Origin of the sequence: Litoribacter ruber, from assembly GCF_018449405.1 — a bacterium.
GTDB classification, from domain to species: domain Bacteria; phylum Bacteroidota; class Bacteroidia; order Cytophagales; family Cyclobacteriaceae; genus Litoribacter; species Litoribacter ruber.
In genome coordinates, this window is record NZ_JAHCMY010000001.1 from 57,672 (window position 1) to 288,357 (window position 230,686).

205 protein-coding genes, 6 tRNA genes and 1 pseudogene (2 of these 212 only partly in view) are annotated in these 230,686 nt (G+C 44.4%); 119 read left to right on the forward strand and 93 right to left on the reverse strand.

From position 1 onward, the window contains the following. On the reverse strand, positions 1 to 1,517 hold the 5' portion of the coding sequence (locus tag KI659_RS00265; RefSeq protein WP_213943341.1) for a glycoside hydrolase family 3 N-terminal domain-containing protein. It extends 1,480 nt beyond the left edge of the window; the window shows 1,517 of its 2,997 coding nt (coding positions 1-1,517); its start codon is at positions 1,515 to 1,517; the stop codon falls past the left edge of the window. Positions 1,518 to 1,687: 170 nt separating this feature from the next. Here KI659_RS00265 and KI659_RS00270 point away from each other — a divergent pair, with 170 nt between their 5' ends. Genes KI659_RS00270 through KI659_RS00285 form a run of 4 tightly spaced genes read left to right on the forward strand, consistent with a single transcriptional unit; the run spans position 1,688 to position 5,683 of the window. Then, the gene (locus tag KI659_RS00270) at positions 1,688 to 2,098 is read left to right on the forward strand and encodes a hypothetical protein (RefSeq protein WP_213943342.1); all 411 of its coding nucleotides are present in this window, start codon (positions 1,688 to 1,690) and stop codon (positions 2,096 to 2,098) included. Further along, entirely contained in the window at positions 2,091 to 3,971 is a 1,881-nt protein-coding gene (gene mutL, locus KI659_RS00275; protein ID WP_213943343.1) for a DNA mismatch repair endonuclease MutL, read from the forward strand. Before KI659_RS00270 ends, mutL begins: the two co-directional genes overlap by 8 nt. 3 nt (positions 3,972 to 3,974) lie before the next feature. Beyond that, entirely contained in the window at positions 3,975 to 4,766 is a 792-nt protein-coding gene (locus KI659_RS00280) for a rhomboid family intramembrane serine protease (RefSeq protein ID WP_213943344.1), read from the forward strand. Between the two features lie 5 nt (positions 4,767 to 4,771). Further along, complete coding sequence (locus KI659_RS00285) at positions 4,772 to 5,683, forward strand: rhomboid family intramembrane serine protease (protein ID WP_213943345.1); 912 nt, start codon at positions 4,772 to 4,774, stop codon at positions 5,681 to 5,683. 209 nt (positions 5,684 to 5,892) lie between these two features. Here the strand turns inward: KI659_RS00285 and KI659_RS00290 are convergent, their stop codons facing one another. Together KI659_RS00290 and rlmN are read right to left on the reverse strand one after the other, a co-directional pair. Further along, positions 5,893 to 6,363, reverse strand: coding sequence for a hypothetical protein (locus KI659_RS00290; RefSeq protein WP_213943346.1), 471 nt, complete (start codon positions 6,361 to 6,363; stop codon positions 5,893 to 5,895). A gap of 47 nt (positions 6,364 to 6,410) precedes the next feature. Next, positions 6,411 to 7,478, reverse strand: coding sequence for a 23S rRNA (adenine(2503)-C(2))-methyltransferase RlmN (gene rlmN / locus KI659_RS00295; protein WP_213943347.1), 1,068 nt, complete (start codon positions 7,476 to 7,478; stop codon positions 6,411 to 6,413). 113 nt (positions 7,479 to 7,591) lie between these two features. On the opposite strand from rlmN, the gene KI659_RS00300 reads away from it, so the two are divergent. From KI659_RS00300 to clpB, 3 genes are all read left to right on the forward strand, one after another. Beyond that, positions 7,592 to 8,707: an App1 family protein gene (locus KI659_RS00300; protein WP_213943348.1), complete on the forward strand. Its 1,116-nt coding sequence runs from the start codon at positions 7,592 to 7,594 to the stop codon at positions 8,705 to 8,707. A gap of 57 nt (positions 8,708 to 8,764) precedes the next feature. Further along, positions 8,765 to 9,391, forward strand: coding sequence for a hypothetical protein (locus KI659_RS00305; RefSeq protein WP_213943349.1), 627 nt, complete (start codon positions 8,765 to 8,767; stop codon positions 9,389 to 9,391). Between the two features lie 149 nt (positions 9,392 to 9,540). Further along, the gene (gene clpB, locus KI659_RS00310) at positions 9,541 to 12,156 is read left to right on the forward strand and encodes an ATP-dependent chaperone ClpB (protein WP_213943350.1); all 2,616 of its coding nucleotides are present in this window, start codon (positions 9,541 to 9,543) and stop codon (positions 12,154 to 12,156) included. Positions 12,157 to 12,235: 79 nt separating this feature from the next. Here the strand turns inward: clpB and KI659_RS00315 are convergent, their stop codons facing one another. The 8 genes from KI659_RS00315 to KI659_RS00350 form a co-directional block, all read right to left on the reverse strand. Continuing rightward, the gene (locus tag KI659_RS00315) at positions 12,236 to 12,739 is read right to left on the reverse strand and encodes a RidA family protein (RefSeq protein ID WP_213943351.1); all 504 of its coding nucleotides are present in this window, start codon (positions 12,737 to 12,739) and stop codon (positions 12,236 to 12,238) included. Between the two features lie 133 nt (positions 12,740 to 12,872). After that, a complete protein-coding gene (locus KI659_RS00320) occupies positions 12,873 to 14,249 on the reverse strand; it encodes a RagB/SusD family nutrient uptake outer membrane protein (protein ID WP_213943352.1) in 1,377 nt (458 codons plus the stop codon). Between the two features lie 18 nt (positions 14,250 to 14,267). Then, the gene (locus KI659_RS00325; RefSeq protein ID WP_213943353.1) at positions 14,268 to 17,234 is read right to left on the reverse strand and encodes a SusC/RagA family TonB-linked outer membrane protein; all 2,967 of its coding nucleotides are present in this window, start codon (positions 17,232 to 17,234) and stop codon (positions 14,268 to 14,270) included. A gap of 259 nt (positions 17,235 to 17,493) precedes the next feature. Further along, positions 17,494 to 18,699: a glycoside hydrolase family 57 protein gene (locus KI659_RS00330; RefSeq protein ID WP_213943354.1), complete on the reverse strand. Its 1,206-nt coding sequence runs from the start codon at positions 18,697 to 18,699 to the stop codon at positions 17,494 to 17,496. Between the two features lie 3 nt (positions 18,700 to 18,702). Then, entirely contained in the window at positions 18,703 to 19,983 is a 1,281-nt protein-coding gene (locus tag KI659_RS00335) for a glycosyltransferase family 4 protein (RefSeq protein WP_213943355.1), read from the reverse strand. Between the two features lie 59 nt (positions 19,984 to 20,042). After that, positions 20,043 to 21,959, reverse strand: coding sequence for an amylo-alpha-1,6-glucosidase (locus tag KI659_RS00340; protein ID WP_213943356.1), 1,917 nt, complete (start codon positions 21,957 to 21,959; stop codon positions 20,043 to 20,045). A 354-nt stretch (positions 21,960 to 22,313) separates the two neighbouring features. Then, positions 22,314 to 22,389: transfer RNA gene (locus KI659_RS00345), tRNA-His, on the reverse strand. Positions 22,390 to 22,471: 82 nt separating this feature from the next. Beyond that, positions 22,472 to 23,812 carry a dihydroorotase gene (locus KI659_RS00350; RefSeq protein ID WP_213943357.1) on the reverse strand — a complete coding sequence of 447 codons (1,341 nt, stop codon included), beginning with the start codon at positions 23,810 to 23,812 and terminating at the stop codon, positions 22,472 to 22,474. Positions 23,813 to 23,882: 70 nt separating this feature from the next. Here KI659_RS00350 and KI659_RS00355 point away from each other — a divergent pair, with 70 nt between their 5' ends. The 4 genes from KI659_RS00355 (at position 23,883) to KI659_RS00370 (ending at position 28,385) form a co-directional block, all read left to right on the forward strand. Further along, a complete protein-coding gene (locus KI659_RS00355; RefSeq protein WP_213943358.1) occupies positions 23,883 to 25,250 on the forward strand; it encodes a DEAD/DEAH box helicase in 1,368 nt (455 codons plus the stop codon). Between the two features lie 110 nt (positions 25,251 to 25,360). Then, the gene (locus KI659_RS00360) at positions 25,361 to 26,449 is read left to right on the forward strand and encodes an efflux RND transporter periplasmic adaptor subunit (protein ID WP_213943359.1); all 1,089 of its coding nucleotides are present in this window, start codon (positions 25,361 to 25,363) and stop codon (positions 26,447 to 26,449) included. Beyond that, positions 26,446 to 27,699 carry an ABC transporter permease gene (locus KI659_RS00365; protein ID WP_213943360.1) on the forward strand — a complete coding sequence of 418 codons (1,254 nt, stop codon included), beginning with the start codon at positions 26,446 to 26,448 and terminating at the stop codon, positions 27,697 to 27,699. The genes KI659_RS00360 and KI659_RS00365 overlap by 4 nt, the downstream gene beginning before the upstream one ends. Before the next feature lie 8 nt (positions 27,700 to 27,707). Beyond that, positions 27,708 to 28,385 (forward strand): ABC transporter ATP-binding protein, encoded by a 678-nt coding sequence (locus KI659_RS00370; protein WP_213943361.1) that lies wholly within the window; start codon positions 27,708 to 27,710, stop codon positions 28,383 to 28,385. Between the two features lie 79 nt (positions 28,386 to 28,464). Here the strand turns inward: KI659_RS00370 and KI659_RS00375 are convergent, their stop codons facing one another. After that, positions 28,465 to 29,961: a M28 family peptidase gene (locus KI659_RS00375; protein WP_213943362.1), complete on the reverse strand. Its 1,497-nt coding sequence runs from the start codon at positions 29,959 to 29,961 to the stop codon at positions 28,465 to 28,467. Positions 29,962 to 30,162: 201 nt separating this feature from the next. Between KI659_RS00375 and gcvP the strand changes: the two genes are divergently transcribed. Beyond that, complete coding sequence (gcvP, locus tag KI659_RS00380) at positions 30,163 to 33,063, forward strand: aminomethyl-transferring glycine dehydrogenase (protein WP_213943363.1); 2,901 nt, start codon at positions 30,163 to 30,165, stop codon at positions 33,061 to 33,063. 226 nt (positions 33,064 to 33,289) lie between these two features. Here the strand turns inward: gcvP and lipA are convergent, their stop codons facing one another. Continuing rightward, entirely contained in the window at positions 33,290 to 34,168 is an 879-nt protein-coding gene (lipA, locus tag KI659_RS00385; protein WP_213943364.1) for a lipoyl synthase, read from the reverse strand. A gap of 61 nt (positions 34,169 to 34,229) precedes the next feature. After that, positions 34,230 to 34,961: a hypothetical protein gene (locus KI659_RS00390; protein ID WP_213943365.1), complete on the reverse strand. Its 732-nt coding sequence runs from the start codon at positions 34,959 to 34,961 to the stop codon at positions 34,230 to 34,232. 69 nt (positions 34,962 to 35,030) lie between these two features. Here KI659_RS00390 and KI659_RS00395 point away from each other — a divergent pair, with 69 nt between their 5' ends. The 5 genes from KI659_RS00395 (at position 35,031) to sdaAA (ending at position 39,582) form a co-directional block, all read left to right on the forward strand. Next, positions 35,031 to 35,435: an OsmC family protein gene (locus KI659_RS00395; protein WP_213943366.1), complete on the forward strand. Its 405-nt coding sequence runs from the start codon at positions 35,031 to 35,033 to the stop codon at positions 35,433 to 35,435. A gap of 106 nt (positions 35,436 to 35,541) precedes the next feature. Beyond that, positions 35,542 to 36,090, forward strand: coding sequence for an RNA polymerase sigma factor (locus tag KI659_RS00400; RefSeq protein WP_213943367.1), 549 nt, complete (start codon positions 35,542 to 35,544; stop codon positions 36,088 to 36,090). Next, positions 36,071 to 37,501 (forward strand): outer membrane beta-barrel protein, encoded by a 1,431-nt coding sequence (locus tag KI659_RS00405; RefSeq protein WP_213943368.1) that lies wholly within the window; start codon positions 36,071 to 36,073, stop codon positions 37,499 to 37,501. The genes KI659_RS00400 and KI659_RS00405 overlap by 20 nt, the downstream gene beginning before the upstream one ends. A gap of 16 nt (positions 37,502 to 37,517) precedes the next feature. Next, positions 37,518 to 38,483 carry an FKBP-type peptidyl-prolyl cis-trans isomerase gene (locus tag KI659_RS00410; RefSeq protein ID WP_213943369.1) on the forward strand — a complete coding sequence of 322 codons (966 nt, stop codon included), beginning with the start codon at positions 37,518 to 37,520 and terminating at the stop codon, positions 38,481 to 38,483. 190 nt (positions 38,484 to 38,673) lie between these two features. Continuing rightward, a complete protein-coding gene (sdaAA, locus tag KI659_RS00415; RefSeq protein WP_213943370.1) occupies positions 38,674 to 39,582 on the forward strand; it encodes an L-serine ammonia-lyase, iron-sulfur-dependent, subunit alpha in 909 nt (302 codons plus the stop codon). Here sdaAA and KI659_RS00420 read toward each other — a convergent pair. The 4 genes from KI659_RS00420 to KI659_RS00435 form a co-directional block, all read right to left on the reverse strand. After that, complete coding sequence (locus tag KI659_RS00420) at positions 39,506 to 40,033, reverse strand: hypothetical protein (protein ID WP_246535237.1); 528 nt, start codon at positions 40,031 to 40,033, stop codon at positions 39,506 to 39,508. The two genes, sdaAA and KI659_RS00420, sit on opposite strands and share 77 nt — an antisense overlap. Next, the gene (locus KI659_RS00425; protein WP_213943371.1) at positions 40,030 to 40,959 is read right to left on the reverse strand and encodes a calcium/sodium antiporter; all 930 of its coding nucleotides are present in this window, start codon (positions 40,957 to 40,959) and stop codon (positions 40,030 to 40,032) included. The genes KI659_RS00420 and KI659_RS00425 overlap by 4 nt, the downstream gene beginning before the upstream one ends. 2 nt (positions 40,960 to 40,961) lie before the next feature. Then, the gene (gene upp / locus KI659_RS00430; RefSeq protein ID WP_213943372.1) at positions 40,962 to 41,606 is read right to left on the reverse strand and encodes a uracil phosphoribosyltransferase; all 645 of its coding nucleotides are present in this window, start codon (positions 41,604 to 41,606) and stop codon (positions 40,962 to 40,964) included. Positions 41,607 to 41,677: 71 nt separating this feature from the next. Next, complete coding sequence (locus tag KI659_RS00435) at positions 41,678 to 42,961, reverse strand: OmpA family protein (RefSeq protein ID WP_213943373.1); 1,284 nt, start codon at positions 42,959 to 42,961, stop codon at positions 41,678 to 41,680. Positions 42,962 to 43,137: 176 nt separating this feature from the next. Here KI659_RS00435 and KI659_RS00440 point away from each other — a divergent pair, with 176 nt between their 5' ends. From KI659_RS00440 to KI659_RS00480, 9 genes are all read left to right on the forward strand, one after another. Next, the gene (locus tag KI659_RS00440) at positions 43,138 to 44,046 is read left to right on the forward strand and encodes a M20/M25/M40 family metallo-hydrolase (protein ID WP_213943374.1); all 909 of its coding nucleotides are present in this window, start codon (positions 43,138 to 43,140) and stop codon (positions 44,044 to 44,046) included. Positions 44,047 to 44,137: 91 nt separating this feature from the next. Further along, complete coding sequence (gene hpt, locus KI659_RS00445) at positions 44,138 to 44,668, forward strand: hypoxanthine phosphoribosyltransferase (RefSeq protein ID WP_213943375.1); 531 nt, start codon at positions 44,138 to 44,140, stop codon at positions 44,666 to 44,668. 41 nt (positions 44,669 to 44,709) lie between these two features. After that, on the forward strand, positions 44,710 to 45,282 hold the full coding sequence (locus tag KI659_RS00450) for an adenylate kinase (RefSeq protein WP_213943376.1): 573 nt from the start codon (positions 44,710 to 44,712) through the stop codon (positions 45,280 to 45,282). 84 nt (positions 45,283 to 45,366) lie between these two features. Then, positions 45,367 to 46,359, forward strand: a complete 993-nt coding sequence (gene obgE, locus KI659_RS00455) for a GTPase ObgE (protein WP_213943377.1) — start codon at positions 45,367 to 45,369, stop codon at positions 46,357 to 46,359. Positions 46,360 to 46,434: 75 nt separating this feature from the next. Beyond that, entirely contained in the window at positions 46,435 to 47,022 is a 588-nt protein-coding gene (locus KI659_RS00460) for a nucleotide exchange factor GrpE (protein WP_213944163.1), read from the forward strand. Between the two features lie 4 nt (positions 47,023 to 47,026). After that, on the forward strand, positions 47,027 to 48,139 hold the full coding sequence (gene dnaJ / locus KI659_RS00465) for a molecular chaperone DnaJ (RefSeq protein WP_213943378.1): 1,113 nt from the start codon (positions 47,027 to 47,029) through the stop codon (positions 48,137 to 48,139). An 80-nt stretch (positions 48,140 to 48,219) separates the two neighbouring features. After that, positions 48,220 to 49,107 carry a DUF4097 family beta strand repeat-containing protein gene (locus tag KI659_RS00470; RefSeq protein WP_213943379.1) on the forward strand — a complete coding sequence of 296 codons (888 nt, stop codon included), beginning with the start codon at positions 48,220 to 48,222 and terminating at the stop codon, positions 49,105 to 49,107. Positions 49,108 to 49,215: 108 nt separating this feature from the next. Further along, a complete protein-coding gene (locus KI659_RS00475; protein WP_213943380.1) occupies positions 49,216 to 50,121 on the forward strand; it encodes an ABC transporter ATP-binding protein in 906 nt (301 codons plus the stop codon). Next, complete coding sequence (locus KI659_RS00480) at positions 50,114 to 51,424, forward strand: ABC transporter permease (protein ID WP_213943381.1); 1,311 nt, start codon at positions 50,114 to 50,116, stop codon at positions 51,422 to 51,424. The genes KI659_RS00475 and KI659_RS00480 overlap by 8 nt, the downstream gene beginning before the upstream one ends. Positions 51,425 to 51,462: 38 nt before the next feature. On the opposite strand, the gene KI659_RS00485 is transcribed toward KI659_RS00480, so the two are convergent. After that, a complete protein-coding gene (locus KI659_RS00485; RefSeq protein ID WP_213943382.1) occupies positions 51,463 to 51,933 on the reverse strand; it encodes a Dps family protein in 471 nt (156 codons plus the stop codon). A 152-nt stretch (positions 51,934 to 52,085) separates the two neighbouring features. Here KI659_RS00485 and KI659_RS00490 point away from each other — a divergent pair, with 152 nt between their 5' ends. Then, a complete protein-coding gene (locus tag KI659_RS00490; RefSeq protein ID WP_213943383.1) occupies positions 52,086 to 53,291 on the forward strand; it encodes a sensor histidine kinase in 1,206 nt (401 codons plus the stop codon). Positions 53,292 to 53,356: 65 nt separating this feature from the next. Next, positions 53,357 to 54,937, forward strand: coding sequence for a peptide chain release factor 3 (locus tag KI659_RS00495; RefSeq protein ID WP_213943384.1), 1,581 nt, complete (start codon positions 53,357 to 53,359; stop codon positions 54,935 to 54,937). 25 nt (positions 54,938 to 54,962) lie between these two features. On the opposite strand, the gene KI659_RS00500 is transcribed toward KI659_RS00495, so the two are convergent. Continuing rightward, positions 54,963 to 55,904: a YihY/virulence factor BrkB family protein gene (locus KI659_RS00500; RefSeq protein WP_213943385.1), complete on the reverse strand. Its 942-nt coding sequence runs from the start codon at positions 55,902 to 55,904 to the stop codon at positions 54,963 to 54,965. 186 nt (positions 55,905 to 56,090) lie between these two features. On the opposite strand from KI659_RS00500, the gene KI659_RS00505 reads away from it, so the two are divergent. From KI659_RS00505 to KI659_RS00530, 6 genes are all read left to right on the forward strand, one after another. Then, on the forward strand, positions 56,091 to 56,825 hold the full coding sequence (locus tag KI659_RS00505; protein WP_213943386.1) for an RluA family pseudouridine synthase: 735 nt from the start codon (positions 56,091 to 56,093) through the stop codon (positions 56,823 to 56,825). A 26-nt stretch (positions 56,826 to 56,851) separates the two neighbouring features. Further along, positions 56,852 to 57,706 carry a TraB/GumN family protein gene (locus tag KI659_RS00510; protein WP_213943387.1) on the forward strand — a complete coding sequence of 285 codons (855 nt, stop codon included), beginning with the start codon at positions 56,852 to 56,854 and terminating at the stop codon, positions 57,704 to 57,706. Then, positions 57,706 to 58,224 carry a SixA phosphatase family protein gene (locus KI659_RS00515; protein WP_213943388.1) on the forward strand — a complete coding sequence of 173 codons (519 nt, stop codon included), beginning with the start codon at positions 57,706 to 57,708 and terminating at the stop codon, positions 58,222 to 58,224. Before KI659_RS00510 ends, KI659_RS00515 begins: the two co-directional genes overlap by 1 nt. Positions 58,225 to 58,343: 119 nt before the next feature. Further along, on the forward strand, positions 58,344 to 59,897 hold the full coding sequence (locus KI659_RS00520; protein WP_213943389.1) for a glycerol-3-phosphate dehydrogenase/oxidase: 1,554 nt from the start codon (positions 58,344 to 58,346) through the stop codon (positions 59,895 to 59,897). Between the two features lie 5 nt (positions 59,898 to 59,902). Further along, a complete protein-coding gene (glpK, locus tag KI659_RS00525) occupies positions 59,903 to 61,405 on the forward strand; it encodes a glycerol kinase GlpK (RefSeq protein WP_213943390.1) in 1,503 nt (500 codons plus the stop codon). Between the two features lie 2 nt (positions 61,406 to 61,407). Continuing rightward, positions 61,408 to 62,151, forward strand: coding sequence for an MIP/aquaporin family protein (locus KI659_RS00530; protein WP_213943391.1), 744 nt, complete (start codon positions 61,408 to 61,410; stop codon positions 62,149 to 62,151). Between the two features lie 184 nt (positions 62,152 to 62,335). Here KI659_RS00530 and atpC read toward each other — a convergent pair whose 3' ends face one another. The 3 genes from atpC to KI659_RS00545 form a co-directional block, all read right to left on the reverse strand. Beyond that, positions 62,336 to 62,581 carry an ATP synthase F1 subunit epsilon gene (gene atpC, locus KI659_RS00535; protein ID WP_213943392.1) on the reverse strand — a complete coding sequence of 82 codons (246 nt, stop codon included), beginning with the start codon at positions 62,579 to 62,581 and terminating at the stop codon, positions 62,336 to 62,338. A gap of 45 nt (positions 62,582 to 62,626) precedes the next feature. Beyond that, complete coding sequence (gene atpD, locus KI659_RS00540; RefSeq protein ID WP_213943393.1) at positions 62,627 to 64,132, reverse strand: F0F1 ATP synthase subunit beta; 1,506 nt, start codon at positions 64,130 to 64,132, stop codon at positions 62,627 to 62,629. A gap of 178 nt (positions 64,133 to 64,310) precedes the next feature. Then, on the reverse strand, positions 64,311 to 64,796 hold the full coding sequence (locus tag KI659_RS00545; RefSeq protein ID WP_213943394.1) for a C40 family peptidase: 486 nt from the start codon (positions 64,794 to 64,796) through the stop codon (positions 64,311 to 64,313). 182 nt (positions 64,797 to 64,978) lie between these two features. Here KI659_RS00545 and KI659_RS00550 point away from each other — a divergent pair, with 182 nt between their 5' ends. Beyond that, positions 64,979 to 65,938: a tetratricopeptide repeat protein gene (locus tag KI659_RS00550; protein ID WP_213943395.1), complete on the forward strand. Its 960-nt coding sequence runs from the start codon at positions 64,979 to 64,981 to the stop codon at positions 65,936 to 65,938. Then, on the forward strand, positions 65,931 to 66,176 hold the full coding sequence (locus tag KI659_RS00555) for a hypothetical protein (protein ID WP_213943396.1): 246 nt from the start codon (positions 65,931 to 65,933) through the stop codon (positions 66,174 to 66,176). Before KI659_RS00550 ends, KI659_RS00555 begins: the two co-directional genes overlap by 8 nt. On the opposite strand, the gene coaE is transcribed toward KI659_RS00555, so the two are convergent. From coaE to KI659_RS00590, 7 genes are all read right to left on the reverse strand, one after another. Further along, entirely contained in the window at positions 66,173 to 66,769 is a 597-nt protein-coding gene (gene coaE / locus KI659_RS00560) for a dephospho-CoA kinase (protein WP_213943397.1), read from the reverse strand. The genes KI659_RS00555 and coaE overlap by 4 nt on opposite strands. After that, the gene (locus KI659_RS00565) at positions 66,756 to 67,619 is read right to left on the reverse strand and encodes a YbbR-like domain-containing protein (RefSeq protein WP_246535239.1); all 864 of its coding nucleotides are present in this window, start codon (positions 67,617 to 67,619) and stop codon (positions 66,756 to 66,758) included. Before KI659_RS00565 ends, coaE begins: the two co-directional genes overlap by 14 nt. 113 nt (positions 67,620 to 67,732) lie before the next feature. Then, complete coding sequence (yajC, locus tag KI659_RS00570) at positions 67,733 to 68,047, reverse strand: preprotein translocase subunit YajC (protein WP_213943399.1); 315 nt, start codon at positions 68,045 to 68,047, stop codon at positions 67,733 to 67,735. Between the two features lie 2 nt (positions 68,048 to 68,049). Next, on the reverse strand, positions 68,050 to 68,592 hold the full coding sequence (locus tag KI659_RS00575) for a DUF1573 domain-containing protein (protein ID WP_213943400.1): 543 nt from the start codon (positions 68,590 to 68,592) through the stop codon (positions 68,050 to 68,052). A 14-nt stretch (positions 68,593 to 68,606) separates the two neighbouring features. Further along, positions 68,607 to 68,909 (reverse strand): YtxH domain-containing protein, encoded by a 303-nt coding sequence (locus KI659_RS00580; protein WP_213943401.1) that lies wholly within the window; start codon positions 68,907 to 68,909, stop codon positions 68,607 to 68,609. 10 nt (positions 68,910 to 68,919) lie between these two features. After that, a complete protein-coding gene (nusB, locus tag KI659_RS00585) occupies positions 68,920 to 70,104 on the reverse strand; it encodes a transcription antitermination factor NusB (protein ID WP_213943402.1) in 1,185 nt (394 codons plus the stop codon). Positions 70,105 to 70,234: 130 nt separating this feature from the next. Beyond that, positions 70,235 to 71,335 (reverse strand): Glu/Leu/Phe/Val family dehydrogenase, encoded by a 1,101-nt coding sequence (locus KI659_RS00590; RefSeq protein ID WP_213943403.1) that lies wholly within the window; start codon positions 71,333 to 71,335, stop codon positions 70,235 to 70,237. Positions 71,336 to 71,478: 143 nt separating this feature from the next. Between KI659_RS00590 and KI659_RS00595 the strand changes: the two genes are divergently transcribed. Continuing rightward, positions 71,479 to 73,269: an ABC transporter ATP-binding protein gene (locus tag KI659_RS00595; protein WP_213943404.1), complete on the forward strand. Its 1,791-nt coding sequence runs from the start codon at positions 71,479 to 71,481 to the stop codon at positions 73,267 to 73,269. Here KI659_RS00595 and KI659_RS00600 read toward each other — a convergent pair whose 3' ends face one another. From KI659_RS00600 to KI659_RS00615, 4 genes are all read right to left on the reverse strand, one after another. After that, positions 73,270 to 73,719: a DUF1569 domain-containing protein gene (locus KI659_RS00600; RefSeq protein ID WP_213943405.1), complete on the reverse strand. Its 450-nt coding sequence runs from the start codon at positions 73,717 to 73,719 to the stop codon at positions 73,270 to 73,272. A gap of 5 nt (positions 73,720 to 73,724) precedes the next feature. After that, positions 73,725 to 74,309: an outer membrane beta-barrel protein gene (locus KI659_RS00605; protein ID WP_213943406.1), complete on the reverse strand. Its 585-nt coding sequence runs from the start codon at positions 74,307 to 74,309 to the stop codon at positions 73,725 to 73,727. 145 nt (positions 74,310 to 74,454) lie between these two features. Next, positions 74,455 to 76,845 (reverse strand): ribonucleoside-diphosphate reductase subunit alpha, encoded by a 2,391-nt coding sequence (locus KI659_RS00610; protein WP_213943407.1) that lies wholly within the window; start codon positions 76,843 to 76,845, stop codon positions 74,455 to 74,457. A gap of 37 nt (positions 76,846 to 76,882) precedes the next feature. After that, positions 76,883 to 77,869 (reverse strand): ribonucleotide-diphosphate reductase subunit beta, encoded by a 987-nt coding sequence (locus tag KI659_RS00615; protein ID WP_213943408.1) that lies wholly within the window; start codon positions 77,867 to 77,869, stop codon positions 76,883 to 76,885. A gap of 706 nt (positions 77,870 to 78,575) precedes the next feature. On the opposite strand from KI659_RS00615, the gene rplU reads away from it, so the two are divergent. The 3 genes from rplU (at position 78,576) to KI659_RS00630 (ending at position 82,099) form a co-directional block, all read left to right on the forward strand. Further along, positions 78,576 to 78,887, forward strand: a complete 312-nt coding sequence (gene rplU / locus KI659_RS00620; protein ID WP_143962382.1) for a 50S ribosomal protein L21 — start codon at positions 78,576 to 78,578, stop codon at positions 78,885 to 78,887. A 37-nt stretch (positions 78,888 to 78,924) separates the two neighbouring features. After that, entirely contained in the window at positions 78,925 to 79,185 is a 261-nt protein-coding gene (rpmA, locus tag KI659_RS00625) for a 50S ribosomal protein L27 (protein ID WP_143962381.1), read from the forward strand. Positions 79,186 to 79,381: 196 nt separating this feature from the next. Beyond that, positions 79,382 to 82,099, forward strand: a complete 2,718-nt coding sequence (locus KI659_RS00630; RefSeq protein WP_213943409.1) for a S9 family peptidase — start codon at positions 79,382 to 79,384, stop codon at positions 82,097 to 82,099. Between the two features lie 38 nt (positions 82,100 to 82,137). Here KI659_RS00630 and KI659_RS00635 read toward each other — a convergent pair whose 3' ends face one another. Then, positions 82,138 to 83,112: a c-type cytochrome gene (locus tag KI659_RS00635; RefSeq protein WP_213943410.1), complete on the reverse strand. Its 975-nt coding sequence runs from the start codon at positions 83,110 to 83,112 to the stop codon at positions 82,138 to 82,140. Positions 83,113 to 83,239: 127 nt separating this feature from the next. Beyond that, positions 83,240 to 84,418, reverse strand: a complete 1,179-nt coding sequence (locus KI659_RS00640; RefSeq protein WP_213943411.1) for a baeRF7 domain-containing protein — start codon at positions 84,416 to 84,418, stop codon at positions 83,240 to 83,242. Between the two features lie 133 nt (positions 84,419 to 84,551). Here KI659_RS00640 and hpf point away from each other — a divergent pair, with 133 nt between their 5' ends. Beyond that, positions 84,552 to 84,857, forward strand: coding sequence for a ribosome hibernation-promoting factor, HPF/YfiA family (gene hpf, locus KI659_RS00645; RefSeq protein WP_213943412.1), 306 nt, complete (start codon positions 84,552 to 84,554; stop codon positions 84,855 to 84,857). Positions 84,858 to 85,011: 154 nt separating this feature from the next. Then, positions 85,012 to 87,594: a zinc-dependent metalloprotease gene (locus KI659_RS00650; RefSeq protein ID WP_213943413.1), complete on the forward strand. Its 2,583-nt coding sequence runs from the start codon at positions 85,012 to 85,014 to the stop codon at positions 87,592 to 87,594. 36 nt (positions 87,595 to 87,630) lie between these two features. On the opposite strand, the gene KI659_RS00655 is transcribed toward KI659_RS00650, so the two are convergent. Genes KI659_RS00655 through lipB form a run of 6 tightly spaced genes read right to left on the reverse strand, consistent with a single transcriptional unit; the run spans position 87,631 to position 93,362 of the window. Then, positions 87,631 to 88,260, reverse strand: coding sequence for a rhomboid family intramembrane serine protease (locus KI659_RS00655; RefSeq protein WP_213943414.1), 630 nt, complete (start codon positions 88,258 to 88,260; stop codon positions 87,631 to 87,633). Next, positions 88,261 to 89,256, reverse strand: coding sequence for a polyprenyl synthetase family protein (locus tag KI659_RS00660; protein WP_213943415.1), 996 nt, complete (start codon positions 89,254 to 89,256; stop codon positions 88,261 to 88,263). Further along, positions 89,249 to 91,411, reverse strand: coding sequence for a ribonuclease R (rnr, locus tag KI659_RS00665; RefSeq protein ID WP_213943416.1), 2,163 nt, complete (start codon positions 91,409 to 91,411; stop codon positions 89,249 to 89,251). The genes KI659_RS00660 and rnr overlap by 8 nt, the downstream gene beginning before the upstream one ends. Positions 91,412 to 91,455: 44 nt before the next feature. After that, entirely contained in the window at positions 91,456 to 92,193 is a 738-nt protein-coding gene (locus tag KI659_RS00670; protein WP_213943417.1) for a 3'-5' exonuclease, read from the reverse strand. Between the two features lie 9 nt (positions 92,194 to 92,202). Next, the gene (locus KI659_RS00675) at positions 92,203 to 92,604 is read right to left on the reverse strand and encodes a hypothetical protein (protein ID WP_213943418.1); all 402 of its coding nucleotides are present in this window, start codon (positions 92,602 to 92,604) and stop codon (positions 92,203 to 92,205) included. Between the two features lie 8 nt (positions 92,605 to 92,612). Continuing rightward, on the reverse strand, positions 92,613 to 93,362 hold the full coding sequence (lipB, locus tag KI659_RS00680) for a lipoyl(octanoyl) transferase LipB (RefSeq protein WP_213943419.1): 750 nt from the start codon (positions 93,360 to 93,362) through the stop codon (positions 92,613 to 92,615). 70 nt (positions 93,363 to 93,432) lie between these two features. Between lipB and KI659_RS00685 the strand changes: the two genes are divergently transcribed. Next, entirely contained in the window at positions 93,433 to 93,789 is a 357-nt protein-coding gene (locus KI659_RS00685) for a YraN family protein (protein ID WP_213943420.1), read from the forward strand. Here KI659_RS00685 and wecB read toward each other — a convergent pair whose 3' ends face one another. Both wecB and KI659_RS18705 read right to left on the reverse strand, forming a co-directional pair. After that, positions 93,790 to 94,878 carry a non-hydrolyzing UDP-N-acetylglucosamine 2-epimerase gene (gene wecB, locus KI659_RS00690; RefSeq protein ID WP_213943421.1) on the reverse strand — a complete coding sequence of 363 codons (1,089 nt, stop codon included), beginning with the start codon at positions 94,876 to 94,878 and terminating at the stop codon, positions 93,790 to 93,792. A 21-nt stretch (positions 94,879 to 94,899) separates the two neighbouring features. Then, a complete protein-coding gene (locus KI659_RS18705) occupies positions 94,900 to 96,792 on the reverse strand; it encodes a polysaccharide biosynthesis protein (RefSeq protein WP_213943422.1) in 1,893 nt (630 codons plus the stop codon). Between the two features lie 530 nt (positions 96,793 to 97,322). On the opposite strand from KI659_RS18705, the gene KI659_RS00700 reads away from it, so the two are divergent. Continuing rightward, positions 97,323 to 98,195 (forward strand): hypothetical protein, encoded by an 873-nt coding sequence (locus tag KI659_RS00700; protein ID WP_213943423.1) that lies wholly within the window; start codon positions 97,323 to 97,325, stop codon positions 98,193 to 98,195. Between the two features lie 3 nt (positions 98,196 to 98,198). On the opposite strand, the gene KI659_RS00705 is transcribed toward KI659_RS00700, so the two are convergent. Next, positions 98,199 to 99,014: a toxin-antitoxin system YwqK family antitoxin gene (locus KI659_RS00705; protein ID WP_246535240.1), complete on the reverse strand. Its 816-nt coding sequence runs from the start codon at positions 99,012 to 99,014 to the stop codon at positions 98,199 to 98,201. A gap of 149 nt (positions 99,015 to 99,163) precedes the next feature. Here KI659_RS00705 and KI659_RS00710 point away from each other — a divergent pair, with 149 nt between their 5' ends. The 6 genes from KI659_RS00710 (at position 99,164) to KI659_RS00735 (ending at position 104,696) form a co-directional block, all read left to right on the forward strand. Continuing rightward, complete coding sequence (locus KI659_RS00710) at positions 99,164 to 100,366, forward strand: pyridoxal phosphate-dependent aminotransferase (RefSeq protein ID WP_213943425.1); 1,203 nt, start codon at positions 99,164 to 99,166, stop codon at positions 100,364 to 100,366. A 13-nt stretch (positions 100,367 to 100,379) separates the two neighbouring features. After that, positions 100,380 to 101,090 carry a glycosyltransferase gene (locus KI659_RS00715; protein ID WP_213943426.1) on the forward strand — a complete coding sequence of 237 codons (711 nt, stop codon included), beginning with the start codon at positions 100,380 to 100,382 and terminating at the stop codon, positions 101,088 to 101,090. 22 nt (positions 101,091 to 101,112) lie between these two features. Beyond that, positions 101,113 to 101,928, forward strand: coding sequence for a DUF4422 domain-containing protein (locus KI659_RS00720; RefSeq protein ID WP_213943427.1), 816 nt, complete (start codon positions 101,113 to 101,115; stop codon positions 101,926 to 101,928). A gap of 967 nt (positions 101,929 to 102,895) precedes the next feature. After that, positions 102,896 to 103,885 carry a DUF4421 domain-containing protein gene (locus KI659_RS00725; protein ID WP_246535241.1) on the forward strand — a complete coding sequence of 330 codons (990 nt, stop codon included), beginning with the start codon at positions 102,896 to 102,898 and terminating at the stop codon, positions 103,883 to 103,885. Positions 103,886 to 104,035: 150 nt separating this feature from the next. Continuing rightward, positions 104,036 to 104,109: transfer RNA gene (locus tag KI659_RS00730), tRNA-Asn, on the forward strand. Between the two features lie 392 nt (positions 104,110 to 104,501). Beyond that, on the forward strand, positions 104,502 to 104,696 hold the full coding sequence (locus KI659_RS00735) for a hypothetical protein (RefSeq protein ID WP_213943429.1): 195 nt from the start codon (positions 104,502 to 104,504) through the stop codon (positions 104,694 to 104,696). A gap of 1 nt (position 104,697) precedes the next feature. On the opposite strand, the gene KI659_RS00740 is transcribed toward KI659_RS00735, so the two are convergent. Together KI659_RS00740 and KI659_RS00745 are read right to left on the reverse strand one after the other, a co-directional pair. Further along, positions 104,698 to 105,363 (reverse strand): metallophosphoesterase family protein, encoded by a 666-nt coding sequence (locus KI659_RS00740; protein WP_213943430.1) that lies wholly within the window; start codon positions 105,361 to 105,363, stop codon positions 104,698 to 104,700. Next, positions 105,356 to 107,821, reverse strand: a complete 2,466-nt coding sequence (locus KI659_RS00745; protein ID WP_213943431.1) for a mechanosensitive ion channel domain-containing protein — start codon at positions 107,819 to 107,821, stop codon at positions 105,356 to 105,358. Before KI659_RS00745 ends, KI659_RS00740 begins: the two co-directional genes overlap by 8 nt. 256 nt (positions 107,822 to 108,077) lie before the next feature. On the opposite strand from KI659_RS00745, the gene KI659_RS00750 reads away from it, so the two are divergent. From KI659_RS00750 to KI659_RS00790, 9 genes are all read left to right on the forward strand, one after another. Beyond that, on the forward strand, positions 108,078 to 108,497 hold the full coding sequence (locus KI659_RS00750) for an Hsp20/alpha crystallin family protein (protein ID WP_246535242.1): 420 nt from the start codon (positions 108,078 to 108,080) through the stop codon (positions 108,495 to 108,497). A 174-nt stretch (positions 108,498 to 108,671) separates the two neighbouring features. Continuing rightward, positions 108,672 to 110,162 (forward strand): Do family serine endopeptidase, encoded by a 1,491-nt coding sequence (locus tag KI659_RS00755; RefSeq protein ID WP_213943433.1) that lies wholly within the window; start codon positions 108,672 to 108,674, stop codon positions 110,160 to 110,162. Between the two features lie 198 nt (positions 110,163 to 110,360). After that, positions 110,361 to 111,905, forward strand: a complete 1,545-nt coding sequence (amaB, locus tag KI659_RS00760; protein WP_213943434.1) for an L-piperidine-6-carboxylate dehydrogenase — start codon at positions 110,361 to 110,363, stop codon at positions 111,903 to 111,905. A 120-nt stretch (positions 111,906 to 112,025) separates the two neighbouring features. Then, positions 112,026 to 112,493: a GNAT family N-acetyltransferase gene (locus KI659_RS00765; protein ID WP_213943435.1), complete on the forward strand. Its 468-nt coding sequence runs from the start codon at positions 112,026 to 112,028 to the stop codon at positions 112,491 to 112,493. An 84-nt stretch (positions 112,494 to 112,577) separates the two neighbouring features. Beyond that, entirely contained in the window at positions 112,578 to 113,399 is an 822-nt protein-coding gene (locus KI659_RS00770; protein WP_213943436.1) for a hypothetical protein, read from the forward strand. A gap of 142 nt (positions 113,400 to 113,541) precedes the next feature. Then, positions 113,542 to 113,619: transfer RNA gene (locus tag KI659_RS00775), tRNA-Val, on the forward strand. A 157-nt stretch (positions 113,620 to 113,776) separates the two neighbouring features. After that, positions 113,777 to 113,851 (forward strand) — tRNA-Val (locus KI659_RS00780). Positions 113,852 to 113,898: 47 nt separating this feature from the next. Continuing rightward, entirely contained in the window at positions 113,899 to 114,153 is a 255-nt protein-coding gene (locus KI659_RS00785; protein ID WP_213943437.1) for a GIY-YIG nuclease family protein, read from the forward strand. A 206-nt stretch (positions 114,154 to 114,359) separates the two neighbouring features. Then, positions 114,360 to 114,986, forward strand: coding sequence for a hypothetical protein (locus tag KI659_RS00790; RefSeq protein ID WP_213943438.1), 627 nt, complete (start codon positions 114,360 to 114,362; stop codon positions 114,984 to 114,986). A 36-nt stretch (positions 114,987 to 115,022) separates the two neighbouring features. On the opposite strand, the gene KI659_RS00795 is transcribed toward KI659_RS00790, so the two are convergent. Beyond that, complete coding sequence (locus tag KI659_RS00795) at positions 115,023 to 116,870, reverse strand: TonB-dependent receptor plug domain-containing protein (RefSeq protein WP_213943439.1); 1,848 nt, start codon at positions 116,868 to 116,870, stop codon at positions 115,023 to 115,025. Positions 116,871 to 117,027: 157 nt separating this feature from the next. On the opposite strand from KI659_RS00795, the gene KI659_RS00800 reads away from it, so the two are divergent. Further along, positions 117,028 to 118,992 (forward strand): M1 family metallopeptidase, encoded by a 1,965-nt coding sequence (locus KI659_RS00800; RefSeq protein ID WP_213943440.1) that lies wholly within the window; start codon positions 117,028 to 117,030, stop codon positions 118,990 to 118,992. A gap of 368 nt (positions 118,993 to 119,360) precedes the next feature. On the opposite strand, the gene KI659_RS00805 is transcribed toward KI659_RS00800, so the two are convergent. The 3 genes from KI659_RS00805 to KI659_RS00815 all read right to left on the reverse strand — a co-directional run bounded on the left by KI659_RS00805 (position 119,361) and on the right by KI659_RS00815 (position 121,908). Continuing rightward, positions 119,361 to 119,594, reverse strand: a complete 234-nt coding sequence (locus KI659_RS00805) for a hypothetical protein (protein ID WP_213943441.1) — start codon at positions 119,592 to 119,594, stop codon at positions 119,361 to 119,363. Positions 119,595 to 119,746: 152 nt separating this feature from the next. Then, on the reverse strand, positions 119,747 to 120,202 hold the full coding sequence (locus KI659_RS00810) for a VOC family protein (RefSeq protein ID WP_246535243.1): 456 nt from the start codon (positions 120,200 to 120,202) through the stop codon (positions 119,747 to 119,749). A gap of 74 nt (positions 120,203 to 120,276) precedes the next feature. After that, on the reverse strand, positions 120,277 to 121,908 hold the full coding sequence (locus KI659_RS00815; RefSeq protein WP_213943442.1) for a S41 family peptidase: 1,632 nt from the start codon (positions 121,906 to 121,908) through the stop codon (positions 120,277 to 120,279). A 200-nt stretch (positions 121,909 to 122,108) separates the two neighbouring features. Between KI659_RS00815 and KI659_RS00820 the strand changes: the two genes are divergently transcribed. The 4 genes from KI659_RS00820 to KI659_RS00835 all read left to right on the forward strand — a co-directional run bounded on the left by KI659_RS00820 (position 122,109) and on the right by KI659_RS00835 (position 124,722). Further along, entirely contained in the window at positions 122,109 to 122,867 is a 759-nt protein-coding gene (locus tag KI659_RS00820) for a hemerythrin HHE cation-binding protein (RefSeq protein ID WP_213943443.1), read from the forward strand. After that, positions 122,867 to 123,280, forward strand: a complete 414-nt coding sequence (gene ruvX, locus KI659_RS00825) for a Holliday junction resolvase RuvX (protein ID WP_213943444.1) — start codon at positions 122,867 to 122,869, stop codon at positions 123,278 to 123,280. The genes KI659_RS00820 and ruvX overlap by 1 nt, the downstream gene beginning before the upstream one ends. Next, on the forward strand, positions 123,277 to 123,831 hold the full coding sequence (def, locus tag KI659_RS00830; protein WP_213943445.1) for a peptide deformylase: 555 nt from the start codon (positions 123,277 to 123,279) through the stop codon (positions 123,829 to 123,831). The genes ruvX and def overlap by 4 nt, the downstream gene beginning before the upstream one ends. A 96-nt stretch (positions 123,832 to 123,927) precedes the next feature. Beyond that, positions 123,928 to 124,722 carry an amidohydrolase gene (locus tag KI659_RS00835; protein WP_213943446.1) on the forward strand — a complete coding sequence of 265 codons (795 nt, stop codon included), beginning with the start codon at positions 123,928 to 123,930 and terminating at the stop codon, positions 124,720 to 124,722. On the opposite strand, the gene KI659_RS00840 is transcribed toward KI659_RS00835, so the two are convergent. After that, positions 124,712 to 126,802, reverse strand: coding sequence for a T9SS type A sorting domain-containing protein (locus KI659_RS00840; protein ID WP_213943447.1), 2,091 nt, complete (start codon positions 126,800 to 126,802; stop codon positions 124,712 to 124,714). The two genes, KI659_RS00835 and KI659_RS00840, sit on opposite strands and share 11 nt — an antisense overlap. Positions 126,803 to 126,910: 108 nt before the next feature. On the opposite strand from KI659_RS00840, the gene KI659_RS00845 reads away from it, so the two are divergent. Continuing rightward, a complete protein-coding gene (locus tag KI659_RS00845) occupies positions 126,911 to 128,206 on the forward strand; it encodes a UDP-N-acetylmuramoyl-tripeptide--D-alanyl-D-alanine ligase (RefSeq protein WP_213943448.1) in 1,296 nt (431 codons plus the stop codon). A gap of 2 nt (positions 128,207 to 128,208) precedes the next feature. After that, the gene (locus KI659_RS00850; protein ID WP_213943449.1) at positions 128,209 to 128,892 is read left to right on the forward strand and encodes a DUF2461 domain-containing protein; all 684 of its coding nucleotides are present in this window, start codon (positions 128,209 to 128,211) and stop codon (positions 128,890 to 128,892) included. On the opposite strand, the gene KI659_RS00855 is transcribed toward KI659_RS00850, so the two are convergent. From KI659_RS00855 to KI659_RS00870, 4 genes are all read right to left on the reverse strand, one after another. Continuing rightward, positions 128,889 to 129,710, reverse strand: coding sequence for a Cof-type HAD-IIB family hydrolase (locus KI659_RS00855; RefSeq protein ID WP_213943450.1), 822 nt, complete (start codon positions 129,708 to 129,710; stop codon positions 128,889 to 128,891). The two genes, KI659_RS00850 and KI659_RS00855, sit on opposite strands and share 4 nt — an antisense overlap. 168 nt (positions 129,711 to 129,878) lie before the next feature. After that, a tRNA-Ala gene (locus tag KI659_RS00860) sits at positions 129,879 to 129,952 on the reverse strand. A gap of 68 nt (positions 129,953 to 130,020) precedes the next feature. Further along, complete coding sequence (gene recR, locus KI659_RS00865; RefSeq protein WP_213943451.1) at positions 130,021 to 130,641, reverse strand: recombination mediator RecR; 621 nt, start codon at positions 130,639 to 130,641, stop codon at positions 130,021 to 130,023. Positions 130,642 to 130,651: 10 nt separating this feature from the next. After that, a complete protein-coding gene (locus KI659_RS00870; protein WP_213943452.1) occupies positions 130,652 to 130,939 on the reverse strand; it encodes an ATP-dependent Clp protease adaptor ClpS in 288 nt (95 codons plus the stop codon). 174 nt (positions 130,940 to 131,113) lie between these two features. Here KI659_RS00870 and KI659_RS00875 point away from each other — a divergent pair, with 174 nt between their 5' ends. Then, a complete protein-coding gene (locus tag KI659_RS00875; RefSeq protein WP_213943453.1) occupies positions 131,114 to 132,574 on the forward strand; it encodes a sodium:solute symporter in 1,461 nt (486 codons plus the stop codon). Here KI659_RS00875 and KI659_RS00880 read toward each other — a convergent pair. The 3 genes from KI659_RS00880 to KI659_RS00890 form a co-directional block, all read right to left on the reverse strand. After that, entirely contained in the window at positions 132,571 to 132,936 is a 366-nt protein-coding gene (locus KI659_RS00880) for a helix-turn-helix domain-containing protein (protein ID WP_213943454.1), read from the reverse strand. The genes KI659_RS00875 and KI659_RS00880 overlap by 4 nt on opposite strands. 170 nt (positions 132,937 to 133,106) lie before the next feature. Beyond that, on the reverse strand, positions 133,107 to 133,445 hold the full coding sequence (locus KI659_RS00885) for an MGMT family protein (protein WP_213943455.1): 339 nt from the start codon (positions 133,443 to 133,445) through the stop codon (positions 133,107 to 133,109). Next, positions 133,432 to 134,322, reverse strand: a complete 891-nt coding sequence (locus KI659_RS00890; RefSeq protein ID WP_213943456.1) for a mechanosensitive ion channel family protein — start codon at positions 134,320 to 134,322, stop codon at positions 133,432 to 133,434. Before KI659_RS00890 ends, KI659_RS00885 begins: the two co-directional genes overlap by 14 nt. 170 nt (positions 134,323 to 134,492) lie before the next feature. Between KI659_RS00890 and KI659_RS00895 the strand changes: the two genes are divergently transcribed. From KI659_RS00895 to KI659_RS00905, 3 genes are read left to right on the forward strand one after another with little or no spacing between them, the layout of a single operon-like run. Next, positions 134,493 to 135,173, forward strand: coding sequence for an SDR family NAD(P)-dependent oxidoreductase (locus tag KI659_RS00895; protein ID WP_213943457.1), 681 nt, complete (start codon positions 134,493 to 134,495; stop codon positions 135,171 to 135,173). A 16-nt stretch (positions 135,174 to 135,189) separates the two neighbouring features. Further along, the gene (locus KI659_RS00900) at positions 135,190 to 135,876 is read left to right on the forward strand and encodes a head GIN domain-containing protein (RefSeq protein ID WP_213943458.1); all 687 of its coding nucleotides are present in this window, start codon (positions 135,190 to 135,192) and stop codon (positions 135,874 to 135,876) included. Further along, positions 135,873 to 136,328 carry a nuclear transport factor 2 family protein gene (locus tag KI659_RS00905; protein WP_246535244.1) on the forward strand — a complete coding sequence of 152 codons (456 nt, stop codon included), beginning with the start codon at positions 135,873 to 135,875 and terminating at the stop codon, positions 136,326 to 136,328. The genes KI659_RS00900 and KI659_RS00905 overlap by 4 nt, the downstream gene beginning before the upstream one ends. Here KI659_RS00905 and KI659_RS00910 read toward each other — a convergent pair whose 3' ends face one another. Then, entirely contained in the window at positions 136,329 to 136,490 is a 162-nt protein-coding gene (locus tag KI659_RS00910) for a hypothetical protein (RefSeq protein ID WP_213943459.1), read from the reverse strand. Between the two features lie 190 nt (positions 136,491 to 136,680). Between KI659_RS00910 and KI659_RS00915 the strand changes: the two genes are divergently transcribed. Further along, the gene (locus tag KI659_RS00915) at positions 136,681 to 137,133 is read left to right on the forward strand and encodes a GreA/GreB family elongation factor (protein ID WP_213943460.1); all 453 of its coding nucleotides are present in this window, start codon (positions 136,681 to 136,683) and stop codon (positions 137,131 to 137,133) included. Here the strand turns inward: KI659_RS00915 and KI659_RS00920 are convergent. Then, complete coding sequence (locus tag KI659_RS00920; protein ID WP_213943461.1) at positions 137,117 to 138,799, reverse strand: M56 family metallopeptidase; 1,683 nt, start codon at positions 138,797 to 138,799, stop codon at positions 137,117 to 137,119. The genes KI659_RS00915 and KI659_RS00920 overlap by 17 nt on opposite strands. Then, the gene (locus tag KI659_RS00925) at positions 138,799 to 139,173 is read right to left on the reverse strand and encodes a BlaI/MecI/CopY family transcriptional regulator (protein WP_213943462.1); all 375 of its coding nucleotides are present in this window, start codon (positions 139,171 to 139,173) and stop codon (positions 138,799 to 138,801) included. The genes KI659_RS00920 and KI659_RS00925 overlap by 1 nt, the downstream gene beginning before the upstream one ends. Positions 139,174 to 139,408: 235 nt before the next feature. Here KI659_RS00925 and KI659_RS00930 point away from each other — a divergent pair, with 235 nt between their 5' ends. From KI659_RS00930 to KI659_RS00940, 3 genes are all read left to right on the forward strand, one after another. Then, positions 139,409 to 140,167, forward strand: a complete 759-nt coding sequence (locus tag KI659_RS00930) for an NRDE family protein (RefSeq protein ID WP_213943463.1) — start codon at positions 139,409 to 139,411, stop codon at positions 140,165 to 140,167. A 70-nt stretch (positions 140,168 to 140,237) separates the two neighbouring features. After that, positions 140,238 to 141,218, forward strand: a complete 981-nt coding sequence (locus KI659_RS00935) for a YpdA family putative bacillithiol disulfide reductase (protein ID WP_213943464.1) — start codon at positions 140,238 to 140,240, stop codon at positions 141,216 to 141,218. Between the two features lie 126 nt (positions 141,219 to 141,344). Beyond that, a complete protein-coding gene (locus KI659_RS00940) occupies positions 141,345 to 141,956 on the forward strand; it encodes a 3-keto-disaccharide hydrolase (protein WP_213943465.1) in 612 nt (203 codons plus the stop codon). A gap of 43 nt (positions 141,957 to 141,999) precedes the next feature. Here KI659_RS00940 and ade read toward each other — a convergent pair whose 3' ends face one another. Continuing rightward, positions 142,000 to 143,628, reverse strand: coding sequence for an adenine deaminase (ade, locus tag KI659_RS00945; RefSeq protein ID WP_213943466.1), 1,629 nt, complete (start codon positions 143,626 to 143,628; stop codon positions 142,000 to 142,002). A 224-nt stretch (positions 143,629 to 143,852) separates the two neighbouring features. Between ade and cmk the strand changes: the two genes are divergently transcribed. The 8 genes from cmk to KI659_RS00985 all read left to right on the forward strand — a co-directional run bounded on the left by cmk (position 143,853) and on the right by KI659_RS00985 (position 151,215). Next, complete coding sequence (gene cmk, locus KI659_RS00950; RefSeq protein ID WP_213943467.1) at positions 143,853 to 144,533, forward strand: (d)CMP kinase; 681 nt, start codon at positions 143,853 to 143,855, stop codon at positions 144,531 to 144,533. A gap of 11 nt (positions 144,534 to 144,544) precedes the next feature. Next, the gene (locus KI659_RS00955; RefSeq protein ID WP_213943468.1) at positions 144,545 to 145,444 is read left to right on the forward strand and encodes a 4-hydroxy-3-methylbut-2-enyl diphosphate reductase; all 900 of its coding nucleotides are present in this window, start codon (positions 144,545 to 144,547) and stop codon (positions 145,442 to 145,444) included. Positions 145,445 to 145,582: 138 nt separating this feature from the next. Then, positions 145,583 to 146,947 (forward strand): Na(+)-translocating NADH-quinone reductase subunit A, encoded by a 1,365-nt coding sequence (locus KI659_RS00960; RefSeq protein WP_213943469.1) that lies wholly within the window; start codon positions 145,583 to 145,585, stop codon positions 146,945 to 146,947. A gap of 5 nt (positions 146,948 to 146,952) precedes the next feature. After that, positions 146,953 to 148,155 carry an NADH:ubiquinone reductase (Na(+)-transporting) subunit B gene (locus tag KI659_RS00965; protein ID WP_213943470.1) on the forward strand — a complete coding sequence of 401 codons (1,203 nt, stop codon included), beginning with the start codon at positions 146,953 to 146,955 and terminating at the stop codon, positions 148,153 to 148,155. Next, positions 148,142 to 148,912, forward strand: coding sequence for an NADH:ubiquinone reductase (Na(+)-transporting) subunit C (nqrC, locus tag KI659_RS00970; RefSeq protein ID WP_213943471.1), 771 nt, complete (start codon positions 148,142 to 148,144; stop codon positions 148,910 to 148,912). The genes KI659_RS00965 and nqrC overlap by 14 nt, the downstream gene beginning before the upstream one ends. Positions 148,913 to 148,937: 25 nt before the next feature. Continuing rightward, positions 148,938 to 149,612 carry an NADH:ubiquinone reductase (Na(+)-transporting) subunit D gene (locus KI659_RS00975; protein ID WP_213943472.1) on the forward strand — a complete coding sequence of 225 codons (675 nt, stop codon included), beginning with the start codon at positions 148,938 to 148,940 and terminating at the stop codon, positions 149,610 to 149,612. A 15-nt stretch (positions 149,613 to 149,627) separates the two neighbouring features. Beyond that, entirely contained in the window at positions 149,628 to 150,239 is a 612-nt protein-coding gene (gene nqrE, locus KI659_RS00980) for an NADH:ubiquinone reductase (Na(+)-transporting) subunit E (RefSeq protein ID WP_143962316.1), read from the forward strand. 382 nt (positions 150,240 to 150,621) lie between these two features. Then, a complete protein-coding gene (locus tag KI659_RS00985; protein ID WP_213943473.1) occupies positions 150,622 to 151,215 on the forward strand; it encodes a DUF502 domain-containing protein in 594 nt (197 codons plus the stop codon). A gap of 198 nt (positions 151,216 to 151,413) precedes the next feature. Here the strand turns inward: KI659_RS00985 and trxA are convergent, their stop codons facing one another. Both trxA and dnaE read right to left on the reverse strand, forming a co-directional pair. Continuing rightward, entirely contained in the window at positions 151,414 to 151,770 is a 357-nt protein-coding gene (gene trxA, locus KI659_RS00990) for a thioredoxin (protein WP_262897961.1), read from the reverse strand. A gap of 97 nt (positions 151,771 to 151,867) precedes the next feature. Then, positions 151,868 to 156,166, reverse strand: coding sequence for a DNA polymerase III subunit alpha (dnaE, locus tag KI659_RS00995; protein WP_213943475.1), 4,299 nt, complete (start codon positions 156,164 to 156,166; stop codon positions 151,868 to 151,870). Positions 156,167 to 156,361: 195 nt separating this feature from the next. Between dnaE and KI659_RS01000 the strand changes: the two are divergent. The 3 genes and pseudogenes from KI659_RS01000 to KI659_RS01010 all read left to right on the forward strand — a co-directional run bounded on the left by KI659_RS01000 (position 156,362) and on the right by KI659_RS01010 (position 158,209). Further along, positions 156,362 to 156,970: pseudogene (locus tag KI659_RS01000) on the forward strand (Uma2 family endonuclease). Positions 156,971 to 156,980: 10 nt separating this feature from the next. Further along, positions 156,981 to 157,586: a Uma2 family endonuclease gene (locus tag KI659_RS01005; RefSeq protein WP_213943476.1), complete on the forward strand. Its 606-nt coding sequence runs from the start codon at positions 156,981 to 156,983 to the stop codon at positions 157,584 to 157,586. Between the two features lie 23 nt (positions 157,587 to 157,609). Beyond that, the gene (locus tag KI659_RS01010; RefSeq protein ID WP_213943477.1) at positions 157,610 to 158,209 is read left to right on the forward strand and encodes a Uma2 family endonuclease; all 600 of its coding nucleotides are present in this window, start codon (positions 157,610 to 157,612) and stop codon (positions 158,207 to 158,209) included. Between the two features lie 207 nt (positions 158,210 to 158,416). Here the strand turns inward: KI659_RS01010 and KI659_RS01015 are convergent, their stop codons facing one another. From KI659_RS01015 to KI659_RS01045, 7 genes are all read right to left on the reverse strand, one after another. Beyond that, positions 158,417 to 158,977, reverse strand: coding sequence for a DUF1697 domain-containing protein (locus KI659_RS01015; protein ID WP_213943478.1), 561 nt, complete (start codon positions 158,975 to 158,977; stop codon positions 158,417 to 158,419). A 48-nt stretch (positions 158,978 to 159,025) separates the two neighbouring features. Beyond that, positions 159,026 to 160,345, reverse strand: a complete 1,320-nt coding sequence (locus KI659_RS01020) for a serine hydrolase domain-containing protein (RefSeq protein ID WP_213943479.1) — start codon at positions 160,343 to 160,345, stop codon at positions 159,026 to 159,028. Between the two features lie 115 nt (positions 160,346 to 160,460). Further along, the gene (locus KI659_RS01025; RefSeq protein ID WP_213943480.1) at positions 160,461 to 161,657 is read right to left on the reverse strand and encodes an ATP-binding protein; all 1,197 of its coding nucleotides are present in this window, start codon (positions 161,655 to 161,657) and stop codon (positions 160,461 to 160,463) included. Positions 161,658 to 161,711: 54 nt separating this feature from the next. Next, positions 161,712 to 162,542 carry an alpha/beta fold hydrolase gene (locus tag KI659_RS01030; protein ID WP_213943481.1) on the reverse strand — a complete coding sequence of 277 codons (831 nt, stop codon included), beginning with the start codon at positions 162,540 to 162,542 and terminating at the stop codon, positions 161,712 to 161,714. Between the two features lie 203 nt (positions 162,543 to 162,745). Then, on the reverse strand, positions 162,746 to 163,390 hold the full coding sequence (rsmG, locus tag KI659_RS01035; protein WP_213943482.1) for a 16S rRNA (guanine(527)-N(7))-methyltransferase RsmG: 645 nt from the start codon (positions 163,388 to 163,390) through the stop codon (positions 162,746 to 162,748). A gap of 166 nt (positions 163,391 to 163,556) precedes the next feature. Then, the gene (locus KI659_RS01040; protein ID WP_213943483.1) at positions 163,557 to 164,168 is read right to left on the reverse strand and encodes an RNA polymerase sigma factor; all 612 of its coding nucleotides are present in this window, start codon (positions 164,166 to 164,168) and stop codon (positions 163,557 to 163,559) included. Then, the gene (locus tag KI659_RS01045; protein WP_213943484.1) at positions 164,159 to 165,289 is read right to left on the reverse strand and encodes a glycosyltransferase; all 1,131 of its coding nucleotides are present in this window, start codon (positions 165,287 to 165,289) and stop codon (positions 164,159 to 164,161) included. The genes KI659_RS01040 and KI659_RS01045 overlap by 10 nt, the downstream gene beginning before the upstream one ends. A gap of 161 nt (positions 165,290 to 165,450) precedes the next feature. On the opposite strand from KI659_RS01045, the gene tgt reads away from it, so the two are divergent. Further along, a complete protein-coding gene (gene tgt, locus KI659_RS01050) occupies positions 165,451 to 166,581 on the forward strand; it encodes a tRNA guanosine(34) transglycosylase Tgt (RefSeq protein WP_213943485.1) in 1,131 nt (376 codons plus the stop codon). 76 nt (positions 166,582 to 166,657) lie between these two features. Here the strand turns inward: tgt and KI659_RS01055 are convergent, their stop codons facing one another. Both KI659_RS01055 and KI659_RS01060 read right to left on the reverse strand, forming a co-directional pair. Then, entirely contained in the window at positions 166,658 to 166,894 is a 237-nt protein-coding gene (locus tag KI659_RS01055; RefSeq protein WP_246535245.1) for a type II toxin-antitoxin system HicA family toxin, read from the reverse strand. A 13-nt stretch (positions 166,895 to 166,907) separates the two neighbouring features. Continuing rightward, the gene (locus KI659_RS01060) at positions 166,908 to 167,297 is read right to left on the reverse strand and encodes a hypothetical protein (protein WP_213943486.1); all 390 of its coding nucleotides are present in this window, start codon (positions 167,295 to 167,297) and stop codon (positions 166,908 to 166,910) included. A 261-nt stretch (positions 167,298 to 167,558) separates the two neighbouring features. Between KI659_RS01060 and KI659_RS01065 the strand changes: the two genes are divergently transcribed. Together KI659_RS01065 and KI659_RS01070 are read left to right on the forward strand one after the other, a co-directional pair. Continuing rightward, entirely contained in the window at positions 167,559 to 168,632 is a 1,074-nt protein-coding gene (locus KI659_RS01065; protein WP_213943487.1) for an LptF/LptG family permease, read from the forward strand. Beyond that, positions 168,633 to 169,547: a DMT family transporter gene (locus KI659_RS01070; RefSeq protein ID WP_213943488.1), complete on the forward strand. Its 915-nt coding sequence runs from the start codon at positions 168,633 to 168,635 to the stop codon at positions 169,545 to 169,547. Here KI659_RS01070 and ispE read toward each other — a convergent pair whose 3' ends face one another. Then, positions 169,548 to 170,354 carry a 4-(cytidine 5'-diphospho)-2-C-methyl-D-erythritol kinase gene (gene ispE, locus KI659_RS01075; protein WP_213943489.1) on the reverse strand — a complete coding sequence of 269 codons (807 nt, stop codon included), beginning with the start codon at positions 170,352 to 170,354 and terminating at the stop codon, positions 169,548 to 169,550. It lies immediately after the preceding gene. A gap of 609 nt (positions 170,355 to 170,963) precedes the next feature. Here ispE and ilvD point away from each other — a divergent pair. The 9 genes from ilvD to leuB all read left to right on the forward strand — a co-directional run bounded on the left by ilvD (position 170,964) and on the right by leuB (position 182,224). Continuing rightward, on the forward strand, positions 170,964 to 172,643 hold the full coding sequence (gene ilvD, locus KI659_RS01080; RefSeq protein ID WP_213943490.1) for a dihydroxy-acid dehydratase: 1,680 nt from the start codon (positions 170,964 to 170,966) through the stop codon (positions 172,641 to 172,643). Between the two features lie 25 nt (positions 172,644 to 172,668). After that, complete coding sequence (ilvB, locus tag KI659_RS01085) at positions 172,669 to 174,363, forward strand: biosynthetic-type acetolactate synthase large subunit (RefSeq protein ID WP_213943491.1); 1,695 nt, start codon at positions 172,669 to 172,671, stop codon at positions 174,361 to 174,363. 4 nt (positions 174,364 to 174,367) lie between these two features. Next, complete coding sequence (gene ilvN / locus KI659_RS01090; RefSeq protein ID WP_213943492.1) at positions 174,368 to 174,868, forward strand: acetolactate synthase small subunit; 501 nt, start codon at positions 174,368 to 174,370, stop codon at positions 174,866 to 174,868. Positions 174,869 to 174,884: 16 nt separating this feature from the next. Then, complete coding sequence (gene ilvC / locus KI659_RS01095; protein WP_213943493.1) at positions 174,885 to 175,928, forward strand: ketol-acid reductoisomerase; 1,044 nt, start codon at positions 174,885 to 174,887, stop codon at positions 175,926 to 175,928. Between the two features lie 4 nt (positions 175,929 to 175,932). Then, on the forward strand, positions 175,933 to 177,438 hold the full coding sequence (locus KI659_RS01100) for a 2-isopropylmalate synthase (protein WP_213943494.1): 1,506 nt from the start codon (positions 175,933 to 175,935) through the stop codon (positions 177,436 to 177,438). Between the two features lie 4 nt (positions 177,439 to 177,442). Then, positions 177,443 to 178,864, forward strand: a complete 1,422-nt coding sequence (gene leuC, locus KI659_RS01105; RefSeq protein WP_213943495.1) for a 3-isopropylmalate dehydratase large subunit — start codon at positions 177,443 to 177,445, stop codon at positions 178,862 to 178,864. Between the two features lie 26 nt (positions 178,865 to 178,890). Then, on the forward strand, positions 178,891 to 179,481 hold the full coding sequence (gene leuD, locus KI659_RS01110; RefSeq protein WP_213943496.1) for a 3-isopropylmalate dehydratase small subunit: 591 nt from the start codon (positions 178,891 to 178,893) through the stop codon (positions 179,479 to 179,481). A gap of 111 nt (positions 179,482 to 179,592) precedes the next feature. Beyond that, positions 179,593 to 181,176 carry an alpha-isopropylmalate synthase regulatory domain-containing protein gene (locus KI659_RS01115; RefSeq protein WP_213943497.1) on the forward strand — a complete coding sequence of 528 codons (1,584 nt, stop codon included), beginning with the start codon at positions 179,593 to 179,595 and terminating at the stop codon, positions 181,174 to 181,176. Further along, on the forward strand, positions 181,145 to 182,224 hold the full coding sequence (gene leuB, locus KI659_RS01120) for a 3-isopropylmalate dehydrogenase (protein WP_213943498.1): 1,080 nt from the start codon (positions 181,145 to 181,147) through the stop codon (positions 182,222 to 182,224). The genes KI659_RS01115 and leuB overlap by 32 nt, the downstream gene beginning before the upstream one ends. A 50-nt stretch (positions 182,225 to 182,274) precedes the next feature. On the opposite strand, the gene KI659_RS01125 is transcribed toward leuB, so the two are convergent. Then, positions 182,275 to 183,222 carry a hypothetical protein gene (locus tag KI659_RS01125; RefSeq protein ID WP_213943499.1) on the reverse strand — a complete coding sequence of 316 codons (948 nt, stop codon included), beginning with the start codon at positions 183,220 to 183,222 and terminating at the stop codon, positions 182,275 to 182,277. Positions 183,223 to 183,568: 346 nt separating this feature from the next. On the opposite strand from KI659_RS01125, the gene truA reads away from it, so the two are divergent. Beyond that, the gene (truA, locus tag KI659_RS01130; protein WP_213943500.1) at positions 183,569 to 184,345 is read left to right on the forward strand and encodes a tRNA pseudouridine(38-40) synthase TruA; all 777 of its coding nucleotides are present in this window, start codon (positions 183,569 to 183,571) and stop codon (positions 184,343 to 184,345) included. A gap of 310 nt (positions 184,346 to 184,655) precedes the next feature. Here truA and KI659_RS01135 read toward each other — a convergent pair whose 3' ends face one another. The 8 genes from KI659_RS01135 to KI659_RS01170 form a co-directional block, all read right to left on the reverse strand. Beyond that, positions 184,656 to 185,474 (reverse strand): enoyl-ACP reductase FabI, encoded by an 819-nt coding sequence (locus KI659_RS01135; protein ID WP_213943501.1) that lies wholly within the window; start codon positions 185,472 to 185,474, stop codon positions 184,656 to 184,658. A 148-nt stretch (positions 185,475 to 185,622) separates the two neighbouring features. Then, complete coding sequence (gene recN / locus KI659_RS01140; protein ID WP_213943502.1) at positions 185,623 to 187,275, reverse strand: DNA repair protein RecN; 1,653 nt, start codon at positions 187,273 to 187,275, stop codon at positions 185,623 to 185,625. A 7-nt stretch (positions 187,276 to 187,282) separates the two neighbouring features. Further along, the gene (gene porD / locus KI659_RS01145) at positions 187,283 to 188,185 is read right to left on the reverse strand and encodes a type IX secretion system protein PorD (RefSeq protein WP_213943503.1); all 903 of its coding nucleotides are present in this window, start codon (positions 188,183 to 188,185) and stop codon (positions 187,283 to 187,285) included. A gap of 65 nt (positions 188,186 to 188,250) precedes the next feature. Beyond that, positions 188,251 to 189,459, reverse strand: coding sequence for a bifunctional phosphopantothenoylcysteine decarboxylase/phosphopantothenate--cysteine ligase CoaBC (gene coaBC / locus KI659_RS01150; protein WP_213943504.1), 1,209 nt, complete (start codon positions 189,457 to 189,459; stop codon positions 188,251 to 188,253). Positions 189,460 to 189,461: 2 nt separating this feature from the next. Next, the gene (locus KI659_RS01155; protein ID WP_213943505.1) at positions 189,462 to 189,773 is read right to left on the reverse strand and encodes a DNA-directed RNA polymerase subunit omega; all 312 of its coding nucleotides are present in this window, start codon (positions 189,771 to 189,773) and stop codon (positions 189,462 to 189,464) included. A 13-nt stretch (positions 189,774 to 189,786) separates the two neighbouring features. Next, positions 189,787 to 190,722, reverse strand: a complete 936-nt coding sequence (locus KI659_RS01160) for an outer membrane protein assembly factor BamD (RefSeq protein ID WP_213944167.1) — start codon at positions 190,720 to 190,722, stop codon at positions 189,787 to 189,789. A gap of 70 nt (positions 190,723 to 190,792) precedes the next feature. Then, complete coding sequence (locus KI659_RS01165; RefSeq protein WP_213943506.1) at positions 190,793 to 191,506, reverse strand: T9SS type A sorting domain-containing protein; 714 nt, start codon at positions 191,504 to 191,506, stop codon at positions 190,793 to 190,795. 157 nt (positions 191,507 to 191,663) lie between these two features. Continuing rightward, positions 191,664 to 193,307, reverse strand: a complete 1,644-nt coding sequence (locus KI659_RS01170; protein ID WP_213943507.1) for an OstA-like protein — start codon at positions 193,305 to 193,307, stop codon at positions 191,664 to 191,666. A gap of 48 nt (positions 193,308 to 193,355) precedes the next feature. Here KI659_RS01170 and tilS point away from each other — a divergent pair, with 48 nt between their 5' ends. The 5 genes from tilS to KI659_RS01195 all read left to right on the forward strand — a co-directional run bounded on the left by tilS (position 193,356) and on the right by KI659_RS01195 (position 200,825). After that, positions 193,356 to 194,684 (forward strand): tRNA lysidine(34) synthetase TilS, encoded by a 1,329-nt coding sequence (tilS, locus tag KI659_RS01175; protein ID WP_213943508.1) that lies wholly within the window; start codon positions 193,356 to 193,358, stop codon positions 194,682 to 194,684. A gap of 2 nt (positions 194,685 to 194,686) precedes the next feature. Continuing rightward, positions 194,687 to 195,202 (forward strand): Crp/Fnr family transcriptional regulator, encoded by a 516-nt coding sequence (locus KI659_RS01180; protein ID WP_213943509.1) that lies wholly within the window; start codon positions 194,687 to 194,689, stop codon positions 195,200 to 195,202. A gap of 151 nt (positions 195,203 to 195,353) precedes the next feature. Then, positions 195,354 to 196,292, forward strand: a complete 939-nt coding sequence (mdh, locus tag KI659_RS01185) for a malate dehydrogenase (RefSeq protein WP_213943510.1) — start codon at positions 195,354 to 195,356, stop codon at positions 196,290 to 196,292. Between the two features lie 128 nt (positions 196,293 to 196,420). Further along, positions 196,421 to 199,135, forward strand: coding sequence for a hypothetical protein (locus KI659_RS01190; RefSeq protein WP_213943511.1), 2,715 nt, complete (start codon positions 196,421 to 196,423; stop codon positions 199,133 to 199,135). A gap of 25 nt (positions 199,136 to 199,160) precedes the next feature. Further along, positions 199,161 to 200,825, forward strand: a complete 1,665-nt coding sequence (locus tag KI659_RS01195) for a mechanosensitive ion channel family protein (RefSeq protein ID WP_213943512.1) — start codon at positions 199,161 to 199,163, stop codon at positions 200,823 to 200,825. 46 nt (positions 200,826 to 200,871) lie between these two features. On the opposite strand, the gene KI659_RS01200 is transcribed toward KI659_RS01195, so the two are convergent. Next, the gene (locus tag KI659_RS01200; RefSeq protein WP_246535247.1) at positions 200,872 to 201,588 is read right to left on the reverse strand and encodes a TVP38/TMEM64 family protein; all 717 of its coding nucleotides are present in this window, start codon (positions 201,586 to 201,588) and stop codon (positions 200,872 to 200,874) included. 67 nt (positions 201,589 to 201,655) lie between these two features. On the opposite strand from KI659_RS01200, the gene KI659_RS01205 reads away from it, so the two are divergent. After that, the gene (locus KI659_RS01205) at positions 201,656 to 202,801 is read left to right on the forward strand and encodes a cystathionine gamma-synthase (protein ID WP_213943513.1); all 1,146 of its coding nucleotides are present in this window, start codon (positions 201,656 to 201,658) and stop codon (positions 202,799 to 202,801) included. On the opposite strand, the gene KI659_RS01210 is transcribed toward KI659_RS01205, so the two are convergent. The 5 genes from KI659_RS01210 to KI659_RS01230 form a co-directional block, all read right to left on the reverse strand. Then, entirely contained in the window at positions 202,798 to 203,628 is an 831-nt protein-coding gene (locus KI659_RS01210) for a hypothetical protein (RefSeq protein WP_213943514.1), read from the reverse strand. The genes KI659_RS01205 and KI659_RS01210 overlap by 4 nt on opposite strands. A 3-nt stretch (positions 203,629 to 203,631) precedes the next feature. After that, positions 203,632 to 204,582 carry a Smr/MutS family protein gene (locus tag KI659_RS01215; protein ID WP_213943515.1) on the reverse strand — a complete coding sequence of 317 codons (951 nt, stop codon included), beginning with the start codon at positions 204,580 to 204,582 and terminating at the stop codon, positions 203,632 to 203,634. Next, entirely contained in the window at positions 204,582 to 205,877 is a 1,296-nt protein-coding gene (locus KI659_RS01220) for a cryptochrome/photolyase family protein (RefSeq protein WP_213943516.1), read from the reverse strand. The genes KI659_RS01215 and KI659_RS01220 overlap by 1 nt, the downstream gene beginning before the upstream one ends. A 69-nt stretch (positions 205,878 to 205,946) precedes the next feature. After that, positions 205,947 to 206,570, reverse strand: a complete 624-nt coding sequence (locus tag KI659_RS01225; protein WP_213943517.1) for a CatA-like O-acetyltransferase — start codon at positions 206,568 to 206,570, stop codon at positions 205,947 to 205,949. Then, positions 206,554 to 211,155 (reverse strand): translocation/assembly module TamB domain-containing protein, encoded by a 4,602-nt coding sequence (locus KI659_RS01230; protein WP_213943518.1) that lies wholly within the window; start codon positions 211,153 to 211,155, stop codon positions 206,554 to 206,556. The genes KI659_RS01225 and KI659_RS01230 overlap by 17 nt, the downstream gene beginning before the upstream one ends. A gap of 53 nt (positions 211,156 to 211,208) precedes the next feature. Between KI659_RS01230 and tsaD the strand changes: the two genes are divergently transcribed. From tsaD to KI659_RS01255, 5 genes are all read left to right on the forward strand, one after another. After that, the gene (gene tsaD, locus KI659_RS01235) at positions 211,209 to 212,219 is read left to right on the forward strand and encodes a tRNA (adenosine(37)-N6)-threonylcarbamoyltransferase complex transferase subunit TsaD (protein WP_213943519.1); all 1,011 of its coding nucleotides are present in this window, start codon (positions 211,209 to 211,211) and stop codon (positions 212,217 to 212,219) included. A gap of 3 nt (positions 212,220 to 212,222) precedes the next feature. Next, complete coding sequence (gene smpB / locus KI659_RS01240) at positions 212,223 to 212,687, forward strand: SsrA-binding protein SmpB (RefSeq protein ID WP_213943520.1); 465 nt, start codon at positions 212,223 to 212,225, stop codon at positions 212,685 to 212,687. Next, complete coding sequence (locus KI659_RS01245) at positions 212,653 to 213,462, forward strand: C40 family peptidase (RefSeq protein ID WP_213943521.1); 810 nt, start codon at positions 212,653 to 212,655, stop codon at positions 213,460 to 213,462. Before smpB ends, KI659_RS01245 begins: the two co-directional genes overlap by 35 nt. A 6-nt stretch (positions 213,463 to 213,468) precedes the next feature. Beyond that, positions 213,469 to 213,978: an HNH endonuclease gene (locus KI659_RS01250; RefSeq protein ID WP_213943522.1), complete on the forward strand. Its 510-nt coding sequence runs from the start codon at positions 213,469 to 213,471 to the stop codon at positions 213,976 to 213,978. Between the two features lie 80 nt (positions 213,979 to 214,058). Beyond that, on the forward strand, positions 214,059 to 214,973 hold the full coding sequence (locus tag KI659_RS01255; protein WP_213943523.1) for an SMP-30/gluconolactonase/LRE family protein: 915 nt from the start codon (positions 214,059 to 214,061) through the stop codon (positions 214,971 to 214,973). 90 nt (positions 214,974 to 215,063) lie between these two features. Here KI659_RS01255 and KI659_RS01260 read toward each other — a convergent pair whose 3' ends face one another. After that, on the reverse strand, positions 215,064 to 215,510 hold the full coding sequence (locus tag KI659_RS01260; protein WP_213943524.1) for a PH domain-containing protein: 447 nt from the start codon (positions 215,508 to 215,510) through the stop codon (positions 215,064 to 215,066). 326 nt (positions 215,511 to 215,836) lie between these two features. On the opposite strand from KI659_RS01260, the gene rpsA reads away from it, so the two are divergent. Continuing rightward, positions 215,837 to 217,606, forward strand: coding sequence for a 30S ribosomal protein S1 (gene rpsA, locus KI659_RS01265; RefSeq protein ID WP_213943525.1), 1,770 nt, complete (start codon positions 215,837 to 215,839; stop codon positions 217,604 to 217,606). Between the two features lie 141 nt (positions 217,607 to 217,747). Here the strand turns inward: rpsA and KI659_RS01270 are convergent, their stop codons facing one another. Both KI659_RS01270 and KI659_RS01275 read right to left on the reverse strand, forming a co-directional pair. Next, complete coding sequence (locus KI659_RS01270; protein WP_213943526.1) at positions 217,748 to 218,503, reverse strand: DUF2490 domain-containing protein; 756 nt, start codon at positions 218,501 to 218,503, stop codon at positions 217,748 to 217,750. 97 nt (positions 218,504 to 218,600) lie between these two features. Further along, positions 218,601 to 218,674, reverse strand: a tRNA-Cys gene (locus tag KI659_RS01275). Between the two features lie 373 nt (positions 218,675 to 219,047). Here KI659_RS01275 and KI659_RS01280 point away from each other — a divergent pair. The 9 genes from KI659_RS01280 to KI659_RS01320 form a co-directional block, all read left to right on the forward strand. Next, the gene (locus KI659_RS01280) at positions 219,048 to 220,304 is read left to right on the forward strand and encodes a c-type cytochrome (protein ID WP_213943527.1); all 1,257 of its coding nucleotides are present in this window, start codon (positions 219,048 to 219,050) and stop codon (positions 220,302 to 220,304) included. 94 nt (positions 220,305 to 220,398) lie between these two features. Next, a complete protein-coding gene (locus tag KI659_RS01285) occupies positions 220,399 to 223,464 on the forward strand; it encodes a TAT-variant-translocated molybdopterin oxidoreductase (RefSeq protein ID WP_213943529.1) in 3,066 nt (1,021 codons plus the stop codon). 19 nt (positions 223,465 to 223,483) lie between these two features. Then, positions 223,484 to 224,848 carry an NrfD/PsrC family molybdoenzyme membrane anchor subunit gene (gene nrfD / locus KI659_RS01290; RefSeq protein WP_213943530.1) on the forward strand — a complete coding sequence of 455 codons (1,365 nt, stop codon included), beginning with the start codon at positions 223,484 to 223,486 and terminating at the stop codon, positions 224,846 to 224,848. Between the two features lies 1 nt (position 224,849). Next, a complete protein-coding gene (locus tag KI659_RS01295; protein WP_213943531.1) occupies positions 224,850 to 225,380 on the forward strand; it encodes a DUF3341 domain-containing protein in 531 nt (176 codons plus the stop codon). Between the two features lie 15 nt (positions 225,381 to 225,395). Beyond that, a complete protein-coding gene (locus tag KI659_RS01300) occupies positions 225,396 to 226,019 on the forward strand; it encodes a c-type cytochrome (protein ID WP_213943532.1) in 624 nt (207 codons plus the stop codon). Between the two features lie 5 nt (positions 226,020 to 226,024). Then, positions 226,025 to 227,311, forward strand: coding sequence for a quinol:cytochrome C oxidoreductase (locus KI659_RS01305; RefSeq protein ID WP_213943533.1), 1,287 nt, complete (start codon positions 226,025 to 226,027; stop codon positions 227,309 to 227,311). 24 nt (positions 227,312 to 227,335) lie between these two features. Continuing rightward, complete coding sequence (locus KI659_RS01310) at positions 227,336 to 228,370, forward strand: cytochrome c oxidase subunit II (RefSeq protein ID WP_213943534.1); 1,035 nt, start codon at positions 227,336 to 227,338, stop codon at positions 228,368 to 228,370. 21 nt (positions 228,371 to 228,391) lie between these two features. Further along, entirely contained in the window at positions 228,392 to 230,275 is a 1,884-nt protein-coding gene (locus KI659_RS01315; protein ID WP_213943535.1) for a cytochrome c oxidase subunit I, read from the forward strand. Then, positions 230,259 to 230,686, forward strand: the beginning of a protein-coding gene (locus KI659_RS01320; RefSeq protein WP_213943536.1) for a COX15/CtaA family protein. Its footprint extends 649 nt past the window's final position; only the first 428 of its 1,077 coding nucleotides appear in the window; it begins with the start codon at positions 230,259 to 230,261; the stop codon falls past the right edge of the window. The genes KI659_RS01315 and KI659_RS01320 overlap by 17 nt, the downstream gene beginning before the upstream one ends.

Consider the following 230,686-nt stretch of genomic DNA (forward strand, 5'->3'; position numbering starts at 1 on the left):
CTCAGTTTTTTGATGAAGTGGATATCGCTTTCGTTGAGTCCAAAGTTTCTTTTCGGATTATTGGTCATGCCCGTGATTCCAACTACGACGGTATTGTAATCCTGTAGGTTGGCCTCCAGGTTGTTGTAATCCATGGAAGATGGGCTTTTAGAAAGGTCAAAATGTTTGAACTTGCCGTATTTTGAAAGTTGCTTCTTGAACTCTTTGCCTTGGCCACCCCCGATTGTGATGGAGGCCATGTTGAGCATGTCTATGTTTTTTAAGGGCAGGAAATTGTTCTGGTTGGCTATTACGCTAATGGAGGAAGCGTATAGCTCCTCGATCACCCCCTTGGTGTGGTTGGTGTTGATTCTTTCGACCAGCCTGTTGGTATCGATAGGTTTCTGCTGGTGCAACCCACTCCAATATTTTGCACGCAATACTTTTCTGATTCTGCCGTCAATTTCTTCCTGGGTGATTTTTCCATCTTTTACTGCTTCCAAAATCAGTTGCTTGGCCTTTGCCACATCCTGAGAGTAGAGCAGGATGTCATTTCCTGCCAATAGAGCCAAAAGGTCCACTTCTCCCGGTTTGTGAAAGGAGCTTACGCCTTTCATGTTAAGAGCATCGGTGAAGATAAGGCCATTGAAATTCATCTCGTTTTTTAGCATATCGGTCACCACCTTTTTCGAAAGGGTAGTGGCGCGGTTAGGCTCACTGTCCAGGCTTGGTACATGAAGGTGGGCTACCATTACGCTCATCAGATCCTGGTCGATCAGGGCCTGATAGGGATAAAGGTCAATGTCGCGGATCCTTTGTTCGCCGTGCTTGATTACCGGCAGGGTGTAGTGGCTGTCGGATTCGGTGTCCCCGTGTCCTGGGAAATGCTTGGCATTGGCCATGATGCCATGATCCTGCATGCCTTTCATGTAGGCCAGTGATTTTTGGGTCACCAGTTCTTTTTGTTCCCCAAACGCACGGTACCCGATCACCGGGTTCTGGGGATTGGAGTTAACATCTACCACGGGGGCAAAATTGATGTGCATGCCCAGTTCCTTAAACTGGCGGGCGATTTCCTTGCCCATGTTGTACACCAGCCGGTCATCCTGAATGGCGCCCAGGGTCATCTGCTTGGGGTACTGCATCATGGAATCCAAGCGCATGCTGATGCCCCACTCGGCATCCATGGCCAGGTAAAGAGGGGTTTTGGAGATGGATTGGTAATAATTGGTCAAGTGGGCCTGCCGCACCGGGCCGCCCTGGAAAAATATGAGTCCGCCTAGGTGTTGCTCCTGGATGAGTTTGGCAATCTCCTGCTTGTGTTTTTCGTCCTTGTTGGAATAGGCCGCCACCATAAACAGCTGGCCCAACCTTTCTTCGAAGGTCATGGAATGAAAAACACTGTCAACCCACTGGTCCTGCAGATGACTGTCCTTTGTGGCCAAAGGGTCACGGTCATTAGGTCCTTTCCCGCCGGCCAACAGCCATGATGTGGTCAACATCACCGCCATGAGGGCCTGCCAAACTTTTCTTTGCATGTAAATGTTTAATTTTTATTGCTTAAAATTTAAAATAACTTTGTAGTACAACTTGTCTGTATTGCAACGTCAAACTTACACAATAACTTGTCCCAGCCCTATTGTATTGTGATAAAGTGGAATAAGTTTATTTAAGTAACGTATTCAAGTGACAACCGAAAATTTGACCCATGAAACTCCCATCATTATTTAAGTCCGCCAGCCATCAACGATTTGATATCAAACCCAGATTTTATGATCCGGTAAAAGAAGAAATCGAACAGCGAACCTCGAGAATTCAAAAAGAATTGGAGTCAAAGGGTGTTTTGCATCCGGATGAATATGGGGAAGAAGATTTTGGAAAAAGTCGTTCTTCCTCCCTCAGAGGAGCATTTACCCAAAGTAGTTTACGTAAAAGTAGCTCCGGTGGTTTGTCCAGTGCCGGACTTTTGAGGATGTTGATTTTTGTAATTCTGATGGTGGGGGTATTTGGGTATATTTACTATGGAAATGCGGCCCTTTATGCCCTTCTTTACATTGCGGCGGGCGCAGGATTGGTGATGGTATTTTTCAGGTTAAAAGGAAAGAAAAAGCATGAGTGATATTATCCAACTACTTCCCGACGCTATTGCCAACCAGATAGCAGCCGGTGAGGTGGTTCAAAGGCCCGCTTCCGCTCTCAAGGAGATGATGGAAAATTCCGTGGATGCAGGTGCCGACAATATTCAGGTATTTATAAAAGAGGCTGGTAAGGCCCTCATCCAGGTGATTGACAACGGTAAGGGGATGTCCCCGACCGATGCCAGGATGAGCTTTGAGCGCCACGCCACGTCCAAGATCAGGCAGTCGGAAGACCTTTTTGCCATCAAAACGTTCGGTTTCCGTGGTGAGGCAATGGCCTCCATTGCGGCGGTGGCCCAAGTGGAACTGAAAACCCGCACCGCCAATGATGAGCTGGGAACCTTGATCTGTATAGAGGGTTCGGAGGTGAAAAAGCAGGAGCCCGTAGTCTGCTCTACCGGGACCTCGATTGCCATCAAAAACCTGTTTTTCAACGTACCTGCCAGAAGAAATTTCCTCAAATCCAACGCCATCGAAATGCGGCATATCGTGGAGGAATTCCAACGGGTGGCCTTGGCCTATCCGGAAATTGGTTTTTCCCTCATGCAAAACGATATGGAGCTCTTCAAACTGAATCCCGGCAAGCTTAGCCAGAGGATCGTAGGGGTATTTGGAAAGAATTACCAGGGACAGCTTGTCCCCTGCCATGAAGAAACGCCTCACTTGAATATTCACGGATATGTAGGCAAACCGGAAAACGCCAAAAAATCAAGAGGCGAGCAGTACTTCTTTGTCAACAACAGGTTTATAAAAAGCAACTACCTGCACCATGCGGTTACCAATGCTTTTGAAGGTCTAATGCCTGGGGAAAGCCATCCTTTCTATTGCCTGTTTTTGGATTTGGACCCCACCCACATCGATATCAATGTGCACCCTACCAAGACGGAAATCAAATTCGATGACGAGCGCACCATTTATGCGGTGGTAAGATCTGCGGTCAAGCAGGCCCTTGGGGCGCACAATGTGGTGCCCACGCTGGATTTTAGCATGGATGTCAACTTTACCGATACCTGGAAAAGGGACGAGGGGCAAAAGCAGGAAGTGAAGCAGGAAAATTCCTACAAAACGCACTCCATGCCATCCTTTAAGAAGAAGGATGCGACCGGATGGGAAAATCTTTTTGAACAGGATGCCCTGAACAGCCGTTCCCATTCTTCCTCAGAGAGGGAAGAGTGGAAAAAGGAAGAAACGGCGAACCCGGAAATGATGACCTTTTCCAGCAAGGTCAATGCCGACGAACCGGTACAGAGTAGGGAAGAGGAGTCTGCGGCTCCTTCGGCAATTGCGGCCACCGGGACGACCTTCCAGGTGGAGCAGACTTACATCGTGGCGCAAATGTCCACAGGGTTGTTGATTTTGGACCAGCAGGCCACACATGAGCGGATTTTGTATGAGCGCTACATCAGGCAGCTCACCAATACCCAGGGGGCTTCCCAACAGTGTCTGTTTCCGCAAAGTATAAGGTTGAGTCCCTCGGATTTCTCTTTGGTCATGGATTTGCATGAAGAGCTCAACAGCCTGGGCTTCTTGGTAGAGGAGTTTGGCCAGCACACCGTGGTGATCAACGGGGTGCCTGCTGATATTTACATCAACAATGAAAAGGCCCTGTTTGAGGGATTGCTCGAGCAGTTTAAGCACTTCAAATCCGAATTGTCCATTGACAACAAGGAAAACCTTGCCAGGTCGCTTGCCAAGCGTTCGTCCATCAAAAAGGGTAAGGTATTGAAAGCCCAGGAAATGGAAACCCTGGTGGGGCAGCTTTTTGCCTGCCAAAACCCGAATTATGGCGTATCGGGAAACAAAACCTTCGTCAAATTAGATTTAAATAAACTACAAAGCTTTTTTCAGCGCTAACACATGTTCAGATCTTTAACTCCGGTAGTCAAAAATTTACTGCTAATCACCATAGGGATTTTTGTCATTACCTCCTATTTAATGCCCCAGCTGAAAGGCTGGTTTGCCCTTTATTACATCAACAGTGATAGGTTTGAACCCTTTCAGTTTTTGACCTACATGTTTATGCATGCCGACTTCTGGCACCTGTTCAGCAACATGCTCGGCTTGTTTATCTTTGGTCCCATGCTGGAGCAGTTTCTGGGTGGCAAAAAGGTGCTTATCCTCTGGATGGTTTGTGGTGTGGGCTCAGGAATCTTATATTCGGGATATACGTTCTATAGGATGAACCAGCTGGACACCCACGTGGAGAGTTTTTACAACAATCCCAGTCCAGCGGAATTCAACAGGTTCGTGGCGGCCCACCGGCATCATTTCAAACCTGAGATCTATGATTTCATTGATGATTATGACCGCAACCCGGAAAATGAGCGCTATGAGAGCATCGCCAAGAACTATATGGTTAAAATCCGAAATAATGTAGCAAATATCCCGATGGTGGGAGCCTCTGGCGCATTATTTGGTGTATTGATTGCATTTGGTATGCTATTTCCAAACACCCAGCTGTTTCTGCTGTTTCCACCTATGCCGGTAAAGGCGAAATACCTGGTTCTTTTTTATGGACTATATACCGTTTGGAACATTATCGATAGCCGCCCTACGGACAATGTGGCCCACTTTGCGCACCTAAGTGGCTTAGTGATCGGATTTATATTAATTACTTATTGGAAAAGAAGTAGAGATAGTTTCTATTAACAAATATGTACGCAGGATTTTGGGATCAAATTAAGAACGCTTTTAACCAAAGTGGAAACAGCCTTTATAAAATATTGGCCATTAACCTTTTGGTGTATTTTATACTCCTAGTCTCTTGGGTGTTTTTGAGTTTGGCCGGTCAGGAGGCCCTTTACAATGCCATGAGGTCCTATCTGATGATGCCGGCAGCCCCGGAATATTTCATCACCCAGCCCTGGACCATCTTCACCTACATGTTTACCCACGACAGGTTTTTCCATATTCTGTTCAATATGCTGTTCCTTTATTGGTTTGGGCTTTTGGTAATGGAGTATTTGGGCAGCCGTAAGTTGGCCAATCTATATATTCTGGGAGGTATCACCGGTGGACTGTTTTATATGGTGGTGTACAACATAGCCCCTCTTTTTAGCGATCACGTTGACCGAAGTTTGATGCTGGGTGCCAGTGCGGGGGTGTATGCCATAGTTGTTGCAGCTGCGACTTTATCGCCCAATACTTCCTTTAGGCTTCTGTTGCTGGGAAACGTCAAAATAAAATACATAGCCATATTTTACGTGCTGGTGGCCTTTGCCAATTCAGCAGGAAGTAATGCTGGTGGTGAGCTTGCCCACTTGGGAGGAGCTGCACTTGGATACATCTATGTGGTTCAGCTACGCAATGGGCGTGATTTGGGCATTCCTGTGCAGGTAGTGGGGCAGTTTTTTGAAAAGCTCTTCAGTAGGAAGTCAAAGGTAAAAGTAACCTACAGGAAAAAAAGCTACGAATACAAGTCTGAACCGCTTTCCAAAAGCAGGGCAGGCGAGATGACCTCTCAGGAAGAAATCGACAGGATCCTGGACAAGATCGCGGAAAAGGGCTACGACAGCCTCTCCAAGGACGAAAAAAGAAAACTCTTTGAATTCAGCAACAAAGCATAAAAATAGCCCGGAGCGATCACTCCGGGCTATTTTATTTTTGGTAGGTCATGTCGTAAATTAACTTGACACTTTTAATCTATTAAGTTCTGCCGCGCAGAAGGAACCTGGCTTTGTCAGTAAAAAGGAGCTGTGAAACTCAGTGTCGAACTCTGTGCAGCTCCATGTCCCTTTTCTTTCCGCGTAGAAACTTTCGGTCTTCCGTCTCCGGTCTAATTTATAAAATAAACCAGTCCCAATCTAAATACGGCCTGCCCGCTGTTCTGAAGCTGATATTTAAATTCTGGATTAAATGCCAGACGGTCGGCAAATTTAAGCACACCTCCCACGCCTACATTGGCTCCTGCACGGCTAGTTCTGAAATCACCGCCAATTAAATCAGGATTTTCCCAATTATTGGTGAAACCAGCCATTCCATACCATTGAAGGATTCCTTCGGTAAAATAATATCTGGCATCGATATTCAGGTTGCTTGCCCTGCCGAATTCCCAGAAGTAAATAGTGTGGTTAGGGGCAAGGGAGATCCTATCCACAAGGAAGTACTCAGCTCCAAAATTAAGGCCGAATAGCTCGGAAGTAAATCCAAAGTCCCCGCCAAGTTGAATCCTGGCTTCCCCGCGCTGTTGGGCTTCGGTAAGGCCCACGGTCATCACAAATGTGAAGATAAACAATAGCTTTTTCATAGTTAAATAGTTTTCAGAAGCTGCACAAAAATTAAACCAGCAGACGTTTACTCCTTCAAAATCGCCTCTACTTCGTTTTTATTGGCAAGTTGGCCACAGGCCGCATCAATATCCTGGCCCCGTGATTTTCTTACTTTGGCAATGATCCCATGGCTTTCCAGCACCTGGATATACATGTCAACTGCTTCCTGTGAGGCCTGTCGGAATTCACCCTCATCAATAGGGTTGTACTGAATAATATTGACTTTGCTCGGGATATGTTTGCAGAATTTTGCCAAAGCAAGCGCATGCTCTTTGTTGTCATTGATGCCGTCCCAGATCACATATTCATAGGTAACCTTGCGTTTTGTTTTATAATACCAGTATTTAAGGGATTCTGCCAAGTCCTCAATGGGGTTGACATCATTGATTGGCATCAATCGGCTTCTGGTTTCATTGATGGCGGAGTGCAGGGAAATGGCAAGATTGAACTTCACCTCATCGTCAGCCATCTTTTTGATCATTTTTGGGATGCCTACTGTGGAAAGAGTGATTCTTCGTGGCGCCATACCGAGTCCATCGGCGGAAGTGATTTTATCGATGGCAGAAATCACGTTGTTGTAGTTCAGCAAAGGTTCACCCATTCCCATAAAAACGATGTTGGTCAGGGGACGCTGGAAATAGGTTTCCGCTTCCTCTTTGATGGCCACTACCTGATCGTAAATTTCATCCGGGTTGAGGTTTCTCATCCTTTTGAGCCTTGCCGTGGCGCAAAAGTTACAGTCCAGGCTGCAGCCTACTTGGGAGGAGACACAGGCAGTGATCCTTTTGGTGGTGGGGATCAGCACGGATTCCACAATCTTGCTGTCATAAAGCTTTACCGCATTTTTGATGGTGCCGTCGCTGCTGTGCTGCATGAGGTCCACCTTCACATGATTGATGAGAAAGTTTGCCTTCAGCATCTCCCGTGTTTCTTTGGAAATATTGGTCATGTCGTCAAAATTCTTCAGCGACTTGTTCCACAACCAGTCGTAAACCTGCTTGGCCCGGAATTTTTTGTCCCCTTGGGACACAAAAAATTCCTCGAGTTGCTCCAGACTGAATTTACGTATATCTCTTTTCTCAGGTGTATTCATTTTGCAAAGTTAAGCATTCTCTGCGACAAGCGCAGCTTGGTCATTTGTGCCTAGGCAAACATTCAGGAAAGAAAGAAAGTTTGGTTTATATCTTCAAATCTAAATTTCAAGCTATGCTTAATAAAAGAAACCTCTTGAGAAGTGCTTATTTTTTCAGAAGAAAAGTTGCCATGGGGAAATTATGGGTGGGCAAGAAAACAGGTATCGTCCGGAAGATCATGGTCTTGCCTTTCAAAGGTTTCGGCTCCAATCATGAGGTTTTCCTGATCGGCCGGGTGATCAAGGACAGGGGGATAAAGCCCGCTGAAGAGGGGCATGGCAGGTGGAAAAACTTCAAATCCATGTACAAAAGGTTTATGAGTTGGAAGATTCCCAATGTCAGGGTCCGGGCTTCATTTGCCGGTGATGTGCAGACGGTGGTGACTGATGAGGAGGGGTACTTTGAATTCAAGCTATCGCCAAAGGAAACCATTGAGGAAGTTGGGGATGTGCGGAAGGTACAGCTGGAGCTTCTGGATGAGGTCGTGCGCAGGCAAGGAAAAGTGACCGCACAGGGGAAGGTGTTTATCCCGCCTTCGACAGCTGAATTTGGGATAATTTCGGATATCGATGATACGATTGTCCCTACTGGAGCCACTAGATGGTACGCCATGTTTCAGGCGACTTTTTTCCACAACGCCTTGACCAGGCTCCCCTTTCCCGGGGTGGCGGAGTTTTATAAGGCCTTGGTGCAGGGGAGGGATGAAAAGCCGGATAACCCGATCTTTTATGTGTCCAGCAGCCCTTGGAACTTATATGATTTTTTGGCTGAATTTCTTGAAATTCACCACATCCCAAAAGGCCCGCTGATGCTGCGTGATATAGGCTTAACCAGGGAGCAGTTTATTGCAGGAAGCCATGAGCTGCACAAGCTGACCCAGATTGAGCATATCTTTGAGGTCTACCCGGATTTGAAGTTTGTGCTGATAGGGGACAGCGGGCAAAAGGATCCCGAGATCTATTTGCAGGCGGTCCGTGATTTTCCCGGCAGGGTGAAAAGAATCTATATCAGAAATGTGAGCACTTATAAAAGGGAAGCCAAAGTAAAGGAGATCGGACAGGAACTCCGAAAGCTGGGTGTGGAGCAGGTTTTGGTGAAGGATACTTTTATTGCAGCAAAAGATGCATTAAAAGAGGGCATGATTGTCAAGGAAAACATTGGGGATATAGAGGAAAAAGTGGTAGATTGATGGGAGACTTCTTCACGGAGAAAAGTTTAAAAAATTATTAGGAAAAGTGGCTGCAGCATGGGATTTGGCATGTATAGAGTGCTCATAGTTTTGATATTGATGGGTTGCCTGGTTTCTTGCAGGCCAGGTGTGTATCATGTACAGCGCATGGAGGTAAACCATCAGGCTGCCCCATTGGACATCAGCCAGGTGATGTTGGTAAATGGGCTGAACAGTTTGCCTTATAAGGAACATGAGCTTTTTTCCTCTACGGTGCTCCGGCAGCTGCGCAGCAACGGTTTTATAGATGTGTTTTCCACTGATGAGCTTGAAGTTGAGCTGCTTTCGGCGGGTATTAGGGATTTTTCAGTCCAAAGGAATATTGATAGGCTTTATTCCGAACTGGGCATCGTTTACCTTTTGCAGGTGGATATTATTAACAGGAAAATAGCTAGAACTAGCAAGCTCTCAGCCTTGAGTGCGGCTGGTCAGGATGTCAACAGGAGGTATGCTACCCTTCACACGCCATCAGAGTCCAAGCATATGGTAGATATCCAATATTCCCTTTATCAAGTGGATATTGCCGATACCTTGGCTGTATATCAAGTGAGGGCCGAGCACAAATGGGACAACTCCCTGCGCCCGGAGCTGATCCGTAGGGATGTTCAGAAGCTGATGGACCAACTCAATTATTATACTCATTGAGGTGATTTTTCTGACATAATGGCATTTCTACATAGGTTTTTAGTGCTTTTTAAGACATAATTTCTGCTTTTTATGCGTTTTTTTGATTGGTGGAGGTTTTGATAAGGATTCTGTAATTCAACTTTGGATATACTTAAACCACTAGTAATATGGATTTCAAACAATTTACCATCAAATCCCAGGAAGCCGTTCAGAAGGCCGCCGAGCTGGCCATGGCTGAGCAACAGCAGGCCATTGAGCCAGCCCATCTTTTGAAGGGGATTTTAGCGGAAGATGAAAATGTGACCGATTTTGTTTTTAAAAAATTGGGTGTCAATAAAGCCGTGCTTGCCACGAAATTGGATGGACTCATTCAATCCTTTCCAAAGGTGTCGGGCCAGCAGCCATACCTTTCCAATGCTTCAAACCAAGTGATGACCAAGGCCAAGGATTACCTCAAAACCTTTGGGGATGAGTTTGTGGCTATTGAGCATCTGATTTTGGGGATCTTGGCCGGATCGGACAAGACCGCCCAGCTGTTGAAAGATCAGGGGGTAGCCGAAAAGCCGCTGATCAATGCAATCAAGGAACTAAGAAAAGGAAATAAAGTGACAGATCAGAATGCAGAATCCAAATACAGGTCTTTGGAGAGATATTCCAAAAACCTGAACGAGATGGCCCAAAAAGGCAAAATTGACCCTGTGATCGGCCGTGATGAGGAGATCAGAAGGGTGTTGCAGATTTTGGCTAGGAGAACCAAAAACAACCCCATACTGCTCGGAGAGCCAGGTGTGGGTAAGACCGCCATCGTGGAGGGGCTAGCCCAACGGATCGTGAGCGGGGATGTGCCGGAAAACCTGAAGTCAAAAACCATTATCTCATTGGATATGGGGCTTTTGGTAGCCGGAGCCAAATACAAAGGTGAATTTGAGGAGAGACTCAAGGCTGTCATCAAAGAAGTGACCGATTCCGATGGGGAGATCATTCTTTTCATTGATGAAATCCATACGCTGATCGGTGCAGGTGGTGGAGGTGAAGGGGCCATGGATGCTGCCAACCTTCTCAAGCCAGCATTGGCCAGAGGGGAGCTACATGCGATAGGTGCGACCACCCTGAAGGAGTACCAAAAATACATCGAGAAGGACAAGGCTTTGGAAAGAAGGTTCCAGGCAGTAATTGTAGATGAACCGGATGCAGCGGATGCCATTTCCATCCTGAGGGGGATCAAGGATAAATATGAGCTTCACCATGGGGTGAGGATCAAGGATGATGCGGTGATTTCGGCTGTGGAATTGTCCCAGCGGTATATTTCCGACAGGTTTTTGCCGGATAAGGCCATTGACCTGATGGATGAAGCCGCCGCCAAACTGCGCATGGAGATAGATTCCCTTCCGCAGGAACTGGATGAGCTAAACCGTAGAATCATGCAGTTGGAAATTGAAAGGGAGGCCATTCGAAGAGAAAAAGACAAGGATAAAGAAGCTGTTCTCAGCAAGGAGATAGCCGAGCTTTCCGAAAAGCGCCAGGATGTAAAGGCCAAATGGGAAAGCGAAAAGGCGGTAATCCTGGGCATCAGAAGGGAAAAGGAAAATATCGACAAACTTAAGCTGGAAGCGGAACAGGCCGAAAGGGCCGGTGATTTTGGCAAGGTGGCGGAAATCCGCTATGGCAAGATCGGGGAATCTGAGCAAAAGCTTGGAAGCTTCCAAAAGCAGCTTGCCGAAATGCAGCAGGGATCCGCTTTGCTCAAAGAGGAAGTTGACAGCGAGGATATCGCCGCGGTAGTGTCCAAGTGGACCGGTATCCCGCTTTCCAAAATGATCCAGAGTGAGCGTGAAAAGTTACTTCATTTGGAGGATGAGCTAGGTAAGCGTGTGGCTGGACAAAGAGAAGCTATAGGCGCCCTCTCTGATGCGGTGAGAAGAAGCCGCGCGGGGTTACAGGATCCCAAGCGCCCTATCGGTTCATTCATATTTCTAGGAACCACCGGGGTGGGGAAAACCGAATTGGCCAAAGCCCTTGCGGAATACCTGTTCAACGATGATAATGCCATGGTGAGGATCGATATGTCCGAATATCAGGAGCGTCATGCAGTGAGCAGGCTGGTTGGAGCGCCTCCAGGCTATGTGGGCTATGATGAGGGGGGGCAGCTGACCGAGGCGGTGAGAAGGAAACCTTACTCAGTAGTCTTGCTTGACGAAATAGAAAAAGCACACCCCGATGTTTTCAACATCCTGCTGCAGGTGCTTGATGACGGCAGGCTAACCGATAACAAAGGCCGGGTTGCCAATTTCAAAAACACCATTGTGATTATGACCACCAATATTGGCTCGCACCTGATTCAGGAGCGGTTTGCAAGTATGGAGGAATGGAACAAGGAGGAAGTCATGGAAAGCACCAAACAGGAGGTGTTTGACTTGCTGAAAAAATCCGTGCGGCCTGAATTCCTCAACCGGATAGATGAGACGATTATGTTTGAACCATTAAATAAAGGAATCATCCGCAAGATTGTCGACATCCAGTGGAAGGAGATCCAGAAACGCCTTGAGGAGGCAAACATCGAGATTGATGCCACCAAGGAGGTGTTGGATTATCTTGGTGAGGTGGGCTTCGATCCGCAGTTTGGTGCAAGGCCGCTGAAAAGAACCATGCAGCGCCTGATCCTTAATGAGCTTTCAAAGCAGATTCTGTCTGGATATATTAAAAACGACTCTGCGGTATTGGTAGACCTTGACGCTGACAAGCAGGTTTACTTTAAGAATGTAGAGAGTGTAGCTTTAGATTAATTGTCGCTAATTCTCTACGGAGAGTTTATAGAATAACTTAATAAAAAAAGCCTTCCGAATGATTTTCGGAAGGCTTTTTTTATTTGGCGGCTACTGCTTCGATTTCGATCAAAAGTTCAGGATTTGCCAGTGAATGTACTGCGATGGTAGAACGGGCCACCTTGTTTGGGTTTTCATCATTGTTGAAATATTCTCCATAGGCATCGAACCAGGCATCCCAGTCTATTTTTCCATCCTTATCAGGTGCAAGGTAAACCCTTAGGAAAACCACGTTCTCCATGGCAAACCCGCCTTCTTCCAAGGTTTCCTTTATCCTGTTGAGGATCCCCAAGCTCTGCTCACGTGTGTCGCCATACCGTTGGTAAGTTCCCGCTTCCGCATTTTCAGCCTTCACGGGCGCGACCAAGCCGGAGGTATAAAAATACTCAGCGCCATCCGGAATGTAAACACCTTTCAGGATACTGGCCTCGGGTCTGTCATAGCGTTTGATTTTCTTTTCGTCCTGATAGGTAGAGGTTTGCTGGCAGGAAACAAATAGCATTATTGCCAATAGAAATATGGAGGTTGGGTAAAGTCTGTTCATGGATAAAAGTTTTGGTGAAACATGGTTAAAGATAGGGGATTATTTGTAATGATGCTATGGGGAAACCGAAGACTGGTATTAAAGCAAAAGGGGCTGAAATAATCAGCCCCTCTGCAATTGGAATTAATTATTATCAATTTCCTACATATTGATCCCAGTTGAGTTCTGCCTGTGGGTGGGGAAACTGTCTGAAAATAGTACCCTGGTCGAAAGCTGTGGAGATTTCATCCAGACGGTCATACCTTCTGGCATCAATCCACCTGTGCCCCCAAGGTTCGGCCCATAGCGAATATCTTCTTTGGTAGAGGATTTCACTAATCAGCGACGCCTGGTCAGTTGGTCCAGTGTAAGCCCCGATTCCCGCAGCGTTCCGGATAACGTTGATCGCTTCCACGGCCAGCTCTGGTTGGCTAAGGTTTGCGTGGGCCTCCGCTTTCAAAAGTATGAGTTCTTCGTTACGGATAAAAGGAATCGGTGCGGTGTTGGTCGGCCAGCGTGCATCCTGGTGAGTACCCACCAACGGAGTGGCATCAGTGGTTATGGTAACGGGAATTTCCCTTTCGAAAAACTTATTGGCCACCCTCAAATCTCCAGGTGTTGCATCAGCCAATACCGAGGGATGCACCACAATGATGGTATTCACCGCTGCATCCGGTACATAATACAGTGGATTAAAGGCATCTGGCGGACCGGTGAATGGGTGGGCAGGACCTGCCTGAAGGTTCCCGCTCATGTTCATGAATGATCCCTCCAAAGCGGTAAGCACTCCCTGCCAATTGTTGCGGTAGGCATTGGCTCTGGCCAAGATGGCCTGGTTTACCTGTCTTATAGCTGGTACAGAGGTGAAACCAGCAAACCCACTCGTCAAGGTGAAGGGGAACTCACCTGCTCCGGCAGCAGCGAAGCTTGATTCAGCCTGTTCCAACAAATTGGCTACATGGTCTAGGGCCACATCATAGTTGACAAATGGTCCGGGGTTCAAGGGGTCAGTCACATCTATGCGGATTCCGTTGTCATATACAAAATTGGCCGGGATCATAAATTGATACCCCTGGATCATTCTTGCAAAGCCGGTCACCGCACTGGTTTCCTCAGGTGAGAGTACATTTGTATTGCCCGCGGCGGTCACCAGTACATTGGCCTGATTGATTGCCTGGTAGGGGGCCGCCCAAGAACCTGCGCCTGTGTTTCCAAATCCAAAGTAGGAACGGTCCGGGGTTCTGCCTGCTTGGCCCAGCCAGTCGGTTTGGAATCTAGGGTCAGATGCATTCAAGTACCATACTTCTCGGCCAAATGTATTCCAGGCCTGGGAGACATTGGTGACGTAACCCCGGTGTCTGAATTCAAGACCTGTCAATAGGAACTGAATCTGTTCCCGTGAGGCATTTGACGACACGCTTTCAATTGATGGGTTGTTAGGGTCATCAATGGTGTCAAGTTGTAAAGGGTTGCAGCCGAGTATCAATGCTGACATGGCCAGCGCCCCAAGGATTTTATTTGTATTTTTCATGTGTTTCTTCTTAGTGGTTTAAAAATCAACTGTCAAATGGAAGAATATCCTTCTTGGTGTTGGATATGGGGCAATGTCAACGTTGTTGGCCACTGCTTGGGCTCCAAAGGTTGATGTTTCGGGGTCATAGCCCTCATATTTGGTGAAGAGGAACAGGTTATTTGCAGAAGTTCCCACCCTGATATTTTCTATGGCTCCCCCAAATGCCTGGCTTACCGTTGCTTTTGGAACAGTGTAGAATAAACCTACTTCCCTTACTTTAACGAATGAGGCATCCTGAACCCAACGGCCTGCGTTGTTGTAGGGGGCAGGGGGTCTTTGACGTCCGTTTGGAATTCCATCTCCTGTGTCATCGTTAAACCAGCCCCTTGTGGTGCCACCACCATCAGTGAGGAAAGAAGTAAGGTTGATGTTGTCACCCCCTTGTCTCCAATCCACTAGAAAAGAAAGCTCAAAATTTCTGGCGATGTTAAAAGAGTTATAGAAGGACATATTGAAATCCGGCTGGGCGTTGCCCCAAACCGTAAATCCACCTGGGATGCTTGGGTCCGCTGGGGTGCCGACAATGGTCGTAGGAGCATATCCCTCAGCATACAAGAAAGTACCCAATGCACTACCAAAGGCTCCTGCAGTATAAGTTGGGATGCCAAGTCGAGTTAGATTCACCCTGTTCTGCCAATAAAGTACTCGGGAAAACCAACGGAAATTCGCCTTGTCCACCACAGTCCCAAATAGGGCCAATTCAATACCCTTGTTCTGAAGCTCAGCCTCATTGCTAGGAGTAATGATTACCCCAGTGGATGGGGCAAGATTCAGGTTTTGAATGTTGTTCTGGGTATTTTTGATGTAATAGGTTGCTTCAAAACCAATTCTATTGTTGAAGAAATTGGCATCCAAACCAAATTCAAGTTCCTGAGCTGTTTCTGGGCGAATTTGACGGTTTCCGATCTGAGGGGATACCACCGAACCTAACAGTCCACCGATATTGGCTCCCTCCAGAGGGGTAAAGGTGTTTCCAAAAGCAACCGGGCCGGCAGTTTCGCCATAGGCTATTCTGGGCTTCAACTGTGAAACCACTGTTGGGTTCCAGAAATCAAAATTGGTCAAATTAACCGCCAATGAAGCCCTAGGGAAGGCGTAGAATAGGTTGGGGTCACCGTTGAGGGTGGATTTGTCCCATCTTATACCGACAGTACCGATGATTTTGTCATCAAAGTTGGCTTCTTGCTGCAAGAAAACACCCGCCTCCTGCACCTCACTGAAGAATTGCTGGTTGATTTCTTGAACGGAGGCCTGCTGAAGGTTTCTTTGGCCCGGAGCCAGTCCGCGGCCTCTGTTGAACAGGGCATCATTTTTAAAGTCCAGGCGGACCAAGCCTGCTTGGGAGTTCATATTGACCCTACCCAAGTTCCAATTGTAGACCAACGCAGCTTGGAAGTTGGTGTTCAAGCTTTCCTGCTTGCCCCAAAGTGCATCCCCGGGATTAGCTTGGCCTCTTTGAAACTGAAGGAACTCGGGCAGGTATACCAACGTGGTATTTTGGAGGAAGTCAACACCCCCAGCTACCTGGGCTTTAAGGAAACTTCTGCTGGTCTTGAATAAATCAATATCCAATGTGAAGGCCTGGATAAAGCGGTTGACATCCGAATTATTGACCGCATGATCGGTTACTGCCACAGGGTTTTCCGAGAAATACGGGTTGACCGGATAGATTCCATTTGCGTCGGGTCTCAGGTCAAAATAGTTGGGCACATAGGCGATGCTATACCCAATAGAGGCGCCGGAGTTGTTCTGGTTGCCGGTGAAACCCCTGTCCGTATCGGATTTGATATAATTGGAGGAAACCCCCAGTTTGATCGAGTTGGTGATCTTATGGTCGATATTTGCTCTTATAGAGTATCTTTCAAAACCTGTGTTTCTTACTGTACCATCCTCATTGGTGATGTTTCCCGAAATGAAAAACTTGGTCTTGTCCGTACCGCCGCTCACGTTCAACCTAGTATTGGTTAACAGGGCGGTGTTGTTGTAGAAATAATCCTCGTAATCTATCCGCACACCCTGTCTGAATCTCTCCAATTCAATTGGCCGTCGGGCTTCAGGGAAGAAGAAATTGATTTTATCCTCACTCCAATCATCCACTCCCAGCAATCTCAAAGGTGTTGCAAAGCCCACATCCTGGGAAAATGAAACTCTCGTTCTGCCTTCTGCACCTCTTTTGGTAGTGATAATAATTACCCCGGCGTTGGCCCGGGTACCGTAGATGGCGGCGGCTGACGGACCTTTGAGGACTTCAATTGATTCGATGTCATTAGGGTTTAAATCTGCCAACCTGTTTGCTCCGTCATCCTGATTGGATGCGCCTGCTCCAGATACGGTAGCACGGCCCGTTCGTTGGAAGGAGTTGTTGATATACACCCCATCCACGATTATCAGGGGTTGGGAAGCGCCGGTAAGGGAGGAAATACCCCTCAATTGGATGGACATCCCTCCGCCTGGAGCACCGCCGTTGGACCGGATGGTGGCTCCGGCCACTTTTCCGTAAAGAGCCCCATCCGTGGTTTGAATGGTGGTGGTCCCGGTAAGCTCCCTGGCAGAAACCGAACTTACGGCATTGGCCAGATTGGATCGCTTGACGTTGGAGGCAAGACCTGTAATCACCACTTCCTCCAAATTGGTGGCATCTTCCCGCAGCCTAACATTTAAAGTCGTGTTGGTGGGGCTAACGGTAAAGTTTTGGCTTAAATAGCCTAAGGAGGAAATAGCCAAGCTGACCTCCTCATTTGTGGATACATTCAGGCTGAAATTCCCGTCAATATCCGTGACGGTACCCTGTGTGGTGTTCCGGATCAGGATGTTTGCCCCAATCAACGGTTCTCCTGTGCGTTCATCTACCACCGACCCGGTGACAGTGTACTGCGCCCATACCCCTCCCGTTGTCAGCAGGAAAAGGACCATGGCTGAGAATAATTTGTAGATTTCTCTCATGTTAGTATAAGTGTTTGAATATGGAATATATAGTGGTACTCTATACTAAATATAATTAAATTGTAAATTATTATATTGATCTAGAGACAATAAAAATTTTGTTATTCCTGCTATTGGTGAAAAAGTAGCTAAATTAGGTTGTTTTTTAATTTGAATGGTTTTTGTCGAGGTAAAAATCAATAGGTCAGACGGTTAAGGGGGGTAAAAAAAAATCACCTTCGAAATTTCCGAAGGTGATTTGTAAGTTGTGGAGATTTGATTACGATTTGCTTTCCACTTTCACGTTTTTCAGCCTTAGCATGAAATCGCTCAGTACATTCATATAATTGATAAATGCCTCATAGGGATTCTCGTAAGGGCTAAAATAGGTGTGAATGTCCCCGTCGGCAAAAAACTTGGTACACATGTAATAGAAGTGGTCACTGGTCTGCAGATATTTCCAGTCTCTATGTATGTCCGGATCATCTGAGGCATTTACCAGTTCCTCCAACTCATAAAGCCTGTCGAAAGCCTCATCCTGCAGGTCGTTGCCCAACCAGGCGGTAAGGTCACGTTCTTCATCCGCCCAAGAAATCGGGGTAGGGACGTGGATTTTGCCTACAGGTGGGATGTTTTCTGCCACTTCAGAAGGCGTGGAGAAGGTGTAATTGGAGTATTTCATTACCGCCTCGGGTAGATGCCTCATGAAATCAAAGATACCGCTTTCAGCCCATTGGTGCTCCCCAAAGGTCTCGTAATCCATAAACAGGTTGATCACCTCTTCTTCCGGCGGGATTTGGTTGATCCAGTCTACAAATTTTTCTGTAGTGAGCGGCCAATCCGCCCAGCTTCTTTCGGAAAACCTAAAGGCTATATCATCGCTGAGTCGGAAGTTTTTTAGCAACACTTTAAGTTTGGGCTCGATGGCATTCACATAGACATAATTAGGGCTCTTCCATCCCAAAATATGCTTGGCACCTTCTGTCAAGATAGCCTTGTAGCCAAGCTCCGCCACCATTTCACCGATGGTATCGGAATAAATCAATTCGGTATTTCTGAACACCGTGGGGGTATAACCATCAAAAAGCTCCTTGATCCTCTTTTGGTGCTTCTTGACCATGTCATGAAACTCCTCCTTGCTTTTCAGTGCGCAAAGGGCGTGGGTGTAGGTTTCATTTAGAAGCTCTACATGGCCCGTTTCGACAAGTTTCTGAAAGCTTTCCAAGACATCGGGTGCATACTGCTCAAATTGGTCGAGGGCTGTTCCCGAAATGGAGAAGCAGACTTTGAATTTGCCCTGATGTTGCTCGATAAGCTCAAGAAGTAGGGCGTTCATAGGCAGATAGCATTTTTCGGCCACCTTCCTCATTATATTTTTGTTCCCAAAAGAATCGTAATAATCGTGGTCTTCACCGATGTCGAAAAATCTGTAGGGTTTGAGTCGGTAAGGTTGGTGTACTTGAAAATAAAAACAAATGGTTCTCATAGGTTATTGATTTATAGTGGTTTTATAGGTGTCTATGACTTTTTTGGCCACATGTTCCCATTTTAATTTCTTTAATTCCTGGCTTCCAAGTTCCTTGAACATCCTGGAAATGCCTTCGTAATGAAGCAGGGCAAAGATGGAGTCCGCCATGGAATCGATATCCCAGAAGTCCACCTTGATCGCATTGTGCAATACCTCTGCCACCCCCGACTGCTTGGATATAATCACCGGGGTATTGTGCCTCACCGCCTCTAGGGGTGAAATCCCGAAAGGTTCGGAAACAGATGGCATCACATACACATCCGAAATGGCAAACATTTCATCCACATCGGCACCTTTTAGAAATCCGGTGAAATGGAATTTGGTGCTGATGCGGAGCTCGGCCACCCGTGAGATCATCCTGTGGAGGAGATCGCCCGATCCCGCCATCACAAACCTGACATTGGGATCACGTTTTATTACTTTGTTTGCGGCTTCAATGAAGTATTCCGGTCCTTTTTGGAAAGTAACCCTTCCGAGAAAGGTCACGATTTTTTCGGGGACTTTTTTTCGCGCGTTGTGCTGTATGATGCTGGTGTCCATCACCGCGTTATGAATCACGGTGATTTTGTCAGGAGAAATTCCGTAACGGCTGATAATGGTGTTTTTGGTCAGCTGGCTGACAGCCAAAATGTGGTCGGCAGCTTCCATTCCAGCCCTTTCTATATCGTAAACTTTCTGGTTGACATGCTCACCAGATCGGTCAAATTCCGTGGCGTGAACGTGTGCGATCAGTGGTTTGCCGCTGATCTGCTTGGCTGCAATCCCCGCAGGAAAGGCCAGCCAGTCGTGGGCATGTATGATATCGTGGTCCTTATTCTTGGAGATTTGAGCCGCTACCAGTGCATAGCGCGAAACTTCCATAAAAAGGTCTTTTCCATACTTTCCGCTGAAGGAATATTTTTGGGCAAATACACTATCCTCTACATCAAAATGGTCATGTTCACTATAATCAGTGAATTTGGTGAATTCTTCGGGCCCCAAGTAGGGGACAAGGAAAGAGCTGACCTCCATATACGTGAGATTTTTCCAGACCTCTTGAAATCTCCTCTCCCGATAGTCGATTTCAATGTCACTGGCATTGACAAAATCAGCTACCGGATCTTCATCGCCCCAGAGTTTGGGTACAACAAAAATAATTTCTTGGTTATTGTGCATCATCCCTTTGACCAGACCGTAACATGCGGTACCGAGTCCTCCGGATATATGAGGCGGAAATTCCCAACCAAACATTAATACTTTCATGCGTTTCGGGTTAAGTGGCTCCATGAATGCCCTTGAGGGTGGCAAGGGGATTCAAAAAATTAAAGTTTATTGACTAGATGCATCATCCTGAGCATTTCTCCCACACTCCAGGCTTGGGATATTGCTCCTTTTGGACGGTGGGGCGGATCGCCGTCGTAGATTTCCGCGACGGTGCCCACGCCATATTGGGTCATCACCTCATCAAAAGCCGTGATGGTTTTTTCGATAAGGTTTTTGCCTTTATCTCCGTGGATGCGTAGATAGCCTTCCATAAAATGACCGAGCAACCAGGGCCAAACTGTGCCTTGATGGTATGCGTTGTCCCGTTGATACTGATTGCCTTGATAATATCCTTTGTAACGGGGATCGTCAGGGGCAAGGGTTCTCAATCCGCGGGTGGTAAGCAGTTTTGCCCGGGCCGTTTCCAGAATTGAATCGTTTTGAAAGTCAGATAGGGCTCTGAAAGGCAGCGAGGTGGCAAAAATCATATTGGGCCTGATGGACCAATCTTTCTCCTCTCCATTGACTACATCTGCCAAATAACCTTTTCGATCATCCCAAAAGTTTTCCTCAAAGGAGTTTCTGACTTTTTGTGCAAGTTCGTTAATGTTTTCTTCTCCGGAAAGAGAATAGTAAAAACAAAGTGCATTGTACCAAAGTGCGTTGATCTCAACTGGGCAACCGATCCTCGGTGTCACGGGGCCGTCGTCGGTCACAGCGTCCATCCAGGTGAGGGCTTTGCCTTCCTCCCCTCCGCAAAGCAAACCGTTTTCCAATACACGAATGTTGAAATCAGTTCCCGCTATGAAGCCATCGATGATTTGCTTCATGTATTTGAGGTGTTTATCCTTGATTGTAGCTTCGTCTTCAGTGAAAATGACATATTGCTGCAATGCCCAAAAATACCATAACGGCGCATCCAGGGAATTCATGTTGGTATCCACACCGCTACCCACATTGGGGAATAAGGGGCCCTTCATGTCTCTGGTCATGGTTTCCATGATTTCAAGGAAGGTTTCTTTTTGGCCCAAAGTAAGGGTGAGGCCTGGTGCTGCTATAAATGTGTCCCTACCCCACCAGCCAAACCAGGGGAAGCCTGCAATGACATGGGTTTTTCCATCCCTTTTGGCAATAAATTGGCCTGCTGAATTTTTAAGGCAGTTTGCAAAATTGTTTCTCGGGAACCTTCTGGCTACTTCTTTTTCGAAGGACTGTTTTCTGGTGGCCGCTTTGGCTTCCTGGAGACCCGCCGAAAATATAACGGGCTCATCCTTGGTGATCTCTACCTCAAAATAACCTGGCACATAGAGATCCTCATGATAATCATAGCCCCTTTCCCTTTCGCGGATATACTCAATGTCGTAATACCAATCCGGGGCGGGCACAAATTCATTTTTCTTCGAAAGCTGTAAATAAAGTGGATCGTAGGCATCGTATAGCCTAAACACGACACCCTGGTCAGCTTTTTTATATTTTTTGTTTAAATAGGTATTGGCCTTGGATAGACTGTGGTGGCCACGGAACGCCAAAAACGGCTGGAGCCTCAACTTGGTAGGGCTGTGTGCCTCCAAAAGTGTGTACCTGATCATCACCCGGTCCCGGTTGGAATCCAGGATGATTTCCTTTTGCAACAAAACACCCCCAACCCTATAAGTAAGCTTCGGGATGGGTTCGGTATCAAAATCCTCTAGGTATTTATGTCCGCGCGGGGAATAAGTGCCCGGGTATTTGGCAATTCCAAGGTTGAAACTGGCTCCGTGCTGCACCACCGTCTCATGGACATTGGATAGCATTACATGGTGCTGGGAATCTATTTGGGGTTGCGGGGCGACCAGGAGACCGTGATATTTTCTGGTGTTGCAGCCAATAATGGTAGAATTGGTGTAACAGCCGGATTTGTTGGCCCGGATTATTTCTTTCTCCAAAGAATAATTCAAATTGATAAGTTGAGTCTTATCAAAGTGTATGTAGCTCATAGGTTAGTGGTTTGATACTGTTTGTATAACCATAAAAATACCTTTTTGTGGGGGAAAGAAAAACAAAAGCGCAAAAAAAAGACCATCCGGAGATGGTCTAATGTTATTGGGCTACTGATGTTGAGTCTTTTTGCAGTTCCTCCCAATTGCGGAGGGATTCGTCGAACTTGTTTAAATACAGGTTAATAAAACGCAAATCCACAGGTTTCACCTTGGGAAATACGGGCGAAGATTTAAATAATGTAAACATTGCCGATTATTGGTTTAATTTAAGTCACAGAGAACAATTAAAATGCCAACAAAATTAATTGCCGGGCTGAAAAAAGAAAACCCCTTGAGTCGTCAAGGGGTTTAGGGTGGAAGACCGGGTTCGAACCGGCGACCTCTGGATCCACAAACCAGCGCTCTAACCAGCTGAGCTACAACCACCGTTTGAAGTCTTTTTCAGAAACTGTTTCCTGAATGGATTGCAAAGGTAGTATTTTGATATATTCGATGCAATAGCCAGGAAGTTATTTTCTTGAAAATTTTAATCTTTCTCCCATTTTCTCTTCATGAAATATGCCGTTTTCGTACGCCAAGTGCCCGGAAACGATCGTATGGGTCACTCTTGACTTGAAAGTTTGTCCTTCAAAAGGTGACCAGCCGCATTTGGAAAGCACGTTTTCGGCTGTTACTTCCCATGGGTTGTCCAGGTCCACCAATACCAAGTCGGCATGGAAGCTTGGACGGATATAGCCCCGTTTTTCCACTTCGAAAAGAATAGCAGGATGGTGACACATTTTCTGGACTATGGCTTCCAGGCTGATTTTCTTCTGATGGTACATTTCCAGCATGGCCACTAGGCTGTGCTGAACCAAGGGACCTCCTGATGGGGCATTGGCATATTTGTTGGCTTTTTCCTCTTTGGTGTGGGGGGCATGGTCGGTGGCGATCACATCGATTCGGTTGTCCAGTACGCCTTTGAGGATTTCATCTCGGTCGGCGGCACTTTTTACCGCAGGGTTCCATTTGATGAGCGTGCCTTTTTCATCATAATCCTCATCGGTAAACCATAAATGGTGCACACAGGCCTCTGCGGTGATTCTTTTTTCTTCCAAAGGAATGGTGTTGTCAAATAGACTGACCTCTTTGGCGGTGCTGATATGGAGGATGTGCAACTTTGTTCCGTGTTTACGCGCCAAGTCTACTACTTTCTTCGAGGCATCATAGCATGCTTCTGCCGAACGGATCAAGGGGTGGTATTTGATGGGGATATCTTCCCCAAATTCTTGCTGGTATTTTACAAAATTGGCCCTGATGATATCATCATTTTCGCTGTGGGTGGCGATTAAGATGGGGCTTTTTTCAAAGATCTTTTCCAAAGTTTCCAGATTGTCCACCAGCATATTGCCGGTGGAGGAGCCCTGAAAAACTTTTATTCCACAAACATTCTGGGGGTCTACTTTCAACAGTTCATCCAGGTTGTCATTGGTGGCCCCCAGATAAAAAGAGTAATTGGCCAGGGAAGTTTGGGAAGCGATTTTATATTTCTCCTCCAGCAGTTCAATGGTGGTGGACTGGGGGACGGTATTGGGCATTTCCATGTAGGAAGTGATCCCTCCGGCCACGGCGGCCCTGCTTTCTGTTTTGATATCTGCTTTATGGGTAAGTCCCGGCTCCCTGAAATGCACCTGGTCGTCAATGATGCCCGGGAGGAGGTATTTGCCCTTGGCGTCAATATGGATGTCGGCTTCATGCTCGCTGAGGTCACCCCCGGCTACAAAGATGAGCCCGTCCCTTACCAATACGTCTCCTAGGGATATCTGTCCTTCATTTACTATATTTGCATTTGTTATTAAGATGCTTTTCATAGGTTTTGAACTTACTTATGGAATTTCTGCTTTTAATATTTCTCAAATTGTATCCTTAAAAATAGTAAACATGTCGGACAGCCCCGTAAGTTTTGAAGAATTTAAATTAAATAAGCAGCTTTTGGAAGCTGTCCGGGAGGCAGGTTTTGAAAAACCCACACCTATCCAGGCTAAGGCCATCCCGTTGGCACTAGCCGGGCATGATGTTTTAGGGATCGCCCAAACGGGCACCGGGAAGACGGCCGCCTATGTGCTTCCTATTCTGATGAAAATCAAATATGCGCAAGGGATGCATCCCCGAGCGCTGGTGTTGGCGCCCACACGGGAGCTGGTGATGCAGATTGAGGAAGCTATCCTGCAGTTTGGCAAATACACGGACCTGAGGTACGTGTGTCTGTATGGCGGAATAGGCCCCACCACCCAAATTGAAAAAATCCAACAAGGAGTGGACGTAATCGTATCCACGCCCGGGAGATTTGTGGACCTATACAGCAGGGGGGCGATTTTTGTCAAGGAGATCAAAACCATGGTGATGGATGAAGCCGACAAGATGATGGATATGGGCTTTATGCGCCAGATCCGGTCTATACTTGAGATCCTGCCCGTAAAAAGGCAAAACCTGTTGTTTTCCGCCACCTTTGCTGACAAGGTGGAGATCCTTAGTCAGGAATTTCTGGAGTTTCCCGAGCGGATAGAAGTGGCTCCCCAAGCGACCACGGCAGAAACCATCGATCAGGTAAAATATCTGGTGCCCAACATCAAAACCAAGATCAACCTGCTGGAGCATATCCTCCAAGGCGAGGAAGTGAAGAGGGCGATGATTTTTACCAAATCCAGGAAAAATGCCGAGGAGGTATTTAATTATATAGAAAGGAAAAAGCTGGGAGAAGTGCGGGTGATCCATGCCAACAAGGGGCAGAATACTCGCATCAATTCCATGGAGCAGTTTAAGGCAGGGGATATCCGGATCCTGGTGGCAACAGATGTGGCTTCCAGGGGGCTGGATATTTCCATGGTGAGCCATGTGATCAATTTTGATGTGCCATTGATCTACGAGGATTACGTGCACAGGATCGGGCGTACGGGACGTGCGGAGCAGGAAGGAAAGGCCATCACCTTTGTGAATCCTGTGGAGGAATTTCATTTTGAAAAGATCGAAGAGATCATCAGGATGCCGGTGCCGGAAAGCCACATTCCAGCGGAAGTGACGGTAGTGGATACGCCGTTTTCAGAAAAACAGGCTTATGCCAGGGAGATTGACAACCAGAAGAAAAAAGCGGATCCGGATTACCTGGGCGCCTTCCATGAGAAAAAGGCCAGGCCGAAAACCAATCCCCATGAAAAGCCGGCAGCCGATCCAAGAAAGCATCAGCGCCAAAAAGCCAAGAAAAACCGTAACCAGATGAAAACCCAGGGTAAGAATAAAAAACGGTCATAATATTGAGAAGCTCCACTTGTGGAGCTTTTTTTTATGAGCTAGGTCATTTTTTTAAGACTTGCATGTGGCTACTTTTACTTATATTTAAATGAGCTTCAACTTATCAGGTCATGAATCTATTAAGGAAAATTTTTTTGCTTGGATGCTGTCTGGGATTTTTTGTTTCCTGTGGAGAAAATTATGAGAAGGCAACGGTAAAAAGAGGCAATATTTCCGAATCCGTATATGCTTCCGGGATAGTCAAAAGCCTTGGACAATACCAGGCATATGCCACGGTGTCAGGGCTGGTCGATGAGGTGTATGTACAGGAAGGCGATACGGTGAAAATAGGCGATCCTATTATTTCTATCTATAACGAGTCGGGGAGGTTAAACCGGGAAAGCGCCGAACTGGCCAGGGCCTATGCCGACCGGCAGGCTAACCAGAGCCGGTTGAGAGACTTGGAAATCGCCGTGGAGCTAGCGAAGAGCCAATTGGAGAATGATTCTCTGATGCTGGAAAGGCAAAAGAGACTGAGAAGCCAGGGGGTGGGCACGGAAACCGAAATGGAAAGGCGCGAACTAAACTTCAGGAATTCTGCCACCCAATACCAGTCCAGTAAAATCCGGTACCAAGAACTCAAGCGTGAAATCGATTTTCAGGACAGGCAGGCCTACCAAAACTTAAAAATCAGTAGGGCAATGGAGGATGATTTTTTGGTGACCTCACGTGTGGATGGGGTGGTGTTTTCTATGCTAAGAGAGAAAGGGGAGCTGGTCTCTCCACAGACGCCCTTAGCGGTGCTTGGCCAGGCGGGTAAATATTTTCTCGAATTGCAGGTGGATGAATATGACATTGTAAAAGTCCGCACAGGCCAGAAGATATTCGTGAGCATGGACAGCTACCGTGGGCAGACCTTTGAAGCGATAGTCACCAAGATCAACCCCATTCTTAATCAGGCAAGCAAAAGTTTTACAGTGGAGGCGGTCTTTACCAGAGAGCCAGAGCAGCTTTTCCCCTTTCTGACTTTGGAGGCCAATATTTTGATAAAGGAAAGCAAGGAAGCTTTGCTGGTGCCAAGGAGCTTTGTTCATCAGGACAACTATGTAGTCACGGAACAAATGGATACGTTGGAGGTAAAATTGGGCATCAGGGATTTTCAGATGGCCGAATTGATCGAAGGGGTGGGGGAAGGGACCAAACTTATCAGAAGACCATGAAATGGGGCCTAATTACCGAACTTGCCTGGGCCTTGATGGTGGCCAGAGGAAAGCAGACCATTGTGGCCGGGGTGGGGGTGGTGTTTAGCATCACCATGTTTGTGGCGCTACTTGGTTTCATGAATGGTCTAAACTCCATGCTCGACGGGTTGATCCTCAACCGTACTCCCCACATCCGCTTTTACAATGAGGTGAAACCAAATCCAAACCAACCGATTCAGCTTTTTGACCGGGAGACCCACCATGTGATCCGATCCATCAAACCAAGCGCTTCCAGACTGGATATACACAACAGTGGGCCGATTATGGAAAGTCTTTCCAGAGATCCGCGTGTGCTGGGAGTCACGCCAAGGATCACCGCGCAGGTGTTTTATAATGTAGGGACCATCGACATCACCGGGGTGGTCAACGGGGTGGATGTGGCCAAGGAAGCAGACCTTTTTGCATTTGAGGATTATGTGACCACTGGGAATGTGCAGGATTTAAATAATACGCTGAACAGTGTGATTCTGGGCAAGGGGGCAGCAGACAGAATGCTAGCCGAAATCGGGGATTTGATCCAGGTGACCACTGCCCAAGGTAACCGAATGCAACTAAAGGTGGTGGGGTATTTTCAGTCAGGACTTGGGGATGTGGACAATGTACAAAGCTATGCATCAATAAATACTGTGCAAAAGATGCTGGGTGAACCGGCCTCGTACGTGACAGATATTCAGGTCAAGCTTCATGATTTAAACCTGGCTCCCGCAATGGCAAGAGAGCTGGCAGAAGTCTACCAAGTGGATGCGGACGATATCCAAACCGTGAACGCACAATTTGAAACAGGGACACAAGTGCGGTCCCTGATCAGCTATGCCGTGGGAATCACCCTTTTGGTGGTGTCGGGTTTTGGTATTTATAACATCCTCAACATGATGATTTATGAGAAGATGGATACCATTGCCATCCTGAAGGCCATTGGCTTTTCGGGCCGGGATGTCAATTTGATTTTTATCATCATTGCGCTGATCATCGGGGTTGTGGGTGGGGCTTTGGGTCTTGTATTTGGCTTCCTGGCCGGATTGGGCATCGAGCGGATTCCATTTGAAACGGAGGCCTTGCCCACCATCAAAACCTTTCCCGTAGATTTCAACCCCAAGTATTATGTGATTGCGGGAGTGTTTAGCATAGTGACCACCTATTTTGCCGGATATTTTCCAGCCAAGAAAGCCAGTAAGATTGACCCTGTGGATATCATAAGGGGGAAATAATGGATGATATGCAGAGAAGCAGTGTATTGAGAACCCAGAATGTAAGTAAATATTTCTATAGTCCTGAAAAAACTCAGGTGCTAAAGGAGGTTTGTCTGGACGTTAAAAAAGGAGAGTTCGTTTCCGTTATGGGCAAGTCCGGATGCGGAAAATCGACGTTGCTTTACATCCTTTCCACCATGGATACTGACTATGAAGGGCAATTGTATATAGAAAATGAACTGGTGACCGGGCTGGATGCAAAGATTCTTTCTAGGATCAGAAATGAGAAAATAGGCTTTGTATTCCAGTTTCATTATTTGCTCAACGAATTCTCAGCTTTGGAAAATGTGAAAATCCCCGCCATGAAGCTGGGGAGGTACAGTCCAGAGGAAATCGAACACAGGGCAATGGAGAAACTTAGGATCTTTGGAATGGAAAGCCATGCGCTCAAAAAAGTACACCAACTTTCCGGTGGTCAAAAGCAAAGGGTAGCCATAGCCAGAGCACTGATTAATGATCCCCTAATCATCATGGGGGATGAGCCTACCGGGAATCTGGACAAATCCAATAGCGATATCGTCTTTAATATTTTCAAGGAGCTAGCCACTGAATTTCACCAGACCATGCTTATCGTCACCCACGACGATGAATTTGCCAAAGGGACAGACAGGATTATAGAAATGGAAGACGGTAGGATTATATAATTAGATGTTTTAAGTCAAAAAAAAAGCCTTTAAGCTTGACGCTCAAAGGCTTTTATTGGTTATCCGTTTCCGGTCTTTTTTATCTGTCTGTTCGGGTATTCGTTCCGTCTACAGGAGTTCTTTCATCTCTGTTGGCCAAATCCCATGAGGTATGGAATATCAACCTGGCTCTTTTGGTCATCAACGGGAATTCGATTTTGTCCACCGTATCCGTGTGCTGGTGATAGTCATCGTGCACGCCGTTGAAGAAGAAGATAACAGGGATATCGTGCTTTGCAAAATTGTAATGATCGGATCTGTAATAGAATCTGTTTGGATCATCCTCAGCATCATATCTGTAGTCGAGTTTCAGGCCAGTGTAAGTGATGTTATTGTATTCATTGATGGTTTTCAAATGGCTTGAAAGCATTTCAGAACCGATCACATACACATAGTCTTGGTCTTCGGCATCCTGGTATTCATAGTCAATTCTTCCCACCATATCGATGTTAATGTTGTTGACGGTGTTTTCCAAGGGGAAAATTGGATTTTCAGCATAGTATTGTGAGCCTAGAAGTCCTTTTTCCTCACCGGTTACGTTTAGGAAAAGGATGCTTCTTCTTGGTCTGTGACCATCTTCGGCAGCCTTGGCAAAAGCCTGGGCGATCTCCATTACGGAAACTGTCCCTGATCCATCATCATCTGCGCCGTTGTTGATTCTTCCTTGGCTGTCGATTCCGATGTGGTCATAGTGTGAAGAAATTACCAAAACCTCCTCTTTTTTATCGGTACCCTCAAGGTAAGCCATCACGTTTTCCGTACCGACCATTTCCTTGTTTTTCTTCACTTGGAAGGTGGCTTTCTGGCTTTTGATTACCGAAGGGTCGTTTTTGGCGGCTTCTTTAAGCTCTTCTACTGAAGAATCAAAAATCTCCGCCATTTTGTTGCTGCTCACCATGAATACCGGCTGCTGCTTGTCTTCGGAGTCAAAACCGAGTCTTCCTCTTCCGGAAAGCGCTTTGTAACGGTTTGCGATACGGTCAAAATTGGCCTGCCCTTCCATGGTTACGATCACGGCACCGGCTGCTCCGGCATCCATGATGTCCTGGATTACGTTTTGAGCTCTTCCGCCGATTGCCCAGATGCCTACCAGTTTATCTTTTACGTCTACTTTTGAGAGGTTTTCTTCATTAGCAAGTCCCAGGAATACAAGGTCTTTCTTTTCAGAACGTCTCATGTTCCCGTCGCCGATAAATACGAAGTCCTCGTTATTAGTCAGTTTCTGGTTGCCTATTTTCAGGGAAATATCGCCCCATTTCACATTGGCAAGTTCGAATTTCTGAAGGTAATCTCCGTCTACCGGGCCGTCCAGGCCTATTTCTTTGTAAAAATTCACTAAATATTCGGCGGCCATTTTCTGGCCCTTCTCACCGGTTTCACGGCCTTCCATTTCGTCGGAGGCCAAATAAGTGAGGTATTCTTCCAAGTCAGCTTCAGTGATGGTGGAGGCGTATTTGATCGCCGTAGCATCCTGAGCCGACACCTGCCATGACATCAAATATGCCATTGCGCCTGCCAAAAGATATCTTTTCTTCATACTATTTTGTTGTGCGTGTTGTTTTTTTGAACCTAAAACTAAAAATTTTAATTAGTAGATTAAAATTGAATTCCATGATCGGTCGGCAAAATGGGTATAAATCTTTGGATTTTAAAATCATTATCCATCAATAATTTATACATTTGCACAACCAAAAATACCTTGGATATAACCCAAATCATATAACTTCTATCAGCTGATATGAAAATTAATCTAGATCCCTCAGTTAAATTTGAACACCGGCATAATGGGCCTTCCCAAGCGGATATCGCCCACATGTTGGAGAAAATTGGTGTGTCTTCTGTTGATGAATTAATAGACCAAACCGTGCCTAAGGCCATTAGGTCTGAGCAAAGTCTGCAGCTTCCTGAAGCTAAGTCAGAAGCGGCCTTTTTAAACGAGTTCAAAAAGCTGGCTTCCAAAAACAAAATCTTTAAGTCCTATATCGGATTAGGGTATTATGATACGCTGGTGCCTGGGGTGATTTTGAGAAATGTATTGGAAAATCCAGGATGGTATACCGCCTACACACCTTACCAGGCAGAAATCGCACAGGGCCGTCTTGAGGCGCTGATCAATTTCCAGACAATGGTCATGGACTTGACCGGCATGGAAATGGCCAATGCCTCCCTTTTGGATGAGGGTACGGCTGCCGCCGAAGCGATGACCCTTCTTTATGCTTCCAAAGCAAAATCGAAGAAGAAAGCCACAAAGTTCTTTGTGGACGAAAAGATTTTCCCTCAGACCAAAGATATCCTTTTGACCCGTTCGGTGCCGGTAGGCGTTGATTTGGTGATTGGGCCATTGGCTGAATTGGATCTGACTGATCCGGAATTATTCGGCTTGATGCTGCAATACCCCAATTCTGACGGGGAGGCAATCAACTATTCTGAATTGGTGGCTTCCGCCAAAGAAAACGATGTGTTGACAGCTTTTGCCGCCGATCTTTTGAGTTTGACACTTTTGACACCTCCGGGTGAAATGGGTGCTGACGTGGTAGTGGGTACTACCCAAAGATTAGGGGTTCCAATGGGTTTTGGTGGTCCTCATGCTGCCTACTTTGCCACTAAGGAAGCCTACAAGCGACAGATTCCGGGAAGGATCATCGGCGTGTCTGTAGACCGAGATGGAAATAAGGCTTACAGGATGGCGCTTCAGACAAGAGAGCAACATATCAAAAGAGAAAAAGCTACATCGAATATTTGTACCGCACAGGTATTGCTAGGAGTGATGGCCGGTATGTATGCCGTATATCATGGACCTAAAGGCTTGAAGGAAATTGCCTCCCGAATCCACGGTTTGGCTAAATTGACCGTCCAGGGTCTTGCCGAATTAGGGTTTGTGCAGGAAAACAAGAATTTCTTCGATACCATCAAAATAAAAGTGGACGAAGTTCAACAGGAGAAAATCAGGGCGTTTGCTCTTTCTTCAAAGGTAAACTTCCGATACGAAACCGGGTATATTTTTCTCTCATTTGACGAGGTGAAAACCCTGAAAAACGTTCAGGATATCCTGCACATTTTCGCAAAGTCTACCAATAAAACCGCCATAGACATTCAAGAGAAAGTTGCCGGCCTTGAGTTGGAATTGACAGATAACTTGGAGAGAAAGTCATCCTACTTGGAGCATCCGGTATTCAACCAATACCACTCCGAGCATGAGATGCTTAGATATATCAAGCGTCTTGAGTCAAAGGATTTGAGCTTGACGCATTCCATGATTTCATTGGGCTCCTGTACCATGAAACTGAACGCTACCGCGGAGATGATTCCGGTGACATGGCCTGAATTTGGGCAGATGCACCCGTTTGTTCCCCAGGACCAGGCAGCTGGATACTATGAGATGTTCCAAAACTTGAGAAACTGGTTGAGCGAGATCACAGGGTTTGCCGACACCTCCCTTCAGCCTAACTCTGGCGCTCAGGGTGAATTTGCCGGCCTCATGGTGATCCGAGCTTATCACCAAAGCAGGGGCGACCACCACAGAAATATTGCCCTTATCCCATCTTCAGCCCACGGTACCAACCCTGCATCGGCAGTGATGGCGGGTATGAGTGTGGTGATTGTGAAATGTGACGAAAAAGGAAATATTGATCTGGAAGATTTGAAAGCCAAAGCGGAGAAGTACAAAGACAACCTTTCTTCCCTTTTGGTGACTTACCCATCTACCCACGGTGTGTTTGAAGAGTCTATTCAGGAGATCTGCCAGACCATCCACAACAATGGCGGTCAGGTATACATGGACGGTGCCAACATGAACGCCCAGGTTGGGTTGACCAGTCCAGGGAGAATCGGTGCTGACGTATGTCACCTGAATCTTCACAAAACTTTCTGTATCCCTCATGGTGGAGGTGGACCAGGTATGGGCCCAATCTGTGTGGCTGAGCACCTTGTGCCATTCCTGCCTAGCAACCCGATTGTGAAAACAGGAGGTCAGCAGGCCATCCACGCTATTTCGGCTGCACCTTTCGGAAGTGCGTCCATCCTTCCAATTTCATATGCCTACATCGCAATGATGGGTGGAGACGGACTGACTAACGCTACCAAAATGGCCATCCTTAATGCCAACTACATGAAGGCAAGGCTGGAAGAGCACTACCCGATCCTTTATACTGGAACAAAAGGTAGAGCGGCCCACGAAATGATCTTGGACTGCAGAGCCTTTAAGGAGGTTGGAATCGAAGTAGAGGACATTGCCAAGCGATTGATGGACTATGGATACCATGCCCCAACAGTTTCCTTCCCTGTAGCTGGTACCCTTATGATCGAGCCTACCGAATCTGAGACGGTGTCTGAATTGGACAAGTTCTGTGATGCCATGATTGCTATCAGAGAAGAAATCAAGTCTATCGAAAACGGTACTTTGGATAAGGAAGACAACATGTTGAAAAATGCTCCGCATACAGCTACTTTGGCATTGGCCGATGAGTGGAACTTCAGCTACAGTAGACAGCAGGCTGTTTATCCATTGGAATTTGTGAAAAACAATAAGTTCTGGCCATCGGTAAGAAGAATTGATTCTGCTTACGGTGACAGAAACTTGATGTGTAGCTGTATCCCGGTGACGGAATATGAGCAAAGCGAGGAAGAAGCGATGGCATAAGCCATTTAGAGATAAATAATTAAAAGCCTGAAGGATCATTTCTTCAGGCTTTTTTTATTCTTTGGGTAAATAAATGGAAAGCAGTGGGGTAAAGCAAGTTATTGATGTTGATTTGGTCTCAAGGCTGTGAAATGTGTCTTATGTAGCTTCAAAAAGATGGTAGAAAAAAAGTCCACACCTTCGAAAAATGTGGACCCTGTTCTTTTAGTGAGGCTATTGCGTCACTTTAGACGTTAACATGTCTTTCTGCATGGTAAGAAGACCTTACCAATGGCCCAGATTCTACATATTTTAATCCTCTTTTTAACCCTTCTTCTCTATAATGGTCAAACAAATCAGGATGGATAAACTCGGCTACCTCGATATGCATCTTGGTCGGCTGAAGGTACTGCCCCAATGTCAGGATATCACAGTCATGGGCAACCAGGTCGTCCATCGCCTTATAAACTTCTTCTTGCTTCTCACCCAGCCCAAGCATGATGCCCGTTTTGGTACGCATACCATGGGCTTTGGTGCGCTTGATCTGTTCCAAAGACCTGGCATATTTTGCCTGAGGTCTTACCCTTCTATATAAGCTCTCCACGGTCTCCATGTTGTGGGAAACAACCTCTTGACCACCTTCAATCATACGGAACAAGGCGTCCCAGTTTGATTTGACATCGGGAATCAAGGTTTCAATGGTCGTCTCTGGAGACAATTTTTTGGTTTCTGTTACGGTTTGATACCAGATTTCAGCACCCCGGTCTTTTAATTCATCCCGGTTTACCGATGTAATTACCGCATGCTTGACTTGCATCAGCTTGATGGCCTCGGCTACTCTTCTAGGCTCATCGGTGTCATACTCCGGCGGGCGGCCAGTGGCCACGGCGCAGAATGAGCAAGATCGTGTACATACATTTCCAAGGATCATGAAAGTAGCCGTTCCCGCACCCCAGCATTCTCCCATATTGGGACAGTTGCCGCTTTCACAGATCGTGTGAAGCTTGTGCTCGTCTACTAGTTTTCTGACGTGGGCATATTCTTTTCCTACAGGAAGCTTTACCCTAAGCCAATTTGGTTTTTTTCGCTTGGTTTGCTCCTCGGATATTACTGGTAATTCGATCATCTGTATTGTCTTAGCTTATCGCAAAATTAAGGATAAAGGGCGCAAAACCCAACATCCTTACCTATTTCCTAAACCCATAAAACAGGGTGAAGTACACGGAGTGGAAAAACTGCCTGTTTTCTACCGTAGGCATGATTTCCGGTGTTTTATGAAAACCCTCAAAGAGGTATCCTAGTTCCATTCCGGTGACATTGCTTTTGAAGACTCCAAACTCAAAGGAAAGGGCTGCTTTGGCATGTCCACCTATGGCCAGCTCCGACTCTCCGATGCCTTCAAATATCCTTCCAGGGCCCGTGATTTCAAACCTGCTCCTGACTCTTTCAGGATCATATTGACCTCTGACCGTTTCGGTTCTGCTGGCAAAATATTCCACATAGTAGGGGGCAATTACGCCTATTGAGGGGCCGATGGCCGAAAGAATGGAGATCTGTACCCCCTGTTGTGGGGCTTTTTTGAACAGGATTAGCTCCCGACCGTAATGCGGCCTGATGGAGTATAAATAATTTGACTTTCCGAAAATGTAACTGTTGCCAAATGGGGTATTATACCGGACCTCCTTCGGGTTTTTCACATTTACCAGCTCCAAACCATAGAATTGGAAGAGGTCATCGTTGATCCGGTTGCCTATTTTGACACTCACCCCGCCTATTAGCCCACCGTTTGTGTTTTTGTTTACCCCAAAGAGTACTTCCCGGTCATAATCGTAGTCGCCGGCATCTTCTCGCTGGGCAAAGGAAAAATGGCTGAGTCCCAAGAAGAGAAGGATAAAAAGATATTTTGCTGAATTGGCCATGTATTTCTATGGAATTAAACGCTAATTTTGTCGCTTAAGTTATAAACTTTAAATTAAAAGTAACTGTTTATGCCGACTATAAAAAGCTCCTATTTAGGAAATTTGCGTACCACCTCCGAGCATCTCCAATCCGGAAACTCCATTATTACCGATGCCCCCGTTGACAACAATGGCCAGGGGCAGGCCTTTTCCCCCACTGATCTGGTGGCTGCTGCACTAGCCAACTGTATGGTTACTATAATGGGAATCGTAGCCCGGAGGGATGGGATGGACCTTGATGGTTTGGAATGGGAAACTACCAAAGTGATGCAGTCCGACCCAAGGAAGATTTCGGAAATCCAGGTGGAATTTCACTGGAGCAATGCCCCGGAAGACGCCAAGTTTTTGCAGAAAATAAAAAACGCGGCCAAAACCTGCCCGGTGGCCTTGAGCATTGATCCTGCCATTAAGCAGAACATAAAATTCAACTTTTAAAGAAGAAATTAGTGAGGATTGTGAAGCAATCCTTTCTTTTTTTAATAATATTGTAGCACTCTCCCCCAGGACCTCGTCTAAGTAGAAGTTGGAAAATTACGGCAGTTTGGAGCAACATTTAATCAAGGAAGCAAAGAGCGGAAATGCAGCAGCGATAGAAAAGCTTTACAGGCACTTCTATGGCTATGCTATGAGCGTTGCCCTTCGATATACCAACACCCGTGATGAAGCTTGCGAGGTGGTCAATGATAGTTACCTCAAGGCTTTCAGCAAACTTGACCAATATTCTACCGGCAGCAGCTTTAAGGGCTGGTTTCGAAGAATTATTATCAACACATCCATCGACAATTACCGGAAAAACCAAAAGCACTATGCCGTGCTGGAAATTGACAAAGCCGCTGCGGAGTCGTACGATTCTGATGCCGTGGATGATTTGACCAAAGAGGAAATTTTGGGGATGCTTAGGGAGCTTCCCGATATTTTAAGGATTGTCTTTAATATGTATGAGATAGAAGGCTTTTCACATAAGGAAATTGGGGAGGAACTTGGGTTTCCGAGCAGCTCTTCAAGAACCTATCTGGCGAGAGCCAAGCAGAAATTGAGGGAGAAGTTTATAGTGTTAAATGAAATAAGGGATGAAGGATCAGTTCGATAAAAGACTGGCGGAGAAAATAAAATCCTCCTTCGATGACTATCACGAGGAGGTGGATCCCAGGGAATGGGAGAAGTTTTCTGATGCCTTTTTCGCAAGTGAAAAACCAAAGCGGTTTTTACTTTGGCCTTGGCTAGTGGCCGGTATGGCGGCCGCATGCCTGGCCCTTGGGGTTATCCTTTATCCCCTATTGTATGGAAATGAGGCTGCCCCCCTGGTAGCCGAATGGACTAACCCATCCAGTAAGCCTCCTAAAATCACGGAAGAGTCAGCCATTGAACAAAAAGAAACAGGGGCTGAAGAAAATGTCGGCCAATCAAATACAATAGCTTCACCAAAAGTGGAGAATTTGCAAGAAGCTCGCACGAAAGAATCTTCAGTTATTACAGAAGAACCTCAGCCTAAAATTGTCATCCCGCAGGCCATGGTGGCTCAGGCGGAGGTATCAACCTCGAGTGAACAAATATTTACTCCTAGCACAATTGCGCTTGTACCTGAAGGACTTCCCGAGCTTGGCGGTTTTGAATTGCCATCCAGAACATTGGCCTTTGGAAAGGTAGCCGAAAGAAATTTTGGTGGGATGGAGGACAATCTAGCCACAAACCTGATCGTGGCCACAGAAGTAGAGGAAAAGAAAATTAATCCAATAATGACCGAGGAGGATGCCAAGCGAAAGCTTCAGGATTGGTCAATGGCTGATGCCGCTGAAATCGAAAAGAAAAAAGATACTAACCCCATGAGGTTGGGGGTATTGGTGGCTCCGCAATCCAACTCAAACACTTCCATGGGGTTGAATCTTGGGGCAGGAGTGGTGTCTGAAATCCCTTTGAGTAAGAGGCTAAAAGTGGACGTGGGGGTGACATATGCCCGACAGAGCATGATTCCGCAGCAAAACCAGCAACTCATGATGGTCAGTGCCGCCCATTCAGGCAATGATGGTCTAAATCGGAATTCAATGCAAACCATGGCGTTTTCGGCCGCCAGCACCGCTACTCCTAGCCCAAGGAATTATGAATTGAACATAGCCAACTTGGATATTCCGATCAACTTGAAATATAAAGTGATGGACAAACCGCAGGCAGGCCTTTATGTGATCAGTGGGCTTTCCAGCATGGTTTATCTTAACCAGACTACAGTTGAAAGTTATACGCAGCCAAGTTTTGGTTTCGGTCCACAGGGTTCAGCCGCAGACGCGGTGATATCCAATGAACTGACCCCCGAGGGTGGGGAAGGCGGAGTGGACCTTGGCAGGATGCTCAATTTATCTTTTGGCTACGAACATAGCTTGACTAATGGGACCTTTTTGTCCATCGAGCCCTTCTATAAAATGCCTCTTGGAAACATGACCTTCATCGATCAGCAGTTTTCTATCGGGGGCGTCAACTTGAGAATGAATTTCCAATTCAGAAAATAAATAAATTTTACTACATATGAATATGATTTTGAGAACGGCGACCGCCGCGGTGGTTGCCCTGGGTATGAGCGCCTGTCTTAGTCCGATGGAAAATGAGATTGACAAGGTGTGGGAGAGAGATGACACTTTGCTTAAAGCGTACATGGAATCAAACAATATTGAAGCCACCAAAACACAGGTAGGGTATTATTACTCCAAAGAAATAGAGAACGACAATGCACCCCAAATAACTAACAACTCTATCGTGGGGATTTATTATCGAATTAAGACCATTGACGGGAAGGTTATTGATTCGCATACTGCAGAGGATGGTGATCCACTCATCTTCCTGCATGGCGAGGCTGGCATGGTGCCACGCGTTATTAACTTTGCCTCAGGTTTGGCGAGTGAGGGTGAGGTCCTGAATATTTACGCTCCCTCCCAGTTGGGGTATGGGGAGTATCAATATCAGCAATTGATTTTGGCCAGCAGCAACTTGGATATCCGTGTGGAGTATGCAAAAGTGTATACTAAGGAAGAGCTTGCTGAAATTGAGGACCAGCGTATTCAGGATTACCTTGCGTCCAATTCCATTGAAGGATTTGAGCGGCAGGAGAATGGTGCCTATATCAAGGTTTACGAAGAAGGGGATGCTGACAGCCTTAGGGTGAAGTCAGGTGACCGGGTGGTGGTCAATTACAAGATTTATGAATTGAGTGAGAAGGAGCCGTTTGGCAAAGGTGAAGCGGAGAATGGCAGCTTTGGCTACCGTGTCGGGGTGCCGGACAACCTGAAGTTTTTGGACCAGAGCGTTTTGGGCTTTACCACAAATTCCCATGTTGAAATCATAGCCCCGTCTCACTTGGCCTATGGTGCAAGCACCCAAGTAATCCCGCAAGTTATAAGAGAGGACCTATTCAAAAGGGAATTGATAATGGATAGAGTAAGGCCTTTTGAGCCCATCCGATTTAATACTATAATCAAAAAGGTGGAAAGAAATTGATTCTTGCCAACCCTGTCAAGATCCCCGGTCATTATAGATCGGGGATTTTTTGTTTTATGCCAAGCATGCTGAAACAGGCTAATTTTTAATTAAGTTTGTATAGAGGTTAATCCGATTATAAGGGTTGGCCTGTGCGGAGAAAAATCACGTGGTATTTTGTGCCAGATTAGAAATATAAACCCGAATTAACATGAGTTACCTATTTGAAACATTCAAGGGCTGGAAGGCCTATTGTGAGGAAAAGGATGTTCCTTTATATCAACCTGTGCTGGAGTATGAGGTAGACCAAAAGGGCAAAGAAGAAGGGGCGATCCGGGAAGGAATCCTGAGGGCTTATCGAGTGATGCGGGAAGCCGTAGAAACGGGACTCAAAGAGGATATGACCAGTAGGTCTGGAATGATCAACAATGGGGCTAAAAAGGTCTATAACCATAAGTTGAGTGTTCTTTCACCGGAGTTTCAAAAGTTAATTTCCCGTGCCTTGGCCGCTAAGGAGGTCAATAGCTGCATGGGTAGAGTTGTGGCCGCGCCTACTGCAGGGGCATCCGGGATTCTGCCTGGAACGCTTTACACCCTTCAGGAAATCCATGATTTACCGGATGAATCCATCGTGGAGGGGCTTTTGGTTGGTGCTGGGATTGCCTTGATCATCGAGCAGAATGCGAGTTTGGCTGGGGCCGTGGGAGGCTGTCAGGCCGAGACCGGTTCTGCAGCGGCAATGGCCTCCGGAGCAATGGTGTATTGCCTGGGCGGCAGCATTGAGCAGGTTTTCAATGCCGTTGGCATCACCATTCAGTGTATGCTTGGTTTGGTGTGTGACCCTGTGGCTGGATTGGTAGAGATCCCCTGTGTGGTGAGAAATGCCAGTGCTGCGGCCATTGCCAACAGTTCTGCTCAGATTGCATTGGCTGATGTGGATGCCGTGATCCCTGTGGATGAATGTGTAGAGGCCATGGGGGAAATCGGGGCCAGTATGGAGAATAAGTATAAGGAAACCGCGCTAGGCGGCCTTGCAGCAACTCTTACAGGGCAGCAGATTGCCAAGCGAGTGTTGATTCAAGATATTGAAATTCTTCCTGATGAAGAACTGCCTGAGTAAGAAAAGGCTGTAACACCGGGATTTTTAAAAGCAGGTCTATACATGAAGAAAACATCAAGGCCCAAAAAATGCTGCTAACCAACATATAGGTGAAGATTTTTTCTTTTTTGACTCCAAAGGAATTCATGATGATGGTTCCGCCGATGGGAGTGAGCACCAGGGGGGTGATGGCAGCTACCCCAATGGCACCAAAATTCCGCCATACCTTGACTACCCTTCTGCTGTTTTTGGTGAAGATTTTTCGTTTGGGCTTGAATACCTGCTGATACCTGATGCGTAATCTTTGCCCAATGTAGGTAAATCCGATCACACTGCTCATCATGCCCAATACGGTAACAAATACTATTTCAACTATAGAAAAACCCGCTGCGGTGCCTAAAATAGGCCCTGCGATAAATTTGAAAAGGCAGAAAGAGTAGATAGTTAAAAAAGTCAGGATGTACTCAATCATAACAATAGATAAATGTATAGGCCATACCCACCGGCCAATAGGCCTCCTTCCCAACGGGAAATCCTGAGTTTTGTCAAAATAATGGGCAATAAGATAATCGTAAACCCAAGCATCCAGATGAAGTCATTCTGAAGGAATATTTGGGATACCTGAATAGGGCTGACTATGGCTGTGATACCCACAATAGCCAGGATATTCATTAGGTTGCTACCCAAGATGTTGCCCAAGGCAATATCGGTATGCTTTTTCAGGGCGGCCATCACGGAAGTCACCAATTCTGGAAGGCTGGTGCCCATGGCGATGATGGTCACACCTATTACCCGATCGCTGATCCCAAAGGTTTGGGCAATCACAATGCTGTTTTCAATAAACAAATCTGAACCCCAATAGAGGCCGGCCATACCAAGTATAATTAAAGCGATAGATTTCCAAATAGGTGTTTCCTTGATTTTGACCATGTCCAAATCTTCAGGATCATCTGGGATTCTTTCTATTTTTTTGAAAAAGTAAAAGTTGATCAGTATCAGCAGTGTCACCAGTATAATTCCCTCCATTAATGAAATGATACCATTGATGGCCAAAAGGTAAAAGAGAATGCTTACCACCAAGGTGAAGACATAATCCAGCTTGATTACCGACTTAGGAAGGGAAATGGGGAAAATAACGGCACTGACTCCTAGGACTAGGGATATGTTGGAAATGTTGGAACCAATTACGTTTCCTAGGGCTATATCGCTGTTTCCCTTAAGGGCCGCGGATACGCTTACCAGAAGTTCAGGTGCGGACGTGCCAAAAGACACTACCGTCAAACCGATCAGCCCGGGGCTGAGGCCGAGCTTACCGGCAATGGCAGAAGCGCCATCGACCAAGTATTTGCCTCCCATTAACAGAATGAGAAGTCCGACCAGTAAAAATAGATAAACCATGCTTAAAGTTTTTGTCCAAAGGCTAAGTCACCCGCATCTCCCAGTCCGGGCACGATGTAGGATTTTTCATTCAACCTTTCATCCAAGGCGCAAAGCCAGAACTCATGGGGTAAGTCCAAGTTGTTTTTGACATGCTCAATGCCCTCTGGAGCTGCGATGGCAGAGATGATGTGAAGTTTTTTTGGGGTGCCGTTTACCAATAGATGTTTGATACTGGTAAGAAGGGAACCGCCTGTTGCCAGCATGGGGTCTACAATGAGTACCTCTTTGCCTTCGATCGAGGGTGCTGCAAGATAATCAAGGTCAATTTCCAGGTCTTGACCTTCCGCTTCCCTACGGTAGGCTCCTATGAAGCCGCTATCGGCATCATCGAAGTAGTTGATAAACCCCTGGTAGAAAGGAATGGCTGCCCTCATGACCGAAATCACTACAGGGTTATCCGTTAGTCTTTTCACTTCCGTTTGTGCAAGGGGAGTGGTGATGGTGTGTGATTCAAAAGTGAGGCTTTTGGATACCTCATAAGCCATGATTTCCCCCAAGCGCTCCAAGTTACGTCGAAAGCGCATCCTGTCCTGCTGTCTGTCAATATTTCGGAGATCCGCCAAAAACTGGTTGGCGATAGAGGTGGTCTGGTTTAATATAAACATGGATTACTAAAGTTTTGAGCAAAAAAAACCCGATCTGCAAAGATCGGGTTTAATTTTCTTATTTCAATAGCTTATTGAACTTCGAAGCTTACTCTTCTTGCCAATTGACGAGCATCAGCAGATCTCTTGTCTACGCTTGTGTCTTCGCCATAGCCTTTGTAAGTCAATCTTGAAGAATCAACACCTGAAGCAACCAATAGGTCGTATACAGCTTTAGCTCTTCTTTCAGATAGTCTCTGGTTGTAGTTTTCTGGACCTAATTCGTCAGCATAACCTTTCAACTCAACGTTAACACCTGGGTTTCTCTTCATGAAGTTAGCTACATAGTTAGCAGCAGAAGAAGAGTATCCTAGTGGCTTAGCGCTGTCAAATGCAAAGTATACGTTCACATAACCATCGTTGATAGCTTGCTTGAAGAAGTCAGTTTCTCTGTCTTCGTCATCTTCAACTGGACATCCTTGGTTAGAAGCAGGACCAGGTACAAATGGACACTCATCCAAGTGATCAGGAATACCGTCACCGTCAGAATCCAAAGTTCTACCGAAAGCATCTACTCTAGCACCAGCTGGAGTGTTAGGCTCCTTGTCTAGGTAGTCAGGGATACCGTCGCCGTCAGAGTCTTTCAACATGTCTCTGATTTCACCGATTTGAGTAGCCAATTCTTCCTTAGTAGCATACTTGTCCTCAGCTACATACCAGTCAGCATGAGTAGAGTTTCCACCTAGGTAGAAAGAAAGACCCAAGGTACCAGTCCACCAAGTAGCTTTTGGTCCGTAATAGCTGAAGTGCTCAGGAGTGATTGCAGAAGCACCATCGAAAGCCACATCTTGACGACCGTTTGCGATAGCGGTGATGTCACCGTTAAGGGCAATTCTGTCGCTCAATCTGATTTGACCGGTGATACCTGCCATCAAGTTGTAAACGTTGTCCTGGAAGTCAGCGTGTAGGTTTTGCTGAGGAGTAATTCTACCGATACCAGCACCGGCGTGACCCAATAGGTTGAATCTTCTGGAGAAAGTCTCCCAGTTCATCATTCTACCTAGGTTTACCACACCTTGAAGGTTCAATCTGTAGTAATTCGTTTCAAACTCAGGGTTGTTGTCCTGGCTTGCTTCAGCGAATCTTCCGAAACCGTAATCCAGTTTCGCACCAAATTTCTCATTGAACATGTATCTGACGCCTACGTCACCATGTCCAAGATTAACGATAGGAGAATAGAAGCCTGGCGTCATTGGCGTCATAGCTTTATTGAACCCACCGTTCACATCGATCGACCACTTGTTGAAGTCGTCCTGGGCATTAGCTCCAACTGCTAAGGCACCAGCCATTAATGTAGATAGTAATAACTTTTTCATGATAAAAAATTTTTTTCCAAAATTAAGTGTTTAATTGATTTAATTCCAAACTTGTTTACTTGTAACTGTATGCAAATGTAAATTTTTTATTTAGAACGTAAAACTTTCTAGGAAATGTTTTTTACGTAGGTTTGTGATAAGTTTTTGAAAATGATTTGGTCATAAATAATGCCAATATGGGAATTTTAAGGGATTTGCTCCAAATTCAAGGGGTTTCAGGGGAAGAATCTACCATTTCTAAGTTCATTTTAAGTTGGGTATCTCAACGAAAAGGAAACTGGAAGGTTTCACCAGAAATATACTATGGGGACGAATTGCAGGACTGTATTGTCCTGAAATTTGGAAAACCCCGCACCGCCGTATTTGCCCATATGGACACTATTGGGTTTACGGTTAGATATGAAAATCAATTAGTTACTGTCGGTGGGCCAGAGGCTGAAGACGGGTTTGAACTTGTGGGGGAAGATATTTTTGGTCCCATTGAGTGCAAAATAAAAAAAAATAATGGGCAGCTATTTTATGACTTCCCCAGAGGTATCCAAAGGGGAACAAGCCTCTCTTTCAAGCAAAATGTCCGGATAGATGAAAAATTTATCCAAGCCGCCTATCTCGATAATAGGCTGGGAGTGTATAATGCCATGAAACTTTGCGAAACCCTGGAAGATGGGGTGGTGGTCTTCTCCACTTATGAGGAACACCACGGCGGCAGTATGCCTTTTCTCCTACGCTTTATATATGAGAAGTGGCAGATCCGACAATCGTTGATTTCCGATATTACTTGGGTGACCGAGGGAGTGCGCCACCATGAGGGGGTAGCCATATCTTTGAGGGACCGTAATATTCCCCGAAAGGCCTATGTGGATAGGATTGTGGCTTTGGCCTCTGAAAGTGGTATACCATTCCAGTTGGAAGTAGAGGGAATGGGCAGCAGTGATGGCCGGGAGGTGCAGATGAGTCCCTATGCGATGGATTGGTGTTTTATTGGAGCTCCAGAAGACAATGTGCACTCGCCAGATGAAAAAGTCTCCCTCCATGACCTGGACTGCATGCTTAAGATGTACCAGTATTTGATGAAGCACCTTTAAATGTATGCTGGTTTAGCAAATTTTATGTCGGGGGGGTAGCATTTTTTTATATATTTGTGTCGCCCTGTCCTAGGGCATTTTTAATTAAGATATGGTAGAAGTTAAAGATAAGCAGTTTGTTCCCTACCTATCCGAAGCTGAACTGTCGCAACGGATTGCCACTCTGGGTGCAAAAATAAATAATGATTTTCAGGGAAAAGAGCCGGTTTTGCTGGGGATACTCAATGGAGCCTTTATGTTTCTTTCCGATTTGGCGAAAGCCATCGACATACCTGTAGAAATACAGTTTATTAAGGTGGCTTCCTATGAGGCCACCGCATCCACCGGGCAGGTGAAAAACCTGATTGGCCTAAATGTTGATTTGGAAGGCAGAGACGTGATTGTGGTGGAGGATATTGTCGATACGGGTTTGAGCATGAAGCATATTTTGGGTCTTGTTGCTGAGCACAATCCGGGAAAAATAGCCATTGCCACCCTGTTGCTGAAGCCTGAGGCCTTGATAGAACCCTTGGACATAGATTATGTGGGGTTTGAAATCCCCAATAAATTTGTGGTCGGGTACGGCCTTGATTATGATGGGCTGGGCAGGAACCTGAAGGAGATTTACCAATTGAAGGAATAATTATTAAATAAAAATATTGATCGCTACATAATTTTGTTGTTATGCTAAACATAGTCTTATTCGGCCCTCCAGGTGCAGGAAAAGGTACTCAAAGTGAAAAATTGATTGCCAAGTACAAATTGACCCACCTTTCCACCGGGGATCTTTTTAGGGCACACCTCGGTCAGGGTACCGATCTTGGCCAGTTGGCCAGAAAATATATGGATGAAGGCCGTCTGGTGCCTGATGAAGTGGTCATCGGGATGGTGGATGATAAGATCAAAAACACCCAAGACAGCAATGGCTTTATTTTCGACGGTTTTCCGCGTACAGTAGCTCAGGCAAGGGCTCTGGATCTTTTGTTGGAGGAAAAAAACATGTCTATCTCGGGAATGATTGCATTGGATGTGCCTGAAGAGGTACTCAAGGAAAGAATCCGTGAAAGAGGCGAAACCTCAGGAAGAGTGGATGATCAGGATGAGGAAAAGATCAAAACGCGGATTCAGGTATATTTGGATGAGACCATTCCCGTTGCCACCTATTACAAGGGTCAGGAGAAACTCACCAAGATCCACGGGGTGGGAGCGATAGATGAGATCTTTGCCAACATCTGTGAAGTTATTGATTCTTATTAATCGACGAAATTTTCATAACTTTGTAACCCAATTGGCTAAGCTGTATTGCTTGGCCAATTTTGTTTTATAAAAATCATAGAAACTGTGGCGGATTCCAATTTTATAGATTATGTGAAGTTTTGTTCCAGGTCGGGAGCAGGAGGTTCTGGCTCTGTTCATTTCAGAAGAGAGAAGCACGTGCCCAAGGGCGGTCCTGATGGTGGTGATGGTGGCCGTGGCGGAAACATTATATTAAGAGGCAATGCCCAGCACTGGACGTTGCTCCATCTTAAATATAAAAAGCACGTGATCGCCGAAGCAGGAAAAGGCGGTGAGGGTGGCAGAAGAAAGGGTGCCGACGGAAAGGATATTATACTGGAGGTGCCACTGGGTACTGTGGCCAAAGATGCCGAAACCATGGAAGTCCGATGTGAAATCACCGAAGACGGGCAAGAAGTTGTCCTGACCCGAGGTGGCAGAGGAGGGCTAGGAAATGACCACTTTAAATCTGCAACCAACCAAGCCCCGCATTATGCACAGCCGGGAGAGGAAGGGATTGAAGAATGGATCATTTTGGAACTAAAACTGCTGGCTGATGTTGGGTTGGTTGGATTTCCAAACGCCGGAAAATCCACTTTGCTATCCAGTATCTCAGCAGCCAAGCCTGAAATTGGAGATTATCCCTTCACTACCCTTGTGCCAAATCTTGGTGTGGTGGGATATAGGGATGACAAGTCATTTGTGATGGCGGACATTCCGGGGATTATCGAAGGTGCTGCCGAAGGACGTGGTTTGGGTATTAGATTCCTGCGCCATATTGAAAGAAACTCCATTCTTTTGTTTATGGTGCCTGCTGATGCTGACAATATTAAAAAGGAGTATGAGATACTCTTGAACGAGCTCAAGAAATACAATCCGGAGCTGCTGGATAAAAACAGGCTTTTGGCTATATCCAAGGCTGACATGCTTGACGAAGAATTGATGACGGAGATGAAAAAGGAATTGCCGGAAAATGTGCCAACCCTTTTCATTTCATCGGTTTCCCAATACAATTTGGACAAATTGAAAGACATGATCTGGCAAGAAATTAATTCGTAATGCCAGTTTGTCAGTTTTAAGGGAATGGCAAACATATTGAGTTTTATCAGAAAGCTTTTGAATACCAATACTATTATGGCTGAAAAAGAAAATTTAGAGAAGGACGAAATGACTAAGACCCAAGAGAGCTCTGAGGAGCAAATTGAGGAAACACAAGATACCGAGGCACAGGCAAATGCTGAAAAGCAAGAAGAAGTAAAGGAAGAACTGAGCCAAGAAGAAAAATTGAAAATCGAACTGGCTGAATTGAAGGACAAGCATTTACGCCTTTATTCGGAGTTTGAAAATTACAGAAGAAGAACCAGCAAGGAGAGGCTTGATTTGATCAAGACAGCTTCAGAGGATGTTTTGAAGGATATTATTCCTGTTGTGGATGATTTTGAAAGAGCCATCAAGGCTTCTGAGAAAGAAGAGTCTGTGGAAACGGTTATGGAAGGGAATCTTCTTATTTATAACAAGCTGTTGAAGATTTTGGAATCCAAAGGGCTAAAGCCGATGGAGGATGTGGTCGGGAAGGCTTTTGATGCCGACCAGCAGGAAGCCATCACACAAGTACCTGCTCCATCTGAAGAGATGAAAGGGAAAGTGATTGATGTAATTGAAAAAGGATATACCCTTGGTGACAAAGTTGTCAGATATGCCAAGGTGGTAATTGGATCATAACATTATGACTAAAAGAGATTATTACGAAGTATTAGGGGTTAGCAAGACCGCCAGTCAGGATGAGATAAAGAAGGCCTACAGAAAAATGGCCATCAAGTATCACCCTGACAAGAATCCGGACAACCCAGAGGCAGAAGAGATGTTTAAAGAGGCTGCCGAAGCCTATGAGGTGCTTAGCAACCAGGAAAAAAGGCAGCGTTACGACCAGTTTGGTCACCAGGGAGTCAGCGGCAACGGTGGCTTTGGCGGTGGCGGCATGAACATGGACGACATCTTCTCTCAGTTTGGGGACATCTTCGGAGGTGGAGGTTTTGAATCCTTCTTTGGCGGAGGCGGTGGCCGAGGCGGAAGAAGGGCCAAAAAAGGCACCAATCTTCGGGTAAAGCTTAAACTGACATTAAAAGAGGTAGCCAACGGCGTTGAGAAAAAAATCAAAGTCAAGCGTCATGTTTTGGCTGACGGAGTGACATTCAAAACCTGTAGCACCTGTCAGGGTTCAGGTCAGATCAAAAAGGTGGTTAATACCATGCTTGGCCAGATGGTCTCCGCCAGTACCTGTCCTAGCTGTGGTGGCAATGGGCAGATAGTCGATAAGAAGCCGGCCAATGCAGATGCAAAAGGTTTGGTGATAAAAGAGGAAATCATCCCGATCAACATCCCAGGTGGTGTGGCAGATGGCATGCAGCTAAGCATGTCCGGCAAGGGTAATGAAACTCCGGGCGGAATTCCAGGTGATTTGTTGATCGTGATCGAGGAAATTGAAGACGAGGTACTTCAGCGTGATGGAAACAACGTGGTGTTTAACCTGTACGTGAGTTTTATCGACGCAGCCCTTGGCGCACAGATTGAGGTCCCTACTATAGACGGCAAGGTGAAAATCAAGCTTGAACCGGGGACTCAGAGTGGAAAAGTGTTGAGGCTAAAAGGAAAAGGGATCAAAGACCTTAATGGATACGCCAAAGGTGACCAACTTATCTATGTAAATGTATGGACACCTACCCAGTTGACCAGGGAAGAGAGAACAGCCTTGGAAAACTTGAGGGCATCACAGAATTTCATCCCAGATCCAGGGAAAACTGAGAAGAACTTCTTTGACAAAATGAAGGAATTCTTTTAGAAAAAATAGAAGCCGGGCATTTGTCCGGCTTTTTTTCGTTTAAAACAAACCTTTTCCCCTTCGTCCCGTAATTTATCCGTATGTTGAGAAAAGTATGTTTGTTAGTTTGGTCGATTTGGGCTTTCAGTGGAGAATCAAGTGCCCAGATTTCAAAAGATTTCATAGTAGAGGAGAGGAGTGGTTTCAACTTAGTCAAATTGGATTTTGCCTCCTACAAAGGCATATCCAGGATCCAGCGTGATCATTCCGGTCACCCTCTCAGCATCCAGGCCAATCTTGCCAAGGTAAACATACTACCCACTTTTACCCATTCCATAGAGGACAACATCCTGTTTGCTTCCCTTGACCACTCCAACGTAGAATCCGAAAATCTGGGTAAAAGCCTTTCTTCGCGACTTTTTTCTAACACCAACGATGATTTTGACCACGAATGGCTAGTGGGGCTCAATTCCAATTTCATGTATGATCTTGATCTTTATTTTGGGATAGGCAAGGCCATTCTCGACCTTTCCAACATCAACGTGGCCAATTGTAAAGTGAAAACCGCTACCGCTGATGTTTCTCTTGAATATGGGCGTCGTGCCCCGAACCCCATTAGTATGGACACCATGGCCGTGATAATCAATATGGGCAATGTGGATGTCCAAAACCTGAACTTCTCCAATGCCCGCCATATGATTTTTGATGTGAATTATGGCAAAGTGAATTTGTCCTTCAACGGCGAAATGCCCCAGGCGAGCCATTTGAAGGCCTCAGTAGGTGCTGGAAGTGTAAATATTGAACTTCCCGATCAATCACTTCCCTATAAGATAAAAGTAAAAAGCACGGCCATGTGCCGTACATCCATTCCTTCCTATTTGAGGGAGGTAGGCAGCAAAACCTATGTAAGCAAGGGGTTTTCGGAGAATGCCAAAAACCTGCTGCTCATTGAAATCGATGTGTCTGTGGGTTCTGTTGCTTTAAAATAATATTTATTTTTTTTTAGGGGTCAAAATGAATAGCCCAACCAAACCAACACTTTTGAATATGGTTGAACTAGATAGGGCCGATTTAATGGCGAATGAATAAATCTGAATATGTCTAATATCCTAGAGGTCCAATCCTTATCTAAGTATTACGGTGACAAAGCAGCACTGAATGATGTCTCGCTGGATGTCCCAAAAGGCCAAGTTTTTGGCTTGCTTGGTCCCAATGGAGCCGGTAAAACCACCTTAATCAGGATCATCAACCAAATCATCGATGCCGACTCGGGCACCATCTTGGTCAATGGCGAAAAGCTAAAACCTTCTCATATCAAGTTGATCGGCTACCTCCCTGAAGAAAGAGGACTGTATAAAAAGATGAAAGTAGGTGAGCAGCTCCTATATTTTGCACAGCTAAAAGGGCTGAGTAATGCTGACGCCAAAAAGAAAGTCAGGTCCTGGATGGACAAGATGGAGATTTGGGAATGGCGGGAAAAAAGGATTGAGGATCTGTCCAAAGGGATGGCACAAAAGATCCAGTTTATTGCCACGGTGATCCATCAACCCAATTTGTTGATCTTAGATGAGCCATTCTCTGGTTTTGACCCGGTGAATGCCGAGCTGATCAAAAATGAGATTTTGGAACTGAAAGACAAAGGCGTGTCGGTGATTTTATCCACTCACCGGATGGAATCCGTGGAGCTGCTCTGCGACCACATCGCCATGATCAACAAAAGTCGAAAGGTTCTCGATGGTAGTATAGCCGATATCCGTCAGCAATCCAAAACTAACCAATATCATCTTAAATTGCGGGGCCATCTCGCCGACCATCCGTCTAACTGGCAAAGAGTTGAGGGGAACTTCGGCTATGAAAAGTTTTTGATACAGCTTAATGGGCATAGTACCAACCAGGTGTTGGAGGAGGCCATACAGTTTGGTGATATCCTAGGTTTTGAGGAGGTCATTCCCAGCATAGGTGAAATTTTTATCCAACGTGTAAAAGACACAGATCATGAATAAGATATTTTTGGTGATCAAAAGGGAGTACCTGGCGAGGGTAAAAAAGAAATCTTTTTTGCTGGCTACTTTACTTACTCCATTGGTTTTTCCTACCATTTTGGGTCTATTCCTTTGGATTGCCATGTCGGAGAGGGAGTCAGAATCCTTGAGGATTATTGAAGTAATAGATGAGTCAAACCAGTTCAGACTAGAGAGTTCCGGGCAATATGCCTTTTCCTTTTCCGACAGGGATAGGGAGGAAGCCAAGGAAATGGTGAAAAGTGGTGAACGCTATGGAGCCCTTTATATTCCTCCAATTGATTTGGAGAAGCCTTTAGGAATAGTATACTATTCGGAGAAAAATCCCAGCATGACCCTTATTGGGAATCTGGAAACTACTCTAAAACGCAAGATTGAAGAAATAAGGCTCTACAATTCCGGGATCGACCCCGAGGTAATTGCTGGACTCCGCACCAATGTGAATATCCGGGCGATAACTCTCGACAATGCCGGTGAAGAAAAGATGACCAATGCCATGGTCAATTATGGGTTGGGTTTCATTACCGGGATTTTAATCTACATGTTCATATTTATTTACGGCAACCAGATCATGCAGGGGGTGATTGAGGAGAAATCCAGCCGGATCATCGAGATTTTGGTTAGCTCACTTAGGCCCTTCCAGCTGATGACGGGCAAAATCATTGGCATAGGCGCTGTGGGGCTAACCCAATTCCTGATTTGGATCATCTTGATTTCTGCCATTTCCTCCTTAGTCATGGGTTATTTCGGCATGCAGATGCCGCAGCAGCAGGCACTTGAACTTGCCAATCCCGAAGCTGGGAAAATGATTGAAAGTTCCACTGGCGATATGGGGCAATACATGCAGGTGATTCAGGATATCAATTTTGTAAAGTTGGTTCTGACTTTCATATTTTATTTCATAGGAGGCTACTTGTTATATGGGGCTTTCTTTGCGGCCATCGGGGCAGCGGTGGATACACCTTCGGACGCCCAACAGTTTATGTTTCCGGTGACGATTCCCTTGCTAGTGGCATATTTCGGGTTGTTCATCTTTGTGTTGGATGATCCTAATAGTAATATTTCTTTCTGGCTCTCCATTATTCCTTTTACTTCTCCTATTGCAATGATGGGGAGGGCGAGTTATGGAGTGCCTTTTTTCGATTTGGCATTATCCATGGGTCTTCTGATCATCGGGTTTTTGTTTACCACTTGGCTGGCTGGCAAGATTTACAGAATTGGGATTTTGGTTCATGGCACCAAGGTAAACTACCGAACCCTCTGGAGATGGATGAAAACAGCATAAAAAAAGGCAGCCAATTTTATAGGCTGCCTTTATGTTGCTTATTTAAGGTAAGCTGAAAGCATCCAAACTACTTTCTCTTTGGATGTGATGTATTCGCTCATAAGAGCCACAGTACCTTCGTCACCATTTTCTCCTGCGGCTGTTAGGACTTGTCTTTCTATTTTAAGTAGCGTGTTAAGATTGTCTCTGACGATTTCCACCATTTTCTTGGGGTCAGAAACTTCCATAGCTTCCTTAATTTCCGCATGTTGGATGTACTCAGAAAATGAGGATAAAGGTCTTTCCCCAAGAGTCAGAATCCTTTCAGCAGTCTCATCAATAGCTCCAATGGCAGAATTGTATAGCTCCTCAAACTTGTTGTGGAGTTCAAAGAAATTTGGACCACTCACATTCCAGTGGAAATTGCGGAGGTTTTGATAATATATCTCATAATTTGCCAACAGCGTGTTAAGTTTCTCGGTCAAAACCTGACTTTCTTTTACCTGTAGTCCAATATCGTTGGTTTTCATATGGTGTTTGTTTTGGTTTTTCTTAATTTACCACAAGTTACAAAATCACCAAAAATAGGTCAAACTGTTTATTTCTAACTCAAATAGATAATAACTATCAAAAAGTAGAGTTATTAAACCAGTTTCTTACATATGAAGTGTAATTCCCCTTTATGAAGAATAGGTTTCAGGATCTTAAATCCATCGATCTTTATCACAACCGTGGCAAAGTCAAATGGGTCATTTTTATAGTATCCATTATCATAAGTATAGGTTCGATATATTATACCGATCTGCTAGTCGTGGAACTTAAGGACAGGGAAAAACGGCAAGTAGACCTCTACGCAAGTGCAATAGAATATGCTGCCAGCGGGGATGACAACCTCACGTGGATATACCAAGAGATCATAGTAGAAAATACTAGTATACCCGTAATTATCGCCGATGCCTTGGGGAATCCCTATGAGCACAAGAATATCAAACTCCGGCCTAAAAGCAATGAAAATGAAATCCAGGAGCAGCTTCGGGTCGAATTGCTCAGGATGAAGGCGGAATATGAGCCAATTATGGCCACAGAGGATGTTTTTATCTATTACCGCAATTCTGAATTGCTCAGAAGGCTGCAATTTTATCCCTATGTCCAACTTTCCGTGATATTGGTTTTTGGGCTTTTGGCCTATACCGTATTCAATCAATCAAAAATAGCTGAGCAAAACCGAGTATGGGCTGGTTTGACAAAGGAAACGGCCCACCAGTTGGGCACCCCGTTGGCATCTTTGATGGCTTGGATCGAATACCTGAAAAACTCTCCGGTGTGGGAGGAGAATAAAGAGGTGATCCAGGAAATGGACAAGGATGTGATAAAACTGCGGATGGTGACCGAAAGATTTAGCAATATCGGCAGCACGCCAGTTATCCAGCCTGAAAATGTTTTTCACGCAATAGAAGACACAGTCAACTATCTCCGGCCTAGACTTTCCAGCAAAGTGGATATCAACCTACAGTCTCCCGATCATGACATGATAGCCATGGTGAATAAACCGCTATTTGAATGGGTGGTTGAAAATATCTGCAAAAATGCGGTGGATGCGATGAAAGGCAGGGGAGCTATTACCATTCAATTGATAAAAGATGCTGATAAATACATCATCGTGGACATCACGGATTCCGGCAAGGGAATGGAAAAAAGCATGTACAAAAAGGTTTTCAATCCTGGATTTACCACCCGCCAAAGAGGTTGGGGATTGGGATTGACTTTGGCTAAGCGGATTATGGAAGGTTACCATAAAGGGAAGATTTTTGTTAAAAATTCCGAAGTGGGGAAGGGAACCACTTTCAGAATTGTTTTGCATGCGGCACAAGCTGATAAGGGCCATTAAGTTTGTTTCCGAATTTAGGATAATAACCTTACCTTTGCCCCCTGATTAATAGAATCCTACCACAAATGAGTCTGACAACAGAGATCCAAAAAAGAAGAACTTTCGCCATCATTGCCCACCCCGATGCCGGTAAAACCACTCTTACCGAGAAGCTTTTACTATTTGGAGGAGCCATCAAGACAGCCGGTGCGGTGAAGTCTAACAAAATTGACACGGCGACCAAATCTGACTGGATGGAAATTGAAAAGCAAAGGGGAATCTCTGTGGCCACCTCCGTGATGGGTTTTGAATATAAAGATATCAAGATCAACCTGCTCGATACTCCAGGTCACCAGGATTTTGCTGAAGATACCTACAGAACCTTGACGGCCGTCGATTCGGTAATCATGGTGATCGACTGTGTGAAGGGGGTGGAGATCCAGACTGAAAAGCTCATGGAGGTATGTAGGATGCGAAATACCCCGGTAATATGTTTTATCAACAAGCTGGATAGAGAGGGTAGGGATCCGTACGATTTGTTGGATGAGGTGGAGGAAAAGCTGAATATCAAAGTGCGCCCGCTTTCCTGGCCTATTGGGATGGGGAAAAGCTTTAAGGGGGTATACAATCTATATGACAAAAAATTAAACCTCTATACACCAAGTCAACGTCAATTGAGTGACGACCGCTTGACGATTGAAGATTTGGAAGACAGCAAATTGGTGGATAAAATCGGTCCTAATTATGCTGAACAGCTTCGTGAGGATGTAGAGCTTATTGAAGGGGTATATCCGGATTTTGACCCACAAGAATACCTTGAAGGAAAAGTAGCGCCGGTATTTTTCGGGTCTGCTGTCAATAATTTTGGGGTAAATGAGATGCTGGACACTTTTATCCAGATTGCCCCAGGACCCAAAAGCAGAAATACCGAAGACAGGGAGGTAGTACCCGAGGAGAAAAATTTCTCTGGTTTTGTATTTAAGATCCACGCCAACATGGATCCCAACCATAGGAACCGTATTGCTTTCTTGAGGATTTGCTCAGGCAGGTTTGAGAGAAATAAACCGTATAACCACGTAAGAGGTACCAAACCCTTGAGGTTTTCCAATGTGACCTCCTTTATGGCCCAGGATAAGGAAATTGTGGATGAGGCCTTCCCAGGGGATATCGTGGGGCTTTACGATACGGGTAACCTCAAAATTGGTGATACGCTGACTGACGGAGAAAACATGACCTTTAAAGGTATCCCGAGCTTTTCTCCGGAGATTTTTCGGGAAGTGGTCAACAAGGATGCCATGAAAACCAAGCAATTGGAAAAAGGACTCAAGCAGTTGATGGAAGAGGGGGTTGCACAATTGTTTACTTTTGAGATGGGTTCCAGGAAGGTGGTAGGTACCGTAGGACAGCTGCAGTTTGAGGTAATCCAATTCAGGTTGAAAAATGAATACAATGCCACGGTGGAGTTTTCACCCATGAACCTTTACAAGGCCTGCTGGATCAGCAGTAAGGATAAAAAAGCCCTTGATGAATTTGTAAGGTCAAAGAACCGCCACATTGCCAGAGACAAGGAAGGCAAACTGGTATTTATGGCCGAGTCGAAATCTTGGTTACAAATGGTGCAGGACAATTATCCTGATATCGAATTCCACTTTACCTCAGAATTTTAGAATAGCCGGAAGCCGAAGATGAATTTTAATTCTCATCTTCGGCTTCTTCGTCATCCCCATAGCGGACGTTTTTCTCATATTTTACCGCAATAGGCTTTGGGTTTACTTCCACACCACGGTGGTTGGTGTAGGCCTTAGTGATTTCTCCTCCCAAAAATAAAATGATGCTGCTATAGAAAATCCAAAGCAGTATAATCACCAAGGAACCCGCTGCAGCATAGTAATCGGCCACCTCTATTTCAGCCAAGATTAAGTTTATCACCTGCTTGCCTATCATGAATAGGATTGAGGTAATTATTCCCCCTGCAAAGGCATCCTGCCAGGGTATTTCTGCATCAGGCAAGGCTTTATGAATCGTCGTGAAAAATAGCAGAATAACCAAGAAATTGAAAAGCAGGTTTATAGCAGTAATGGTATGATGAGAGTCCCCGGGGATAATATTGTTCAGTTCCGATCCCAGAACAGATATTACGGTATCCATCATCAGACTCAAGACTAACACCAAGCCCAGCCCGATTACAATCAGTAAAGTGACAGATCTATATTTCATGAAGCGTAGGTAATTAACATTTTTTTTGAGGGTGACTCTCCAAATTGAGTTTAGGGCTTTTTGAATGATGAAAAAGATCATAGTGGCACTTTTGATCACGACCAACACCCCTATCAGGATGTACCAAAATCCGCTAGGAGTTTCCATTACGTTCATCAAAACCTCCTCCACCTGGTCTGCAGCTTCCCGGCCTATGAACTCATCTGCCTGATTGAGGATCTCGTTTTTGATAGTATCTTCATCAAAGAATAAAATGCCTACCAATAGGATTACAATCAAAATGGCGGGAAGGGAAAAAATCGTAAAAAATGCAATTGCCGCACAATAGACTATGGGCTCATCATCCTGTAAATACTTGACCGCTTTTTTTAAAATCTGCCAGGTATCTATTGCTACAGCTTTGGTTTTGTTGGGCATACAAAGTAGTTTATTTGAATTTGGTTTACATAAAACTTAAAGGATTATGAATTGTTATTTATATAAAAATTTTAATAAAAACTTAGCTTTTATGGGTGATTTGACTAACTTTGAATAACCCGATACCTAGTCACCCTATTTGATTTACTTTTTTGGCTACCTTTGCGTAGAATAAATGTGGATAAAATGAGAAAACAGCCTTTTACGGTAGTATATGAGGATAACCATCTGTTGGTGGTAAACAAGTCAGCGGGGATTTTGGTGCAAGGTGACCGCACCGGCGATAAAACGTTAACTGATTACTGCAAAGAATATATCAAATACAAATATGAAAAGCCAGGAGAGGTGTTTCTCCATCCTGTTCACCGATTGGACAGGCCAGTGAGCGGTTTGGTGGTGTTTGCCCGCACGAGCAAGGGGCTGGAAAGAATGATGGAGCTTTTCAGGAAGCGTGATATACACAAAGTCTATTGGGCTATTGTAAAACGTAAGCCTAAAGAGGAATCGGGCAAATTGACACACTACCTGGTCAAAGATGAGCAACGAAACACGGTAACAGCTCATGAGCGTGAAGTGCCTGGTAGCCAGAAAGCCGAATTGAACTACAAGAGGCTGGGTAAGTTGAATGATCACTGGCTGCTTGAGGTTAGGCCCATTACGGGCAGGCCCCATCAGATCCGGGTGCAATTGGCCTCGATGGGCTGTCCCATCCGGGGAGACATCAAATATGGTTTTACAAAACCGAACGCAGATGCAAGCATCAACCTGCATGCTTTTCACTTGGTTTTTGTACATCCAATCAAAAAAGAAAAGCTTTTCCTTAGGGCTGGTCTGCCTGCCGAGCCATTTTGGGAGCAATTTCTGGAGTTTGAAGACGTTAAAGCCAAGGATCAACACTTGGACAATACCTACAGTGGATAAATTATTCGCCCTATAACTTTTCGACAATGAGAAAAACTTTACTTAGTATTCTTGCCGCTTTTGCGATTTCTTTCAGCAGCATTGCGCAGGATATAGGCCTGCTCTATGAAATCAGTGGCAACGGGCTGGAAAAGTCCAGCTACCTGTTTGGTACTATTCACATCATCTGTGAAGAGGATTTTGAGCTAAGTGAACAGGTTGCCCAAAAAGTAGCCGAGTCGAAAAGCCTGGTGCTGGAAATCGATTTGGATGATCCTGCCATGATGCAGATTGTTTTTGCCAACATCAACAATCCTGAAGGGGAGAAGATCACCGATTTCTTAGATGAAGAGGAATTTGAAGCAACGAGGGACTTTTTGCTGGAAAATGCGGCGGTGGACATTTCCATGATGAAATCCATGAGGCCATTTATGGTGCTTTCCATGCTTTACCCCAAGATGTTGGAGTGTGAGACCAAGGCTTATGAAATCGAGCTGATGCAGATAGCCAAGGAGAATGAGAGAACAGTGGAGGGGCTAGAGACCATACAGGATCAGCTATCAGTTTTTGAACACATCCCATTGGAAGAACAGTACAAAAACCTATATGATTATGTTTCTGATTTTGAAAAAGGAAGAAGGGAGTTCAGAAAGCTTATTGATACTTATAAAACCAAGGATGTAGACAGGATGGTAGAAATAGTGGGTGAAAGCCCTGAATATAAAAACTACCAAGATGTAATGCTTCACAACAGGAACAGAAACTGGATTGAGCCTATGAAAGGCTTTATGCAGGAAGGTCAGATGTTTTTCGCCGTAGGGGCAGGGCATTTGGGCGGAGAGCTAGGATTGATTAATTTGTTGAGAAATGAAGGTTACACCGTTACCGTAATTGAGGAATAATGTTGAGAAAGGTTTTAACGCTTTTAGTAGTATTTGGATTATTTGCCTGGCTTCCAGCCTTTGGTCAAGCGCAGGATAATGAAAGGGCCATTTATATCATCCGTCATGGAGAAAAGCTTGCAGACAAAGATGATCCTGCGCTTTCCCCGGAGGGCGAGCAACGGGCCGAAAGAGTAAAAGCTCTTCTTCAGGATAAAGATATTAGAAAGGTTTACAGTTCCGATACCAAAAGAACCCGAAGCACCATTATGCCTTTTGCCGATGATAAGGGTTTGGGTATACAGCTTTACGATACCAAAAAGCACGGGGAACTGGTGGCCAAACTGCAGGAAGAAACCGATAATGTCGTGGTGATCGGTCATTCAAATACCATTCATCATTTGGTGAATTTACTTGTAGGAAAGGAGATGATGGAAGAATTGGATGAGTCGGATTATGAAAATATTTTTGTGGTTTATATTTCAGATGAGGGTGCCACCAGGCTGGATTCCAAGAAATTCAGTGACTTTGAAGGTTAATAGTCTATCGTAGATAGTATTTAAAAAGAAAAAAGCCGAGGCCTATGGGTCTCGGCTTTTTTTGCTGTTGGAAAAACCAGCTTTTTTGTTCAAATTAGAATTGGATCACCAAATTTTTTATGCATAGAGTAAATAATATTCAGCGTTTAATTTCAGAAAAGTGGGACTTGATAATCATTGGTGGAGGAGCCTCTGGACTTGGTGTGGCTTTGGATGCCTTGAGCAGAGGGATGAAGGTGGCTTTGGTTGAAAAGTCTGATTTTGCCAAAGGCACCTCAAGTAGAAGTACCAAGCTAATTCATGGCGGGGTCCGATACCTGGCCCAAGGTAATTTGGGTCTTGTGAGAGAGGCACTTTTAGAGCGTGGTTATCTGATCAAACAGGCCCCACACCTAGTAAAATCACAATCCTTCATCATTCCGATTTACTCCATTTGGCATCAGCTCAAATATTGGCTGGGATTGAAAATTTATGACCTTTTGGCGGGTGGCAAAAATATAGGCTCATCCACTCTTTTGACCAAGGAGGAAGTTGGTAAAAAGCTTCCGCAACTTAAAAAGAGGGACCTGCGAGCAGGGATTGAGTATTTTGACGGGCAATTTGACGATGCCAGGTTGGCAATCGCGCTTGTGAGGACCTGTGATGAATTGGGAGGCTGCCTGGCCAATTATGTAAAAGTGGATAAACTGCTAAAGAACTCCCAGGGAAAAGTTTCGGGCGTAGGATGTAAGGATGAGCTTTCCGGAGAGCATTTCAAAATCAAGGGAAAGGTGGTTGTGAATGCAACTGGGGTATTTGCCGATAAAATTTTGAGACTGGATTCACCGGAAATGAAAAAATCCATCAGGCCGAGCCAGGGAATTCATTTGGTTTTGGACAAGAAATTTTTTGAAGGGGAAAGTGCCCTGATGATACCTCAAACCACAGATGGTCGGGTGCTTTTTATCGTACCTTGGAACGGTAAGATTATGTTGGGAACAACGGATACGTTGAGAAAGCGGGTCAAATCTGAGCCGGTGGCTCTGAAAAGGGAAATCCAATTTGTACTCAAAAACGCCAATAAATATTTAACCCAAAAGGCAACTCAGCAGGATGTTTTATCGGTATTTGCTGGTCTTCGTCCCTTGGCGGCACCTCAAAATGGCGATGCCAAAACCAAAGAAATATCCAGAAGTCATAAAATCTCAGTTTCCGAAAGTGGCCTGGTCACTTTAGTGGGTGGGAAATGGACTACTTTTAGGAAAATGGGTGAGGATACTGTCAATAAGATACATAAGCTTCTAAATCTAAAAAGCCCCTCCAAATCGGCAGGTATTAAACTTAAGGGGTACGTTAATCCTATTCCTAATTCCCCTTTTTCATTTTATGGCAGTGATGAGCCCGAAGTCTGGAAATTGATTGAAGAGGATGCTGGATTAAAGGAAAAGTTGCATCCGGATTATCCTTTTTGCCTGGCCCAGGTGGTGTGGGCGGTGAGGATGGAGATGGCCCACCATGTGGAGGATTTTCTGTCTCGAAGGATCCGGATTTTAGTTATGGACGCAAAATCGGCCGTGGAGATGGCTCCAAAGGTGGCCGAAGTCATGGCCAAGGAACTGGGCAAAAATGAAGATTGGATTGAAAAGGAAGTGAAAAGCTTTCAAAAGCTTGCGAAGAAATATATCTTGAACTGAGACTTATGGAAGGTAAAGAAACCTACATTCTTGCTTTGGACCAAGGGACTACCAGCTCCAGAGCGATTCTTTTTGACAAAGCCGGGGAAATTGTAGCGGTGGCGCAACGGGAATTTAAGCAATATTTTCCCAAGCCCGGCTGGGTAGAGCATGATGCCAAGGAAATTTGGACCAGCCAAGCTACCGTGGCAATGGAAGTTTTGACCCAGACGGGAATCACTCCTTCGCAAATAGCGGGTATAGGTATCACCAATCAGCGGGAAACCACCGTGGTATGGGATAGATCGAGCGGTCGGCCTCTACATAAAGCCATCGTATGGCAGGACAGACGCACGGCCGATTATTGTAATCAACTTTTGAAAGAGGGAAAAGGTGAGCTGATAAATAAAAAGACTGGGTTGATCATCGATTCCTACTTTTCGGCTACGAAGGTTCGCTGGATCCTGGAAAATGTGGACGGAGCAAGGGAAAAGGCTGATGCTGGGGAATTGTGTTTTGGGACTATAGACAGCTGGCTTGTTTACAATCTGACCAGTGGGAAGCATCACCTGACAGACATCAGCAACGCGAGCCGAACCATGCTTTTCAACATTGTGGAGAAGAAATGGGATGAGGAACTGTTGGATCTGTTTGGGATTCCAATGTCCATGATGCCGGAGGTGAAGAGTTCCAGTGAAGTTTATTGCACGACGGCTGGGGATGTTTTTTCGGCCAAGATTCCAATAGCAGGAATAGCTGGTGATCAGCAGGCTGCACTCTTTGGACAGTTGTGCCTCAAGGATGGTATGGCGAAAACCACCTATGGAACAGGGTGTTTTTTGGTAATGAATACGGGGGAGCAACCTGTGTTTTCATCCAATAAATTATTGACTACCGTGGCATGGGAGATAGCTGGGAAAACCACCTATGCCTTGGAAGGCAGTGTATTCATTGGCGGAGCCGCTATCCAATGGCTAAGAGATCAGCTGGAGCTGTTTAAGAATGCAGAAGAAAGCGAAGATCTTGCGGCCCAATTAGAGGATAACGAAGGTGTGTATTTTGTTCCGGCCCTTACCGGTTTGGGAGCCCCACATTGGGATGCCAATGCAAGGGGAGCATTCTTTGGAATCACCAGGGGGACGGGCAAGGCCCACTTTGCCCGTGCAGCGCTCGAGTCCATTGCTTATCAGGTCAAGGACGTTCTGTCTTCCATGGAAAGGGACAGGGGGGAGGAAACGCAGGAAATGCGGGTGGATGGGGGAGCCACTGCCAATGATCTTTTGATGCAGTTCCAGGCTGACTTGGTCAGATGTGCTATTTTGCGGCCGGCTATCTTGGAGACAACAGCTTTGGGGGCAGCTTATTTGGCTGGATTGGCAGTAGGGTTTTGGAAAAATACTGATGAATTGGAAAGTCTTTGGAAAAGTGATTCCAAATTTGAACCCAAAATGGATGAAGAAAAAGCCGATGCCCTGCTGAAATACTGGCAAAAGGCCGTAAAAAGAGCTTCCCACTGGATCGAGGATTAGGTATGAACATTTACTTTGCTGAATTTATAGGTACTGCCCTTCTGATTACCGTGGGGTCGGGAGTTGTTGCCAACGTGGTTTTGAAGGATACCAAGGGCTATCAGAGTGGCTGGATGGTGATCACCACGGCTTGGGCACTGGGCGTATTCATAGGGGTGGTAGTGGCCGGGCCATATAGTGGTGCGCACCTTAATCCAGCGGTTTCACTAGCTCTTGCCATTACTGGAGATTTTGATTGGAGCTTGGTTCCCGGATATATGCTCAGCCAGCTGTTTGGAGCGGCTGTGGGATCATTTGTAGCTTGGCTGGTATATAAGGATCATTTTGACCGAACGGAGGATGCAGGCCTTAAATTTGCGCCATTTGGGACAGTGCCTGCCATCCGAAATTACTCTTCCAATTTTTTGTCGGAGGTTACAGGTACGTTTGTTTTGATTATTGTGATTCTACATATCACTCACCCAATGATTGGTGATGGTAGCGATACGCCAATTGGGCTGGGTTCCATTGGGGCTCTTCCCGTAGCATTTTTGGTTTGGGTTATCGGATTGGGATTAGGCGGGACTACGGGTTATGCCATTAATCCAGCCCGTGACTTGGGACCCAGGATTGTACATGAAATACTGCCAATAAAAGGTAAAGGGAAGAGTGACTGGGCATACAGCTGGGTGCCAATATTTGGGCCTTTGACTGGGGCGGCATTGGCAGCGGGGCTTTATTTATTGTTGGTGGGGCTTACAGAGTAGGGAAAGACGGAAAATCGAGGCTCCTTAACGGAAAGAAACGGGACACGGAGTTTCGCAGAGTTAAAAAGGAGTTGCACAGAGCTTCTTCGCGGAGTAATTTTTTTTAGCATGTGACTTAGGAGATTGAGGAATAAAAAAAAAGCGGAAAGTTGCCTTTCCGCTTTTAATATCTATTTAAGAATTATTATCCGATTACTTTTTCGGCCAAAAGGATAATGTTGTTTTCTTTTACTTCCACAACTCCACCGTCAACTTCTAAGGTCTGCCTCCCTTCCGCGGTAGTGAAAGCCACTATGCCTTTGGAAAGGGCAGAAACGAGAGGGGCGTGGTTTTTCAAAACCTGAAACGCGCCATTAGCTCCTGGGAAGCTTGCTTCTGTGACTTCACCCTGAAATACTTTCTTATCCGGTGTAATGATTTCTAAACGCATATTGGTATAATTAGAAATGCAAAGGCCGAAGCCTTTGCATTAAAATTAGTTATTTACTTCAGCAAGCATTTTCTCACCCTTAGCGATAGCGTCTTCGATGCTACCTACCAAGTTGAAGGCTGCCTCAGGAAGGTGGTCAAGTTCACCGTCCATGATCATGTTAAAGCCTTTGATGGTGTCTTTGATATCTACAAGCACACCTTTCAAGCCTGTAAACTGCTCGGCAACGTGGAATGGCTGGGAAAGGAATCTTTGTACCCTTCTAGCTCTGTGTACCACAAGCTTATCTTCTTCAGAAAGTTCTTCCATACCTAGGATGGCAATGATATCCTGAAGCTCTTTATAACGCTGAAGGATCTCTTTTACCCTCTGTGCACAGTCGTAGTGCTCGCTACCCAATACTTCTGGAGAAAGGATTCTTGAAGTAGAATCCAATGGATCCACAGCTGGATAGATACCAAGTTCTGCAATTTTTCTTGAAAGTACGGTAGTAGCATCCAAGTGGGCGAAAGTAGTAGCTGGAGCAGGGTCAGTCAAATCATCAGCAGGTACGTAAACCGCCTGTACAGAAGTAATGGAGCCGTTTTTGGTAGAGGTAATTCTCTCCTGCATGGCACCCATCTCAGTGGCTAGCGTCGGCTGGTAACCTACCGCTGATGGCATACGACCAAGAAGGGCGGATACCTCAGAACCTGCCTGAGTGAATCGGAAGATGTTGTCGATAAAGAAAAGGATATCCTTACCTGCACCGTCACCTTCACCATCTCTATAATATTCAGCCAAAGTCAAACCTGTCAAGGCCACACGAGCACGTGCCCCTGGAGGCTCGTTCATCTGACCAAAGACGAAGGTTGCTTTGGAATCTTCAAGTTTCTTAAGATCTACTTTTGAAAGATCCCATCCGCCTTCATTTTCCAATGAATGCACAAAGTCGTCACCGTAAGTTACGATACCTGACTCGATCATCTCTCTCAAAAGGTCATTACCCTCACGGGTTCTTTCACCTACACCTGCAAATACAGAAAGACCTGAATAAGCTTTGGCGATGTTGTTGATCAACTCCTGGATCAATACAGTTTTACCTACACCGGCACCACCGAAAAGACCGATCTTACCACCTTTTGCATAAGGCTCGATCAAGTCAATCACTTTGATACCTGTAAACAACACTTCAGAAGAAGTGGATAGGTCTTCAAATTTTGGGGCACTTCTGTGGATTGGAAGTCTTTTGGAAGACTCTGGCTGTGGAAGACCATCGATGGCTTCACCGATCACGTTGAAAAGTCTTCCTTTGATTCCTTCTCCGGTAGGGACAGAAATCGGGGCGCCCAAATCAGTCACCACCATGCCTCTTACCATACCTTCGGAAGAGTCCATTGCAATAGTCCTAACTCTGTCTTCACCAAGGTGCTGCTGAACTTCCAATACTACTTTTTGTCCGTTCTCCTTGGTGATTTCCAATGCATCCAGGATGTTAGGTAATTTCCCTCCTTCGAAGGAAACGTCCACTACGGGACCGATTACCTGGGTTATCTTACCAATATTCGCCATTTGTATATCTTAATGTGAAAGGGAAATATGCTTTTTTATTCGAGTGCAAAATTAATTAATAAACCTTAATACCAAAGGATGTTTTGAATTTAAATACACATCGATTTGAATTTTTATCTTTACTGGCCTGTTTGGGCCTTTTGGCTTGCATAAATGGCATTTATTTTAGCTTTTACTGCTAAAAAACACGCCTACCTACCACAAATTTCTTGGACCAATAATCCGAATTGATGGCATCTTCGGTCACTCCTAAGGAGGTGGAGGCGTGAATGAACTGGATATTGCCCCGATTATTGGAAGTCACGATTCCGGCGTGGGTCACTTGGCGCCTTTTTCTCCCCGTGGCAAAAAATACAACATCACCTTTCTTCAGGCTTTGTACGGTTACTCTTCTGCCGATTTTACTCTGGGCCTCGGAAGTTCTAGGCAAGGTCACCCCAACGCTGGAAAAGGAGTGAAGCAGCAGGGCCGAGCAATCCATGCCCGCTCTAGTGGTGCCGCCAAACCTGTAAGGTGTGCCGTGAAAGGACTTGGCCGTGCTCACCACCTGGTCGATGTTTTTCTTGCGGACCTTGCGGCTGGAGGAGCATGAACTTGACAATAAAACAATAAAAACTAAAAATAGCAGCTGAAATTTAGACGTGCTTGAAATAATGGTTCTCATACTCTTACTCAAATCAGGTTATTTTTTCAATTATAACAAGTAAAAAAACTAGTAGCAAGATTCAAGCTACTTTAAATAATATGTTGAGATATGTAAACTTAGGTTGGGCTAATGATTATGTTTAAATTAGGTCTGGAAATTGCCTAATGACTTTTTATAAAAACCCTTAAAACGACCTATTTATGTTCATAAACGTGTTTGTTAGCCTTTCATTTGGCCTTTTGGTGGCCTTTCAGTCTGAAGGTTCATCGTATCAAAGCAATTTGCAGGAGGATCACAAAGTTTTTCAAGGCATGAGCCTTTTGGGTGATTCCCTGTTTACCAGCGTGGATTCGGCAGCAATGGAAAAGCAGCTGAATGACCTTTCGGATGCCCAAAGACAATATCAGGAAGAAGAATCGTTGTATAATCTCATATGGGTTGGCCGTAGAGAGGCCTATTTGGGTAGGCATGATTTGGCTATCAAGACCTTTACCCAGGCCATTGAAAAATATCCCGATAGCTATGAGGCATTGAGGCACCGTGGCCATCGTTATATATCCATCAGGGAGTTTGAAAAAGCTGTCTCGGACTTTTCAAAAGCCGCTCAACTGATGGAAGGAAAGGAAATCCAGATAGAGGAAGATGGAATCCCAAACAAACTGAATCAACCTCTTTCTACGGTGCAATTCAATGTGTGGTACCATTTAGGCCTGGCGCATTATTTATTGAATGATTTTGAAAATGCGCTGAAAGCCTACGAAAAGTGTCTAGAGGTTAGCGATAACGATGATTTGGTAGTCGCTACTTTGGATTGGTATTATATGACCCTGATGAAAATGGATAGAGAGGCTGAAGCTAGGGAGCTTTTGGACAAAGTGCACGCTGATATGGAGATCATTGAAAACGATGCTTACCACAAGCGCCTAATGATGTACAAGGGGGAAGTGGATGAGGATGATCTGATAAATGGGGATCTTAATTCTGACCAAGGGAAACTTCAATACGTCACTCAAGGTTATGGATTAGGAAACCACTATTTAAGACAGGGAAAGATCCAGGAGGCCACAGAGACCTTTATGAGAGTAATGAAAACCAACTACTGGTCAGCTTTTGGGTATATAGCCTCGGAAATGGAATTAGCAAAATTGAAAAATGAGTAGAGAAGACTTTAAGGCGTTGCCGTTGCAGAAAAAGATACAGACCTTGTATGCGGATGGACTATTTGTAGTTTCCATCCGCTATTATGGGTATAAGGTCAATCTATACCTGCTCGGCGACGATTATATCGAGGTTTTCTATAATCACAAACTCGACCGAATAGAAAGGATCGAATATTTAAACCGCTCCCATACACGTATGAAGTTCTACTTGGATCAGATCCAACTGGATTCAATTTAGCCTAAAAGTTTTTGATGGATTTCAAGCACCTGTGGAATGACCATCTTGTTTTCTGAATTTTTGATCACAAAATCAGCTAATTTGTTTTTTTCCTCATCGGGAAGTTGGCGGTTGATGATTTCGTTAATTTGTGCTTCTGATCTTTGGTCCCGCAGGAGGATTCTGCTTACCCTGAGTTTGAGCGGGGAGCTCACATTGATTATTTTATCCAGTTCTTTGTAAGAACCAGTTTCAAAAAGCAAGGCCGCCTCTTTGATTACATAAGGTGTGTTTTGATGTTTTGCCCAGTTTTCAAAATCGGTTTTCACCGCTGGATGTACTAGTGAGTTGATTTTCTTGGTTGCTTCTGGGTCTCCAAATACTTTTTCTGCCAGGTAGGTTCTGTTCAATTGGCCATCAGCTGTAAAACTATCAGCTCCAAAAGTGGTGATGATGTTGTTTTTTAGCTCAGGATCATTGCTCATTAGCCACTTGGCCCTGTCATCGGCATAATACACCGGGATGCCTAGCACGTTAAAAAATTTGGCTACAATGGATTTTCCGGAGCCTATTCCTCCGGTTAATCCCACTAGAAGTGGTCTATTCACGCTCACTATATTTTAATTGAAGGCTATTGGGCTCAAAGGTGATATTTTCCAAATAGGGTGGTCTTCTGTTCAACTGTACATTTACGGTGCTGTCCTGGCGATTGCGGTTAACATAGTTGAGGATGCCTTCAAGTTCGGCTTCTTTCAAGTCATTTACATGCCTTTCGTCCACCAGATAGGTCATGATTACAGAAGAAATATCCGGATCAATATCCACACGATCGGGGAAGTTGACTTTTTTCAGTCTTAACCTTTTGTTTCCCTCTAAAAACTCCACCACCTCAAATTCCACCAATACATTGTCCTCCTGTAGAGTCAGGAAGTCAGAAAGTTCTTTAGGGGCCTTTATCGGCAAAAGCTTGGAGTAGTTTTTATTGATTTTTTCATCTTCCAGCCTTACGGAAAAACTGCCTCCCAGCCTCTGAAGCACAGAAGTAGGACCTTTTACAGTCACGTATTCCGGGTCTACCTTAATGGAGGAAGCCAGCCGGATATTTTTGCCCAAAGTAGAAGGGGTGGTGTCCACTTGTACTTTGATTTTTCTTGTGACTAGGTTGTCAATATTGAGTTTTAATGAATCGGTAAGGATAGAGGTCAACTGGCTTGGAAGAAGCTTGTCAGAGAGCTCTCGCTGAATGTTTCTAGTGAGAATTACATCCTGCCTTGAAGGGTCTTTGAGTTCGATGATGAAAGGGGGGACATTGACGCGGAAATATTTACGCAAAAGATCCCAGCCATTGCCATGGATTTCCACTCTGACATTGGAAGGCAGTTCGTCGACTGCCATATACTCTTGGCGGTCGTAAAAGAACTCTATGGGATAGTCTACAATGGTGTAGTAACTATCCTTATTCATAGCGTTTAAAACCCAAAAAGTGGTGGCCGTCAATACACATAGGGCCACCACTTTTAGGTTAGAAGTTTTTTGTTCTTTTAACTTTTTGAAATACTTCTTAAAGTCCAATCTTCTTACTTTTTAACGTCAGTTTTTTTGGTAAAGTCATGGGAAATAGCTGACTTCTCAACTTTTAGTTTCATCCCTCGATCCACTTCCAAGGTGAAAGTGTCTGCTTCTACAGCATGAACTCTTCCATGGATGCCACCGATGGTCACCACTTCATCACCTTTTTTGATAGACTCCATGAAAGTTTTGGCGTCTTTTGCCTTTTTCTGCTGAGGTCTGATCATGAAGAAATAGAAGATCAAACCGATTAGCGCCAAGAAGATGATGTTTTCAACACCGAAACCACCACCACCGGCTTGTAATAAAATGGAATTTATCATGATTATTTTCTAACCGGACCCATTGCCGGTGCAGCTGAAGCTGAATTTTTGCTGTTTACGTTTCCTTTAAGTCTAAGTCTGGTTACTGCTGGCTGAGTGTTGGCAGTGATGGATACGGTTGGGCTCTGCACACCTGATTTTGCTTTAGAGTCGAATACCACTTTGACAAACCCTTCTTCTCCTGGCTTGATTGGAGTTTTGGTCCAGTCAGGGCTAGTACAGCCACAAGATGCCTGAATGTTGGAAATTACCAAGGGCGCCTCACCTGTATTGGTAAAGGTAAAGTTGTGTTCGATCACCTTGCCTTCTTCAATAGTCCCGAAATCGTGCTCGATTTCAGAAAACTGGAAGGAACCCAAGGTAGATGGGTCTGCTGCCTGTACAGATTGTACATTGCCAGGGACATTAGTTTGGCCTTGCTCCATTTGGGCAATACGCTGCTCTAATGCTTGGATTCTCTCATCCTTTTCACTGCCTCCTGTGTCGCAGCCAAAAGTCAAAACGGATCCTGCGATCAATAATGCAGGAAGACTTAAGTACTTCATAGATTGATTATTTATTAATGTTCGCCTTTATTAATCTGTTCGATTAATTTATTGACATCGTTAAGTAAATTCTCGGCTTTTGTTTTAGCTTCTGAAATCACTTTATTTCCTTCGGTTTTTGCTTCGTTGTGCGGCATGTTTTTGCCATCCATCAAATCTTTCACAAGTTCTTCCAACTCGTCCTTGTAGTGGCTCAACTGATAAGTAAGCTTGTCACGGGTGTTGCCACCTGAATCTGGTGCAAACAAAACACCCAATGCGGCACCTACTCCGGTACCCAAAACGAAAGCTAAAAGAGAACTGCTGTTTTTGCTCATGGTTAAATGTTTATTTGTTGTCTAAAAGGCCCCTACCGCTTTTGCGGATTCTGCCAGCATCTGTTAGTTCCTTGGACAGTACATCCAAAAGTCCGTTCACAAACTGCTTGCTTTTTGGGGTACTATATGTTTTGGAAATGTCAATATACTCATTAATGGTCACTTTTACAGGAATACTCGGAAAATTCATCATTTCCGTCAGGGCCATAGACAGGATAATCTTGTCCGTAGCAGCCACCCGCTCAATGTCCCAGTTCTTCGTTTTCTCGGAGATCAACTCGCGGTTGTCCTCGTCATTTTCGATAGTCAAATTAAATATATTTTGGAAAAATTCCTTGTCCTCTTCCCAATTTATGGCCAGTTCTGGCAATTCGTAATTTTCCGTTTCAGGCGCTTCTTCCAGGTTTTTAAGCACTTTAGCCGCCAAACTTTTTACTACCGCCTTGTTCTCTGACCAATTAAGATCCTTTTCTGAGAAAAAGTTCAGGATTGCCTCATTCTTAAATATGATCTTTTTAAGGATATGGCTCAAGATTTCGGTGTCTTCCTTGGTGGTAGGCTCCAGTATGCCCATGTAGGCCTGATACTCCGGGGAGGGTTTTACGTATTCTCGGAACCATTCCTTGATCTCCTGCTCCAGATCCTCAATGTTTACGTCTTGCCTGGTCAATTCGTTTTGATATTGAGGGGCAGATTTTAAGAATTTGAGGATTTTGTTGCTGGCAAGGTTCAATTCACCGGCATGAGCGGATATGGCTTCCCCAGAAAGCTTTCTCTTTCGGGCATATTCATTCCGAACATGGTCGCCAAATGCAATAAGCATCTCAATGGCATAAAGGTAAAGTTGGGGGATATTTTCCGCAGAGGCAATCATGTTTTTCTCCATAAACTCCAAATCTTTGGAATTGGCTTTATGAAATTGGTTGATCGCTTGGATGGCGGTGGATTTGATTTTGGCGTTGTGTTCCGTGGCCGATATTAGCTTATGGCTGTTCAGGTTTTTCAGAAAAAGTTCTATGGTAATGGCAGCATCCTTCTTGAGCTGGGCCCTGTCCTGTACTTCCATGCTGTTGAGATCCGGCTGGAAAGCATTTTGGATAAAATCCTTTGCCAGATTCAAGTTTGAAGTCCTACACTGTTCGTAAGAGTAGAGGTTTTGAAAGGCCTTTACCCGTAAAATTCTCCTGTTTAGCATTGCCCTGAATTAAAGAACGTAAATATAATGTGTTTGTAAAAGAATAGTAAATAAAGGAGGAAATCCATTCAGATTTCCTCCTCCAAAGCTTAATCAAATCGGAAACGAAATTGTTCCCGCCTGATATATATTAGTGTGATAATTTAACTTTGCCCATAGCCTGGATTCTGTTCCAAGCCATTTCGATAGCCGCCTGCTGTGCAGGGATGTTTTCTTTTTCTGATTTGTCCAAGATAGAAACACATGTGTCATAAATCTTGTCCGCCTGCTGATATGCCAAGTCTCTGTTGTATCCGCCCAGGTATTCAGCATACACATTGATAAGACCACCGGCGTTGATTAGGAAATCAGGGGCGTAGATGATGCCTTTGTCCAAAAGCAACTTGCCATGCTTCTCCTCATCCTTCAATTGGTTGTTGGCAGCACCTGCAATTACTTGGCATTTCAGTCTGTCAATAGTTTCGTCGTTTACAGTGGCTCCCAAGGCACAAGGCGCATAGATGTCCATGTCTATGTCATAGATGAATTTAGGGTCAACTACGGTTGCGCCGGTTTCTTTGGCGATCTTCTGAAGTTTGTCCTCAAAAATATCCGTGATAAATACTTCAGCTCCTTCTTTGATCAAGTGGTTAACCAAATATTTGCCTACCTGTCCGATACCCTGAACAGCAACTTTTTTGCCCTGTAAAGAGTCAGTTCCGTAAGCTTTTTTGGCTGCAGCCTTCATGCCTAGGTAAGTACCGTAAGCGGTAACTGGGGAAGGATCTCCTCCGCCACCTTTCACATCGGGTAATCCGGTTACATGCTTGGTCTCCATGGCGATGAATTCCATGTCTTGAGTACCCATGTTTACATCTTCAGCAGTAATGTACTTACCGCCCAGGCTTTGCACAAATCTACCGAACCTTCTCAAGAAGGCCTCAGACTTCAACTTAGGGTCGCCAATGATGACTGCTTTACCGCCGCCAAGATTAAGACCTGAGATGGCCGCCTTGAAGGTCATGCCTCTTGAAAGTCTTAATACATCTGTGATGGCTTCTTCTTCCGATGTGTAATTCCACATCCTTGTACCGCCCAAAGCTGGGCCCAATACCGTGTTGTGAATACCAATGATTGCTTTTAAGCCGGTAGGCTCATCGTAACAGATCACCAACTGCTCGTGACCTAAAGCGGTGATTTGCCCGTAAATAGCTCCCTCCCTTACTGTTTCCTGAGTTTTAGTATCTACCATTTGAACTTTGAAGTTTAGATTGTGTTATATTTGGGTTTAATGCGTGACTTTGCTCCACAAAATTAAATATTTTTGTTCGGCTTTGCTAGCGCAATTAAAAGAGTATTCTAGAAGAAATCAAGTCAATAAAAAGTTTTTATTTTGTGAAGCCCCTCTGGAGATTAAATAAATACCTATTTAAGTACAAAGGATACCTTATCCTGGGTATCGTGTTTACCATTATATCCAATATTTTTGTTATCATTCCCGCTCAATTGGTTAGGGTTGCTATTGATTATGTGGTGGAAAGCTTCAGTTTTTATCAGTTCTATGATGGGGCTGAAATTGAGTCGGTTGCAAGGAGCGGGTTTCTAAAATTTATTTTCATTTTCGGATTTTTAATCTTGGTGATGGCGCTTCTTCGGGGGCTATTCCTATTCCTTGTACGCCAGACAATTATAGCCATGTCCAGGTATATAGAATTTGACCTTAAGAATGAAATATTCCAGCATTACCAAAGCCTCCCCCTGAGCTTCTACAGGCGAAACAGCACGGGGGATCTTATGGCCAGAATCACCGAGGATGTAAGCCGAGTGAGGATGTATGTGGGGCCTGCGATAATGTATGGCATAAACCTGTTGGTATTGTTTCCCCTGGTGATTGGGTATATGCTTTCCGTCAATGTGAGATTGACTCTTTTTTCACTTTTGCCTTTACCGGTACTTTCACTCAGCATTTATTTTGTAAACAACCTGATCAATGAAAGGTCGGAGAAGATCCAGAGAAGCCTTTCCAACCTCAGTACCTTTGTGCAAGAGGCTTTTTCAGGTATTAGGGTGATCAAAGCTTTCGTACGGGAAGCGGATAGTGCCAATGATTTTGAAAAAGCCAGTGAGAACTATAAGGAAAAGTCCATCAGACTTACCTTGGTACAGGCGCTTTTTTACCCATTGATTTTGGCCCTAATTGGAATCAGTACCATCATCACCGTTTATGTTGGTGGGATTGAGGTGATTAATGGGGCCATTGGATATGGGGTGATTGCCGAGTTTATTTTATATGTGAATATGCTGACTTGGCCCGTAACATCCTTGGGTTGGGTGACCAGTATTGTCCAAAGGGCTGCCGCTTCGCAAACCCGCATCAATGAGTTTTTGGATGAGCAAAATGATATCACCAGTTCAGAAGAGTTGGATGAGGAGATTCGTGGAGAGATATCAGTTCAAGATGTTTCTTTCGTCTATCCTGACTCTGGAATTCGAGCTTTACATAATTTAAGTTTTGAGGTAAAGAGTGGTGAGTCATTGGCAATCATTGGGACTACCGGTTCAGGAAAGTCCACGATAGCCAACATCCTGATGAGAATGTATGATCCTACGGAGGGGGCAATATTTGTTGATGGAAGAGATATCAAAAGCTATAAAATTGAATCGCTGAGAAAACAGATCGGGTTTGTGCCGCAGGATGTTTTCCTCTTTAGCGATACCATCTATAATAATATAGGTTTCGGAACTGACGGGTTGGCAGACGAGAAAATCCATAAAGCAGCTAAAGATGCCGATGTCTATGATAATATCGTGGATTTCCCTAATGGATTTGGGACTAGGCTTGGAGAGCGTGGAATTACACTCTCTGGCGGTCAAAAACAGCGGGTTTCTATTGCACGGGCAATTGCCAAGGAGCCCAAGATTTTGTTGCTTGATGATTGCCTTTCGGCTGTGGATACCAAAACCGAAAATGCGATACTGAACGCCCTCAAAAAAATAATGGAGGACAGGACCTCCATTATCATTTCACATCGGGTTTCCTCAGCCAAATTAGCCGATAAAATAATTGTATTGGATGATGGGGTGATCGTTGAAAAAGGCACCCATGAGGAGCTTTTGGCTAGAAAAGGTGTCTATGCGGACCTTTATGAAAAACAAACCCAATCCAACGAGGCTGTTGAGGAGTAATTAGTGCTTGAAATCTATGTCAAATTGGGAGAAGTGATGCTGGAAATGCTTGGAATGAAAGCTTTTCCACTCAGAGTAATTTAACTCACCAAAGAAAGGGTGCACATTTGTGGCGTCCGTATGTTGAAAATAATAAAGCTCAAATTGTTGCCAAGCTTTTAAAAGTTCAGCTTTTGCTTCTTCCAAGCTGTTATACCTTAAGGGCAACAGTGTACCGTTTGTCCCTGGGGCCTGAATGCCTCTAGGGATGTTTTCTTTCTCCACTATAATATTATGTTTAATCGCCAAGGCCTCCGGGGTAGGTTTGATCGTTGGTACCTGGATTTTTCCCTGGGAGAGTTTAAGTGTTAAAATTAAATGCTCCACCATATGCTGTGGAGTCATGATGCCAAATGAGGGCTTTTGGTCAGCTTGTAAGAGTTTAAGCTTTTGGAATAATTGTTTATCCATGTAATTTATCTAGTTATATAGGGGTTTCCACCAATTTGCATGCCTAAGCCCAAGCTAATAAAGTTAGTTATTTCCCTGCCAGTAAAGTTGTAGGCGACCATCATTCTGAATTTGCCCGCCATCAGTCCTGCTCTTGGGGCAAAGCCAAAATTGACAATCGATCCCTGATTGGTGATGGTGTTGCCATTGTCCGGGTCGGTGATTTCAAAATCACTCCTGCGGTACATGCCCCCTGCTATCCCCACGAAGGGGCGGGTATTGGTGGTGTTGAAGTGGTATTCGCTCGTCAGGGAGATGTTGCCGATAGCTTGTGCGGTAATGGTCGCGTCTCGGTTATTGAGGATAAATTGGCCCTCCCCGAGTATGTTGCTTCCCAAGTTTAACCCCACATGCCATTGGTCATCGATACCATAGCGGGCTTCTGCAAAGGCTCCACCTCCGATAGTAAGGTTTGGATCGGTTGGGAAGGTCAAGTTTATCCCGACATCCACTTTGAAGGGGTGAAAAATTCGTTGTTCCTGATTGAACGCCTGGGCATTGACAATACTTGTACTAATAATTAAAAGGAAAAGGGTCCAGGCTACTCTCATTGTTGAAAACATTTATGCTGTTATTTACACAATTGATTTAAGTAATGAAAGGTTTATTTTTCTCAGTTTTAAAATTGCAAAAAAAAAGCGCCGATACTGACCGGCGCTCTTTTCCACATTTAACCACTACACTTATTTTCAATATTTAGCTGCCGCACATTTCGCAGTCATCTGGATTGTCCAATGAGCAGGCGATGGCGTCTTGCTTTGTATTTTTGGTGCTGTCTGCCTCGGCACCTGGCGTGCTGTCAAGTTGTGACTTGTCCACCGTAAACTGGATGGCTGAAGCAGCAGCTTTAGATCTCAGATAATACATGCCGGTTTTAAGACCTTTTTTCCAAGCATAAAAGTGCATGGAGGTCAATTTACCGAAGTTCGGCTCTTGAAGGAACACATTCATACTTTGAGACTGGCAGATATATGCGCCTCTATCGGCTGCCATATTGATGATCACCTTTTGGGAGATTTCCCACACCGTTTTGTAGATATCCTTTATGTTTTGCGGTACTTCCGGTATAGCCTGTACAGATCCGTTGGCGGCAATGAGTCTGTTTTTCATGTTTTCATTCCACAGTCCCAGTCTGATCAAGTCTTTCATCAAATGCTTATTAACAACGATGAATTCTCCGGATAGTGTTCTACGGGTGTAAATATTTGAGGTATAAGGCTCAAAACACTCGTTGTTTCCAAGAATTTGCGAAGTGGAAGCGGTAGGCATAGGAGCTACAAGAAGAGAGTTTCTGACCCCATACTTTTTAACTTGTTCCTTCAATCCATGCCAGTTCCATCTGCCTGATTTTGGAGTAACTCCCCAAAGGTCAAACTGAAATTCGCCTCTCGACACAGGAGAACCTGCATAGGTTTCGTAGGTGCCTTCTACCTTGGCCAGCTCCATGGAAGTTTCCATAGCGGCAAAGTAAATAGTCTCGAAAATGTCTTCATTCAGCCCTTGAGCTTCCTCTGAGTCAAATGGCATTCTCAACATGATAAATGCATCCGCTAATCCCTGTACGCCCAAACCGATCGGTCTATGACGGAAATTGGACTTTTCAGCCTCTTTCACTGGGTAGTAGTTCACATCAATCACTTTGTTAAGGTTTTTGGTGGCTACTTTAGTTATGCGGTATAGCTTGTCATGGTCAAAGTAGCGCTTGCCGTTGCTGTCTTCCTTGATGAATTTAGGTAGGGCAATTGAAGCTAGGTTACAAACTGCCACCTCATCCGGTGCAGTGTATTCCATGATTTCAGTACAAAGATTGGAGGATTTTATAGTACCCAGGTTTTTCTGGTTGGATTTGCTGTTGGCAGCATCCTTATATAGCATATAAGGAGTTCCGGTCTCGATTTGAGATTCCAATACTTCAAACCACAGATCCTGTGCTTTGATGACCTCTCTAGCCCTTCCCTCACGCTCGTATTTGGTGTAAAGCTTCTCAAACTCTTCACCGTAGCAATCAGATAAGCCCGGTGCCTCATGAGGACAGAAAAGTGACCAATCCTCGTTGGCTTCCACTCTTTTCATGAACAAATCAGAAATCCATAGGGCATAGAAAAGGTCTCGGGCACGCATTTCTTCCTTACCATGGTTTTTCTTCAACTCAAGGAAGTCTTTGATGTCAGCGTGCCAAGGTTCCAAATAGATGGCAAAGCTGCCCTTACGCTTCCCTCCGCCCTGATCCACATATCTTGCGGTCATGTCAAAGTTTCTCAGCATAGGTACAATTCCGTTAGAAACGCCATTAGTGCCTCTGATGTAGCTTCCTTTTGCACGGATGTTATGGATGGAAAGGCCGATCCCTCCAGCTGATTGGGAAATTTTCGCACACTGCTTTAAGGTATCGTAGATGCCATCGATACTGTCATCCTGCATGGTGAGCAAGAAACAGCTGGATAGCTGTGGCTTTGGCGTTCCTGCGTTGAATAGGGTAGGAGTGGCGTGTGTAAACCATTTTTGAGAAAGCAAGTGGTAAGTTTCTATTGCGGCATCCACATCTTCTTTGTGGATACCCACGGCTACTCTCATCAGCATGTGCTGAGGTCTTTCCACCACTTTACCGTCAAGTTTGATCAAGTAGCTTTTTTCCAAAGTTTTGTAACCAAAAAAGTCATAGTCGAAGTCTCTCTTGTATTCGATGGCTTCGTCCAGTCGGGCAGCATGTTTTTTAATCACACCATATACATCTGGGGCAATTAGAGCGGCATTCTCACCAGTTTTAGGATTGATATAGGTGTACAGTCTTTTCATGGTGTTTGAAAAAGACTGGCTGGTGGTTTTGTGCAGGTTTGAGATTGCAATCCTGGCGGCCAGGATGGCATAGTCGGGATGCTTAACCGTCAAAGACGCGCAAACCTCAGCAGCTAGGTTGTCAAGCTCGCTGGTGGTCACACCATCGTACAATCCATCAATCACCTTTTTAGCCACCTCGATCGGCTGGATATATCTGCTATCCAATTCATAGCATAGGTTTTCAATCCTTGTGGTGATTTTGTCGAATCTTACCGATTCTCTTCTTCCGTCTCTTTTTATTACTAACATGCGCTTACTTTACTTTAATGGTTGGGAAAAAATATGCTTAAAAATCTTCTTCAATGGAGAATTTGCTGCTTGACTCTGGGCTTTCTTTTGATTTCATCACACCTGCCTTTTGGTAATCCCCCACTCTTTTCTCAAAGAAATTGGTCTTACCCTGAAGGCTGATCATGTCCATGAAGTCAAAAGGATTGGTGCTGTTCCATACCTTGCTGCAACCAAGTTCTACCAAAAGTCTGTCGGCCACGAACTCAATATATTGACACATGAGATCGGAGTTCATTCCGATCAACCTTACCGGCAATGCGTCAGTCACAAACTCTTTCTCAATTTCCACCGCATCCTGGATGATTTTGGTCACCGTATCTTTTGGAAGCTGGTTTACCACGTGGTTGGTGTATAGGTGGCAGGCGAAATCACAGTGCAGGCCTTCGTCTCTGGAGATAAGCTCATTGGAGAAGGTCAGTCCTGGCATCAGGCCTCTTTTCTTTAGCCAGAAGATGGAACAGAATGAGCCGGAGAAGAAAATCCCCTCCACGGCCGCAAAGGCTATTAGCCTTTCTTGGAAGCTTCCGTTGTCAATCCATCTGAGAGCCCAGTCGGCTTTTTTCTTCACACAGTCGATATGCTCGATGGCATTAAGCAACCTGTCGCGCTCTTTGCCATCTTTGATATAAGTGTCAATTAACAAGCTGTAGGTTTCAGAATGTATGTTTTCCATGGCGATCTGGAAACCATAGAAAAATTTGGCTTCGGTATATTGCACTTCAGCCACAAAATGCTCGGCAAGATTTTCATTTACGATACCATCACTAGCGGCGAAAAACGCCAGAACGTGAGAGATAAAGTGCCTTTCGCCATCAGACAAGTTTTTCCAATCCTTTACATCTTGGCCTAAATCAATCTCCTCAGCGGTCCAGAAACTAGCTTCTGCCTTTTTGTAGTAATCCCAAATGTCATCGTGTTGAATTGGGAAAAGGACAAATCTGCTGCTGTCGCCTTGTTCTAGTATGGGTTCTGGTCTTTGCATTTTTTATTAGATTTTCGTTTGAGCTTCGGACAGGAAACCAACATTTTGTTGGTGAAAATTTTTCTTCCATGTGTTCTATTACTGGAGAGCCTTCCTGAACTGTGTTAAGCAAATATGAAAAACATATTTTGAAATTAAAAAGGACAAAAAGTAGAGATGCTTCTTTATTGACTGGCGGTCAAAATGTACGTAAGATACAGTAAGTCAATAGGATTAAAACGCTATACTTCAATGTTAACTTTTATGTTTTGGGCCAATTTGAGCACTGTGAAGATTTTTTAAAAAATTCGAAAAAAGTTTTCAACTGGTTTTTTGAACCAATTATTGACCTTAAGTCAAGAAAACTTAATACTAAGATTGTCATGCGTTATAGACTGAAAATTAGAATGTTAAACGGAAACTTTAAGTAAAACAACTGATAATCAGGTGGATGATTTAATCAAGTTAAGTGGAGTATTTAATTGATAATTTTGAGGCGTTCAATTTTGGAAATATCAGTTTTCAATAATCTTGTGATTTTTACCTTATTTTATTTGAAATTTACCAATTAAATATTAGGATAATTATAATAGGTCATTTGCGGATAGTGAGGAGGCAGATATTGTTCTGGTCCTGAGTGATAAAATATAGAGTGGTATTTTTATTAAAAGTATTTCTTCCTTATATTTGCACCTCAATTTGATAAAAAGTCTTTTATATCAACATTATGTACGCAATAGTTAACATAGCAGGAAAGCAGTTCAAAGTAACTAAAGATCAATACATCTACGCACCAAAAATGCAGGGTGATGTTGACGCTTCCGTTGAATTTGATCAGGTCTTGTTGGCAGACGACAATGGCACTGTATCAATCGGCGCTCCACTACTAGGAGGCGCCAAGGTATCAGGAAAAATTCTTGGACATGTGAAGGGTGACAAAGTAATCGTCTTCAAAAAGAAGAGAAGAAAAGGTTACAAGAAGAAAAACGGTCACAGACAAGATTACACCAAAATACTTATTGAAAATATTTCACTATAAGATTATAGCGTAGTTATAATCCAAAACATTAAAAGTTATGGCTCACAAGAAAGGTGTCGGTAGTTCGAAAAACGGTAGAGAATCCCACAGTAAGAGGCTTGGCGTTAAGAAATTTGGCGGCGAGGCAGTTATTGCTGGAAACATCATCGTAAGACAAAGAGGTACTAAGCATCATCCAGGTGAGAACGTTGGTCTTGGAAAAGATCATACGCTTTTCGCAACTGTTGATGGCAAAGTACAATTCAGAAAGAAATTTGACGGTAAATCTTATGTAAGTGTTGTGCCTGCTGAGGCTTAATGCACACAAAGATTTTATTTTAAGAAGCCTTCTTCCTTTTGGGAGAAGGCTTTTTTATGATCCATGGTTCAGAAATTAGAATGAAGTACGTGCTCGGATAAGGTCTTGAAAAAAGAATAAAACCACAGATGTAAAAAAGATTTTTTGGGATCGAAACTTTGGGCAGCTTGAGGGATAGACTAATATAATTGTTCCCATGAAAAAGATTTGTTTATTTCTTTTGATTGCCCTCATGTCCTTCCAGGGGTTTTCCCAACAGAAAACCCTGCAGCTGGAGGACTACAAGCGCTGGTCGAGAATCGTGCAACCGGTTTTGGCAGATGACGGCAGCTGGTTTGCCTACTCGCTTCGCCCAAATGGTGGGGATGATACCTTGCACCTGAAAAACATTGCTACAGATAATATCGAAAGATTCGAAAATGGATCCAACCCGATTTTTTCTTCCGATGTGCAGCATTTTGCCTTTTTTACCCAACCCGGAAAGAAAAAGTCTGAAGAGTTGAAGAAAGAAAAGAAGCCCGTTACCAAAACGGCTTTTCTTAAATCCCTTGGAAATGGGAAAACTTTTGAAGTTAGCCGTGCCGATAAGATGGAGTTTTCCGAAGATGGGAAATTCTGGGCTGTGCATAGAACTAAACCTGAGGGGAACAAAAACTCCCATAAGGGTTCCGACTTAGTAATCCATGACTTGGAATCGGGTAATGTCATGACCCTGGGAAATGTGGAGGAGTTTTCGTTCAACAAGCGCTCAGATAAGTTGGCCTATACTGTTTCTGCTGAGGATAAAATCGGGAATGGTGTCTTTTTGCTTGACCTTCACAACCGATCCACTCAGGTATTGGATGCCGAAAAGAGCGATTATAAACACCTTGTATGGGATGACCATAGGGCCGATAGGAAGGAATGGGGTTCTAAGGGCAAAACTCTGGCATTTTTGAAAGGAGTAGCCGATGATTCTTTAATCCATACCGCCTATGATTTGCTTGTATTTGCCAACTTGGATAACTCTCCCAATAAACACCAGCTTGAAAAAGACAATACTGCATTGGGTGACTTGGTGATAAGCGACCTTTCCAGAGTCTACTTTCAGGAAAATGGTAAGGGAGTTTGGGTAGGCTTGAAACAGCAGGAGGCCAAAGTGAAAATGAGCAAGGACACTATTCCCAATGTGGATGTGTGGCACCATAAGGACGATCGAATCCAATCTGTACAAATGGTGAGAGCTGAGCGCAACCGCAGGAATACAGACACAGGCCTGTTTGATTTTGAAAAAGGGACTCTAACCCAGCTTACTGATCACCCCGATCAGTCTCTCGTGATGAGCAACCATAACAGATACCTGATCAAAAGAGATGAAAAGCCTTATGTGAGTGATATCAACTGGGGCGTGTCTCCTGCGGATCTATATAGAGTCGATGTTTCTTCTGGTGATGAGAAAATGATTGAAGAGGAAGTCAACCGGCCATTGGAGGTTTCGCCAAATGGCAGGTTTTACATTTACCAAAAGGATTCTGCTCTAATTGTGTATGATTTGGAAAATGACAGAAAGGTGAATGTTTCTGAAAAAGCAGATGTGAGTTTTATGAATATGGATCACCCTTACCCGCACGAAAACCCACCTTACGGCGTAGCCGGATGGACTAAGGATGAAAATCATGTGATCGTAAACCATGAATTTGACCTTTGGCTTTTAGCACTTGATGGTTCTTCCGCAGAGAACCTTACAAAAATTGGAACGGATAAGGAAATAAGATTCAGACTTGCCAATCTCGAAAGGGAGGAAAAATGGGTGGATTTGGACAAGACTATCATTTTGACGGCGTACGGCGAATGGACCAAAAAAAGTGGGTTTTACGCTTTGGAAAAGGGCAAAGAACCAAGTGAATTGGTTTATGATGATGCCATGTTCGGCTCGGCACAAAAAGCTTGGAATACTGAAAAGGTGGTATTTACCCGGCAGACTTTTACGGAATTCCCTGATTATCACCTTGCTGATATGCGATTTGGAAAGCCTATAAAGTTGACAAACGCAAACCCCCAGCATGCCGAATACGCTTGGGGAAAAAGGAAATTGGTTGATTTTGAAAATGGCAGGGGAGACAAGTTACAGGGAACGCTTACCTTACCAGCCAATTATGAAGAGGGGAAAAGCTATCCTACCATCATCTATTTCTATGAGAAAATGTCGGACAGGCATCACCAGTATTCTATGCCAGTATATGATGATAGGCCCCACATGTCCACCTACGCCAGTAATGGTTACATGGTCTTCATGCCTGATAATGTCTATGAAGAAGGCCGCCCCGGTACCAGTGCACTCGACGGTATTACCTCAGCGGCCAATAAGCTCATTGAGCTTGGCTATGCTGACGCAGATAGGATTGGCCTTCAGGGACACAGCTGGAGCGGTTATCAGACCTCTTTTATTCTCACCCAAACAGATATGTTTAAATGCATTGTAACTGGGGCTCCGCCTACCAACCTTGAGAGTTTTTATAACAACATATATGGAAGTTCCGGGACTGTGCACCACGGGATCATGGAAATCGGCCAGGTAAGGATGGGGAGGGGGGTAACCCCTTGGACCCACCGGGAGGATTATCAGCGTGAAAATCCCATGTTCCACATTCAAAACATAAACACTCCTTTTCTGATTTTGCATGGCACCAAGGATGGTGCAGTGGATTGGGCTCAGGGACTGGAACTTTACAATGCGGCAAGAAGAATGGGCAAAGAAGTGATTTTCCTTTCTTACCCCAATGAGGGGCATCATTTAACCAACGAGGCCAATCAGAAAGATTTCCAGGTTAGGATGAAGGAATATTTTGACCATTATCTCATGGACAAAGAGGCTCCTACTTGGATGGAGTCAGGAGTTCCCCACTCACAAAAGCTATATGAAATGGCAGAATAGAATTAAGGCAGTCTCACAAGTTGAGACTGCCTTAATTTTTATGGTGCAGGAGTGTAGCGTTCCACTTTGTTTTTTACCGGCTTTAAAGACTGTAGGTAAGTGTATATTGCTCCTAGATCTTCTTCTGTCATATCTGCGTACATTAACCAAGGCATAATGGTTTGGAATTCTCCGGGTTGTACTTTTGCTAAAGTTACAGTAGTCGAGGAAAAGCTCTTGAATTTTTGGATAAAATCCTCTTTGGTCCAACTTTTCAAACCCGTCTCATCCGGGGTTAGGTTTGCCGACCTCACCACCGCACCATCTGGGAACATCATTTCCCTCCCTCCGGCCAAGTATTCACCTACAAATTTTCCGTCTCGAAAGTCCGTATGGCACTCATTACAAGCGGCGGCATTGACCATGTAGCGCCCATATTCAATCACATCGTCAGGTTGGGGTTTTTTCTCAAAAGCGGCATTTTTGGGAATAGTCCGCATGATCAGGTTCATGGGAAAATCAGCTTTTGATTTGGGGTGGTTGGTCTCAATAGGGGGGACGGAGCGAATGTAGGCGATCACAGCCTTGATATCCTCCTCATCCATTTTGCCGAAATTTTGATAAGGCATGATGGGGAAAATGGGGTTTCCATCCTTTTTGACCCCAGTGGTGATCAGTCTAAATAGCTCCCCGTCCGTCCAATCACCTATTCCGGCAGGGGTAATGTTGGGGGAAATGAATACTCCGGGTAAACCCAAGGTTTGATCGAAAATCTCCCCTCCGGCCAATTCGGTGCCCGGGTGTGGGGGTGCAGCGAAAATACTGAAATCTCTTTGGCTATGACAGTCCACGCACATCATTACGTGGGTAGCCAAATACCTGCCTTTTTCGACCTGTTCCGCATTGAGATCTACGGTCAGTTCGGGAGCGGCATCAACTCTGGGTAAAGCTATGGAAATATAGGCAACCACTGCTATCAGAATTACAAACAACCCAGAAATCACAAAAGCAAAGATTTTTAATATCTTGTTCATAGGTATAAGGGTTTAAAAGTGTACATGGTACAAATTTCAATAAAAAAATCCGATATAGCTATGAAAATCAGAAGGTTAACATGGCATTGGGCGAAAAAAAAGCGGGGAAATTTCCCCGCTTAATAATTTATAATTCGTATCTCAATGTCCCTGCAATTAAAGCCGAATCCGGCATATGCTCAGGGTCTACCAGGTAAACCTTTCCGCCGTTTTCTTTCACCTTAACAGCTGCCAGGTCTATTAGGCAGTGGTTGTTTCCGTCAGGGTCATCATCAAAGCTGAGTTTGTAATTATTCTCATCATAGGTACCCCAAAGGTGCTTATGCTTCTGGCTTACCAAAAGCGTATCCACTCCACCTGTGATGGAGGCCTTGATCAATTTTGCATAATCATTAGAAACGGCGAGGTTTTTTGAAGCCTTGAAGCCAAAATCCTCTTTGCGGTCCTTTTTTTCCTTTTCAAAGTGAGGCTCGGCAATGGCCCAGGCTTTCTGGTGAAGCTCCCGGTGATCAGCGTTTTTAACATTGAATTGGGCGCCTGATACGTGTCCTTCCATCAAGTGGTGGTATTTGGAGGCCTGACGGAAAAGTGGAATCAGGTAATCCACACCAGCAAGGTATAGTGGTAGCGGATGCTGGTTCAAGATCGGCTCGAGCATATTGGTCATGCGGTGGAAATAGTTGAGGATGGTGACCTTTTTTTCCTCATCGGAGCCCTTGGCATGCCCATGGAACATTGCTCCGGCCTTTCCTACGCCCCCCTGTCCCTGCAGGCTTTCCTGATTTTCGTCCTCCTCTTCCTCAGCGGTAAAAGAAACGGCCACTTCCTCTGGATCAAGCTCGATTTCATTCATCGTGTTTCGTGTTGCCTCAAACAGTCTGATTCTATCCAAGTTGAGAAGCAGTACGTAAAAACGGCCATCGCCGGTTAGTTCTGGAATTAGCGGCAAGAGGAATGGCCTTTTACCGACAAAGTGCATTCCCTTGTCCAAATTGATTGGAAGGCGATAAAATTCAGCCTTACCATCTATGATGTAATAGGCAAGCATGTCCGAGTTGTATTTCCAGAAATCATAATCTTCCAACAGTTCATAGCCAGGTTTGAGAAACTTCTCGATATCTTCTTCCTCCATCTTGCAAATGTTCTTTAAGTCATTTTCGGTGGCGGCGAGTTGGTTTTTGAAATGCGTTTTGTCGGCCTGATAGCTATCTGTGCTTTTTTGACTGGTCGGAATATAAATGGAAACCACGCATTCCCCGCTGGTTTTGGCAAGATTTTCGAAATGGTTGTTGTGGAATATTTTCATAAGGTTGGAAAATTTTAGGTTTACTTGGTTAAAGTGATCTAAAAAGATTCAATTGAATTATTTAAATTTAAACAAAAACCCTGCCTATAAAGGTTTTTAAAAAACAGCACTTTTAATCAAAATAATAACATTTATGAACTACACTGAGAATTACAAAGGCATTAAAATAGACGTCCAAGCGGTTAATTTGGAAATTGGCGACGCGGTGCAACAGGAAGTCAGGGCTTCTATAGACAAGCTTTTGAGGTTTACCCAAGAGATTAATTGGGTTGATGTTTATTTTAAAACTGAAGGATCAAATGGACAAGACCACAAGGTGGGTATGAAAGTGGGCATCCCGGGGCCGGATGTGTTTGCCGAAGAGGATGGAGAGCATTACGTACCCATGTTGAAAAATGTAACAGACAAGTTGGTTAGGCAATTGCAGAAAAATAAATAATTGGCTGCCAGTTTCTTAAATTGTAATATAATAAGGAGGGTTAATCGCCCTCCTTTTGTGTTTTTTAACTTTTGATAAGAAATGGCCTATTTTGATTTAGCAATTCATTGCTTATATTGGATAAAATAAATCCCAGAATTTTATCCAATATTTTATGAATCTATTCAAAAGCACTTCCTTCGCTGTGCTGGTAGCAGCTGGACTTATGTTCGCGCCCCAGGATACCCAAGCGCAGTGGTTGAAGAAAAAGAAGGCTGAGACTACCACCCCGGTAGCAGCAACTCCCGAGAAAAAAAGTGACAAAAAATCCATTGACGAGTTGGTCAAAGGCCATAAAAAGATCGAGGGACTTTTCACTTTTTACCAAGACACCACCAGTGGTGAATTGAAAATGTTGGTCACCAAGGAGCAACTTGGCAAGGAGTTTATTTACTTTAGCCAGATTGCCGATGGTGTCACCGAGGCCGCTGCATTCCGTGGTGCCTATAAGGACTCCAAAATCTTCAAGGTGGAGAAATATTTCAACAAGCTTGAATTTGTATCCCAAAACACCTCGCATTATTTTGACCCAGAAAACCCCTTGAGCAGATCTGCTGATGCCAATATCAGCCATGGGGTGATGGCCTCCATGAAAATTGAGGGAAGTGATGATGAAAAAGGTCTCTACCTCATCAAAGCGGACAACCTTTTCCTAAAAGAAACTTTCTCTGATATCAAGCCCCCATCTTACCCAGGCCAATCTCCTTTGGCCTTCAAATTAGGGAATCTCGATGGGGATAAGACCAAAGTCTTGGCAGTAAGAAACTATGATCTGAATTCTGACTTGGCTGTTGAGTATGTATTCACAAATCAAGGCGTGATAAATGGCGGGTCCAGTGCCGTTACCGATGGACGCAATGTGAGTATCAAAGTGTACCACAGTTTGATTGAAATGCCAGATAACGGATATCAGCCAAGATATGATGATCCGCGTGTGGGTTACTTTACGACCGAAGTGACCGATATGACTTCCAGTTCTGCTACCCCTTATCGCGATTTGATTCACCGTTGGGACTTGAGGAAAAAAGATCCAAACGCCCAGCTTTCTGAACCGGTAGAGCCAATTGTGTGGTGGATAGAAAATTCAACTCCCCATGAGTGGAGGGAAACCATTGCAGAGGCTGTTTTGGAATGGAATAAAGCCTTTGAGCAGGCAGGTTTCAAAAATGCTATAGAAGTGAAAGTACAGCCTGACGATGCCGATTGGGATGCCGGAGATATCAGATACAATGTGCTCCGCTGGACAAGTTCGCCAAATCCTCCATTTGGCGGTTATGGCCCGAGCTTTGTCAACCCAAGAACCGGGCAGATTTTAGGATCCGATATTATGCTTGAGTTCGTGTACCATACCAATAGGGTAGTGATGGATAAAATTTTCAATGACCTGACAGTGTTTGAAAATGATCAGATGCAAGGCAATGACCCCCACCTTTATTGCGTGGCTGGCCACCAGATGCAGCATAACATGATGTTTGGCCAGGCGGTTTTGATGGCCTCTGGAGCTTCTGACATGGAGATGGTGGGCATGCGCAAGGAAGCCATGGCGGAATTGCTAATGCACGAGGTAGGTCATACTTTGGGGCTTAACCATAACATGAAAGCCAGTCAGCTTTACTCACCAGAGGAACTTAAGGATGGCAATTTTACCAAAGGGAAAGCTCTATCCGGTTCCGTGATGGACTATTTGGCAATCAACGTCAATAAGGACAAGGAGAAACAAGGTCACTTTTTCTCCACCACCGTGGGGCCATATGATAAATGGGCAATTCAGTTTGGCTATGCCGATGTGGATGAGGATGGACTGAATAAAATCCTTGCAGAGTCCACAAAGCCGGAGCATATTTTCGGAAATGACGCCGACGATATGAGATCTCCTGGTAAAGGCATCGATCCAAGGGTGATGATTGGTGACCTTTCCAATGACCAGATTCAATATTCGATTGATAGAATGGACCTGGTGAAGGACATCATGAAGGACGTGAAGTCTAAATATACCAAAGAAGGCCAATCCTATCATGAGCTTAACCAGGCCTATAATGTTCTGATGGGGCAATATGCAACTGCAGCTGGTGTGGTTTCCAGGTTTATCGGAGGTGTGTATGTGGACCGCTCGATGGCGGGGCAGGAAGGTGCCAATCAGCCATTCACGCCAGTTAGTATCAAAGATCAGAAAAGAGCCATGGATGCTCTGGGTAAATATGTTTTTGCACCGGATGCTTTTAATGTTTCAAATGATCTGTACAATTACTTGGCACAACAGAGAAGAGGCTTTAATTTCTTCAGTGGTCCGGAGGATCCCAAGATCCACAAGCAGGTGCTGAATTATCAGAAAAACGTGCTCAACCACCTGTTGCACCCAAATACTTTACAGCGGATTACTGATTCCGAGCTTTATGGGAATGATTACAAATTGGCAAGCTTCATGAACGATCTGACCAAATCAGTTTTCGATGCGGATATGAACAAGAATGTGAATACTTTCCGCCAAAACCTACAGCTAGAGTATGTAAATTCACTCAAGTCGATGGTATCAAGTGACAGCAATGGTAAGTATAACAACATGGCGAAATCCGCTGCACTTTATAACCTGAACTATATCAAAGGCAGGGTAAGTAATGGTGCTGGTGATTTGGCTACCAAAGCGCATAAGGATCACCTTAAGGTATTAATTGATAATACGCTAAAGGATATCAAATAAGAAAGTGGATTGGATTTGAAATGAAAAAACTACAGGTCAAAATGGCCTGTAGTTTTTTATTTGCTCAAAAAAGCTGATGGCGCTTTGTGGGTTCAGTATCAAGATGAAGAAAATGCCAAAAATAGCGCCGAACAAATGTGCATCGTGGTTGATACCGTCTTTATCCTGCATGCCTTTCACCACCGAATAGATCAGAAAGAGTACACCCAAAATAAAACCTGGAAGACAGATCAATCCAAATAGACAAATGTCAGCCAGCGGCATAAGCATGATGCTGGCAAAAACAGCTGCCGAAACTCCTCCAGAGGCTCCCAAGGCATGGTAGCGAGGATTTCCTTTTTGCTTCAAGTAAGTAGGGATATCCGAAATGATGATCGCTGCCAGATAAAAGATCACATAAGCCACCGTGCCTATCACCCCATTGAAGTAATATTCCAGAAACTGCTCGACAATTCTTCCGAAAAAGAAGAAGGTGAACATGTTGAATAGAAGGTGGGTCAGGTCTTTGTGGATAAAGCCGCTCAAGGCAAACCGGTCCCATTGATGATATTCTTTGATCAAATAAGGCGTAAACATCCATCGGTTTATCAAACCTGGATTTTTAAAGCCTTGAAATGAAATGAGGGCGGTAAGGGCGATTATTACTAATGTAGCCGAAATCTCCATTTAACTTTCTCTATTTATCAAATCTTCCGTTAAAACCTTTAGAGTTTTTAAAGCTTGTGGATTGTTGACTTTCAGTTTTTTCAATTGGTAAAAACCCATTTCAAAATAACTGGCCATTTTGTTTTCCGTCAGGGTATTTATACCGTTTTTGGTAAAAATGGAAGTTACGGCTTTGACTTTTTGCTCATTGGATTCAGTGGAGGAAACTTCCAGCCATTTGTTAAGCTCTACGAGTTGCTCGTCTGAAGCTGACTCTTTAGCTTTGATAAGTAGGAATGTCTTTTTGTTGGCGATGATGTCTCCTCCTACCTGTTTGCCAAATTTGGCCTTGTCTGCATAGACATCCAACAGGTCGTCCTTGAGTTGGAATCCAATACCCACATTGACCCCAAAGTCATACAAGGCTTGGGCATCCTCCTCACCAGCGCCGGCCAAAGTCGCCCCCATTTGAAGGGAGAAGCCGAGCAAAACGGCCGTTTTCAGGCGGATCATGCTGATGTATTCCTCCTCATTGACGTGATCCCGGGTTTCAAAATTCATGTCCATTTGCTGTCCTTCACAGACTTCAGCTGCAGTTTTGTTGAAAAGCCTTAAAACCTTGGAAAGAAGAGCCGGGTCAATTTCCAGAAGCATGTCATAAGCTTTGACCAGCATCACATCCCCTGAAAGGATGGCTGTATTGGCGTTCCACTTTTCATGCACGGTAGGATTACCTCGCCGCAAGGGCGCTTCATCCATGATATCGTCATGCATCAAGGTGAAATTGTGGAAAACCTCAATCGCCGATGCTGGGTTGAGGATGCTTTGATAGTCATCCTTGTAAAGGCTGTAAGCCAGTAGGGCAAGCAGTGGACGGATTCTCTTTCCGCCCAACTGCATGATGTAATCTATAGGTTGATAAAGTTCGGTCGGCTCTTGACCATACTTGAGGCTGGTAAGGTGTCCTTCCAGTTCCTTCAACAGTTCCGGAACATTTATCGCTTTACTTTCAGTCATTATCTGCAAATTCCAAATCTATGGTCCTTCGGTCGATGTCGGTGGCAACCACCTGCACATGCACCTTGTCACCAAGGGTTATCATTTTCTTGTTTTTGGCACCGATCACGCGCATGTTTTTCTCATCAAACTCATAGTAATCATCGTCCATGGTCTGAAGACGAACCATGCCTTCGCATTTGGTTTCGGTAATCTCCACAAAAATACCCCATTCTGTCACACCTGAAACGATTCCTTCGTAAACTTTTTCCTCGGCAAGGGCCATGTATTCCACTTGCTTGTATTTGATGGAAGCCCTTTCAGCGTCAGAGGCCCTCTTTTCGCGATCCGATGAATGAACACACTTGTCTTCCCACGTCTCAGCATCAGGTGATTTGCTGCCATCCAGATAATGCTGCAATAACCGGTGCACCATCATGTCAGGATATCTTCTGATAGGGGAGGTAAAGTGGGTATAATGTTTGAAAGCCAACCCAAAGTGGCCTTTCGGCTCAGTGGTATATTTGGCCTTAGCCATACTTCTGATAGCCAGTTGTTCCAAGACATTCTGCTCCGGTTTTCCCTGGATTTCATCCATGAGCTTGTTGAGAGAGTAGGAGATATTTCCTTGCTTTTCCAGGTCCACCTCATGGCCAAATCTTTTGGCAAAGTTGGAAAATGTGATCAGCCTTTCTGAGTCTGGGTAGTCATGGGTCCGGTACACAAAGGTGTCCTTGCCCTTGTTCTTATTATAAATGAATTCCGCCACGGTCCGGTTGGCCAGAAGCATAAATTCCTCAATCATTTTGTGAATATCCTTCCTTTCTTTGACCATCAGGCCGAGAGGGGTGCCTTTCTCATCAAGTTTGAATTTGACCTCAACGGTTTCGAAATTGATGGCGCCTTTTTGGAATCTCGTTTTACGTATTTTTTTGGCCAAATCATTCAGGTGGGTGAGCTCCTGGAAATAGTCACCGGATTGGTTGTCAATATTTTCCTGAGCCTCTTCGTAGGCAAACCTTCGATCTGAATAAATAATTGTCCTTCCTATCCACTGCTTCACCACTTCGGCGTTTTCGTTCATTTCGAAAACACATGAAAAAGTGAGTTTCTCTTCCTCAGGTCTCAATGAGCAAAGCCCGTTACTCAATCTCTCGGGCAACATAGGGATGGTTCTATCGACCAAGTACACAGAGGTAGCCCGGTCGTAGGCCTCTTTTTCTAGTAAGGTGTTAGGCTTTACATAGTGAGTCACATCGGCGATATGGACACCGACTTCCAAGTTGCCGTTTTCAAGTTTTCTGTATGATATGGCATCATCAAAATCCTTGGCATCTGCTGGGTCAATGGTGAAAGTGGTCACGTCGCGGAAGTCCTTTCTTTTGGCAATTTCTTCCTGTGGAACTTCCTCTCTGATTTCTTCCGCTTCCCTTTCTACCTCTTCTGGGTATTCGAAAGGTAAGCCAAATTCAGCCATGATGGAGTGGATTTCCACCTCATGGTCTCCCGCCTCACCGAGTACACGTAACACTTTTCCTGTTGGGTTTTTGTCATCATCCCGCCATTCGGTGATCTTGACCACCACTTTTTGGTTGTGCTGGGCGTCCATAAGGTCACCCTTTTTGATGAAAATATCGTGGTGCATTTTCTTGAAATCAGCCACCACAAACGCAAACCTTGGCGAGATTTCAATTCTTCCCACAAACTCATCCCTGTTTCTGGAAATGATTTCCAGTACTTTTCCATCCAATCTGCCTGAGCGATTGGGGTTAGGGTTGATCATGATTCTGACCTTATCCCCATCTAAGGCATTTTTGAGATCGGAATCCTTTACCTGAATGTCTTTAGGGAACTGCTCCCGGTCATCCGGGATGATGAAAGCAAAGCGGGGATTGACATAGTCCACCGTGCCGGTAATGAAATCCGGTTCCTTGGTAGAGGAATAGGCATTTCTCGGGTTTTTGCTCAGGGAGCCGCTTTCGACCAGCTTGTGCAAGGTTGAATCCAGCATCGCTTTTGTCTTGGCATCCCTTAATTCTAATTTTTTTATAAGTTGTTTGGAGGAAAATTCCTCTCCGAAATTTCTGTCTAAAAAGTTCAGAACTGTTTTGGCCAATTGGGCAGAGTCCATTCCTTTTTTACTTTTTGGTGATTGTTTATTTGATTTTCTTCCCATAAAAATTAATTGTTAGTAATAATTAAGCTAAAATAAACTGGTGGTCAGTTCTCAACAGGTGGGGTGTCCAGATTGATGATTTCCATTTCCAGGTCTGAAGGCAGGCCTTGATAGGCCAAATAAACTCTTGCTGTTGCCTCCACATCTTTCAAACAATAGCTTCTGATTATATTTAAACCCTTTTGCTTATAATAAGTTTCATTGACCTTGCTTCCGTCTATTTCATCTTTCGGGCTGGGTATGCCAAAAAGGGCCGTAAGCAGGTCCAGTCTTGTGTAATGTTTGTAATCTCCAAACTTCCAAAGTTCGAGGGTATCCAGGTGGTTGATTTCCCAAGGTTTTTTGCCCGCCATTTGCAACGCATCTGGCAAGGGGATCTTGTTGATCAGCATCCTTCTACATAGATAGGGAAAGTCAAACTCTTTGCCGTTGTGGGCGCAAAGGGTCCACCTTCTCTTTTCCAGCAGCTCCCTAAATTCCAAAAGTGTCTCGTTTTCAGTGTCAGCTGCAAAGCTTTTGGTGCGGAACTGGAATTTTTCCGTTTCCGGATTATAAACCATGTATCCGACCCCAATGCAGATCACCTGGCCAAACTCTGCGAAGATCGCTCCTTTGTCGGAATAATAAGCCTCAGGACTGATGGAGTCATCTCCATTTCGCCGGTGTTTTAGCATCCATTCCGCCTGAAGTCTTGGGTCAAGTTGTGCAAATTCTTCGGTCGAGGTGGCCGTTTCAATATCCAGAAAAAGTATGTTTTTAAGTTGGTTAAAAAAATCCGCCATAAAGTAAGGTTATGAGTGAAGTACTCCTTGGAGGCCCAGCTCGGGAATGAGTTTGATGTTCTCCTCATTCATGCTGCCTTCCACAAATATAAATTTCTTGTCAAAGATTTGATTCAATATATAATAACTTACCCAGAATTCATTGTTTAATTTGAAAAGGGCGGGATCAATCGGTTCAATTTTGGCAATGCTCTGGGACCTCAACTCCTCAATTAAATGCCTCAAAGTGGAGGTTTTCTTTTCCTCACCGTCAATTAAGCCATACCCTTTTGAGGTGACCATGACTGTTTTCAACTCAATTAGGTTGAGGTTGATGATATACACGCCCCATTCCACTTGGCCGTTGTTTTCTTCTTTGGCAATAGCAAGTTTTACCCCCGTTACTGGGTGGAAATCTATGTCTTTTTTCATTAATAAGCTTAAATATTTGTCAACTCTTCGGCAGAAATAGTTACCGCCTCTTCTATGCCAAAAAGTTCAATTATGTGTTTTTTTACAGTTTCTTTCACCTCTTTTTCATCCATTTTTTTTCCAAGCTCCAGATGTAAGGAGGTGACGGCCTTGTCGGCTATTCCACATGGGACTATGTTGCCAAAATAAGCCACATCTGCATTTACGTTGAAGGCAAAGCCGTGCATGGTCACCCAGCGGCTGGATTTGACGCCCATGGCACATATTTTTCTTGGATTTTGCTGCTTGATGTGATCTAGCCATACCCCGGTCAAGCCATCAATCCTGCCTGCCTCTATGCCATAATCCTTCAGTGTGAGGATAATGGCCTCCTCCAACAGGCGAAGGTATTTGTGGATGTCGGTGAAAAAGTTTTCCAAATCAAGCAAGGGATAGCCGACCAGCTGGCCAGGACCATGATAGGTGATGTCCCCGCCACGGTTGATTTTATAAAACTTGGCCTCTTTTTCATTTAGGCCTTGTTCATCCAGCAACAAATGGGAGGGATCACCGCTTTTTCCTAGTGTGTACACATGAGGATGCTCCACAAATAATAGGTAGTTATCGGTAGGTTGCTGTTCATCGGGAGTTGCTTTCCGATTGGCAATTTTTGCCTCCACGGTTTTTGCAAACACCTTTTCCTGCAAGTCCCAAGTTTCCTGATAATCTTTTAGCCCTAAATCGACAAACTTTACCTTTTTATTTATAACTTGATTCACAGTTGCTTCTTTGGATTTTGATTAGCTTCTACTGGCTTATTTTTTCAAAATTACACAAATAATTTTTCACATGGCACAGCATCTTCAAAAAGGGTTTGAGGCCGAAAGGCTCGCTGGCGATTGGCTTATTTCAAAAGGGTATTGCCTTATCGCCTCCAATTTTCGGTATCGCCACGCTGAAATTGATCTTATTTTGACCCATAATGGCATTTTGGTTTTTGTAGAGGTCAAATTCCGCAGTGGGCTCAATTTTGGTCACCCGGAAGAATTCGTAGATTATCGCAAAAAGCAGCTGATCATCCGTGGTGCCGATCATTTTATCCATCTCAAAGACTGGCATCGGGATATCCGGTTTGACATCGTGTCGGTATCAAAAGATCCGGATGGGAATTTTACGTATTATCATTTTGAGGATGCTTTCTATTGATTAACCGTAGATCTCCAGCAGTTTTTTGACAATCCTTTGGGCTGCTTTGCCGTCCCAAAGCGGAGGCGTATCGCCGTGTTTCCAGTTTCCAGACTTCATCTTTTCCAAAAATGGTGGAAGCTTGGCAGGGTCTGTCCCTACCAGTTCATTGGTGCCCAACTCTACTGTTTCGGGTCTTTCGGTGTTATCCCTGAGCGTAATGCACGGTACTTTTAGGATGGTGGTTTCTTCGGTAATCCCTCCGGAGTCGGTAATCACCCCCAATGCATTTTTGACCAAGAAATTAAACTTAAGATAGGAGAGCGGTTCCACGGTGACCAGGTTTTCATAGTTTATTCCCAATTGATCTAGTATTTGCGCCGTCCGGGGATGGACAGGAAACACCACGGGGAATGGGCTGCAGCCATTGACAATGGTGTCCATCATAAGTTTTAGCTTTTCTTCCTCGTCCACATTTGCAGGGCGGTGAAGGGTGAGCACGATGTATTTATGGGGTTTCAGTTCTTTTCCTTCATGCAGGATATTTGGATCTTGCAATCTTTCCAAGTTAGCTAAAAGGGTGTCAATCATCGTATTGCCCACAAAATGTATCCTGTCCGCACTTATTCCTGAAGCTTGGAGATTTTGATTGGCCAGCTCGCTGGTGGTGAAGAAATGGTCAGAAATACTGTCGGTGACGATACGGTTGATTTCCTCAGGCATGCTCATATCCCCAGAGCGGATACCGCCTTCCACATGCACTACAGGGATGTTGAGTTTTTTGGCAGTGATGGAGCAGGCCATGGTGGAGGTGACGTCGCCTACGACCAATACTACAGATGTTGGGTTGGCCAGCAGTTCCTTTTCAAAGCCTACCATGATCGAGGCAGTTTGCTCAGCCTGTGTGCCTCCTCCGGCTCCTAGGTTGGAGTCCGGCATTGGGATGCCCAATTCTTCAAAAAAATCGCCAGACATCTTCCGGTCATAATGCTGACCTGTATGGACCAGACGGAATTGGATCTTGTCGGAATACTCAGTATTAATAGCCTTGATGATGGGGGCTATTTTCATAAAATTCGGCCTTGCCCCAGCCACGATTGTAATCTTCATGCGGCAAAGGTAAAAATTACATCAATTAAGCCTGTTAGATAATTCCACAAAGTTGTTGTCGCTTATGAATGCTGGGATGATGCTTTTGAAAAATCTATGCAAGGTGAGGGTATCCTGGTTTTTCAAAATCTCCTCCAGCTCCTCGATTTTTTCTGAAACATCAAATGTGGTTTCCAATAAGGGCTGCAGCCTAGTCAGGTTTGGAACGTGAGTTCTTTTGACCTTTTCTGCTTTGGCATCAAAAAGAGGGTTAGCCTCCATTGGCTGCAGGTGCTTGTTATAATGGACTTTTAGCTCAGAAGAAATTCTTCCTTCATACAATTGGACGGTCTTTTTGACCAACTCGACCAATTTAATCGGGCTGGTCTTTTCCATGGCATATACCTCACCCCCTTTGCCAATTTGACTGGCAGTGAGAATGAATTTGCAGGTTTGGGAAATGGTGAAATACTGGTGGCTAGTGTCAGGGTGATGAATATTGACCGCTTGGCCGCCTCTGACTTCGGCTTTGATTTTTTGAAGGCTATGGTCGTTTACGCCCAATACCTCACCGTGTCTGATGGTCAAAAACTGCGTTTTTGGACCAAAGCTCGGCAGGTCGTTTTTGTATTTGACATACATTTCGGCCAACTTCTTTGAAGCCCCAATGATTTCTGTTGGGTTTACTGCTTGGTGGGAGGAAATTAGGATAAATTTCTCTACATCATGCTCCAGAGATAATTCAGAAAGACTTTTGGTGGTCAAAACATTTGCCCTTACGGCTTCCTCTGAGTATACCTCCATCATGGACGGCTCGTGGTATAGGGCTGTATGGTAAACAAGTTCAGGTTTATGGGCTTCAAATAATGCCCTCATTCTGCCTTTGTTTCGGATATCCACCACGGCTGTGGTAACATGGCTTTTTAGCTTCAACTGTTTTACTCTAAAACTCAAATCGGCAATTGCTGCCTCCGACCTGTCCACGATGATGATGTGAGCCGGATTTTGGTAGATGAGCTGGCGGCAAAGTTCCGTGCCTAGCTTGCTGCCGGCTGTGGTGATCATGACGGTCTTGTTGGAAAAGAAGTGTTTTTTGCTGCTAGATGTATTTTCTACTACAGCCTCTTGACCTAGGTAATCTTCAATTGAAGTTTTTTTTAGCACATACTCCCCGTCGTTGATGTCCCACTCATCGGAAGGGGTCAACATGCTCGGTTGCACACCGTTTTGAAGGCAGGCATTGATGTAGTTTCTCTTCTCTTCAATGCTCAATCCCTCTTCACTGATGAAGATTTCGGTGATTTTATGTCTGGCAATTACTTTATGCAATTCGGAAAGGTTTTCATAAACCGGTGCTCCCAATATTTTTCTTCCAGATTCGGTGAAGTTTTCGGAAACATAGGCCTGAATGAAGTGAAGTGGGAAGCCTGCATTTTTCAAAACCCTTCTAGACATGGCTTGAGAGGCGTGGCTGGCAATGATAAGAATGTTTTTTTGCACCTGATGGGTTTGGGACAGATAATCTATCCCTTGTCTAAGCGCCATTCTGGTAAAGGTAAGGCCAAATAGAGAAAGTCCCATGCTGATAGAAATTGCTTTGCTGCTTGGCAGAAGATATAATCCGAAAATATAGCGGTCCGTCAAGGTGAAAATAGCAATAATTACCGTACTTAGGATCAGTGTCCTGAGGATAGAAAGGACTTCTTGCACCAGGTTGTCTTCGGCGGCAAGGTGGTGGTTTTTCAACACATAACAGGAAAATGTGGCAATAGCAGCAAATAAAACGCTGCCCTGCAAAAAGCCAGAAGATACTAAAATGCTGAAATTTAAACTCGAGAGGATGAAATAGCTAAGAATACTTGCGTGGAAAAAAACAAGGAAATCCAAAGCGAGAACCATCCATCCTGGAAGTAAGTTATGCGAAGATTTAGTCACGGTTAAGTTGGGCAAAGTTGGCAATTTATTTCGAGTTTTAGGCGGAATTACCTCCTAGCAATGCTTCAAAATGACAATAATCCTATCATTAATATCAAATATGATAAATTAATCTATTAATCAAAAGAATATTTTACAATAATAATTCATTTTTGGCTGTTAAAAAAGCCTAATAATGCTGTGGTTTTCAGGTGTTTGAGCTGTCTTGGTTTGAACAGCAGGAAAAGAGGGTTGGCAATTGGTTAATTGCATTTGATCCTTTTAATAGTCACATTATATTTTTTTTAAACTTTTTGGAGCAATGAGTGAAGGTTGCTAAACACTTGGCAACCATCATGTTTTCGTCATAATTGTAATGCATTTCTTGTTATTTAAAAACGGATAAGTTATATTTAAAAAGACGCAATTGTACTCCTGCAGTTTTTTTGGCGTTGTATAATTTTTAGCGATGACTTTTTAGGGTGAAATAGGATGCTACCTATTTTATGTAAATGCAAGGAAATTATTTATTTAATATAATGTGGAGTTGAATGAAAGAAGCTATTAAAAATGTGGTTAATGATTTATTGAAGCCCTTGGGATTTTCCCTTGAAAAAATTGAAAACAACCGCAAAACTGTCGATTTAAGAACAGAAGTAAAGAATCCATTAGAGGGGTATTACTGGACTTGTGGGGCTCCGTTTGTGATGAATGTGAAAATCAAAAGGTGTTTTTCTATTGAGTTTCCCGGTTCTGCAGAGTACAATCCGTTCGTAGAGACGTTGAAGAAATACGGTGAGGGCCAATGTGCCGATTATGTTGGTTCTCCAATGGAGGATTTTTATGAGAAGTGGCAGCCGGGAAAGGCCGACGGCTTTTATAAAAACGGCAAAGAGCTGGCCCCGCCCTGGGATCAGGGTTACAAAAGCAGTAAAAATCTATCGGATGCCCGGCTTAAGCGCAATGACTTTGTTAAGGCCCAATCGGAGCTGGGGGAAGTAGGTGAAATAAAAGGGCACCTCAAAAAAGGTCCGGTTTCGCTGGGTTTTGGAAAAATCACTTTCCAGAGATTCATAAAAATATACAATTCCATCAGGCATAACGGCTACCAACCTGAAAAACTTGGAAGTGGGCATATCAATGGAAGGCTTTATGTTCGTGATGGTAAAGATTATCGGGTTGCCATCAGTGCCGGCAAACATAGAGTGGCCGTGTTGCAGGCCTTAGGTTATTCTAAAATCCCAGTAAAGCTGTCAACTGTGATCATAAAAAGAGAAGATGTGGATTTCTGGCCAAATGTACGAAATGGCAATTACTCAAAAGAGGATGCTCTGGCATACTTTGACAGGATATTTGACAATGAACATCCTTCATTGTGGAGACCTGAGGCGGTTTTAAATAAGGAAGTGGTGAAAATGGCGTAAGGATTAAGTGTCTTTTCTGTAAACTATATTCCCTTCTTTGTCCCACTCAGCTTTGATATAAGGCGTGAAATTCTTCGTATAAGGAGCTTCTTGATACTGGATTTCACGTTTTTTTATGGTCTTGTCTTTACCACTCATGTGCCAGTATTCAGTCCAAATTCCCACCTTTTCGCCGTACTGGTATTCTCCTGTGACCGCTACTTGGCCGTCTTCATAGAAATGAAAGAAATTGCCCTCTTTCAGCTCATATTCAATAGGGGTGACTTTTTCTATTTTTCTATCGGTTCTATTATAATAGGTAACGCGACTTGCTTTTGGCCAGCCTTCTGCAAAATGAGCCTTATCCAATAGGATATTCTTGTTGTCATATTTCATCCATCGGCCATGCTTGGTGCCAAAGTAAAACATACCTGATTCCACTACAATGTCACCGTTTTTCTTTTCATAGGGGCCATGGAGGAGATAACCTCTGCTAGAGTCAAAGTTTTTGGTGCGGATGACATTGTCCTTTTTGTCAATCCAGTAAATGTCCCGAATATATGGATCTACCTTACGGGTTTCATAGCTGTAGTGGAAGAATTCATGAATGGTCTGGTTGCGAAATGTCTGCTTGGTGTATGACTTCTTTGTCTTTACATTAAAGTATACATTCTTTTTCTTTTTCTTCTTTTTTTTCTTGTCTTCCTTTTGCCGCTCGTCGGCTTCATTGAACAAAAGGGTAGGGGCAGAGGTAGGCAGCAGCCTGTTGCTGACAATCCCAGAGGAATCGGACTCAGATTCCTGGGCGAAAAGCGCATTTAAAGGCGCTATCAGAATCATAAAAACAAAAATCTTCCTCATCAATGAAACAACGGATGGAATGCTGGTTTATTTTTTGTAAAAAAGCCAAAGGGTTTCTATTTCCACAAAGGCTTAGATTATCCAAGCATAATACTTAATTTTGGCAAATTATAAAAAATACCTCATTTATGAACTCGATTTTATCAGACCGCATCAACAATATGGAAGAATCGGCCACATTAGCCATGGCCAAAAAAGCAAGAGAACTTAAGTCTCAAGGCGTTGACATCATCAGCCTGAGTTTGGGTGAGCCGGATTTCAAAACCCCGGAACACATTCAGCAGGCCGCTAAAGATGCCATTGACGAGGGGAAATGGTTTGCCTACCCTCCGGTAGCAGGCTACTCTGACTTAAGAGAAGCTATTGCCAAAAAGCTTAGGGACAAAAACCATATTGCTGAAGCAAAAGCTGAAAACATAGTTTTGAGCACCGGGGCAAAACACTCCATTGCCAATATTTTTATGTGTTTGTTGAATGAGGGAGACGAGGTGGTCATATTCAGCCCTTATTGGGTGAGTTATGCCGAAATCATCAAGCTGGCCGGAGGGGTACCGGTGTTGATTGAAGGAAACCTTGAAAACAACTTCAAGGCCACGGCCCAGCAGCTTGAAGATGCGATGACCGATAAAACCAAAGCCGTGATCTATTCCTCACCATGTAATCCAACTGGTTCGGTGTTTAGCAAGGAAGAGCTTCAGGCTATTGCAGAGGTGGTGAAGAAAAGAGATAATGTAGTGGTGATAGCCGATGAGATTTATGAATTGATCAATTTTTCTGGTGCACACGCCAGCATTGGCAGCTTTGAAGGAATGTTTGAAAGAACCATTACAGTAAATGGTTTTTCTAAGGGCTATGCCATGACAGGTTGGAGAGTTGGGTATATCTGTGCCCCGCTGGAGATTGCCAAGGCCTGTGAGAAAATGCAGGGTCAATTCACTTCCGGTGGAAATACCATTGCCCAAAGAGCGGCATTGGCTGCTATAAATGGCGATCATGCTCCATCTGAGAAAATGGCCGAGGCTTATTTTAAAAGAAGAGAGCTTGTGCTAGGCTACTTGAAGGAAATCCCAGGAATTGAAACACACATACCAGAGGGTGCGTTTTACTTTTTTCCAAAAGTAACTTCTTTCTTCGGAAAATCTGCCGGCAAGCATACCGTAAATAATGCGGACGACCTTTGTATCTATCTGCTGGAGGAAGCTAATGTGTCTCTTGTAACAGGAGCGGCATTTGGCGCTCCACAGTGCGTGAGGTTATCCTATGCGGCATCCGAAGATGAGCTGAAGGAGGCCCTTAAAAGAATCAAGGAAGCCCTAGCGAAATTAAAATAAGCATCCGACCACCATGGCTCAAATTCTCGTAATCACTCCGGTAAAAGATGCGCTTGAAAACACACTCCAGACAGCAAAGGCCATATCAGCCTCCTCGCTGGAGTTGGAGCACGTGATCTATAATGATTTCAGCTCACAGGAAACAAGGCGGGCGCTGGAGGAAAATTCCGGGGATTTGGGCTACAGGTTGGTCAATTTGGAGGATGTGGTAGACACACCTTCACCTAATTATAAGGTAGTGTTGCAAATGGCCCAAAAAGAGGCCTTGAAGAGAAGTTTGCCCCTTGTTGTGGTGGAATCTGACGTGGAGGTGAAGCAGCATACTTTCAAGCAGATGCTTGATTTCAGCAAGCTGCACAAAAATTCAGGCTTGATTGGCGCAATTACCGTTAATTTCGATGGGGAAGTGAATTTTCCTTATTTGAAATTCAAAGATGTGAAAGAGCCTGTGGTGAAGACCACAAGAAGCCTCAGTTTCTGCTGTACGCTTTTTACGCCTGAATTCATGGGTAAATATGATTTCAAGAATCTGGATAATTCCAAAGACTGGTATGATACTTTTATGTCCTATAAGTCGGTGGAATTGGGATTTGAAAATTTTATTCTCATGGAAACTCCCGTCCTTCATAAGCCACATGGCAGCCGTCCCTGGAAAATGCTCAAATACTCCAACCCCATCAAATATTACTGGAAGAAGTTCTGGGGCGGGAAGGATAAAATCTAGTTACAGATAAAATCTATCAATTTTGAAGTTTAGCGATAAAGTAAAGCTATATGTGTTGTTTTATAAAAAGAACACAGAACTGGTCCTGGATGATCTTTATGAGCCCTTGATGTGTGGGAATTACAGATTCGAAAATGGCAGCGCCGGGATGATCGGAGATGATACAGGTGACCATATTTCAGAGAAGAATGCTTATTTCAGCGAGTTGACTGGAATCTATTGGATGTGGAAAAACACGCACCTTGAAGTGGTTGGGGCCTGTCATTACAGGAGATTTTATACGCTGACGGAAAAATACTCATCCAACCCATTGCTGAATTTGGCAAAGTTTATTTCTGGCAAGTTCAGGTTCAAAAAGGGATTGATTTATAGCAATGATCACACGTATTGGGAGGACAAGCTTTTGAATGAGCAGCAGCTCTCGGAGATCCTTGCGGATTACGATGGAGTGCTTCCCAGGGCCAGGGTGTTTTCCAGAACCACTGATAGGCAATACAGCCGTCACCACAATCCAAATGACTTGCTGGTAGTTGAGCAGATCCTAAACGACAAATGTCCCGAATACCTGCCCGCCTATGAGGTTTTGAAGAACAGAAACACCCTGCATGCGAATAACATGTTCATCCTCAAGCAGCCTTACTATGATGAGTTTATGGCGTGGTGGTTTGAAATGATGTTTGAATTTGAGAAAAGAGTAAACCTCAAAGATTATAAAGGATATCAAGAAAGAATTTTAGGGTTTATCGCCGAGAGGTTATTGAACATCTGGTTCATTAAAAAAGATCTAAAGATTAAAGAGCTCAATGTAGTTTACTTCAAAAAATTCAAATTCGAGTGAAATAAAATCCGGCCTTTTTTGCTGGATTTTTTTTTTTACATCATCTCAAAAGTAATTCTTTCAGATTTTTCTCACTAGTCTTTGTGTATTCTGTAAAAATAAGAATATTCCAATAAAAAATTAATTTTTATGATTTGGGTGTCTTCTTAGGTTTAGGCAAATTACCCTTGAGGGTTAAATTGCGACTTAAAGCGTTTAAGGATGGAAAATGTGATTATTTAAAAGGAATGGCCTGTTTTTTAGATGGAATAAGGTCCTTGAAAATCAGTGGGATACTAAATTTGTGTAGACGGTTGTTATAATGCAATCCATCTTCATATAATCAAAAAATGTACGGTGTAATTTTTTTGCTAAAATATCAAAAAATACCGTGATCACGGTATTGTTTCGTACTGCAGCTGTTTTGTACCTTTGTAATGGGTGATTAAGCAACTTTTTTCGCTTTTGATTTTTTAATTAATGAGTTTGATCTGGATGATATCGTGAGAATCATTTTTTCTGTCACCAGGTCTTGTTTGTTTGGTTTATTTTAAATTAAGATCCGGGCGTTTGTCCGGATTTTTTTTTGTTCAAGCCTGCCCTTTTGGAGGAGTTTTTGAATACAAGTAAGACAGGACGGATAGGGGAAGTAAATTTAACCGAGTATGTTGTCGTTAGTTTGTTCAGTGCTATTGATTTTTGCCGTATATCTATTGGGCGCCCTTTCATTTTTTCCTAGGGAAAGCTACGATAGGCTTAAGTTTAAATTCAAATCTGCTTCAGAAGGCCGGGATATCTATAGATCTTTTTTTTCAAGGATTTATTTGATTTCATCTCTCATAGCAATGCTCCTCACGGCCACTGTGGTGTACTTTTTCATATCCTAAACATACCTGGATTGTTTGTCGTTGTAATGCCGAAACTAGCAGGATAGCGGTTTTTTGCGGATAGAGACTTTATGAGATCATTTTTAGTAATATTCATCCTTATGATACTTGGGGTATCGACCGATTTAAAGGCTCAAATGGCCGATGACGAGGAAAATACTTTTTACCAGACATTTCCTGATCATATCATGGGAAGGCTGTACCTGAGCAGGAAATACACTTCCTTGTGGCTTAGGGACAATGTGGAGGGGCAATCCTACCTCTTTGCCCCCAACTCCACCCTAAATCATGGTCTCGGGGCTACCTACAAATGGGCTACCCTTAATTTAGCATATGGTTTTGAAGCGTTAAACCCGGATAGGGGAAGAGGGGATACCCAATATTTGGATCTTCAGGCTCATGCTTATCCCAAAAACTTTGTGTTGGATTTTTTTGGCCAGTTTTATAGGGGGTTTCACCTTTCGGAAAAAGAACGTGGGGCACCACCCGATGAGCGATATTATAATGATCCAAACCTGCGATTGACCAAGGTTGGGATCTTCTGGCAATACCTTTTCAATCCTGATAAATTTTCCTTCAGAGCATCCTTTCTCAACAATGAATGGCAGAAAAGGTCGGCAGGCAGCCTTATGGCTGGTTTTGAGATGTATGGTGGCCGGGTGATGGCTGATAGCTTATTGTTGCCGGAAACGCTTGTATTGAATCCCGAAAGAAACTTCAGAACACTCAGGTTTTTCGAATTTGGTCCCAACGTGGGGTATGCCTATACCTTGGTGATCAAAAAGCATTGGTTCATCACCGGTGCTGCTTCGGCAAATTTGGGCTTTGGCTACTCCCAACAGGAAAGCCATCCCGATCGCAACACCCAATGGGGAATCAACCCGAATTTGTTCCTCAGAGGCTTTGCCGGGTACAATTCCGAAAAATGGTCCATTAACGCTAACTATGTTCACAACCGGGTGCGGCTGATCGATAATCAGGACTTTTCTCAGGCAGTAATGACGGGAAATTACCGACTGAATTTCGTTTACCGGTTTCTGCCCGGTCCCCAGCTCAAGAAGCACCTGGATGTCCTCGATTTTATGGATTAATATCATAAAAAATAAGTTGCTGTAACCGAGTGGGAAAGCCTTTTTAGGCGAAAAAATGTAAGTTTTTTTAGCGGTGTTGCTTGGATAAAATCAAACAACCTGTTATGTTTGCATCACGTTAAACAAACAGGTTAGCGAAAAGAAATAAATTCCTCCTTAGCTCAGTCGGTTAGAGCATCTGACTGTTAATCAGAGGGTCCTTGGTTCGAGCCCAAGAGGAGGAGCAAAAGCCTTGCAGAGATGCAGGGCTTTTTTGCGTTTTAGAGTAGCTCAGCTGGTTAGAGCATCTGATCCCGCCTTAAGCGGGAAGGGTCCTTGGTTCGCATTTGCCCGAGACTTGTTATCGAACCCAAGAGGTTGAAAATATTTTCTTTACTTTTCACAATAAACTAATTTTTTTAAAAAAGTATTCCTGCCAAAATAAGCCGATAGAGACGGCGTTTCTCAGATAGGTGACAGGGTAATTGCCTCCTGCTTTTGTTTAGTCTTTAATGTGTTTATGAGTTCTCCTTGTTTTATTACGTTGCAAAAAAGGTCCGGTGGGAAGATCATGATTAGTCCGGAGTTGCCGGATACGGTTTGCGCTGCCCATTTTCTCCAACTGTTACTGTGTGATATGAGTAATTTTATCGTGTTTTATAAAGGCGAGGAATATTCATATGTTAACGATGACTTTATTTTGTCCATTGAACCGCTTGAAAATTGCCTTGATCTTGATTTGATCATTGATGATGCCCCCGGGCTTCGCGTGGTTGACCTGAGCTTTGAGGCCGCAATGAATTTTATTGAAGGTCGGAAGCCCAGCTTTTGATTTAATAGTTCAGGTCGTTTAAATCTTCCTCTCTAGTAGGTATACTGATTTTTTGCAAAAAGGTCCCGTTCCTATCCAGCTTAATTCCGGTCAGGCAAATTCCCTTATAAGCGCCAGTGTCAATGTTCCAAGCCTGTGAATAAGGGTTGTAGGCAGGTCTGCCGGTTGATAGGGGGGTGTGGCCTATGACTTGGATTTTTCCCAAAGGCTTCAGACGGCCTCTGTTCCATAGAATACCGGAAGGGTGATCTGGGTTCAAATATTCGGCATGATCGGTAATCCCTGCATGGGAAACCATTAATTTATCGGTTTCGAAAAACAAAGGCAGGTCCTCCATCCATGACAATACAGACACCAAATCATGCTGCTGGGATTCAAATTGCTGAAAGGTATCCATTCCGCCATTGTAAAGCCAGTTGCTGCTTTTTTCATTGAAGTAATTGAGCATCATCTGCTCATGGTTTCCTTTAAGGAAATGGACTTTGTCGGGAAAAGTTTTGTCAAGCTGCCGGCAATAGGATACGACTTTGGGAGAGTGGGCTCCACGGTCGATGAGGTCTCCGACTTGGATGAGGATTTCCTTTTCTCTGTCCCAGTGGGAGATCAGTTCCTCAAAAGTAAAGAAGCAACCGTGGACGTCACCAATAATAAAATAATTTTCAACCATCGTCTTTTCCTTCAGTTGGCTTTCCTCTTATTAATTCTTTACGCAAAAAATCCTCTTTGGGGTATGACTTGATGTGCAAGTCCCTCTGGGGGAACGGAATTTCAATTTTGTGCTCCGCAAACGCTTTGTAAATAGCGGTCATGATCTGACTTCGAATGGCAATCCAGGTGCTGATGTCCCCCACCCAAAAAAGCATCCTGAATTCCACTGCGCTATCGGCAAAGGTCTGCAGGTAAACAGCAGGTTTGGGCACGGTGAGAATTCCTTCATGTTCCATTACTTTTTCCAGTATATCCGTCACTTTGTCGGAGTCCGACCCGTAGGCTACCCCTATAAACAGTTCTACCCGGCGGGTTTTGTCAGAAAGAGTCCAGTTGATCAGGTGTTCTGAAAGAAGGTCACCATTGGGGATGATTACCTCCGAGCCGTCATAGGCCTTGATTTTACTGGCCCGGATTCCGATCTCTTTTACAGTTCCACCTCGATTTCCTATTTCAATCATGTCTCCAATCTGAATGGGTCTTTCAAAAGCCAATATCACTCCACTCACCAGGTTGTTGACGATGGTCTGCAACCCGAAACCAATCCCCACACTGAGCGCTCCCAAGACTATGGCTGCCTTTTCCAGTGAAATACCCGAAGCTGTGATGGCAAGAAGAAAGCCGGTTGTCAATACCGCCAGACGGATCAAGAGAATGGAGGATCCCAACCTCTGGGTGCGTGAACTTGCCTTGGCTTCATCCTTCATTTCGGCGAAATAGGCAATATTTCGGGCCAGTAGTGAGGATGCCCATATTAGGACGATAAACACTAGAATACTTCCCAGCGTAAAGCTGAATGAACCCAAGTGCCTTTCTGTAGTCAGGACTTCCCCAATCTGGAGGGATAGGTATTCGTATATGTTGAGGTTACTGGTGAAATAGTACACCCAGATGATGGACGAAATGCCTACCAGGAAGTTTTTCAGCCTTTTCCGGATGCTTTTGAAGTCGAAATAAGATGCAAACTCCTTCTGGTTGTTTTTCCCAAGTTCCAATTGCAGGTAGATTGCTTCCAATATGATGGTCACAAACGCATACAAGGTGATTGCCTGCACTAGGCTGTTGGTAGATGCCACCCCCAACATCTTGGATAAGCTGTATCTCCCGAGAATGTTTGCCAAAAAGGAGATTACTTGCATGCTGAAATACAGGTAGATGAAGAAGTTGATGTATTTGGGGTATTTTTCGGGCTTGGATTCAAGCACCCGTATTGCCAAATATGCCAGTGATATCCCCGCCAGGTTCAGGAAAAGCAAAAACCACCGTTCCTTAAAGGCAATTTCTACATATAGGTTGCTAAAGGAATAACATAGGAAAATGCCCAGTAACCCAATCCAAAAATAAAGGGCTTTTCTATCAAGTGATTTGAAGATCAATAAAGTGGCCACACCGGCTGTGGCTGTCAGGATTAGCTGGACAAACACTGTGGGGGGATTGAGGTAGAAGAACGGGGCCAGCGGAAGAATCGCGAGCAGGGTGCTCAGGATGGGGCTGGTGGGGATGAAAGAAACCCGCTCCAAAATAATGGCAGCAAAATCCTTTTCTTTTTTGATCCTGTTGAGAAGCACGGTGAACCAAATAAAAAATCCTAAGGCAAATATGCTTATGATGAAGTGTCTATAGGCGTTGTCACGAAGATATTTTGACAATATTAGTTCGTTGAGCGCGATGGATTCCTTCATCAGGTAGCGCACCCGCTTCTGTTCCAGGTAATCCGGGCTTTCCCAAATAAAATTGTTTTCCTTTGCAAAAAGCCTTCTCTCAAGCTGTCTCTGCCTTTCGTCAATTTCCTCTTCAAAATCATTAAGCGTGATGATAGTGGAGGAGACGCGGCTCTGGGCTCGGGCCAATTTCAGCCTTTGGGCATGATATGAGCTGTCTACCTTGTTTAATCTGTTGCGGAGCAGTTCGGCCTGTTTTTGGTATTCCGGCAGCAGGGTGGTGTCCCTAAGCGCAAACCTGAGGTCTTCATCATCTTTGATGGCAGAGATTTCTGCCCCAATGGAATTGAGTGATTTGTTTCTTTCTGTGATTGTTTGCTGCCAGGCGTCTACTTGTGTCTTAAAATTGACCACCAGGTTTTCTAGAGCGCCAAGGTAACGGAGGTTGAGGCTGGATTCTCTGTATTGCAGTCTTTCGCCTACAGTTTCAATTACCTGCTCGATCCGAGGCAGCTCCTCATATAGCGCCAGGGTGTCGATTTTGCGGGCCAGGCCAGCATTGATATGGTTTAAGGCGATTGTGTAGGTCTCGTTTTTCCTGATCAATTCCTCCAGGGAAATGGACTTTTTCTCAACAGCTTGAGCTGTATCTGTTGGAGTCAAAAAGGTGTCCGATATAACGGGTTCCTGCGAATGACTCAGGAAAGGCTGAAGGAATGCGGTTAGAAATAGCGCTGTTAGCAAAAACCTTTTCATAGTTCAGTAAGCGAGTTCGGTAGGGCAACCAATTGCGGGAAAGCCCTTTTTTGGATTTGCAGCAATTAGTATTCCGATAAATTGTCAGTATTTTGAATTTTGGCTGACATTATTACTTTAATAAGGAACAATGTATGGTAAAAATAGTCAAAATGACATTAATATTTGCAGTATTTAGTATTGGTATAGAATTGTGTAGATAACTGGTGAATGGATGCAATAATCATTAACCAAAATATTAACCGTTATGACACTGATGAAATACAATCAATTGGAGCAGAATTATCCAAGCACGTTTAGCGGACTTTTGGATAAATTCTTTAATGAAAATGTGGGGACCACGCTGAAACAGTTTTCTCCAGCCGTGGACGTTTCGGAAGAAGCGGATAAATATCAAATTCAGGTGGCCGTACCCGGCTTGAAGAAAAATGACTTTCATATTGACCTAATAGATGGCAAATTGACCATCTCCGGAGAGAGAAAAATGGAAGATAAAAAAGAAGGCAAGAATTTTCACACTATTGAAACCCAATACGGAAGTTTTTCCAGGTCTTTTTTCTTACCCGATGATGTGGCTCAGGAAAAGGTTTCGGCGGTTTATGAAGACGGGCTATTGAAGCTTAGCCTTCCCAAATTGGAACATGCAACTAAAAAATATAAAATTGAGGTAAAATAAACAGTAAGTGGGCAAAACCCACTTATTGTTTTTTGGTTAAGTATATAACAAGAATGCTAACAAACTCAAATAGGGGTTAAATGGTGTTAAATACTAGTTATAGTGCTTGACCAATAGGAACCCAATCCTGTAAATTTCGTGTATTGAAGTAGAATAAAGCAAAAATTAAAAAATATGAATAGAGGCCAGTTTTTTCTAGGAATAGTGTTGGCATCCTTGATAGGTGGTATAGTGGCTTTGGCCGGGGCCAGCTATTTTGCTAACCAGCAGCCAGCCACCACAAATTTCGGCAACGACAACAATACCAGCTTGGTCAATTGGCTAAGCGATGAGCGATTTAACGTCCCGGATGGGATCAATTTCGTGGCGTCCGCCGAAATGGTGACCCCGGCTGTGGTGCACGTGAGAAGCACCGTTACGGTGGGGCAGCAGGGAAGAGGGTTTAGCCCTTTTGAAGAGTTCTTTGGATTCAAATCCCCTGAGCCCCGTGAGGGTCCCAGTAGGGAGGCAAGAAGCTCCGGTTCTGGCGCCATCATTTCCCAAGATGGCTATATAGTGACCAATAATCACGTGATCGAAAATGCCAACCGGGTAGAAGTGACCCTAGAGGACAACAGAAGATATACCGCCAAGGTAATCGGGACAGACCCAACTACAGACCTAGCTTTGCTAAAAATTGAAGATACAGGCCTACCATTTATCAGGTTTGGTAACTCCGATGCTGCAAAAGTTGGTGAGTGGGTACTAGCCGTTGGTAACCCAATGGACCTGACTTCCACCGTAACTGCTGGCATTATCAGTGCCAAGGCCAGAAACATCAGAATTCTTCGTGACGAAAACAATTTGCAAGTAGAAGCATTTATTCAAACAGATGCAGCGGTGAATCCAGGTAATTCTGGAGGTCCACTTGTAAACCTTGCCGGTGAAATTATCGGGATCAACACTGCCATTGCTTCCCGTACCGGTGGATTTAGCGGATATTCCTTCGCAGTTCCAAGTTCAATTGTCCAAAAAGTAATGGACGACTTGCTTGAGTATGGTACTGTTCAAAGAGGCCTTCTAGGTGTACAGATTAATGATGTTAGTCCGGAACTTGCCGAATACTTGGGCAAAGAGATTAAGGAAAACCGCGGTGTTTATGTAATTGAAGTGAATGAAGGTAGCGGTGGAGCTGAAGCTGGGTTGAAATCAGGTGATGTAATCATCGGAGTGGACGGCGTGACTACTTATACCACCTCCAAGCTCCAGGAGATGGTAGCTCGGAAAAGACCTGGTGATAAAGTAGAGCTCAAATATATCCGAGATGGAAAAGAGGAAACCACCATGGCGACCTTGAAAAACTTCAGCGGCGATACCAAGATTGTGAAACGTGAAATGCCTAAAACTTCTGAGTTTGAAAGTGTGGGCTTCGAAGATGTGCGGGGAAATATCAAAGATCGTCTAAACATTGAGGGCGGCGCCGTGATTACATCTCTAAATAATGAGAAGTGGAAAGAGACCGGTGTAAGAGAAGGATTTGTCATCACACAAATTGGCAGAACCAAAATCAAGAATGCCGAGCACCTGGTCGAAGTATTGAAAAAGAACAAAGGTGAAGAAGTCATGATCCTTGGTGTCTACTCTAGTGGACAGCAGGCATACTTCGAAGTCGAGTTGGATAAATAATATTATTGGTAGTGTTTAGTTGGTTTATGTTAGATGAAAGGGCCGTCCATTTTGGGCGGCCTTTTTTATGTTTTGGGCAAAGGGTTTTCAAATATGTCATTTCAATCGGTTGTTTTTTGCGGAGGTTTGCTTGGGCTTCGAGACGTAATGTAGTAGATTTGAAATAGTACTATTTGATAAACATGTAATCTTAAATTCATGGCAGACAATTTTGGAATAAAGGAAGCCTTGCAGAGGCTTCAGATCAAAGATGAAAACTTGGGTACTTCCACCGGCAACGATTGGATTGATACCAATGGGGAATACATTACGTCATCGTCTCCTGCAGACGGAGCGGTGATTGCAAAAGTGCAAGTTTCCAGCAGGGAAGCTTATGAGCAGACCATTTCCAAAGCTGAAGATGCGTTCAAGGTATGGAGAAAGATGCCAGCTCCTCAGCGTGGTGAAATAGTAAGACAAATCGGAAATGCTTTAAGAGAAAGAAAAGAGGATCTTGGAAAGCTGGTTTCTTACGAAATGGGCAAATCCTATCAAGAAGGGCTGGGCGAAGTGCAGGAGATGATCGATATCTGTGACTTTGCGGTAGGTCTTTCCAGACAGCTTTATGGACTTACCATGCATTCAGAGCGTCCTGGCCATAGAATGTACGAGCAGTGGCATGCTTTGGGGATTGTAGGGATTATCTCCGCTTTCAATTTTCCGGTGGCGGTGTGGTCTTGGAACACCATGTTAGCTTGGGTTTGTGGTGATGTTTGCGTTTGGAAACCATCAGAGAAAGCGCCGATTTCCGCCCTTGCCTGCCAGCATATTGCTGCCTCTGTTTTCAAAGCCAATGATCTGCCGGAAGGGATTTCTTCTTTGATTATAGGGGATTACAAAGTTGGCGAATATCTTTCCCATGACCCAAGAGTGCCTTTGGTTTCGGCTACAGGTTCTACCCGTATGGGTAAATTAGTTGGCGAGGCCGTTGGTGCAAGATTGGGTAGGTCTCTACTGGAGTTAGGAGGAAACAATGCTATTATCATAACTGAAAATGCAGATTTGGATATTGCCATCCGTGGGGCCTTATTTGGCGCTGTGGGGACTTGCGGGCAGCGTTGTACATCTACCCGTCGATTGATTATCCATGAAAGTGTGTATGATGAGGTAAAAAACCGATTGGCTTCTGCCTATACCAAGTTGGTAATAGGTAACCCGCTTGACGAAAAGAACCATGTGGGTCCATTGATCGACAAGGATGCTGTGGAGGGTTATCTTGGGGCAATCGAAAAAGTAAAAGCCGAAGGTGGCAAAGAGGTGGTCGCAGGAGGTGTACTGGAAGGAGAAGGCTACGAGTCGGGTTGCTATGTCAAGCCATGCATATATGAAGCGGAAAACCATTTCCAGATCGTGCAGCATGAGACGTTTGCGCCTATCCTTTACATCATGAAATACTCGCAATTGGAAGAAGCCATCCAAAAGCACAATGGTGTGCCTCAGGGCTTGTCCTCTGCCATCATGACTACCAATATGCGTGAAGCTGAATTGTTCCTCTCTGTGGCCGGTTCTGACTGTGGTATAGCCAATGTCAATATCGGGACCTCAGGAGCCGAAATCGGTGGTGCCTTTGGAGGTGAGAAAGAAACTGGTGGAGGCAGGGAATCCGGCTCCGATGCCTGGAAAGCCTACATGAGAAGACAGACCAATACGATCAATTACACCACTGAGCTGCCATTGGCCCAGGGGATCAAATTTGATATCTAGTCAACATTCCAAACTTGTAACTTAACAAAAGCTCCCATTTCAATGTGAATTGGGAGCTTTTTTATGGTTAAATTTGAGATAAGAAATTCGATCTTCAAATTTGCAAACTATTTTGAATGTATGAAAGGAGTAGAAATCATCACTTTCAGGCCCCAGCTAGCCTCTTATTTTACAAGCATCAACAAAGAATGGGTAGAGCAGTATTTTTCCCTCGAGCCTTTTGATATCGCCCAGCTTGAGGATCCTCAGGGATATATAATCGATAGGGGTGGGGAGGTGCTGTTTGCCGAAGTAAGTAATAAAGTGGTAGGCACTGTCGCTCTGGTAAAAACGGATGAAGATAGGGTGTATGAGATTATCAAGATGGGGGTACTTCCTGCCAGCCAAGGCAAAGGTGTGGGTTTGGCACTTTTGGGAGCTATCATTCAAAAGGCTAAAGAAAAAGGTGTAAGGAAAGTAATCCTTTATAGCAGTTCCAAGCTTCAGTCGGCTTTGAGATTATATAAAAAGGCCGGTTTTGTAGAGGTGGAAAAGGAATGTGGAAAGTATGAGAGATGTGATGTGAAGATGGAGGTATTGATAATATGAATATGCTGACGTCTTCTAGAAAGCGTTGTATAATTATATTTTTTACTCATATTTTCATGTCTTATTTTTAGATAAATATAATTTTTGCTTGTTTTAGATATTTTAAGATCAATGTCTTGGCTTCTTTCTTTTTTTTCACGTTTTTCAGACTATAGAATAAACAAGCCCTTGATGAAATACGTGATGATGTTAGCTTGCTTATTGACAATTGCATCTTGTCAACCAGGCAGCCAAGAGAAGTTGAGTTTATGGAATTCGGAGTTTACACCTGGCTGTTACAGTTTTAGTGGTGATGGCAGCACGATCGCTTTTGAAGTAAAGAAGAACTATTCAAGAGTGGAAGGTAGCCTAAGCTATGACAGAGTAGGTAAAGGTCGGAATACGGGATACTTTGAAGGCCATATTGAAGGTGATATGCTAATAGGGACTTATACCTTTCGTGTGGAAGGGAAAGAGAGGGTACGACAGGTTGCCTTTCGATATGAGCAGGGTGAGTTAAAGGAAGGGTTGGGAATCTTAGGTTCTGATGGAAAAACATTTAGGAATGTAAATCAACTGGATTATTCCTCCTCACCTACATTAAAGAAAACGGATTGTTTTTCTCCAGTTATGACCGGTACTGGTGAATCCAATGAACTGTACTCTCAAGTTAATTTAGCGCTATACACACCTGAGCAAGTTGAAACTAAATTAAGGCCTATAAACAAGCAAGGTCAAGAGCCTGCCTACCTGATTTTCAATACGGATAATACAAAAGCGGAAATCTTCTTTCCCGGACATCATAGAAGTATGGTCTTGAGAAAAACCCACCAAGGGAATTGGGCTAATTCCCAGTACACCTTGTCAAGCTTAAAAGGGTATACGCTCTATCACAATACTGACCCTATTTATAACAGCTGGGAATAGTTAGGATTTGTTGGTAAATTTTTCAGTTCATTATCAATAACTTAAAAACAAACCTTGAGATTTTAGCTTTATAAATTTGCAGCAATCAAATTTACAGCTACCTTTGCAATCCCATTACAACGGTAATGAAGCAAAAAAAAACGGGAGTTTAGCTCAGTTGGTTCAGAGCATCTGCCTTACAAGCAGAGGGTCGGGGGTTCGAATCCCTCAACTCCCACCATTGAATCTTACAGATGGTGAGATTTTAAAATAAAATTACATTTCTTGGGAGTTTAGCTCAGTTGGTTCAGAGCATCCCGACCCTACGGGGCGGGAGAGTCGGGAGTTCGTATCCCTCAACTCAAATTTCAGGTAGAATTGTTAAGCAGAAACATTTTGGGAGTTTAGCTCAGTTGGTTCAGAGCATCTGCCTTACAAGCAGAGGGTCGGGGGTTCGAATCCCTCAACTCCCACATTTTAGCCTCATTTTATGGGGCTTTTTTGGTTTTTAATTTTTTTTATGGATGCTACGCTATACATACTTTTTTCCAAAAAACTTTCTAAATTTTATATTGGACATACCACTGAACTTTTAGAGGAAAGATTACGCAAACACTTAGCGGGGCATTCAGGGTTTACCTCAAAAGCAAAAGATTGGGAAGTTGTGCACGTAGAATTTTTTTCAGAGAAGTCTCTAGCCTACCAGCGGGAATTAGAAATAAAAAAATGGAAAAGCAAGGATAGAATTAATAAGCTAATTCACACAAAAACCTAACTCAGTTGATTCAGAGCATCCCGACCCTACGGGGCGGGAGAGTCGGGGGTTCGAATCCCTCAACTCCCACATTTAAGCCTCTTTTAGAGGCTTTTTTTATTATTTTTTCAATATGTATTTATGGTTTTTTACCAGTAAATATTGATAAGGACGTAACCTACGTTGGTTTTAGGGAGTTTAACTAATTGGAAACTAATTCTTTTTTTATGGTTAAAGCTCTCTTATTATCTTTGATTTCATTAATATTTGCCAGTTGCGCCACCGTCAACCTTAACAGCCATTTACTAGACCCAGACAGCCAGGGGATGAAGTATCAAAGAATATTGTTGCTCTACTCTGACTCTGAGGAGATGTTCTATGATTGGGATGAGGAGAATTACAACTATGTGCTATATGGCAAATTTAACAGCCTGGCACAGGAAAAATTCAGAAGAGATCTGGGACAGTCCATTTCCCGAAACCTAGCAGGCACAAGGATATTCAGTGCTGACCAGTTTTTTGCCATTCACAGGCCTGTGAGCTATCAGGATTTCATGAATAAGCTGAGCGAAATTGATGTAGACGGTATCTTGGTGGTAAATGCCCGGGCAATTTATCAGGATGAGGTGTTCATCGACGGGGACTCTGTATTTAGATCCAATATGGAATTTCAATGCTTCCTGATTGATAAAAATAACCTGTCAAACGTCTATCTAGCCCAAATAGGGGCCCATGGAGCTCCCATTCACAGCAGTATGAATGTCATGGATAGATTTGCCAGTAATTTGGGAAAAGACCTTCATGCGAAAGGCTTAATTTCTAACCCCAGAACATTTGCCCAATACCCAAGGTAAAAAAAGCTCCCATCTGGCCAGATGGGAGCTTTTAATTTAATAGAGGTTTACCGTAATTCCTGCCCGGCCCCAACGGCCCGGCATTTGTACGAATCCCGCCTCAATGTATTCCGTGTCCGTGATGTTGGATACCTCCGCAAAAAAACCAAAGGTCCTCATACGGTTAAAATCCATTCTTGCATCCATTACAAAATAGGGGTCAAGCGCCATTCTTTCAATGTATCGGCCTTTCAGGGTAAGTTCAACCCTCTCGGTGAATTGTGCCTGAAGACCAGCAATAAACTGGTTTCTCAAGGCATTCAACGCATAGCGGCTTTCTACCCCCTCGGCCTGGCTCAATGTGGCATCAATAAAGTTATAAGACAATGAAACTTCCTTTAGCATGGCATTGGTGCCACCCCAATTGGGGGCATAGGCTATGGATGTTTCAAAACCGTTAAATGTCACCTCGCTGATGTTTCTAGGTGTCCAGCGGTTCGGATTTACGGCCTCATCGCTTGGTGCCCTGTTCCAGTCAATTAAGTTGTCGGAAAATCGGTTAAAATAAACGGTTTCAAACCTAAAACCTTCTTTGGTGAAAATATAGCCTATTTCAAAACTTCTGGCCTGCTCAGGTTGCAGGTCTGGATTACTCAGGTTGCTTGGGTCCTCATAATACAACTCGGTAAAGGAGGGGATTCTAAAGCTGATGCCATAGTTGGTGTAAAACCTTGAACTGTTGCTTAGCTGAAAGCCCAATTCCGCACCGGGGAAATGCTTCCATCCATACTCGTCGAAGTAATTGGAGTAAAGGCCTGCCCTAAAGTCAAATTTTTCAAGAAACTCTATTCTATGCTCAGCAAACACGCCCAGGAAATCCCGTTCTCTTTGCCCGAGATTGTTGCTGTCGATCATTTCTTTCCGCCCTTCCACACCGAAACCAGTGGTGCCTAGGCTATGCTCGTAGCGGCCATTGGCTTCCAGGGCAAATACATCCGATACATGGTTGTTTGTGAAAAAATCCGGTTCAAACCTTCTAAGTCTAAATTCATCGTAGTTTCTCCTCCAGTATGCTCTTGTTTGTACCCATACGGCATCTTTTTGATAGGTATGACTTAGCGCAGCCAAACCAGTCTGCAAGCTTTCCCATTGGTCCGGGAAGGCGTCTGTATAAAATCCATTGGCGCCAAAGGTACGGTCACTGATGGCTGCCATTACCTTCAGTTCGTTGTTTTGGTTTAGATCTAGGCCTCCTTCGTAAAATAGGTTGCTGACCTTAAAGTCTGAATTGTGCCAGTGACCATCCGATGCGTCGTGGCTAAAGCTCAAGGTTTGCTTATATTTTCCACCCGCCAATGGCAATGCGGTAACCAAACTTGCGCCCCTTGATCCGAATCCGCCTCCATAGGCTTGGAAGTTTAGGCTTTTTGTTTCAGGTAAAGTAGTCACGACATTGATCGCCCCCGCAAAGGCATTTTGCCCATATATCCTTGAGCCGGGACCTTTTAATACTTCCACCCGATCGATTCCCTGAAGGGGTAGGGGAATGTTCATCATATGGTTGTTGGTCTGTGGGTCGGTAAGCTTGATTCCATTGAGCAGCATGAGCGTTTGCTCAAAACTACCGCCGCGGATGCCCACACTGGCCTGTACGCCGCTGATGCCTCTCTGCCGCACATCCACGCCAGGGGTGAAAGAAAGCACTTCCTGCAAGCTTCTGGCGGGGGTGGTTTCAATAGCCTTCCGCGCTATGATGCTGACGTTTCGGGAGGTTTTTTTAAAAGGGATCTCCATCCTGTTTTCCTCGATCACCACTTCCGATAACTCAACCGTAGTGGTATCTTGCTGGGCCTTAGCTCCGAAAGCCATGCTCAGTGAAATCATGCTAAGTAAAACTTTGCGCATATTGAGATAATAAGGGTTGGTTAAGCCTACAAAGGTAGGAAAATGTCAAAATGCTAAATGCAATTTCTTTGCATTTTCTTCAGTTGAGGGGCTATATGGCCTGTAGCCTGATAAATTTTTCCTATTTTAGCAGGATAACAAAAATTCCATATACATCATGAAGAACGTTTGGCGGAAAATTTTTCTTTCCTGTTCTCTTGTGGGGATGTTGACCGCAGTGGATGCGCAGCAAGCCAACACCACCCAGCAGGAGAAATTCAATGAATTTACCGATAGACAAGGATCCCCATACCGTACGGCAATGGGTACTCCGGGGCCTCAATACTGGCAAAATGGCGCTGATTACGCCATGGAAGTAGAACTGGATGAGGATGAACATACCTTGGCCGGGACGGTGACGATCACCTATCACAACAATAGTCCCATGGACCTGGATTTCGTTTGGCTTCATTTGGAGCAAAACAGATTCAAAGAAGACAGCAGGGGGACATTGACAACCCCCATTCAAGGCAACCGCTACTCTGGCGATACTGATGGTGGGTTTGAAATCCAAAATGTAAGTGCAAGAGTGGGAAGGAGAGGAGCCGCCTCCAATCGTTATTTAATCGATGACACCAGAATGCAGGTTTTCTTGGAAGAGCCAATTTCTGCCAATGGTGGACAGGCTACCATCTCCATGGATTTCAAATTCAAAATCCCTGTTCAGGGAATGGACCGAATGGGAAGATTGGAAGTTGAAGATGGTGTGATCTACGCTTTGGCCCAATGGTATCCCAAAGTAGCTGTATTTGATGATGTGACAGGTTGGAACGTAGAGCCATATCTTGGCGCAGGAGAGTTTTATCTAGGTTATGGGGATTTTGATTACAAAGTGACGGTGCCTTATGACCATATTGTGGTAGGGTCAGGTGCTCTTCAAAATACCAATCAGGTAGTGCCGAGAGAGCTGCAAAACAGGTTAAGCAGAGCTGCCGATAGTGATTCCACCGTTTATATCATCAGTCCAGATGAGGTGGGGAATACAAGCCTTACCCGTCCCCGTCAGGATGGCAAGGTAACTTGGCATTTCAAGATCAACAATTCCAGAGATGTTGCTTTTGCATCATCCAAGGCCTTTATTTGGGATGCCGCCAAAATCAATTTGCCTAGCGGCAAAAAGATAATCGCCCAGTCGGCCTACCCTAAGGAGAGCGATGGGGAAGATGCCTGGAGCAGGTCCACCGAGTATAGCAAAGCCTCGATTGAGCATTATTCGGAAAAATGGTATGAATATCCTTACCCTGCTGCCGTAAACGTGGCGGCTGATATAGGAGGGATGGAGTATCCTGGTTTGAACTTCTGCGGCTATGAGTCTACCGGCGAATCGCTTTGGGGAGTGACCGACCACGAGTTTGGACACAACTGGTTCCCAATGATTGTGGGTACCAACGAAAGAAGATATGCCTGGATGGATGAAGGTTTCAATACATTCATCAATCACTACAGCACCCTTGATTTTAATGAAGGAGAATACAGCTCTACCTTGAACCAGACGAGAAGGTTCACCAACTGGCTGACCAGCAAAGACAGAGAAGGCATAGATACGTATCCTGACGTGGCCAATACCCGTAACCTGGGAATGATCGCCTACATGAAGCCGGCCATGGGCTTGATCATGTTGAGAGAATACATCCTGGGAGAGGAGCGCTTCGACAATGCCTTTAAGTCGTATATCAAAACTTGGGCATTCAAGCATCCACAACCAAATGACTTCTTCAACCACATGGAGAACGTTGCCGGTGAAAACCTGTCTTGGTTCTGGAATGGTTGGTTCTATGGGACTGAAAACATTGATTTGGCCATTAACGGTGTTTACCCTTATGGCCCTGGAAATTATGTGGTGGCCATCTCAAACCGTGGAGACATTCCCATGCCAGTGTTGATGGAGATCACTTTTGATGATGGCTCCAAAGAGCGAAAAACGCTTCCAGTGGAAATTTGGCAAAGAGGGGACAGTTGGAACCACATGATCCAAACCGACAAGAAAATCACCTCTATTCAGATCGATCCTGACCGCGTGCTGCCAGATATCAACAGTAGCAATGATAGATGGCCTAGCGATCTATACAATAACGAAGACTAAGTTAATGCAATGAGTAAGTTTACCGTAATCTGAAGGGAAACTTACTTCCAAGTCGCCTCCTCGTCGGGTCCTCGTCGGGTCCTCGTCGGGTCCACTAGGGGTATTGGGATAGTGGAGCGGATTTGGATTGCTATTAAATTGACCATAGTTGCAGCTTAATAGTATATGATAGAATGATAAAAGGCTACTCTTGATTGGGTAGCCTTTGTTTATGAGTGGGCTAGCATAATGATTAATTTATCCTATCTTACGATTAGCCCCATTACTTAGCACGGGGATTTTGAGTAGTGATTGACAATTTTAACTCTGACTTTTGGAAGATCTGGTCTGGATTTTAATTTTGTCCAAAATGGCCTTAGAAGACCATATTACCTCTTTTTGAACCATTCGTCGGTAATTTTGCGGACTTCTTCCTGGGTATGCGTTCTTCCTTCTTTTATATCTTGCTCTCCTTCTAAGATTGAAGCTCTCTCTTCCTGGCTGAGTTGATACACTTCCTCCTCTAAATCTAGTTCAGCATTTATGATTTCCAGTAGATGTTCTAATGTGTCTTCATCCTCTATGTTTTGGACTTTTTCGATTATTTTCTCTTTGATTCCCATGGTTATTTCAGTATGTTCTCCTAGTAATAAGGGCTATTTAATCGTTAAAGATTTTCTATTAAAATAATTCAAGAAATTATTATTTCCCAATAGCTTTCTTTCTCCAAATTACCTGATAGAATTGATAGTATCCATCGGTTTCTTGTTCGGATTTATTTATTAGAACCGTGATCATCATTCACTTCAATCCAATGTCCATCGGGATCTTTGAAGTATATCTGCCTGATCCCGTCGGGGCGGACGGTGATGGCACCTTCTTCGCCAGGCCAATCGGAAAAGGTGACGTTATGTTTTTTTAATTGTTGAATAAAAGCTTCCATGTCATTTACACTGAAGCACAAGTGGTTGTTTTTGTCCTTCTCGCCCTCATCAATGCCCCCTTCGATGAGATGGAGCTGGCTGCCTCCCATGTCGAGCCAAGCGTGGATGTCATCATTGAATGGATCTTGGATTTGAGGCAGGCCTATTACATTTTTGTAAAAGTCTCGGCTGGTTTCTAGTTCCTTTACCTGAAGGGCAATGTGATTAAGCCTAACCTGGAGATTTTGGGCAGATGCGTTCATAATTAAAGTTGTAAAGAAGCAAAAGCTGAAAATTAACTTTTTCATTTCTGTAGGTTAAAAGATTGGGCAATAAAAAAGCGGATAGAATAATCTACCCGCTTTATTTTATATAATAATATTTATCTCTTGTCTTGGAAAGCCAGTTTAGCGGCTTCATCAAATAGATTCAAGGCCTGCTGATATACTTCATTGATGTCGTTGACAATCTTATAGAAAGCATTATCATCATAAATATTTCTACTCATATGCGCCTTGACCAGAATCTTTAAATAGTCTTTAGATTTCTTGTAATCCTTCTCGTCAAACTTGACTTTGTTTTCCTCGCCAATTTTGATCAACTCCTGTAGCATGGATTCCGACACCTCAAAGTTGTTGTAATATTCCTCAAAGGACATGTTGTCAAATTTGCCTTTGTTCTTGTCAACGTAACCTAGAATGAATTCCCTCGCCGAGTCAGTGCTGAATAGTTTGCCTACATAAGGGCTATTCATGGTGGTGTCCAATGGAACAAAGAAATCCGGCATGATGCCACCTCCGCCGTATACTGCTCTTCCTCCTTTGGTCTCGTATCTCAAGCTATCGTCAAATTTGATGCTGTCAGCCGAGAAAAATTCCCCATGCTCTAAGCGGTTTAGCCAGTCCTTACCATAATCTTCACCCTCACCATATGGTTTTTGGATAGATCTACCGGATGGGGTGTAATAACGGGCAATAGTTAACCTAAGTTCCGCTCCGTCAGAAAGGTCGATAGGCATTTGAACAAGCCCTTTCCCAAATGACCTTCTCCCCACGATAAGCCCACGGTCATTATCCTGTATCGCACCTGCCACAATTTCAGAGGCAGAGGCACTCCCTTCGTTGATCAATACGATCACGGAGCCGTCTTCAAATATGCCCGGCTTCACAGCAAAGGCTTTCTGGTTGTATCTGTTCAATTTGCCTTGTTGGGATACGATCATGGCGTTTTCACCCAAAATCTCATCAGCCATATTGATAGCTGCTCCCATATAGCCTCCAGGGTTGCCTTGCAGATCGAGGATAAGCTTGCTCATGCCCTTTTCCTTCAATTCTTCCACCGCAGCTTTGAATTCATCATAAGTAGTGGCAGCAAATCGGGTTACTTTAATATAGCCAATGTCATTGTTTACCATGTAGGTGGCATTGACACTGTATTGAGGGATTTTATCTCTGGTGATAGAGTAATCCAGAAGGTCCCTGTTGTTTTTTCTCTTAACGGTAAGCTCTACCTTGCTGCCTTTTGGTCCTCTCAGTAGGTCAAACACATCTCTATTGGTCACCCCAGTGCCCGCCACAGTTTCTCCGTCAACCTTGATGATCTGGTCACCGGACTGCAGGCCTACTTTCTCGGATGGTCCACCGGTAAGTGGGGCTACCACATAAATCGTGTCCCTCAAAACACCAAACTCGATACCGATACCGTCAAACTCACCGTCCAACTGGGACTTGGCAAGCTGGGCATCTTTGGCTGGAATGTAAGCCGAGTGCGGATCCAGTTTTTCCAACATCTTTTCTATACCATGCTCGACAAGTTCATTAGTGTTGACACTGTCCACATAGTCCCTGTTGATATAAGTGATGATTTCCTGGATTTTATAAAGGGCCGCCTTCAGGTCGTTACGGTCTGATTTGGGCTCTGCAAAGGTCGCCCCGATCCAAATACCAGCAGAAATGGCCAAGGCCAAAATAATCGGTAAACGGATTTGAGCTGAGGTGTTTTTCTTTTGATTCACGTCTTCGTGGTTTGTTTTATTTCTTTCTTCGCTCACAGTATCTTTAGGCTAATAAATTAAAAAAGGATGGAATAAGCATATTTCCAAATATACAACTTAACAAGGTTTTACCCTATTTCGTTTTTATAAACGTAAGAAAATCAATTTCGGTGACCATTTTAACCTCTTTTTACATCAAAAAATTTTACTTTTGTAATTGTATGCCGAATGCTAAAGACAGTTCTAATCCCTCAATTGCAGATCTTGTCAAAGATAATTACGTCTTTGCGGCGGTTCTGCATTATTTCGGTATCAGCTTTTTCCAATATAAGGAAAAATCTCTCGAGGATGTCTGCCGCAAATTCCGCGTAAAAGCCGCCCAAGTGATGGCCGAGCTTGAAAAATGGGCTGGTCAGAAAGAACCCTCATCCGAAGAACTCTATCTTCACCCCATCGAAGTGTTGGTGGAATACCTCCGGAAAAAGCATTACGACTTTGTATGCCAGCAGCTTCCATTCCTTTCCTACATGATCGCAGGAATTCGTGTGGAGGGCAAGTACAAGGAGTTGCTTGCTGATATGGGGCTGATGTTTCCCTTGTTTGTGGATGATTTCGTGCACCACATTCACGAGGAGGAGGATACCCTGTTCAAAAGAATCGCTTTGTTGCACCATCTGGAGGAAGGGGATTATAACCTGGTTGATGCCTTAAGGTTTTTGGAGGCCAAAAGCATAACCCATTTGGCGCATGCCCACGAGGTGCATGATGATGAAATGGAAGGGATCCGCAAGCTGACCAATGATTACCAACTGGAGGCCAATGCGCCGATGGAACTGAAAGTGCTGTATTATCACCTGCAGAACTTTGAAGCCGAGCTGGCCATTCATGCCAAAATTGAAAACGACCTGTTGTTTCCCAAAGCTTTGGAGCTGGAAAAGGAAGTGAGAAGAAAAGTGCAAATTAAAATCCAATCCAACTGATGGGTAGAGTTATAGCCATAGATCTGGGAACAAAAAGGACCGGCTTGGCCGTTACCGATATGCTGAAGATTACAGCAAATCCCTTGGAGACCATAGAAACCAAAAACCTGCTTCCCTATCTGGAGGCCTATATTTCCAAAGAGGATGTGGACACCATTGTAGTGGGCCATCCCAAGTCACTGGACGGTACCGATACCCAGATGACCCAGCCAGCCATCAATCTTAAAGGCAGGCTGGCAAACAAATACCCCGATAAAAAGGTCGTGTTAGTAGACGAAAGATTTACTTCCAAAATGGCCATGCAATCCATGATCGCCATGGGAAGCAAGAAAAAAGACAGAAAAGAAAAAGCCGGCAACCTGGACAAAGTCAGCGCTGCCATCATATTACAAACCTACCTAGATCAATTATGATTTATCCGATCGTTGCTTACGGAAACCCTATACTTAAAAAAGAAGCTGAAGAAATCAAGGAGGGAGATGATGTCTCCGGATTGATCTCCGATATGTTTGATACCATGGGCCATGCCTCTGGCGTTGGTCTTGCTGCCCCCCAAATCAACAAAGGGATACGCCTTTTCGTAATTGACAGTTCCTTGATGCTGGATGAGGAGGAAGAAGAGAAAGGCATACGCCGTGCGTTTATCAACCCGATCATTTTGGACGAATACGGTGACCATTTCGGGTTTGAGGAAGGTTGCCTGAGTATCCCCGATGTGAGGGCGGAAATCATCCGCCCCGAAAAACTGACCATTGAATATTTCGACGAAAACTGGAATCTTCAAGAGGAGGAATTTTCCGGAATGACCGCCCGCGTGATCCAGCATGAATATGATCACTTGGAAGGGATTCTTTTTGTCGATTATGTCAAGGGCTTGAAGAAAAGACTGATCAAAAGCAAACTGATCGACGTGAGCAAAGGTAAAGTTGCCACCGATTACCGTATGGTTTACCCGTTAAGATAAGAATCACGATAATCTAACCGCAGAGACGCAAAGGTCGCAGAGAAATATTTCCTTTGTGCGCTCTGTGCCTCCGCGGTTATCTCTTTATAATTAACTATGAACGACAACCTGAAAATTGCCCTTATTCAATCTGACTTATATTGGAAAAACAAAGCCGCCAACATGGCCATGTTTGAAGAAAAAATTTGGTCAATTCAGGAGGATGTGGATCTCATAGTTTTGCCGGAAATGTTTACCACAGGTTTTTCCATGGATGCAGTGGAGCTTGGCGAACCGATGAATCTGCAGGCCACCAAATGGATGAAACAGATGGCCGCCCAAACCAAAGCAGTAATCACTGGAAGTGTGATCATCAAAGACAATGGTAACTATTATAATAGGTTGCTTTGGGTGACGCCGGAAGGAGTAATTAGTCAATACGATAAGAGACACCTCTTTGGAATGGCAGGGGAGGACGAGCATTTCAGTGCGGGAAAGGAAAACATCATAGTGGAGCTCAAAGGCTGGAAATTCTTGCCGCAAATCTGTTATGATTTACGATTCCCCGTTTGGAACCGCAATTACCTTGTTGGTGGGAAGCCCGCCTTTGACGTGATCTTTTTCATTGCCTCATGGCCAGCGCCGCGGGTGAATGCCTGGGATGTGCTCCTACAGGCAAGGGCAATGGAAAATGTCTGCTATTCCTTTGGTGTCAATCGGATCGGCATAGATGGCAACGATGTGCCTTATGTTGGCCATACCGGCGCATATACCTTCAAAGGTGAGCCGATTTGCTTTTTGGATGACAGGGAAAAAATTTCCATCATTACTTTGGAAAAAGAACCACTCTTGGCCTTCCGTAAAAAGTTTCCTGCTTTGGAAGATGCCGACAAGTTTGATGTTAAAGTTTGATTATCTTTTTGCTGATCCTTCCCCCGTCAGTTCCCAACACTCTAATTATATAAACCCCTTTAGGAAAGTTTCTCAGGTCAATTTGTGTCAAAGATTGACTTTGGATGGCCACCCCCTCCTGCAAAACCTGGCCCAATGGGTTGATTAATTGCAGCTCACCGGTGAAGTTGGTGATCACCTGAGCTACATCAGTTGTGGGGTTGGGGTAGATTTTCAGTTGCAGGTTGGAAGATTGCCCATCAGTCGCCACTTCTTTATAAGTAAGGTAAATCAACCCACCAGCTCCTGTGCCCAGCAACAAATCATCATTTCCGCCCAATGCTGAAGGTATGGAGCTAATCCAGCTATTTCTTCCCAAGCGCGTGGTGGTGGTCGTTCCGTTAATCTCCAAAAGGTTATCCTGGCCATTTGATCCTTGCCTGAAATCCGGATAGTGACCCAAAATCCCCCTTTGATCAATCATATACAAATCGCCGCCTACAACCTTCACAGCTCGGTTGCGGTTAACCGGATTGTCCCCAAATCCCAGGTAATTCCTCTCCAGAAGTGTAAAGGATGGGCTGTCATTAAGGTTAGCTTGGTACAAAATCAATTCACCGGTCTGTCTGGCAACCAGCAAGAAGGTGTCCGACTCTTCTTTGAAAAACTCAAGATGGTCATTGCCTCTCAGGGTGATTTCCGGAAGGCTGATTTCATTTTGGGCAACATGCTGGAAGCCGTTTCGGGACCAGAAAAGTTTTCTTACTGGATTGAAATTGATTATTTGTACCCCCGCAAAAAAATGGTATCCATCAACCTCCAGCAATTGCAGGTCAGTAAATCCCAATTGGGAGAAATTAAGGTAGTCTCTTTCCAAAAGTGAAAACCCATTTTGGTCAAGCGAAAATTTTGTAATCGAACCGACTACTTCACCTTGCACGATTTGGTTGCTGCTTACCAGTAGTTCACCATCCTGTTGGTTGCCTTGGAAAAAGGGTCTGGCATTTTCTCCTAAGTCGACCATGTCCTGCTGCAGAAAGGGTTGGCCTTGTGAACTCCAGCCATTGCTGTCCCCAATAAACCGCTTGATGCTGGTCGAGAAGTCAATCCCATACTCCTGTGCCTGGCTGGAGGCATTGGTGGAAATCAACATATCGTTTCTGTAGAGACTAGCCACATGGAAAATGGGGAATTCCGGCAATTCACCCATGTTGGGTAGAGCGGTGGAAAATGAGTTGAATATGGGCTCGGTGTTGGTGCCGGTGTTTGGAAGAAAATATAGCGTATTGCACTGGTCCTGTCCCAAAAGCATGTCCAAAACGCCATTTCCCGTGAAATCGTGCAAAAGCAAACTGTGTCCCCCAATATGCTCGGTCCGAAGGTTTTCTCCCGTTTGGACATCCTGGATGGGATTTCCCCCGCAGGTAAACCCAAACGCAAAATGCTCGCAGCCGCAAAATTCAAAATTTCCCCAGCGGATTTTTTCCCGCACAAAGCCGTCAATGCCGGGCTGACCAGTCCTTTCCATGCTGGTATTTTTAAAGTATTCTAAGTAGTCGCCAGAGGCAAAATTAAATGTGAGAATATCCAAGTCTCCATCTCCATCCAAATCGATGATAACTGGGATGTCCAAGTTGTTGGCTTGGAGGTTGGAATTGTTCTCTAGCCGCAAAAACTCCATGGCCACCTCCCACGATGGAGCTGACCCCGGGGTACTTGTGTTTTTATAGGCTTTTATCCCAAATGGACTACTGGTAAATAAATCTTTCCGGCCGTTGCCGTCAAAATCTGCTAGTATAAGGTATCCGCTAATGTCGGGAGGAAATGTATAGGCAAGGTCAGGGCGGTGAACATGCTGTCCATTCCTATCTTCAAACACCAGCAGGTTTCTTGTATTCCTATCCCAAACTATCAATTCCTCATTTCCATCCCCCGTCACATCCAGGGTCTGGAATTGGGCGGCGTTGATTCCTCCGGCAAAGGGATTCAGGAGTGGTGTGCCGTCAATCTCGAAATTTTTGGAAGTATTGTATTCAAAAACCCTTTGGGAAAAAGCAGGTAGGCTCAGTAGGAGAAAAATGAAAACAAGCGGGTACTTCATCGGTTTAGCAAGAATAGATACTAAAATTACTTAAAATAAACGGAAGAATTGATGCGAAGATGTCCAGCATTGATTTATTTTGGGAGTGAAACGCAACTTTTGTAAATCATGAACCTCCAGAAGCTTTACCTAGCCTACAAAGATGCTTCGGGCATCAGCACCGATACCCGCAATATACAGCCGGGAAACATGTTTTTTGCCCTGAAAGGCCCAAGTTTCAATGCCAATGAATTTGCTGCCACAGCTTTGAAAAACGGCGCTTCAGTGGCGGTAATTGATGATGAAGAATACCTTCCGAATAAAAAGGATGACAGCTACATTTTGGTGGATGATGCCCTTACTGCACTTCAGCGGCTGGCTAATCATCATAGGAAGCAGCTCAATATCCCAATTCTGGCAATCACCGGCACCAACGGTAAGACAACTACAAAGGAGTTGCTCAACGCTGTTTTGAGCACAAAATTTAAAACCTATGCTACAAAAGGCAACCTGAATAATCACATTGGAGTACCTCTGACCCTATTGACAATGGGCAAAAAGGTTGAACTGGGCATTGTGGAAATGGGTGCCAACAAAGTGGGTGATATTGCAGAGCTTTGCGCAATCGCCGAGCCTACCCATGGTTTGATTACCAATATTGGTAAAGCCCACTTGGAGGGTTTTGGAGGGTTTGATGGCGTGCTCAGGGCCAAGACGGAGATGTACCACTACCTCATTGAAAACAACGGCAAGATTTTCGTCAACAGTACCAATCCCATCTTGATGAATATGGTCAAAAGAATGAAGGACCCTTTTCTCTATCCTCAATCCCTTGACAACTATCATACATATTTTGTAAGTGCCGATCCCTTTGTGAAGTTCAAGACCGCAAATGGCAATGTGTGTGAGACTAAAATGCTGGGAGGCTATAACTTTGAAAATATAGCCACAGCATTGGCGGTAGGCAATTTTTTCGGGGTAGAGGAAGAGAGGGCCGTGGAGGCAGTATGCAATTACACCCCTTCAAATATGCGGTCCCAACTCGTGGAGAAAAGAAGCAATCTCATCGTGCTGGATGCTTACAATGCCAATCCAACTAGTATGGAAGGTGCCATCAAAACCTTCGGGGCGATGACTGGCAAAAAGCATAAGATGGTAATTCTCGGCGATATGTATGAACTTGGTGAGCAAAGCGAAGAGGAGCATGAAAAATTGGGCCAGCTAGTCAAGGAATACCATTTTGATAAAGTATGCTTTGCCGGAGAGTTGACAAAAGCAGCACTTAAGCAGGCGCCGGATGCCTTGTATTTCCCTGACCCTTTCTCTTTGAGAAACTGGCTGAAGGACATGGCTTTGGAGGATTACCTTATTTTGATCAAAGGAAGCCGTGGGATGAAAATGGAAACCCTAGTGGATTTTATTTAGCTATGACTGCAAACACGCTGAAGTTTTTGAATACCCTTGCCCAAAATAATGAAAAGGGCTGGATGGATGAAAATCGGGACTGGTTCTTAGAGGTGAAAGAAGAGTTTTTGGAGAAAGTTGGGGATTTGCTAACAGGTCTGAAAAGACTCGATCCGGGTTTGGAAAGTCTTAACCCAAAGGACTGCGTGTTTCGGCAAAATAGGGATATACGATTCAGTCCTAATAAAATGCCTTACAAGATTAACATGGCAGCCTATTTTTCCCGAGGGGGAAAAAAGTCGGTAGGGCCAGGATATTATTTACACCTTGAGCCGGAAGGGAGTTTTGTCGGGGGAGGGCTGTATCACCCGCCGGCCCCATTGCTGAAACAGGTGAGGCAGGAAATAGATTATTCAGGCAATGAACTAAAGACAATCATGGATGAACCTGAATTTAAAAAAACATTTGGCGGCTTATATGGCGAAAAGCTAAAGACCTCTCCAAGAGATTATGATCAGGATCATCAGCATATTGACCTTTTAAGGTATAAAAGCTTTGAGGTGATCACACGGATTCCTGATCAGGAAATCGAAAAAGGCACTACGGTGAAAATTGCCTTGGATACTTTCACCAAAATGCAGCCCTATATGGATTTTCTATATAGGGCCACAGATGATGCGGAAAGTGGGGATGGGCTTTTGCTTTAGCTAAGACAGTATTTTTCAATCATTTCCGCCACACCATCTTCAATACTGGGAGTTGTGATTTCATTTGCGACGGCCTTCACTTCGGGTCTGGCGTTGCCAACTGCCACGCCATGGCCGACAGCCTGAAGCAAATCCATATCGTTATAATTGTCTCCAAAAGCCATGACTTCTGACATATCTATGTCGTAATTGAAGCTTAAAACATCTTTAAGCGCAGAAGCTTTGGATATTTTCTTGGGAGCAATCTCTATATAGGTATCCTTGGATCTATAAAGATGCACCTCTTGGCTAATGGTGTCGGTAAGTTGGTCAAATAGGGCCTGGATCTCTTCCGCTGGCCCCATGCACATGACTTTGTGGGCGCCACATCCTTTGTCATTCCAATGGTCAATAACGGAAGTAAATGGTTGGATGGAAGGAGAAACTTTTGTGTTTCGGATTTCCCTTTTAGTCCAAAAATCCATTCTTGGGGCAAACCAGTCATCTCGGCCATACAGACTGACATGGATGGCAGTGCCTTTTGAAAGGTTTTGGATTTTTTCGCAGATGTCCAATGGGATGCAGACATCCCCCAATATCTGCCTGTCAGCAGAAAGGTAATGTACCACATATCCACCATTGTAACAAATGAGTGGGTTCTCGATTCTGTCCAGTACCTTTTGAAGGTGGATCATGGCCGAGGGCATGCGTGAGGATGCTAATATGATTGGGAAATCTTTCGGAAGGCTTTGGATGGCCTGGATTGTTCTTTGGGAAATTTCTCTGTCTTTATTCAATAAAGTGCCGTCGATATCTGTGCAGATGGCTCTGATATTCATTAGATAGTGGTTTGGTGGAAGCTGGTCACCCCCTTAACATACATAGCGTGCAAAATAGTTTGATTTTTTTACTATTTCCAAATATGAGTGTAAGTATTTGGTAAATAAGTGGATAGGTTTTTGGGGTAGACGAAAAAAAATAGCTTGTCAAATGACAAGCTATTGAAGTGGAGGATAACGGATTCGAACCGATGGCCTCTACACTGCCAGTGTAGCGCTCTAGCCAACTGAGCTAATCCCCCGTTTTGTGAGTGCAAATATAGAGACTGTGATCAATTCCACAAAGGAATTGGGCTAAGTTTTTTAGAAATTATTCAAGATTGTAATTCACTCTCGTGAGAATACTCCGCCCCAAGGTTACTTCGTCCGTGTATTCGAGTTCGCCTCCAATCGGGATGCCACGTGCGATAGTGCTGACCTTGATGCCTTTCTCTTTTAACTTCCTGGTGATGAAAAAGGAAGTGGTGTCACCTTCCATCGTAGCACTTAGGGCCAAGATCACTTCCTGAACCGGGTCTGAGCCAAGTTGCTCATCGATCCTATTTAATAATGAATCTATTTTCAACTCCTCTGGTCCGATTCCTTGAATTGGACTTATCACTCCTCCAAGGACATGGTATAGCCCGTTGTATTGGGAGGTGTTTTCAATGGCTAAGACATCCGGGATATCTTCCACCACGCAAATCGTTGATCTATCCCTTCGGGTGCCCAAGCAAATGGAGCAGATTTCCTGATCCGCTATGTTGTGGCACTTTTTACAATAACCGATCTCTGTGCGAAGCTTTGAAATGGCTGCAGTCAGGGATTGAGAAAAGGATTCGGGTTGTTTGAGAATATGCAAAGTCAGGCGAAGGGCTGTCTTTTTGCCGATGCCAGGTAGGCGGCTTATTTCGCTGACTGCATCTTCGATAAGTTTGGACGGGAAGTTCACTCGGTTGATGTTATACTATGGCCGCCTGAATGCCGGCATCCAGGATTGATTCGCACATGGGCTTCAATTTGGAACGGCTGCCTTTCTTCACGGCGCATTGCCCTTTGTAATGAATGATTAGGGTACATTGCTCTGCCTGCTCTTGGGAATGCTTACAGACTTTGATCAACACCTTCGAAACATGCTCAAAGGTGTTCACGTCATCATTGAATACCACAAGGTCATACTCCTCTTTGTCCACTAAGTCTTCTATCAAGACTTCTACTTCTTCTTCTAAGGTATGTTCTAAAGGTTTCATATCAATTGTTAGGGTTTTTCTGGTGCTCCATATTTACGTTGCAAAAATCGGGCAGTTCTCCCCATTTTCAGTGATTTTGTGGGCTTTAGGATTAATCATTTCCCATTGATCACTATTGAGTTTTGCAAAGTTAATAATTATAGACAATTTTAACGCTGTTTATAATATTACAGTATGGATTCCACTTCAGTTCTAATAGTCATAACCGCATATTTTTTCCTCTTGTTCCTTATCTCCTGGTTTACCAGCAGAAAGGTCACCGCCGATACCTTTTTTACTGGGGACAGGCAGTCTCCGTGGTTTTTGGTGGCTTTTGGGATGATTGGCGCTTCCTTGTCCGGGGTGACTTTTATTTCTGTTCCAGGAGAGGTGGGGAATACCAACTTCTACTATTTTCAAGTAGTTTTGGGGTATACACTGGGCTATGCAGTGATTGCCCTTGTTTTGCTGCCCTTGTATTATAAGCTCAATCTGGTTTCTATTTATGCCTATTTGGAGCAAAGGTTCGGCTTTTGGTCTTATAAAACTGGGGCGTTTTTCTTCATACTGTCCAGGACTTTGGGCTCCTCCATTAGGGTGTTTTTGGTTGCAGGAGTTTTGCAATTAATCTTGTTTGACAACTGGGGGATACCGTTTTGGGTTTCGGTATTGATTACGGTTGGCTTGATTTGGCTTTATACCCACAAAGGGGGGATCAAAACAGTGGTGTGGACTGATACGTTACAGACCTTTTTTATGCTGGCAGCTATTGGGGTGAGTATTTACCTGGTAGCAAAGGATCTAAATATTTCTGGTTTAGGCGACCTGGTGGATAGGGTGGGGACCGACCGGCGTTCTGAGATTTTCAATTGGGACTGGCAGGCCGGCACTAATTTTTTCAAGCAGTTTTTGGCGGGTGCATTTATCACCATCGTGATGACGGGCCTGGATCAGGACATGATGCAGAAAAACCTCACCTGCCGAAACCTCGGGGATGCCCAGAAGAACATGTTCTGGTTTACCATTATCCTGGTTTTTGTCAATTTGATGATTTTGGTTCTGGGCGTATTGCTTTACCTTTACACAGAAACGAACGGCATAGAGATGCCATTGAGGTCAGATGATCTCTATCCATTCCTTGCCACCCAGCATTTCACTGCTTTTGCAGGGATTATCTTCGTGCTGGGTATCACGGCAGCCGCCTATTCCAGTGCTGATTCCACACTGACGGCGCTTACTACTTCCTTCTGCTATGACTTTTTGGAAATAGAGAAGAACTATGAAAAGGAAAAGCAATACACTATCAGAAAGAAGGTCCATCTTGCCTTTACGGGCCTGATGTTTTTGGTGATTTTGATCTTCAGATGGATCAATGATCAAAGCGTAATCAATGCAGTATTTACCATCGCTGGCTATACCTATGGGCCGTTGTTGGGACTGTATGCATTTGGTTTGTTTACCAAATGGCAGGTCAATGATAAGATGGTGCCATACCTTGCAGTGGCAGCCCCATCCCTAGCCTTTATTATCAGTATGAACTCCGAAGCTTGGCTTGCAGGTTACAAGTTCGGATTTGAAATATTAATCCTTAACGGATTGCTGATGTTTGCCGGCCTGATGGCGGCAAGAAAGAAGAGTAAAAAGGTAAAGGTTTAAAGCTCCTCCTTACTCATCAATTCGTTGATCTTTTTGAGTCTTTTGATATTATTTTCCAGCTTTTCATTGCTGCCGTCAAGTTCGACAAGTACCGAAATGTGGTGTCCGTTGGAGCTGCCGCCTTCCACATTGCCCGCAATTGTGGGGGATACGGAGATGAGGTCTTGCACATCCACTTGATAAAGTTCTGCTAGCTTGATGGCGTCTTCCATTTTGAGGTTGGAACGACCCTGTTCGTACCTAGAATAGGCAGTATAATCCTTCTTGCCCAAAAATTCCGCGATGTATTCCTGGGTGTAACCTCTTAAAACTCTGTGTTTTCGTAGGTTCTCTGCTATATGGCTCTTAAGTTCTTTTTCCATGTTTTCTATAGATTTTGACTTATTAGACACATAAACAAAAACCATACTTAAAAAGCTATGATATGAAGAAATTTTTACTAAATTTTTGTATTTGCAGAGTTTTTATAGGTAAATGTAAAATAAACTTTCATAATTCTACTTTAAATACGGCCTCAAGACTTGTCTCTGGATCATATTTCGCCCTCTAGAGAAGCGGGGTCCCAAAAATGTTTCTCAAAGTCTACAATTTGATCATTTTCCACATTTACACCCTCTGCTTTCAGTAATGTTTCCATAGCAGTTGGGGTGGGAAAATGATGCTTTCCTGTTAGTTGCCCATTTCTGTTGACTACCCGATGGGCGGGCACGTTTTCCGTGTGGGAGGCATTCATGGCGAAGCCCACTACTCTTGCTCCGCTCCCCAGCCCGAGTGCTTTGGCTATGGATCCGTAAGTGGTCACCCGGCCTTCCGGAATCAGCCGGACCAGTTCATAGATAGTGGCGTAAAGGTTTTCCTTATTGGATTTCATTGCTTAGCTCGATTATCTTTTGGTTGACCTTCCTCTTTATGATCCGCTCGGTCTGCTTTTCGTTGTTGTTGAGCAAAAACTGGCATTTGAGCTTTACTGCGTCTTTTTGGATATGTACAGTTTTCATGCTAAAAGAATTTGCCGTAACCTCCTCTTCAAATTGATTCAGGGTTTCGCGCAGCTCCTGCTCAAAGTGATCCAGATTCAGTTTCCCCGGCTTTACCTCAAATTCAAAGCTCAATTTTTTGATATACTGTCTGCTATGGTTGATCACCTGGCTGGTCAGTACGGTATTGTTTGGGATCATTACCACGTCATCATCCTCGTTGAGCAATACCAGGTTGATAAGGGTGACGTCGAGGATTTTGCCCTTTTGGTCGCCGATCTTCACGTTATCCCCAAGAGTCAATTGGTCAGAAAACATGATGATCAGACCGTTGATCATGTTGGTGATGTAATCTTTGGAAAGAAGGGCGATCGCCGCCGCCACAATGGTGATGCTGGTGAAGAAGGTAAAAGGGTTGATCCCGAAAAGCAGCATCAGCGATATCAGGAAAATGATCCCATTGAGAATGCTGGCTATTCGGTTGACTCCAAGTACAAAGTTGGTGTGGAGGCTTTGGAGGTGGTGTTTTCTCAGGTAGAAGCGCACCAAAACCATCCGGCCCAGTGAAATCAGGATGTTACTGGCCAAAAAGAAGGTGGCAGCCTCATATATTCTGTGAACAGTCCCTTTGATTTCCTCAGTGGGGAAATTGATAATGCGTGCAAAAAACTCCCCGTACACAAATAAAAGCACATATATTAGTACTTTGACCAAAAATACCCTGCGCTTATGTTTTTCCCGTACTTGGATTTGGGACTTCTGATTCTCCATTCAGTTTAGATAGGTTGTATTTGGCACAAAGATAAAGGATGATCTTTAATAATTGGAAATTGAACTTTGCGGGTATTGTGGTTCAATTGTCGTTAAGTTTTGTAAATTTGAATAATGGATACTGCTGTTTCAAAACTTTACGGCAGATTTTTAAATCATACAAATAAAAGATGGACAGAAATATTATCATTTCCGGAGCAGCGGGCAATTTGGGCAAATCAGTAGTTGAAAAATTCAAGAGAGAGGGCTTTAAGGTAATCGCAGTAGTGGAGCCTGACAGCGAGCATGAGCTGGAGGAGGTAGTGGATGATATTTATGAAGTGGACGTGACAGACGAGTCTGCAATGCTGGATTTTTCAAAGGAAATTAGCCTTCAATATGGAGAAATCAACACCATCGCCATGCTGGTGGGTGGTTTTGCTTTTGGCGGTTTTGAAAGCACCTCCCAGGCAGATGTGGAAAGCATGATCAAGCTGAATTTTTTCAGTGCCTTTAATATGGTTAAATATTTTCTCCCAAGCATGAAAAAAGCCAACCAAGGTAACTTCCTTTTCGTTGGAGCAAGGCCGGCCCTTCAGCCTATAGATGGAAAGGATGTGGTGGCATATGCTTTGAGTAAAGGGTTGGTGATTCAGCTGGCCGACTTGGTAGCCCAAGAATGCCGTGACCTAAAAGTAAGGTCTCACGTGTTTGTGCCAAGTATCATCGACACTCCCCAAAACCGTGAGGCGATGCCCGATGGGGATTTTGAGGAATGGGTGAGCGCTTATGACATTGCCGAAGCGATGCATTATGCGGCTACTAATAAGGCTTTGAGAAATATGACCTTCAAACTCTATGGAGGAGTTTAATTAATACCTACTATCTATGAAAAAAATCACTTTATTGCTCTTTTGTGCAATCCTGGCCTCCGTGCAGGCGATGGCTCAAACCAGTGAGGACACCCGCAAGTTGCAGGGATTTAACAGTGTGAAAATTTCCAACGCCATTGAGGCTGAACTCGAAAAAGGCGATCGAAACGAAATCCACATCCTAGCCAGTGGAGTGGATTTGGATAAGGTGGAAACTAATGTTTCTGACCGGACCTTGGAAGTTAAGCTAGGAAGAGGAAATTTTAGATCCACTTCTGTAAAAGTGAAGATCACTTACACGGACCTTGACCAGGTGGAAGCTAGTTCCAGTTCAAGAGTATTTGTAAAAGATCCCATGGATGCCAAAAATATCCGGATCACGGCAGCCACCAGTAGCTATGTAGAAGCACGGGTAAATGCCCAGTACTTGAAATTGGATGCTGCTTCGAATGCGAAGATTTACGTAAGAGGAACAGCTGAGAATCTGGATCTTCGTTCGGTGACAAGCGGTGATATCAATGCCAAGGACTTGGAAGTGCAGCATGCGGAGGTTTTTGCCAATACAGCTGGAAAAGCTGAGTTTGTGGTCAAAGAATCTTTAAGAGGTAGCGCTGCGACTGGGGCAAAGATCATTTACCATGGTGATCCCAGGCAGTTGGAAGTGAAAGAAAATACAGCGGGGTCATTTAGCCAAAAGAAATGATCAGGACAGTTTTGGTAATTGCCATGATGATGATCAGCGGATTGTCAATTGGCCAGGAAAATTCAGAAAAGGCGGTCGAGAATACGATCGCCAAACTTTTTGACGGCATGAGAGATAAGGATCAGGCAGCGCTTGAGGCTGTCTTTCATGAAAAAGCTATCATGCACACCGTGACCGAAAACGGCGAGCAGGCTGCTTTGGGCGAAAATTCTGTACGTGATTTTGTCAACAGGATTGCCGTTACTCCGGCCGAGACGCGATTGGATGAGCGGATTCTGGAGTACCACATTCGAGTGGATGGTGAGATGGCTTCTGCCTGGACTCCCTATGAGTTTTATGTCAATGATTCTTTTTCCCACTGTGGGGTGAATTCATTTCAGTTGATCAAAGAGAATAGAGATTGGAAAATCACTTATGTGATGGACACCCGAAGAAAAGTAGGCTGTCGTTAATCAGCGGTAGTTGCGGTAAACCAACCCTATGATAAGAAGTTCGGCTAAAACAAAGGCAATGACAAACACCATCTGGCCAGTATCATCCTGAATTGTGTTTTTGAACAATATGAAAGCGAGAAATACAACAATTCCCGCAATAAAACCGGTTTTGATTGACATGCTGCAAAAGTAATAAAGAGGCTTCAATAGAAGTCTCTTTTCCTTTAATTTTTGCTCCCTCCCTATAAAGAAAGTAATTGGCCACAAAGGTCCCAAAGTTTTAATGAAGGGATACAAAGGCTATTTTGCGGAGATATTTTAAAATACATTTTTATAAAGTGTCAAATAGGCGCCATTTAATCACCAAACCATGCAAAACAAGAAACAGGCAATATTAGCAGCCCTGAAATCGACTTTGGAATCGAAAGTCAGTGAAGTCAAATCATCTCTACAGGCCTTGGATGACTCGGGGGAAGGGGAGACTAAAAGTAGCGCAGGTGACAAGTATGAAACTTCCAGGGAGATGATCAATCAGGAAAGGACCAAGTTTTCCCAAGTGTTGCAGGATTTGACTTCTCAACTTCAGGTGGTAAACAGTATTTCACTGGAATCGCAAAAAGAAAAAGTGGAACTGGGTGCGCTTGTGGAGCTCGATGGGATGACACTTATTATAAGTGTTCCTTTTGGAAAGCTCGACGTGGAGGGAGAACAGGTGTTTGCCGTGTCCATAAAAAGCCCCGTGGCCCAATCTTTATTAGGGAAAACCACGGGGGATGAAGTTTTGGTAAACAAAAAGAAAATGACGATTAAGACTCTTTGTTAACCGGCTTTTCTTCTTTGAAAGCGTCTTTAAGCAACTTTTCCAGTTCTTTAAAGTGGTGGTCGTTTTTCTTCTGCCACTCTTCCATTTTTTGCTGAAACTCTTCCATTTTTGGAGCAAATTCCTTTTGCCATTCTTCCATTTTGGCTTCAAGTTCCTTCAGTTTTGGCTCTAGTTCAGCAGTGATCTGCTTGTTTCTCTCCACTATCACTACTTCTTTATCTTTGAGCTTGTTTTGTAACTCCTCGAGACGAGGTCCATTCTCCTGAGTCCAGATCATTATGCGCTTTTGCAAGTCCTCACCTGCGATTTCCATTTTATGGGCATTTTCTTCCAATAGCTTCTCAATTCTTTCCCAATCCTTCTTTTTAAAAACTGATGTGTCGAGTTTGTGCGGAAGACTGTCCAGCATATGCTTGCGCATTACTATTTTGGGAGATTTTGTGATTTGGGTGTCTCCATTGATAATGACCATTCTCTTGATGACTTTTTCATCCTCTCCTTTCTCTTTATCACCATTCACTTCTTCTATAACTTCAAATTCCATCACTTTTTTCTTTTCGGGGATGGTATCGAGGACCTTTTCATATTTGGGTAGGTCAAGAGTGATGTTGTCAGAAACCTTAGTCAGTAGATCGTTTTGTGAATTTGTGCTGGAGGCGAGTGCCAGAGTCGCACTTAGAATCAATGTAGTAATCATAGTGTATGAAATTATGGATGGAAATTTGGGTTTTGTATCTGAATATCCCAGGATAAGTTTAATCCTTTCCAGGGTTGTGTTTTTGTTTTTACCTGCTGCCAATGCCACTTCTGGGTTGTTTTCCACGCTATGGTTGAGAACTTCTGCCAGGGCATAGGCCAAATCTTCCGGGGCCACTCCGCTGGAGATTGCCAGTTGGTCGGCTGCTTTCTCGCGATGTTCTCTTATTTCGGCATTGACCCACCAGAAGCAAGGGTGGTAGAAAAAGATGACTTCCAAGATGGATTGGTAAACATTGAAGAAGTAGTCATTCCTTTTGATATGGGCCAATTCATGTGTGATAATGGCCTCCAACTGAGCAGGTTGAAGTTGTAAAAGCAAACTTGCAGGGATTACCACAATTGGTTTTAGAAAGCCGAAAGTAATGGGGGAAGAGCCTTTTTTGGAGATCCCAAAGCGAACGCTTTGCTGAATGCCCATTTGGCTGGTCTGTCTTTTGGCAAAATCAATCCATTTATCAGACAAGGTATATTGTATTTCCTTCTTAAGATTTTGTAAGGCTGCTAGGTTTCCCAAAAGCCGAATAGGAAACATTGCAGCACCCAACAGCCAAATGTTAACTATATAAGGGAGGTTGGATGCAATCAATGACTTTAGGGAAAGTATTATGTCGGTATTTCCGGTTGGAGATGCATATTGCCAGCCATTTTCCGAAAGGATCATTACCATGTGCTCAGTTTGGGCTACCTGAAGGTAATAATAGCCCATTGTGGCACCTGAGGCCACCAACATTGCCCCCAGTGCTATTAGCCCTGCATTATATTTGAATGCAGCTGATTTGGCGTGCCAGATCTTTGTCAGGCCGTAATAGGCCAGCGTAATGATCAAAATCTGCCATAAGGAATGCATCAGGGTCCAACCCAGTGCTATCCTGAAGGTTTCTGGAAGTATAAAATCAAGCGTTTCCATTATTTGTCATTTTCCAACTTGTTCAAAAATGCTCTTATCTCGGCAATTTCCTCTTTGGAGGGTTCACTTTGGCCTAGAGCCTGCATCACCAGCTTTTTGGCCGATCCCCCAAAGGCCAAAGACATGAAATTCTTGACTAGGGAAGTCTGGGTTTCCTTTTGGCTGATGGCGGGTTTATAGATGTGACCCCGACCCTCCCCATATCTGTCGAGCAGACCTTTGGCGTGCATTACCTGCATCTGTTTCAGCGTAGTGGTGTAACCGGTATCTTTGCTCACACTAAGCTTTTCATGGACTTCGCGCACGCTAGCTTCGCCCGTTTCCCATAATAGGCCTAGGATTTCAAGTTCTGATTCTGTGGGTTTTACGTTCATTTTTATTGGTACGATATTTATCGTATCAAAGGTATACGATTTTTGTCGTAGATACAAGAGTCACGTTTGGGATTTGTGTTAAAAACTCTAAAAATCAATTTGGCCCTTGGTTTGATTAAGTTCGAAAAGTTGAAATAAACCTGGAGTTGGGAATTATTTTTTTAGTAATTCCCTTTACTTATCGGCTGGATATAGGTAAGATATAATATATTTGGCTTTTTAAAGCGTAGAGTTTATGTGTTTACTGACGTTTAATTGGCTTGCTCACCCTGAGTACAGATTGATATTAGTAGGAAATAGAGATGAGGTCTTCGATAGGCCTTCCAAACCCATCCACCAGTGGGATTCCGGTTTCTTTGGCGGCAAGGATCTGAAGAGTGGAGGAGCCTGGATGGGGATATCCCCTGAGGGAAGGTTTGCCGCTATTACCAACTACAGGGATTTTTACAACCTCAAAGAAAACCCTGTAAGCCGCGGGTTTTTGGTCAAAAACTTTTTGGAGGGCAGCATGTCCCCATTTGACTACCTGACGGAAATTTCCACCAAGATGGATAAATACGATGGTTTTAATTTGCTCGTAGCAGATACCGAGAAGATGTATTACCTGAGCAATTATGGGGAAGATATCATTGAGATTGAGCCGGGACTTCACACTCTTAGCAACGAATTGCTCAATTCTGACTGGCCGAAAGAACAGTTGGCTCAAGAAGATTTGCAGGAACTCATCCTACTGGACAAGCTTCATCCGACCGAGATGCTGGATATCCTCAAAAGCGAGGAGATCATTCCCGATGAAAAGCTGCCAGATACCGGCGTCACCCTCATTCAGGAGCGCGCCCTGTCCGCCCAATTTGTTCGTCTCGAAGATTATTATGGTACAGTTAACACGACTGCCATTCTTTGGGGGCACGATGGGAGTGGGTTGATTTCTGAAAAGTTTTATGTAGGAAAGGAAGAAGCGGAAAACAACACCATCACTTTCCGAACCAAATGATTCGAATTTATTTGAACTCTCTATCTGAAAATGGGTTTGTCTACTGAAAAGAATTAAATCACCTTTTTAGATGAACACTATTGATGTCTTGATAATCGGGGGTGGCCCCATAGGCTTGGCCTGCGGGATCGAAGCGACTAAAGCCAACCTCACCTATGTAATCCTTGAAAAAGGAACACTCACCAATTCTTTATTCAACTATCCGGTCAACATGACTTTTTTCTCAACCTCCGAAAAACTGGAGATGGGGGGTGTCCCGTTCATGTCATTGGCCAATAAACCTACCCGGACGGAGGCATTAGAGTATTACAGGAGGGTTCAAAAACATTACAACCTAAAGGTTAACCTTTACGAAAAAGCAGAAAAGATTAGCAAGGTGGAAGACGGCTTTGAAGTCAAATCCTCCAAGGCTGTTTACCATGCCCGCCATATTATTATTTCCACTGGATTTTATGACCTTCCCAATCTCATGAATGTGCCGGGAGAGGATCTTCCCAAAGTCAGCCACTATTATAAAGAGCCCTGGCCTTATATTGGTCAAAAAGTAATCGTAGTAGGAGGGGGGAACTCGGCCGTGGATGTGGCTTTGGAAACCTGGAGGAAAGGAGCGGAAGTCACGATGGTGTTGAAAGAAAACACAGTAGATAGAAACGTAAAGTATTGGGTGCTGCCTGATATCGAAAACAGAATCAGGGAAGGAAGTATCAAAGCCTATTTTAATTCCACGATCAAGGAAATCACTCCATCTACGGCCGTGCTTAATACCCCGGAGGGCGATGTGATTTTGGAAAATGACTTTGTGCTGGCGATGACTGGCTATAAGCCAAATTTTGAGCTTCTCGAACAAATTGGAGTGAGTCTAAATTTGGATGAACACCGGCAGCCCTGCTATGATGAGACCAACCAAGAGTCTAACATTCCGGGAGTGTATTTGGCCGGCGTAGTATGCGGAGGGCTGAATACCAGGGAATTTTTTATAGAAAACTCGATTGCCCATGCGGAATCCATTATTAGAGATATAAAAAAGAAGAAGGATATCGCCAGTTTATAGCTGATTAAGCAGCTTTTTACTAACTTCTAAGTTAAATTTATTTTTTTGAGCACATTCCGCCAAGTGTCCAGGATTTTTGGAAAGGTTATTGCAAACTACCTGACTTTAACACTAACTTTTAGCAAAATGAAGATACTGAGAATTTTAGGTTTAGTCGGAGTGATTTGGGTCTCCTTAAGTGGATTTGGATTCAACAACGAGGATGAAGAGGGCTGGATCAGCCTGTTTGATGGAACTAGCCTAGAGGGATGGACGGTGAATGAAAACCCAAGGGCTTTTCAGATTTTTGGGGGAATGTTGGTTTCCCATGGACCACGGGCACACCTGTTTTATGATGGAAATGAGATTGGACAGGATTTGAAGGATTTTGAACTTAAGGCTGATATTATGACTTTTCCAAAAGCCAGTTCGGGAATTTTCATCCACACTGAATATACGGATAAAGGCTATCCTGAAAAAGGCTATGAGATCCATGTCAATGAGGCCTCCAAGTGTATCAACCGTGCCAATGGCAAAAGCCATGAGGACAAAACCAGAAACACTTTTGTAAAGGATATGCAATGGTTTACCCAGCACATAATCGTAAAAGACAATACGGTAACCATCAAAATCAATGATGAAGTGGTCAATAAATATGAGTTGAGCGATGAGGAGCTCAACGGGGGCACTATCGCCCTTCAGGCCCACGACATGCAGAGTCGGGTCTATTTTAAAAATATTAAAATCAAGCCTTTATAGGAAATAACAAAAACGGTCAGGACTTCAATCCTGACCGTTTTTGTTATAAGAAAAGGTCTGTGAACTCAAATTTCTGACCGTCAAATAATCCTTTGTCGCTCAGTTTGAGGTCAGGGATGACCAGGAGGGCCATAAAGCTTAAGGTCATGAATGGAGACTGCAGACTTGATCCCATGTCCTTGGCCATTTTATCTATAGCAGTATACTGATCGGCTACCTTATAGCCATCCTCAGCAGACATGATTCCGCCTACAGGTAAGGCCAAAACCATGGAGTTGTTAGCGTTGACGGCAGACACGCCACCCTTGGCCTCAATTATCAGATTAACTGCTTTAGCTATGCTATCATCATCTACCCCTACGGCGATGATGTTATGCGAATCGTGGCCAACAGAGGAAGCAATCGCCCCTTCGGTAAGGCCAAAGTTTTTGATAAAAGCTACTGCGGGAGCGGTGTCGTCATAACGGTTCACCACCGTGATTTTAAGAATGTCCCGCTCCGGATTGGAAATTGCTTTTCCGTTTTTGACCAAAATTTCACCCTTAATTTCAGGGGTAATCAATTGACCATCCAAAGCTTCTATCACTCTTACGGCCTGACCTTTTGCTTCTATTTGAAAGTCCTCAACGGCCTTTTTACCTGTTTTGAAGTTGTTGATGATTTCATTCGGCACGCTTTCGATGAGGGTTTTGCCATTCTCAGCCACCAGTTGCCCATCAATAAAGGTTTTGATCACTTCAAATTTCTCCAGGTCTTTCACTACGATAAAATCCGCCGGATCACCTTCATTCAATGAGCCCACTTCCAAATTGTAATGACTGATAGGGTTGAGACAGGCAGCTTTGAGCACATCAAACAGGTCCTTGTTTTCGGCCACAGCCCTTGCGGCCAAGTGGTTGATATGGCTCACGGCGAGATTGTCCGGGTGCTTGTCGTCGGAACAGAACATGATCATGTCGGCATGTTTATCAATCAGGCCAATTAAAGCTTCAAAGTTTTTGGCAGCGCTACCTTCCCTGATGGAAATTTTCATTCCATGCCTGAGTTTGTCTAAAGCCTCTTCTTGAGTAAAGCACTCATGGTCGGTACTAATGCCAGCGGAAATGTATTTCGCTGCAACATCCCCTTTCAGTCCAGGTGCATGACCATCTACCGGCTTCCCATATTTTTGGGCAATGCCGATTTTTTCCATCACCAAAGCATCCCGGTTTACAGTTCCTGGCCAATTCATCATTTCTGCCAGATAAGTGATTTCCTTCCTGGCCATCAAATTGTCAATGTCTTGAGCAGTAATCTCCCCTCCGGCAGTTTCAAATGGCGTGGCGGGCACGCATGAAGGAGCACCAAAGTAGAACTTAAAAGGCACTTTGTTTCCATTTTCAATCATGTATTCCACTCCCTTCATCCCGCAAACATTGGCGATTTCATGTGGGTCAGATATAGTGGCCACCGTGCCATGGACCACCGCAAGGCGGGCAAATTCAGAGGGTACCAGCATAGACGATTCCACATGCACATGGGCATCGATGAAGCCAGGCATTATATACACATCCGGAGCGTGATCGGTCTTTTTTACCTGTGATATTTTGCCGTTTTCGACACATACCTCTGCGTGAAAGATCTGGCGGTTAGGTATATCGACAAACTGGCCGGAAATAGAGAAGCTTTTCATAAAAATGGGATTAAGCGGGAAATAAAATTTCATTTAGGCCTTCAAGGTGGGCCTGAAACCCAAAAATACGAAAGTAGGAGGACTTTCGGAAAGTTGTCATTAAATGCTGCGAAAATTACGCTTTTTGGACTTTTGAAGATACCTTTGCCACAGTTCTCATAAAAGATTAAAAACTCTTATATTTGCACCGGAAAATAGCCTTTTCCCGAATTAACAAAGATTGGATGAAGAAAATTGTAATTGCTATTGACGGCTTTTCTGGTTGTGGTAAAAGTTCAACAGCCAAGGCAGTAGCTAAAACTTTGAATTATACCTATATAGATTCAGGAGCCATGTATAGAGCGGTGACGCTCCATTTTATCAATAGCTTTACCAATCTTACCAATCCCAAGGAAGTGCTCAAGGCTCTTTCGACATTGAAAATTGAGTTTCACAAGAACGAGGAGACAGGTTTTCAGGAAACATACCTCAACGGATTGAATGTTGAAAAGCAGATCAGAACCATGAAGGTATCGGAGAGGGTCAGTGAAGTGAGCAAACTGAAAGATGTGCGCCAGGAACTGGTGGCTCAGCAGAAGCGGCTCGGCAGGCACAAAGGGGTGGTAATGGACGGCCGCGACATTGGAACAGTAGTGTTTCCCGATGCGGACCTGAAGGTGTTCATGACAGCCGATCTAATCATCAGGGCAGAAAGAAGGCAGCAGGAGCTGTTGGAAAAAGGCGATTTAGTGGAGCTGGATAAAATTGTCCACAACCTTGGGGAAAGAGACAGAATAGATTCCAGCAGGGATATCAGCCCTTTGAAAAAGGCCGATGATGCTGTGGAGATTGATACAAGTTACTTGGATTTTGACGACCAAGTAACCCAAATTGTAAAATTGGCCAAAGAGAAAATCGAGGCTTAAACGACTATGTCATGCAGGTAACTATAGATAAAAATTCTGGATATTGTTTTGGGGTGGAGTTTGCCATTAAGATGGCCGAGGACGAGATGGAAGGTGCTGACACGCTCTACTGTCTGGGAGATATAGTCCACAATGACATGGAAGTCAACCGGCTGAGCCAAAAGGGACTGGTGGTCATCGACCGCGAGCAGCTCAAGGAAATCAGCGACTGCAAAGTACTCATCCGTGCCCACGGAGAGCCGCCGGAAACCTACCGAACGGCGATAGAAAACAACATCGAGCTCATTGATGCCTCCTGTCCTGTAGTGTTGAAACTCCAGCACAGGGTCAAAAATGCCTACGATAAAATGGCAAAGGAAAACGGGCAGATTGTCATTTATGGTAAAAAGGGACATGCTGAAGTAATCGGCCTGACCGGCCAGACCAGGGAGAATGCTATCGTGGTGATGGAGGAGCATGACTTGGAAAAAATTGACTACAACCGCCCGATCACCCTTTTCAGCCAGACCACTAAAAGCACGAAAGGTTTTTATGACCTGAAAGAAAAAATCTCCCAAAGAATAGAAAAAGCGAAAGGAGCAGTAGAAGAAGTTGACTTCAACGCCAACGATTCTATCTGTAGGCAGGTCTCCAACCGTGAGCCACAGCTTCGTAAATTTGCACAGGATAACGATGTGATCATTTTTGTTTCAGGTAAGAAAAGTAGTAATGGAAAAGCGCTTTATCATGTTTGTAAAGAGCAAAATGAACGAAGCTATTTTGTTGAAAATGAGTCAGAAATAAACAAAGAGTGGTTCAAATGTGATGATAAGGTTGGCGTATGCGGGGCTACTTCCACCCCGATGTGGCTGATGGAGCAGGTGATGAACCATGTGCAGAATTGGGAGAAAGAAGGATTGATAACAGCGTAAATTAGATGCGTCTCAAACAAAATAATTGCCAAGTATACCTATTTAGTGGAAATAATCGGGCAATTATCTTCTAATAACTAATGTATTTTCTTAGATTTGAGGCGTTTTTAAAGGGACCATATAGTTCAAAAAATAAATATGTCAAAACTAATAAAGCTTAAGAAGGGATTTGATATTAAGCTTGCCGGAAAAGCTGACAAGCAGCTTGCAAATTTCCAGCCAGCTCAGACCTTTGCGATCAAACCTACAGACTTCATAGGGATGCAACGCCCTAAAGTAATTGTCAATGAGGGTGATACTGTGAAAGCAGGTACCCCGATCTTGTTTGATAAAAAACTTGACAGAGTTCAATATGTATCTCCTGTATCAGGTGAAATCGTAGAGATTAAAAGAGGTGAAAAAAGGAGGTTGCTTGAGATCAAAATCAAGGCTGATCAAACCTTTGAATTTGAACAATTCACCAAATATTCTGACTCGGATCTCAAATCTCTAAAAAGAGAAGATGTGGTAAACCACATGGCCATGACCGGTGTATGGCCCCAGCTTATCCAGAGACCCTTTGGTGTAGTCGCCAATCCGGAAGATGAGCCTAAAGCTATCTTTATTTCAGGTTTTGACACCCATCCATTAGCCCCAGATTATGGCTTCTTATTGAAGGGCCAAGAAAAATATTTCCAGGTAGGTATCAACGTGTTGAAAAAGCTTACTCCTGGGGTAGTGCACCTCAACTTGGAGGATGGCGCTGAAGTACCTTCAGTATACAACAACGTTCAGAATGTGCAAATCAACAAGTTTTCTGGTCCCCACCCGGCTGGAAACGTAGGGGTGCAGATCCACCACATCAACCCAATCAACAAGGGCGATGTCGCTTGGACAGTAAATCCATACGGAGTTGTACAGATCGGTAAATTGTTCATGGATGGAGTTTATGATGCTTCCAAAATCGTTGCCATCACCGGGTCACACCTTACCAAACCTGCTTATGCTAAAACCTATATCGGAGCTTGCGTAGATAAGTTTTTGGCAGGAAATACCAAAGAAGGAAAATTCAGAGTAGTTTCTGGTAACGTGCTTACAGGTCAGCGAATCAACAGCGATGGCTATGTAGGTTATTACGACAATCAAATCACTGTACTTCCTGAAGGGGATGAATACGAGTTCCTAGGCTGGATGAAACCGACTTCGGCTAGACTTAGCTACCACCGGGCATTGGGGCTTTTCAGCTTTTTGAAGCCAAACCAAGAGTTCGTGTTGGACACCAACATGAGAGGTGAGGAGAGAGCCTTCGTGCAGACAGGCGTATTTGAGAACGTGACTCCAATGGACATCTATCCAGTTTATCTTCTTAAAGCTATCATGGCTGAGGATTATGATGAGATGGAAGAGCTTGGAATCTATGAATTGATCGAAGAGGATCTTGCCCTTTGTGAATTTGTGGACGTGTCCAAGCATCCTGTACAGGAGATTTTAAGAAAAGGAATTGAACTAATACAATATAGTTAATTAATATGAAGTTTCTACGCGATCTGTTAGATAAGCAGAAGCCGCTTTTCCATAAGGGCGGCAAATTGGAGAACTTGTATTATTTGTATGAAGCAGGTGAGACGTTCCTGTTTACCCCTAATCATACAACTAATCCGAGAGGTGCCCAAATCAGGGATGCCATAGATCTAAAAAGAATGATGATCACCGTGGTGATCGCTATGATCCCATGTTTGCTCTTCGGTATCTATAATACCGGAAACATGCACTACCTGGCAGTAGGTGAGGCAGCGGATTTCGGAGATAAATTTCTTTTAGGTGCTATCTTAGTACTTCCTATAGTATTGGTATCATACGCTGCCGGGGGATTGGTAGAGGCCATATTTGCCGTGGTACGTAAACACCCTATCAATGAAGGCTTCTTGGTAACAGGGATGTTGATACCATTGGTAGTACCTGCCACTATTCCTTTATGGCAAGTGGCCTTGGCGACAATTTTCGCCGTGGTAATCGCCAAAGAGGTATTTGGTGGTACAGGTATGAATATCCTAAACGTAGCCATGACCGCAAGGGCTTTCCTTTACTTTGCCTACCCAATGCAGATTTCTGGTGACCAGGTTTGGACTTACGTAGGAGATAAAATGCCAGTTGATGGTTTCTCAGGTGCTACAGCACTTGCTGTTGCTTATCAGGCTGGACAGGAAGGAGTAACTGCTACTTCAGCACTTGCTTCGCACAATGCTGGAATCATGGACGACATGTTCAGCTTTGCAAATATGTTTTTTGGATTTATCCCAGGATCTATTGGTGAGACATCAACTTTGATGGCTCTAATCGGTGCTGCGATTCTTATTTTGACAGGAGTTGCCAGCTGGAAAATCATCGCTAGTGCCTTCGGTGGTGCTTGGTTGATGGGCTTCGTATTGGAGCTTCTTGCAGTAAACGAATATATGGCTATGCCAGCACATTACCACTTGGTAATGGGAGGTATTGCTTTCGGTATTGTCTTTATGGCTACTGACCCAGTTTCTGCATCCCAAACCGAAACAGGAAAGTGGATTTACGGTTTTATGATCGGTGTGCTTACCGTGATCATCCGTGTAACTAACCCAGCTTATCCTGAAGGGATCATGCTTGCGGTCTTGTTCATGAACGTATTTGCACCACTTATCGATCACTATGTAGTACAAGCAAACAAGAAAAGGAGGTTACAACGTGCAACAGTCTAACGCATATATCATCACATTCTCTGTTATCCTTACTGTAGTTCTTGGACTACTTTTGTCAGGTACATCAGAGCTGTTAGGACCGATTCAGAAGAAAGCTGAAGAATTGGATACCAAAAAGCAAATCCTTGGTGCGGTAATGCCGGCAGAGGAATTGAACAGAATGGAAGCCGAAGAAGTAATTAGCTATTATGAGAGCAGAATCTCTTCAAAGGTAGTAAACATCAACGGTGAAGAAGTAGAGCAAGATGAAGAAGGTAACCCATTGGTTGCTGAAAATGTAAACATCGCTAAAAACTTCAAAAGAGCCCCTGAAGAAAGACTTTATCCCGTGTTTATTTTCCACGCTGAAGGAAATGAAGAAGACGTTCAGTCTATCATTCTTCCGGTTTATGGAAATGGTCTTTGGGATGAAATCTGGGGCTATGTAGCCCTTCAGACTGACCTTAACACCATCGAGGGTGTGACTTTTGCCCACGCAGCGGAAACGCCAGGTTTGGGTGCAAGAATCACTTCAGGTGACGTGCAGGCCAGGTATAGAGGCAAGGAGATCTTCAACGAAGCTGGAGAACTTGAAGCAGTAAGAATGCAAAAAGGTGAGGGTAAAGATTACTCAGCCGATCCGCATAAAGTTGACGGCCTTTCTGGTGCTACAATCACTGCTGAAGGTGTAAACAAAATGTTGGAGCGCTACTTGAGCCACTACAAGAGCTACTTGGAAAGAAAAAGAACCGGTGACGCTCCTGTTGCTTTAAATTAATTTTGAACGTTTCAATTTCAATATAATGAGTACAGAAACAGCTGAAGTAAAAAAGCCATCAGAGGCGCTCTTGTCTAAGAGAAGGAAGAAATTGATCACAGATCCCTTGGTGGATGACAATCCAATCACCATTCAGGTTTTGGGTATCTGTTCTGCACTAGCGGTGACCACACAGATGCAACCCACCATGGTAATGGCTCTTTCTGTGATTTTTGTAATGGTAATGGCCAACCTTACCATTTCATTGATGAGAAACACCATCCCTTCAAGGGTTAGGATTATCGTACAGCTTGCTATCGTTGCCTCTTTGGTAACCTTGGTAAACGAGGTGTTGAAAGCATTTGCATTCGACATGTACAAAGAACTATCCGTATTTATCGGGTTGATTATCACCAACTGTATTGTAATGGGTCGTTTGGAAGCTTACGCTTTGGGTAACAAGCCATATGATTCCATCTTGGATGGTTTCGGTAGTGCCCTGGGTTACTCCTGGATCATTCTTGCAGTAGCTTTCTTCAGAGAGCTTTGGGGATCAGGTTCCGTATTTGGATATCCTGTGTTTGACAATGTATCTGCTTTGTTTGGCGATGACTTCTCTTTGGCCACAAACGGTCTGATGGTTTCTCCAGTAGGTGCATTTATCATCCTTGGGTTGATCATTTGGGTACAGCGTACCAAAACTGGTTATGTAGAACACTAAAAATATATCTAAGAAATGGAATTATTTAATTTAGCTATCAGATCAATCTTTATTGATAACATGGTATTTGCCTATTTCCTAGGTATGTGTTCTTTCTTGGCGGTTTCCAAGAAGGTATCTACAGCCCTTGGTCTAGGTGCAGCAGTAATCTTCGTTCTATCAGTGACCGTACCGGTTAACTGGTTGTTGAACGAATTTATCCTAAAGGAAGGTGCTTTGGCCTTCTTGGGTGAGCAATTTGCCACTATCGATTTAACTTTCCTTAGATTCATCATGTTCATCGCCGTTATTGCGGCCATGGTACAGTTGGTGGAAATGATCATCGAAAAATTCGCTCCGGCTCTATATGGTTCTTTGGGTATCTTCCTTCCTTTGATCGCGGTAAACTGTGCGATCCTTGGTGGTTCCCTATTCATGGCCGGTAGAGATTATACTTTGGCTGAGGCTGCGGTATACGGTGCCGGCTCTGGTACAGGTTTCTTCTTAGCCATTGTAGCTTTGGCTGCCATCAGAGAGAAACTGAAGTATTCAAATGTGCCTAACGGATTGAAAGGTCTTGGTATCACGATGCTTATCACTGGACTTATGGGCATTGCCTTCATGTCCTTTATGGGTATCGATCTTTAAGATCTAGAAATACATTAAAAAAGCCCTTTCACTTTGGTGAAGGGGCTTTTTGCGTTTACTTATCTACATTTTCTTTTTACCTCAGGTTTCTAATATTGTAGCAACGAAAGGGATCTAAGTACTAGGTATCAATTACAAAGTGCACCGCAGCAAGTCCCGCAGTTTTGAGGAGGAGTTTTGGCGCTTTTCTGACATTTTCCGCTCTTATTCTCGTGACTCTCCTTCAAAGCTTCGCTCTTAAGATGGGTGGGTGAACCAATATAATACTTCAATTGGTATTCATAATTCATAATTTACCATTTCACCATTTTAAAATTTTATCCCAAAATAATATTGGCATTGTTTTTCCTCGTATTTTTATCTACACTTTTCTCTAAAAACCATGTCATCTTTTACTACTCGGCGCTTTTTGAAATACTTCCTGAGGGGGTTGCTCTTTGTTGTGCCTTTGGCCTTGACCATTTACATCATTTTCTCCATTGTGGTGTTTTTGGATAGCATCATACCGCTTCCTGTTCCTGGATTAGGTATTTTGATTATGCTTGCCTTTATTACTTTTGTAGGCTATATGGCGAGTATTTTCGTGACTAGACCCATATTTGACCTGGTCGAAAAATGGCTGTTTAAAATCCCATTGGTCAATATAGTCTACACCAGTATCAAAGACCTCATGCAGGCCTTTGTAGGGGACAAAAAGAAGTTTAATGTAACCGTAACTGTTAAACTGTCCGATAACATGTACAGGCTGGGTTTCCTGACTCAAGAGGACATGGCCATGATAGAAGAACCTGGGCTAGCCGCCGTTTACTTTCCACACTCCTATAATTTTTCTGGTAACCTTTATATGGTCCCAAAAGAAAACATCAAAATAGTGGAAAATATCAACAATGCCGACGTGATGAAATTCATCGTCTCCGGTGGTGTATCCGAGCTTCAAAGGCCCGAAGAAAGCTTTGAAAACACGATTAAAAAGTAGCTTCTTTATCAAAAATATTTCTCGTAAAGACGTAAAGTTTGCAACGTTTATATTGATTATTATTGAAAATTTAAAATAACACTTTGGCTTTGCGCTACCTTAAAAAGCTTTGCGGTGAATTAACCACTCGGTTCTTCTGACATGAAAAAAGCCTGATGGTAATCTACCATCAGGCTTTTTTATAAGTTTTTGCTTCAATTACATTTGTGCATCAAGCTTCTGAGCCAATACAGTCTTAGGTACAGCACCTACTTGCTTATCTACGATTTCTCCGTTCTTGAAGAACAATAAAGTAGGGATACTTCTGATACCGAATTTGGCAGCTACGTTAGGATTGGAGTCTACGTCTACTTTACCTACCACTGCTTTGCCTTCATATTCACCCGCTATTTCTTCCACTACAGGTCCGATCATTTTACATGGTCCGCACCATTCGGCCCAAAAATCAACCAAGATAGGTTGTTCAGATTTGATTACTTCCTCAAAATTAGCGTCCGTGATTTCGATTGCTTTAGCCATATTATTTATTGGTTGTGTTTTAGATTCTTTTTTCAAATATAATAGAAAAGCCTTTTAGCTGGGAATAAGTTCAAAATTTTCCTTAGAAAGAACATATTTATTTACTCCGGTTTCCCGTCTTCGGTCTTCGGTCTTAAATAATCTTATACATCACCTCCGGCATCAGTCTCAGCTCCTCAATCATTTCATTACTTGGGTCAATGGTATATTTGGTGGACATGAGATCCAGCGTGATATTTTCCTTTTTATCGATCACGTTGATATACAGTTTGGCTTCTCCTTTATATTTCTGGGTCACTTTTTCAAGTCTTTCCATCAAGTCTAAGGTCAAATCATCCAAATCAATATTCACCCGTAGGCCCTTTACCATCTTTGCCCTGAGTTCATCGAGTAGTGACATGTTATTGATCTTGAACTCAAACTCGTTTTCCTTCCATTTATTAGGGTGGACAGAACCTGTCAGATATAAGAACCACCCCGTCATAAAGTATTCCTTAAACCTTATATAATCCTCTCCAAAGATGAAAAACGTATGCCCTCCGTGGTAATCCTCCATCGTAAGGGTGCCAAAAGGTTTCCCCGTTTTGGTAGTCCTATGGGCAAAGGATGTCACCATTCCAGCGGCCTTTATTTCTCCTTTAGCTCTGAGAGCCTCTATGTTGTTTATTTCTGGCAGGGGGGTGTTGGTAAATGACTCAAATTCCACCCTGAATTGATCCAAGGGATGTCCAGATATATAAAGCCCAACCACTTCTTTTTCAATGTTCAGTTGCTGCAGTTGGCTAAAGGGCTCCATCTGTGGAATACTCGGCAATGGCACTTCCATACCGCTGCCTCCACCAAACAAGCTTACCTGTGAGCTGTCAGCTTCTGCGGCTACTTTTTGGGCGTATTTGACGGCTTTTTCAAGTAAAGTCACTTCACCATCTGGTGCCTCCAAGAAAAGACGTCTATGATATTCCTTAAAGCAATCGAATCCACCAGCCATGGCTAAGGCTTCCAAGGTCTTTTTGTTTACCGCTTTTAGGTTTACCCTTTTGGTGAAATCAAAGAGATTCTTGTATGGCCCTTTTTCTAATCTTTCGGCGATTATCGAGTCCACGGCTGTTCCACCAGCACCTTTAATAGCCGCCAATCCGAAACGTACCTGTCCTTCCTGGTTTACCGTAAAGCCCCGCTTGGATTCATTTACATCCGGTCCCAATACCTCAATTCCCATACGCTTACATTCCTCCATGAAGAAAGTCACTTGGGAGATGTCATTCATGTTGTTGGAAAGCACAGAGGCCATGTATTCGGCAGGGTAGTGGGCTTTCAGGTAAGCGGTCTGGTATGCAATCCAGGCATAGCAGGTCGAGTGGGATTTGTTAAAAGCGTAAGATGCAAATGCTTCCCAGTCTTTCCAGATTTTTTCCAGCTTCTTCTTGTCATGACCCTTGGCAGCTGCTTGGTCGACAAATTTAGGCTTCATTTTATCCAGTACATCTTTTTGCTTCTTACCCATGGCCTTACGCAGTACATCTGCCTCACCTTTGGTGAAGTCGGCCAGCTTTTGCGACAGGAGCATCACTTGCTCTTGATAAACGGTAATACCATATGTCTCTTCCAGATATTCCTTCATATCATCCAAGTCATAGGTAATCGGCTCGGTACCGTGCTTACGCTTGATAAAGCTCGGGATATATTCCAACGGTCCTGGTCGATAAAGAGCGTTCATGGCGATCAAATCGGCAAACACCGTTGGCTTGAGCTCCCGCATGTATTTTTGCATACCAGCGGATTCATATTGGAAAATCCCAACCGTCTCTCCCCGTTGGAAAAGCTCATAAGTTTTCTCGTCATCAATAGGAAAAGCTTCCGGATCAAGTTCAATCCCGTGGCGCTCCTTTACGATTTTGACCGCATCCTTAATCAGGGTAAGGGTCTTAAGCCCCAAAAAGTCCATTTTGAGCAGGCCGGCGTTTTCCACCACGGCGTTGTCAAATTGGGTACAGAACATGTCCGAGTCCTTGGCAAGGGCTACAGGGACGTAATTGGTAATGTCAGCCGGGGTAATAATGACCCCACAGGCGTGGATGCCTAGGTTACGCACCGAGCCTTCTAAGACGGTCGCTTGGTTTATGGTTCTGGCGGTCTCATCTCTTCCTTTGGATATCCTGATCAGCTCTTCTGCCTGGGCGACACTTTCAGAATTGTTTTTAAGCTTGTTTACTAATTTGGCTCTGTCATTGGCTAAATCAAAAAGTGCCTTTAGCTTGATGTCTGGTACCAACTTGGCCAGTTTATCAGCTTCACTTAAGGGAAGGTTCAAAACCCTTGCGGTATCCCTGATAGCAGATTTTGCTGCCATGGTACCATAGGTGATGATCTGGGCCACTTGGTTGGCGCCGTATTTTTTGATTACATAATCGATTACACTTTGACGTCCTTCATCATCAAAGTCAATATCAATATCGGGAAGGGAAACCCTATCTGGGTTTAGGAATCTCTCAAAAAGGAGATCGTACTTGATGGGGTCCACATTCGTAATTCCTACACAATAGGCAACTGCGGAACCTGCCGCCGACCCCCTCCCAGGACCTACCGAAACGCCCATTTCTCGTGCGGCCGTGGTAAAATCCTGCACAATAAGGAAATAACCCGGATAACCGGTGTTGGCAATGGTGGCCAATTCAAAATCAAGTCTTTCGCGGATAACATCCGTAATTTCACCGTAACGCTTTTCGGCGCCTACATAGGTGAGGTGACGTAGAAACGCATTTTCTCCCCGTTTGCCTCCATCAATATCGTCCTGTGGGTCCACAAACTCCTGTGGAATGTCAAATTTGGGGAGTAGAACTTCCCTGGCCAGCTTATATCGCTCAATTTTGCCAAGAATCTCATTGGTAGTGATGATAGCCTCGGGAAGATCGACAAAGAGCTTTTTCATCTCATCAGGGCTCTTTAGGTAGAATTCCTCATTGGGAAATCCGAACCGGAATTCCCGACCCAATTTCCCAATGTATCTTTTTTCCTTTCTATCCGGCCCATCGGTTTTCTCCCCATCTTTTACGCACAGAAGAATGTCATGTGCGTTGGCATCCGCCTTTTGATTGTAATAGGTATTATTGGCAGCGAAATATTTTACGCCATATTTATGGGCAAAGCGAAGTAAAACCTCATTTACTTTTTCTTCTTCCGGGATCCCGTGGCGATTTAACTCTACATAAAAATCCTCTCCAAACTGCTCTTTCCACCACACAAAGGCTTCTTCCGCCTGGGTTTCCCCCACATTAAGGATCAAGAATGGGATCTCCCCAAATAGGCCTCCTGTGGTGGCTATCAAATCCCCTTTGTACTCAACCAAAACCTCCTTATCTATCCGGGGGACGTAATAAAACCCTTCTATATTGGCATACGAGGCAAGTTTGGCCAAATTATGGTATCCAGCTTTATTTTTGGCAAGCAGGACAGTTTGATAGCCATTGTCTTTTTGGGACTTGTTTTTCCGGTCACGGCACACGTTAAACTCACAGCCGAGGATTGGAGTAAGGTCTGCATTTAATGCTTCCTTCACAAAGTTAAAAGCCCCCATCATATTACCATGGTCGGTCATGGCAATAGCTGGCATGCCCAATTCCTTAGCCCTATTGATAAGTGCAGGGATCTCAGAGGTAGCCTGGAGGACTGAAAACTGCGTGTGAACGTGCAGGTGTGTAAACGGTACGTCCACCAAATCACTGATATCAGCCTTGCCAGCAGCCTTCAATACATCCTTGGCAGCTTGCTTTGTGGTATCTTTGGCGTTGGCAAAATTGGCAATATCCAGTTTCGGTGCTTCGTAGATCACCTCATCATGGGAAATGCCAGGCTCAGGAGCCAGTACTTCCTGGGTGATCAGCCCAAAGAAACATTTGGCCGTGGCGTCCACATCATAGGCTGCATCGTGGGCGTCATCAAAGCCAACATTAAAAAGTTTATGGTGAAGTTCCGTAAGGGTTGGCCATTTGAATTTCCCACCCTTACCGCCGGGGATGGCGCAGAACTCTGTGGAAATGTCTTTGGTATCCAGCTCCTGCATGTCCAACAGCTTCATCGGAACTTCCTTCCTCAGGTATTCCGAGCCGCAGACATTGATGTCAAAGCCGATATTGTGGCCCACGAGGTATTTGGCCTTTTCTATGTCATCATGGAAAATCTTCAATACCTTCTCCAGGTCATGCCCTTCTTTCAAGGCGCGGTCGGTAGAAATACCATGGACCTTCTCCGCATTGTAGGGAATGGTAAAACCTTCCGGTTTCACAATGTAGTTTTGATTGGAGATCAACTTACCGCGCTCATCGTGCAACTGCCACGCGAGCTGGACCAGCCGTGGCCAGTTATCCAGGTCTGTTATGGGGGCGTTATAGTCTCTGGGTAAACCTGTGGTTTCGGTGTCAAAAATTAAGTACATGCAGCTTCCTTTGATTTGGGGATTCTAAATTAAGATTTATCCAATTCATCTACCAGAAGAGTGGCGGAAATTGTCACATAATAATAAAGGTTATCGTGTGAAGAGGTTGGTTTATAGTTCATTATGATTTTATAGTAAGAGGATTTTACTTTGATTTTCATTACTTTAGTATTTTATATAAAGGGTAAGGAAAAGATGGAAAAGGGGGAGAAAAACAGTCAGTTAGAGGAGCCGTTTTCCGAATGTGGGAGGTACACTTATGCAGATTACCTGACTTGGGAGATTGACGGCATGGTAGAGTTGATAAAGGGGAAGGTTTTTCGGCAAGTGGCTGCCCCAAATTTGAAGCTTCAGAAGATTTCTTTAATTATAGCAGGTAAGCTATACGAGTTTTTGAAGGATAAGAAATGTCATGGTTTTAGTGCTCCTTTTGATGTCCGACTACCTCTCCGTTCCAAAAAGGATGAGGAGATCCATACCGTTGTCCAGCCGGATATATGCGTGGCTTGTGATCCGGAAAAATAGGATGAGACCGGATGCCTAGGTGCACCGGACCCTATCATTGAAGTATTGTCGCCAGGCAACAATTAGAAAGAGTTTCAATATGAATTTGAAGTCTATGAAGAAAGCGGGGTCAAGGAATATTGGATTCTTCAACCTGAAATGGAAGACCTAATGGTTTATACTTTATATCAAGGGAAATATGTTGCTTCCCGGCTCTTTTCCCGGAGGGATGTGGTGACGTCTACTTGTATCGAAGGATTTGAATTGGATCAGGAGGATGTTTTGGGCGTGTATAAATAATCTGAAGGCGATGGAAAAGGATAAAAAAAACAACAGTTTAGAAGAGCCCTTCACCGAATATGGGAGGTACTCCTATGCCGACTATCTTACTTGGGAGATAGAGGGTATGGTGGAGCTTATTAAGGGGAAGGTGTTTCGAGAGGTCGCAGCACCTAAAATGAGACATCAGGCAATTTCTGTAAACGTAACGAGTAAGTTATTTTATTTTTTAGAAAAGAAAACTTGTAAAGTCTTTGCAGCCCCGTTTGATGTGCGTTTACCGGTCAATTCAAAAAAAGATGAGGATATTACTACCGTGGTACAGCCGGATATTTGCGTAATATGTGACCCTAAGAAAATAGATGAAGCAGGCTGTATTGGAGCCCCTGATCTAGTAGTGGAAATTCTGTCCCCGGGAAACAGTAAGAAGGAGCTAAAATATAAATACGAAGTTTATGAGGAAAGCGGAGTGAAGGAATATTGGATCATCCAGCCAGAAATGGAAAACCTAATGATCTATACTTTAAAACAAGGAAAATATGTTGCCTCCAGACTCTTTACCCGCGGCGATGTAGTGAAGTCTACTTGTATCGAAGGATTTGAATTGGATCTCGAGGATATTTTTGGGCATCTATAAATATCTGAAGGCGATGGAAAAGGATGAAAAAAAACACCAATTTAGAGGAGTCCTTCACCGAATATGGAAGGTACTCTTATGCCGATTACCTGACCTGGGAGATAGACGGAATGGTGGAACTGATTAAGGGTAGGGTTTTCAAACAAGTGGCTGCTCCGAGGAGAAAGCATCAAGAGATTGTATTGTTGGTTGGGAGTAAGCTTTTAACCTTGTTTGAGCATAGGATATGTAAAGTTTTTGTTGCCCCATTTGATGTCCGCTTACCCAGCACTTCACCAAAAGATGAGAAAATCTTTACGGTGGTCCAGCCCGATATTTGCGTGGTTTGTGACCCTGCCAAATTGGATGATGCCGGTTGTGTAGGTGCCCCTGACTTGATAGTGGAAGTGCTGGCTCCGGGCAATAACAAAAAGGAGCTTAAATATAAATACGAAGTGTATCAGGAAAGCGGAGTGAAGGAATATTGGATCATCCAGCCGGAAATGGAAAACCTAATGGTTTATACTTTAAAACAAGGGGAATATGTTGCCTCCAGACTCTTTACCCGCGGCGATGTGGTGAAGTCTTCCTGTATCAAAGGTATTGAGCTGGACCTGGAGGAGGTGTTCGGAAGGGTGGGATAATGCCTATAAGTCCATCTATTTATTACATATCCCCAGGACTCCATTAATTTATCCCGGAATTATGGGTTACCCTTATCCGCTGGGCACCCACTTCGCTACCAATAGGGACCCACTTCGCTCCCAGTCGGGGTATGGCCCAAGCGGGTGCATGCAAGGAGCCTAGTGGAATGGGACTGTATCCAATTTAGCTAGAACTCGTCCATGCCTCTAAAAGCTATCACCAATGGATGGGGAAGCCAGTCTCAAAAGCTCGGTTGTGGTTTTCCAGTTCCGGGTCGTTGCTTTTACTTTTAACCTGGCCTCCAAAAAATTGTTGGTTAATTTGGTTCTTCCGTAGCCGTTTGGACAGTAGAGGTAAACGGCCGTATTCGAGAAGCTTATTTTTTCCCCGTTTTGTTTTTTGTTTTCAATTGTCATTTGATCATAAGCTGCAGGCGGAGCAGCAAGAAATGTCACGTGTAAAAATGAGGGTTCTTTGTCCTGATCATCAACGAAAGGATTGGATGCAATGATTTCACTCAATTTGTCAACGGTCAATACCAATACCGGCACTTCAAATCCGAAATCTGTTTCTATTTGGCGGGAAATATTTTGCTCCAGAATTGCGGGGGCCATTTCCTCACTGGAAAAAATAACATTTCCGCTCTGCACGTAAGTTTTGACATCCCTGAACCCCAGATCTTGATACATTTCCCTCAATGTGTCCATCTTTATCGGCTTATTTCCGCTTACGTTGATCCCTCTTAATATGGAAATGTATGTTTTCATTTTTCAGGTATGACAGTCGGTTTGCCAATAAATTCTTTTGCACAAACCCTATTCTTTCTTAAACTCAAATGCTCCCCCACCTTGTTTCATTATCATGGTTTCTTCAGAAGGGTTAAATTCTAAAACCAACCCTGCCTGATCAAATTCAAACTTGTCTTTGTCAGTTGCTATGAGAGGGAAGGCAGATTGACCGGTGGCTTGGCCTTTCAATACCCCATCTTCTTTGGTGATGGTGATATCCAAAGGGAATTGAGAGGAGGTATAGGTCCCCACATACTGGTCGAGCTCTTCGGGACTGACATCAAAAGCCTTAAACTCAGGAACGGTAAAAGGCATTCCATAGACTGCTCTCAATACGGCAATGGATATGTTATTGTTTTTGTAACTTGTGCCATTGGAAATCATCGCGTAGGATATCCCACCATCAGTATAATGGATAAATGTGGATGAAAATCCGTCTATTACCCCACTGTGCCCCAGTCCCGTTCTGCCGTTGAAGGGCATCTGGTAAAGCCCCCTCCCAAAATTGTCCTCTATAGTTTTCATCTTCTCAAGGCTTTCTTCCCGAAGTATTTTACCCGCAAATAAAGCATCACTAAACTTTACCAAATCGCTTGGAGTAGAAACGATCCCTCCTGCACCCAATGGAATGGAAATATCCGTCTCGGGTTCAATTTTCCAACTGTTGGCAAAGCGATAAGAATTGCATTCATTGTTTTTGGGGTTGATTTTTCCACCTAAAAAAGTATTTTCCAAACCAACAGGCCTGGTGATATATTCCGTTAAAATATTTTCATAAGATTGCTCGAAGGCTTTCTCCAGGATATAGGAAAGCAGCACATAATTGGAGTTGCTGTACGCTGCCCGCCTGCCGGGCTCAAAATCGCTTCCTGCATTGGTGATAATCTCCACCATTTCCTGTTCTGTTTTGGCTTCAGTAAGCCAAGTGAGGTAATCCGGGTCACTGGTAAAATTATGGATGCCGCTCCGATGGTTCAATAGGTTGGTGATGGTAATGCGGTCAGCGTTGGGTATGGTGGTGAAAAAATCATCCAGAGTCTGGTCGAGTTGCAGTCTATCATGCTCTACCGCCAATAGCGTCAATACTGCCGTAAATGTCTTTGATATGGAGCCTATGCGATATTTGGAATCTTGATCCGGTTTTTCATTGTTTTCCAAGTCGCAAAACCCAACAGATTTGGTGTAAATGAGCTCACCGTTTTGTGACACGGCCACACTGCCCATAAACTTGTCGTTTTGCTCAAGGGCTTCAAAATAACGGTCCAACTTCTCTCTGTCAAAATCCTGGGCAAAACCAACCTGGTTTAAAAGGCCCAATAAGCAAACCAAAAAAAGCGTTTGTTTCATTTTTATACCATTTATGGGGAATTCCATACAAAATAGACGTTTTTAGTTTCAATAGCAACAGGGTGGGGTGAGCATTGATATATCCTTCAAGGTGGAAATGAAAGGTTTTGGGGAATTAATATAGGAAGCCCAATAGATACATCGGTACTTTATTTCCATAACCATGGACAAGGTCATCTGCGATGATATAGGAATCCTTCTCTGCGTGGATCTGCTTTTGGTTTTTCTGTTTGCCCCCGACTTCGAAAAGGTATTTTCCATTGACCAGGAAATCTCCGTTTTTTGGAAAGGTTATTTTCAGGCCTGCATTCTGTAACTGTGCCATGGTAAAAGTTTCCCTGATGTTGCCTTTTTCGGGTGTGCCTTCTGCCAGCGCATGGATAAGGCTGGTATTGTGCAGGTAAATTTTGTCCGGCTTGTTCATCATGCTGACCCCGACGGTTGAGCTCCTTAAGTTTCTGATCAACCGGGAGGCTTCAAGAAGATGAAGAAATTCCAACAATTGTAACCTGGTGGTCTCGGTCTTTTCCGCAAGTTTGGAAATGTTGGGCGTAAAAGGAACGGAAGTGGAAAGGATATAAAGGAGCTTCTTCAGTTTTGACTGGGTGGCTACGGTTATATCTTTCCCGAAAGGCAGATCATAGTCGATAATCAAGTTGATCAGCTGGGTTATCTTAGCAAAATAATCCTGCTCCCCCTCCATGAAAAAGGGATAGGCTCCAAATTGAAGGTGTTTTGCAAGTTCAGCCAATGGCAAAGGTACTTTGGACGAAAGCTCATTGGCTATTTCCATATGATGGGTCAAAATATCCGCAATGGAATAACGGGGGAGTCCCAGATTGCTTTTTATTGCAATATATTCCCTTAAGGAGAGTTCAGGAAGCTCATAATAGACCAACCTTCGGCTGAGATCCGCCACAGATTTTTGGAGGGCCAAGATGGAGGAGCCCGAGAGGATAAGTTTTAACTCTGGATTAAAGTCATAAATATTTTTCACTGCTAATTGCCAGTCATCATACTTATGGACTTCATCCAGAAACAAATATTTTCCGCCCTGTTGGATAAAGCTTTCGGCTACCTCAACCAAACTGTGTTGCTTAAAGTAAAGGTCGTCCAAGGATAGGTATAAAGCTTCACTAGGAGAGAGGTTCTCTTTGATATATTGGAGCATCAAGGTGGATTTCCCCGTCCCCCGGGCCCCGGTAATGCAGATGCCCCTGCTCTGCCAGTTGATTTCACCAATCAGGGAGCGCTTAAAGTTAAGCTTGATAGTGTTTAGAAGCGAACGATATTTATTATACAGGGGGTTCATTGTTTATTCAAATATACAAAAATAAGGGTAAATTGTTTATTTGGATAAACATATTTATTTGTTTGCAATGGTAAGGCTTTTTAAAAAACCAATCAATGCCTTGTTGAACGCTTCAGGATTATCCTGATTGGCAATGTGGTTGGCACTTTGGATCTCGACACGCTTGCTGCCTGGGGCCTCCTTGTGCCACTGTTCGGCCGCGTTTCTTATAAAAAACAGGTCTTTTTTGCCATAAGTGATAAGGGACGGGGAATTCTGAGGGGCGGGGGATTGGTCTATCAAGTCATAAACCATGTCCTCAGTAATTTTCAAGGCCAGTTTTTTACCGGTTCTCCTCATGGTTTCCGACAGATAGTCCTGAACCTCTTTCTTTTCAGCCCGGTGTTTGCCGAAAGCCGAATAAAACATATTTGCGGGGATTAGCTTAAGCATGAACATCAGCGAAGGCACAAGTTTTTTCGCCCAAGGTCCAATATGCGACTTCAATCTGATGCCAGGCACATGGATGGTGGCTGCGACTTTTTCCGGATACATCCTTTCAAAATGCTGGACAATCATGCTGCCCAAGGATTGCCCCACAAAAAATGCTTTAGGTATCTTAAGTTCTTCTATTAGCCCATTCAGGCATTCTGCTGACAGTCTTGTGAACCGCTTGTTGTAATTTTTCAGTGTAGACTTGCCATGCCCGGGCAAATCCCAAACCAGAACACTATAGTCCGATTGGAGTGCTTTGACCTGCAAATCGAAGGTCCTGTGGTCCATTCCCACACCATGAATAAAAACCACCATGGGTTTCTTCTCACTCTGCAAAAGTTCATAATGGATATCCCCAAAAGGACTTTTATGGGGGCTTGGGGTAGTCTTGTTTTGTTTTACATTATCCATTAGCATGCATGAATAATTAGCGTAGGATCAGGTCAACTGAGATAGCATGAGGGAAAAATCAGCTGAGATAGCTAAAATACAAAAAAATGGGGGGGAAGAGGAATGAAATGAGGCAAAGCCTCAAATTTTATTGTCCCGAGGCACAGCCTCGGGACAACCTAAAATCCTACTTAGTACATAGTACATCGTACTTAGTACACAAATTACCGCTTCCCCTCCCATGGCACATATACCACCTTTTTGGTTTCGAAGAATTCGTCTTCGAAATAATCTTCCAAGTGGTAAGTTACATAGGAGCAGTGGACTTCTTCCATTTCTTCATCGACGTCACCTCCTTTGAGGTAAAAGATGCCGTTTTGGTATTCGTTGATATCCTCTTTTTTGAACTTGCCCTTTACCCAAGGGTAAAAATTGGCAAATCTGGTAACAGCACGGCTGATGATAAAGTCATAGCGGCGGACAAGGCCTTCTGCCCGGGTTTGCTGAGCTTCCACATTTTGTAGTCCCAGTTGTTTTACGACGTCCTTTACCACCGTGATCTTTTTTCCGATGGAATCGACCAGGTGAAAGTGCGTGTCGGGAAACATGATCGCCAGCGGGATGCCCGGAAAGCCTCCACCCGTACCGATGTCAAGCACCTTGGTGCCAGGTTGAAACTCCATCACTTTGGCTATTCCCAAGGAATGCAATACGTGCTTGGTGTAAAAGTTCTCAAAATCCTTGCGGCTAATCACGTTGATTTTGCTGTTCCAGTCCTCATACAGTTCCTCCAGTTGTTCAAACTGCTGCTTTTGCTTATCGGTGAGGTTTGGGAAGTATTTGAATATAGTTTCTAATTGTGAATTCATAGAAAAAGAAACCGCAGAGGCGCAAAGGGCACAGAGGTACAAAATTTTAAATCTCTGTGTACTCTGGTCCTCTGTGGTTATTTAAATTTAATTATATGTGTGTTTAGAAACCGCAGAACTTATACCCAAATTCTTTATGTCCTCTGGTCCTCTGTGGTTACTTTTTTTATATATGCTTGTTTTTCCCCTGAGCGATTTCGTAAAGTAGCTCACGGGATCTATGCAGTTGGGCTTTGACCGTGCCGAGCGGTTTGTCCAACTCTTCGGCAATCTCGTCATAAGAAAGCTCGTCGAAATATCTCAGCTGAACCAATTTCCGATACTTAGCCGGCAATTTGTCCACAAAAATCCTGACCATTTCAATCCTTTGGGATTTGATGAATTCATCCTGAGGGTTATTCTCATCGTCTTCCACATCGATATTGACGCTGTTTCCGCCATCATCGGTCAGGGTGTTGTTAAGACTCATGGTTTTCAGCTTCTTTTTCCGGATAAAGTCAATGGTATTGTTGGTCGCAATCCGGAAAAGCCAGGTACTGAAGGTGTAGTCCTTTTTGAATTTATGCAGGTTTTTGAATGCCTTGGCAAATGCCTCCATGGTCAGGTCGTCGGCATCGTCGGCGTCCCTGATCATTTTGAGGATCATGAAGTAAACTGCTTTCTTGTATCTTTTCATCAGAGTGGCAAAGGCCTGCTGGTCCTTTTGCCCGACAGCCCTGTCGATCAGTTCAAAATCTTCTAGTGCTTTATCTGAGAAACCTCTTTCGTTTATTTCCATCTAACTGTTTTTGATAGGTATCCTTTGGTACCCATGACCCAAAAATAACCCAAATAGATTAAATCGAAAAATATGGTCCAAAACACTTTGGTTTGGCCTTCCAATTTCCGATATGCGCCACGGAAAACACCGTAGGCGATGGTTGTCCTGATTAAGAACAGTGCCCCGATGCCGGCAATGATCATCGGGTCCTTTGAAACGGCCATCAATGCAATTCCTGATGCCCAAAACAACAGGTGGCTAAATGCAAAGAGACCGATTTTGAGTTTATCCAAGGTCTTGTAATATTTCCCTGCCTGGAAATGTCTTTTCTTCTGAATATTATAAGAACTAAAAGTCCTTTTAGGTTCCGAAACGGTGATGCTTTCGGGGTCTATGACCATGCTGGTGTTCGAACTGTTGGCGTACTGGTTGACGAAAAGATCATCGTCACCACCCAATATATGCCAAAAGTTCTTAAAAGCTTTCTTCTCCATAAAAAAGCTTTTGCGGTAGCAAAGGTTTCTCCCCACTGCCATGTAGGGGGATTTCCAAAGCCCAAAAGAGAAGTACTGCAATGCCGTGAAAACCGTTTCGTACTGGATGAGCCAATTGAGAAAGCTTTTATCCTTGCGGTAAGCCCCATAGCCGATTGCGAATGTTTTGTTTTGCAGCCTTACCGGGGCAGTCATCAGTTTTGCCCAGTTCTTGGAAGCAGGGGTGCAGTCTGCATCAGTGAGAAGAATTACATCATGCTTGGCTACCTTGATGCCCAAGGTAAGGGCGTATTTCTTGGGCGTGACATGGGCGGGGGTATAGTTGACGGTTACCGTGCGCAGGTTTGGATATATTTCCATAAATTCCTCCAGTAGCTCAGCAGTCTGGTCAGTGGATTGGTCATTCACCACCATAAGCTCAAACTTCGGATAGTCCTGCTTGGCCAATTCAGGGATCAGCTTTTGAAGGTTTTGATATTCATTTCTGGCTACTATCAGCATAGTGACTGCTTCTGGGTTGGCATCATTCAGGTTTTCCTTTACAGGACGGAAAAAGAAGGCCAAACGTCCATAAATGCAGACTAGGTAGATAAACTGAAATAAAAGCGCGGTTAGGAAAAGTAACCCCAAAACCTGAAAGATCATGTTGTTAATGGATAAAGCGTAAATATAAAATCAATTTCCACAACTCTTTTAAGTATAAGCTTATATTTTTGTGGCTTACAAATCTGTGAGGAAAAGACCCCTGTCCCAACAATTTATCATTTAGGACATTAAAAGGCAGGGCAGGATTGGTTAAAAAGATTATGAAATTTATACTTGAAAATACAGATCCGAAAAGCAAGGCGAGAGCCGGAGTGGTGAAAACGGATCATGGAGATATAGAAACACCTATTTTTATGCCTGTGGGTACTGCCGGATCCGTGAAGGCCGTGCATCAGCGGGAGCTTACCTATGATGTAAAGGCCCAGATTATCCTTGGCAACACCTATCACCTCTACCTTAGGCCGGGATTGGATATCTTGGAGAAGGCGGGTGGGTTGCACAAATTCAACGGCTGGTCCAAGCCTATCCTTACCGACAGTGGGGGGTATCAGGTATTTTCCCTTTCTGGAACTCGCAAGATCACCGAGAAAGGCGTTATGTTCAAATCCCACATAGATGGCTCCAAGCACAATTTTACTCCGGAGGGTGTCATGGATATTCAGCGGACAATTGGGGCGGACATTATTATGGCTTTTGACGAATGTACCCCATATCCATGTGACTTTGGCTATGCGCGCAATTCCATGGAAATGACGCATAGATGGCTGAAAAGATGCATTGACCGATTTGATAGTACAGAAGGAAAGTACGGTTACAGCCAGACTCTGTTCCCGATTGTTCAGGGCAGTGTGTATAAGGATTTAAGGAAGCAGTCGGCGGAATTCATAGCTTCATGCGGCAGAGAGGGCAACGCAATCGGTGGGCTTTCAGTTGGAGAACCTGCGGAAATGATGTATGAAATGACAGAGCTGGTTACGGAGATACTGCCTACGGATAAGCCCAGATACCTTATGGGAGTGGGTACCCCAGCCAATATCCTGGAAGGCATCGCTTTGGGCGTGGATATGTTTGACTGCGTAATGCCAACCCGAAATGCCCGAAACGGCATGCTCTTCACCACTGAAGGCGTTATCAATATGCGGAATGAAAAGTGGAAGGATGATTTTTCTCCCATTGACAGCGGCTTTAACAGTTATGTGAGTAACTTTTATACCAAGGCATACTTAAGACATTTGGTGATCAGTAAGGAAATACTGGCGGCCCAGATTGCCAGTATCCACAATTTAAGTTTTTACTTATGGCTGGTCGGCCAGGCAAGGGAAAAAATCAAGTCTGGGGAATTTGCCACCTGGAAAAATATGATGGTGGAGAAAGTGAGCAGGAGGTTGTAAGTCATACAATTTGTTGAAATTGGATGATGGGAATAATGGTTTTATCTGATTTGATGGATCATTATTCCTTTTTTTATCAGCTTTTGAGAATCTTGAAAAAATCTTTCTTCTGTATGCCTAATGCTCTTAGCGCATTCCTTACAATAAATTCAGGTACTGGATCAATATGCGACTGAACCACTATTGGTCGGGCCAAATCTTTTCTGACAAAAATTAAATGACCGCCTTTTGATCTATGTTGCTTACAGCCAATTTTTTCTAAAAACAACAAATAGTCTTTTAAGGAAACGTTAGAAAGTTTTCTTGTTGACATTAAAAAGTTTCATTTAGGGAAGTGCTGGAAAGGAAATTTCTTGGTCGAATTTATGGAAATGCTTTTTTTCTAGGAGATCCTCCAACTCTTCATTAGTTTGGATAAGGTGATTCCAAGAGGGACTTTCAAAAGTTAGACACCCGTCTTTTTGTTGGATTTGCCATCCAAGCCTTTTTAGCTCACGGTGGAAGGTGTTGTTCTTGGTGCAAAAATCAATGAATTCGGATAAAGCTAATTGAAAGGATTTCATGGCTTCCTCCTCTGTCTTGCCATACCCTGAGAGATCCAATGCTGGGCAGTAGATTATAACTACCCCATTCTCTTCGAAAGATAGCAATGATAATTGAGTTTTTGTATTGGAACTCCCACCAGACTTGTCGCCCTTAACAATAACTTTTCCCATCCTTTTTAAACATTGAACCTAGTAATGACTTTAACCAATTGGCAATTATAAAAGTTGTCCAAAAAGTTCTATCTCATGAAATATAGATAAGTCTTATAAATATACTTAACAATTTTTAAAGACCATATTAGGGCAAGTGGGCTGTTATATTTCCACTTCCCAATAAATATTCACAAATTGCCAAAACATTTGAACGATCTTAATACAAAACATGATTGATGAGTGTTAAGGCCATAGTTTTATGTGGTATCCCCTAGATAAATGAAATTACTCGATAAACTGATCATTAAGGATTTTCTCAAGACCTACTTTTTTGTGGTATTGATGCTGATTCTGATTGTCTTGGTACTGGATTTTACCGAGAAAAATGATGCATTTATCCGTCACAACGTGCCAGGAAACGAGATATTGAAATACATGCTCAATTATGGGCTGTACCTCAATAACCTTCTGACTCCCATTACGGTGTTTATTTCAGTTATTTTCATCACCTCCAAAATGGCCGGGAGGACCGAGATTATTGCCATCTTGAGTTCCGGTGTCAGTTTTACCCGCATGCTGGTGCCTTTCTTGGCTTCTGCCGTTTTGATCGGTGTGGCCAGTTTTCTGCTGAACGGCTGGGTGCTGCCCATCGCCACCGCCGGGGTTTATAATTTCAAGGCAGAGTATCTAGAGGATAACAGAACTTTTGATAAGCAAAATATCCACATCAAGATTTCTCCAGACACCTATGCTTACCTTTCTAGGTATTATACATCGGGAAACATTGGTTATTCGTTTACCATGGAGCAGGTTGAAGATGGGCAATTATTGAAAAAACTTTCTGCCGACCGGATTGTGTGGGATACAGCCAAGAGGGCTTGGACGGTGAAAAACTGGAGACTTAGGGAGTTGGGGGATATGAAAGAGGAGTACTCCGTAGGAGAAAACATGGATACGGTGCTTTCAATTACGCCTAAAGATTTTGACCTGCCCAAAAACCATCATGAAACCCTGATTCTGCCAGAGCTTTCCAAACAGATTGTAATCCTGGAAGAAAGAGGTGCCGATAACGTCAATTTTTATAGGATCGAACGGTATGTACGGTTTATGTCGCCTTTTGCCGCTGTGATCCTGACATTTATTGGGGTGATTGTGTCTTCCAAAAAGACCCGTGGAGGATCCGGATTCAAGATAGCCATGGGTTTTGGGTTGGCGTTTGTGTATATTATTCTTTTCCTGCTTTCCAGAACTTTCGCGGAATCAGGATCCCAATATCCCCTCCTCACCGTTTGGTTACCAAACCTGGTATTTATGGTTACGGGTTTTGTGATGTATAAAACCGTTCCTAGGTAAATGGAGTCCTCGGTAAAGGATTATCTGAAATTGCACCTAGTGGTGTTAATTTGGGGATTTACAGCAATTTTGGGCGTGCTTCTCTCATTTCCAGCTGTGGAGATTGTTTTTTACAGGACTTTTCTGGCCTGTCTAATCATGGGAGCCATCCTTTGGTATAGAAAAGCACAGTTTAGATTGCCTCCAAAAACCTTGATATCCATAGTCAGCACCGGTTTTATTATCTCCATGCACTGGATACTATTTTTCTGGGCTGCCAGGATATCGAATGTCTCGGTGGCATTGGCCGGATTTGCCACATGTAGCCTCTGGACAGCTTTTTTGGAACCGCTGGCCAATAAGTCAAGGGTGAAATGGTACGAGTTGGTATTAGGGCTGATGGTGATCGCGGGACTTTATGTGATCTTCAGATTTGAGTTTGGGTACTGGGTGGGCTTGACCATGGCAGTTGGTTCAGGTTTTCTGGGGGCAGTTTTCACTATTATCAATAGCAAGTTTACCAAAAAGCACAGTCCTTATATCTTGACCTTTTATGAGATGGGCGGCGCTTGTCTTTTCACCCTGATGCTTTTTCCAATTTACACCACATTTTTGACTGATAATGGGTTGCAGCTAGGATGGCAGGGGCTTGATTGGTTGTGGCTGATTCTGATGGCTGGAGTTTGTACTGTATATGCCTTTTCGGCTTCTGTTGAGCTGATGAAAAGGTTGACCGCGTATGCCATCAACCTCACGGTAAATATGGAGCCAGTGTATGGAATCATTTTGGCCTTTATGATTTTCGGCGAAAGCGAGAAAATGACTTCTGGTTTTTATGTGGGAACAGGCATCATTTTGCTCTCCGTATGCCTATATCCCGTGTTCAATTATTTCCACAAAAGAAGAAAAACCAAACAGCTGCTTCGTTTGCAATAATCAAAGCTGGGCTTTGAAAGTGAAGTAATCCTCTGGCCATGTGACAATAGTCGGCTCAGTCTCAAACAGCCCGAAAACTGTAGCTCCCGAACCCGACATGGCTGAATAAAATGCGCCCTGCCCATAGAGCTTGTCCTTGATTTCTTTTATTTGGGGGTATTTCTCAAATATACTTCTTTCGAAATCATTCACTAAATTTTCCTTCCAAGTTGATCTGTCTTGTAAAACATCCTTTAAGGACTTCACCGGTTTTTGGGGAGTCAAGCCCTGATAGGCTTCTTTGGTTCCTATGTGAATACTAGGGTTGATCAAGAGGATCCACTTTTCTTTCAGATCCACATCCGCAGGCTCCAGGATTTCGCCTCTTCCTGTGGCAATTTTTGGCGTGTTTTCTATAAAGAACGGGCAGTCACTTCCTAGTTGTGCCGCATAGTCTTCCAAAAACCAGCTTTCCAAATGTAGGTCAAAAAGTGTGTTGAAGGAATTCAGCGCATATGCACCATCAGCCGAGCCTCCGCCGAGGCCTGCGCCCATCGGGATGTTTTTGTGCAAATGGATGTGGACGTGGGGCAGGTCATTGAAGTCTTTCCGCATCAATTTAAGTCCTTTTAGAATGAGGTTGTCCGCTTCTTTTCCGGGTATGGGCAGGCCAGTAGACTGGAATTCGGTCTTTTTGCCAGGTATGATTTCTAATGCATCAAACAATGGAATAGGCACCATGCAGGTCTCGATTTCATGATAGCCATCTTTACGCTTGCCGGTAACATGAAGGCCTAAATTGATTTTTGCATTTGGAAAACTTAGCATCTGTTCTGTTAATTTTTTCTACCAAGTGTCAAAGCTATGGGATTATCCTGAATGATGCCACCAGCAACATTTAATTCTTTGGAGGAAGTTAAAATGAAAGACAAAGGCAGATAACCGGAACATTCCAGCCATAATCAGGAAAATAGTCATGAAGTTGGGTTTATTTGGGAATTATCTTCTTTGTTGTTTAAGCAAAAAAATGGGGTGTTTTTTGAAAATAAAAATCATACCGATTTAGATTTTTGCTGTTTTTTCAAATTAGTAGAAAATTTTGGCCTTTGCTATTTTTTGATGGGTTTTAATAATTGCGGTTTTGCCAATGTACATCCTTGCTAAATTATTTTAGGAAAATATGGAAATAAGGAAATAATATATTTTGACAAAATGTCTGTATTAAGAATTTAATATTGGTTGTTTGAGAAATGATGTTTAAGATTGTAATGTCAAACAGTAAAACACAGTAATGTCTCACGCAATAGCCCTATTTGGTTTCTTTATTTTTATTATTCTCTATTTCAATAGCAGATGAGGCAGCCCTATACCATTAACTTAAATGAAGTGCCTCATCCATAAGGCACTTTTTTTTATACCCCTCTATCAACCAAACCTATGAATAAGCTTAAAAAACACAGTTGGGAAGTTAGTGACAATCAGGAGCATCCTGCGGGAATGGCCATGCTCTACGCCACTGGCCTTTCGGATCAGAAGATGAAGCAACCCTTTGTGGGAGTGGCCAGTTGCGGATACGAAAGCAATCCTTGTAACATGCACTTGGATGGTTTTGCTGAGCAAATCAAGGCTGGGATGGATAAGCAAAAACTTACAGGGCTTAAATTTAACACCATCGGAATTAGTGACGGCATATCCATGGGCACTTCAGGAATGCATTACAGCCTGCCTTCCCGTGAGATCATTGCCGACTCCATTGAGGCATTCATACTGGGACATTCCTTCGACGCCGTCGTGGCAGTGGCAGGTTGTGATAAAAATATGCCCGGGGCCATCATGGGGATGCTCAGAGTGGACCGCCCGGCCATCTTGGTATATGGCGGCACGATCAGCTCAGGAAATTATTTGGGGGAAAAACTAAACGTGGTTTCCGCATTTGAAGCCTACGGCAAAAGGGTGAAAGGCTTGCTGACAGATGAGGATTACATGGGGGTGATTAAAAGCTCTTGCCCGGGAGCCGGGGCCTGCGGTGGGATGTACACCGCCAACACCATGTCATCAGCCATAGAGGCAATGGGGATGTCCCTTCCCCACAGCGCTAGCAATCCCGCCAAATCCCCTGAAAAAGCCATTGAGTGCCAGCAGGCAGCCGAATACATAGCGATACTTCTAGAAAAAGACCTTACTCCAAAGAAAATAATCACCAGAAAAAGCCTCGAAAATGCCGTGCGAGTTGTGGTGGCCTTGGGTGGAAGTACCAATGCGGTGCTTCACCTTTTGGCCATTGCCAAAACAGCAGGAGTGGCGTTCGGGCTGGAGGATTTCAAGCGGATAAATGATGGTACACCGGTAGTGGGCGACTTCAAGCCAAGCGGAAAATTCCTTATGGAGGATCTGCACGAGCAGGGCGGCTTGCCTGCCTTTATGAAATACTTACTAAACGAAGGTTTACTTCACGGGGATTGCTTGACCGTGACGGGCAAAACGCTTGCTGAAAACCTTGCCGATGTTGCCCCAATTGTTGCTTCCAAAATCAACGTGATCCACCCCCTTGAGCAGCCGCTCCAACCAACTGGCCACCTTTGCATTCTACATGGCAATTTGGCGCCAAAGGGATCCGTGGCGAAGATTTCTGGGAAGGAAGGAAGCTCTTTTTCTGGCACAGCCAAAGTTTACGACAGTGAAAAAGAAGCCAATCATGCCATCCGGGATGGGAAAATCGAAAAGGGCCACGTGGTAGTCATCCGTTATGTGGGCCCCAAAGGCGGTCCCGGAATGCCGGAAATGCTGAAGCCTACATCCATGATCATAGGGGCTGGACTGGGCGCTGATGTCGCGCTCATTACTGATGGCCGGTTCTCTGGCGGTACGCATGGCTTTGTGGTAGGGCACGTGACACCCGAAGCCTATGAAGGGGGGCCGATAGGCTTATTAAAGAACGGCGACAAAATCACCATTGATGCAGCAACCCACTCTATTGAGGTTAAACTTTCCCAAGAAGAATTAGATAAGCGAAAGGGAATGTGGAAAGCTCCAAAGAAAAGCCCTCTTCAGGGAACCTTGAAAAAATATCAAACCCTAGTGTCATCAGCTTCTGAAGGCTGCGTGACGGACAGATAAGTTAAACCAACCTCATCCAAAAGCTATGAACGATACCAGAATCAGAGGAGCGGAGATTGTAATCAAGTCTTTGGTGGCCGAAAAAGTGACCACCTTGTTTGGATACCCAGGTGGGGCCATCATGCCGGTGTATGATGCCCTTTACGACTATATTGATCAAGTGGACCATGTGCTCACTCGACATGAGCAAGGCGCTATCCATGCTGCCCAAGGATTTGCCCGGGTTTCGGGGAAGGTGGGCGTATGCATGGTGACCTCGGGTCCTGGGGCAACCAACCTGATCACCGGCCTGGCCGATGCGCTCATAGACAGCACTCCTCTGGTATGCATCACCGGGCAGGTTGCGTCCCACCTACTGGGGACAGATGCTTTTCAGGAAACTGACGTGGTGGGGTTTTCCATGCCAGGCACCAAATGGAACATTCAGGTAAGAAGGGTGGAGGATATAGCACCTGCCATCAGTAAAGGCTTCCATATTGCCCGTTCGGGCAGGCCCGGCCCGGTGCTTATCGACATCACTAAAGATGCACAATTTGCCCTTGGGGAATTTACTTATGCCCCGACTTTTAGCGTGCGTTCATACAAACCTTATCCTCCAGTAAATTCCAAAATGGTGGAAAAAGCCGCTGAATTGATCAACGGTGCAAAGAAACCATTTGTCCTATTCGGCCAAGGAGTACTGATGGCAAAGGCTGAAGAGGAATTGAGGGCCTTTTTGGAGAAAACGGGTATTCCCGCTGCATGCACCCTGCTGGGATCGGGGGCGTTTTCGGAGGACCATCCACTGTATGTTGGAAAGCTTGGGATGCATGGAAACTATGCACCAAATATCCTGACCAATCAATGCGATGTGTTGATTGCCATCGGGATGAGATTTGATGACCGGGTGACCGGCGATCTGTCCCGCTATGCCACGCAGGCAAAGGTGGTCCATTTGGAACTGGATCCTGTGGAGATAAACAAAAACGTGAAGGCTGATGCGCCTGTGTTGGGCAATTGCAAGGAAAGCCTTTCGCTTTTGATTGACCAGGTTCATCCCAGTTCGCACCATGAATGGCTAAATGAATTTAGGCAGCTGGAGCAAGAGGAAAAGGCCTCAGTAGTTGCCCGGGACCTTTCACCTACCAAAACCGGCCTTACCATGGGCGAGGTGATCCGATATGTGAATGAGTTCAAGGATGATGATGCTGTTTTGGTCACCGATGTAGGGCAGCATCAAATGATTGCCTGGAGGTATTTTGATTTCAAAAACAGCCGGACCCAAGTCACTTCTGGTGGGCTAGGTACGATGGGATTCGGTCTTCCGGCCGCACTTGGTGTCCAATTGCACAATCCTTCAAGGCAAGTAATCTGTGTGGTCGGGGATGGAGGTATTCAAATGACTGTACAGGAATTGGGCACCATCATGCAGACCAAGGCGCCAGTTAAAATCATCCTGCTCAACAACAATTACCTGGGCATGGTGCGCCAGTGGCAACAGATGTTCTTCGATAAAAGGTACAGTTTCACGGAGCTTGAAAACCCAGATTTCATCAAAATCGCAGAGGCTTATAAAATTAAAAGTAGCAAAGTAGAGCAAAGGGAAGATTTGAGCGAAGCGGTAGCAGACATGTTTTTGCATGAAGGACCATATTTTCTCGAGGTAGTGGTGGCCAAAGAGGACAATGTCTTTCCAATGGTAGCCACCGGCTGTTCGGTAGACGAAATCAGGTTAAGCTAAGCGTATGAAAAAATTCACCATTTCAGTATTCACCGAAAATTTCATCGGAATACTCAATCGCATCACCATCATCTTTACCCGAAGGGGAGTCAATATCAACGGAATCACCGCCTCAGAAAGTAGGGAGGACGGTATTTATAGATTGACCATAGAGGTGACTAGTACTGATGAGCAGATCGTTCAGCTGGTCAATCAGATAGAAAGGATAATCGATGTAATCAAAGCATTTTATTACGAAGATGACCAGGTGGTTTTTCAAGAAATAGCACTTTATAAACTTCCAGTGAGCAGCCTGGATCCAGGCTTGGAAAAAGTTATCAGGCAGTACAATGCCCGCATCATTTCAGCTGAGAAGAACTTTGTGGTCATTGAAATGACCGGCCACAAGGAGGATACCCAGGAGCTGCTTGGCATATTAAAGAAATTCAACATCATGGAGTTTGCACGCTCCGGAAGAGTAGCGGTGTCCAAACCCATGCAAACTTTAGATCAATATTTACAATAATCAAACCATCAAAACTATGAAGCTTAAATTCGGAACAGTTGAAGAGAACGTAGTAACCAGAGAGGAATTTCCCCTGGAGAAAGCTAAGGAAACATTAAAGGATGAAGTAATCGCCGTATTAGGTTACGGGGTGCAGGGTCCAGGACAGGCCTTAAACCTAAAAGACAATGGTTTTAATGTGATTGTTGGTCAAAGGAAGAATTCTAAAACTTGGGACAAAGCCGTAGAAGATGGCTGGGTGCCTGGGGAAACGCTTTTTGAACTTGATGAAGCTGCCCAAAGAGGCACGATTCTGCAATACTTGCTTTCAGATGCCGGACAGATTGCACTTTGGCCTACGGTGAAGAAACACCTGACGCCGGGCAAAGCTCTCTATTTTTCTCACGGATTTGGGGTAACCTATAAAGACAAAACCGGAATCGTACCTCCTTCAGATGTGGATGTGATCCTAGTCGCACCTAAAGGGTCTGGCACATCGCTAAGGCGGATGTTTGTGGAAGGCCGAGGGTTGAATTCCTCTTATGCCATTTATCAAGATGCCACCGGCAAGGCCAAAGATCGTGTAGTCGCGCTAGGGATAGGAGTCGGCTCCGGCTACCTTTTCGAAACAGATTTCTACCGTGAGGTAACCTCTGATCTTACCGGAGAAAGAGGGACCTTGATGGGTGCCATCCAAGGGATCTTTGCTGCCCAATATGAAGTATTGCGCGCCAATGGTCACACTCCTTCAGAAGCCTTCAATGAAACCGTGGAGGAGTTAACTCAAAGTTTGATGCCTCTAGTCGCCGAAAATGGGATGGATTGGATGTATGCCAACTGTTCCACTACCGCACAAAGGGGTGCGTTGGATTGGTGGAAGCCATTTAGGGATGCGACCAAGCCGGTTTTTGAAGAACTGTATAGCAGTGTGAAAGAAGGAAAAGAGGCGGTGAAGTCGATTGATTCGAATAGTAAGGATGATTATAGAGCAAAATTGGAAGGAGAGCTTCAGGAATTGAGGGAGTCGGAGATGTGGCAAGCCGGGGCTGTCGTCCGTAAGTTAAGACCTGAAAACAACTGATACGATGGAGAAATTATGGATTTTTGACACCACCTTAAGAGACGGGGAGCAAGTTCCCGGCTGCCAGTTGAACACCCGCGAAAAAATCGTGGTGGCCCAGGCATTGGAGTCTTTGGGAGTGGATGTGATTGAGGCTGGATTCCCCATTTCCAGCCCGGGAGATTTTAATTCTGTTGTGGAAATTTCCAAAGCGGTGAGCAATCCCATTATCTGCGCCCTTTCCAGAGCGGTAGAAAAGGATATCGAAGTCGCCGCGGATGCGTTGAAATATGCCAAAAAAGCCAGGATTCACACCGGGATAGGGGTTTCTCCTTATCATATCCACCACAAGTTGAGGTCTACCCCTGAGGCTGTTATTGAAAGAGCTGTGCAGGCAGTCAAATTTGCCAAGCGATATGTGGAGGATGTGGAGTTTTATGCAGAAGATGCAGGCCGATCCGAAAATGAATACCTGGCCAGGATCGTGGAGGCGGCCATCAAGGCTGGTGCCACAGTGGTCAACATTCCCGACACCACCGGATATTGCCTTCCTGAGCAATATGCAGATAAGATCAGGTTTCTGAAAGAAAACGTACGCAACATAGACCAAGCCATCATCGCCACGCATTGCCACAATGATTTGGGGATGGCCACTGCCAATACCATCGCAGGTGTGCAGCACGGCGCAAGGCAGGTGGAAGTGACAATGAACGGCATCGGGGAGCGGGCCGGCAACACCAGTCTAGAGGAAGTGGTGATGGCCATCAAGTGTCACCAATCCATTCCCGTACAAACTAGCATTCAAACACCCAAGATTTATGAAACCAGCCGCTTGGTTTCCAAACTGATGAACATGCCAGTTCAGCCCAATAAGGCAATTGTGGGAAGAAATGCTTTTGCCCATTCCTCGGGAATCCATCAGGATGGTGTGTTGAAGCACCGTGAGAACTATGAAATAATGGATCCCCAAGAAGTTGGGGTGGAGGAGTCCTCCATCGTTTTGACTGCACGGAGCGGCAGAGCAGCATTGAAACATCACCTGGAGCTTCTTGGTTTTATCTGTGAAGGGGAGAAGCTGGAGAAAATCTATCAGGACTTCCTCCAGTTGGCTGATGTGAAAAGAGATATAGGCCGAAAAGACCTCTACCAGTTGCTAGGTGAGTATGTGGATGAGTCAGGCTTTGTGGAACTGGGCAAAGTAAGTTATGAGTACGGCACCACCGTCAATTCAAAAGTTGAGCTAAAGGTTGGAGATAAGTCCACGGTGGCGACTGCTGAAGGAAATGGTCCCGTGGATGCGGTCATCAAAGCCATTCAGCAACATGTGGACCAGGAGGTGGAGCTCGATGAGTTTCTGATCCAGTCTATGGCCAAAGGGAGCGATGATGTATGCAAGGTGCATATGCGTCTGATGTGTGAGAAGAAGCCCTATCATGGATTTTCCTCGCATACGGATATAGTCATTGCCTCGGCCCAGGCATTTGTGGATGCCCTAAACAAATTACCCGTCAAACAACAAGTGACCCTTTAAAATTATGGAAAAGAAGACATTGTTCGATAAAATATGGGATGCCCATGTGGTGAAATCCGTGGAAAAAGGCCCGGACGTCCTGTTTATTGACAAGCATTTTATACACGAAGTCACCAGTCCGGTAGCTTTTCTGAATTTGGAGAAAAGAGGAAATACGGTACTTTTTCCTGAAAGGACCATCGCCACTCCCGATCACAATGTGCCTACCGAGGGGCAAGAGCAAACTATCAAGGACAAACTTTCCAGGATGCAGGTGGAAAGGCTCAGGGAAAACTGCCGGAAATATGGAATTGAACTCCATGACCTCGGTTCTGAGCACCACGGAATTGTCCATGTGATCGGACCCGAGTTGGGTGTGACGCAACCAGGGATGACGATCGTTTGCGGTGATAGTCACACTTCCACGCATGGGGCTTTCGGCGCCATTGCTTTTGGAATTGGGACCAGTGAAGTGGAGATGGTTTTTGCCAGCCAATGCATCATGCAGGCAAAGCCCAAGAAGATGCGGATCACCATTGATGGAGAACTTGGTGAAGGCGTTACATCCAAGGATATCATACTTTATGTGATTTCCAAAATCTCAGCCAGTGGAGGAACAGGGTATTTTCTGGAATACGCCGGTTCGGCCATTACTTCCCTGAGCATGGAAGCCCGCATGACCATCTGCAACATGAGTATAGAAATGGGCGCCAGAGGCGGCTTGATCGCTCCCGACGAAACCACCTTTGCCTATTTGAAAGGAAAGAAATACTCCCCTTCGGGAAAAGCTTGGGATGATGCCGTGGCTTATTGGAAAAGCCTCAAAACTGACGAAGGAGCGGATTTTGAAGTGGAGCACCATTTTGATGCTGCAGATATAGAACCGATGATTACCTACGGCACCAATCCGGGAATGGGCATCAAGATCAAAGAAAACATACCAACTGGGGCTGACCTGTTGGGCAGCAATAAGAAATCCTATCAGCAGGCTTTGGATTACATGGGCTTTCAAGCGGGAGAACCGATCAAAGGTAAGAAAGTCGACTATGTCTTTGTGGGTAGCTGTACCAATGGGCGGATTGAGGATATTCGTGCCGTGGCCAATTTTGTCAAAGGAAAACAAAAAGCTGAAAACATCACTGCTTGGATAGTGCCTGGCTCCAAGGAGGTTGAAAAACTGGCCCATGAGGAGGGCTTGGTTGATATTCTCAAGGCCGCAGGTTTTGAATTGAGGCAACCTGGTTGCTCGGCTTGTCTGGCTATGAATGATGACAAGATTCCTGCTGGAAAATACGCCGTTTCTACCTCAAACCGGAATTTTGAAGGTAGGCAGGGGCCCGGTGCCAGGACTCTGCTGGCCAGTCCGCTCACTGTGGCGGCGGTGGCGATCACCGGCGTGATTACCGATCCGAGAGAATTGGCCGTGGCGGATTATGCCGGGGTTTGATGTTTGAGTTCTAAAATTTAATTAAGATGGCTTACGATAAATTTAATGTGCTTTCCAGTACGGTGGTCCCACTTCCTACAGAAAACGTGGATACAGACCAGATAATACCCGCCCGATTCCTAAAGGCTACCGAAAGGGAAGGTTTTGGGGATAATCTCTTTAGGGATTGGCGTTACGATTCGGAAGGGCAACCCAAGAAAGGTTTTGTGCTAAATGACCCCACCTACCAGGGCAAAATACTGGTTGCTGGGAAAAACTTCGGTTCGGGCTCCAGCCGTGAGCATGCCGCATGGGCCATATATGACTATGGGTTCAGGTGTGTGGTCTCCAGTTTCTTTGCCGATATTTTTAAAAACAACGCTTTGAATGTGGGGATTTTGCCGGTGACGGTGAGCCCGGAGTTTTTGGACGAAATCTTCGAGGCGGTTGAAAAAGACCCGAATACAAATCTTGAGGTAGATCTAAAGCGGCAGACGATTACCCTACTTGCGACCGGAAAAAGCGAATCTTTTGACATCAATCCCTATAAGAAAGCCAATATGCAAAATGGGTTTGATGACATTGATTACCTGCTCAATTTGAAGGAGGAGATAGTGGAGTTTGAAAAAAGCAGGTAAAAATTAAACCGCAGAGACGCAAAGGGGACAGAGTTTTAGCCTTTTGCTAAGCACTCTCTGAGACTCCCGATTCGCTTCGCTTTTCGGGACTGGTTCTTTGGTAATTAAATTATGGCAGTTAACAACAAAATAGAGATCATGGATACGACACTGAGGGATGGTGAACAGACCTCAGGTGTATCTTTTCTACCTGCTGAAAAGCTCCAGGTTGCCAAGTTGCTACTGGAGGAGCTGCAGGTGGATAGGATAGAAGTGGCCTCTGCCCGTGTGTCAGACGGGGAGCTGGAGGGAGTGCGCAAAATCACCTCCTGGGCAGCAGATAAAGGTTTGTTGGACAAAGTGGAGGTGCTTGGCTTTGTGGACACGCCTGTCTCCGTAGACTGGATAGCCTCGGCGGGTGCCAAAGTAATCAACCTCCTCACCAAGGGTTCTCTCAATCATCTTGAGCACCAGCTTAAAAAAACGCCTGGCGAACATTTTGAGGAAATCAGGGAAGTCGTGAATTATGCTATCCAGAAAGGGTTAGCGGTAAATGTCTATCTTGAAGACTGGAGCAATGGGATGCGAAATTCCAAGAGTTACACCTTAGGGTTGATTGATTTTCTTCTGGGTTTACCTGTCAAAAGAATCATGCTTCCAGATACCTTAGGCCTTTTGGAGCCGAAAGAGGTGAGGACTTTTATAGGCCAGCTGACTAGAAAGTATCCTGAAGCCCACTTTGATTTTCATGCACATAACGATTATGACCTTGCAGTAGCCAATACGCTGGATGCGGTGAGGTCAGGCGCCAAGGGAATTCACACCACTGTAAACGGCTTGGGTGAAAGGGCAGGGAACACACCTTTGGAAAGTATAGTGGCTGCCCTGAATGATTTCGGCCAACATAAGTTGACTGTTGAGGAGAAGAAAATATACAGGGTCAGCAAGTTGGTGGAACAATTTGCCGGTTTGCGGATCCCCGTGAACAAGCCGGTGGTTGGGGAGAATGTGTTTACCCAAACGGCGGGGATCCATGCTGATGGGGACCAAAAGAGGAACCTGTATTTCAGCGACCTGCTGCCGGAAAGATTTGGGAGAACCAGAAAATATGCCCTTGGCAAGACCTCGGGAAAGGCCAATATCCTGAAAAACATTAGTGAGCTTGGCATTTCCTTGAATCCTGTTGAGCTTAAAAAGGTCACCCAAAAGGTAATCGAGCTTGGCGATCAGAAGGAAAAGATTACCCCGGAGGATTTGCCTTATATCATTTCGGATGTTTTGCAGCAGGAGTCCATTCGGCATGACATCAAGATTGAAGGGTATCACATGACGCATTCAAAAGACCTTAAGCCTACTGTGCAGCTTAAATTGAACATTTACGGAAAGTATTACGAAAGTTATGCTTCAGGAATAGGGCAGTATGATTCCTTCATGAAAGCGCTGAAGAAAATCTACAAATCCTTGGGCAAAGAGCTGCCCAAACTGACGGACTTTCATGTTACTATCCCCCCCGGGGGAAGAACTGACGCGTTGGTGGAAACTGTCATTACCTGGCAGACGCTTAAAATATTCAAAACAAAAGGACTGGACGGGGACCAAACCGTGGCCGCTATGAAAGCAACCGAAAAGATGCTGAACATATTGGAGCAGTTGGGATCCGAAAACGAAAAAAACGACAATAAAGATGGAATTGAAAATAGCCTTATTGCCAGGTGATGGCATAGGTCCGGAGGTGATGGACCAAGCAGTTAAAGTTGTCAATGCAGTTGCGGAGCGGTTTGGGCATAAGATTACCTATCAAGAGGCCAAAGTGGGAGCTGCGGCCATAGATGCCACTGGCCTGCCTTACCCCGATGAAACCCATCAAGTATGCCTAGATGCTGACGCAATTCTATTTGGCGCCATCGGGGACCCTAAATATGATAATGACCCAAAGGCAAAGGTAAGACCCGAGCAGGGACTTCTGCTGATGAGGAAAAAGCTAGGCCTTTTTTCCAATGTGAGGCCTACTTTCACCTTTCCATCCCTTTTGCACAAATCACCGCTGAAGCAGGAAAGAATTGAGGGGACTGATTTGGTGTTCCTGAGAGAGCTCACCGGTGGGATATACTTTGGGGAGCCCCGAGGCCGAAACGAGCAGGGCACTGTGGCTTTTGACAGCTGCGTATATTCGGTGGAAGAAATTGAGCGGCTTGCCCGAATGGGGTTTGAGTTTTCGCAGAAAAGGAGAAAACTGCTCACCTGCGTAGACAAGGCAAATGTCCTGGCCACTTCCAGGCTGTGGAGGGAGACCGTCCAACGATTGGCTCCGGAATACCCTGACGTGAAGGTGGAATATGAGTTTGTGGACGCCGTGGCCATGCGCTTGGTGCAATGGCCAAAGGCTTATGATGTGCTGATTACCGAAAACCTGTTCGGGGATATCCTTACAGACGAGGCTTCCGTGATCAGCGGTTCCATGGGTTTGATGCCATCTGCTTCATTGGGGACTGAAAACAAACTCTTCGAGCCCATCCACGGCTCCTATCCCCAGGCAGCCGGTAAAAATATCGCCAATCCCTTGGCCATGGTGCTGTCTGCCGCGATGATGTTTGAATATGCCTTTGGCCTGAAGGAAGAGGCGCAAGTGGTCAGTGATGCGGTGAATGCATCTTTGGAGGAAGGAGTGGCGACGGAGGATATTGCGGAAGAGGGTAGATCCTACAGCACCTCGGCAGTAGGGGATTGGCTGGCTCTGAAGGTTTTGGAAAAATCGGAAGCTTAAAGGAAAAGAGGGAGCTTCAAGCTCCCTCTTTAAAAATGGATAATTGCAGTTTACTCGCAAAGTTGAAATGCATCTAGATGGATGCCATAATAATCTTCTTTCGGTATAGTGACCTCAAAAATAGATTCCTCAATATAAAATTTGTGGGCAAATGATCCGGGAGCTGGATTACCAGATGGTGGATTGGAGTAACCTTGAATTTTGACATTGTTATTAACATCCTGTAATCCCCCAGACGATAAGTTAAACTTCATCTTAACATCATTTCCCTTTTCTTTAAGAGTTACTGTGCCTATGAAGTTTGTTTGACCTAAATAAATATTATATTCTTTGCCATCCTCAAAAGTAATATAGGTGGCCCAATTGCCTTTTGGTATATATCGATCATCCCCTGGCTTATCATTCGCTGCCCAAGCAGTACCTCTTCTACAAATTTCGGGATCATCCTCGTCATCACAAGTATCTAAAGCATAGCATAATGTTAAATTACTTAACTCTGGTTGAATTCTTTTACCCTGGCGATTGAAAAATACTGGAGCAGCAAGTCCACTATCCCCATTAATTCCTGCTCCATATTGGTAAATATTCGCATTGTTTGACCCTTTTACAATAATGTAAAGCTCCTGAATGCAAAGATTATTATTTTTGGATGGATCATATGACCACGTAACAAACGTACCATCATGAGTGATAGTGAAGCCATCTGGCCACTCGAATGTGTCGTCAAAAAGTCCATTATCATCATCCGCTCTTCCACTTGTTTTTAATTCGAACTCACTATCAATTTGACCACATTCAATATTGCCCCCGTTATCTGAGTCGAGAGTAAAGGGTATAATATCCTGTTGACTTGTTGGCGAACCACCATTTGTGGCCAGCAACACATCATCCCCCTCCATCTGAAAGGGCTCTAAATGGCTACAAGAAAAGAGTAGCACGGCGGACACTAGGGCCAGAACCTGGTTCTGCCACCTAGTAAATTTGGTTGGATTTTTCATAAAAATTTTAAATTGCAGTTAGACAAATTTACTCCTAAAGTATTTTATCGCAAAATAAAACCTTAAAAAATATTAATTTTAAAGAATTATATTTTATTTATCTGTAACAATAGTCTTTTGTCTCTAATTTATTTTTGTAGACTTTTTCCAACCCATTTCCCCTTGTTTATAATCTTTTTCAAAGAATTATTGAACTGGATTTTTTTTTGTATAAAGCCTTATTTTCAAGTAGTTATGCCGTTTTGGAATAGTTTACTCTGTGATACTTCATTTAGCTTTGTGAGACTTTGTGACCAATTTGTTTTAACCTTCCGCCTTCCGCCCCATTTTTCGTAGCTTTGGCCCCATGCAGCGACGTTCACATACTTATCTATGCTGGATCCAGTACCTGGGCTATAGGTACCATGGCTGGCAAATGCAGCAGGGTGTAAAAACCATCCAAGGCCAGTTGGAGAGGACCATAGCCAAAACAATAGGGCACGATGATTTCTCCATCCTGCCTGCCGGGCGAACCGATGCGGGGGTGTCCTGCCAAAAGGGGGCATTTGAGCTTTTTCTCACTGAGCCTGCTCAAGAACAGCAACTTTTACAAAACCTCAACGACTACCTTCCCCTAGATATCCGGATCCTGGATATTCAACCCGTACCCCTTTCCTTTAATGTGATCCAGGATGTAGCCTACAAAGAATACCGCTACTACTTCTCCTTTGGCAACAAACCCCACCCCTTCAATGCCGCCCATATTGTCAATTTCGAGGGGCAACTGGATGTGGAACTGATGGGAAAAGCCGCCAGCCTATTCAAGGGCGAGCATGATTTCAGACGGTTTTGTGTCAGGAAAAAGGTTGACAATTATCGGAGGCTGATTATGGAAAGCGGGATCTGCAGGATGGAGGAGCCCATGGGGTACTTTGCCCCGGAGCAGGTTTATTATTACAAAGTCAAGGGCACCGGTTTCCTCACCCACCAAATCCGGCAAATGATGGGAGCCTTGGTGGAAGTGGGTATGGGAAAATTGGGTTTGGAAGATGTTGAGGAAGCGCTGAAAAGTGAGCTAATCAACCCGCTGAGCTTCTCCGTCCCCGCCCAAGGCCTGGTAATGCATGAAGTGGTGTTTAAGTAAACGTCGCTTAAATTGGTCGCAAAGTAAATTGGTCACAAAGTCTCTCGAAGTTTTAAATAAGTCACACAAAGTTTAAATAGGCGACGAGGTTAAATAGAGGGCACAATGGGCACGAAGGATTTGAAGGGCACAAAGTGAGGAGGGGCAATAAAAAAAGAAGCCGCATAAAGGATTCCCTTTGTGCGACTTCTTTAAAATTCATTTGGACTTTATGCCCTATTTTATTCCAAACCTTCTCCGCGAAGAAGCCTTAGTGGAACTTATTTTTTACTTTGTGTCCTTCGTGGCCAATTTGTATCGGCGAAGTGGCTTATTTTTTATCGCTGAACTTCTCCACGATCTCCTCTGTGATGCCGGTGCAGGAATAGCCGCCGTCGTGGAAGAGGTTTTGCATGTTTACATAGCGGGTGAGGTCTGAGAACATGGCGATGATGTAGTCCGCGCAAGCTTCAGATGGAGCGTTTCCAAGTGGGGAAAGGGCCTCGGCATAGTTGTAGAAGGCATCAAATCCTCCGATACCCGTGCCAGCCGTAGTTTTGGTAGGCGACTGGGAGATGGTGTTGACCCTTACGTTTTTTAGTTTCCCGAATCGGTAACCGTAGCTTCTGGCGATGCTTTCCAATATAGCCTTGGCCTCAGCCATGTCGCTGTAGAATGGATATACACGCTGGGCGGCGATGTAGGAAAGGCCGATAATGGAACCCCACTCGTTCATCACGTCCTGCTTTTCTGCCACCTGCATCATTTTGTGAAATGATAGCGCAGATACATCCCATGACTTCTGAACCCAGTCATAATTCAGGTCGCCGTACTCTCTACCTTTTCTTACGTTGGGTGACATGCCGATAGAGTGCAGGAGAAAATCAAAGTTTCCGCCCAAAAATTCCTTTGCTTCTGCGTAAAGCTTCTCAATATCTTCAACAGAGGTGGCATCCGCTGGCACCACGATGGTGTCACATTCCTTGGCCAAGTCTTGGATAGCACCCATTCGCATGGCGATAGGGGCGTTGGTCAAAACGAATTTTGCACCTTGCTCCTTGGCTTTAAGGGCGGTCTTCCAGGCGATGGAGTTTTCGTCCAAGGCGCCGGTGATGATTCCTCTTTTTCCTTTCAATAAATTCTCAGACATCGTATATCTAAATTTGGTGGTTCTGAATGAAGGGCAAAATTAAATAATTTTAACTTAAACCCACTATTCTACCCATAACAAAGTAGTGGAAACTCACCGATAAATGGCAAAATAAATCTGAGAATAAGGTAGTTATAAAAGTTAACTCTTACAGGCTGAGCAATTCTTTGGCATTTTCAAAGGCCGTGGCCGAAGGGTTGGAACCGGCGATCATCTTGGCGATTTCCTGGATCCTCTCCTCGTTTTCCAAAAGGCGGATTTTACTGATCGTGCGGTTTGTACTGTTGTCTTTGTAGACGAAATAATGTTTTTCTCCTTTTGCAGCAACTTGTGGCAAATGGCTGATGCAAATAACTTGGTGCTTCAGGGCTATTTCCTGCATCATCTTGACCATCTGAAGGGCCACCTCTCCGGAAATTCCCGTATCAATTTCGTCAAAAATAAGCGTCGGCAGGGCCATCTTGTCGGCCATGATATATTTGATGGCAAACATCAACCTGCTGAACTCCCCGCCAGAGGCCACCTGCCTGATGGGCTGCGGTTTCACACCTTTGTTTGCTGAAAAGAGGATTTCCACCTCGTCCATGCCGGAACTGGCGGGGTCGATGCCGCTGCGGTTTACTTCAATTTTGGCATTTTCCATGCCTAGACCTGCCAGTAAGCCAGTTACCTGTTCGGCAAAAGGTTTGAAGATGCTTTGCCTGGATTTGCTAAGCTTTTCCCCCTGGGCAAAAAGCTGCTTTCTTGCCTGTTCCAATTCTGATTTAAGCTTTTCCAGCTCGTCATCCAGGTTCTCCACTTTGAGCACCTTGTCAGCAAGGTCACTTTCTATCGCCATAAGCGCTTCTACGGAATCCACCCCATGCTTTTGCTGCAGGTGATAGATCTTGCTAAGTCTTTCTCTGATGGTCTCCAACTGGTCAAAATCCACCTCAATCTTGCCGTCCTCATCTTCCAAGGTGGCGGCTATGTCTATAGCCTCGATGGCTACGCTCTGGAACCTTTCCTTCAGCTCCCCAAAGCGCTGCCCATACTTGGAAAGCTGGTTAAGCTGCTGTTGGAGTTGGCTGATAAGGTTTTGCAAGCCCATTTCCTCACCGTTGAAGATTTGCAGTGATTCGTGGATTTTAGACTTGATTTCCTCGGCGTTGTCGAGGATTTCCTGCTGCTCTTCCAGTTCCTGCTGCTCGTTTTCTTTGAGTTGCAAAGCGGATAGTTCTTCCAAGAGAAACTTGTTGAATTCTGCTTCTTTTTTTAGCTCAAAAGCCTGGGCTGAAATGTTTTCATAAGACTTTTTGGATTTTTGAAAGGACTTGTAACTTTGAGAAAATTGGGTTTTTATTTCCTGGTTTTGGGCAAAAGCATCCAATAGGGAAAGCTGGTATTCATTGGCGCCGAGCAGCAAAGTGTCGTGTTGCGAATGCACGTCCATCAAGGCTTTGCCCAAAGTCTTTAAGGCTTCGAGTTTTACCGGGGTGTCATTGATAAAGGCGCGGGATTTTCCGGAAGGGGCTATTTCCCTACGGATGATGCAGTGGCGCTCATAGTCCAAATCGTTGGCATCAAAAAAGTCATTCAGGCCATATTCTTCAATCAGAAATTGTCCCTCGATCACACATTTCCTTTCCTCATCAAAAAGGGACTTTACATCTGCTCGGTTGCCAAGTAGAAGTCCCACTGCCCCGAGCATGATGGATTTACCTGCGCCGGTTTCCCCGGTTATCATATTCAGCCTAGGGTCAGGCGTCATTTCTAAGGATTCAATAAGGGCGTAATTGGAAATGCTAAGATTTGTAAGCATGCAGAGACTAACCTTTTAAAATATCGTTGTACTTTCTTGAATTGTTGGGGTCCACTTTGAGCAAAACGTCCACAGCCTCCTTGCGGATATCCATGGGGGCATTTTTGAAGACTTTGCTGATCTCATCGGACTTGGCATCCATAAAGGTGATCGCCAAAATACTGTTGGGCTGGGCATCGTTAGCCGAGGCGACCTTTTTGATGGCCTCCAGCATGTTTTTGTAAGCTTCTTCAGGTTTGTTGCCTAACAAGTCCAATCCTTTTCTGTGGTAGAGATAGTAGGCATCCCTAACCGGAACCATCACCTGGGAGGTGTAAAGCTGGTCGGAAAGCCAGTAGCGGTTTCTTCGATCGCTTGGACTTTGGCTCCATCCAGGGCGAGGGGATTGCTGGGCATTGGATACGATGTTTGACGCAATTTCAAAATAGGGGTCTCCTCCTCGAGGGGAAAAAGAATCATAATCCACCCCTATAGCAACGTAGGCATAATAGGCTAGGAGGGAGGTAATGTTGTTGAGAAATGTATTTCGGTTAAATTCAAGGGGCTGGGAATCCAGAAATTCGAAGGTCCAGCTACGGTCTGCAAAATTGAAGATCAGGCTCTCATAATTGGTGCCGTAGATCGGTCTGACGGTCTGCACCTGCACGGTGGCGTTGAAAAGTCCCACCTGTGGCATGTCGTTGATGGTGATGAGCATGTTGCCTTTGATCCTTTCGGCAGGCCTGAATTCATCATCCGTCCAGTTTCTTCCATTGAGAAACTGCTCGAAAGTGTTTTTCATCGTCTCAAATACCTCCCTTTCCTGAGTTCTTGCCCGGTCACTGTTGATGGTGACGGTGAAGTTCAGTTCCTGGGCCATGAGTTGGTCTGCCAGGGTAATAAAGGTCAATATGAGAAGGATATGTTTCATGGATGCCAGCTAACAGGAGCCAGTGGCGGCTCAAATCTCATTAAAGATAACGAAATATGGTCAAATCAATTTCTTGAACTGATCTTTTTAATCGCCTGTATGATCTGGGTTGCCACTTCTGTTTTGGGCAAAAGGGTCAAAGGTTCCTTATGCCCATCTTTGAAGTAAAAAGTGACTTTGTTGGTGTCATGTTGGAATCCGGCTCCGTTATCGTTCATGCTGTTGAGCACGACCATGTCAAAGTTCTTCCGGTTGAGTTTGCCAAGCGCATTTTCCTCCTCCTGATTGGTCTCAAGGGCAAATCCAATATGCACTTGGTGGTCTTTTTTCTGCTTGCCCAGTGTGGCGGCGATATCCACATTCTTTCTAAGACGAATCATCATGTCATCGTCTTTCTTTTTGATTTTCTGGGTAGCCACTTCTTCTGGGGTATAGTCCGCTACGGCTGCCGCAAAAATACAGTAATCCGACATGGGATGGTGCTTTTTGCAAACCTCAAACATCTGCTCCGCACTTTTTACAGGAAAGGTGGTGATGTTGTCGTGAGAGGCAGCCAAGCTGCTCGGCCCAAGTACCAGTTTAACATCAGCTCCGCGCTGTGCAAGTGCATTGGCCAGCGCAATTCCCATTTTTCCACTGCTATGATTTCCGATGAACCTCACTGGATCTATGGCCTCATGGGTAGGACCGGCTGTAATCAGAACGGTTTTTCCTTTAAAGTCCTGCTGGGCACTGAAATGCTCAATGACCCGCTCCACAATGTGTTCGGGCTCCATCAGTCTACCTTGCCCCATTAGGCCACTTGCCAATTCCCCGCTTTCAGCTTCCAGGATAATGTTGCCAAAGGAGGCGATTTTGTCCAGGTTGGCTTTTACGGAGGGATGCTGGTACATGTCCAGGTCCATGGCCGGGGCCACCATCACAGGGCAGCGGGCCGAAAGATAAGTTGCGGTAAGCAGGTTGTCACATCCCCCGTTGGCAAATTTACTCAGGGTGTTGGCGCTGATTGGCGCCACAAGGAAAAGGTCGGCCCAAAGCCCAAGGTCAACATGGTTGCTCCATTCACCGCTTTTGCGGTCGTAGAATGCCTCCAATACCGGTTTCTTGGATAGGGTAGCCAAAGTCAGGGGGGTAATAAAATCAAGAGCAGAAGTACTCATGATAATCTGTACTTCTGCCCCTTCCTTTACTAATAACCTGGTAAGATGGGCGGCCTTGTATGCAGCAATGCTGCCGGTGACGCCCAATAGTATCCTTTTACCTTGCAATTGCATGCTTACTCTTCAGGAGTTTCTACTTTTCTGAAATATACTTTTCCTTCCATAAACTCCTCCATTGCCAATGTAGTAGGCTTTGGCATTCTTTCGTAGAACTTGGAGATTTCAATCTGTTCTTTGTTTTCAAAAACTTCCTCGAGGTTGTCTACTGTAGAGGCAAACTCGGAAAGTTTGTTGTTAAGCTCTTCCTTCTGTGCGGAAGAAATCTGCTTGGCTCTTTGAGATACCACGTGAAGGGATTCGTAAAGATTTCCAGTCTTTTCTGCGATTTTCTCTAAATCTCTGGTTACAATTGAAGGATTAATGGCCATATTATCTGTTTTGTTAATTTCCTTGATTATCTGCGTTTCTAAGGGCTTCAGTAGCCTCTTTGTTTCTTTTTTCCTCTTCAGCGGCTTCCTTGGCAGCGGCCGTGCGCGCATCGTATTCTTTTTTAAGCTTCTGGTGGGCCACTAGCTCTGACTGGGTTTTGGTAAATAGATTTTCTACCTTTTTTCCGAATTCGCTGTTGGGGTATCTTCTTTTAAAAGTGTCGGCAAAATTAATGGATTGGTTAAGCCTCTCTTCTTTCTTGTTGAAGACACTTCTTTCGGCATATGCGGCACTCACTTCCACTAGTTTGTAGGCAAGCTCCTCGTTGTATTTGCTATCAGGATAGCTTTTAGCAAAATTCTGGAAGTTGATGATACATGCTCTGTAAAACTCACCTGGGAAAAGCCCTTCGGTAAGTCTGTAGTACATTTTGGACTCCTGGTAAGCTTTCTCCTCAAATCTCCTCTGAAGGTCATCGATCATGGTCATGGCCCGCTCGTATGAGTCAGACTGAGGAAAACGGTTGATGAAAAGCTGAATGGCATTTACCGCATCACGGCTACTTCTCTGGTCCAAGTTGAAATCTGGAGCGTCCAAGTAAAGTGCATAAGCGTTCATAAACAACGCCTCTTCAGCCATCGGGCTTCGGTTATAGGTGTCATAAAAGCTTTTGAAATAACCAGCTGCCTCTATGTAGCGCTTGATTCTGAAGTGGGAGTACGCATAATTGAATTCCGCCAATTCTGACCTTTCACTCCCTCTGATTACCGGCAGCACTTTGTCGTAAAGGATAATTGCTTTATTATAATCACCTTTTTCATAGTACTCATTAGCGGCACTATACAGTTTGTCCCAATCGGTGCTTTTCTCCAGTTTGTAGAATTTCCCACAGGAACTCACGGTTGCGGTAATAAGTAAAGCGATTATATATAAAGATACTCTTTTCATCATAATTTAAACTGCAAATATAGCGGATTTTAATTCTGTATCAAATTTCTAGGCAGGTGCTTGGCTGGTCCTATTTTTTCACAACGAGCTTCTTGGTGACAATATTTTTGTTATCCACAATTAAGGTGTAGAAATATACCCCCGGATTGAGGTCGGCCACATTGATGACAAGGCTGTTTTGCCTAGGGTCCAGCAAAAAGTCATAAACTGGATTACCAATAAAGCTGTTGACAACAATACGTGCATGCGCGTTCGGGTTTTTCAATTCGTAATCTATCTGTGCAATGTTGTTGCTTGGGTTAGGGTAGGCCGCTCCGATGGCGATATCCTTATGCTGTACCTCATTGCCACTGTCGCCATTGATCACGTTGTAGACTGCCTCCAGGATAAAGACATCCCGTGGGTTGCCCACATTGCTGAAGTGCAGGTCGAAAGTGCCTTTGGTTTCGGTGATGCCCAATTCAAACTCCAAGTATAAGTCTGTAATCAACTCGCCGGCTTTTAAGTTCAAATTGATTTTTCCCACATCCTTTTTCAGGTTGTAGCAGTTGTCGCCGATGCAAAGTTTGAGGTTTTGGCTCGAGCCAATGTTGCCGCGGAGAAACTTAAGCGTATAAGTTTTGTCTGAGCTAGATTCGTTTTGAAGGAGGAGGGATTTTCGCTGGATAGTATTGATCGGTCCAGTAAACTCAATGGCATCATTGAGCACACGTACCTGTCTGGCTTCGGCAGGGTACTGCACAAGCATTAAAAGCATGCAGAGGAAAACACAGAGACGGTTCATGTAAAGTTTAATCGATAAGCCTGGTAATCAATAGTGTTGCTAAGTAATATATACTATAAAACTACTGAGAAGGTTTGTACTTTTAAAGCATTATCGGTTAAATTTCGTTAACCTCTATGAAATTTATTTGCAACATGCTCGTTGCGGGCAGATAGCGTCATTCGTCCCTTCTGATCGGAATATTTAAGGGGATTTCCTGAATCAAATAGGGCTGTATCATCTCATCTGTCGGGTATGGTAGCCTGATTTCATACTCTTCAAAGTAATTGATTTCATCCTCTCTATTTCGGAAAATTGGGGTTCTCCAGGCCATCATCATATCCATGGTGGGGCGCTCATCTTCCCGCCAAACAAAGCCCTCCAGGCGCTCATCCTCTTTTTTGAACAAATGGGGCGGTTTGAAATTGGCCTCCGGCTTGCCGGCATGGTTGATCCTTTGTATCTGCCCCTGCTGAAAATGCATCATAATACGTCCACAAAGCAGGTTGTTGAGCCCCTTTAGTAAAGTGTCCTTTTCCAGCGCATAATAGAGGGATTGCCCGTTGCCTTCTACGTCGAGTTTGTGCATTTCGCCGTCGAGAAAGAACCCGGTCATCTTTCGCCCTTTTATCTGGTTGAAGTTGGAGAGGGTGTCTTTGGTGATGGCAAAGGTATTCCTGCGCAGGTATGCGCGGTCAATGTTTTCATTGGCAATGGTAAAATGGATGCTGTCCGCTTTAATCTGGCTTTTGTCATTCCAAAGCAAGGGGTCATCATACAGGTAGATGGTGGAATCCGAATAGATGTAGGCCAGGGAATCTGATCTTCCGGAGAGCTCCCCCTTGATCAACCTTACGTTTTTAAAGGCTGTCATGTACCGCTCGGCGTCAATCTCGCTGTCTTGGGAAATGAGCGTATCGGCAATCAGATACATGGTGTCTGCCTCGAAATATTTCATCACCAAGGCGTTGCCGTAAACTTTGGAATATTTCCGGTTTTCCCAATATTTGCCTTCTTCGCCGAAGACCTCCATTTTCCTTTCCTTGTTGTAAATGCTCACATTCCGCTGGGCTTCGTAATACTGCTCCTCCTCGTCAAAATACAGGATGTCCCCGGAAATAATGCTGGTTTCATTTTCCACATCTCCCTCGTAGAACCTGAACTTCTTGTTTTGGGTGTCGTAAAAACTGCCTTTTCGGGCATTGAGCTTGTCTCCTTCGATAGAGACGATGTTGGTGATGTCCACCGTCTCGGCGGTTTTTGGAATGGTGTAATAGAATAGGATGTTTGAACGCAGGGTATAATCCGGATTTACCAGCTCCACGTCATCGGTAAAGGTAATTTTCTCAATCTGGGTTTCATAAACGCCCTTGTCGCTGGTCAGGACGTTCATATCATCGATCACCCGGCCAAAGTTGAAATAATTGGCCACCCCGGTAGAGCGGTCGTAATCCAGGTAGTCGGTATAAAGGGTGGTTTCCTCATTTTTGAAAACCACATTGTTTCTAAGTTTGGCGATACGGGTATTCCCATCGTACTCGGCATAGCGGCTGGTGGTAGTCACAGGGTCCTGTTGATCCACGATGCGCACCTTCCCATATAACCGGGCAAAATTGTCCTGGCTGTAGAAATGGGCCGAGTCGCAGTAGATAAGGGAATTCTGATGCTTCATCCTCACATCGCCGAGCAATCTCTCCACTCCTTTGCCACCGTAAAGGTTTTCGGCGTTCAGGATTTCAAGCTGGTTATTGCCTTGTGCCCAGGCTTGGGGCAGGGCGGCGAGGATTAATATACAGCAGAGGAATATATTCTTTATGATCATTTCTTGAGACTAAACGCCAAATTTAATAGAAAATGGTATTTTTGGTTTATGCTTGACCATTTTATCCGTCATATACGGGAAAAAAACCTTTTGGATTCCAACAAAACCTATCTTATTGCTATAAGTGGCGGGTTGGATTCCGTAGTTTTAACCTACCTAATGCAAATGGCCAAAATAAAATTCATTTTGGCACATTGTAATTTTGGCCTTCGGGGAAAGGAAAGCGACGGTGACGAGCAGTTCGTCAGGGATTTTGCCGCCAAATTGGGAAAAGAAATATTTGTGCAGCATTTCAACACAAAGGGCTACGCATACGAAAACTGCATTTCCACCCAGATGGCCGCCAGGGATCTCAGATATGGCTGGTTTGATTCCCTAGTCGAAGAGCAAAAACTGGCCGGTACGGTCGTTGCCCACCATTTGGACGACCAAGTGGAAACCATCATGCTGAATTTGCTACGGGGGACGGGGATTGAAGGGCTTTATGGAATGGCTGAAGTAAAAGGTGAATTGATTAGGCCACTTCTGGCTTTTTCCAAACAGCAATTACTGGACTTCGCCCAGCAGGAAGGCCTTTCTTGGAGGGAGGACAGTTCCAATCAGGACAGCGACTATAAAAGGAATTTCTTGAGGAATAAAGTGCTGCCATTGCTGACAGAGGAAGATCCTGCTGCCATGGAAGTAATGATCAGGAGTTTTGGAAGGGTGAAAGATACCGGTAGGGCCTATTTTCATTTTCAAAATGAATGGCTGAAGGGTCACTTGCAAAGTGAAGGGGCGTTCCAAAAGTTGTCCATACCTGACTTGCTGAAGATCCCTGGATTTAAAAGTGTGCTTTTTTACTGGTTAAGGGATTTTGGGTTCAATTATTTTCAGGTAGAAGATTTGGCCCAGGCTATACGCAATAGAAATACTGGGGGGAGTTTCCATTCTTCGCAAGCGGTTTTGAATATCGATAGGGAGTTGTTGATCCTTGGCAAAAAACGAGAAAGCTCGAAGGAAAGCCAGCTTATTGCAGCCTCCGATCAGGGGTTTGAGATAAATGGAGAGAAATTTGAAATGTCGCTTACACCTTTCACCCAGCTGGATACCAGGCCCAGCAGCGGGATGTTTGACCTGGATAAGGTTGAATTTCCTCTGGAGTTGAGAAACTGGCGGGAAGGGGAGAGATTTAGACCCTTGGGCATGAAGAATTTTAAGAAAATCAGTGATTTTTTAATAGATTTGAAAGTTCCCCTGATTTACAAAAGTCAGGTAAAAGTACTATGCTCCCGTGGGGAGGTCATGTGGGTGGTAGGTTACCGTGTGGATGACCGCTACAAAGTTGAAAAAGGGAGCAAAACTGTATTGCACATCAAAAAAACTGAAAAAGAGTAACCATGCTAAACCCGTTTAAGAAAAAATACACCGAGTCTGAGTTGGAAGTTTTTGACTTTTTGTCCAACGTTCGCTACTTTGAAGGGTTGAGTCATAGTGAATTGGAGCGATTTCTGCCGGCTATCCATTACCGCAAGTATGTGAAGGATGAAGTGGTTTTTTTCAGCAATGACCCGAGCGGGGCAATTTATATCATCAAGCAGGGTAAGGTTAAGCTGACCATTGATATCAAGGATGACTTTGAGACCATCATGAATCTGGAGGAGCCTGCCTGTTTTGGGGAAAATGCCCTCCTGGAGGATAAAAAGCGGCTCTATACGGCAATCATTGCCTCCGAGCAGGCCGAACTGATGGTGTTTCCTAGCTATGCGATCCAAGAGGTTTTTGCCAACAACTCACAGATAAAATCGAAAATGATTACCTCTTTGGCAGAATACTATAATGACAACAATTTAAGGATGTTCAAATCCTACAAATCTTCCTTTGGCTTTTTTAACCTTTCCCAAATGTTTGAGTGATGATTTCTGTTTTGAAGAGAAAATGTTTTTTCATTTAAAAGTAAGGCACTTATCCGCCAACTATTCTTCTGAAAACTTTAAAAAGCAGGCATTCTTTAATATCTTAGCGGAGCATTTCAAGTTTTTAACAAATTAATCCATAACATATAATATGACTAAAGTAACCGTAGTTGGAGCTGGTAATGTTGGTGCAACCTGTGCCGATGTATTGGCTTATAGAGAAATTGCCGAAGAAATCGTATTGGTAGATATCAAAGAAGGCGTTGCGGAAGGCAAGGCTTTGGATATTTGGCAGAAAGCTCCTATCAATGTCTATGATAGCAGGACTGTAGGAAGCACGAATGATTATAGCAAAACTGCTAACTCTGATGTGGTGGTAATCACTTCAGGTCTTCCAAGAAAACCGGGGATGACCAGAGATGATTTGATCGAAACCAATGCCGGTATTGTGAAGTCTGTAACCGAAAATGTGATCAAGCATTCTCCAGATGCCATCATCATCGTGGTTTCCAATCCTTTGGACGTGATGACTTACCAGGCTCACATCACTTCAAATATGCCAAGAACAAAAGTGATGGGTATGGCAGGTATCTTGGATACTGCCCGTTACAGAGCTTTTATCGCTGAAGAATTGAACATTTCACCAAAAGAAATCCAGGCGATCCTAATGGGTGGTCACGGCGATACCATGGTGCCTCTTCCTAGATACACTACAGTTGCCGGAATCCCGGTTACGGAATTGATCGCAAAAGATAAATTGGATGCCATCATCGAAAGAACCAAGTTTGGTGGCGGTGAATTGGTGAAATTGATGGGTACTTCTGCATGGTATGCGCCAGGTTCTGCTGCCGCCCAGATGGTGGAATCAATCGTCAAAAACCAAAAAAGAGTATTCCCGGTTTGTATCAAGCTTGACGGCGAATACGGGATCGACGACTGCTACCTAGGTGTACCAGTGATCTTGGGTAAAAACGGTATCGAGAAAGTAATCGAACTTGACCTGAACGAAGACGAAAAAGCGCTTTTGGAAACTTCTAGAACTCACGTGAAAGAAGTGATGGAGGTGTTAGACAATTTGGCTAAGAAATAAGGTCAAATTCCTATAAATTAATGGATTCCCGGCCGATTAGGTCGGGAATTTTTATTTATTTGCAGCTGGGTATAATTTCAGAGACTTTTCCCAGTTTTAATTTCACAGAATCCTAACCTTTCCTACCAGTGAAAACTGCCAAGTTGCTGCTTGCTTTTTGTCTTTTGGTCATCGTTACCGGCGGTGTCTATTACGTTGGTTTTTCAAGCCACAAAAAGAACTACCGCTTTGAGGAACTTGTCCCCGCAGATGCCATCTTGCTTTATGAGTCCACTGACCCCATCCATGCCTGGAACCAACTTGTGGATCAGCCCATATGGGCAAGACTTTCCGAAATAGAATCACTCAAGAAACTTGAATCCCAACTCGTGTCCTTGGACAGCCTCTTGGGTGGTGGTGGACAACTGGACCGCTCGCTGAAAGGGAGCCAACTCGGGCTTTCCCTACATGCCGTGGGTAGGGAGGATTTGGGCGTGCTCTTCGGGCTTGCCTTCAAAAACACCAGTGACCGTGAAAAATTCCTTTCCAATCTCGAAGACAGCTTTTTGGAAAATATCACCAAAAATTCCCGCGCCTATAGCGGAGTGAGGATTTTTGAGCATAGGCTGGAAGAGGACAGGACCATTTCCCTGGCATTTATCAATAATACCTTGGTAGCCAGCTATACCTCATTTTTGGTAGAAGATGCCATCAGGCGGGCCCGTTCCAGTGAGCAAAAAAGCTTTAAAGAAGAATTCAGCGAATTGTATGATTCCAAAGCTACAGCTGATGGCGCTGGTTTGTTGAGGCTAGGGACGCCCGGACTGGCTAGGCTCATCCAAGCCGTAAACCGGGATGGAAGTATGGATGTGGTAGAGGTGTTTCAAAAGAACAAGATGTCCGCCAACCTGAATGTGAGTTTCAGCGACGGCGCCATCAATCTTCATGGGCTGAGCTTGTATCAGGATGGAAACAAGGTGAAATTCCCAAGGCTGGAAGGCAATAGGCAACATGTATTTGGTGCTATCACACCAAACCGCACGGCACTTTTTACCCAATATAAAGTAAATGACCCCCGACAGATCCATGATATTTCTAACAAGGCATTTGATGCAAAAAGTACGCTGGCGGGGGATATAGATAAGAGCTTTTCGAAAGAGCAATTCTTCCAGAATCTTACCGGTGAAGTGGCATTTCTTCATATGGAGGAGACTGGTGTAGGTTCAGGTGATAAAATATTACTGTTGAAAACAAAGGAAATGCCCGTTCAGCTCCAGCACCTGAAGGATTTTTCGGCTACAAATTCCGTTAGCAGTGTATATGACTATCATAGAAATAAGGAAATCTTCGCTATTCGGGATGAGGAGTTTCCGGCTCATCTTTTCGAGGGACAATTCATAGGGTTCCCAAACACCTTCGTGACCTTTCATGAAGACGTTCTGGTTTGGGGCAATAATATCCAAGCCGTACGCAGGTTTTTGGATGATCTGGAAAATGATAATACCTGGGGCAAAACCTTGTCCCAGAAAAGGATAATGGAAGCTGTGGATAAAAGCTACGGTTATAACTTTGTGGCCAATGTTCAGCGGGTTTGGAATGGCCTGCTTCACCACGCATCCCCTTCTTGGTCATCCACCCTTCAGAAATTCGCCCCCCAGATCAAGGCCTTCGACGTACTTTCCGTTAAGCTGGAGGACAAAGGAAAAAACCAAGACATACAGATTCAGTTGGGATATGGTTTGGCACCCGTCAGGGCAAGTAAGGATATATTCTTGGAGGAAAACCTGTCTGTTACTTTTAATGCCGACCTAACCTACGGACCCAAGGTCCAACGTAATTTCACGGACGGCAACGTGGAATTTTTGGTGCAGGATGAATGGGACAGGGTGCATTTGGTAACCCATGATGGGGATTTGGTCTTCAGCCAGCGGATTGATGGCCCAATCAAGACGGAGATTTTCCAGATGGATTATTATAAAAACGGAAAGCTCCAGATGGTTTTCGCCACAGAGAGATACATATATGGACTGGACCGTCTTGGCAATCCTTTGCCCAATTTTCCCTTTGAGCTTCCCAATGCCCAAGCGATTCAATTCGTCAACCTTTTGGATTATGAAAACACTCGGGATTACAGGATATTTGCATCCTCTACAAGTGGGGGGCTATACCTTTTTGACAAGCATGGTGAAATTTTAGACGGCTGGTCACCCAGAAATACCTCTGGGCCCTTGTCCAGCAAACCAGCTCATCACACCATTCCAGCTATGGGGGATTTTATGGTGGCTTTGAATCAAAACGGACAATTGCATATGTTCAATAGAAAAGGGGAAAGCCAATTTGGGGAGCCTCTGCAACTGGGCTCGGGTGTGAATACCAATTATGTCCTTCAGCAGCGCGGCCGCACATCTGAAAGCCAATTGGTCACCGTCACCGATGAGGGTGAGGTGATCCGGGTGAACTTTAAAGGGGAATTTACCGACCGAAAACAACTTCTAAGACCCGACAGAAGCAGTTCCTTTCATTTGGTGAAAGACCAGGCGGCTGACCGATATTTATTTGTGGTGCATGATTACAACAAGGTGACGGTGATGGATACCGAAACCAATGTGCTGTTTGAGAAAAACCTTTCCTCGCCAGAATTGAAGTTTCAACTGTTTTCTTTTGGAGGGGATAAGAATATCTTTGTGGTCATCGATGGAAATCAGGAATTCATCTACCTGTATAACTTAAAGGGGGAACTGTTGAACACCAAGCCGTTGAGTGGAGGCAGTCCCGTCGATATCCGTTTTTCATCGAGCCGAAACGAATACAGGATCTATAATATCCACGAAAAAACATTCTTCGAATTTAGAATGCCGTACTAAGGCAGTTGCCTAAAAGAATTAAGTAATGAGATTATTGAAATGTTTGCTTTTCAGTCTGATTGTATCAGCATTGATTGTGCATCAAGGACAGGGGCAGGTATTTTCCGATCAGTCCATGTTGCCGGTGGACCCGGCAGAATATGACAACTTATCTACTCCTTATAATACCACGCTGACGTTTTTATATAACCTGCAGCAGGATACATTCCGGCCGGAGGTTGCGGCAAGAGCTTTGGAAACGGGTAGCGTACCGCATAAGGACGCCCAAGATTTGGCCATTAAGCTAAAGCAGATTTTTGATGGAAACGGTGTGCTGGTAAGGATGGGAGAAATCCCAACACAAGCTGATTTCCGAGACAGCCTGCATAACCAAGAAGCAAAGTTCTTTTTTGATACCCACCGCTTACCAAGGGTTTTCCTGGAAAAGGTGGACGACGAATGGAAGTTTTCCCGCTTTACGGTCGAGCATATCGAGGAGCTACATGCGGAGACCTATCCTTTGGGCACAGCAACTTTACTGAATGTACTTCCCCAATTAGGCGAAAAACAGTATGTTGGCTTGCAGCTTTGGCAATTGATAGGCCTATTCCTTCTCATCCTGTTGATTTTTACAGCCCACAAAGCATTCACCTTTATTGTGGATAGGGTGCTTTTCTTTGTATTGCAGAAATCAGGTTATGGGGAAGTAGCCGAAAAATACCTGCTGCCCGTAGCCAGGTTAGTGAGTATTTATTTGATTGTGGTGCTGTTGGCGATCTTTATCCGAGTCCTACAGTTGCCAATAGAGGTGGTTTCATGGGTGGTACTGCTGCTGAATGCTGCCAAGCCTTTCATTGTAACTATTATTTTCTACAAGCTGGTAGATATTATTTCGCTCTATCTGGAGAAGTTGGCTCTTAAGACGGAGTCTACGCTGGATGACCAGCTGGTTCCTTTGGTTCGAAAAACCATGAAGGCCTTTGTGGTGGTCATCGGGGTCTTGTTTATTTTGAAAGATGGCCTTCAGGTGGATATTGTGCCGTTCCTTACAGGTTTGTCCATTGGTGGTTTGGCTTTTGCCCTTGCCGCGCAGGATACCATCAAAAACTTCTTCGGATCGGTGATGATTTTTATCGACAAGCCTTTTCAGGTGGGGGATTGGATCAGCAGCGGGGATATTGACGGGACTGTGGAGGAAGTCGGTTTCCGCTCTACCCGCGTGAGGACCTTCCGGAATTCCCTGGTATATGTCCCTAACGGAAAACTGGCCGATATGACCATTGACAACCATGGGCTTAGGAAGTACCGCAGGTTTAATACTACCCTGACCATTACCTACGACACTCCGCCTGAGCTGGTGGATATGTTTGTGCAGGGATTGAGGGAGATGGTGGTCAAGCATCCATCTACACGAAAAGATTACTATAACATTTACTTCAACAACCTTTCAGCCTATAGTCTTGATGTGATGTTCTATGTGTTTTTTGAAGTGGGCACCTGGCAGGAGGAATTGCAGGGCAGACATGACCTGTTGATCCAGACGGTGAAGTTGGCCAACAAAATCGGGGTAAGGTTCGCCTTCCCTACGCAGACTTTGCATATGGAGACCTTCCCTGAGAAAAAAGGCTTTACGCCAACCTACGAAGGGGACAACTCCAAGTATCAGCAGAAATTGAATGAGTTTATCCAGACGGAGTTGAATAAGAATTGAGGAGGAGCTCTGTGAAACTCCGTGCCCCTTTTAAATCCCTAGCCTGTTATTTACTAGCTTTGACGAAGTTTAGAACTACTTTGGTGATGCCCCAAATGCTGAGCAGGAGTAGGGCAAAGAAGATGAGCATTTGGTAAAGGTTGTTGCCTTCCCTGAAGGCCTCAAGCATAGATTTGGCCATGATGCCAGTGGTGAAGGCCAGAAGTGTTCTCGGCAGCATTCCCAGAAAGCCCACCCAGATCACTTTTTTCAGATCAGCTCTCAGCAGCGCAAATAGGAGGTTGGAAAGAGCAAAGGGGATGATGGGGCTGATGCGGACAAAAAAGATCAGCTGGGACACTTGATCCTGCTTTTCAGCAATCACCTGTCGGGCCTTGGGGTATTTTTCCAAAAGAATTTCCAAACTGTTATGGTCCAACCTTTTTCCCAACAGATAACCTATGGCTGTGGCAAATAGGTAGGCAACCGCCAAAATTGGGAAAGCCTCCCAGCCAAACAAAAAACCAGTGATGATCGCCACCAGGGTGGTTGGCATCAAGGCCAGTCCCATCACACTGGCAGAAATGATTAAGAAGGGAAACAGCACGTTAAAATCGAGTACATCAACCATCCGTAATTTTTCAGTATTGTTGTAAAGGTGGTTGATAAAAAAGAAGCTTCCGATTGAGGGCATAAAGCTTACCCAGGCCATTGCCCAAATAATCACCGGGTTGGAAGTGAGTATAAGTTTTATGCGTTTGAAAATAGAATCTTTTTTACCCATATTTGGGGCAAATCTAAGTGTTTTTTAAAACCACACCTCTTTTCACCTTTAAATTATTAGATTCAACATGAAATTTGGAACCAAAGCCATACATGCAGGGGTAAAGCCTGATCCTACCACAGGGGCCATCATGACGCCCATTTACCAGACCTCTACATATGTGCAGAAGTCTTCCGGTGACCACCAAGGTTACGAATATTCCAGATCACACAACCCCACCCGTACGGCTTTGCAGGAGAGCTTGGCGGCCTTGGAAAACGGCAAACATGGACTTTGTTTTTCCTCAGGTATGGGCGCTATTGATGCGGTGATCAAGCTGCTCTCCCCGGGTGATGAGGTGATCAGTACCAATGATCTTTATGGAGGCTCCTACAGGATTTTTACCAAGATTTTTGTCAAATACGGCATCAAATTCCATTTTGTTTCCATGGCCGACCCGGCTTCCATTGAGCCTTATATCAACGAAAATACCAAACTGATCTGGACAGAAACGCCTACCAACCCGATGATGAACATCATTGATGTGGAGGCCATTGCCAAAATTGCCAAAAAGCACAATATCCTGCTCGGGGTGGACAATACGTTTGCAACTCCTTACCTACAAACCCCCCTTGACCTCGGAGCTGATCTAATCATGCACTCTGCTACAAAATATTTGGGCGGACATTCAGATGTGGTAATGGGGGCATTAATCGTCAATGATGATGAACTTGCTGAAAGATTGGCCTTTATCCAAAACAGCTGTGGAGCCGTGCCAGGTCCCCAGGATTGCTTTTTAGTGTTGAGAGGTATCAAAACCCTGCATTTGCGGATGGAGAGGCATTGCCAAAACGGGAAAACCATTGCTGCCTATCTGCGCACACACCCCAAGGTGGAGAAGGTCTACTGGCCAGGCTTTGAGGACCACCCTAACCACTCAGTCGCCAAAAAGCAGATGAGGGATTTTGGTGGGATGATTTCATTTACCCTCAAGGGAAATAAAATCGAAGATGCGACCAAGATTCTGGAAAGTCTCCGCTTGTTTTCACTGGCCGAATCCTTGGGAGGTGTGGAATCGCTATGCGGCCATCCGGCTACCATGACCCATGCGAGTATACCCAAGGAAGACAGGGAAAAGGTGGGCTTATCCGACTCCCTGATCAGGTTGAGCGTGGGGGTGGAAGACGCCGAGGATCTAAAAGATGATTTGGCCGCCGCTTTGGAGAAAATCTAATTCAAACGTTCTGTAAACAATTCTTTACTATGGCTGATCACTTTGGTGGTCAGCTTTTTTTTGTCCTTTTTGATGGTGTCCAGCAGGGTTTTGTATTTCTCTCCTATACTTTCCTTCTCCGAAAAGAAATAGGTTAGCTGCTGGAATAAAAGATGATTCTGATACCACTTTAGCAATAAATTGCTCAGCTTGTTCAGGTCATCGTGGATGGGATTGGTAAAAACAGGGTTGAGGCCCGAGACAATCCGGAAGTTTTCAACCGCAATGATGGTTTGCAAGGATTCGTAAATGTCCTTGATGGAGATGGCGTCCATCTCATGAAGGGAGTCGAAGTGGGAATACTCCACCTCCTCATTGATGATTTTAGTAGTGGCGGTATTGATCATCAAAGGTTTCAAGCCTTTGCTGAGCTTGAGTACCTCATCATAAAGCTCTTCCCAGGCATTGTGCGGAAAGCGCTGAAGAAGATCAAACACCTCCGAATAAAGCTCTTTTTTCTCTGTTTCCAAAAACTGGCTAAACGAATTGAAATTTTCACCTCCGCCTTTTCTGACAAACTCATCCCGGATCAATTTCAAATGGAGAACTTTCTTCAGGCATTTGAAAAGATGGGAAAATGGCTTGAACAATTTGAATTTCAGGTTCTCCTCCTCAAAGTGGATCTTGGCCATAAGCTGCAAATAGATCTCGATGAAGATGAGTTTTTCTTCCAGTACAATGACTTTTTTGGTTTTCATGGCCTTGCACAGCTCCTCAAAAAGCCGATGGCCCTCATCATATTGCTGGGCGAAAAGCTGAAATACAGGGGAGATTTTATCCGGATTCATCGCTTATTTTATTCTCACCAGGGTAGCGCCATAGCCGAACCTGCTCTGTTGACTGTCCTGAAAATACTTGATGTTCTTCATTTGGGAAAGGGCCTTGTGGATCTCTTTTCTTAAAACCCCATTGCCAATCCCATGGACAAATGAAATCTCATCCATCCCAGTGGCAATCGCCGCATCTAGGCTTTTTTCAAACGTCTCCAGCTGTAATTTCAGCATTTCGCTGTTGCTCATAAACTGGTGGTCTTTGGTGAGCTTTTCAATGTGCAGATCAACCGACTGGGCCGGTCTTTCAAATTGATGCGGTTTGGTGGGTGTTTTCTTGTCGCTATTCAAATCCTCATTTAGGGCCTTGATGTCAAGGTCTTTGGTAGTTTGGGTGAGGTTGAAAACATAGCCATCTTTTCCTAAAAGCGGGGCTTTTCCCTTGCTTTTAAAGAAAGCGGAGGCTTTGAATTTCACCCTTTTTTCGAAAGGTGTTTGTGTTTTTTCGGTCCTCAAATTAATGGGAATCATCTGCAGGTGAAGGGTGGGCCACTCCTCAAAGTTGGCTATGCTTTTTTCATCCAGCTTTACGTACGAGCCACTGTTTATAGTCCCTGCCGAAACTGTGCGACTATTGTCTCCGAAGACCTCCGAGACCATGTAAAGGTAGTTTTTACCCGCATTGTTGCTGAGGTAGATGCTGTGGTCTTTGTCATTCAAGGGCAAATAGCAAAGAAAAACGCCATCGGCTGACTTTACCACGTTTTTGGTAGCAACGGTCGGCTTTTCTTCCACCACTCCGTCTCCGAAATATTGTCTTTCGGCGGAATGGATGATTACCACCTCGCTCTTCATGGCCGGAATGCGGAAACCATCCTCAATTTCAATCTCTATCCGTCCACCGGAGGAGATTTTGGTGATGATGCCTTGTTCATTGCCGTGTAGCAAACGTACTTTGTCGCCTATGTTCATTATTTGACTGCTTTTTTAAATTCTTCCAATGCCCGTTCCCTTGCAAACTTGTGCTCCACAATAGGTTGGGGGTATTTGTCGGTCCCAAATTCGGGGATCCATTTTTTGACGTATTCACGATTCTTGTCAAACTTTTCCAGCTGGGATTCGGGGTTGAAAACCCGGAAGTATGGCTGGGCGTCTGTACCGGAACCGGCGGCCCACTGCCAGCCCCCATTGTTGGAGGAAAGCTCGTAATCCAGAAGTTTTTCGGCAAAATAGGCCTCCCCCCAGCGCCAGTCTATCAGCAAGTGTTTGGTCAAAAAGCTTGCCGTGACCATTCTGACACGGTTATGCATGTATCCGATGGCATTCATCTGCCGCATGCCCGCATCCACCATAGGGTAGCCGGTTTTGCCTTCACACCAAGCCTTGAATTCCTTTTCGTCGTTGCGCCAGTTTATCTTGTCATACTGGGGTTTGAAGGCCTTGTCCACCACCTCTGGAAAAGCATCCAGAATCATCATGTAAAATTCTCTCCAAATTAACTCATTTAAAAACGTTTTATCCAACTCTTGGGCCTTTTTAACCAATTTGCGGATGCTGATTGTCCCAAACCGCAAGTGCATCCCCAATCTGGAGGTGGCATCCATAGCCGGGAAATCCCTGTTTTTTCCGTATTCTTTGATCAGTTTTTCATTGACATTCCTCGAAGGAAATTCCGTAGAAGAAGGCTTGAAGCCCATTTCCTTCAGGCTGGGAATGGATTTGGGTGTCTTGGGATAAAAGTTTTGCTGCAGGCGATTGGTTTTGAGCGCATCCTCGGTTGTAGAAAGCCTGGACAACCAGTTTTTACTGTAAGGAGTGAAAACCTTATACACTTCCCCACTGCCATTTTTTATTTCATCCTTTTCAAAAATTACCTGGTCCTTGAAATCATAAAACGGAATGTCCTTTTTCTCCAGCATCTCCTTAATCATACTGTCCCGCTCCTTGGCATATGGCTCGTAATCCCTGTTGGTAAATACCGCCTGCACCGCATATTCTTTCAGAAGGGATTCAAAGGCCTGCTTTGGGGTGTCATAAATAATCTTGATTGAGCTGTCGTAATCTTTTTGCAATTCCTCCTGAAGCTCTTTCAATCTTCTATATAAAAAAGTCACCCGCGCATCATCTTCCTTGAGATCGCCCAGGATATGCTTGTCAAAAATAAATATGGGTAAAACCGGATGGTCGGACTTTAGAGCCTCTGATAAGGCTTTATTATCATCCAGTCGAAGGTCACGCCTCATCCAATAAATAGAAACTTGGTCCATTGAAATAATTAGGGTTAGGTTCTGCCTATTAAAAATAACCAGCTTGGCTTTTGTTTAAAACCTTTGCCACTATTCCTCCATGAGCTGTTGGAAATTTTGCACAAATAAGCCCACGTCCCTTCCGTCAGCCAAGGCATGGTGCACATGAATCGATAGAGGAAAACTCCGTCCTTCCAGGCCTATGGTCATTTTTCCGATGGAAACCTTTGGGCAACTGTCGGCAATCGAATACTTTCTTGAATGTGACAATGAAGTGAAGTCCAGCCAAGGTAAGGCCGAAAAGTGGATCACATCCTCGCGAAAAGGAAAAGTGAATAATTCACTGGTACTCTGGGTGACCTTAGTCGCTTCTATTGCGTTTTGCCGGAAATGGTCTTCATGCTCGCTAAACTCCATAAAACTAAAGCCAAAACTACCGTCCGCTCTTGCCACGGTAGGGGAAACGTGGATTTTGTCAAATTCCCAAGGCTCCCTATCCAAAATCCTCAACCTCAAAGCCGGTGTCAGGTTGATGGCTTTCAAAACCCTGTAAAGATAATATAGGTAAAAGCTCACCTGTTGGGATTTTGCCTTTTGGTAAGCCCTCTCACAGTTGATCCTCACGCAGACTCCATGAAACGGCTCTTCAAATTCTTTGAAAAAGTTGAAATGGTCCTTTCTGTTCCAGGCGGATATGTCAATTTTCTTCTTCATTTCTGATTGGAGTTTCTTCCTCTTCTTCCGATTTCAAATCAAAAGGCCCTTCAATAACCCGGATTGGGGCAGGCTCTTCTTCTTCACCAGGCACCAACAAACCCTCTTCAAAGTCATACCTTAAGAAGTCATCAATGTCGTTGATGAGTAGTCGCTGCCTGCGGTTTTTGCCTATGTTGTCGATCAGTTCCTGAAATGAGCTGAAGGAAAGTGTCTGGGAAATGGATATCCCGTAGGTAATCACATTGGCCGAAAGGTTCAGCGAGGTAAAGGCATTGTTGAAGTTGTTGCGGTTATAAACCCGGAGTCTGTATCGGCCATCTTCGGTCAGCAGGTATTCGGCCTGCCAGTCTCCGGCGATGGTGTTGAGATCGGTGTTGCCCTGAAGATCGGTAAAGCCCCCGTCCCGCATTACCCTAAGGCGTCCATCCAAAAAGGTGTAGGCCACTCTAAGCTGGAAGGATTCCAAGGCAGTTTGGTCAAGGGTTGCCAGGTCAAAGTCTATTTCCAAGTTCTGATCCACTTGGGCCACTAGGGCATTGAGTTGGGAGGATACTAGCTGGCTGAGGTTGCTGAAGCCGATTCCAGCGCCGCTGAACTGCCCCTCGGGAGAAAACCTTCTCAACATGATCAGGGAGAAAACCTGCCTGTTTTTCTCCTGCTCATCATTGGATATTCTGTTTCTGAAAGCAGAGATATAAGTTTGGATTTCCCCTTCGGGAAAGCCGCTGAAGTCAAAGTCGAAATTGATGTCAGGAGACAGCAAGGGACCCTGCAGCCCCATGATCACCTTTACGGGGAAGCGCCTTCTCAGCTGGGAATCCATCATGTCCGTGCTGGCGGTAGTTTGGGCTGGCTGAAGGCTCATCAGCGAAACGTTCTCCTCATAGATGGCCTTGATGTTCAGGATACCTTCATACGGGTCCCCAAACCAAGAGATCCTGCCCCCAGGCTCGATGGTGAATTCCTTGTTGATGATGTTATAAAGGGAGAAATTGTACCTCGCGTCCACGATTTCATAGATACCGCTCATGGTGAAATTCCCCTGTGTATCGATCCCCAAATTCAGGTTGCCACGTCCACGACCCTGAATCGATTCCCCGGTGCGGGGGTCAATGATGATTTCCGCATAAGCGTCAGGTGTGATGTCAAGATTAAAATTCATCCTTACGTTCTGTAGCGCCAGCTTTTCCACTTGGTCCAAGGTAGCGACCTGACGGGTGGTGTCCCGCACGTTGATGATGTTGATAAAATCCTCCTTAAACTGGCCGTCGCTGGATCCTATGGGGATGTAAATTCTGGTATTGGGCTGGCTGGTTGCCTGGGCATTGATGTCGAGGTTGTTGGCTGCGCCAAAGATTTCCAGCTTTCCAGAGGCATAGGCCGTTCCATAGAAAAGGTCGTTATCGCGGATGGTAGTATTGAGGACCTGGAAATTGTTGAGGTCTGAACTGATGTCCAAGATAAAGTTGCTGAACCTGTCATGACTGATACCTCCCCGCATATTGGCCTTATTGCCCCGGGTATCGGTGAGCTCCAGGCCCCTAAAGCTGATTTCATTTGGTGTGAAATTCACCCTCCCGTCCACGGTGTAGGTAGTGTTCAGGTAATTTACCCTTAAGTTGCCGGCGGTTAATCTGCCCGACCCGGTGATTTCTGGATTGTACATTCGGCCTCGGATATCCAGTTCACCGGTCAGGGTGCCCCCCAGATTGGTAATGTAATCGGAAAGAAAAGGCTCGGCTATGGAAAGGTTGGCCTCCTCAAATTTAGCCACAAGATCAAGCTGGTCTTCTTTTGTGCCCAAATAGCCTTCAATGGCAATTATTTTCTTGCCCAGTCTGGTATTGGTCAGGTCTAAGTGGATCCTGTCATTGTCATTATCAAAATATGTGGTGGCATCCAGGTTGCCAATAAGGAAATTGTTTATGTGAAACTCATCCACATTCAGGTTACCCATTACCACAGGGTTTTCCAGGATGTTGGAAATGGCAAAGAGGCCGTTGGCAGTACCCTCAAATTCCTTGATGTCCCAGGTGTTGAGCAGGCTCATGTCAACTTGATGCATCTCCAAACTCAGCACGTCTTCAGGTTCTTTCGAAATCTTGCCATTCAAGGCCAGGAACTGCCCGTTTTCCACCAGTTTGAGGTTGATGATTTCAAGGTTGCCAGGTGTATAGACCAATTGGTTGTCGGGTTCGATTTCCCAAAACCTGTCCAAGACTTTTAATTCAGATGGCTCAAACACCATGTCTATCTCATCCGGGCCGACCTCTATGTGGCTTCGGATGCGGGCATAGCTGTCAGTTTCTTCCTGAGCAAAATTAATATTAAGGTCTATGGCTGCCTGATCCCAAAGTGCCTCCAGGGAGAAATCATTGAAAGTGATGCCGGAGGAAAGTTGCTGCTGCTTACTGTTGATATAAAACGAGGCCAATACATCCGGATCTCCCCGCAATTTGGAGGTGTTGAAATCAAGGTTGTTGTCCAGGAAGTAGTGCCCTTTATAGTAAACCGTGTCAATATCCGAAAACAGGTTTAGAATAGTGTTTTCCTGTGTCTGATAAAAAGCCCCTTCGATAATCGTGTTATCAGAAATGGAAAGCGAAGGATCCAGCAGATAAATCAGCGGGTTGGGGTCGATGAGGTTGATATTAATGTCAAAGTTGTAGGAACCCATCAGGTCGTTTTCAGTAATGACCGGAGCTTTCTCGGGTTGGCTGGTGATCAGGGCAAAATATTCCTGTCCCAAAGTCGTCAGGTCTTTTCCCAATTCCTCCAGCTTGTAATTCCCCGAAATCCCAGCCGTCAACAAATCGGAGTTGAGAGCAATTACACGTCCCTCCGGAGTGAAAAGGGACTGGAAGATGAATTGGTCTACATGTAAATCCCTGCCTTCATAACTGAAAAGCATGTCCTCAAATCTTGCCGCCCCTTCTATATCGTCTATCTCCACTCCCTTGGTGTCCAGGTTGAAATTGCCGCTTATGAAAATGTCCTCCTTAATCAGGTTGAGGTTTTGGAGAAAAGCCGTATCAATCTTTGCTTCCAATCGGACGCTGTCCTTATTGGAGCGCAGGTCCATTTTTCCTGCCAGCTGCATTTTTAGGTTAGGATCACGAATGTTGAGTTTCCCGCTGAAAAGGTCCTTTCCGTAAGTGGCATTGGTGCGGATGTTGGCATAATTGTATTTGTTGATGCCTATAGAGTTAATGTCCGCATCAAGGGATAGGATGGCCGACTCGGCCGTCAGGCCAGTTCCTTTCAATTGGCCTTTCATGGTCACCCTTTGAAAAAGCTCCGGCTGGTCCAAAATTAGACCGATATTCAAATTTTGAAGCTCTACAGACCCGCTATAGGTGGGGACGTTTCGCGCTCTTCGGTAATTGAGCCGCCCATTCATATTGCCGATGCCTGTACGGAAATTCCCGCTTGCGGTGAAGTTTTCAAAATACCCCGTAAAATCCCCATCAAATCGGATATCCCTAAATTTATTGACTTGCCTCCTGGCTTCATCGGATAGGTAAGGGGCCAAATCAGCGCTGGTCAAAGTAGAGTTCATCAAGGAAAGCCTGAAAAAAGTTTCCTCCACATTGGGGAGGCCCTCGATGTCAAACTTACCGAACATGGCACTCCTTTCCCCAAACCGGATCAGGAGCTGCTCTGAGGCCAAGTCACTGATCTGCCCGGTGATTTCCCCACTAAGGTAAATCTTGTCGTCAAAATCGGGAATCTGCTCCGCAAAATATTTGAGGTCTTTGATGTCCAACACAGCCTCGCTCAGCTGCGCCCTGATATTGACGGAATTGTTGAAATCACTCAGATCCCTGACTTCATCGTATGAAAATTCAAGGTAGTTTCTGACAATAGTTTCATTGCTTCGCAAATACAAATTGTCGAAGACCATTCCCGTGTTGGAATATAAAAAGTCGGTTTGCAGCTGCTGGACTTCCAGTCCTGATGTGGACTCCACGCCACGCAGGCTTTCCACCGAAACGGCAATCGTGTCCGACTTGGCAAAGAAATCCTCTCCTCTTGCCACCAGGTTTCGGAATCGAAGCTTTCCGTAATCAAAACCGGTCTCGAATACGGGTAGGGTGTAATCCAGAATATCCAGCGAGGTGTTTTTTAGGGATAGCTCGGTGATGGAAAATTTAACAGGCCTTTTTTCCTGCTTGGAAACCGTTGGGCTCAGCAAGGCATTAATCCTTGCCACAAAGACCGTGATATTGATGTCGTCTTCCTCTGGATGGGTCAGTAGTCTAACTTGACCATGGTTGAGCTGCACTTCATCGATAGAGGGGTTGTCGCTGTTGAGCAGGCCTTGGAGGGAAAAGTCAATGTAGACCTCTTCCAGGTTGGCCATCAGGCTGTCGTTATGGTCATATACCACCACATCGGAAAGGCTGACCGCATCCCACCACCTGATGTTTACCTTGGAAATGCTGGTTCTAAACCCTGTGTTTTCGGTGATGTAGTTGGTAAGGACTTTAGTGAGGCGCGTCTGCACTGAGGGGATCTGGAGCAGAGCGGCGACGAGGGCGAGGGTCAGAACAAGAAATAAAGCTACCCGCAAAAGCACCATGAGTGCTTTCGCTAAAATTTGCGTAACTTTCGGGTTCTTTTCCAATGAATGAGATGAAAATTAATATTCTGGCTATCGAGTCTTCCTGTGATGAAACGTCTGCATCGGTGATTTCTGATGGCAAAATACTTAATAATATTGTGGCCACGCAATCTGTGCACGAAAAATATGGGGGAGTGGTGCCTGAACTGGCATCCCGGGCCCACCAACAACACCTCGTGCCGGTGATCCATGAGGCGATTGAAACCTCGGGAATCGACAAAAAGGACCTGTCGGCCGTGGCTTTCACGAGGGGACCAGGCCTGATGGGGTCACTTATGGTAGGGGTTTCATTTGCTAAATCTTTTGCCTATTCCCTTGGCATTCCTCTTATAGAGGTCAACCATATGGAGGCGCATATTTTGGCCCACTTCATAGATGATCCAAAACCTGATTTCCCCTTCATATGCCTTACAGTAAGCGGGGGGCATACCCAGTTGGTGCTGGTGAAAGACCACCTGGAAATGGAAGTGATCGGGGAAACCCTGGATGATGCAGTAGGGGAAGCATTTGACAAAACCGCCAAACTGATGGGCTTGCCCTATCCTGGAGGTCCGCTGATCGACAAATACGCCAAGGAAGGCAACCCCAAAGCCTTTGCCTTTCCAGTGTCCGATATGCCAGAATTAAATTATTCCTTTAGTGGGATAAAAACTGCCGTTCTATACTTCCTTCGGGATAAGATAAAAGAGAACCCGCAATTTATTGAGGAAAATACCGCTGACATCTGCGCCTCGGTACAATATACGCTGATCAAGATGCTGACCCAGAAACTCAAGAAGGCCGCTAAGCTGCATAGGGTGAAAAACATTGCCATTGCCGGTGGAGTAAGCGCAAACTCTGGACTGCGTGAGGAGTTGAATAGATTGGCAGCGGATTTGAATTGGAAAGTTTATATTCCTAAGTTCGAGTACTGTACTGACAATGCGGCTATGATTGCCATGGCTGCCCATTATAAATTTTTAAGCAATTCTTTTTGCGGCCTGGACACCAGTCCTTTGGCCAAAATGAAAATCGGAAACTAACCTATGGCCAAAACCAGTAAACTCCAGAAAATAATCAACATCAAAAACAAAAAGGCCAGTTTTGAATTTGAATTCATAGATAAATATGTGGCCGGCATCGTTTTGAAAGGAACTGAAATCAAATCCCTGAGGGAAGGCAAAGCTTCCCTGACCGAGGCGTTTTGTTTTTTTAGAAACGGTGAGCTTTTTATCCGCCAGATGCACATCGCTCCTTATTCCTTTGCGGCTTCCTATAATCATGACCCGGTAAGGGAAAGAAAATTGCTGCTCAACAAAAGAGAGTTGGATAAGCTGGAGAGCAAGTTTCAGGAAAAAGGATTGACAATCATCCCTGTGAGGCTTTTCATCAATGATAAAGGCTTGGCCAAAATTGAAATTGCTCTGGGAAGGGGTAAAAAAATACACGACAAACGTCAGGATATCAAAAACAAGGATGCAAAAAGAGACCTCGACAGAATGGCCTATTGATGAAGGTTACGGTGTTTGCCGCCTTTCACTGGCCACCGTATATCAAGAACCACGCCCGGGTGCCGGGTTGGTGACCCAATTGCTTTTTGGTGAAACTTATAGGGTCCTGGAGGCAGATCCTAGCAAGCGGTATCTGCGTATAGAAAGCCATCAGGACAAAAGTCAAGGATGGCTGGTGACGGCACAGCATCATGCCATCGCGCAAGAGGAGTTTGATGCATTCAACGATTCTGATTACCAACTCACCACTTCACCTGTTTCCCATATCACCTTCAAAAACCAAAAGATATACCTGTTGCCGGGTAGTCATCTGCATGTTGCCCAAAACGAACTTTTTGACCTCAGCCAGTCCTTACAGTTTAGCGGCAGTTCCAGGCCGCGTTCCCAAAAAGCGGACAGGGATGAACTGATGGAGATTGCACAGCTTTTTATCAATACCCCTTTTCTTTCGGGTGGAAGGAGCTTTTTCGGGCTTGGAGCGGGTAGTTTTGTCCAGCTGGTGTATAAGATTGCAGGATACAAAGTCCCCAAGTTTTTGAGTCAGCTGTTGGTCTTTGGCCAGAAAGTGGAGGCAAGTGCGGCACAGCCTGGAGACTTGCTGATTTTCTACAACGAAATGCAGCTCCCCGAGCATATGGGGTTATATCTTGGTGATGAACAAATCATTCATATGAAAGGAAAGGTGAGGATAGACAAGATAAGCTTTGCGCCTAAATCTGGTCAAAAAAACATTTCAGGCTTTCCTAACGTTCATGAAGTCAGGAAATTAATTTGAAGTGTCATGGAGAAGAAAGTGCTAGTGTTGAATTTGGATCATACCCCAGTGGCCATCGTCACAGTCCAAAAGGCAATAGTGCTTACCATTCTCGACAAGGCCTCTCCTTTGGCCACCTATTCCTATCTATCCATCCGTACGGTTGATCGCACATTTGTTTATCCTGCTGTTATCCGATTGCGGGAGTATAAAAATGTCCCATATCGAGGCGTGATGCTCAGCCGCCACAATCTTTTTCGCAGGGATAGAAATGCCTGCCAATACTGCGGTTCCGGCAAGCACCTGACTATCGATCACGTGATTCCCCGGTCTAAAGGCGGCAAAACCGAATGGAAAAACCTGGTAACGGCTTGCCACCGGTGTAACACCCAAAAGGGTGACCGATCAGTGGAGCAGGTTGGCTTTAGCCTCAAGCATCCCCCGTTCAAACCCACCCTGAAAATGTTCCTTGCCGAATACGCTGAAAAGAATGCAGAGGAATGGATGCCCTTTTTGGGCGTGAAAGAAATGGGCTAAGTAGTTATTTTTATTATCTTCGAGCCTCCATCCCTAAGGTCACCACCTTTGGGAACCCACTTTATTTTATGATTATGAGTATGAAAAAGACTTTAGGCTTAATATGCCTGCTTTCCTTGGCGTGTGCTCTGGAAGGAAAGGCACAGATTGAAGGTAAAAAATCACTGGCAGCCAAAGGTGCCAAGCTGGAAAAAGCCGGGGAAGGTTTTGAATTTACCGAAGGTCCAGCTGTCAACAGGGAAGGGCACGTTTACTTCACCGACCAGCCAAACAACAAAATCCATAAATGGGCATTCAATACAGGTGAAATTACCGTGTTCATGGAAGATGCGGGCCGTTCAAATGGCTTGTTTTATGACAATAGAAGGGATGTGTTGATAGCCTGCGCTGATGAGAAAAACCAGCTTTGGTCCATTACCCCAAAAGGTGAAAAGAAAGTATTGATTGAGAGTTTCAGAGGCAAAAGGCTCAACGGCCCCAACGATGTATGGGTAGGTCCTAATGGCGGTATCTATATGACGGATCCCTTGTATAAGCGGGATTATTGGGAAAGAGACCCAGGGATGCAGCAAGATGGGGAGCATCTGTATTATTTGGCCCCTGATCATGCCCAATTTATCCGTGTTGATGAAAACTTGGTCAAGCCCAACGGAATTATCGGATCCCAGGATGGTAAAAAGCTATACGTGGCCGATATCGGGGACGATAAAACCTATGTATATGATATCGAGGAAGACGGTTACCTGATCAACAGGCAGCTGTTTACGGAAAAAGGTTCAGACGGCATGACTTTGGACAACCGTGGGAACCTTTACCTTACTGGCAAAGAGGGGGTGACGATTGTGAACCGTAAAGGAGAGCAGGTCGGCAGAATCCCGATCCCGGAGGAACTGACCACCAACATTGTGTTTGGGGGGCCGGAGAGGAAAACCCTATTCATTACTGCCATGGGATCTGTTTATACTTTGGAGATGAAGGTTAGAGGGACGCATTGAAAGTGAGAAGTGTGAGAAAGTTGTGTTTAGAATTTGAGTATAAACAAAATAAAGGAGGCTGGATGGCCTCCTTTATTTGTTTTGTTAGTATTAGCTGGTGGTTTTGAGGGAATGATGGTTGTCGGATATGCTGATCTCGGGGTTGAGTTGGGTGAGGGCATGGATGAAAGCTTTTTGGTCTTTGGGGCTTACGTATATTTCATCGTATTTATAATAATGGATGGATAATCCCGTGGGGGCCAGACCGGCGGTTTTCTGGCCCTGCCTTATGAATTTCCCTTTTCGAATTTCCCGGATGGATGTGATGGGGATCTTGCCTTTGTTGTATCCGAATCTGTAGAATAGATAGCCATCTTCAATTTTATAAGAATTGTCAAAGTAAATCCAAAGTGGCAAGGCTAAATGAATCCATGCGAAAAACAAATAAGGTTTGGCAATCAATCCTTCATAATTCCACAAAGAAGCCCCATACATGAGGAGGGGCAAGGTGATCCAGGTAATGGCAAGCCAATTTTGACGGTCTGTTTTAAATTCCATTTTTTTTGAATAGGGATATCGTATTGAAAAAATATTTACGGAAGATTAAGTTAATTATTATGGGCTGAATTGCATGATTAATTTGAAACTTTTTGATCGGGGAAATTATTTCGGACAATTAAAACTCTCAGCATAAGCCTGCTAGAGTTACTGATGGAGTGGGGGTTACAGGATAATTTCTTTCGATATCTTTGACTCGTTCCTGTTATTATTTGTACCTTTGCAATCCGTTCGGGTGAACGGGCCCGTTTTGGCGGGAAAACAACTAACTAAAAACCTCAGCCTGAGGACTCTAGGGCTGTTGAAAGTCAGAGTCATTAAATAATATGTCTAATAAAGAAGATTTTAACTGGGAAAAGTTTGAGACCAAAGGTTTTGGCGAAGGCTACACTAAGGCTGAGAGAGCCGAAATGGAGAAGCTTTACGACAACACCTTGAATGAGATCACTGAGAAAGAAGTTATCAAAGGTACTGTAGTAGGTATCAACGATAAGGACGTGATCATCAACATTGGTTTCAAATCTGACGGATTGGTGCCTAGAACTGAATTTAGAGATCTACCTGATCTTAAAATCGGTGATGAGGTGGAACTTTTCATCGAAGAGCAAGAGAACGCTCTTGGCCAATTGGTCCTTTCTAGAAAGAAAGCCAAAATGGTACGTGCTTGGCAGGATATCGAAGATGCATTGGAGTTTGACAATGTAATCGAAGGTCTTGTGAAGAGAAGAACCAAAGGTGGTCTTATCGTGGATATCTACGGTGTGGAGGCTTTCTTGCCAGGTTCTCAGATCGACGTGAAGCCTATCAGAGACTTTGATGTCTATGTAGGTAAGAAAATGGAAGTGAAAGTGGTTAAAATCAACCACGCTAACGATAACGTAGTAGTTTCTCATAAAGTCTTGATCGAAAAAGACCTTGAGAAGCAAAAAGCTGAAATCCTTAACAACCTTGAGAAAGGTCAAGTATTGGAAGGTGTGATCAAAAACATGACCAACTTCGGTGTATTCATCGATCTTGGTGGTGTAGATGGTCTACTTCACATTACAGATATTTCTTGGGGCAGAATCAATCATCCGGAAGAAGTTCTTAACCTTGATGACAAAGTTCAGATCGTGGTTCTTGACTTCGATGATGATAAGAAGAGAATTTCTTTGGGTATGAAGCAACTTACTGCTCATCCTTGGGATTCGCTTTCTGCTGAGCTTGAAATCGGTTCTAAGGTTAGAGGTAAAATCGTTAACGTTGCTGACTATGGTGCATTCCTTGAGTTGGCTCCAGGCGTTGAAGGTTTGATCCACGTATCTGAAATGAGCTGGTCTCAGCACTTGAGAAACCCAGCTGACTTCGTGAAAGTTGGTGACGAGATCGATGCGGTAGTGTTGACTTTGGACAAAGACGACAGAAAAATGTCTCTTGGTATCAAGCAGCTTACTGAAGATCCTTGGACTAAAGGTGACATGTCTACTAAGTATGCAGTGGGCACTAAGCACAAAGGTGTGGTAAGAAACTTGACTAACTTCGGTCTATTCCTTGAGCTAGAGGAAGGTATCGACGGTTTGGTTCACGTATCTGACCTTTCTTGGACTAAGAAGATCAAGCACCCATCTGAATACGTTAAAGTAGGGGATGAGCTTGAAGTTGTAGTTCTTGAACTTGATGTTGACAACAGAAGATTGGCCCTTGGCCATAAGCAGTTGGAAGAAAACCCATGGGATACTTTCGAGAATGTGTTCCCAGTAGGTTCTGTTCACAAGTGTACTGTTAACTCTAAGAATGACAAAGGTGCAGTACTTGAGCTTCCTTACGGACTTGAAGGTTTTGCTACCATCAAAAACTTGGAAAAAGAAGACGGTTCTCAAGTAGAAGTAGGTGACTCTGAAGATTTCAAAGTAACTGAATTCTCTAAAGATGACAAAAGAATTGTTCTTTCTCATACAGCAACTTTTAAAGAGGCAGCAGTTGAAGCTCCAAAAGCTAAGAAAGCAGCATCTCCTAAGAAGAAAGCTACAGAGCAGCCGCAAGAAAAGTCTACCCTAGGTGATTTGGATGCACTTTCTGCTTTGAAAGAGAAAATGGACGGTGGTGACAAGAAGTAATTCTTAATCCCTCTCTAAATATGAAGCCTCCCTTGCAAAAGGGAGGCTTTTTTTATTACTTCATTATTCATCATTCAGCGTCCATCATTCATTATTTTCCCTTCATTTTCAATTCCCCTTTCCCCTAAGTTCCGGCTTCTCTCAAAGCTTGTGTCTTACAGTAAATCTCAGCGTACTATAGCTGTATTGGAAGTCGTAGGTATGCTCTTTCTCCAAATGCCTCAGGTAGCCAAGTTCTAGCCTTAAATTGTCTGTTAAATAGTACCGGAGACCTCCGTAATACCTAAAAGTATCGAATATGTCATCTTCGTCAGTTCTCACCATGATGGCCGCAAATCCCTGGGCATGTAAATGACCCTTTTTTCTGCCTTTGTCGATAATATCAAAATCGGTAGTGAACTCATACCTATACCTCATATTAAAGGAATAAGTAGATTCCAGTTCCTCTTCTACTTCCTCGGGTGATACAAAAGTCCTTGTGGTATCACCTCTAAATCGCTGTTCAATTCTGAGCCGATGGTTGAAGTTCCATCTTCCAGCCTCATGGGTGTAATTCGTTTCCTGATGTGGTCGGATTTCTGGTTCTACAAGAGGGGTCCAGAGGCTGTGCATCTGCGAGTAAGCCATGCCAATACCAAAATTCCAAGCCTCGGATTGCAGGTAATAAAGTGTGCCACGGGTGATAAATTGGTATTGCCTTGAAGGGCTGAAAAACCTCCTGTTTTCAGCTTCCACATCCAATTGCAGCTTATCAGAAAGCTCCCACTCTAAATAATATCGGATCCAGTAGAGTCCTCCTTGCTCCAGTTCATTGGTTTCCCTAAGCTCTTCTTGGCCGAAGGAGAATAGAGGTATAAACAAAAAAAAGAAGAGGCTTGCCCTTGTCACTGCCATCATAGGTGAAAAATTTACCCGAAATAGGCTCAAAAATCAGTCCAATCAAATTGGGCCTAGAGGGAATAAAAAAAGCAGCATAGGATCTATGCTGCCTACTTGGAGGTCGCGAGCGGATTCGAACCGCTGTACAAGGTTTTGCAGACCTCTGCCTAGCCACTCGGCCACGCGACCCTTTCGTAATTGGAATGCAAATGTAAAGATATTCTCTTTCTGTGCAAAGTTTAGCGGGGAAATTTCTCAGCTTTTATACAGCTTTTGATTGCGGAATATTTGTCATCAATGTTAGGAAAAATAAAAATTTTCACTCGTATGGATTCCGAGTTCGGCCATTTATGAAAATAAAGTTATTTATAAATGTTCTAAATAAGTTTGCTAAAATGTAAACAACTGTTAAGTAATTAAAAATCAACTGATTAAATATAAGTATGGCCTTGGGTGTGTTGCTAAGGCCTGATTTTGTATGAGTTTGAAAATAAGAAGTTCGATAGTACATTTGTGGGGATTATTGAAAACCGTGAAATAAACTGATTAAAGAGTAATAAATATGTCAATCAAACGCTCATTATTAAGTGTTCCGTTAAGATTAAGTAATCTGGCGTTGGTATTTTTCCTTTTTGTGGGGGTACAAGCGTTCGCTGCTGATCCAAGTGTGCCGGACAGCGACGAGGCTATTACAGCGGGTAGATCCTTGTTTAATGCGAACTGTAAAGCCTGTCACAGGCTTGATTCGAAAAGTGTAGGTCCGGCCCTGAGAGGTGTAACCGAAAGAAGAGACTTGGATTGGACCAAGCAATTCATTTTAAACTCTCAGGCCTTGATCCAGTCAGGCGATCAGACTGCTGTAGCGCTATTTAAAGAATATAACAACACGGTGATGCCGTCTCATACGTTCTTGAGCGATGATGACTTGATGAACCTTTTGGCTTATGTGGAGTACGGTGATACTGCCGATACAAGTGCAGCAGCGGGCGGTGAAGGTGCCGATGGCGCGGTGGCCACAGGTGGTGTGCCAAGCGAATACCTGACAATCATCCTTGGGGTGTTGGTTTTGGTATTGTTGCTAATCTTGGTAGTTTTAGGTCTGATCGTATCTGTTCTTTCCAAGTATTTGGAGAAGCAGCCACTCGAGGAAGACGATAGAGAGTTTATTTCACAAAAAACTGACTGGAAAGCTATTTTCAAGAGTGATGCGTTCATTTTGATCTTCACTACTTTGATTTTGGCCTTCGTGGTGAAAACTGCCTTGGACGGATTATATAATGTGGGGGTTCAGCAGGGGTATGCTCCTAAGCAGCCTATCGCTTACTCTCACGAACTGCATGCTGGACAATATGAGATTCCTTGTCAATACTGCCACACTGGCGTTGAAATAGGAAGATCTGCCAATATTCCTTCTGCCAACATTTGTATGAACTGTCACACGCACATACAGAATGTAGGTGGACAGGACGGAATGTCGCCAGAGATTGCCAAAATCTATGCGGCAATCGAAAACGATCAGCCAATTGAGTGGGTAAGGGTTCACAACCTTCCTGACCTGGCTTATTTTGATCACTCCCAGCACGTAAAAGTAGGTGGCATCGAATGCCAGACTTGTCACGGACCAATCGAAGAAATGGAAGTGGTGTATCAGCACAGCTCCCTAACCATGGGTTGGTGTATCGACTGCCACAGACAGACTGAAATCGTCACTGCCGGCAACGAGTATTACGACAAGTTGGTTCAGTTGCATTCAGATACCAAAGAGTCCTTGAGAGTGAAGGATATCGGAGGTTTGGAATGTGCTAAGTGTCACTATTAATTTAAACTTTAAGAACAGACATCTTTTCTTTGCAAGAGTCCGGCCCACAATCCCGGCCAGACTTTGGGAAAAATGAAAAGTAGATAATATTCTCATGAAAGAAAATAAAAAAACATACTGGAACGGATTCGAGCAATTGACCAACGATCCTGAGTTTGTAAAAAAAGCGGAAAGAGAATTTCCTGAGGAGCTTCCTGTAAACGGTGCTTCTGAAGGTGGCTCTTCCAGAAGAGATTTCCTTAAAGTGATGGGATTCAGCTTGGCGGCAGCTTCTTTGGCTGCTTGTGAGGCTCCTGTCAGAAAAGCTATCCCTTACGTAAACAAGCCGGTGGACATCAACCCATCAGTGCCTAATTACTACGCATCTACTTTTGCTTCTGGTGGTGATTATGCTTCTATAGTTGTAAAGACTAGAGAGGGTAGACCGATCAAAATCGAAGGAAACAAACTTTCTTCTATCACCCAAGGTGGTGTGAGTGCTATTGTGGAGGCTTCTGTACTTTCACTATATGATAAGCAGCGTTTGACCGGCCCTATGGTGGACGGACAGCAGGCTGACTGGCCTACTGTTGACTCTGAGGTTGTTTCTCGCTTGAGAAATGCCGGAAATGTTCGCATTGTTACCAATACATTGATTTCTCCTTCCACTGAAAGTGCTTTGCAAGAATTTGCAGGTTCCTTCGGTGCTGAAGTGGTTACATACGATCCAGTATCTAATTACGGGATCATCAAAGCAGGCGGGGCATTGCCTAGCTACCGATTCGACAGAGCTGATGTGATTGTCAGCTTCGGTGCGGATTTCTTGGGTACCTGGATTTCTCCAATCGAATTTGCCAAGCAGTACAGCAAAGGCAGAAAGATCTCCAAAGAAAACCCTAACATGTCACGTCACTTCCAGTTTGAGTCCAATATGTCTCTAACTGGTGCGAACGCTGATTACAGAACACCAATCAAAGCTTCTCAAAACGGGTTAGCTGTTTTGGCATTATACAACCTTTTGGCCAGAAGAGGTGGAGCTGCTGCAGTGAATGCCGCTGCGGTTGAAATCCCTCACCTGGAGAAAGCTGCTGACGAACTATGGGCAAACAGAGGCCGCTCTATCGTAGTAGCGGGTTCAAATGATCCTAACGTTCAGGTAGTGATCAACGCCATCAACGACCTTTTGGGTAACACTGGAGAAACTGTTGACTTCTCTAAGCCTGCTTACTTCAGAAAAGGTAATGACGAGCAGATGAACCAGTTTGTAACTGATCTTGCTGCAGGTAGAGTAGGAGGAGTTGTTTTCTTCAACTGTAACCCAGTATACGATCACGCAAGGGGTGCTGAAATCGCTGAAGGTATCCAGAAAGCTAGAGTATCCATCTCTACCAACGAGACTTTGAATGAAACAGCTTCTTTGGTTCAGATCGTAGCTCCTGACCATCACTACTTGGAGTCTTGGAATGACTTCAACCCTAAGGCTGGTGAGTACAGCTTGTCTCAGCCTACCATCACACCGCTATTTAACACAAGACAGGCTCAGGAGTCCTTCCTAGCTTGGTCTGGCAACAATACTTCTTACTACGATTATCTTCAGAACAGCTGGAGCAACGGACTTTTCTCTGGACAGAGCGAAGTTACCAACTTCCAAGAGTTCTGGGATAGAGCCTTGTACAACGGGGTGTTTACCTCTGAAACTGCAGGTGCTGAATCTGGTGCAGGAACTGGCAACGTAAGTGGTGCCGCTTCTGAAATCGGAAGAACTTACACTGCTGACAATGCAAATGTTGAATTGGTAATCTACCAAAAAGTAGGTATCGGTAACGGTAACCACTCCAACAACCCATGGTTGCAGGAAATGCCTGATCCAATCACTAAGGTGACTTGGGACAACTATCTTACTGTATCCCAAAACTGGGCTGCGGAGAACAACTTCAAAATGAGCGAAGGCAACACCAAGATGGGTCGCATCACGGTGGGTAACAAGTCTTACACGCTTCCAGTAGTAGTTCAGCCAGGTCAGGCGGTAGGTACTGTAGGTTTGGCCGTAGGTTATGGGAGAACTAAAGCTGGTAGAGTTGCTGATGGAGTAGGGGTGAACGCCTACGAATTGGTAGATGTATCCAGAGGTTACAACAACTTCGAAATTACTGAAGGTGTTACTTTGGAATTAGTAAATGACAGTTACAAGTTGGCTCAAACACAGACTGCCAATACCTACATGGGTCGCCAGTTTGTGGTACAGGAAGCTACACTTGGAGAATATAGAGAAGACGCTTCAGCAGGTAGATACAAGCCTGAGATCTATGCTGAAGGAGAATTTGTGAAGCCGTCGAAGATTTCACTTTGGAAAGGCCACAAATACAGCCAACACCACTGGGGGCTTGCTATCGATATGAATTCTTGTATCGGTTGTGGGGCATGTACCGTAGCTTGTCAGGTTGAAAACAACGTGGCAGTGGTAGGTAAGCAGGAAGTGTTGAACAGAAGAGAGATGGCTTGGATCCGTATCGACAGATACTACAGCTCTGAGGCCGGTGCAGAATCTTACAAAGATTTGGAAGTAGCTGCTGCCAACCCTGAGGTTGTATTCCAGCCGATGATGTGTCAGCACTGTAACAACGCTCCTTGTGAGACTGTATGTCCAGTTGTTGCTACCACGCACTCTTCTGAAGGGCTTAACCAAATGACTTACAACAGATGTATAGGTACAAGATATTGTGCCAACAACTGTCCTTATAAGGTAAGAAGATTCAACTGGTTCAAGTATCACGACAACAAAGATTTTGCAGCTGTGAACGTGGCTCAAAACTCTGACCTTGGTAAGATGGTGCTTAACCCAGACGTGACCGTAAGAGCTAGAGGTGTGATGGAGAAATGTACCATGTGTGTGCAGAGAATCCAAGCCGGTAAGCTTTCTGCCAAGCGTGAAAACAGGAAGATTGAAGACGGTGAGATCAACGTGGCATGTGCCGTGGCTTGTCCTACAGATGCTCTAGTGTTTGGTGACATGAACGATCCGAACAGCAAGGTGTCTCAAGTACTGAAGATAGAGGAATCTATCGAGGCGATTAAAGAGGTGAACGAAGAGAGAGCCTACCACGTGTTGGAGGAAATCAACGTGAGCCCTAACGTATGGTACTTCACCAAGATCAGAAACAAGGACAAAAACGAAGCGTAAATAAATAATTTTATAAGATATGCAGGTTACTTCATCCGTGCGCGAACCGTTAGTTACGGGCGGTAAAACTTACAAAGACGTCACCAGTGACGTGTCCCGACAAGTGGAAGGCAAGCCGACTGTTGGCTGGCTACTTGGAATGGCCGTTTCACTTGGAGCACTTTTATTAGGAAGCATTGCACTGGTAGCTACCCTTTGGGAAGGTATCGGTATGTGGGGATTAAATAAAACCGTAGGCTGGGCCTGGGATATCACCAACTTCGTATGGTGGGTAGGTATCGGTCACGCTGGTACCTTGATTTCAGCGGTTTTGTTGCTTTTCAGACAGAAATGGAGAACCTCCATTAACCGTGCTGCTGAGGCGATGACCATCTTTGCCGTTATTTGTGCGGCCATGTTCCCGATTATTCACATGGGTAGACCTTGGTTGGGTGCATATTGGGCCCTTCCTTTACCAAATACATTCGGTTCTCTTTGGGTGAATTTTAATTCCCCTCTACTTTGGGACGTATTTGCGATCTCTACTTATTTCTCTGTATCCTTGGTATTTTGGTACATCGGTTTGATCCCAGATTTCGCTACCATTAGAGATAGAGCGACAGGGATCAGAAAAACCATTTACGGAGCGTTGAGCTTTGGTTGGGATGGCGCTGCCAAGACTTGGATGAGATACGAAGCCGTATCTTTGATCCTTGCCGGTCTTGCTACTCCTCTTGTACTTTCAGTACACACCATTGTATCCTTTGACTTTGCCACTTCGGTAATTCCAGGATGGCACACCACGATCTTCCCTCCATACTTTGTGGCGGGTGCGATCTTCTCAGGTTTTGCCATGGTATTGACCCTGATGATTATCACCAGAAAGGTGTTTAAACTTGAGGATTACATCACCATCGTGCACATCGAATTGATGAATATTGTAATCATCATCACAGGTTCCATCGTAGGTATCGCCTATATCACTGAGTTCTTCATCGCTTGGTACTCAGGAGTGGAAGCAGAGCAGTACGCATTCGTTAACCGTATGTTTGGACCTTACTGGTGGGCATACTGGTCAATGATGACTTGTAACGTGATTTCTCCACAGCTATTCTGGTTCAAGAAAATCAGAACTTCAATTGTGGCAACTTTCATCCTTTCTCTAGTAGTAAACATCGGGATGTGGTTTGAGAGATTTGTGATCATCGTAACCTCCCTTCATAGAGATTTCTTGCCTTCTTCTTGGGTAATGTTCTACCCGACTTTAGCAGACGTCGGAGTATATTTGTTCACCTTCGGGTTGTTTTTCACATTGTTCTTGTTGTTTGCCAAATTCTTCCCGGTAATCAACATGGCTGAGGTGAAATCAGTATTAAAGTCTTCATCAGAAAAAGTAAAAAGATAAAATGGAAAGAGATAAAAATTTTGTCCTCGGTATTTATGATGATGAGGATGTGTTGTTGAACGCAGTGACCCAGATAAGACAGAATGGCGTAAAGATCCATGAGGTTTACTCGCCTTATCCGGTGCACGGATTGGAACATAACCTAGGGTACAGAAGAAGTAGATTGCCTATTGCCGCGTTTCTTTTCGGATTGTTGGGTACCACATTGGCCTTGACCATGCAGTTTTATATGATGAAATTTGACTGGCCAATGATCATCGGTGGTAAGGATCACGCAGCTTTCCCTGACTTTATCCCAGTTACTTTCGAATTGACCGTTCTTTTGGCGGCATTCGGTATGGTGGGGGTATTCATGGTGAGCAGCAACCTAAAGCCTTGGGGCCAGCCTAGAATATTTGATATCAGAAGTACCGATGACAAGCATGTCATGGCTATCGACCTGGTAAACAATTCGCACCTTGAGCGTGAGAGAATTGTGGAAGTACTGAAAGCTTCTGGCGCTACAGAGGTGAATAACAAAAGTTTTGAATAGGTAATCCTTGTAGATATGAAATTTACTAAATCAATATATTTATTAGCTGTAATGGGGGTATCCTACGGGTTAGCCTCATGTAGTGCCTCAGGTGACCATCCAGGGACAGAATATGCTCCCCAGATGTATCACTCGGTAGCCTATGAACCATTGACCCAAATCAGGGATACAGATCAGGGGAACTGGTTGTCAAACAGAGAAGATGAAATAGGGGAATTCCATAACAGTAACCCTAACAACCCACACGGAATGAACATGAGGGAGCCTGCTCCCAATACCGTTCCGAGAAACAAAGATGAGTTTTTGCCATATAGATTGGGTGTCGATGATATCGAAGCATCTAATGATATTACTAACCCTCTGGAGCCAACCGATCAGGTAATTGCTGAAGGTAGACAACTTTACACGCAGTATTGCTCTACTTGTCACGGTCCAGGTGGTGAAGGAGACGGACTTGCCGGCGAGGTAGTCGGTGGTGTTGCCAACCTTAAGGGAGGTGCATACCTAGAGCTGTCTGAAGGACACATTTTCCATGTAATTACACATGGTAAAGGAAGAATGCTTCCTCACGGTTCTCAGATTTCTATCGACAGAAGATGGAAGATTGTTCACTATGTTAAACAAGAAATTCAGAACTAATAATAATGGCGCATCAAACTAACTATAATCTAGATCAGAGATTTGATTTTACAGCCGCCACCAAGAAGGCAATCTTCATCGTGGGTGGAATCGGAGCTGTACTTTTAATCTTGGGTATCATCTTCGCCGCTATGGGCGGAGACCATGGCCATGGCGATGACGCCGGTCATGCTTTCCACTGGACGCAGAGGCTGTTTGCCAACCTTTGGATCAACAATGTTTACTTTGTAGGTATTGCCATTATTGGGGTGTTCTTCTTTGCTATTCAATATGCCGCTCAGGCAGGTTGGTCAGCAGGTTTGTTGAGAATTATGCTTTCATTAGGCTACTGGTTGCCAATCGGTGCCGTGCTTATGATAGTTTCTTTCTTCGTGGTAAATCACGACATCTTCCACTGGACTCACGCTTACTTGTTCGATATCAATGATCCTCACTATGACAAGATCATCGATGGAAAAGGAGCATACTTTTACTGGCCGATGGAAAAAGGTTCTTTCCCAATCTTCTATGTGGTAAGAATGGTTGCTTTCCTTGGTCTTTGGTTGTTCTTCTTCAACAAGCTTAGAACATTGAGCTACGGTGAGGACTTGAAGTCAACTGGACACAACTGGTTTACGATCAGAAAATGGTCTGCTATTTTCTTGGTAGTATTTGCCGTAACTTCCTCTATCAGTGCTTGGGACTGGGTTATGTCAATTGACACTCACTGGTTCTCTACACTATTTGGTTGGTATGTATTCTCTTCTTGGTTCGTAGCTGGACTTTCGGCAATGACTTTGATCGCTATCTTCCTTAGAGAAAGAGGCTACTTGACCATGGTGAACGAAAACCATATCCATGACATGGGTAAATTCGTCTTCGCCTTCTCTATCTTCTGGACTTACCTCTGGTTCTCTCAGTTCTTGTTGATCTATTATGCCAATATTCCTGAAGAAGCAGTGTACTTTGTAGAGAGATTGGAAAGTGATATCTATAGCCCTTGGTTGTTTGCCAATTTGATTTTCAACTTTGTGCTTCCGTTCTTTGTATTGATGACAAGAGATTCCAAGCGTCATTCTATCTTCTTGAAAGTAGTTTGTACTCTAATTATTGTAGGTCATTGGATTGATCACTTTATGATGGTTCAGCCTGGAACTCTGGGACATAATGGTGGTGTTGGATTCATGGAAATAGGTATGTTCCTAGTGTTTGGAGCTGCAATGACTTTCGTGGTGTTGACTGGTCTTGCTAAGCATAACCTAGTTGCCAAAAACAACCCGATGTTGGAGGAAAGTTATCATCATCATATTTAAATTTTATCCGAAAAAAGTAAAATTATGTACGGATTTCTTATAGTACTTGGCCTTTTATTGTTAGTCTCCGTCATCTGGATGGTGTACAGGGTGCAGACTTTGGTGTCTGTGATGAAAGGCTCAGAAAAGAAAATTGCCTCAGGAAGCAACAAGGTGAACGCAGCCATGTTCATGGTATTCCTGATACTTTCTTTCATACTTATGGCTTGGTATTCTGTCAAGGAATTTGACAACTATCAATTGCCGATAGCCTCCGAGCACGGTCAGATCACAGATAACCTTTTCTGGATCACCATGGCGGTTACTGGCTTTATCTTCATTCTTACCCACATCTTGCTATTCTGGTTTCCTTATAAGTACCAGTATGAGGAGAACAAAAGAGCAGCTTATTATCCTGATAACAACAAATTGGAAATTATCTGGACACTTGTTCCAGCATTGGTCCTAACTGTTTTGGTTATCTCTGGATGGAGAGCCTGGAAGGATATCACTTCACCAGCACCTGAAAACGCCCACGTTATTGAATTATTGGGTTACCAGTTTGCCTGGGATATCAGATATGCGGGTCAGGATAACCAACTCGGTAGACATGACTTCAGGTTGACTAATGCGACTAATTCTAGAGGTGTAGACTTCACAGACGAAAACGCACTGGATGATTTTGAATCAAACAGAGTGGTAATCCCTAAAGGCGAACCGGTTCTTTTTAGAATCCGTGCCCGAGATGTATTGCACTCCGTGTTTGCCCCTCATATGAGACTTAAAATGGATGCGGTACCAGGTATGCCAACCAGATTCTGGTTTACACCTACCAAAACTACTGCTGAGATGAGAGAGGAGACTGGCAATCCAGAATTCGAATATGAAATTGCCTGTACAGAGGTTTGCGGTAGCGGTCACTTCTCCATGAGAAGAGTCATCGAGGTGGTTACTCCTGAAGAGTACCAACAATGGCTAGCTGAGCAGAAGCCTTTTATCGTTCAGAATCCTGATTTAGTGGCTAACCTTCCTGCAGATAAGAAGAAGGTAGCTGAAATCATGATTGAAGAAAATAAGTAATTAAGATAATATATAGATATTATGGCAGTAGTTAATACAGCAACTCACGGTGACCACGCTCATGAAGTTCATGACGATCACCATGATAACTTCATAACGAAGTATATCTTTAGTACTGACCATAAGATGATCGGGAAGCAATTTTTGGTGACCGGTATCTTTTGGGCTTTAATTGGAGGTTTCCTTTCTATCTTGTTTAGACTTCAGCTAGGCTTCCCCGAAATGGATATGTCTTTCCTTAGACCTATCCTAGGTGGATGGATTACTGAAACTGGTGAATTGGATCAAAATTTCTACCTAGCTCTTGTGACCATGCACGGTACCATCATGGTATTCTTCGTATTGACCGCAGGTCTTAGTGGTACTTTCTCCAATTTCTTGATTCCATTGCAGATTGGTGCCCGTGATATGGCGTCAGGCTTCATGAACATGCTTTCTTACTGGTTCTTCTTTGTATCTGGTTTGATCATGTTTGCTTCTCTTTTCTTGGAGAAAGGTCCCGCCGGTGGTGGTTGGGTAGTTTACCCGCCTTTGTCAGCTCTTGAGCAGGCTATCCCAGGTTCTGGTATGGGTATGACCCTTTGGTTGATCGCAATGGTATTCTTTATTGCCTCGACGCTATTGGGTGGTATCAACTATATCACTACTATTATCAACATGAGAACAAAGGGGATGACTTTTGCCAGACTTCCTTTGACAATCTGGTCATTCTTCCTTACTGCAGTTATCGGCTTGCTTTCTTTCCCAGTATTGTTTGCAGCTGCTTTATTGCTAGTATTTGATAGAAGTTTCGGTACTTCATTCTACCTGGCTGATATCTACATCGGTGGTGAGGCGCTTCCTCACACAGGTGGTAGCCCGGTTCTTTACCAACACTTATTCTGGTTCCTTGGTCACCCTGAGGTTTATATCGTATTGCTTCCAGCATTGGGTATCACTTCTGAGGTAATTGCTACCAACTCCAGAAAACCAATCTTTGGTTACAAAGCCATGATTATTTCCATGTTGGGTATCACCATCCTATCTTTCGTAGTATGGGCTCACCACATGTTCGTGTCAGGTATGAATCCTTTCCTTGGATCTGTATTCATGTTCTTGACCTTGATCATTGCGGTACCATCGGCAGTAAAGGTATTTAACTACCTTACTACGCTTTGGAGAGGAAACTTGATCTTTACTCCTGCGATGCTTTTCTCAATCGGTCTAGTATCCTTCTTTATCTCTGGTGGATTGACAGGTATTTTCCTTGGTAACTCCGCTATTGATATCCAACTCCACGATACTTACTTCGTAGTAGCTCACTTCCACTTGGTAATGGGTTCTGCATCTTTCTTCGGTCTTATGGCGGGTGTTTACCACTGGTTCCCTAAGATGTTTGGTAGAATGATGGACAGCAAATTGGGTTACATCCACTTCTGGTTGACTTTCATCGGAGTTTACATGGTATTCTTCCCAATGCACTACATCGGTATCGCAGGTTTCCCTAGAAGATATTACTCTTGGACTAACTTCGACTTCGCCAACATGTATACTGACTTGAACATGTTTGTGTCCATAGCAGCTATTGTAACATTTGCTGCTCAGTTCATCTTCTTGTTCAACTTCTTCTACAGCATGTACAAGGGAAGAAAAGCACCTCACAATCCTTGGAGATCCAATACGCTTGAGTGGACTACGCCAATCAACCCAGGTCACGGTAACTGGCCAGGTGAGATCCCTTCTGTTTACAGATGGCCATACGATTACTCTAAGCCAGGCTCTGCAGCGGACTTCATTCCTCAGACTGTTCCATTGTCTGCCACTCCTGAGTCTAACCTTCCTCACGAGGAGGAGCTAGTGAAGCTTGAGAAGCAAATCATGGCAGAAGAAGGCCAAGTGTTGGTAGCTAATGAATCAAACAAATAAAAAGATAAGCAGCTTTCGCAAGATATCCCTGATATCTGTGATAGCTGTTTATTTCCTAATATTGGTAGGAGGGGTTGTCAGAAGTACCGGATCCGGTATGGGCTGCCCCGATTGGCCGAAATGTTTTGGGAGCTGGGTTCCACCCACAAGTGTGGATCAGCTCCCAAAAAATTATCAGGACATCTACCTTCAAAAGCGGCTTGACAAAAACGAAAGATTTGTCGCCATGCTTACCTCATTAGGCTTTGATAGAAAAGCCGAAGAGATTAAAAATGACAAATCAATCCTTATCGAGGAAGAATTTAATGCTACCAAAACCTGGATCGAATATGTAAACAGGTTGATTGGGGCAATAATTGGATTATTGGTAATTGCCACCTTCCTATATTCTCTTCCGCTATGGGGCACGGA

Coding starts and splice junctions, on each gene's coding strand:
- KI659_RS00270 (WP_213943342.1), top strand. CDS start 1,688: ATGAAACTCCCATCATTATTTAAGTCCGCCAGCCATCAACGATTTGAT.
- mutL (WP_213943343.1), top strand. CDS start 2,091: ATGAGTGATATTATCCAACTACTTCCCGACGCTATTGCCAACCAGATA.
- KI659_RS00280 (WP_213943344.1), top strand. CDS start 3,975: ATGTTCAGATCTTTAACTCCGGTAGTCAAAAATTTACTGCTAATCACC.
- KI659_RS00285 (WP_213943345.1), top strand. CDS start 4,772: ATGTACGCAGGATTTTGGGATCAAATTAAGAACGCTTTTAACCAAAGT.
- KI659_RS00290 (WP_213943346.1), bottom strand. CDS start 6,363: ATGAAAAAGCTATTGTTTATCTTCACATTTGTGATGACCGTGGGCCTT.
- rlmN (WP_213943347.1), bottom strand. CDS start 7,478: ATGAATACACCTGAGAAAAGAGATATACGTAAATTCAGTCTGGAGCAA.
- KI659_RS00300 (WP_213943348.1), top strand. CDS start 7,592: ATGCTTAATAAAAGAAACCTCTTGAGAAGTGCTTATTTTTTCAGAAGA.
- KI659_RS00305 (WP_213943349.1), top strand. CDS start 8,765: ATGGGATTTGGCATGTATAGAGTGCTCATAGTTTTGATATTGATGGGT.
- clpB (WP_213943350.1), top strand. CDS start 9,541: ATGGATTTCAAACAATTTACCATCAAATCCCAGGAAGCCGTTCAGAAG.
- KI659_RS00315 (WP_213943351.1), bottom strand. CDS start 12,739: ATGAACAGACTTTACCCAACCTCCATATTTCTATTGGCAATAATGCTA.
- KI659_RS00320 (WP_213943352.1), bottom strand. CDS start 14,249: ATGAAAAATACAAATAAAATCCTTGGGGCGCTGGCCATGTCAGCATTG.
- KI659_RS00325 (WP_213943353.1), bottom strand. CDS start 17,234: ATGAGAGAAATCTACAAATTATTCTCAGCCATGGTCCTTTTCCTGCTG.
- KI659_RS00330 (WP_213943354.1), bottom strand. CDS start 18,699: ATGAGAACCATTTGTTTTTATTTTCAAGTACACCAACCTTACCGACTC.
- KI659_RS00335 (WP_213943355.1), bottom strand. CDS start 19,983: ATGAAAGTATTAATGTTTGGTTGGGAATTTCCGCCTCATATATCCGGA.
- KI659_RS00340 (WP_213943356.1), bottom strand. CDS start 21,959: ATGAGCTACATACACTTTGATAAGACTCAACTTATCAATTTGAATTAT.
- KI659_RS00350 (WP_213943357.1), bottom strand. CDS start 23,812: ATGAAAAGCATCTTAATAACAAATGCAAATATAGTAAATGAAGGACAG.
- KI659_RS00355 (WP_213943358.1), top strand. CDS start 23,883: ATGTCGGACAGCCCCGTAAGTTTTGAAGAATTTAAATTAAATAAGCAG.
- KI659_RS00360 (WP_213943359.1), top strand. CDS start 25,361: ATGAATCTATTAAGGAAAATTTTTTTGCTTGGATGCTGTCTGGGATTT.
- KI659_RS00365 (WP_213943360.1), top strand. CDS start 26,446: ATGAAATGGGGCCTAATTACCGAACTTGCCTGGGCCTTGATGGTGGCC.
- KI659_RS00370 (WP_213943361.1), top strand. CDS start 27,708: ATGCAGAGAAGCAGTGTATTGAGAACCCAGAATGTAAGTAAATATTTC.
- KI659_RS00375 (WP_213943362.1), bottom strand. CDS start 29,961: ATGAAGAAAAGATATCTTTTGGCAGGCGCAATGGCATATTTGATGTCA.
- gcvP (WP_213943363.1), top strand. CDS start 30,163: ATGAAAATTAATCTAGATCCCTCAGTTAAATTTGAACACCGGCATAAT.
- lipA (WP_213943364.1), bottom strand. CDS start 34,168: ATGATCGAATTACCAGTAATATCCGAGGAGCAAACCAAGCGAAAAAAA.
- KI659_RS00390 (WP_213943365.1), bottom strand. CDS start 34,961: ATGGCCAATTCAGCAAAATATCTTTTTATCCTTCTCTTCTTGGGACTC.
- KI659_RS00395 (WP_213943366.1), top strand. CDS start 35,031: ATGCCGACTATAAAAAGCTCCTATTTAGGAAATTTGCGTACCACCTCC.
- KI659_RS00405 (WP_213943368.1), top strand. CDS start 36,071: ATGAAGGATCAGTTCGATAAAAGACTGGCGGAGAAAATAAAATCCTCC.
- KI659_RS00410 (WP_213943369.1), top strand. CDS start 37,518: ATGAATATGATTTTGAGAACGGCGACCGCCGCGGTGGTTGCCCTGGGT.
- sdaAA (WP_213943370.1), top strand. CDS start 38,674: ATGAGTTACCTATTTGAAACATTCAAGGGCTGGAAGGCCTATTGTGAG.
- KI659_RS00420 (WP_246535237.1), bottom strand. CDS start 40,033: ATGATTGAGTACATCCTGACTTTTTTAACTATCTACTCTTTCTGCCTT.
- KI659_RS00425 (WP_213943371.1), bottom strand. CDS start 40,959: ATGGTTTATCTATTTTTACTGGTCGGACTTCTCATTCTGTTAATGGGA.
- upp (WP_213943372.1), bottom strand. CDS start 41,606: ATGTTTATATTAAACCAGACCACCTCTATCGCCAACCAGTTTTTGGCG.
- KI659_RS00435 (WP_213943373.1), bottom strand. CDS start 42,961: ATGAAAAAGTTATTACTATCTACATTAATGGCTGGTGCCTTAGCAGTT.
- KI659_RS00440 (WP_213943374.1), top strand. CDS start 43,138: ATGGGAATTTTAAGGGATTTGCTCCAAATTCAAGGGGTTTCAGGGGAA.
- hpt (WP_213943375.1), top strand. CDS start 44,138: ATGGTAGAAGTTAAAGATAAGCAGTTTGTTCCCTACCTATCCGAAGCT.
- KI659_RS00450 (WP_213943376.1), top strand. CDS start 44,710: ATGCTAAACATAGTCTTATTCGGCCCTCCAGGTGCAGGAAAAGGTACT.
- KI659_RS00460 (WP_213944163.1), top strand. CDS start 46,435: ATGGCTGAAAAAGAAAATTTAGAGAAGGACGAAATGACTAAGACCCAA.
- dnaJ (WP_213943378.1), top strand. CDS start 47,027: ATGACTAAAAGAGATTATTACGAAGTATTAGGGGTTAGCAAGACCGCC.
- KI659_RS00470 (WP_213943379.1), top strand. CDS start 48,220: ATGTTGAGAAAAGTATGTTTGTTAGTTTGGTCGATTTGGGCTTTCAGT.
- KI659_RS00475 (WP_213943380.1), top strand. CDS start 49,216: ATGTCTAATATCCTAGAGGTCCAATCCTTATCTAAGTATTACGGTGAC.
- KI659_RS00480 (WP_213943381.1), top strand. CDS start 50,114: ATGAATAAGATATTTTTGGTGATCAAAAGGGAGTACCTGGCGAGGGTA.
- KI659_RS00485 (WP_213943382.1), bottom strand. CDS start 51,933: ATGAAAACCAACGATATTGGACTACAGGTAAAAGAAAGTCAGGTTTTG.
- KI659_RS00490 (WP_213943383.1), top strand. CDS start 52,086: ATGAAGAATAGGTTTCAGGATCTTAAATCCATCGATCTTTATCACAAC.
- KI659_RS00495 (WP_213943384.1), top strand. CDS start 53,357: ATGAGTCTGACAACAGAGATCCAAAAAAGAAGAACTTTCGCCATCATT.
- KI659_RS00500 (WP_213943385.1), bottom strand. CDS start 55,904: ATGCCCAACAAAACCAAAGCTGTAGCAATAGATACCTGGCAGATTTTA.
- KI659_RS00505 (WP_213943386.1), top strand. CDS start 56,091: ATGAGAAAACAGCCTTTTACGGTAGTATATGAGGATAACCATCTGTTG.
- KI659_RS00510 (WP_213943387.1), top strand. CDS start 56,852: ATGAGAAAAACTTTACTTAGTATTCTTGCCGCTTTTGCGATTTCTTTC.
- KI659_RS00515 (WP_213943388.1), top strand. CDS start 57,706: ATGTTGAGAAAGGTTTTAACGCTTTTAGTAGTATTTGGATTATTTGCC.
- KI659_RS00520 (WP_213943389.1), top strand. CDS start 58,344: ATGCATAGAGTAAATAATATTCAGCGTTTAATTTCAGAAAAGTGGGAC.
- glpK (WP_213943390.1), top strand. CDS start 59,903: ATGGAAGGTAAAGAAACCTACATTCTTGCTTTGGACCAAGGGACTACC.
- KI659_RS00530 (WP_213943391.1), top strand. CDS start 61,408: ATGAACATTTACTTTGCTGAATTTATAGGTACTGCCCTTCTGATTACC.
- atpC (WP_213943392.1), bottom strand. CDS start 62,581: ATGCGTTTAGAAATCATTACACCGGATAAGAAAGTATTTCAGGGTGAA.
- atpD (WP_213943393.1), bottom strand. CDS start 64,132: ATGGCGAATATTGGTAAGATAACCCAGGTAATCGGTCCCGTAGTGGAC.
- KI659_RS00545 (WP_213943394.1), bottom strand. CDS start 64,796: ATGAGAACCATTATTTCAAGCACGTCTAAATTTCAGCTGCTATTTTTA.
- KI659_RS00550 (WP_213943395.1), top strand. CDS start 64,979: ATGTTCATAAACGTGTTTGTTAGCCTTTCATTTGGCCTTTTGGTGGCC.
- KI659_RS00555 (WP_213943396.1), top strand. CDS start 65,931: ATGAGTAGAGAAGACTTTAAGGCGTTGCCGTTGCAGAAAAAGATACAG.
- KI659_RS00565 (WP_246535239.1), bottom strand. CDS start 67,619: ATGAATAAGGATAGTTACTACACCATTGTAGACTATCCCATAGAGTTC.
- yajC (WP_213943399.1), bottom strand. CDS start 68,047: ATGATAAATTCCATTTTATTACAAGCCGGTGGTGGTGGTTTCGGTGTT.
- KI659_RS00575 (WP_213943400.1), bottom strand. CDS start 68,592: ATGAAGTACTTAAGTCTTCCTGCATTATTGATCGCAGGATCCGTTTTG.
- KI659_RS00580 (WP_213943401.1), bottom strand. CDS start 68,909: ATGAGCAAAAACAGCAGTTCTCTTTTAGCTTTCGTTTTGGGTACCGGA.
- nusB (WP_213943402.1), bottom strand. CDS start 70,104: ATGCTAAACAGGAGAATTTTACGGGTAAAGGCCTTTCAAAACCTCTAC.
- KI659_RS00590 (WP_213943403.1), bottom strand. CDS start 71,335: ATGGTAGATACTAAAACTCAGGAAACAGTAAGGGAGGGAGCTATTTAC.
- KI659_RS00600 (WP_213943405.1), bottom strand. CDS start 73,719: ATGGATAAACAATTATTCCAAAAGCTTAAACTCTTACAAGCTGACCAA.
- KI659_RS00605 (WP_213943406.1), bottom strand. CDS start 74,309: ATGAGAGTAGCCTGGACCCTTTTCCTTTTAATTATTAGTACAAGTATT.
- KI659_RS00610 (WP_213943407.1), bottom strand. CDS start 76,845: ATGTTAGTAATAAAAAGAGACGGAAGAAGAGAATCGGTAAGATTCGAC.
- KI659_RS00615 (WP_213943408.1), bottom strand. CDS start 77,869: ATGCAAAGACCAGAACCCATACTAGAACAAGGCGACAGCAGCAGATTT.
- rplU (WP_143962382.1), top strand. CDS start 78,576: ATGTACGCAATAGTTAACATAGCAGGAAAGCAGTTCAAAGTAACTAAA.
- rpmA (WP_143962381.1), top strand. CDS start 78,925: ATGGCTCACAAGAAAGGTGTCGGTAGTTCGAAAAACGGTAGAGAATCC.
- KI659_RS00630 (WP_213943409.1), top strand. CDS start 79,382: ATGAAAAAGATTTGTTTATTTCTTTTGATTGCCCTCATGTCCTTCCAG.
- KI659_RS00635 (WP_213943410.1), bottom strand. CDS start 83,112: ATGAACAAGATATTAAAAATCTTTGCTTTTGTGATTTCTGGGTTGTTT.
- KI659_RS00640 (WP_213943411.1), bottom strand. CDS start 84,418: ATGAAAATATTCCACAACAACCATTTCGAAAATCTTGCCAAAACCAGC.
- hpf (WP_213943412.1), top strand. CDS start 84,552: ATGAACTACACTGAGAATTACAAAGGCATTAAAATAGACGTCCAAGCG.
- KI659_RS00650 (WP_213943413.1), top strand. CDS start 85,012: ATGAATCTATTCAAAAGCACTTCCTTCGCTGTGCTGGTAGCAGCTGGA.
- KI659_RS00655 (WP_213943414.1), bottom strand. CDS start 88,260: ATGGAGATTTCGGCTACATTAGTAATAATCGCCCTTACCGCCCTCATT.
- KI659_RS00660 (WP_213943415.1), bottom strand. CDS start 89,256: ATGACTGAAAGTAAAGCGATAAATGTTCCGGAACTGTTGAAGGAACTG.
- rnr (WP_213943416.1), bottom strand. CDS start 91,411: ATGGGAAGAAAATCAAATAAACAATCACCAAAAAGTAAAAAAGGAATG.
- KI659_RS00670 (WP_213943417.1), bottom strand. CDS start 92,193: ATGGCGGATTTTTTTAACCAACTTAAAAACATACTTTTTCTGGATATT.
- KI659_RS00675 (WP_213943418.1), bottom strand. CDS start 92,604: ATGAAAAAAGACATAGATTTCCACCCAGTAACGGGGGTAAAACTTGCT.
- KI659_RS00685 (WP_213943420.1), top strand. CDS start 93,433: ATGGCACAGCATCTTCAAAAAGGGTTTGAGGCCGAAAGGCTCGCTGGC.
- wecB (WP_213943421.1), bottom strand. CDS start 94,878: ATGAAGATTACAATCGTGGCTGGGGCAAGGCCGAATTTTATGAAAATA.
- KI659_RS00700 (WP_213943423.1), top strand. CDS start 97,323: ATGAAAGAAGCTATTAAAAATGTGGTTAATGATTTATTGAAGCCCTTG.
- KI659_RS00705 (WP_246535240.1), bottom strand. CDS start 99,014: ATGATTCTGATAGCGCCTTTAAATGCGCTTTTCGCCCAGGAATCTGAG.
- KI659_RS00710 (WP_213943425.1), top strand. CDS start 99,164: ATGAACTCGATTTTATCAGACCGCATCAACAATATGGAAGAATCGGCC.
- KI659_RS00715 (WP_213943426.1), top strand. CDS start 100,380: ATGGCTCAAATTCTCGTAATCACTCCGGTAAAAGATGCGCTTGAAAAC.
- KI659_RS00725 (WP_246535241.1), top strand. CDS start 102,896: ATGATACTTGGGGTATCGACCGATTTAAAGGCTCAAATGGCCGATGAC.
- KI659_RS00735 (WP_213943429.1), top strand. CDS start 104,502: ATGAGTAATTTTATCGTGTTTTATAAAGGCGAGGAATATTCATATGTT.
- KI659_RS00740 (WP_213943430.1), bottom strand. CDS start 105,363: ATGGTTGAAAATTATTTTATTATTGGTGACGTCCACGGTTGCTTCTTT.
- KI659_RS00745 (WP_213943431.1), bottom strand. CDS start 107,821: ATGAAAAGGTTTTTGCTAACAGCGCTATTTCTAACCGCATTCCTTCAG.
- KI659_RS00750 (WP_246535242.1), top strand. CDS start 108,078: ATGAAATACAATCAATTGGAGCAGAATTATCCAAGCACGTTTAGCGGA.
- KI659_RS00755 (WP_213943433.1), top strand. CDS start 108,672: ATGAATAGAGGCCAGTTTTTTCTAGGAATAGTGTTGGCATCCTTGATA.
- amaB (WP_213943434.1), top strand. CDS start 110,361: ATGGCAGACAATTTTGGAATAAAGGAAGCCTTGCAGAGGCTTCAGATC.
- KI659_RS00765 (WP_213943435.1), top strand. CDS start 112,026: ATGAAAGGAGTAGAAATCATCACTTTCAGGCCCCAGCTAGCCTCTTAT.
- KI659_RS00785 (WP_213943437.1), top strand. CDS start 113,899: ATGGATGCTACGCTATACATACTTTTTTCCAAAAAACTTTCTAAATTT.
- KI659_RS00790 (WP_213943438.1), top strand. CDS start 114,360: ATGGTTAAAGCTCTCTTATTATCTTTGATTTCATTAATATTTGCCAGT.
- KI659_RS00795 (WP_213943439.1), bottom strand. CDS start 116,870: ATGCGCAAAGTTTTACTTAGCATGATTTCACTGAGCATGGCTTTCGGA.
- KI659_RS00800 (WP_213943440.1), top strand. CDS start 117,028: ATGAAGAACGTTTGGCGGAAAATTTTTCTTTCCTGTTCTCTTGTGGGG.
- KI659_RS00805 (WP_213943441.1), bottom strand. CDS start 119,594: ATGGGAATCAAAGAGAAAATAATCGAAAAAGTCCAAAACATAGAGGAT.
- KI659_RS00810 (WP_246535243.1), bottom strand. CDS start 120,202: ATGAAAAAGTTAATTTTCAGCTTTTGCTTCTTTACAACTTTAATTATG.
- KI659_RS00820 (WP_213943443.1), top strand. CDS start 122,109: ATGCCGAATGCTAAAGACAGTTCTAATCCCTCAATTGCAGATCTTGTC.
- ruvX (WP_213943444.1), top strand. CDS start 122,867: ATGGGTAGAGTTATAGCCATAGATCTGGGAACAAAAAGGACCGGCTTG.
- def (WP_213943445.1), top strand. CDS start 123,277: ATGATTTATCCGATCGTTGCTTACGGAAACCCTATACTTAAAAAAGAA.
- KI659_RS00835 (WP_213943446.1), top strand. CDS start 123,928: ATGAACGACAACCTGAAAATTGCCCTTATTCAATCTGACTTATATTGG.
- KI659_RS00840 (WP_213943447.1), bottom strand. CDS start 126,802: ATGAAGTACCCGCTTGTTTTCATTTTTCTCCTACTGAGCCTACCTGCT.
- KI659_RS00845 (WP_213943448.1), top strand. CDS start 126,911: ATGAACCTCCAGAAGCTTTACCTAGCCTACAAAGATGCTTCGGGCATC.
- KI659_RS00850 (WP_213943449.1), top strand. CDS start 128,209: ATGACTGCAAACACGCTGAAGTTTTTGAATACCCTTGCCCAAAATAAT.
- KI659_RS00855 (WP_213943450.1), bottom strand. CDS start 129,710: ATGAATATCAGAGCCATCTGCACAGATATCGACGGCACTTTATTGAAT.
- KI659_RS00870 (WP_213943452.1), bottom strand. CDS start 130,939: ATGAAACCTTTAGAACATACCTTAGAAGAAGAAGTAGAAGTCTTGATA.
- KI659_RS00875 (WP_213943453.1), top strand. CDS start 131,114: ATGGATTCCACTTCAGTTCTAATAGTCATAACCGCATATTTTTTCCTC.
- KI659_RS00880 (WP_213943454.1), bottom strand. CDS start 132,936: ATGGAAAAAGAACTTAAGAGCCATATAGCAGAGAACCTACGAAAACAC.
- KI659_RS00885 (WP_213943455.1), bottom strand. CDS start 133,445: ATGAAATCCAATAAGGAAAACCTTTACGCCACTATCTATGAACTGGTC.
- KI659_RS00890 (WP_213943456.1), bottom strand. CDS start 134,322: ATGGAGAATCAGAAGTCCCAAATCCAAGTACGGGAAAAACATAAGCGC.
- KI659_RS00895 (WP_213943457.1), top strand. CDS start 134,493: ATGGACAGAAATATTATCATTTCCGGAGCAGCGGGCAATTTGGGCAAA.
- KI659_RS00900 (WP_213943458.1), top strand. CDS start 135,190: ATGAAAAAAATCACTTTATTGCTCTTTTGTGCAATCCTGGCCTCCGTG.
- KI659_RS00905 (WP_246535244.1), top strand. CDS start 135,873: ATGATCAGGACAGTTTTGGTAATTGCCATGATGATGATCAGCGGATTG.
- KI659_RS00910 (WP_213943459.1), bottom strand. CDS start 136,490: ATGTCAATCAAAACCGGTTTTATTGCGGGAATTGTTGTATTTCTCGCT.
- KI659_RS00915 (WP_213943460.1), top strand. CDS start 136,681: ATGCAAAACAAGAAACAGGCAATATTAGCAGCCCTGAAATCGACTTTG.
- KI659_RS00920 (WP_213943461.1), bottom strand. CDS start 138,799: ATGGAAACGCTTGATTTTATACTTCCAGAAACCTTCAGGATAGCACTG.
- KI659_RS00925 (WP_213943462.1), bottom strand. CDS start 139,173: ATGAACGTAAAACCCACAGAATCAGAACTTGAAATCCTAGGCCTATTA.
- KI659_RS00930 (WP_213943463.1), top strand. CDS start 139,409: ATGTGTTTACTGACGTTTAATTGGCTTGCTCACCCTGAGTACAGATTG.
- KI659_RS00935 (WP_213943464.1), top strand. CDS start 140,238: ATGAACACTATTGATGTCTTGATAATCGGGGGTGGCCCCATAGGCTTG.
- KI659_RS00940 (WP_213943465.1), top strand. CDS start 141,345: ATGAAGATACTGAGAATTTTAGGTTTAGTCGGAGTGATTTGGGTCTCC.
- ade (WP_213943466.1), bottom strand. CDS start 143,628: ATGAAAAGCTTCTCTATTTCCGGCCAGTTTGTCGATATACCTAACCGC.
- cmk (WP_213943467.1), top strand. CDS start 143,853: ATGAAGAAAATTGTAATTGCTATTGACGGCTTTTCTGGTTGTGGTAAA.
- KI659_RS00955 (WP_213943468.1), top strand. CDS start 144,545: ATGCAGGTAACTATAGATAAAAATTCTGGATATTGTTTTGGGGTGGAG.
- KI659_RS00960 (WP_213943469.1), top strand. CDS start 145,583: ATGTCAAAACTAATAAAGCTTAAGAAGGGATTTGATATTAAGCTTGCC.
- KI659_RS00965 (WP_213943470.1), top strand. CDS start 146,953: ATGAAGTTTCTACGCGATCTGTTAGATAAGCAGAAGCCGCTTTTCCAT.
- KI659_RS00975 (WP_213943472.1), top strand. CDS start 148,938: ATGAGTACAGAAACAGCTGAAGTAAAAAAGCCATCAGAGGCGCTCTTG.
- nqrE (WP_143962316.1), top strand. CDS start 149,628: ATGGAATTATTTAATTTAGCTATCAGATCAATCTTTATTGATAACATG.
- KI659_RS00985 (WP_213943473.1), top strand. CDS start 150,622: ATGTCATCTTTTACTACTCGGCGCTTTTTGAAATACTTCCTGAGGGGG.
- dnaE (WP_213943475.1), bottom strand. CDS start 156,166: ATGTACTTAATTTTTGACACCGAAACCACAGGTTTACCCAGAGACTAT.
- KI659_RS01005 (WP_213943476.1), top strand. CDS start 156,981: ATGGAAAAGGATAAAAAAAACAACAGTTTAGAAGAGCCCTTCACCGAA.
- KI659_RS01010 (WP_213943477.1), top strand. CDS start 157,610: ATGAAAAAAAACACCAATTTAGAGGAGTCCTTCACCGAATATGGAAGG.
- KI659_RS01015 (WP_213943478.1), bottom strand. CDS start 158,977: ATGAAAACATACATTTCCATATTAAGAGGGATCAACGTAAGCGGAAAT.
- KI659_RS01020 (WP_213943479.1), bottom strand. CDS start 160,345: ATGAAACAAACGCTTTTTTTGGTTTGCTTATTGGGCCTTTTAAACCAG.
- KI659_RS01025 (WP_213943480.1), bottom strand. CDS start 161,657: ATGAACCCCCTGTATAATAAATATCGTTCGCTTCTAAACACTATCAAG.
- KI659_RS01030 (WP_213943481.1), bottom strand. CDS start 162,542: ATGGATAATGTAAAACAAAACAAGACTACCCCAAGCCCCCATAAAAGT.
- rsmG (WP_213943482.1), bottom strand. CDS start 163,390: ATGAATTCACAATTAGAAACTATATTCAAATACTTCCCAAACCTCACC.
- KI659_RS01040 (WP_213943483.1), bottom strand. CDS start 164,168: ATGGAAATAAACGAAAGAGGTTTCTCAGATAAAGCACTAGAAGATTTT.
- KI659_RS01045 (WP_213943484.1), bottom strand. CDS start 165,289: ATGATCTTTCAGGTTTTGGGGTTACTTTTCCTAACCGCGCTTTTATTT.
- tgt (WP_213943485.1), top strand. CDS start 165,451: ATGAAATTTATACTTGAAAATACAGATCCGAAAAGCAAGGCGAGAGCC.
- KI659_RS01055 (WP_246535245.1), bottom strand. CDS start 166,894: ATGTCAACAAGAAAACTTTCTAACGTTTCCTTAAAAGACTATTTGTTG.
- KI659_RS01060 (WP_213943486.1), bottom strand. CDS start 167,297: ATGGGAAAAGTTATTGTTAAGGGCGACAAGTCTGGTGGGAGTTCCAAT.
- KI659_RS01065 (WP_213943487.1), top strand. CDS start 167,559: ATGAAATTACTCGATAAACTGATCATTAAGGATTTTCTCAAGACCTAC.
- KI659_RS01070 (WP_213943488.1), top strand. CDS start 168,633: ATGGAGTCCTCGGTAAAGGATTATCTGAAATTGCACCTAGTGGTGTTA.
- ispE (WP_213943489.1), bottom strand. CDS start 170,354: ATGCTAAGTTTTCCAAATGCAAAAATCAATTTAGGCCTTCATGTTACC.
- ilvD (WP_213943490.1), top strand. CDS start 170,964: ATGAATAAGCTTAAAAAACACAGTTGGGAAGTTAGTGACAATCAGGAG.
- ilvB (WP_213943491.1), top strand. CDS start 172,669: ATGAACGATACCAGAATCAGAGGAGCGGAGATTGTAATCAAGTCTTTG.
- ilvN (WP_213943492.1), top strand. CDS start 174,368: ATGAAAAAATTCACCATTTCAGTATTCACCGAAAATTTCATCGGAATA.
- ilvC (WP_213943493.1), top strand. CDS start 174,885: ATGAAGCTTAAATTCGGAACAGTTGAAGAGAACGTAGTAACCAGAGAG.
- KI659_RS01100 (WP_213943494.1), top strand. CDS start 175,933: ATGGAGAAATTATGGATTTTTGACACCACCTTAAGAGACGGGGAGCAA.
- leuC (WP_213943495.1), top strand. CDS start 177,443: ATGGAAAAGAAGACATTGTTCGATAAAATATGGGATGCCCATGTGGTG.
- leuD (WP_213943496.1), top strand. CDS start 178,891: ATGGCTTACGATAAATTTAATGTGCTTTCCAGTACGGTGGTCCCACTT.
- KI659_RS01115 (WP_213943497.1), top strand. CDS start 179,593: ATGGCAGTTAACAACAAAATAGAGATCATGGATACGACACTGAGGGAT.
- leuB (WP_213943498.1), top strand. CDS start 181,145: ATGGAATTGAAAATAGCCTTATTGCCAGGTGATGGCATAGGTCCGGAG.
- KI659_RS01125 (WP_213943499.1), bottom strand. CDS start 183,222: ATGAAAAATCCAACCAAATTTACTAGGTGGCAGAACCAGGTTCTGGCC.
- truA (WP_213943500.1), top strand. CDS start 183,569: ATGCAGCGACGTTCACATACTTATCTATGCTGGATCCAGTACCTGGGC.
- KI659_RS01135 (WP_213943501.1), bottom strand. CDS start 185,474: ATGTCTGAGAATTTATTGAAAGGAAAAAGAGGAATCATCACCGGCGCC.
- recN (WP_213943502.1), bottom strand. CDS start 187,275: ATGCTTACAAATCTTAGCATTTCCAATTACGCCCTTATTGAATCCTTA.
- porD (WP_213943503.1), bottom strand. CDS start 188,185: ATGAAACATATCCTTCTCATATTGACCTTTATTACCCTGGCAGACCAA.
- coaBC (WP_213943504.1), bottom strand. CDS start 189,459: ATGCAATTGCAAGGTAAAAGGATACTATTGGGCGTCACCGGCAGCATT.
- KI659_RS01155 (WP_213943505.1), bottom strand. CDS start 189,773: ATGGCCATTAATCCTTCAATTGTAACCAGAGATTTAGAGAAAATCGCA.
- KI659_RS01160 (WP_213944167.1), bottom strand. CDS start 190,722: ATGAAAAGAGTATCTTTATATATAATCGCTTTACTTATTACCGCAACC.
- KI659_RS01165 (WP_213943506.1), bottom strand. CDS start 191,506: ATGAACCGTCTCTGTGTTTTCCTCTGCATGCTTTTAATGCTTGTGCAG.
- KI659_RS01170 (WP_213943507.1), bottom strand. CDS start 193,307: ATGATCATAAAGAATATATTCCTCTGCTGTATATTAATCCTCGCCGCC.
- tilS (WP_213943508.1), top strand. CDS start 193,356: ATGCTTGACCATTTTATCCGTCATATACGGGAAAAAAACCTTTTGGAT.
- KI659_RS01180 (WP_213943509.1), top strand. CDS start 194,687: ATGCTAAACCCGTTTAAGAAAAAATACACCGAGTCTGAGTTGGAAGTT.
- mdh (WP_213943510.1), top strand. CDS start 195,354: ATGACTAAAGTAACCGTAGTTGGAGCTGGTAATGTTGGTGCAACCTGT.
- KI659_RS01195 (WP_213943512.1), top strand. CDS start 199,161: ATGAGATTATTGAAATGTTTGCTTTTCAGTCTGATTGTATCAGCATTG.
- KI659_RS01200 (WP_246535247.1), bottom strand. CDS start 201,588: ATGGGTAAAAAAGATTCTATTTTCAAACGCATAAAACTTATACTCACT.
- KI659_RS01205 (WP_213943513.1), top strand. CDS start 201,656: ATGAAATTTGGAACCAAAGCCATACATGCAGGGGTAAAGCCTGATCCT.
- KI659_RS01210 (WP_213943514.1), bottom strand. CDS start 203,628: ATGAATCCGGATAAAATCTCCCCTGTATTTCAGCTTTTCGCCCAGCAA.
- KI659_RS01215 (WP_213943515.1), bottom strand. CDS start 204,582: ATGAACATAGGCGACAAAGTACGTTTGCTACACGGCAATGAACAAGGC.
- KI659_RS01220 (WP_213943516.1), bottom strand. CDS start 205,877: ATGGACCAAGTTTCTATTTATTGGATGAGGCGTGACCTTCGACTGGAT.
- KI659_RS01225 (WP_213943517.1), bottom strand. CDS start 206,570: ATGAAGAAGAAAATTGACATATCCGCCTGGAACAGAAAGGACCATTTC.
- KI659_RS01230 (WP_213943518.1), bottom strand. CDS start 211,155: ATGGTGCTTTTGCGGGTAGCTTTATTTCTTGTTCTGACCCTCGCCCTC.
- tsaD (WP_213943519.1), top strand. CDS start 211,209: ATGAAAATTAATATTCTGGCTATCGAGTCTTCCTGTGATGAAACGTCT.
- smpB (WP_213943520.1), top strand. CDS start 212,223: ATGGCCAAAACCAGTAAACTCCAGAAAATAATCAACATCAAAAACAAA.
- KI659_RS01245 (WP_213943521.1), top strand. CDS start 212,653: ATGCAAAAAGAGACCTCGACAGAATGGCCTATTGATGAAGGTTACGGT.
- KI659_RS01250 (WP_213943522.1), top strand. CDS start 213,469: ATGGAGAAGAAAGTGCTAGTGTTGAATTTGGATCATACCCCAGTGGCC.
- KI659_RS01255 (WP_213943523.1), top strand. CDS start 214,059: ATGAAAAAGACTTTAGGCTTAATATGCCTGCTTTCCTTGGCGTGTGCT.
- KI659_RS01260 (WP_213943524.1), bottom strand. CDS start 215,510: ATGGAATTTAAAACAGACCGTCAAAATTGGCTTGCCATTACCTGGATC.
- rpsA (WP_213943525.1), top strand. CDS start 215,837: ATGTCTAATAAAGAAGATTTTAACTGGGAAAAGTTTGAGACCAAAGGT.
- KI659_RS01270 (WP_213943526.1), bottom strand. CDS start 218,503: ATGATGGCAGTGACAAGGGCAAGCCTCTTCTTTTTTTTGTTTATACCT.
- KI659_RS01280 (WP_213943527.1), top strand. CDS start 219,048: ATGTCAATCAAACGCTCATTATTAAGTGTTCCGTTAAGATTAAGTAAT.
- KI659_RS01285 (WP_213943529.1), top strand. CDS start 220,399: ATGAAAGAAAATAAAAAAACATACTGGAACGGATTCGAGCAATTGACC.
- nrfD (WP_213943530.1), top strand. CDS start 223,484: ATGCAGGTTACTTCATCCGTGCGCGAACCGTTAGTTACGGGCGGTAAA.
- KI659_RS01295 (WP_213943531.1), top strand. CDS start 224,850: ATGGAAAGAGATAAAAATTTTGTCCTCGGTATTTATGATGATGAGGAT.
- KI659_RS01300 (WP_213943532.1), top strand. CDS start 225,396: ATGAAATTTACTAAATCAATATATTTATTAGCTGTAATGGGGGTATCC.
- KI659_RS01305 (WP_213943533.1), top strand. CDS start 226,025: ATGGCGCATCAAACTAACTATAATCTAGATCAGAGATTTGATTTTACA.
- KI659_RS01310 (WP_213943534.1), top strand. CDS start 227,336: ATGTACGGATTTCTTATAGTACTTGGCCTTTTATTGTTAGTCTCCGTC.
- KI659_RS01315 (WP_213943535.1), top strand. CDS start 228,392: ATGGCAGTAGTTAATACAGCAACTCACGGTGACCACGCTCATGAAGTT.